Below are 223474 nucleotides of genomic sequence, written 5' to 3' on the forward strand. Positions count from 1 at the left end.
GCATTCACAAGGCTTTCCATGGTGCGCTTGTTCAGCGCCTTGGCGTTGATGCGGGCGGCGAAGTCCGACAAGCTGGTGAACGGCCGGTCACCGCGCGCCTCGACGATGGCGTCGACGGCATGGACGCCCACGCCCTTGATGGCGGCGAGCGCGTAGAGAATCTTCCCGTCCTTCACCGCGAATTCGCGGCCGGAATGGTTCACCGAGGGCGGCACCACCTCGATACCGAGGCGCTGCGCCTCCTGGCGGAATTCGGCCAGCTTGTCAGTGTTGCCCATATCGAGCGTCATCGAGGCGGCGAGGAATTCGGTGGCGTAGTTCGCCTTCATATAGGCGGTCTGGTAGGCGACCAGCGCATACGCCGCCGCGTGGCTCTTGTTGAAGCCGTAGTCAGCGAATTTCGCCAGCAGATCAAAGATTTCCGAGGCCTTGCCCTTCGGCACGCCGCGCTCCACCGCGCCGTCGACGAAGCGCTCGCGCTGCTTGTCCATCTCCGCGCGGATCTTCTTACCCATGGCGCGGCGCAGCAGATCGGCTTCGCCGAGCGAGTAGCCCGACAGCGTCTGGGCGATCTGCATCACCTGTTCCTGGTAGATGATGACGCCGTAGGTCTCCTTCAGGCTCGCCTCCAGCGCGGGATGGGCATAGGCAGCCTGCTCCTGGCCGTTCTTGACCGCGCAATAGACCGGGATGTTGGCCATGGGACCGGGACGGTACAGGGCCACCAGCGCGATGATGTCCTCCAGCCGATCCGGCTTCATGTCGACCAGCGCGCGCCGCATGCCCGCGCTTTCCACCTGGAACACGCCCACGGTCTCGCCGCGCGTCAGCATGGCGTAACTCTTTGGGTCGTCGAGCGGAATGGTCGACAGATCGAGCTGGATGCCACGCTGGGCGACGAGGCGGACGGCCGTCTGCAGCACCGTCAGCGTCTTCAGGCCGAGGAAGTCGAACTTCACCAGCCCGGCCTGCTCCACCCATTTCATGTTGTACTGGGTGACCGGCATGTCCGAGCGCGGATCTCGGTATAATGGCACCAGCTGCGCCAGCGGGCGGTCGCCAATGACGATGCCGGCGGCGTGGGTCGAGGCGTGGCGGTTGAGCCCTTCGAGGCGCGTGGCGATATCGAAGGCGCGCTTCACCACCGGATTGGCGTCGGCCTCCGCCTGAAGCCGCGCCTCGTCCGTGATCGCCTGCTTCAGCGTCACCGGATTGGCCGGATTCTGAGGCACCAGCTTGCAGAGCTTGTCGACCTGGCCATAGGGCATTTCCAGCACCCGGCCGACGTCGCGAAGCACACCGCGGGCCTGCAGCGTACCGAAGGTGATGATCTGCGCGACCTGGTCGCGGCCATAGCGCTGCTGGACGTATCTTATTACTTCGTCTCGTCTTTCCTGACAGAAGTCGATGTCGAAGTCAGGCATCGACACGCGCTCGGGGTTCAGGAAGCGCTCGAAGAGCAGGCCGAAGCGGAGGGGGTCGAGGTCGGTGATGGTGAGCGAATAGGCGACCAGCGAGCCGGCGCCCGAACCACGGCCCGGGCCGACCGGAATGCCTTGCGCCTTCGCCCATTTGATGAAGTCCGACACGATCAGGAAGTAGCCGGGAAACTTCATCTTTTCGATGATGGACAGCTCGAAGGCGAGGCGGTCCTCATAGTCCTTCACCGTCAGACCCGGCGCCGGCCCGTGGACCGCGAGACGCTGGCGCAGCCCCTCCTCGGCCTGCAGGCGCAGCTCTTCCGCCTCGTCGCGGTCCATGGTGAAGCGCGGCAGGATGGGCTTCACGGTGCGCGGGCGATAGGCGCAGCGCTGGGCGATTTCCACCGTGTTGGCAAGGGCTTCCGGCAGATCAGCGAAGAGCGTCATCATCTCCGCGCGGGTGCGGAAACGGTGTTCGGGGGTGAGTTGGCGCCGGTCGCCCTCGGCGACGAGGCGGCCTTCGGCGATGCAGATCAGCGCGTCATGCGCCTCGTAATCGTCCTGAGCGGCGAAGAACGGCTCGTTGGTGGCGACCAGCGGGAGGTCAAGGCGGTAGGCGAGATCAATCAGCCCGGTCTCGACGCGGCGTTCCTCGGCGATGCCGTGGCGCTGCAGTTCGACATAGAGACGGTCACCAAATACCTCCCGCAAGGCGACCAGACGTTGCTCGGCAAGGTCCGCGCTGCCGGCCGCGAGGCTGCGGTCGATCGGTCCAGTGGGACCGCCAGTCAGTGCAATCAGGCCAGTGTGTGTGGTGTCCAGCCAGTCGAGATTGATGTGCGGCGCGCCGTCCGAGGCGGTCTCCAGATAGGAGCGCGACACCAGCTCCATCAGGTTGCTCCACCCCGCCTCCGAGGCGGCGAGCAGGACGATGCGCGGGCGCTCCGTTGCCAGCGGGCCGCGCGGGGCCGGGCCGGGCATGTCGATGGCGAGCGTGCAGCCAACGATGGGCTGGATGCCGGAGCCGGCCATCTTCTCGGAGAATTCCAGCGCGCCGAACAGATTGCCCGTGTCGGTCAGCGCGATGGCGGGCTGGCGGTCCTTCTTGGCGAGGTCCGCGAGCTTGGCGACGCTCAGCGCGCCTTCCAGCAGCGAGAAGGAGGAGTGCACATGCAGATGCACGAATCCGACATCGGTCGTGGCTTCGCTCATGTGGGTCTCCTGCGATTCGCGGTAGCTCCCTTTATGGTGGGCGCAGCCCCCGGCCGCGTCCACCCTGCGGGGGCGATGCTCCCCGCTGTCCTCAGGCCCGAACGGGGCCTGCATCGGGCCCGGATGGGCTCAGACGCCGGTGAACACCCCGGCCCAGACGCCGACCATGGCGACGAACAGACCAACCGAGGCGAGAGCGGCGACTTCCTGGAGAAGGATGCGGATCATGTCGACCTCCTAGGGAACATAATGAGAACATGCACCCCATAATCCCCAGAATCAACCTATGTTCTTCTTTCGTTCCGACGCCTGGTTAACAGCACGGTAACGGACGAGATCCCGCACGGGAGAATCACCGCCCGCGCCGGGACTTAGCGTCATTGGGAGAAACAGATGGGCCGCTCAGTCGAGGCGCGGCGGCCAGGCCGTGTCGAGCCGCACGCCGAGCAAACCGCCCTCGCCGACGATGATCGCCTCGCAGCGGGCCGGGCGCCCGTCCATCACCGCGTTGAACGCGTCCATCTCGCCCGGCTTGATATGGCCGACGCGGGCGCCGTCGACGAGAACCCAGATGCCGCGCAGCTCACCATTGCGGGCGACATCGGGGACCAGCTCGGCGGTGCAGTCATGGCCTTCGCGCCCCGGCCGCCCGGCGATGCGGCCGAGCACCGGCTGGTGCTCGTCGCTGCCGGCGACCGCGTGGTCATAGCCGCCATCGCCCGCCAGCATCGCGGCCGCCTGCGGGGCGACCACGCGCTCGCCCGTCCAGCGCAGCAGGATGATGAGCGCGAGCGCGGCCGCGACGCCGAGGGCGAGCAGCGACATGTGGTCGAGATCGGCGATCAGATTCGGCATCGGGCCCGACTCATGAGGAAACGCCCGATGCTAGGGCGCGCATCGGTTGCGGCAAATCGGGAAAGTTGCGGGGGCGGCAGGGATGAGGCGAGGCCGGCATGAGGCCCCTCCCCACCATTCAGCCGAGTTCGACCACCTTGCCGTCCTGCAGCGTCACGCGCCGGTGCATACGGCTCGCCAGCTCCAGATTATGCGTGGCGATCAGTGCCGCGAGGCCGGTCGCCTCCACGAGCTGGGACAGCGCGTGGAACACATGGTCGGCGGTGTGCGGGTCGAGATTGCCGGTCGGCTCGTCGGCCAGCAGCAGGCGCGGCGCGTTGGCGACAGCGCGGGCGATGGCGACGCGCTGCTGCTCGCCGCCCGACAGTTCGGCCGGGCGGTGATGCAGGCGCTTGGACAGGCCGAGATAGCCCAAGAGCTCCTGCGCCCGACGCGCGGCTTCCTTCTTGCCGAGACCGCGGATCATCTGCGGCAGCATCACATTCTCCTGCGCCGAGAACTCCGGCAGGAGGTGGTGGAACTGGTAGACGAAGCCGATGTCGGTGCGGCGGATCTGCGTGCGGGCGGCATCCGCCATGCCGCCGGTTGGCACGCCGCCGATATAGACCTCGCCGGCGTCCTGATGCTCCAGAAGGCCGGAGATGTGCAGCAGGGTCGACTTGCCCGTGCCGGAGGGTGCGACGAGCGCGACCGACTGGCCGGGCATGACGGTGAAGTCGGCGCCGCGCAGGATCTCCAGCTTGCCTTCGCCCTGGGTGTAGGACTGCTGGACGTTGTCGAGGCGCAGGGCCGCTTCCATGGGACCGGACATGCTGCCCCCTACTCGTAGCGCAGCGCTTCCACCGGATCGAGGCGCGCAGCGCGCCAGGACGGGTAGAGCGGGGCGAGGAAGGAGAGGATGAGCGCCATGATGACCACGGTGGCGGTCTCGCCGGCATTCATCTCGGCCGGCAGGCGGCTGAGATAATACAGCTCCGGTGAGAACAGCTCGGTCGCCGTCAGCCAGGAGATGAACTGGCGGATCTCCTCGACATTGAGGCACACGACGAGACCGAGCGCGAAGCCGGCCAGCGTGCCGACCACGCCGATGGCGGCGCCGGTGACGAGGAAGATGCGCATGATGGCGCCGCGCGTCGCGCCCATGGTGCGCAGGATGCCGATGTCGCGCCCCTTGTCCTTCACCAGCATGTTGAGGCCGGAAATGATGTTGAAGGCCGCCACCACCACGATCAGCGTGAGGATGAGGAACATCACATTGCGCTCGACTTGCAGCGCGTTGAAGAAGGTGGCGTTTCGCTGCCGCCAGTCGACGATATAGATCGGCCGCTCGGCCGCGGCATGCACGGCGGCGCGGAAATGATCCATGTTGTCGGGGTTGTCGGTGTAGACCTCGATCGCGGTCACATCGCCATTCTTGTTGAAATAGGCCTGGCTCTCGGGCAGCGGCATGAAGACGAAGGCGCTGTCATATTCCGACATGCCGATCTCGAACACCGCCGCGATCTTGTAGACCTTGATACGGGGCGTCGTGCCCATGGGCGTCACCGCGCCGCGCGGGGCGACGAGGGTGAGATTGTCGCCCGCCTGCAGCGAGAGCTGGTCGGCGAGGCGCTTGCCGATGGCGATGCCGGAGCCCGCGTCGAAGCCCTCAAGCGTGCCCTGCTTGATGTTGGCGCCGATGGCCGGGAGCTTGCGCAGATTCTCCTCGGAGACGCCGCGCACCAGCACGCCACCGGCATTGAACGCCGAGGAGGCGAGCGCCTGCCCTTCCACCAGCGGCACGGCGAGCGTGATGCCGGGAACGCCGGCGATGCGCTTGGCGACGGCGTCATAATCGGTGAGCGGGCTGTCCAGCGGCTGCACCAGCAGATGGCCGTTAAGGCCGAGGATCTTCGACAAGAGCTCGGTGCGGAAGCCGTTCATCACCGCCATGACGATGATGAGCGTCGCCACGCCCAGCATGATGCCGAGGAAGGAGAAGCCGGCGATGACCGAGATGAAGCCTTCCTTGCGGCGCGCGCGCAGATAGCGCAGCGACAGCATCCACTCGAAGGCGCTGAACGGGCGCGTGCCTGTCGGCTCCCCGCCCGCCTCAGCGGCCGGGGCCGCCTTGGCCGGCGCGGCCTTCGCCTTGGCCTTACCGGCGCTGCCGCCGGTGACGCTCGTGGCGCTGGTCGTGGCGCTTTTGGCCCGCCGGATCAGATTCATCCGAGGATCCGTTGCAGCGCCGCCGAGACGGAGAGCGTCTCGCGCGAGCCATCGGCGCGGCGCTTGAGTTCCACCGTGCCGGCGGCAAGGCCCTTGGGCCCGACGATGATCTGCCAGGGCAGGCCGATCAGGTCGGCGGTGGCGAATTTGGAGCCGGGGCGCTCGTCGGTGTCGTCATAGAGCACGTCGACATTGCGGGCAGTCAGCTCGGCATAGATGGCGTCGCAGGCGGAGTCGGTCGCCGAGTCACCCGCCTTGAGGTTCAGCAGGCCGACGCGGAAGGGCGCGATGGCCTCCGGCCAGATGATGCCGTTCTCGTCATGCGAGGCTTCGATGATCGCCGCGGCGAGACGCGAGGGGCCGATGCCATAGGAGCCCATATGCACGGGACGCTCCACGCCGTCCGGGCCGGTGACCTTGGCGCCCATCGGCTCGGAATACTTCGTGCCGAAATAGAAGATGTGGCCCACTTCGATGCCCCGGGCAGACAGGCGCTGGCCATCGGGAATCGCGGCGAACGCAGCCTCGTCATGCTTCTCTTCCGTGGCCGCATAAAGGCTGGTCCAGCGGTTCACGATGTCCTGAAGCGCGGCCGGGTCGTCGAAATCCACGTCGGAGCCGGGGGTGCCCATCTCCAGGAAATCGGAATGGCAGAATACCTGGCTCTCGCCGGTGGAGGCGAGGATGATGAATTCGTGGCTGTGATTGCCGCCGATCGGGCCGGTGTCGGCGACCATCGGGATCGCCTTGAGGCCGAGCCGCGCGAAAGTGCGCAGATAGGCGACGAACATGCGGTTATAGGACGTCACCGCGCTCTCAAAATCGAGGTCGATCGAATAGGCGTCCTTCATCAGGAATTCGCGCGAGCGCATGACGCCGAAGCGCGGGCGCACCTCGTCGCGGAACTTCCACTGGATGTGGTAGAGGTTCAGCGGCAAGTCCTTGTAGGACTTCACATACGCGCGGACGATCTCGGTGAGCATCTCCTCATTGGTCGGCCCGTAGAGCATCTCGCGCTCGTGCCGATCCTTGATGCGCAGCATCTCCTTGCCGTAGTCGTCATAACGCCCGCTCTCGCGCCAGAGATCGGCCGACTGGATGGTCGGCATCATGATCTCGATGGCACCGGCGCGATTCTGCTCCTCGCGGACCACGTTGCAGATCTTGTCGAGCACGCGCTTGCCGAGCGGCAGCCAGGCATAGATGCCGGCGCTCTCCTGCCGGATCATGCCGGCGCGGAGCATGAGGCGGTGCGAGACGATTTCCGCTTCCTTCGGCACTTCGCGGAGGATGGGAAGGAAGTAGCGGGAGAGGCGCATCGGCAAACTCACGATTCGGCCGGGGTCGGGCCCATCAATAATGGCGGAGAGAAACCGGATCGGTCAGCAAAATACAAGCCCTCGCGCGTGGAGGCGCCCCGCCCGGCCCGTGCGCGACGGCGCGAACCGAACGCCGACGCGAGGAAAATGACGGTTTCCAAGTAATGGCAACGTTTCCTGCTGCGTCGCACCATAGTTCTTTTGCGACGCAAGGATGACAAGTCATGCTTTGTTGATCTATGGTGCCGGCCTCTAGAAAGAGGTCCGCCAGTCGCCGCTGTTAAGCGCGATGCCGGTCCAGGTCTCGGGAGGAATGACGGCAAAGAAAGCCCCCCGGCAGATGTCGAAACGACACGGAATCGGGTGCGGGCGGCCAGTTGAAAAAAGGGCGGGACAGCATTGTCCCGCCTCTTTTTTTGCCCGGTGTGATGTGACTTCCGGCGATGCGGCGCGCGCCAGCGCCAACCGGCGCGCTCAGTCGACCTTGTACATCTTCACCGGCATGGGGAACATGTCGAGCGTGAGCCGGCCGGTCTCCACCGACCAGGCGAACAGCCCGACGATGACGCCCGCGACCACGGTGGTCACCAGCATCTTCGGGATCAGCAGCGGGCTCTGCGGCGCGCCGGGCTCGGTGCCGTCCTCCTGCGCGCCGTCCTCATGCTGCGAGCGCACGCCGAAGGGCAGCACGGCGAAGATCACCGTCCACCAGACGATGAAATAGATGGCGATATAGGTGCCGACGCCCATGACCCGCCCTCACGCCTCTTCCAGCTCGACCAGCGTCCCCAGGAAGTCCTTGGGATGCAGAAACAGCACCGGCTTGCCATGCGCGCCGAGGCGCGGCTCGCCGGAGCCCAGCACGCGCGCTCCGGCCGCCAGCAAGCGGTCGCGGGCGGCGCGGATGTCGTCCACCTCATAGCAGAGGTGATGGATGCCGCCCTCGGGATTGCGTTCGAGGAACTTGGCGATGGGCGAGGCCTCGCCCAGCACGCCGAGCAACTCCACCTTGGTGTTGGGCAGCACGACGAAGACGGTGTTCACCCCATGCTCGGGCTGCGGCACCACCTCCGACACCTCGCCGCCCAGCGTGTCGCGATAGGTGGCGATGGCCGCGTCGAGATCCGGCACGGCGATGGCGACATGGTTGAGGCGGCCGATCATGTGAACGCTCCCGAGCTACCCCCGCCCAGGCCCGGCTGAACCAGCCGACCCGCAGGCGGGGTGATGCTTCTACGTCAGCCGTTCATACCGTGATCACCAGAACATGGCAGAGCGGCTTCTTGCCCCACGCCTGGTTGACCGAGGAGCGCACCGCGCGGGTGAGCGACTCGGCAACCGCATCGGCGTCGCGCCGACGCGCCTTGGGCAGGCCGTCGAGGCAGTCGAGAATTGCGTCCTCGATGACGTCGTCGATCGGCTTGCCGCCGACGCCGTGCTGCGGCAGGCCGGAGAGGTCAATCATCGGGTCGCCGACCACCTCGCCCTTGGCGGTCATCGCGACCGCCACCGAAACGAGCCCGGCGAAGGAGAGGCGCCGGCGCTCGGCGACGGCGGCATCGGCCGCGTTCACCAGCACATGCCCGTCCTTGTAGAGCCGGCCGAACGGGATCTCCTCGATCACCTCGGCGCTGGCCGTCGGGTCGGCGCTGATGAGGCGGACCACATCGCCATCGACGAGGCGCACCACCTCACGCACGCCCATGGCGCGGGCGAGTTCGGCATGCTCGGCCAGATGCATCGGCTCGCCATGCACGGGCACGGAGACCTGCGGGCGCAGCCAGCGGTACATCTGCTCCAGCTCGCCGCGGCGCGGATGGCCGGAAACATGGACCAGCGCGTCACGGTCGGTCAGCACCTTCACGCCCTGAAGCACCAGCGCGTTGATGATGCGGTTCACCGCGCGCTCATTGCCGGGAATGGTGCGCGAGGAGAAGATCACCTGATCGCCCGGCGAGAGGGCGATCTCGGGATGATCGTCATCGGCGATGCGGGCGAGCGCCGCGCGCGGTTCGCCCTGGCTGCCGGTGAGGATCGCCACCACCTTGTCGCGCGGCAGGAAGCCATAGGCATCCACCGGGCGGAAGGCGGGCAGCCCGTCCAGCAGCCGCTGCTCGCGGGCGACACCAATGACGCGCTCCATGGCGCGGCCCACCAGCACGACCTCGCGGCCGGTGCGGATCGCCGCCTCGGCGATCGAGCGGATACGCGCGACATTCGAGGCGAAGGTCGTCACCGCCACGCGCGCCGGCGCCTTGGCGATCAGCTCGGCCAGCACATGCTGAACATCCGTCTCGGAAGGCGAGATGCCCTCGCGGATGGCGTTGGTCGAATCGCAGATGATCGCCCGCACGCCCTCATCGCCCAGCGCGGTGAAGCGGGCGGGATCGGTGACGTTGCCGACCACGGGGGTCGGGTCGATCTTCCAGTCGCCGGTATGGACGACGAGGCCGAGCGAGGTGCGGATGGCCAGCGAATGGCTGTCGGGAATCGAATGCGCCACCGGGACGAACTCGACCTCGAAGGGGCCGATCTGCGCCCGCCCGCCGCTGGGGACAATGTGGAACGGGATTTTCGGCGCGCCCGGCTCGCCGAGCCGCCGGGCTTCCGCTAGGCCGTGGGTGAAGGGCGTGGTGTAGACCGGGCAACCGAGGCGCGGCCACAGATCGACGAGGGCGCCGACATGGTCCTCATGGCCATGGGTCAGCACCAGCCCGACCAGATTGCCCTGCTCGCGCTCCCGCTCCAGGAAGGTGACGTCCGGCATGATGATGTCGATGCCGGGAATGTCGGGCGAGGCGAAGGAAATGCCGAGATCGACCGCCAGCCATTTGCGACGGTTGCGCGGGCCGAATCCGTACAGGCCCAAATTCATGCCGATCTCGCCCACGCCGCCCAGCGGCGCGAACACCAGCTCCTCCGTTGATTTGCTCACTCAGTTGCCTTTCAAGCCTGCAGGCCGGGCGCGGGAAACACGTCGCCGGCATTGATCGTCTCGCGTGCGCCATCGGCGCGTCGGAGAACCATAGCACCGGAAACATCCAGTGCCTCGAAGATGCCGTGCGTCTCACGTTCGCCGAGACGAACGGTCACGGCCCGCCCCACACCGGGGGCGCGTTTCAACCAGGACTCGCGGGTCGCCTCGAACCCCTGCCCGCCCGCCCATTCCGCCAGCCGCGCCCGCATCGCGGCATCGAGCGCGGCCAGCAGCGCCTCGGGCGCGGTCGGGAAGCCGGCGGCGCCGAGATCCGTCGTCGGATAGGGCGCGTCGAGCGGGTGGTGGGCGCAGTTGACGCCAAAGCCGATCACCGCGGCGTTGCGCGCATCGGGCAGCACGGTGCCTTCAATGAGGATGCCGGCGAGCTTGGCGCCGTCGATCTGCACATCGTTCGGCCATTTCACGCCGATGCGCAACGGGTCGATGCCGGTGACGTCGCGCACCGCGTCATGCAGCGCCAGCGCCGCGACAAAGCACAGTTCCGGCAGGCGTGCCGTCGGACCAGGCTGCACCAGCAGCAGCGAGGCGTAGAGATTGCCGGGCTCGGAGCGCCAGACTCGGCCGCGCCGCCCCCTGCCCTGCGTCTGCCGGCTCGCCACGAACCAGCAAGGCGCCGGACCGGTTGCCCGGGCCAGCGCCTCCGCATTGGTCGAACCGATCTCGTCGAAACGAACGACCGGCGTCGCGCCAGCCGCTGTCCCGCCTGGGAGTCGCGCCATCCTCAGAAGAGCGCCCGTGCCGCCACGCCCGCCGCCGCCAGCAGCGGGGCCGGATAGACGAAGAGCAGGATGGTGAACAGGCCGGAGATCGCCAGCACGGCGCGCAGTTCCGACGGCATCGGCTCGAAGGCCGGGGCCGGCTCGTCGAAATACATCACCTTGACGACGCGCAGATAGTAGAAGGCGCCGACCACGCTGGAGAGCACGCCGATCACCGCGAGGGCATAGAGACCCGACTCGATGGCGGCGAGGAACACGTAGTACTTGGCGAGGAAGCCGGCCAGCGGCGGGATGCCGGCGAGCGAGAACATCAGCGCCGCCAGCATGAACGCCTTCACCGGGCTGGTGCGGGCGAGGCCGGCGAGGTCGTCATAATTCTCCACCATGCCGTCCTTGCGGCGCATGGAGAGGATGCAGGCGAAGGTGCCGAGCGTCATCGCCATGTAGACGGCCATGTAGACCAGCACGCCGCGCACGCCCTGCTCCGTGCCGGCGGCAAGGCCGACCAGCGCGTAGCCCATATGGCCGATGGACGAATAGGCCATCAGGCGCTTGAGGTTGCGCTGGCCGATGGCGCCGAAGGAGCCGAGCGCCATCGAGGCGATCGAGACGAAGACGATGATCTGCTGCCACTCGTGAACGACATTCGGCAGCGCCTCGGTGGCGAAGCGCACGAACACCGCCATGGCCGCGACCTTCGGGGCCGCCGCGAAGAAGGCGGTAACCGGGGCGGGCGCGCCTTCATAGACGTCCGGCGTCCACATGTGGAACGGCACGGCCGAGACCTTGAAGCACAGGCCGGCGAACATGAAGACGATGCCGAAGATCAGCCCGAGTGAGGGCTCGCGCGCGGCCTGGGCGATCTGCGCGAAGTTCACCGTGCCGGTGAAACCGTAGATCAGCGAGGCGCCGTAGAGCAGCATGCCGGACGAGAGCGCGCCGAGCACGAAGTACTTCAGGCCCGCCTCGGTGGAGCGCACCGACTCGCGGTTGTTGGCGGCGATGACGTAGAGCGCGAGGCTCATGAGCTCGAGGCCCATATAGAGCGCGATCAGGTCGCCGGCCGAGATCAGCATCATCATGCCGAGCGTGGAGAGCAGCACCAGGATGGCGAACTCGAAGCGGCTCTGCTTCTCGATCTTCAGCCAGTCCACGGACATGGCGAGCGTCGCCCCGGCGCCGATCAGCGCCAGCACCTTGAGGAAGCGCGAATAGGCGTCGACCTGGAAGCTGCCATTGAACAGCACCGCCTCGGTGGGACCGAGGACGACGAGCACGAGCGCGGCGAAGAGAGCCGCGAGCGCGAAGCCGTTCACCATGTCGGTCGACTTCGGCCCGACAAACGCGCCGAACAGGATCAGCGCGATGGCGGAGACGGCCAGCAGCAGTTCGGGCAGCGCGGGGCCGAGCGCGGCAAGGGAGAAGGTCATTGGCGGGGCTCCGCGGTCATCGGGTCACGGTTCAAGGCAGCACCAGGCTCGCGGCCTTGATGGCGTCGGCGGCCACATCGGCACGGGCAACGATCGCGTTCACGGCGACGCTGCAGGCATCGAGAATGGGCTGGGGCCACACGCCGAACAGGACGGTGAAGAACAGCAGCGGGATGAGCGAGGCCATCTCGCGGCCATTGAGATCGAGAATGCCCTTCAGGCTGTCCTTCTCCAGCGGCCCGAAGATCACCCGGCGGTACAACCAGAGCGCATAGGCGGCGGAGAGGATGACGCCGGTGGTGGCGAACAGCGCGACCCAGGTGTTGCGGCCGAAAGCGGCGAGCAGCGTCAGGAATTCGCCGATGAAGCCCGACGTGCCCGGCAGGCCGACATTCGCCATGGTGAAGACCATGAACACCGTGGCGTAGATCGGCATGCGATGCACGAGACCGCCATAGGCCGAAATCTCGCGGGTATGCATCCGGTCATAGACCACGCCGACGCACAGGAAGAGCGCGCCCGACACGAAGCCGTGGCTGACCATCTGGAACACCGCGCCCTGGATGCCTTCCTGGGTAAGGGTGAAGATGCCCATGGTCACGTAGCCCATGTGAGCGACGGACGAGTAGGCGATCAGCTTCTTGATGTCTTCCTGAACCAGCGCGACCAGCGAGGTGTAGATGATCGCGATCACCGACAGGGTGAAGACGAAGGGCGCGAAATAGGCCGACGCCTCCGGGAACATGGGCAGGCTGAAGCGCAGGAAGCCGTAGCCACCCATCTTCAGCAGGATGCCCGCCAGGATGACCGAGCCGGCGGTCGGTGCCTCGACGTGGGCGTCGGGCAGCCAGGTGTGCACCGGCCACATCGGCATCTTCACCGCGAAGGAGGCGAAGAAGGCCAACCAGAGCCAGTACTGCATGCCCGCCGGGAAATCGAACTTCAGCAGGGCGTTGATGTCCGTCGTGCCCGCCTGCCAGTACATGGCCATGATGGCGAGCATCATGAGCACGGAGCCGGCCAGCGTGTAGAGGAAGAACTTGAACGTCGCGTAGATGCGCCGCTTGCCGCCCCAGATGCCGATGATGAGGAACATCGGGATCAGGCCACCTTCGAAGAAGATGTAGAACTGCAGCAGATCCAGCGACGAGAACGTGCCGATCATCAGCGTCTCGAGCACCAGGAAGCAGATCATGTACTCCTTGACGCGGACCTTGATCGACTCCCAGCTCGCGAGGATGCACATCGGCATCAGGAGCGTGGTGAGCAGGACGAAGGGCAGCGAGATGCCGTCCACGCCCATGCGGTAATTGGCGATCTCGCCGAGCCAGGGCGTGTTCTCGACGAACTGGAACTCGGTGCCCGAGGCATCGAACCCGAACAGCAGCAGCAGCGAGATGACGAAGGTGACCAGCGTCGCCCAGAGCGCGACCCAGCGCGTGTTGCGCTGGGCGATCTCGTCATCGCCGCGGATCATCAGGACGATCAGCAGCGCGCCGACGAGCGGCAGGAAGGTGACGACCGAAAGGATGGGCCAGTCGTACATCAGTGCGCCCCGCCAAACATGAACCAGGTGATGAGGGCCGCGACGCCGACGAGCATCACGAATGCGTAGTGGTAGAGGTAGCCGGTCTGCAGGCGCACGACGCGGTTGGTCACGTCGATCACGCGGGCCGACACGCCGTTCGGGCCGTAGCCGTCGATCACCCGCACGTCACCCTGCTTCCACAGGAACTTGCCGATCCACAGCGTCGGGCGGACGAACAGGAAGTCGTAGATCTCGTCGAAGTACCACTTGTTGAGCAGGAAGCGGTAGCCGACGTCATTCTGCTTGGCGATCGCCTTCGGCACGGCCGGGTTGGCGATGTACATCCAGTACGCCACCACGAAGCCGAGCGCCATCATCACCGTCGGCGACCACTTGGCCCAGGCGGGGATGTGGTGGATCTCCTCGAGGATCTTGTTGTCCGGGGACATGAAGATCGCCTCGCGGAAGAAGTGCTCCACGTCGTGGCCGACGAAGTACGGGTAGAGGATCATGCCCGCGAACAGCGCACCGACCGACAGCACCCCGAGCGGGATGAGCATGACCAGCGGCGACTCATGCGCGTGCTCATAGTGGTGATGGTCGTGCGGATGGCCATGGAACGTCATGAACATCTGCCGCCAGGTATAGAAGGAGGTGAGCAGCGCCGCGCCAACCGTCAGCGTGAACGCATAGGCCGAGATCGGGCTGTGGCTCATGAACGCGGTCTCGATGATCGCGTCCTTGGAGAAGTAGCCGGCGGTGAAGGGGAAGCCCGTCAGTGCCAGGCCGCCGATCAGCATGGTGGCGTAGGTAAAGGGGATCTTCCGCCACAGGCCGCCCATGTGCCGCATGTCCTGCTCATGGTGCATCGCGTGGATGACCGAGCCGGCGGCAAGGAACAGCAGCGCCTTGAAGAAGCCGTGCGTGAGCAGGTGGAAGACGCCGACCGAATAGGCGCCCGCGCCCAGCGCGGTGAACATGTAGCCGAGCTGCGAGCAGGTCGAATAGGCGATCACGCGCTTGATGTCGTTCTGCACGCAGCCGACCGTCGCCGCGAAGAAGGCGGTGGTGGCGCCAACAAACATGACGACGTTGAGCGCGAAGGGCGACAGCTCGAACAGCGGCGACAGGCGCGCCACCATGAAGACGCCGGCGGTGACCATGGTCGCGGCGTGAATGAGCGCCGACACCGGGGTCGGGCCTTCCATCGCGTCCGGCAGCCAGGTGTGCAGGCCGAGCTGGGCGGACTTGCCCATGGCGCCGATGAACAGCAGCAGGCAGATCACGGTCGGCGCGTGCCACTCATGGCCGAGGAACAGGATGTTCTTGTCCATCAGCGTGGGCGCGGCGGCGAAGACCTGCTCGAAGGCCACCGAGCCGGTCATCAGATAGACCGCGAAGATGCCGAGCGCGAAGCCGAAGTCGCCGACGCGGTTGACGATGAAGGCCTTCATCGCGGCGGCGCAGGCGGAGGGCTTGTCGTACCAGAAGCCGATCAGCAGGTAGGAGGCGAGACCGACGCCCTCCCAGCCGAAGAACAGCTGCACGAGGTTGTCGCTCGTCACCAGCATCAGCATGGCGAAGGTGAACAGCGAGAGATAGGCGAAGAAGCGCGGGCGGCTCGGATCCTCGTGCATGTACCCCATGGAATAGAGGTGCACGAGCGAGGACACGGTGGTGACCAGGATCAGCATCACCGCGGTCAGCGTATCGACGCGGATCGCCCAGTTCACATGCAGGTCACCGGAGGCGAACCAAGTGAACAGCTCGACCGTACCGTCATGGCCACCGAACGCGACCTGGAAGAACACGATCCAGGCGAAGAAGGCGGAGACGAAGAGCAGGCCGGTGGTGATGAGCTCGGACGGACGGGCGCCGAGAACGCGCCCGAACAAGCCGACGACCAGGAAGCCGACCAGGGGGAGGAAGACGATGGCCTGAAACATGGTGGCTCCCTCAGCCCTTCATCGTGTTGATGTCCTCGACGGCGATCGACCCGCGATTGCGGAAGAACACCACGAGGATGGCGAGGCCGATGGCGGCCTCGGCGGCGGCGACCGTCAGCACGAAGAGCGCGAAGATCTGGCCGGTGATGTTGCCGAGGAACACCGAGAAGGCGACGAAATTGATGTTCACCGCCAGCAGGATGAGTTCGACCGACATCAGGATGACGATGACGTTCTTCCGGTTGAGGAAGATGCCGAGCGTACCGAGCGTGAACAGGATGGCCGCGACGGTGAGGTAATGCGGGAGACCGATCGCCATGGCTCAGAGCCCCTTGCCCGAGGGCACCTTGACGACGTCGATCGCCATCGCCTTGGTGCGTGCGTTCTGGACCGGGATGCTCTGGCGCTTGACGTTCTCCTTGTGGCGGAGCGTCAGCACGATGGCGCCGATCATGGCGACCAGCAGGACGAGGCCGGCCGCCTGGAAGAAGTAGATATAGTCCGTGTAGAGCACGCGGCCGATCTGCACCGTGTTGGACACGTCGCTCGCCGTGGAGGCGACCGCCCCGGTCACGCCCTGGCCGAAGGTCCAGGAGCCGAACACCAGCACCAGCTCGGCCAGGAAGACGAGGCCGACCAGCGCGCCCACCGGCAGATATTGCAGGAAGCCCTGGCGCAGCTCGACGAAGTCGACGTCGAGCATCATGACCACGAAGAGGAACAGCACCGCGACCGCGCCGACATAGACGACGACGAGCAGCATCGCGAGGAACTCGGCCCCGATCAGGATGAACAGGCCCGAGGCGTTCACGAAGGTCAGGATCAGGAACAGCACCGAATGAACGGGGTTCCGCGACGCGATGACCATGAAGGCCGAGGCGACCGCCACCCCGGCGAAAAGATAGAAGAACAGCGCGGCGAGGCTCATGCCCGGCACCCCTCAATCGTCCCGGCCCGCGTGGCGCGCAGGGCGCCGGCAGCCTTGGCGGCTTGTCTCGTTATGGTCTTCACGTCGTCCATCCCCCGGCCGCTCAGCGATACGGCGCGTCGAGCTCGATATTCCGAGCGATCTCGCGTTCCCAGCGGTCGCCGTTCGCGAGCAGCTTGGCCTTGTCGTAATAGAGTTCCTCGCGCGTCTCGGTGGCGAACTCGAAGTTCGGTCCCTCGACGATCGCATCGACCGGGCAGGCCTCCTGGCAGAAGCCGCAATAGATGCACTTCACCATGTCGATGTCGTAACGCGTGGTGCGGCGGGTGCCGTCATTGCGGCGCGGGCCGGCCTCGATGGTGATGGCCTGCGCCGGGCAGATGGCCTCGCACAGCTTGCAGGCGATGCAGCGCTCTTCCCCGTTCGGGTAGCGGCGCAGCGCGTGCTCGCCACGGAAGCGCGGGCTCACCGGCCCCTTCTCGAAGGGGTAGTTGAGCGTCGCCTTCGGCTTGAAGAAATAGCGCATCGCCAGGAAGAACGCCGAGACAAACTCGGTGAGCAGCAGCTGGCGGGCCGCCAGATCCAATCTCATGACGCTCTCCTCATTCGGCCATGGCCGCAGCGAGGCCGAAGCCCAGCAGCGGCATCGAGACGGCGAACACCCGGATCACCGTCTTCCACCATGAAATGACACCCTCAAGCTGATCCCGGCTCAGCTTGCGGGCTTCCCTAGAACCGCGGATCGACATCTCGACGAACCGCGGCAGAATGAACCATTCGAGGGCACCGAACAGGGCGCCGGCGAGAGCCCCCGTCCAACCGACGGCGGAGGCTTCCATCAGGGCAGCGAGAACCCCGTCATCCATCTCAGCCCCCGCCGGGCGCAAGGCCCGTGAAGTGCAGCACGCTGGCGACCAGAACCACCATGCCGAGCGAGATCGGCAGGAACACCTTCCAGCCCAGACGCATCAGCTGGTCGTAGCGGTAGCGCGGAACCATCGCCTTCACCATGGCGAACATGAAGAAGACCAGCAGCACCTTGAGCAGGAACCACACAATGCCCGGCACCCAGGTGAAGGGCGCGATCGGCACCGGCGGCAGCCAGCCACCCATGAACAGGATGGTGGTCAGCGCGCACATGGTCATGATCGCCACATACTCGCCGAGCATGAACATCATGTACGGGGTCGAGCCGTATTCCACCATGAAGCCCGCGACCAGCTCGGATTCCGCTTCGCCCAGATCGAAGGGCGGGCGGTTCGTCTCGGCCAGCGCCGAGATGAAGAAGATCACGAACATCGGGAACAGCGGCAGCCAGTACCAGCCCAGAATGCCATAGGGCGTGTTCTGCGCCTCGACGATGGCCGAGAGGTTCAGCGAGCCCGCGCACATCAGCACGGTGACGATGACGAAGCCGATGGAGACCTCATAGGACACCATCTGCGCCGCCGCGCGCAGCGCCGACAGGAAGGGGTACTTCGAGTTCGACGCCCAGCCGCCCATGATGACGCCGTACACGCCGAGCGAGGAGATCGCGAAGATGTAGAGCACGCCGACATTGATGTCGGCGACCACCCAGCCGGCGTCGATCGGCACCACGGCCCAGGCGGCGAGCGCCAGAAGGCAGGTGACGAAGGGGGCGAGCAGGAACACGCCCTTGTTCGAGCCGTCGGGGATGACCGGCTCCTTCAGCACGAACTTGATCAGATCGGCGAAGGACTGGAACAGGCCGAAGGGCCCGACCACGTTCGGACCGCGCCGCAGCTGCACCGCCGCCCAGATCTTGCGATCGGCCAGCAGCACATAGGCGACGACGATGAGCAGGCCAACCAGCAGACCCAAGCTCTGGGCCACGATGATGACAACCTGAAGAAGAGTATCGAGCCAGCTTGTGGTGGTCATGCTCCCCCTCCCCTCACTCGGCCGCCGCCGCGAGGCGGCTTGAGGCGAGCGCGGCGCATTCGGCCATCACCGCGGAGGCCCGCGCGATGGGGTTGGTCAGATAGAACGAGGTCACCGCCGCGCGGAATGGCGCGCGCTCGGGCGTGCCACCGGCATTGGCCAGCGCCACGATGGCCGCCGGATCGGCCGGCTCGACATGGTCGATCCGGGCGAGGTGCGGGTGCACGGCGTAGAGCGCGGCGCGCAGCTGAGCCAGATTGTCGAAAGGCAGCCGCGTGCCGAGCATGTCGGACAGCGCGCGCAGCACTGCCCAATCCTCGCGCGCCTCGCCGGGCGGGAAGGCCGCGCGGTTGGCGAGCTGCACACGGCCCTCGGTGTTCACATAGGTCGCCGACTTCTCGGTATAGGCCGCGCCCGGCAGGATGACGTCGGCGCGATGGGCGCCGCGGTCACCATGGGTGCCGAGATAGACCACGAACGCGCCCGGCGCGATGTCGATCTCGTCCGCGCCGAGGGCGAACAGCACATCCACCCCGCCCGGGTTGGTCATCGCGACGGCATCGAGCCCGCCGGCGCCCGGCACGCAGCCGACATCCAGCGCACCGACGCGGGCGGCAGCGGTGTGCAGCACGCCGAAGCCGTTCCAGCCATCCTTCACCGCCCCGACCGACACGGCGAGCCGCGCAGCGAGCGCGAGCACCGCCGCCCCGTCAGCGCGGGAGAGAGCCCCCTGCCCGATCAGGATCAGCGGACGCTGCGCGCCCTTGAGCGTCGCGGCGAAGGTGCCCTCGCCGACGAGGTCGGTCAGCGTATCGGGGCCGGCGCCGAGATACTCATAGGGATAGGTCAGGTCGACATGCTCGCCGACGAGGCCAACCGGGAAATTGCCCTGCAGCCAGCGCTTGCGGATGCGGGCATTGAGCACGCTCGCCTCGCGGCGCGGGTCGGCGCCGATGATGAGCAGCGCATCGGCCTGCTCGATGCCGGCGATGGTCGGGTTGAACACATAGGTCGCGCGGCCGAGCGCCGGGTCGAGCTTGGTGCCATCCTGACGGGCGTCGATATTGGTCGAGCCGAGGCTCGCCAGCAGCGTCTTGAGCGCGAAGGCTTCCTCGACCGAGGCGAGATCGCCGACCAGACCGCCGATGCGGTTGCCCGGCACGCCCTTCACCTTGGCGGCGATGGCGGCGAAGGCCTCCGGCCAGCTCGCGACCTTCAGCTTGCCGCCGACGCGCACATAGGGGCGGTCGAGGCGCTGGCTCTTGAGGCCGTCCCAGATGTAGCGGGTCTTGTCGGAGATCCACTCCTCGTTCACGTCCTCATTGAGACGCGGGAGGACGCGCATGACCTCGCGGCCGCGCGTGTCGACGCGGATGTTGGAGCCGACCGCGTCCATCACGTCGATGGATTCGGTCTTCACCAGCTCCCACGGACGGGCGTGATAGGCATAGGGGCGCTGGGTCAGCGCGCCGACCGGGCAGAGGTCGGCGACATTGCCCTGCAGCTCGGACGACATCGCCGCCTCGAGATAGGTGGTGATCTCCATGTCCTCGCCGCGGCCAATGGCGCCGAGCTCGGCAACGCCGGCGACTTCGGTGGTGAAGCGCACGCAGCGGGTGCACTGGATGCACCGGGTCATCGAGGTCTTGATCAGCGGGCCGATATACTTGTCTTCGACCGCGCGCTTGTTCTCGGCGTAGCGGGAGGTGTCCACGCCATAGGCCATGGCCTGGTCCTGCAGATCGCACTCGCCGCCCTGATCGCAGATCGGGCAATCCAGCGGGTGGTTGATGAGCAGGAACTCCATCACACCTTCGCGCGCCTTCTTCACCATCGGGCTCTTGGTGAGCACGACGGGAGGCTCGCCATTCGGGCCCGGGCGCAGGTCGCGCACATTCATCGCGCAGCTCGCCGTCGGCTTGGGCGGGCCGCCCTTCACCTCGACGAGACACATGCGGCAATTGCCGGCGATGGACAGCCGCTCATGGAAGCAGAAGCGCGGAATTTCCGCACCCGCCGCCTCGCACGCCTGCAGCAGCGTGTACTCGGCGGGAACCTCGACCTCGATGTCGTCGACGATGATCTTGGCCATGTTGCTCTCTACTCCGCCGCGACCGGAACCGGGTCGGAATGCGGGTTCGCCGAATACTGATCGATCCGCTTCTCGATCTCCGGCCGGAAGTGCCGGATGAGACCCTGGATCGGCCACGCCGCCGCATCGCCCAGCGCGCAGATGGTGTGGCCCTCGACCTGCGTCGTGACCTGAAGCAGCAGGTCGATCTCGCGCTTCTGCGCGCGGCCGGCGACCATGCGGTCCATCACCCGCCACATCCAGCCCGTGCCCTCGCGGCAGGGCGTGCACTGGCCGCAGCTCTCATGCCGGAAGAAGTAGGAGATGCGGGCGATCGCCTTGATGACGTCGGTGGACTTGTCCATCACCAGCACGCCGGCGGTGCCGAGGCTCGACTTCACCGCGCGGCAACCGTCGAAGTCCATGATCAGGTCGTCGCACTGGTCGGCCGGGATGATCGGGCAGGACGCGCCGCCGGGGATGATGGCGAGAAGGTTATCCCAGCCGCCGCGCACGCCGCCGCCATGCTTCTCGATCAGTTCCTTGAACGGAATGCCCATCGCGTCCTCGACGACGCAGGGCGTGTTCACATGGCCGGAGATACCATAGAGCTTGGTGCCGACATTGTTCGGCCGGCCGATGGCCGAGAACCACGCGGCGCCGCGGCGCAGGATGGTCGGGGCGACGGCGATCGACTCGACATTGTTGACGGTGGTCGGGCAGCCATAGAGGCCGACATTCGCCGGGAACGGCGGCTTCAGGCGCGGCTGGCCCTTCTTGCCTTCCAGGCTCTCAATCAGCGCGGTCTCTTCGCCGCAGATATACGCGCCGGCGCCATGGTGGACATAGATGTCGAAGTCCCAGCCATGCACGTTGTTCTTGCCGATGAGGCGCGCCTCATAGGCCTGATCGACCGCCGCCTGAAGGTTCTCGCGTTCCTTGATGAACTCGCCGCGCACATAGATATAGGCGGTGTGCGCGCCCATGGCGAAGCCGGCGATCAGGCAGCCCTCGACCAGATGGTGCGGGTCGTGGCGCAGGATCTCGCGGTCCTTGCAGGTGCCCGGCTCGGATTCGTCAGCGTTGACGACGAGATAGTGCGGGCGCCCGTCATTGTTCTTCGGCATAAACGACCACTTGAGGCCGGTCGGGAAGCCGGCGCCGCCGCGCCCGCGCAGGCCCGAGGCCTTCATGTGCTCGATGATCCAGTCGCGACCGGCTTCGAGGATGGTTTTCGTCCCATCCCACGAGCCACGCTTCAGGGCGCCCTGCAGGCCCCAGTCGTGCTGGCCGTAGATATTGGTGAAGATGCGATCCTTGTCGGCAAGCATGGTTCGCTCCTCAGTCAGCCTTGCCGCCGGGCGGCGGGGCCACTGGCTTGGAAGGCTTTTCACTGTCGGCGTTGCCGGCAGCCTCGACGGCCTTGGCCGCGAGAGGCGCGGCGGGGGCCGGATCGGCCTTGGGCGGCGCCGGCGGGGCGGCGGGGGCAGCCGCCGGGGCGGGAGCAGCCGGGGCCGCCTCGCCATTGGCACGCGCTTCGATCGCCTGACGCGCCAGCGCCAGACCCGCACCCTTGCCGACCATCGAGCCGTCATAGAGCTCGGGCGCGAGCAGCGTCGCCTGCCCCGTCACGGGAGCGGAGAGGAAACGGCCATTCTGCGGGCCGGTGGCGGGAGTCTCGCCGCGCTCGAAGGCATCGAGGATCCGGTCGAGATCGGCCGGCGTCAGATCCTCATAGACGTCCTTGAACACCTGGATCATAGGCGCGTTGGTACAGGTGCCCGCGCACTCGACCTCTTCCCAGGAGAAGTCGCCATTGTCCGACAGATGGAAGGGCTCGGCGTGAATGCGCTTCTTGCACACCTTCATCAGGTCTTCGGCGCCCCTGAGCATGCAGGGCGTCGTGCCGCAGACCTGGATATGCGCCTTGCGGCCCACCGGCTGGAGCTGGAACTGGGTGTAGAAGGTCGCGATCTCGTAGACGCGGATGGGCGCCATGCCCAGCATGTCGCCGACATAGCGCATCGCCGGCTCGGAAACCCAGCCGCCGGCTTGCTCCTGCGCCCGCATGAGCAGCGGAATCACCGCGCTGGCCTGCCGGCCCGCGGGGTATTTCGCGATGGTCTTCTCGGCCCAGGCGAGATTCTCGTCCGTGAACGCGAAGCTCTCGGGCTGGACCTCTTTTGGCGCAAGCCTACGGACAGACATGCCGTACCCTTCCGATCGGAACGCTCACCCTGCCGGGCTCAGCGGTCCACTTCACCGAACACGATGTCGAGCGAACCGAGGATCGCCGACACGTCCGCAAGCATGTAGCCGCGGCACAGGAAATCCATCGACTGAAGGTGCGCGAAACCGGGCGCGCGGATCTTGCAGCGATAGGGCTTGTTGGTCCCGTCAGAGACCAGATAGACGCCAAACTCACCCTTCGGCGCTTCCACGGCGGCGTAGACGTCGCCGGCCGGAACATGGAAGCCTTCGGTGTAGAGCTTGAAGTGGTGGATGAGCGCTTCCATCGAGCGCTTCATCTCGCCGCGCTTGGGCGCGACGATCTTGTTGTCGACGGCGGCGACCGGGCCGCTCTCCTTCAGGAGGCGCTCGCAGCACTGGCGCATGATGTACGCCGACTGGCGCATCTCTTCCATGCGGATGCAGTAGCGGTCGTAATTGTCGCAGTTCTTGCCGATCGGAATGTCGAATTCCAGCTCGTCATAGCACTCATAGGGCTGCGACTTGCGCAGATCCCACGCCGCGCCCGAGCCGCGCACCATCACGCCGGAGAAACCCCAGGCCCAGGCGTCCTCAAGGCTGACGATGCCGATATCGACATTGCGCTGCTTGAAGATGCGGTTGTCGGTGAGCAGGCCCTCGAGGTCGTCGCAGACCTTCAGGAACGGGTCGATCCAGGCGAGGATGTCCTCGACCAGCGCGCGCGGCAGATCCTGATGGACCCCGCCCGGCCGGAAATAGGCGGCGTGCATGCGCGAGCCGGAGGCGCGCTCATAGAACACCATGAGCTTCTCGCGCTCCTCGAAGCCCCAGAGCGGCGGCGTGAGCGCGCCGACGTCCATCGCCTGCGTGGTCACGTTGAGCATGTGGGAGAGGATGCGGCCGATCTCGGAATAGAGCACGCGGATGAGCTGGCCGCGCTTCGGCACGGTGATGCCGAGCAGGCGCTCGATCGCGAGGCAGTAGGCGTGCTCCTGGTTCATCGGCGCGACATAGTCGAGCCGGTCGAAATAGGGCACGGCCTGCGTGTAGGTCTTGGTCTCGATCAGCTTCTCGGTGCCGCGATGCAGCAGGCCGATATGCGGATCGACCCGCTCCACCACTTCGCCGTCCAGCTCCAGCACAAGGCGCAAAACGCCATGCGCCGCAGGATGTTGCGGGCCGAAGTTGATCTGGAAGTTGCGGACGCTCGGATCGACCTTGGTGGGTGCGTTCATCTCTGGGCCCTCACCTCAGCCCGCCTTCGGGCTGCTGGCCTTCTCATCGCCCGGGAGCACGTAGTCCGGCCCCTCCCATGGCGACAGGAAGTCGAAGTTGCGGAACTCCTGGGCGAGCTTCACCGGCTCGTAGACGACGCGCTTGCGCTCATCGTCATAGCGCACCTCGACGAAGCCCGTGGTCGGGAAGTCCTTGCGGAGCGGGTAGCCGTCAAAGCCGTAATCGGTCAGCAGGCGCCGCAGCTCCGGGTGACCGGAGAACAGGATGCCGTACATGTCATAGGCTTCGCGCTCGAACCACAGCGCGCCGGGGAACACCGAGGTGGCGGACGGCACGGGCGTGGTCTCGTCGGTCTCGACCTTGATGCGCACGCGCGCGTTCAGGGTCGGCGACAGCAGGTGATAGACCACGTCAAAGCGCTTCTCGCGCTTGGGGTAGTCCACGCCGCAAATATCGATGAAGCTGACGAAGCGGCAGGACGGATCGTCCCGCAGGAAGGTCAGCACCTTGATCACATCGGGCGCGTCCACGAGGAGGGTGAGCTCACCGAAGGCGACGGCCGCGTCCTGCACGGCGTTCGGCAGCGCTTCCGACACATGCGCGCCAAGCTCTTTCAGCGTCTCGTCCATGTCTTTCCCGTAGTCGTCAGTGCCGGTGACCGGCTTATTGATTGAGACAGACGTTGGCAGGGGGCCGGCGCGGGGGCGTCGGCCCGGAAGGATCAGCGTTCGATGGTGCCGGTGCGGCGGATCTTCTTCTGCAGCAGCAGCACACCGTAGAGCAGGGCTTCCGCCGTGGGCGGGCAGCCCGGAATGTAGATGTCCACCGGTACGACGCGATCGCAGCCGCGGACCACAGAGTAGGAATAGTGGTAGTAGCCGCCGCCATTGGCGCAGGAGCCCATGGAGATGACGTAGCGCGGCTCCGGCATCTGGTCGTAGACCTTGCGCAGGGCCGGGGCCATCTTGTTGGTCAGCGTGCCGGCGACGATCATCACGTCGGACTGGCGCGGTGAGGCGCGCGGCGCGAAGCCGAACCGCTCCACGTCGTAGCGCGGCATCGAGGTCTGCATCATCTCGACCGCGCAGCAGGCGAGGCCGAAGGTCATCCACATCAGCGAGCCGGTACGGGCCCAGTTGATGAGATCGTCCGTCGCGGTGACCAGGAAGCCCTTGTCGGCCAGCTCCGCATTGACCTCGACGAAGAACGGGTCCGTGGCGCCGACCGGCTTGCCGGTGTTCGGGTCGATGATGCCCTTGGGCGCCGGAGCGACCAGTGGGCTATTCGCGCTCAATCCCATTCGAGCGCCCCCTTCTTCCACTCGTAAACGAAACCGACGGTCAGCACGCCGAGGAATGTCATCATCGACCAGAAGCCGAGATTGCCCAGTTCCCCGAAGGTGATAGCCCAGGGGAACAGGAAGGCGACCTCGAGGTCGAAGATGATGAACAGGATCGACACCAGATAGAACCGGACGTCGAACTTCATGCGCGCGTCGTCGAACGCATTGAAGCCGCATTCATAGGCCGACATCTTTTCCGGGTCCGGCCGGCTGAAGGCCACCAGGAACGGCGCGACCAGGAGGGCGATACCGATCACCGCTGAAACGCCGATGAAAATGACGACGGGCAGATAATCCTGCAGCAGGCTGCTCATGGACGGCACCCTTCCCGGTCAGCATACGTCGTCGGACGTACCATCGCAGTTGCGAAATATTCAAAGCACGCGGCAGGCTTATCGCACCGCCCTAGGCGAGGCAAGGGCAACGATGCGCCTTCTTCGCCGGCTGGTATACAGAATTCACAGCTTGAGGGCGAGCCAGGCGCCGGTCACGCTTTGGCGACTGAAAAAGATCAGGAATTTGAGATCTTAGAGGCATTTGACCACCGGCTCATGACGCGACGATCTGCCCCGCGTACCTTGCAGGTCAGTCCGGGCTCCACACCCCAATAGGGGCTGGCGCGGCGAGAGTCGGAGCGCGGAAAGGGCCTCACGACGACAGGGGCGATGCAAGCTTCGTGCAAGCCTGGAGCCGACAGTGGACGGTTGAAGGGCCCGTTGCCGGTGCGAAGGCGCAGAAGGCCCGGCGCGCCAAGGAGCGGCGCGCGGGGGCTATGGGATCAGACGGAGGGAGCGTTCAGCACGTCGTCGGCGTCGATGCGAAGCGGTGCGGCGCGGCTGGAGTCGGATCCATCGTTCATCTTGCGCAGGGCCGCCGCCTCGATGCGCATCCGGTGCTGGGAAAAGCGGCCCAGACGGTCGGCGGCGCTGTCGGCCGGTCGGCCTTCCAGCGCATCAAGCGCATCCCAGCTCACCTGACATTCGATGAGGTCATGATCGCCGCGCAGATGGAAGCGGATGGCGCGGGCCTCGGGCATGTCGTCCGGCGGCATGGCGGAGTGCGGCTTGCTGATATCGAGCGCCTCATTGGTCGGCGCGGCGGAGCGTTGATCGGTCATCGGGGTTCTCCTCGTGTCGGGGCTAACCGCCCAATCGCCGAGAAGTTCGGCCGAGGTACTGGAAGACCGGAGGGAGCGCGCCAGATTCGCGAGGCACATTCCGCGGCGAATCTCGGAGCGTAAGAAAGGGCAGAGCATGGATGCGGCGCTGGTGTTCATCCCCGTCGTGGCGCTGGGCGTCGCGTTGATCGCGGGCGGCCTCGTTCTACACTTTCGGACCCGCCTGCGCACGGCCGGGGCGGCCCGGATCGAGCGGCGGGAGGGGGCGCTGCATGTGCCGCTGATCGCCGCCTTTTCCGGCTGGAAGGGCATCCCGTGGGTGAGTTGGGCGCGGAGCAATGTTGCCCCGCGCCTCGTCATCCACGCGGAGCATGTCGAGTGCCGGGTGATCCGCACGCGGCGCAAGCCGCTCTCGCTCATCAGCCGGGTCGATTACCGCGCGACCATCGGCACCGAGAACATCGTGCTGGAATTCTCCGATTCTCTCACCAGCTTCGTCGGCAACACCGCCAACCGCGCCCTCACGCGCGAGGCGCTCGCGCATCTGGCGGGGTTGGGCTGCCCGCTCTCCGAGCGCGCACGCCTTCTGGTCGAGAAGGGATGAGCCCGGCGGAACGGATCGCGTGGCCCGGCATTGACCTCCATACCATCAGCAGGAGGCTCACATGATCATTGCCGACCAGCACCACCCGAAAGCGGCCGCGTCCAAGCCAGGCGATACCCGCCGCGACGCCAAGAAGACTGAGCCGGCCAGCACGGGCACCGCCCGCAGCGCCCTGCCCCATGCCGGCGAGACCATCGGTGAAGAAAGCGGCACCGACAGCAAGACGCCGCCCAAGGGCTGACCATACCGCCGTCGCAGACATGAACAGGCATCGCCGGCACACGCTGGCGGTGCCGAACTCGCTGACAATGCCGACGAACGACATCGCCCGGCCCAAAGCTAGAGAATGTTATTGAGGGAAAGTTCGACGCTCTGGTGAGTGGCGGGAGTGACGGGGCTCGAACCCGCGACCTCCGGCGTGACAGGCCGGCGCTCTAACCAACTGAGCTACACCCCCAACGACCGGCCGATGTGTTGGCCCCGCGTCGAGTGGGGCGGGTGTTAAGGCAGGCCCCGGCGGGTGTCAAGCGGGGCGGTGGTCATCCACAGGGGGATAATCCACAGCCCCGCCCTTCACGGTCCCTTCCCTATCCCGGCAGTTGCGGCCGGCGCTTGGCGAATGCGCTGTCCATCAGAGCCATCGCCGCGATGAGCAGAGGCACGGAAAGGAAGGTGCCTGCCGGCCCCCACAGCCACGTCCAGAGCGCCATGGAGAGAAACACCGCGAAGGGATTGAGCGAGACGCGTCGCCCGACAATGAGCGGCGTCAGAAGCTGCCCCTCCACGCTGGTGATGGTCAGGAACGCCGCCGCCGGCAGCAGGCCATGCACGACCGTCGGGAAGGTCACAATGCCCGCCAAGGCGAGGATCACCGTCATGACGGCTGGCCCGACATATGGGACGTAGTTGAGCAGGCAGGCCAGCGCGCCCCAGAGAGGCGGATTGGGCAGGCCCAAGGCCCAGGTGACGAAACCCGTGGCAGTGCCAAGCCCGATATTGATGAAGGTGGCGGTCACCAGATAGGCGCCCAGCCGATCCTCGATCTCGCGGAACACACGGAGCGCGGCAAGGCGCGTGGTGCGCGGCCCCATCGCCTGCACGACCCGCCGCTTGATCTGGATTCGGCCGGCGAGAAAAAACAGCAGTGAGCCGACGAAGAGGATGAACTGGCCGATGACGGGCGTGACCAGCCCCAGCGCGCTTTCCAGCATGCGGGAATCCGCGATGGCCACCTTCATGGGCGGCTCCGCGACCCGCCCGAGCGATTCGATCGATTCGACGAAGCTGGCGATGCTGCGCATCATTGGCTGGAAGCTGGCGAAACGATCCTGAAGGATGCCGCCGATCTCCGGCCCGCGCGCCGTCCATTCCGCCAGCGGCGTCGCCAGCATGACGGCGAGGCCATAGATGCCGGCCACCATCAGCGCCACCAGGAAGATCGACCCCACCGGCGTCGGAATGCCCCGCCGCCCCATCGCCTCGATGGCCGGGCCGATCACGCTGCCGATGATGACGGCCGCGACGATCGGCACCAGGACCGGGCGGGCCACCACGAGGCTCACGCCCACGGCGACCATGGCGGTGGCGATGATCGCCACCTCCGTCGCCCGGCGCCACAGGCGATCGGTACGCTCCTTCACAGCCGGCGCGCCGGCAATGGCGACCGGCCGGCCGCCCGCCTCTTCCGTACCGCGCAACATGTCCATAATCCTCGCCCCGCCCGGCGGCGTGCTGCCGCGAGCGGGAAACGTGCAGGAACACCGCCGGTTCCCCACGCAGCTCTCCACCCTGAACATGGGGGCCCGCGTAGACAAATCCGGCATTTCAGGCATTCTGCACTGCACAAGGGCGGGGGCCTTCCCGTGAATTGCGGCACGGGTTGCCTACTCTCCCCGTGAGGAGAATTTTCTAGATGCTAAGTCCTGCTTCCATCGTACCCGTGGTCCTCGCCGGCGGCTCGGGGACACGGCTCTGGCCGGTATCCCGCGACAGTCTGCCCAAGCAGTTCCAGTCGCTCTACGGCACCAATACGCTGTATCAGGACACCCTGAAGCGCGTGTCCGACCGGTCACTGTTCAGCGCGCCGATCGTGCTGACGCATGAGGACTTCCGGTTCTTCGCCCGCCGTCAGGCGCAGGATATCGGCCTTGAGGCCACCGTCGTGCTGGAGCCGACGCGCCGTGATTCGGGCCCGGCGCTTCTTGCCGCAGCCATGGTCGCCCAGCGCCTCGCCGGCGAAGGCTGCCTCGTCCTTGCGCTCGCCGCTGATCATGTGGTGCTCGACAACGCGCTGTTCGTCGATGCCTGCCGCGCTGCAGCACGGGCGGCCAGCGACGGCCACATCGTTACCTTCGGCATCACCCCAACCGAGCCGAGCACCGCCTATGGCTATATCCGCCCCGGCGCCACCACGGGCACGGGCGAGGCCTCCAAGGTCGATGCCTTCGTCGAGAAGCCCGACAGCACCACGGCGGCGCGCTACCTCACCGAGGGCTATCTCTGGAACTCCGGCAACTTCCTGTTCCCGGCCAGCCTGCTGATCGAGGAGGCCGAGCGTTTCGAGCCCGAGATCGTCGCGGCGGTGCGCGAGGCGGTGGAACTCTCCATCGAGGATCTCGGCTTCATCCGCCTCGACGCCAAGGCGTTCGCCGACTCGCCCTCCAAGTCCATCGACTACGCGGTGATGGAGAAGACCACCCGTGCCGCCGTCGTCGAGGGCAAGTTCCGCTGGTCCGACATCGGCAGCTGGGACGCGCTGCGCGCGCTGGAACCGGGCGATGCCGCCGGCAACGTCACGCACGGCCCGGTGACGCTGCTCGATTCGACCAACAACTACATCCACACCGACGGCCCGCTGGTCGCGACCGTGGGTGTCGACAACCTCGCCGTGGTCGCGACCGAGGATGCGGTGCTGGTCATGCCCGCCTCGCGCTCGCAGGATGTGAAGGCGCTGGTCAGCAAGCTGAAGAGCGACCGCCACAACGCCGCCAGCGAGCACCTGAAGGCGCACCGGCCCTGGGGCACCTATCAGACCATCTGCCGCGGCGAGCGCTTCCATGTGAAGAAGATCGTCGTCGAGCCGGGCGGGCGCCTCTCGCTGCAGAAGCACTATCACCGCGCCGAGCACTGGATCGTGGTGAAGGGCACCGCTGAAGTGACGCTCGACGGCCGGGTGTTCGAGGTGCGCGAGAACGAATCGACCTACCTGCCGCTCGGCGGCGTGCATCGCCTCGCCAACCCCGGCAAGATCCCGCTGGAGCTGATCGAGGTGCAGACCGGCTCCTATCTCGGCGAGGACGACATCGTCCGCCTGGAAGACGTCTACAACCGCAGCTGATGCGGCCCGGCCGGCGGCGCGTCCGCCGGCCCCTCCCCGGCCCCCTCCATTGCATCGACGGGCAAGGGCGCTTATTCAGCCCTGCCGTGGCGGTGAGCCGACGGCACCGACCGGCGGCATTGCCGGCCGCGCGATGAAGGGAGTATCGCTGTGGGCATGGTCCAGACGGAGACAACCCCCGCCGTTCCGACGTCCCACCGGGACGAGCCGCTGCGCGACAGCGTCCGGCGTACCCTCGCGATCGAGGCCAAGGGCCTCGCCGCCCTGATCGACGCCATTGACGGCGCGCTGGGCGACGGCATGGAACTAGCCATACGCGGCATCGAGGCCGCGCGGGGCCGCGTCATCGTCACCGGCATGGGCAAGAGCGGGCATATCGGCCGCAAGCTCGCCGCGACGCTCGCTTCCACCGGCACCCCCTCACTGTTCATGCACGCCGCCGAGGCGAGCCATGGCGATCTCGGCATGGTGACGCCGGACGACGTGCTGCTCGCCCTCTCCTGGTCGGGCGAGACGGCCGAGCTGAGCGACATCGTGCATTATGCGCGCCGCTTCGCCGTGCCGCTGATCGCCATCACCTGCAATTCCGACAGCACCCTCGGGCGCGCCGCCGATGTCGTGCTGGCGCTGCCCAAGGTCGAGGAAGCCTGCCCGAACGGGCTCGCGCCCACCACCTCCACCCTGCTCCAGCTCGCCGCCGGCGACGCGCTGGCCGTCACGCTGCTGGAGCGACGCGGCTTCTCGGCGTCCGATTTCCGCGTCTTCCACCCCGGCGGCAAGCTCGGCGCGCGCCTGCTCAAGGTCGCCGACCTCATGCATGGCGAGGACAGCGTCCCGCTGGTCGCGCGGGGCACGCCGATGAGCGCCGCGCTGATCGAAATCACCGGCAAGCGCTTCGGCTGCTGCGGCGTCGTCGACGCCAATGGCCGCCTCGTCGGCATCGTGACCGACGGCGACCTGCGCCGCCACATGAGCGGTGACCTGCTGAGCCATCCGGTCGAGACGGTGATGACGGCCTCCCCGCTCACCGTCGCGCCGGATGAGCTGGCCAGCGCCGCGCTGGGCCGCATGAGCCGCACGCAGATCACCGTGCTCTTCGCGGTGCGCGAGGGCGTGCCGGTCGGCATCCTGCACATTCACGATCTCCTGCGCGCCGGCGTCATCTGACCCCGCCCGCCCTTCCGCGAGGACTTCCCATGAGCGGCGTTTCCGCCAATGCCATCGTCACCCTCGGCGAGGTGCGCTTCGGCAATGATCTGCCGATCGCGCTGATCGCCGGCCCGTGCCAGATGGAGAGCCGCGAGCACGCGCTGGAATGCGCCGCCGCGATCAAGGAGATCGCCACGCGCCGGGGGATCGGCGTGGTGTTCAAGACCTCCTTCGACAAGGCCAACCGCACCTCGATCAAGGGCGCGCGCGGCATGGGTATGAAGGCAGCGCTGCCGATCTTCGCCGAGATTCGCGAGCGCTACGGCATGCCGGTGCTGACCGACGTGCATGATGACGACCAGTGCGCCCCGGTGGCGGAAGTGGTCGACGTGCTGCAGATTCCCGCCTTCCTGTGCCGCCAGACCGACCTGCTCATCGCCGCCGCCGCGACCGGCAAGGTGGTGAATGTGAAGAAGGGCCAGTTCCTCGCCCCCTGGGACATGAAGAACGTGGTCGCCAAGCTCACCGATTCGGGCAACCCGAACGTGCTGGTGACCGAGCGCGGCGCCTCCTTCGGCTACAACACGCTGGTCACCGACATGCGCTCGCTCCCCATCATGGCCGAGCAGACCGGCGCGCCGGTGATCTTCGACGCCACCCACTCCGTGCAGCAGCCGGGCGGCCAGGGCACCTCCTCCGGTGGCCAGCGCGAATTCGTGCCGGTGCTGGCGCGGGCAGCGGTGGCGGTCGGCGTCGCCGGCCTGTTCATCGAAACCCACCCCGACCCGGACAAGGCACCGTCCGACGGGCCGAACATGGTGCCGCTGAACCAGTTCGAGGCACTCATCGCCCGCCTTCAGGCGTTTGACGCGGTGGCAAAGGGCCACGGCGCCTGATGGCGCCTGTAGGCCTGCCTTCCCGCTCCCCTCGCCTGCCCCGCTGGATCGAGACGCTGGCGCGCCTCGGCGCGCTCGCCTGCCTCATCGCGCTGCCGCTGCTCTCGCTGCTGCCGGCCGATGTCGTCGAGCGCACCGGGGCGGGGAAGAATCTCGAACACGCCATCGCCTATGCCGGCACGGGCCTGCTGCTCACGCTCGGCATCGCCGCGCCGCGTCGCCGGCTGATCGCCACGCTGCTGCTGATCGCGCTCGCCGCCACGCTGGAGACTGCGCAGGGCTTTACCGCCACTCGAAGCGCGGAGCTGGCGCAGTTCATCGCCGGCTCGATCGGCACACTCGTCGGCCTCGTCGCCGGCTCGCTCGCCCGGCGCTGGCTCGCTCATTGAGCTTCCGAAAACGACAACGCCGCGGCGACCCGACGGCCCCGCGGCGTTGCCTGTTTGCCAGCCGCCGGAGCAGCCGCCCCTCAGAGGCTCTGGTTGTAGGCGCCGACTTCCGGGTGGGTGCGCAGCACGCCGTCCACCAGCTTGAACATGTCGTACATGCGGGCCTCGGAGACCGGGCTCTCGACCACCACGACCAGCTCCGGCTTGTTGGAGGAGGCGCGCACCAGACCCCAGGAGCCGTCTTCCGCCGTCACGCGCACGCCGTTGACGGTGACGATGTCGCGGATCGCCTGGCCGTCGATCTTCCCGCCGCTGGCGGCCAGATCCTCGAAATGCTTCACCACGGCAGCAACGACGCCGTACTTCTTCTCGTCCGCGCAGTGCGGCGACATGGTCGGCGAGGACCAGGTCTTGGGCAGCGCGTCGCGCAGCGCCGACAGCTTCTTGCCGGGGTTGCGGTCGAGCATGTCGAGAATGGCGATGGCCGAGACGAGGCCGTCATCATAGCCGCGCCCGATCGGCTTGTTGAAGAAGTAGTGGCCGGACTTCTCGAAGCCGACCAGCGCGCCGCTCTCGTTGACGCGGCGCTTCATGTAGGAATGGCCGGTCTTCCAGTAGTCGGTCTTGGCGCCATTGGCGATCAGCACCGGATCGGTGACGAACAGGCCGGTGGACTTCACATCCACCACGAACTGCGCTTCCGGGTAGATGGCTGAGAGGTCGCGGGCGAGCATCACGCCCACCTTGTCGGCGAAGATTTCCTCGCCATGGTCATCGACCACGCCGCAGCGGTCACCGTCGCCATCGAATCCGAGGCCGACATCCGCGCCGGAGGCGAGCACCGCATCGCGCATGGCGTGCAGCATCTCCATGTCTTCCGGGTTCGGGTTATACTTCGGGAAGCTGTGGTCGAGCTCGGTGTCGAGCGGCACCACCTCGACGCCCAGCGCCTCAAGGATGCGCGGCGCGAAGGCGCCCGCCGTGCCGTTGCCGCAGGCGACCACGGCCTTGATCTTGTTCTTCAGCTTCGGCCGGTCGGTGAGATCCTTGATGTAGATCTCCGGGAAATTCTCGACATAGACGTAGCTGCCGCCCTCGCGCGGCTTGCCAGCCCCGCTGAGCACGATTTCCTTCAGCCGGCTCATCTCGTCCGGGCCGAAGGTCATGGGGCGGTTCACGCCCATTTTCACGCCGGTCCAGCCATTGTCGTTATGCGAGGCGGTGACCATCGCGACGCACGGAATATCCAGCGCGAACTGCGCGAAATAGGCCATGGGCGACAGGGCAAGGCCGATATCGTGCACCTTGATGCCCGCCGCCATCAGGCCGAGCGTCAGCGCCTGCTTGATCGAGGAGGAATAGCCGCGGAAATCATGGCCCGTCACCACCTCGGGCCGGATCCCCATTTCGTGGATCAGCGTGCCGAGGCCGAGGCCAAGCGCTTGCACCCCCATGAGGTTGAGCTCGCTGCCGAAAAGCCAGCGGGCATCATATTCGCGAAAGCCCGTCGGCTTGACGAGCGGCACGGTCTCATAGGCGTAGGTGTTGGGCTTGAGCGAAGCCTGGGGCAACGGAAACATCGGCACTCCTGTCTCAGAGGCGGGAAAGGTGCAGTTCAGTCACAAGAACCGCTAGCATAATTCATGCCCGGGCCGCCAAGGCGGCCGGAACTCACAGCGCGCGGCGCAGGGCGCCCGCCCCTCTCCACAGGCGCCAGATGCGCATCATAGGGGGCATTGCCGGCACTTCTATGAACGGATCATGCGCCCGTTCCATGCGCTTCAGATCGCCGGGCACCAGCACCAGCGGCAGGAACGCCGGAAGAAGTGCCGGATCGGTGCCCGCGAGGCTCGCCAGCGCCCGTTCGTAATGCTTGAGCGCGAGGGCGCGCAGATCACCCAGCGCCGCCCTCAGCGCCGGCGTGGCGGTGCCCGACACGGCGTCATCCCGGCCAAGGCCATGGGCGGCGAGGATATCGAGCGGCACATAGCACTGGCCGCGCCGGGCGTGGAACGGGAAGGCCCGCAACAGGCCGGTCACCGCATAGGCCACGCCCGCATGGCCGGCCGCATCGGCCGAGCGCCGGTCGGCGGTGCCGGTGAGAATGATGCCGGCGAGACGGATCAGGGCGGAGGACGTCTCCCCCGCATAGCCCTCAAGGTCGTTCACCGACGGCATCGGGTCGTCATAGAGATCGAAGATGCGGGCATCGAGCAGGGCGAAGAAGGTCTCGCGCGGCAGATGGTGACGCTCGACGGCCTCAAGCAGCGCCCCCGCCACCGGGTTTGCCCGCACATCGCCGCGCGCCTCGCCGATCAGCGCGTCGCTCCACCATTGCAGGCGGACCTCGCCGGCCATCGGGTTGCTGATCGCCTCGCGCACGCGGGCGACCTCGATGTTGAAGGCGTGCAGGGCGAAGAGCGCGCCGCGCAGCTCGGCTGGCGCGAACAGGTCCGCGACGTAGCGGTCGCGGTCGAAACCGCGCACCAGCGCCGCGCAATAGTCGGTATTCGATTCGCTCATGCGCCCCCGCGGCCGTCGTCAGGGCAGCGCGAGGAGCGCCGCCGCCACCGGCCGCCCCTCGGCCAGCAGCACGTTATAGGTCGAGGCCGCCGCGCGCGTCGGCATGGCATCGACGGAAATACCGACATCGCGCAAGTGCCAGCGCAGCGCATCCGGGATCGCCCAGGGATCAAGTCCGGTGCCGATCAGCAGGAGCTGGACGGCGCCGGCCTGCTCCAGCACGGGCCGCAGCGCGGCCGCGTCGATCTCGGCGGTCGCGCGCGGCCCCCAGGCATGGATGCCGGAGGGCAGCGCGAGGATCGAGCCGGCCGAGGCCATGCCGGCGAAGTGGAACCCGCCGCGGCCATAACCGTCGATCGGCACCTGCTGCGGCAGATGAGCGTCGGCCTTGGCCATAAGGGTCTCCCTGCGCGGCGCTGCCCGATGAAGACGCCTCAGGGCGCGAGGCGTTCCGCCTTGGAGTTCGCCGCGTTCTGCGCGTCCTTCTCGGCCTTCTCCGCCAGCGCACGGGTCGACACGCCGAGATAGATCAGCAGCGGCGAGGCGATGAAGATCGAGGTGTAGGTGCCGACCAGCACCACGCCGAACATCATGGTGATGGAGAAGCTGTGGATCGCCCGGCCACCGAACAGCACCAGCGCGAGCAGCGCCAGCGTCACGGTGACATGGGTGATGACCGAGCGCGACAGGGTGGAATTGATCGACTGGTTCAGCAGCTCGTCCGTCGGCATCTTCTTGTAGCGCCGCAGCATTTCGCGGATGCGGTCATAGATGACGATGGTGTCGTTCAGCGAGTAGCCGAGAATGGTCAGCAGCGCGGCGACGCTGGTCAGATCGAAGTCGATCTGGAAGATCGCCATGAAGCCGATGGTCAGCACGATGTCATGGAAGTTGGCGATGGAGGCGCCCAGTGCGAACTGCCACTCGAAGCGGAACCAGAGGTAGATCAGGATGCAGAGCACGGCGAGCATCAGGCCGACGATGCCGTAGCTGAGCAGTTCCTGCGACACGCGCGGGCCCACCACCTCGACACGGCGATACTCCACGCCCTCGCCGAGCGCGGTGCGCACCTTGCCGACGACGGCCTGCTGGGCCGCCTCGCCGCCCGGCTGCTGGGCGACGCGGATCAGCACCTCGCCATCATTGCCGATCTCCTGGATCTGCACCTCGCCAAGCTCGAGCGATTCGAGCTTGGAGCGCACATCGCCGATGTTCAGCGTGCTGTTGGGGTAGCGCACCTCAAGCAGCGTGCCGCCCTTGAAGTCGATGCCGAAATTCAGCCCGACCGTCATGAAGGCGACCAGCGCCACGATCGACAGGATCGCCGAGATCGGGAAGCTGATGCGCCGGAAGCGCATGAAGTCGAAATTGGTATCGTCCGGTACGATGCGGAGCAGACGCATGGGCTGTCGCCTTTCTCAGATTGGCACGCGCTGGGGGCGCCGCCAGCGCACCCACATCGCCACCATCAGGCGGGTCAGCGTGAAAGCCGTGAACACGGTGGTGATGATGCCGATGCCGAAGGTGATGGCGAAGCCACGCACCGGGCCCGAGCCGATATAGAACAGCACCGCCGCCGCGATGAAGGTGGTGATGTTCGAATCGAGGATCGTCGCCAGCGCGCGCGAGAAGCCCGCGTCGATGGCGGAGATCGCCGACCGGCCCGCCCGCGCTTCCTCGCGGATGCGCTCATAGATCAGCACGTTCGAATCGACCGCGATGCCGACGGTGAGCACCACGCCGGCAATGCCGGGCAGCGTCAGCGTGGCGCCGAGCATGGCAAGGATGCCGAAGATCATGCCGACATTGATCGCGACCGCCACGACCGCCACCACGCCGAACAGGCCGTAGGTCGCGACCATGAACAGGGCGACGGCACCCGCGCCGACCAGCGAGGCGATGACGCCCGCGCGGATCGAGTCGGCGCCGAGGCCGGGGCCCACGGTGCGCTCTTCCACCACCTGCAGCGGCACCGGCAGGGCGCCGGCGCGCAGCAGGATGGCGAGATCGTTCGCCTGCTGCACGCTGAAGCTGCCGCTGATCTGGCCCGAGCCGCCGAGGATCGGCTCGCGGATGACCGGGGCCGAGATCACCTTGTTGTCGAGGATGATCGCGAAGGGCCGGCCGACATTGGCCTGCGTCGCCTCGGCGAAGCGGCGCGCGCCGTTCGTGTTGAAGCGGAAGGTGACGACCGGCTCGCGCGTCGTCGGATCGAAGCTCGGCTGGGCGTCGGTGAGATCCTCGCCGGCGACGAGCACGCGCTGCTCGATGAGGTAGGGCACCGGCGGCTGGTCTTCCGAATAGAGCACGTCCGTGCCCGCCGGAGGACGGCCCTGCAGCGCCTGCTGCGCGCTCATCGAGGTATCGACGAGGCGGAAGGTCAGCTTGGCGGTCTGGCCAAGCAGCGCCTTCAGGCGCGAGGGATCCTGAAGGCCGGGCACCTGCACCTGGATGCGGTCGGCGCCCTGCCGCTGGATCGACGGCTCGGTGGTGCCGAGCTGGTCGATACGCTTGCGGATGATCTCGATGGACTGCGACACCGCCTGGATCGTGCGGGACTGGATGCCCGCCGAGGTCGGGGTGATCGTGATGACATCGCCCGAACGCGACACGTCCGTATCCATCTGCCCGGTCGTCGCCATCGCGCCGCCCAGAGGCTGCGCGAGGGTACGAAGCTGGGTCAGCGCCGCATCGGCGTCCTGTCCCTCGCGGATGCGGATCTGCACGCTGTCGCCCTGGATGGCGAGGCCGCTATAGCCGACCTTGGCATCGCGCAGCACGCGACGGGCATCGTCGCGGAGCTGTTCGAGCCGGCCCTTGCGCAGCTCGTTCGCGTCGACCTGGAGGACAATATAGGAACCGCCCTGCAGATCGAGGCCGAGCACGATCTTGCGCTGGAGGAAACGCGGCAGGCTGTCATAGGCGGCCGGCGGCAGCAGGCTCGGCACGATCATCAGGCAGATGATCGTCGAGAACACCGCAATCGCCAGTGCCTTCCATTTCGAGAAGTAGAGCATGTCGTTCTTTCCGGCCGCCCCTCAGGAACGCCCGCAAGAGGTAAGCGTCAGGCGGCGCTGTCTTCCTTGGCGGGCTCGCCCTTGGCGCGCACGTCGGAGATCAGGGCACGAAGCTGGCGGACCTTCACGCCATCGGCGAGCTGAAGCTCGATTTCGGTGTCGTCCACCACGCGGGAGACCTTGCCGATGAGGCCACCGGTGGTCACCACCGTGTCGCCACGGCGGATGTTCTTCACCAGCTCCTGATGCGCCTTCACCTTCTTCTGCTGCGGACGCAGGATGAGGAAGTACATGATGACGAAAATCAGCACGAACGGCAGCAGCGACATCAGCATGTCGGTACCGCCCGGAGCGGCGCCCTGCGCGAAGGCGGGAGTGATGAACATGTCGGTTCCTTGTCCGTCGAAGAGTGGCGGGCGGAAGGCCCGGCGGAAGCGGCGCGGACTATACTGACGCGCCTGCCGATTGCAAACGGCGCCGGTGCCCGTTCCGGTCACGGATGGGACAGCATCCACGGCCCATAAGTCTTGCGCCATCAGTCCCACGGACGAGTCGCGCCTCGCGCTTGTCCTCACCGGGCCGGCTGGCTATTCCGGGCGGACAAGGAGCCCGCCATGACCCACGCTTCCGACGCCGCCGCCCCGCCCGATCTCGGCCCGCTGCTCGTGCGCATCGCCGAGGCGCTCGAACGCCTTGCCCCGGCGCCGGCCGCGCGGGGCGACTTTGAGGTCGCCGACGCCTTTGTCTGGCAGGCGGACGCCCGGCATCCGGCCCCCGTGCCGAAGGTCAGCCGGGTCGAGATGGCCCTGCTCAAGGGCATCGAGCGCACGCGCGAACAGCTCCTCGACAACACGCTGCGCTTCGCCCGTGGCCTGCCCGCCAACAATGCCCTGCTCTGGGGCGCGCGCGGCATGGGCAAGAGCTCGCTGGTCAAGGCCGCCCATGCCAGTGTCAATGCGGTGATGGCCAGCGAGGGCAAGCCGCCGCTGAAGCTGGTGGAGATCCATCGCGAGGATATCGAATCCCTGCCCGCGCTGATGGCGCTCATGCGCCCCGCGCCGTTCCGATTCGTCGTGTTCTGCGACGATCTCTCCTTCGACGCCGACGACACCTCCTACAAGTCGCTCAAGGCGGTGCTGGAAGGCGGCATCGAGGGGCGACCGGAGAATGTGCTGTTCTACGCCACCTCCAACCGCCGGCATCTTCTGCCGCGCGACATGATGGAGAATGAGCGCTCGACGGCGATCAATCCGGGCGAGGCGGTCGAGGAGAAGGTGTCGCTGTCCGACCGCTTCGGCCTGTGGCTCGGCTTCCACAAATGCAGCCAGGACGACTATCTGGCGATGGTGGAGGGCTATGCCGCCCATTTCGCCCTGCCGCTCGACGCCGACACGCTGCGGGCCGAGGCGCTGGAATGGGCGACGACGCGCGGCGCGCGCTCGGGGCGTACCGCCTGGCAATATGTTCAGGATGTCGCGGGACGGCTGGGCGTGTCGTTGTCGGAACCGCCAGCCGCCCCGCGCTGACCGGCGCCGAGGTCCAAACGTCACGCCGGGTGGGGAACGGCGGAGCGCAACGCTCCGCCGGAACGGCTCGGCGGCTCAGAGGCCGGCGAGATACTGCGACGGGTCGACCGGCTGCGAGCCCTTGCGGATCTCGAAATGCACCTGCGGCGAGGTCACATTGCCGGTCTGTCCGGCCTTGGCGATCACCTGGCCGCGCTTCACCGTGTCGCCCTTCTTCACCTCCAGCTCGCTGTTATGCGCGTAGGCGGTGACGTAGCCATCGGCGTGCTTGATCAGCACGAGATTGCCATAGCCCTTCAGCTCGCTGCCGGCATAGGCGACGACGCCATCCTCGGCGGCCTTGACCGCCGTGCCTTCCGGCACCGAGACGTTGATGCCCTCATTCTGCTGCCCGCCCGGCTTCGGCCCGAAGGTCGAGATCACCCGGCCACGGACCGGCCAGCGGAACTGCGTGCCGGAACCGGTGCGCATGTCGTCCGGCGTCTCGGCCGGCTTCACCGCGGCGATGGTCTGCGGCTTCTCGGTGGTGGCGACCGGCGCCGGGGTGGCGGGAGCGGTCGCAACAGCGGCGGGCTTGGCGGCAACCGGCGCCGCGGCGACCGGCGCGGGCGCCGGGTGCGGAGCAGCGGCAACGGCGGGGGTCGTCGCGGGCTTGGGCGCGGCGGCGACCGGGTTGGCGGCAGCGGCACCGGCGCCCGGAATGGTCAGCGTGCGGCCGATCTGAACCTGCGCGTTGATGTCGAGCCCGTTGGCGGCGGCGAGCGTGCCGCGCGGCACGCCGTAATTGCGGGCAATGGAGCTCAGCGTCTCGCCGGGCTTCACCACATGGCTGCCGCCGCCGGCGGCGGCCATCTGCGGGGCGCGCGGCGCGGCGGCCTGCGGCGCCAGCTGCTGGGGCTGCGAGCCATAGAGCGGCTGCGTCGCCGGCACGGGCGCGGCGGCGGGATAGGAGGTCGGCGCGGCGGCGGCAACCGGGTAGTTCGGGGCGGCGCTGGCGAGCTGGCGCGGCGCGCCATAGGGCGCGGGAGCAGCGGCGGGGGCACCGTAGGGCGAGGGATAGGCGCTGGCGACACCGGCGCCTGCGGGAGCGGCGAGCGGTGCGGCCGCCACCTGCCCACCGACCGGAGCCCCCATCGGCGCCTGCTGCACGACCCCGGTGGGGGCAGCGGCGACCGAGCCGGTGTAGCTCGGCGCCCCGGCGCTTGTGGCGAACGGGCTGGCGTTCGGATCGCTGAAGCGACCCGTATCCGAACTGCAGGCGGCAGCCGTGCCACCAAGAAGCGCGACAACCGAAAGCCGTATCAGGGAGCTGCTGCCGGAGGCCGTCAAAAAGTTACGCATCTCACCGCACCCGAACGCTAAAACTGTGAGACCGATTAAAACCTCGTATAGGTAAACGTCGGCTTAAATCACCGCGCGTTCGGCAACCTTCGCGGCCTTTTCGGGGCAGGAGGATCAAAGCACCGTCGCGATTCCCGGCCGCATCGGCACGAAGCGGACATGGCCGAGCTCGCGCCGTTCCAGCCCGCCTGCCGTTCGGGCAAGACGGAGCAGTATCTGGGTATCGTCCGGCGGCCCGACCGGCGCCACCAGCACCCCCTCGGGGGCGAGCTGTTCGAGAATCGCGGCGGGGATTTCCTCGACCGCCGCCGACAGCAGGATGCGGTCATAGGGCGCGCGGGCGCCATAGCCGCGCATCCCATCGGCGATGGCCACCTCGACATTGGAGAGCCCCAGCGAATCGAGCCGGCGCGCCGCCGCGTCCGCCAGCGTGCGGAAACGCTCCACGCTCACCACCTCGCGCACGATATGGCCGAGGATCGCCGCCGCGTAGCCCGAGCCGGTGCCGACTTCCAGCACGCGATGGCCGGGGGCGAGGTCGAGCGCCTGCGCCATCAGCGCCACCACGGCGGGCTGGCTGATGGTCTGGCCGCAGTCGATGGGCAGCGCCTGGTCGGCCCAGGCGAGCGGGCGCAGGCCCGCCTCGACGAAGCGCTCGCGCGGCACGCGCTCCAGCGCGCTCATCACCGCCCGGTCGCGAATGCCGCGCTGGCGGAGCGCGAGGAGAAGCTGCGCGCGCTCCAGCGCCTCGTCGGACGCTTCCGTCATGGCCGCGCGAAGACCTGGGCGAGCTGCGTCATCATCGGCTCGTCGGTCATGTCGAAGCGCAGCGGCGTCACCGAGATGAAGCCCTCGTCGAGCGCGTGCAGGTCCGAGCCGTTCACCGTCTCGAAGATGCGCTTCTCGAAGGCGATCCAGTAATAGGGATTGCCGCGCCCGTCCGCCCGCTCGTCGATGCGCAGCAGGTCCTGGTTGCGCCGGCCCTGCGCGGTCACCCTTATGCCCTTCACCTCGCCCACCGGACGGTTGGGGAAGTTCACATTGACCACGATGCCCGGCGGGATGCCGTCCTTCAGCAGCGTGCGCACCACGTCCGGCCCGAAATGCTCGGCGACCGTGTAGGGCGGCGCGCGGCGGGTCTCGAAGCCATAGGCCTGCGACAGGGCGACGGAGGGGATGCCGAGCACCGTGCCTTCCATGGCGCCCGCCACCGTGCCGGAATAGCCGACATCCTCGGCGACGTTCTGCCCGCGATTGACGCCGGAGAGCACGAGGTCCGGCTTGTGGTCCTTGAGGATGTGGCGCACCGCCATGATGACGCAGTCGGTCGGCGTGCCCTTCACCGCGAAGCGCTTCTCCGCCACCTGCCGCAGCCGCAGCGGGTCGGAGAGCGAGAGCGAATGCGACACGCCCGACTGGTCGGTCTCCGGCGCGACGATCCACACATCGTCCGAGAGCGCCCGCGCAATATTGGCGCAGGCCTCGAGCCCCGGCGCGTGGATGCCGTCGTCATTCGTGACCAGGATGCGCATGTCCACCTATCCTACCTGAAACACCGTCATCCCGGCCGAAGCGCAGCGGAGAGCCGGGATCGCTCTCCGCCTTGGATACGATCCCGGATCGGCCTTTGGCCGTCCGGGATGACGCTATCGCTCACACGCCGTCGCTCACCCGCCGATCCGCGTCAGCCCGCCCATATAGGGCACCAGCACGTCCGGCACCGTCACCGAGCCGTCCTCGTTCTGGTAGGTCTCGAGGATCGCCACCAGCGCGCGGCCGACCGCGACGCCCGAGCCGTTGAGCGTGTGGACATAGCGCGGCGCCTTGGCGTCCTTCGCCCGGTAGCGCGCATTCATCCGGCGGGCCTGGAAGTCGGTGCAGGTCGAGACCGAGGAAATCTCGCGATAGGCGTTCTGGCCGGGCAGCCACACCTCGATGTCGAAGGTGCGGGCCGAGGCGAAGCCCATGTCGCCGGTGCAGAGCGTCACCACGCGGTGCGGCAGGTCGAGCTTCTTCAGCACGTTCTGCGCGCAGGCGAGCATGCGCTCCTGCTCGTCCAGCGACGTCTCGGGCGCGCAGATGGTGACCATCTCCACCTTGTTGAACTGGTGCTGGCGGATCATGCCGCGCGTGTCGCGCCCCGCCGAGCCGGCCTCGGCGCGGAAGCAGGGGGTGAGCGCGGTGAGCCGCATCGGCAGTTCTTCCTCGGAGAGGATGGACTGCGCGACGAGGTTGGTCAGCGGCACTTCGGAGGTGGGGATGAGCCAGAAATTGTTCGTGTACTCGCCAGCATCAAACCGCTTCATCAAGCGCTGCTGACGTTCGCGACTAAGGGCGAGCAGTTCTTCCCCACTCAGACGGTCACCTTTTGTCAAAACTATCTGATCTTGGAGGTCAGAGTGGAAGTCTACCCAAAGGCGTTCGAGATCGAAAGCGGCCGCACTAAACTGATCCTCGCGGAACTTCGGCAGCTGCGCGGTGCCGAACATCGCCTCGTCCTTCACCAGCACCGGCGGGGCGACCTCGGTGAGGCCGTGCTCGTCGACATGGGTGTTGATGAAAAACTGGCCGATGGCGCGTTCCAGCCGGGCGAGCTGGCTCTTGAGCACCACGAAGCGCGCGCCGGAGAGCTTGGCGGCGGCCTCGAAATCCATCTGGCCGAGCGCCTCGCCGATCTCGAAATGCTGCTTCGGCGTGAAGGCGTAAGAGCGCGGCGCGCCGACGCGGTCGATCTCGACATTGTCGTGCTCGTCCTTGCCGTCCGGCACCACCTCAAGCGGCGCGTTCGGAATGGCGGCGAGCTGCGTGTGAAGCTCGGCCTCGGCCGCCTTCACATCTTCTTCCAGCGCGGGAATATCGGTCTTGAGCGCCCCAACCTCGGCCATCAGCGCGTCGGCCTTGGCGTTGTCGCCGGCCTTCTTGGCGGCGCCGATCTCCTTGGAGGCGGCGTTGCGGCGGGCCTGAAGCTCTTCCAGCTTCACGATGCCGGCGCGGCGGCGCTCGTCGAGCGCGATCAGCCCGTCCACCAGCGCCTGCGCCTCGCTCTCGGGCGTACCCCGGCGGGTGAGCGCAGTCACGAGCCCTTTCGGCTCCTCGCGAATCCATTTGATGTCGTGCATGGACGTCTCGCTTTCGCGTCTGATCGGCCCTGTGGCCCGTGCCGCAGGGGACTACCCAATGACGGCGCCGCCGACAAGGGCGGCGATCAATCGGGCGGCGATCAAACGGGCACGGATCAAACGCGGCGCGCGGGATGCCCCTTACGCCACCGAGCCCTCGGTCGCCGCCTCACGCGCGGCGCGCCGCTTCTCGATCATCTGCACGAGGATCACCGAGATTTCGTAGAGCAGCAGGGTGGGGATGGCGAGGCCGAGCTGGCTGACCACGTCGGGCGGGGTCAGCACCGCCGCGACGACGAAGACGCCGACAATGGCATAGCGGCGGAACTTCTTGAGCTGGTCGGAGGAGACCACGCCGATCTGCGCCAGCAGCGTCAGGATCACCGGCAGCTGGAAGCAGATGCCGAAGGCGAAGATCAGCGTCATGATCAGCGAGAGATACTCACTCACCTGCGGCAGCATGGAGATTTCCGGCGAGCCGGGGCCGGCGGCCTGCTGCATGGAGAGGAAATAGGTCATCGCCATGGGCATGGCGACGAAATAGACGAAGGCCGCGCCAATGAGGAAGCACACCGGCGTCGCCACCAGATAGGGGCGGAAGGCGTTCTTCTCGTGGCTGTAGAGGCCCGGCGCGACGAACATGTAGATCTGCGTCGCCACCACCGGGAAGGAGATGAACGCCGCCCCGAACATGCCGAGCTTGATCTGGGTGAACAGGAATTCCTGCGGCGCCGTGTAGATCAGCTTCACATGCTCGGTGCCGCCGGCCGCGAACTCGTAGGGCCAGAGCAGGATGTTGTAGATGAACTTGCCCAGCATGAAGCAGGCGAAGAAGGCGATGAAGAAGGCGATCAGCGACTTGATCAGCCGCGAACGCAGCTCGATCAGATGCTCGATCAGCGGGGCCTTGGAGGCGTCGATATCGTCCTGGCTCATGCACCCGGCCCTTCATTGCCGGTAGAACCGGCCGGCGCCTTGGCGGCACGGGACCGGGGCTTGGGAGACGCCTTGGCGGCGGCCGGCGGGGTACCGAGCGGCAGTTCGCCGGTCGAGGCCACAACCTCGGCCGTCTTGGCACGCACGCGCGGCTTGGCGGCACGCTTGGGCGCGACATCCGTTGAGGCGATTTCCGTTGAGGCGATTTCCTTGGGCGCCGCGTCAACCGGCGCAACCACCGGGTCGGCGGCGGGAGCCGCCTTGCGGCGGGTCGACCGCTTGGGCAGCGCCGGGCGCGGAGGGGCGTCGGCCACCGGGGAGGCCGGCGCGGCCGCCGCAATGGTGGGGGCTTTCTCCGGCGTCGCAGCGGCAGCAGCCGGCGCGGGCGCGGCGGCCGCCACCACAGGGGAAGCCGGTGCCGGCGGCTGCGAGGTCGCCGGCGCGGCGGAAGCCGAGACCGGCGCAGCGGCGGCGACAGAAGCGCTGGCCGGCGCCGCCGGCTCCATCTTCTGCGTCGCGGCCCGCACCTCGTCCTCGATGGTCTCGAAGGCGTGGGTTTCCAGCTCGCTCGGCGGGGGAAGCTGCGCCTCGATGTCGGCCGCCGGCAGCTCCGTGCGCTCGACCGGGGTCGAGGTCGCCTTCATCTCGGTGTCGAGATCCTGCAGGGGATTGGTCGGAAAGGCGTTGCTCAGCGTCGAGCGCGCATTGTCGGCAAGACCCGAGAGGTCGTTGCGCAGACCGCTCACGCTGTCCTTGAGGTCGGATAGCTCCGCCTCGCGGAGCGCCTCGTTGAACTGGCCCTGGAACTCGCCGGCCATGCGGCGCAGCTTGCCGACCCCCTGCCCCACCTTGCGCAGGACAGTCGGCAATTCCTTGGGCCCGATCACGACCAGAGCGACGACGCCGATCACCAGTAGTTCGGACCAGCCGATATCAAGCATATGTCAAGCCGGGGCCGCCGCAGCGGCCCTCCCCGATCAAGAACGCCCGCGAGCGGGCTTCAGCCGACCTTGGTCCGCTCGGCTTCAACGCTCGACTGGTGGTCGAGGGAACGCACCGGCTCGGCCGGCTTGGCGGTCGTCTCGTCGTCGTCCGACATGCCCTTCTTGAAGGCCTTGATGCCCTTGGCGGCGTCGCCCATCAGCTCCGACAGCTTGCCGCGGCCGAAGAGGAGGAGCACGACGACCAGCACGATGATCCAATGCCAGATGCTCAGCGAACCCATTTTACAACTCCCTGTCCGAGGCGCCGCCGGCCCCTGGTGACGACGCTTCGCAATTGTGAGCGGACACTAGGGCCCGGTTGCGGCGAAGACAAGAACTTCGGCCGCGTCGATGTGCACGCCTACGTCATGGCCACGGTGTAATCCGGCAACCGGGCGGCGGCGTGCGACCAAAGGGGTATCGAGGCCCTCGACCGCGACCTCATAGAGATCAAGCTCGCCGAGGAATCGGTGGTTGATCACCCGGCCGGGAACCCCGGTGCCGGGGGCGCGCAGATCGACCCCCTGCGGGCGGATGGCGGCAACCGCCGGGCTGCCCTCGGCGAGGCCGGGCGCCGGATAGTCGCCGAAGGGCGTGTGGATCTTGCCCTGACTGGCCACACTGTTCACCTCATTAACCTCGCTGAAGAAGCGCGCGGCGGCGAGATCGGCGGGGTGGCGGTAGAGTTCTTCGGGCGTGCCGAGCTGGACGATTTCGCCCTTGCGCATCAGCGCGATCCTGTCCCCAAGCCGCATCGCCTCCTCCGGGTCATGCGTGACGATGATGCAGGTCGCGCGCGCTTCCCTAAGCACCGCAAGGGTTTGCGCGCGCACACTGCCACGCAGGCGACTGTCCAGCCCCGAGAAGGGTTCGTCCATAAGGAGAATGCCGGGGCGTGGCACAAGCGCACGGGCCAGCGCCACGCGCTGCTGCTCGCCGCCCGACAGCGCATGCGGATAGTCCTGCGCATGCGCCTCCAGCCGCACCCGCGCGAGCGCCCGCAACGCCTCCGCCCTCGCCTCCGCCGCGCTGAGCGCCCGCAAACCGAAGGCGACGTTCTGCTCATTGGTCAGGTGCGGGAACAGCGCATAGTCTTGAAAAACAAGGCCAATACTGCGTTTTTCCGGCGGCACGAACATGCCCGGACCCGCCACCACCTTGCCGTCGAGCAGGATCTGGCCGGCGCTCGGCCGCTCGATGCCGGCGATGAGGCGCAGCAGCGTGGTCTTTCCACAGCCCGACGGGCCGAGCAGGCACAGGATCTCGCCGGGCTCGACCGTGAGCGAGATGCCGCGCACCGATTCCGAGGCGCCATAGGCGTGGCGGAGCCCGTCCAGCGTCAGGCGATTGGCGAGCGAGACCGGGGTGCGGGCCTGCGCGCGGACCGGCATCTGGGACATGCGGCGCCTTTCCTGTGCGAGGAACCGCCGCTACCCCTCGTCCTCATCATCCGCCTCGGGTTCCGGGGCAAAGGAGAGGTCGAACTCGGGCTCCAGCGGATCCTCGTCGTCCTTAAGCCCGGCATCGTCACTGGGCAGAGGCACGGTTAAGCCGGCGGAGACGCGCGCGTCAATGAGCCCGGTGCCGCGCAATTCCTCCAGACCCGGCAGATCCTGGATGCTGTCGAGCCCGAAATGCACCAGGAAGGTCTCCGTGGTGCCATAGGTCACTGGCCGGCCGGGGCTGCGCCGGCGCCCGCGCATCCGCACCCAGCCGGCGGCGAGCAGCACGTCGAGCGTGCCCTTATTGGTTGAAACGCCACGGATTTCCTCGATCTCCGCCCGCGTCACCGGCTGGTGATAGGCGATGATCGCCAGCGTCTCCAGCGCCGCGCGGGAGAGGCGGCGCGGCTCCGGCTTGTCGCGCGACAGCAGGAAGCCGAGATCGGGCGCGGTGCGCAGCATCCACTTGCCGGCGACCCGAACGAGATTGACGCCGCGCGGCGCGTAGTCCGCCGCCAGTTCCGCCAGCAGCGCGCGCAGGTCGGATCCCTCCGGCAGGCGGGCGGCCAGCGTCGCCTCGTCCAGCGGCTCGCCAGCGGCGAACAGCATGGCCTCCAGTAGCCGCAGGCCGAGCGCACGGTCGGGGATGAGGGGTTCACGATCCGGCTGCGGCGCACGCGCCGCCTCGGCGCTCATGCCCCCTCCCCGCCGGTCGCGCGTGAGCGAATCCAGATGGGGGCGAAGGGTGCCTCCTGCTGCACGTCGATCAGCCCTTCGCGCACCATCTCAAGGCTCGCGGAGAAGCCCGAGGCGAGCGCGGTCGCCCGCATCTTCGGATCGGCCATCCAGTTGAGCAGGAAACCGTCCAGCCGCGCCCATTCCCCGCCAAGCGCGAGGCGGCCGATCAACCGCTCCAGCCGCTCGCGTGCCTCGGCCAGAGAAACGACGTTGCGCGGGGCGAAACGCACCTGCGACAGCGCCATCTTCTGCCGCTGTGCGCCATAGGCGGCGAGCAGTTCGTAGAGCGTCGCCTCATAGGTTTGTGGCCCGCCGCGCTCCAGCGGCTCCGGCGCGCCGCGTTCAAACACCTCGTGACCGATGCGGTCGCGGGTCGCCAGATGCGCCGCCGCCGCGCGGATCTGCTCCAGCCGGCGCAGGCGCTCGGTGAGATCGGCGGCGAGATCTGCCGCGCTCGGGCCTTCTTCCTTCGTCGGCTCGGGCAGCAACAGGCGGGATTTCAGATAGGCCAGCCACGCCGCCATGACGAGATAATCGGCCGCGAGTTCCAGCCGGATGCGCCGCGCTTCCTCGACGAAGGTGAGATACTGCTCCGCGAGATCGAGGATCGAGATACGGCCGAGGTCCACCTTCTGCGTGCGTGCGAGCGCCAGCAGCAGGTCGAGCGGGCCCTCGAAGCCGTCCACATCCACGACGAGCGACGGCTCGCCCGGCGAACGGGCGTCATCCGCCTCGAAAGCGAACTGGCTTTGCTCCATGAAGTGACCGCGCTGGCGTTAGGACACCGCGATCATAGCCGAAAATTGAACGCGCGCCTGCGTTTGTTCGATCGCCGTGGGGCGCGCGACCCGCGCCAACGCCGCTGCGCAACGCCGGGCGGCATCTCCGGCGACAACGGGCGTGTGCGCGGCGACCTCACGCATCTCGTCGATCTTGCCATTGCAGTGGAGCACGAGGTCGCAGCCAGCCGCAAAGGAGGCTGTCGTGCGGCTGGCAAGCGAGCCGGCAAGCGCGCCCATGGAGAGATCATCGCTCATCAGCGCACCATCGAAGCCGATGAAGCCGCGAATAACCTCGTCGATGACACGCTTAGAGGTGGTGGCCGGCGCGTCGGGGTCGATCGCCGCGTAGACCACATGCGCGGTCATGCCGAGCGGAAGATCGGCGAGCCGGCGGAACGCCTCGAAATCCGTCGCCTCCAACTCCGCGCGCGGCGTCTCGACCACGGGCAGGCTCTCATGGCTGTCGGCGCGCGCGCGGCCATGGCCGGGAATGTGCTTGAGCACGGGCAGCACGCCACCCTGCATCAGCCCCTCGGCGGCGGCGCGGGCGAGCACGGCGACGCGCTCGGGCGTCTCGCCATAGGCCCGGTCACCGATGATGCCGTGGCCTTCTGGCAGGCGCAGATCGGCACAGGGCACGCAGTCCACATTGATGCCGAGCGCGGCAAGGTCGTCCGCCATCAGGCGGGCGCCGAGACGCGCGGCCTCCGCCCCGCGGGCTTCGCTGGCGGTGTTGGCAAGCTGGGCAAAGACATCCGCCGGGGGGTAGACCGGCCAGTGCGGCGGGCCGAGACGCTGCACGCGCCCGCCTTCCTGATCGATCAGGATCGGCGCATCGGACCGGCCGACAAGCGCACGAAAAGCCGCCACGAGGTCAGCAACCTGCGCGGGCGTCTCGATGTTGCGGCGAAAGAGGATGAAGCCCCAGGGATTGGTCTCGCGGAGGAACGTCTCTTCCTCCGCCGTCAGATGCGTGCCGGCGCAGCCGGTGATGAAGGCGCGCGGCGCGGTCGTGGCGGTCATGGAACGGCTGCTTCGGTTCGGGGTCAGTTGCGCTGGACCATGCAGTCGCCGCCCTGCACACGCAGCGCCTGGCAGAGGGCATTGGCATCATCACGATTGGTGAAGGACCCGACCTGGGCGCGGTAGTAAATGCCGCGGTCGCCGAGGTCCGCCCGACGCACCGCCATGGACTGGCCGTTCAGCACGCCCGGAAACTTCGCCTGCATCGAGCGCCAGGTGGCCTGGGCTTCCGCCTCCGAGCGCACCGAGGCGATCTGCACCACATAGGCACCCGCCGGCGCCGGGGCGGCGGAGGTGGCCGCCGGAGCCGGCGTCGGCGCGGCGGCAACGCGGGCCGGCGGATTGGGCGCGTTCGGCACGATGGAGGGCGTCGCGGCGAGCGGCGTCGGGCTGGTCGAGACCGGCGCGCCAGAACCCGTGCTCAGCGGCGCCGGGGCGGTGGCTGTCGGCTGCGCGGAGGACTGGACGGAAGCCGTCGTGCCGGGAGGCACCGGGCTCGGCGTCGCGTCCTCGACGATCGTGCCGTCGGCCCGCACGGTGAGAGTGCGCACGCGCTTGGGTTCGGTCGTCTTCGCGCTCGGGCTGGTGGCCGGCTGGATGACACGCGGCTGGGGCTGCGCCGCCTGGCTGACATCGACCGGCTGCTCTTCGCTGGAGACGACGCGCTCATTGCCGGTCGGGGCGCTGCCGCCCACACGGTCATAGATCAGCTTCTGGCCGTCGGACGATGCCTCCGGCGCCGGCTGGGACGGCACGATCTTGTTCGGCCCCTGCTCGGCGTGGATCACCGGCGCTTCGCCCGAAGCGGAGACGCTGGCGCGCTTATTGGCGACGAGCACATAGCCGGTCACCGTGCCGACGGCGGCGAGAGCCACGACGGCGGCGACGAGCGCCAGCCGGCGGCGGCCAGAACGGGCCCGTTCCTCGCCTTCGAGCTGGTAATTCTGCTCGACGAGCTCTTCCTCGTCATAGCCCTCATCGGCGTCCGCCGACCGGCCGTAATCATAGGCATCGTCGCCGGGCGGCACGTCGCGCGCGGTTGTCGGCGCGGGAGCCGGGGCCGGAGCCGCCCCACGCGCCATCCAGGCCGGCGGAGCCGATTCGCCACGCGGGGTCGCCCGCGCCGTGGCGCGGGGATCCTCATAGGCCGGATCGTCGACCAGATTGAAAGGCTGCGACAGGGCACGCGAAATGGCATCGGCCGCGCTGTCACCAATCGCCGCCTCGTCACGCGGACGGGGCTGCGGGGCGCGGGGCGCGGAGGGGTAAGCCTCCGCACGCGGCTCGGGCGGGCGCGGCGCCGGCGGCACAACCCGCTCGGGACGGACCATGGAGCGGTTGAGATCGCGCGCCGTGTCCTCGAGCGAGGAACGCGGCGCGGGGGTCGCGGGCGGGGCGGAGCGGCGCGGCGTCTCGGCGAAGACATCCGCCGCCAGCGCCGAGAACGAAGTCGGCGCGGCGGGACGAGGCTGCGCAGGAGGGGCGCTCGGCGGGGCCGACGGACGGGTCGAGGCTGGACGCGGCGGCAGCGGCGGGCGCGCCGCCGCAGGGGGCGGACTAGCCGGCGCGGGCGCAGCCGGACGCGCCGCGGGCCGCGCGGACTGGGCCTGACGCAGCAGATCCGCGAATTCGTCTTCCTGACCCATCAGGCGAGCGAGTTCGGCAAGCGGGTCCTCAGCGGGACCGCCCTGCCGATTACGCGTCGTGTCGTTGGCCATGTTCACCGAACCTGTTCGCTGCGTCTCGCTACACACCCGCCGGGAGGCGGCACATCGGCGGCGGCAGGTCAGATGCGATCTGCGGGCACCTCAGGAGGAAGCACCCGTTTCGCGACTCGCTCACCGCATTTCTTCGGGAGCATCGACTCCAAGAATCGAAAGTCCTGAAGCGATGATCAGCGCGACCGCGTGCACAAGCGCCAGCCGCGCGTAGGTCAAGTTTCGATCATCTTCGATAATGAAGCGTAAATGTGGCATGTCTTTCCCGCGATTCCACTGTCCATGCAGGGCGCTGGCAAGATCGTAGAGATAAAACGCCACCCGGTGCGGCTCACGCGCGCTCGCCGCCTGCTCGATGAGCCGAGGATAGGCGGCGATGAGCTTGGCGAGCCCGATCTCCCCTTCGTCATCGAGACGGGAGAGCTCGGCCTCCGCGAAGGCCGCCAACTCGGTCGGCAGGTCCGGAAACGCCTCGCGCGCATTGCGCAGGATCGAGGATGCCCGCGCATGGGCATACTGGACATAGAACACCGGATTGTCGCGCGACTGCTCGATCACCTTGGCGAGATCGAAGTCGAGCACCGCGTCGTTCTTGCGATAGAGCATCATGAAGCGGACGGGATCGACACCGACCTCGTCCACGACGTCGCGCAGCGTGACAAACGTGCCCGCCCGCTTCGACATCTTCACCGGCTCGCCATTGCGCAGCAGGCGCACGAGCTGGCAGATCTCGACATCGAGCGCGCCCTGCCCGGCGGTCGCGGCGGTCACCGCCGCCTGCATCCGCTTGATGTAGCCGCCGTGATCGGCGCCCCAGACGTCGATCATCTGCTTGAAGCCGCGATCGAACTTGTTCTTGTGATAGGCGATGTCGGCGGCGAAGTAGGTGTAGGTGCCGTCCGACTTCACCAGCGGCCGGTCGATCTCGTCGCCGAAGCCGGTGGCGCGGAACAGGGTCTGCTCGCGGTCCTCCCAATCCTCCACCGGCGCGCCCTTGGGCGGGGGAAGGCTCCCCTGATAGACGAGGTCGCGGGCGCGCATCTCATCGAGCAGCCGGTCGATGATCGAGGCGTTGCCGCCCTCACGGGCATGCAGCGTGCGCTCGGAGAAGTAGACGTCGAAGCTGATGTTCAGCGCCTTCAGGTCGGTGCGGATCATCGCCATCATCATGTCGATGGCGACACCGCGCACCAGCGGCAGCCACTCGGCCTCGGGCTTGGCGAGCAGCGTGTTGGCGTATTTGGCGACCAGCGCATGGCCGACCGGGACCAGATAGTCACCGGGATAGAGGCCGTCGGGAATCGTGATCGCCTCGCCCAGCGCCTCGCGGTAGCGCAGGAAGGCGGAGCGGGCCAGCACGTCGACCTGCACGCCGGCGTCGTTGATGTAGTACTCGCGCGTCACCTCATGGCCGGCAAAGGCGAGGAGATTCGCCAGCGCATCGCCGAACACCGCGCCGCGGCAATGGCCGACATGCATCGGGCCGGTCGGGTTGGCCGAGACGTACTCGACATTGATTTTCTCGCCGGCACCCAGCTCGGAGCGGCCAAAGGCGCGGCCCGCTGTCAGCGCCGCCGACAGCACGCGCGGCCAGTAGGCCAGATCGAGCGCGATATTGATGAAGCCGGGACCGGCCACCTCGACGCGCGCCACACCGGCCACGGCGGCGAGCTTTGGCACCAGCGCCTCGGCGAGGTCGCGCGGCTTCATCTTCGCTTCCTTGGCCAGCACCATCGCGGCATTGGTGGCGAGATCGCCATGGCTGGCCTCGCGCGGCGGCTCGACCACGACGCGCGCCACATCGAGCCCGGCCGGCACGCGGCCTTCGGCGGCAAGCTGGCCCACGGCGTCACGCACATGGTCGGCGAAGATGGCGAACAGGTTCATCGGCAGCAGCTCTCGGCTCGGCGCGTCGGCCCGCAGGGCCGGAAAGGACGGCCGCTGCCGCTACCGCAGTTCAGGTACGCTGTCAAAGAGACGGGCATGCTCGGCCAGCGCATAGCGGTCGGTCTGGCCGGCGATGAAGTCGGCGATCCGCCGGGCGCGCGCCGCCTCGGTGCGGCCGGCGACACCGGCACGCCACTCCTCCGGCAGCGCCCGGTCGTCCTGCATGTAGCGGTTGAACAGCGCCCGCACGACCTCGCCCGCCGCATCCATCTCCGCCATCACGCGCGGATGGCGGTACATGCGGGGGAAGAGGAACGCCTTCACCGCCCGCTCGGCCTCTGCCACCGGGCCGGAGAAGCCAACCAGCGTTCGCCCGAGGCGCCGCACCGCATCCGCACTCTCCGGCTCGGCCTGGGCGGCACGGCGACGCGTTTCCCCCACCACATCCTCGATCAGCGCGGTAATCATCCGCCGGCCGATTTCATGGATGAAGCGGGCGCGGTCGAGCCCCGGAAAGCACTCCCGGATCTGAGCGATGATGTCGCCGACCAGCGGCAGGTCGGCGAATTCCTCAATGTCGAACAGGCCGGCCCGCAGGCCGTCGTCGAGATCGTGCACGTCATAGGCGATGTCGTCGGAGATGGCCGCAACCTGCGCCTCGGCCGAGGCCCAGCTCCACAGCCACAGATCCTGCTTCTCCGCGTGAACCTCGATGGCGTGCGGCAACGGTCCGGCCAAGGGGCCATTATGCTTCACGATGCCCTCAAGCGTCTCCCAGGTGAGGTTCAGCCCGTCAAAGGAGGGGTAGCGATTCTCCAGCCTCGTGACGACGCGCAGCGACTGGGCGTTGTGGTCGAAGCCGCCATAGCCGGCCATGCAAGCGTCGAGCACGCGCTCGCCGGCATGGGCGAAGGGCGGGTGGCCGAGGTCATGCGCCAGCGCCAGCGCCTCGGCGAGATCCTCGTCGAGACCGAGCGCGCGCGCCAGCGAACGCGCCACCTGCACCACTTCCAGCGTATGGGTCAGGCGCGTGCGGTAGTGGTCGCCCTCGTGATAGGAGAAGACCTGCGTCTTGTAAGCGAGGCGGCGAAAGGCCGAGGAATGGATGATGCGGTCTGCGTCGCGGCGGAAGCGGCTGCGCCCGTCGCCGTCCGGCTCGCCATGGAGACGGCCGCGACTTTCTTCCGCCCGCGAGGCCCATGCCACGCGCGGCTCTGCTCCGGCCACCGCCATGCGCGCATCTCCCCTGCGTCGATGCCCCTTTGACTCGGGGCCGGCAGCACTTAACTATCCAGCCAGATCATATTCAACCCGAAGGCCGCGAGATGAGCGCAAGCCCCGCCCTGCCGAATGCGTCCTCCAACGCCGGTTCGCCTCCCCCCGCCACGGGCGTCGGTGTCACCGCCAGCGCCATTCGCCGTATCAGCGAGATTCTCCAGGGCGAACCTGGCGATGCCATGCTGCGCGTCAGTGTGGAGGGCGGCGGGTGCTCCGGCTTCCAGTACAAGTTCGACATCACCCGCGAGCGTGACGCGGATGACATCGTGATCGCCGATGGCGCCGCCCGCGTGGTGATCGACCCGGTCTCGCTGGAGTACATGTCGGGCTCGCAGCTCGACTTCGTCGACGACCTGATCGGCGCCTCCTTCCGCATCAACAACCCGCACGCGACATCCTCGTGCGGCTGCGGCACCAGCTTCGCCCTGTGATGGGTCCGGTCGGCGTGCTCTGCGCCATTCCGCAGGAGCTCGCCTATCTCGCCGACAATCTGATTGCGGCCGAGATCATCGAGGCGGCCGGCATGCGCTTTCATGCCGGACGGCTGGATGGCGAGCCTGTGGTGCTGGCCCGCGCCGGCATGGGCAAGGTGAATGCCGCCATCGCCGCGACGCTGCTGATCGAGCGCTTCGGTTGCCGCGTCGTGGTGTTCTCCGGCATTGCCGGCGGGCTCGATCCCGTGCTGGCGATCGGCGACGTGGTGATCGCCGATCATGTGATCCAGCACGATGCCGGCTACACCTCGGAGACCGGCTTCACCGTCTATCAGGCGGGCTTTCTTCCCTTCTTCGCGCCGACGGATGAACTCGGTCACAGCGCCGAAGCCGCGCTGCTCGAGCGGGTGCGCGCGGCGCTTGCGGATATGGCTCTGTCGCCGCTCTCCGCCGCCCCCGATGAGCGCCCTCCCCGCCTGCATTTCGGCCGCGTGCTGACCGGCGATCAGTTCGTCAACAGCGAGAGCCTGCGCCGGCGGCTTCATGAGGAGCTGGGCGGCGTCGCCGTGGAGATGGAGGGCGCCGCCATGGCGCAGGCCTGTGCCGCCTTCGGCGTGCCCTGGCTGGTCATCCGTGCGCTTTCGGACCTCGCCGGCAACGAATCGCATTTCGATTTCCGGCAGTTCGTGGATGAGGTCGCGCTCTCGTCCGCGCTCATCCTGCGCCGTCTGCTGCCAGTGCTGTAAGCTCGCGCTCCGATTCACCACCCGGCAGGCCCCGATGATCATCGCCACCTGGAACGTCAACTCCGTCCGCCTGCGCATCGACAACACGATCGCCTGGCTGAAGGACCGCCAGCCGGATATCGTGTGCCTGCAGGAGATCAAGTGCCAGGACGACCAGTTCCCGCGCGAGGCGTTCGAGGCGCTCGGCTACAATGTCGCCGTCCACGGCCAGAAGGGCTTCAACGGCGTCGCGGTGCTCTCCCGCCTGCCCTTCGACGAGGTGTCGCCCGGCCTGCCCGGCGATGAAAGCGACGTGCAGTCCCGCTTCATCGAGGTGGTGGTGTCGACGCCGCAGGGCGCGGTGCGGGTGTGCGGGCTCTATCTGCCGAACGGCAATCCCGTCGGCACCGAGAAATACCCCTACAAGCTCGGCTGGATGGCGCGGCTGAAGGACCATGTCGCCGCCCGCCTCGCGCTGGAGGAGCCGCTCATCGTCTGTGGCGACTATAATGTGATCCCGGAAGCGGCCGATGCCGCCCATCCGCAGGCCTGGGTAAACGACGCGCTGTTCCTGCCGCAGACCCGCGCCTCGTTCCGCGAACTGCTCAATCTCGGCCTGACCGACGCGCTACGCGCCACCACGGACGAGCCCGGCCTCTACAGCTTCTGGGACTATCAGGCCGGTGCCTGGCCGCGGAACAACGGCATCCGCATCGACCATCTGCTGCTCTCGCCGCAGGCCGCCGACCGGCTCAAAAGCGCCGGCATCGACAAGCATGTGCGCGGCTGGGAGAAGCCGTCGGACCATGTGCCGGTCTGGGCGGAGTTCGATGTCGGCGGATGAGGAAGGCCGGCGCGCTCAGCGCACGTTCTTCATGTACTGCTCGAGATAGACCAGCGCCATGGCCCGCTCGTCCGAGCTGGCGCCGGCAAAGGCCTCCTCATAAAGGTCGACGACCCACTTGTCCTCGGGACCGGCGGCCGCGTCACGGGCCAGCGTCAGCCACATGAGCCCCCGCGCGCCCTGCCGCGGAATGCCATCGTCGCCCTTGAACAGCAGCCCACCGAGCGCGGCCTGCGCCTGATACTGCCCCTTATGGGCGGCAAGGCCGAGCCAGCGGGCAGCAAAGCGCGGATCGCGCGGCACGCCGTCGCCGTCAATATACAGGCGGGCGAGGTGATACTGCGCGTCGGGATCGCCGAAATAGGACGCGGCATAGGCGAACATGTCGCGGGCGCGGTTCGGATCGCGGCGCACCTTGTTGGGGATGCCGACGAGGTAATAGCCGCCGAGTGCCACGAAGGCGTCCGCCACGAAGCGCGCCTGCGGCGCTGACGGATTGTCGTCGGCATGCAGGTTGGCGATCTGGGTGAAATATTCGAACGCCTTGATATCGTTGCGCTCGACGCCCTCGCCCTCGGCATACATGCGCCCGAGCTTCCACTGCGCGCCGGCATGGCCTTGATCGGCGGCATAGCGCAGGGAATCGATGCCCTTCTCCATGTCGCCGGAACGCAGCGCCTGCGCGCCGAAGCGCACCACTTCCTCGAGCGGGCGGGTGCCGGAGGGCGGCACGACGCCCTTGGGCAGCGCCTGCGCCGCCGAGGCGGAATCGGTCGAGCCATCGAACGCCCGCGCGGGAGCCGGCGCGAGCGCCATCACGGCGCCGCCAAACGCGGCGCCGATGAGGGCGAGAAAGACGGGGCGCTCAAATATCCGCATAGCACGATGTCTCGGCCGCGCCGCCGGGATGGGTGACCGCGCCCTCACGGGCGGGCCCCACGGCCTGCGCGAACTTCCAGATGGCCCCCGAGCCGACGGGCGAAGGACGCGGCACCCATTCCGCCCGGCGGGCGGCGAGTTCCTCGTCCGAGAGCGCCACGTCCAGCGTGCCCTCGATTGCGTCGATGGTGATGATGTCGCCGTCGCGGATCAGCCCGATCGGGCCGCCGACCGCCGCCTCCGGCCCGACATGACCGATGCAGAAGCCACGCGTAGCGCCGGAGAAGCGTCCGTCGGTGATCAGCGCCACCTTGTCGCCCGCGCCCTGCCCATAGAGCGCGGCGGTAGTGGAAAGCATTTCGCGCATGCCGGGGCCGCCCTTGGGGCCCTCATAGCGGATGACCAGCACGTCGCCATCGGCATAGGCGCGGTGGGTCACCGCCTCGAAACAGGCTTCCTCGCCATCGAAGCAGCGGGCGGGGCCGGAGAACTTGAGGTTCTTCAGGCCCGCCACCTTCACGATGGCGCCATCCGGCGCGAGGTTGCCCTTGAGGCCGACCACGCCGCCAGTGACGGTGATCGGGTCATTGGCCGGGCGCACCACGTCCTGATCGGGGTTCCACTTCACCGAGGCGAGGTTCTCGGCGATGGTCCGCCCGGTCACGGTCAGGCAATCGCCGTGCAGATAGCCATGGTCAAGCAGCGTCTTCATCAGCAGCGGAATGCCGCCGACCTCGAACATGTCCTTGGCGACATAGCGCCCGCCGGGCTTGAGATCGGCGATATAGGGCGTGCGCTTGAAGATTTCGGCCACATCGAACAGATCGAACTTGATCCCGGCCTCATGCGCCATGGCGGGCAGGTGCAGCGCCGCATTGGTCGAGCCGCCCGAGGCGGCGACCACGGTCGCGGCATTTTCCAGTGCCTTCAGCGTAACGATGTCGCGCGGGCGGATATTGCGGGCGATGAGATCCATGATCTGCTCGCCGGCCGCCATGCAGAACCGGTCGCGGATCTCGTAGGGCGCCGGCGCGCCGGCCGAATAGGGCAGCGCAAGGCCAATGGCCTCTGACACGGTCGCCATGGTGTTGGCGGTGAACTGCGCGCCGCAGGCCCCGGCCGAGGGGCAGGCGACCTGCTCCAGCTCATCGAGATCATCGTCGGACATCAGCCCGACGGAGTGCTTGCCGACGGCCTCGAACATGTCCTGCACGGTGACCGGCTGGCCACGGAAGGAGCCGGGCAGAATCGAGCCGCCATAGATGAAGATCGACGGCACGTTGAGGCGCAGCATCGCCATCATCATGCCCGGCAGCGACTTGTCGCAGCCGGCGAGGCCGATCAGCGCGTCATAGGAATGGCCGCGAATGGTGAGCTCGACCGAGTCAGCGATGACTTCGCGCGAGGCCAGCGAGGACTTCATGCCCTCGTGGCCCATGGCAATGCCGTCGGTGACGGTGATGGTACAGAACTCGCGCGGCGTGCCATTGGCGCTCGCCACGCCCTTCTTGACCGCCTGCGCCTGGCGCATCAGCGATATGTTGCAAGGAGCCGCCTCGTTCCAGCAGGAGGCGACGCCGACGAGCGGCTGATGGATCTGCTCGCGGGTCAGACCCATCGCGTAGAGATAGGAGCGGTGCGGGGCGCGCGCCGGACCTTCGGTCACGTGCCGGCTCGGCAGCTTCCGCTTGTCGATAAGGGTCTTGGCGTCCATTTTCTTATGCGCATCCCGGTGGACGAAGGCGTAGCGGGCAACTGCACCCGGCCACTACTTTCCCTCGCCTACACGTCGGATTTCGTGCCGGTTTGTGGCGGCTTCACGGCATCGGCGCCTGCGGTTCCAGTTATGGTTGCGAATGCGTGACACTGTTGCGGAGACGCCACGATCTATGGCCCGCCTCGCCGGTCCGAAGGGCGGATTCAGAATGTCAGGATCGGCCGACAATACCTTGTAAACCATAAGGAAACGTCAGAATGCGCTGTTTGCTGACCGCCGCCACGCTGCTTGCCGTGGCGGGCCTGTGGGCGCCGCCCGCGCTCGCGGAAGATTGTACCGACGCCACCCAGATGGGCCTCGATGAATGCGCCGGCGCGGCTTACAAGAAAGCGGATGCCGAGCTGAACCAGATTTACGGCCGCATCGTTGCGCGCCTTGCCAAGGACGCCAGCACCAAGGCCAAGCTGGTGACGGCCCAGAAGGCCTGGATCACCTTCCGCGACACGGAGTGCGCCTTCAGGGCGTCAGCGGTCGAAGGCGGCAGCATGTACCCCATGGCGATGGCGCTCTGCCTTGCCGACGCCACCAAGCAGCGCGTCGCCGAACTTCGCCCGCTGCTGTCCTGCCAGGAAGGCGACACTACCTGCCCCGTGCCGTCTTCCCCGTGATAGGGGTCAGTCGGCGGCGCTCCGCGTCCAGGTGGCGGAAATGACATCCGGCAGGTGGCGGACCCGCGCCACCGTGGCATCGAGCTCGGCGACGCGGACGGAGGTGTTCACCAGCGTCACCCGCAATTCGACCTTGCCGTCCGGGCGATCCTCCTGCGTGACGACATCCGTCGGGAAGTGCGCGGCCTCGAGCAGCGCCGAGAGCCGGGAGACGAGATCATTGGCGACCGCCGCCCGGGTGACCACCGTGACGCCATAGGTCGCCTCGGTCGATTCCTCCGGGCGCGGCAGGCGCTCCAGCGCGGTAACCAGCGGCCGGAGCATGGTGTTGCCGGCGAGGACGAACAGGGTGAGCAGGATCGCCTGCGCCACCAAATCGGCGCCCGCACAGGCCCCGACCGCCGCCGAGCACCACAGCGTCGCCGCCGTGTTGAGGCCGCGAATATTCGCGCCCTCCTTCATGATCACGCCGGCGCCGAGAAAGCCGATGCCCGACACCACATAGGCGACGACGCGGATCGCCCCTTCGGGGCCGCTCAGATGCATCGCCATATCGACGAACTGGCAGGCGCCGATGGCGACCAGCACATTGGTGCGCAGCCCCGCCGTACGCTGGCGGTACTGCCGCTCCGCCCCGATCAGTGTGCCGAGCGCGAAGGCCACGGCGAGGCTGATGAAGGTAGAGACGAAGTCGCTCGTCTCAAAACTGGCAATGAACGGCATCGGCCCGCGCTCCCGCAATGATGCGAGAGCCGGGCGCGGCGCCCGGCTCCATCAACCGTATCAGGCCGCCCGACCGAGACGGGCCAGCGCTTCGCGAATCTTCGCGGCGCGGGCTTCGGCCGCCTCGCGACGCTCGCGCTGCTCCTCGATCACCTCTTCCTTGGCGCGGGCGAGGAAATCGCGGTTGTTCAGCTTGGCATCGACCTTGGCGATGTCATCGCTCGCCTTGGCGAGTTCCTTGGTGAGGCGCGCCGCCTCGGCGTCCATGTCGATGACACCGGCCAGCGGCAGGGCCGCGGTTTCGCCGCGCACCACGAGCTGGACCGCGCCCACCGGCGCCTCCGCCTCGAAGCTGATGGCGGAGACGCGGGCGAGCCGCATCAGCACATCGCTCCAGGTCGCCACGCGCGTGCGCACCTGCTCGCTCGCCCCGACCAGCACCAGCGGCAGCTGCGCTCCTGCGGGAACGTTCATCTCGGCGCGCACCGAACGGATCTCGGTGACCAGATCGATCAGCCAGCCAATCTCGGCCTCCGCCTCCGGCGCCTCGAGCCCCTGCAGTTCCGACCACGGCGTGAGGGCCAGAAGCCCGTCCCGCGCGGCGCCGCCTTCCGCCGTGCGGGTCCACAGCTCTTCGGTAAGGAAGGGCATAAAGGGGTGCAGCAGCTTGAGAATTTCGTCCAGCACGAAGGCGGTCGTGGCGCGGGTCTCGGCCTTCCAGACCTCGTCCGTGCCCATGAAGACGGGCTTGGCGAGTTCCAGATACCAGTCGCAGAAGATGTTCCAGACGAAGCGGTAGGCCGCGCCCGCCGCCTCATTGAAGCGATAGGCCTCGATGGCGGTGGTGATTTCCTCGCCGGCCTTCTGCGTCTCGCCGACGATCCAGCGGTTGAGCGTGGTCGAGACCTTGGCCGGATCGAAGGACGGATCGCGGCCACAGCCATTCATCTCGGCGAAGCGCGCCGCGTTCCAGAGCTTGGTCGCGAAATTGCGATAGCCCTCGACGCGCGAGGTGGCGAGCTTGATGTCGCGCCCCTGCGCCGCCATCGCCGCCAGCGTGAAGCGCAGGGCGTCGGCGCCGTACTGGTTGATGAGGTCGAGCGGGTCGATGACGTTGCCCTTGGACTTCGACATCTTGGCGCCCTTCTCGTCACGGACGAGGGCGTGGATGTAGACGTCCTTGAACGGGATCTCGCCGTCCATGAAGTGCAGGCCCATCATCATCATCCGGGCGACCCAGAAGAAGATGATGTCGAAGCCGGTGATGAGCACCGAGGTCGGGTAGAAGCGCGTGAGCTCCGCCGTTTCGTCCGGCCAGCCGAGCGTCGAGAACGGCCAGAGCGCCGAGGAGAACCACGTGTCGAGCACGTCCTCGTCGCGGGTGATGAGGGCGGCGCGCTTCTCCGGGTCGTCCGCCAGCTCGCGGGCCTCGGCATCGGTGATGATGCCCGCCTGCACGCAATGGGCGAGCGCGGCGGCGACCGCCTCTTCCTCGGTCTCCTCGACGAAAACCGTGCCATCCGGGCCGTACCAGGCCGGGATCTGGTGGCCCCACCAGAGCTGACGCGAGACGCACCAGGGCTGAATGTTCTCCAGCCACTCGAAATAGGTCTTCTCCCAGTTCTTCGGGATGAAGCTCGTGCGCCCTTCGCGCACCGCCGCCAGCGCCGGCTGGGCCAGCGTGTGGGCGTCGACATACCACTGGTCGGTCAGCCAGGGCTCGATGACGACATTGGAGCGGTCGCCATGCGGGACCATGTGGGTGTGCGGCTCAATCTTGTCGACGAGGCCGCGCTCTGCCATGAGCGCGACCACGGCCTTGCGCGCCGCCTCACGGCTCTGGCCGTTGAGGGCAAGCACGACATCGAGATCCGCCCCCGCCGTCCCGGCGAGGAAATCCTCATTGCCGGCCAGCGTCAGCCGCGCCTCGGCATCGAGAATGTTGATCATCGGCAGATTGTGCCGGCGCCCGACCTCGAAATCGTTGAAGTCATGCGCGGGGGTGATCTTGACCGCGCCCGTGCCCTTGGTCGGGTCGGAATACTCGTCCGGCACGATGGGGATCAGCCGGCCGACCAGCGGCAGGCGCACCTTGGCGCCAGCGGCCACGAGGCCGATATAGCGCGGGTCTTCGGGATGCACGGCGACCGCCGTGTCACCCAGCATGGTCTCGGGGCGCGTGGTGGCGACGACAATGTAATCGCGCGTCTCGTACTCGGTCGGCAGGCCATCCGCGTCGAAGGCGACGGGGTGGTCATAGGTCACGCCATCGGCGAGCGGGTAGCGGAAGTGCCAGAGATGGCCCTTTACCTCGACCTGCAGCACCTCGAGGTCGGAAATGGCCGACTGGAACTTGGGGTCCCAGTTCACCAGCCGCTTGTCCTTGTAGATCAGCCCCTGCTTGTAGAGGCGGACGAACACCTTGAGGACGGCGCGCGACAGCCCCTCATCCATGGTGAAGCGCTCGCGCGACCAGTCACAGGAGGCGCCGAGCTTCTTGAGCTGGTTGATGATGGTGCCGCCGGACTCGTCCTTCCACGCCCAGACGCGCTCGACAAAGGCCTCACGGCCCATGTCGCGGCGGCCGGGAAGCTGCCGCTCGGCGAGCTGGCGCTCGACCACCATCTGCGTGGCGATGCCGGCATGGTCGGTGCCTACCTGCCAGAGCACGTCCTTGCCGCGCATGCGCTCGAACCGGCAGAGGATGTCCTGCAGCGTGTTGTTGAGCGCGTGCCCCATATGGAGCGAGCCGGTAACGTTCGGCGGGGGGATGACGATGCAATAGGGCTCGGCGCCGACCCGATCCGCCCGGCCAGCCTTGAACGCTTCCGCATCCAGCCAGCTCTGGTAGATGCGGCCCTCGACGGCGGCGGGATCGAACCTGTTCTCGAGCATTTTGGCTCCGGCACCTCGTGTTGAATGGGTGCGACAGAAAGCGGAGCCGGGGCGTCAAGTCAACGGGTCGACCGCAACTCAGCCCTGCGCGGAGCCGACGGCGCAAAAGGAAAGGCCGCGCGGCAGTCAGCCCACGCGGCCTTTATGAAACCAACGACGAGGGCGCGTCCGGCGTCCCCCGACCGGATTGCGGCGTCAGAGCCCCTGGCGGGAGACGCGCTCGATCTCGGCGCGGACCAGACGCTCGACCAGCGCCGGCAGGTTCTCGTCCAGCCATTCCTTCAGCATCGGACGGAGCGCCTCGGTCACGAGATCGTCCACCGTGCGGGAGTTGGAGGCGACAGTGCGCGCCAGCGTGCCGAAGGCCGCGGAGACGGCGGTCGTCGTCGTGCCGGAAACCAGACGGTTCGGCGCCTCGGCCGCCGGCACCTCGGCCGGGCGCGGCGCCGGGAAGAAGCGCGGCTCGCCACGGCTCTCCGGGCGACGCTCCTCGGTCCCCTCAAGCGAGGACGCGCGAGAGACGGGGGCCGTCTTGGCTTGAACCTGCATGTCAGCGATCTCCGGGACGGACGAGGGTTCAAAGGAGTGAGCGGCGGCGACGGGCGCGGCCTCAGGAGCGGACGACTCGGCCATATCGGCCGTCTCTGCCGCCAGTATCGGCTGAGTCGGCTCGGAAGCCACGGTAGCCGCCTCCGCCGTATCGCCCGACATGATGGCGAGTTCGGCCTGCACCGCCTGCTCGACGAGATCGAGATCAAGAAGGGCCGCGGCGAAACGCTCGTCCTGGTCCTGCACCTCGGCAGGCTCGGGGGTCTCCACCGGCGCGAAGACCGGCAGCGCCTGCGCCACGGCGGCACGGGCGGCCTGGCGGGTCAGCGAGGGGCGCGGCGCCGGGGTGAAGGTGGGCTCGGCTACGCGGCCCGCCGGCTCGCCGGCAAGCGTCGCAACGGCGCGACGGCCGCTGACGAAGGGATCGGAGGCCATCGGGCGTCCCACCGGCGTATAGCCGAGGGAGCCACCGTTGCGCGCGGCGTTCATCGCGCTGCGCGAGACGAAAGCCGGCAGATCAGCCAAGGGCCGCGCGGTCTCGACGGACGGGGCGTCGGCGGCCTGCGCGACAACCTCGGCAGCGGGCGCGGTGTCGTCCTCAGCAAGAGCCTGAGACACCCTGGGATGCCCTTTCTCATCCGCGCCGTTAAAATGATCCCCGGCGGCGAAATGCTCGGCAGCGCTCTCCTGGTCCGCCTCGGCGCCGACGGCCTCCTCGGCAAGACGGCGGCTGGTCGGCAGATCGCGGCGGCCGGTCTCCCCGGTCGTGTCGGCGGCGCTGCGCTCGACTGCCACCGGACGAGACGCGGCGGGTGCCTCACGCGAACCGCTGGCAACTTCGTCGGAAATGATGCGCCGGATGGAGGCGAGAATCTCTTCCATGGATGGCTCGTTTGCCCTCGCGCTCGCCGACATGCGCTGATCCCGGTTCTGACTCAACTCTGCGGTGCCGGGCCCGCGACTCGCACGAATCACCCGTTAACGCTTCATGAATATGACACCGCGTCACGCAGGGCGCCACGGACGGCCCTATCGCTGTTGTGGATGGCAAAACGGGCCGGCAAGCCGACCCGTCTTGATCCTGCGGCGAAAGCCTTGCCTCAGGCTGTCACTGACCACCCGGCGTGCGCACGCCGATCCAGGCATCGCGCACCTGATTGTAGTGAACCTGCGGATTATAGGTGGCCACCTTGAGGCCGAGCCGGCCGGCATTGAGCTGGCCGGTGGCCGAGAGCACCGCATAGGACGCGACGACGCGGTCGCGCTGGGCGATGACGAGGTTGGCGCGGGCATCGAAAAGCGCGGTCTGCGCGTTCAGGACGTCCAGCGTTGTGCGCTGGCCGACGCGCCACTCTTCACGCACGCCGCGCAGCGCGATCTCGTTGGCGGCAACGGAAGCCTGCGCCGACTCGATCGCCGCCTTGGCGGCTTCGAGGTTGCCCCAGTACTGCACGACATTGGCGCGAACCTGCTCGCGGTTCACGTCGACCTCGATGCGCATCTGGCCGAGCGTTTCCTTGCTCTGGCGGATCGTCGCGAACTCGCTGCCGCCCTGATAGATCGGCACGGACAGGTTCAGCGTCGCCGAAGCCGCCGTCTGGCGCTCGGTGTACTGGGCGCTGTTGTAGTCGGAGGAGGCAGAGCCGTTCAGCGTCAGCGTCGGCGACAGGGCAGCTTCCGCCACCTTGACGTTCGCCACGGCCGCATCGACGGCGAACTCCGCCGACTTCACCGCGGGATGGCTGCCGATACCGGTGCTCACGGCGGCCGGCAGCGTCTTGGGCAGCAGACCGTCGATCGGCCGACCGGGGGACAGCTTGGTCGGCTTCAGGCCGATGACCTGGAAGAAGACCGCATTGGCGCTGTTCAGGTTGGCGTCGGCGAGAGCGAGCTGGCTCTGCGCATCGGCGACGCTGGCCTCGGCCTGCGCGACGTCGGTACGAGTGATCTCACCCACCGCGAAGCGATCACGAGCGGCGCGCAATTCCTCGCGCAGCGCTTCCAGGTTCTGCTTCTGCAGTTCCACCAGCGCGGCGTTCTGCAACACGTTCATATAGGCGGTGGCGGCATCGAGCAGGACGAGCTGCTCGGTGTTGCGCAGCAATTCGCGCTGGCCCTTGACCTGTGACTCGGCGCTGCGCACCGAATTGGCCGTGCGCAGACCGTTATAAATGGTCTGGCTGATCGTTACGCCGACACCGCTGGGGTCGGTGCGGTTGTTGCTGATCGACTGATTGCCCTGAAGCGCGGCATAGCCCGAATCGACACGGGTCTCGGCCCACTGGGTGCCGACATAGGCGCTGCCGAACACCTGCGGCCGGTAGCCGGCCAGCGCGATCGGTACATACTCGTCAGTCGCCCGCGTGGCAGCACGCTGCGAGTTCAGTGTCGGATTGTTACTATAGGCGGCGGCGAGAGCCTGCTCGAGGGTCTGCGCGTGCGCCGGAAGCGAGAGGGCACCGAAAAATGAGACCGCCGTAAAAACGACGATCCTGCTCCCGGTAGCTGACAGCCACATGGTCCAAACCCCTGCGAACGCATTACTTGTCCGGAGTCGCCTGCCCCCAGGGAGACTCTTCTGATTCACGTTTGACGCAGCATCAGAATAGGGGTTCGGGTAAGGGCTGTGAACCGCCCTTACCGCCCATCCCGACGTTTTAGTCGCACGCGCGGCAGTTCAGCCACAGCAGGTTCGGAAACGCTCAGAAAACAAAGCCCGGACGCGCCTCGAAACCGGGGAGCGTCGGCACGCCGGCGTCGAACACGATGCGCGAGCCGACACCGCCCGGCGTGTTGGTGAACACGGTGGCGCGCCCGGCGCGGCCACGACCGACCACGGCGACGAGCCGCCCGCCGGGCTTGAGCTGCGCGAACAGCGCGGCCGGCACTTCGTCCACCGAGCCATTGATGAAGATGACGTCATAGGGCGCCTCGCCCGCCCAGCCGGCGGTCATCGGGCCCTGGACATAGGCGGCGTTCAGAAGGCCCAGATCGACCAGCACCGCCGAGCCCAGCGCCGCGAGCTCCGCGTCTTCCTCGAGCGACACCACCTGCCCGGAAAGCTTGGCCAGAACGGCGGTCGAATAGCCGGTGGCGGCGCCGACATCGAGCACCAGCGCATCGGGCCCGATCTCGGCCGCCTGCAGCAGCTTGGCGAGAACCATCGGCTCGACCAGATAGCGCGCGGGCTGGCCGTCCTTCACCATCAGGTCATCGTCAATATAGGCGAAGTTCGTGAGAGACGCCGGAACGAAGCGCTCGCGCGGGGTCTCCATCATGGCGGCGACGATGCGCAGGTCGGTCACGTCGTTGGCGCGCACCTGCGCGTCCACCATGGCACGACGCATCTCAGCGAAATCGATCATTCGGGGAACCTCGGCAAGTCCAGGCGCCACGGGCGCGCGGGCGGTAACGTCGCAGGAGAATTGCGACACGCGCGGGCGCAATGCAAGCCTTGTCGAAGGATTCCAATGTCGCGGACCACCGCAGCGCACAGCCGGCAGGCCCCCTGCCCGCTCCCGGCGCGCTCACGCGATGGGGATGGCGAGCCCAAGGTGCGTTGCCGATCCCGAAAGGCTCTGTTATGAGGCGCCCGGTCCATCGGTCGGGAGACATCCCGCGCACCGATCGGCCACGTGGCGGAGTGGTTACGCAGCGGACTGCAAATCCGCGTACGGGGGTTCGATTCCCTCCGTGGCCTCCAGTTCACGCACGCGCCGCCGGGCCGTCTCACGGTAACCGGCGGCGCGTGTCGTCCACGCTACACCTTGCCAAAGCTCGCCCCATGCACGGGCTGGTTGGTTTGACAACGCCCGCCGATCGTCGTTGATGAGGCCGCCGCCTTGGGCGGACCGCGATCGAGCCGCGCCCGGAGCTTCCGGCGCCGCGATGGCTCTCTGCAGAGGAACTGCCTGATGGTGCCTGCCAAGCTGGCCAATACCTTCCGCAACATGGTCTCGCCGGAGACGCGGGACACGGTGAAGCGGCTGTTCATGACCGATGGACGCCGGCACTGGAAGGGATACGCCATCTCCTTCGTCTTCATGGGTCTCATGGCCGGGTCCACCTCGGGCCTCGCCTATCTCATGGGGACGGTAATCAACCGAATCTTCGTCGAGCAGAACTCGTCGGCGATCTGGATTCTCTCGGCGGCGGTCCTCGCGCTCAGCGTCATCAAGGGCTTCGCGTCCTACGGCCAGTCCGTCACGCTCGCGCGCGTCGGCAACCGGATCGTCGCGGATAACCAGAAGCGGGTGCTCGACCGCCTGCTCTCGCAGGATGTGCGCTTCTTCAGCGGCAGCCACACCGCCGAGATCATGCTGCGGTTCACCACCGGTGCGCAGGGCGCCCGGAACGTGCTGAACCTCATCATCACCAGCCTCGGCCGCGACCTTCTCTCGGTCATCGGCCTGACGGCGGTGATGATCATCCAGGATCCGTTCATGGCGATGATCGGCCTGATCGTCATGCCGCTGGCCGTCGGTGGCGTGCGCAGCCTGATCCGCAAGGTGCAGAAGATCTTCTCGCGCGAGTTCCACGCCGCCTCGCAGATCATGACCGAATCGATCGAGGCGTTTCAGGGCATCCGCACGGTGAAGTCCTTCACCATGGAGGACGACCTGCGCGCCAAGATCTATGGCCGCGTCGACAATATGGAGAAGGCGTCGAACCGGATGATCCGGGCGCAGTCCCAGTCCGGCCCGCTCATGGAGGCCCTGGGCGGCGTCGCGATCGGCCTCGTCGTCATGTATGCCGGCTGGGGCGTGCTGCATGGCGGCCGCACGCCGGGCGAGTTCTTCTCGGTCATCACCGCGCTCCTGCTCAGCTACGAGCCGGCCAAGCGCCTCGCGCGGCTCAACATCGACCTGACCACGCATCTCATCGGCGCGCGCATGTTGTTCGATATGCTCGACCGCCCGGCGATCGAGACCGATCAGCCGGAGACGCCGAAGCTCACCGTTACCAAGGGCGAGATCGCCTTCGACGACGTGTATTTCGGCTATCGCGAGGACGAGCCGGTGCTGCGCGGCCTGAGCTTCATCGCCGAAGCCGGCAAGACCACCGCGCTGGTCGGCCCGTCCGGCGGCGGCAAGAGCACGATCATGAGCCTGATCGAGCGCTTCTATGAGGTCGACTCCGGCAGCATCAAGGTCGATGGCCAGGATGTGCGAGGCGTCACCTATCGCTCGCTGCGCGAAGCCATCGGCTTTGTCAGCCAGGACGTGTTCCTGTTCTCCGGCACGATCCGCGACAATATCGCCGCCGGCCGTCCCGGCGCCTCGGAAGAGGAGATCATCGAGGCCGCCCGCGCCGCCAATGCGCACAACTTCATCATGGGCTTCAGCGAGGGCTATCAGAGCCGCGTGGGCGAACATGGCGCGCAACTCTCCGGCGGCCAGCGCCAGCGCATCGCCATTGCCCGCGCCTTCCTGAAGAACGCGCCGATTCTCTTGCTCGACGAGGCGACCGCCGCGCTCGACAGCGAATCGGAGGCGGAGGTCCAGAAGGCGCTGCGCCTGCTCGAGCAGAACCGCACCACGATCGTCATCGCCCATCGCCTGCAGACCGTCGTGAGCGCCGATTGCATCTGCGTGATCGACAGCGGCCGCGTGGTCGAAAGTGGCCGCCACGAAGAGCTCGTGGCCAAGCGCGGGCGCTATTACAACTTCCACCAGCTCCAGTTCTCGGGGCAGGAGGAACGCCTCAGCGCGTGATTAATATCCACAGGCCACGCGGTTGCGACTTCACAAACCGAAAACGCGTTGCTATATCGCCGGCCTCCGAGGCGCTCAGCCGCGCCTCCGGTCCCTGATAGCTCAGTTGGTAGAGCGTTCGACTGTTAATCGAATGGTCGCAGGTTCGAGTCCTGCTCAGGGAGCCACTCCCCCGTTTCCGGGGCGGCTCAGCTTCCCCAAGATCGACCGCTGATCCTTAGGCTCTCATCTTGCGCCACTCGCCTTGTCGGGCATGGCGCAAGGGTGAGAAAGAAGTCGGCGCATGGCGCCTCGCCGCTGCTCCTGCCCTGTCAGCTGGAAGCCCAGACGTCCTGCAGATAGCGATGCGACGCCTCCATCTCGGCCAGCGCCTCGGCGCCGAGAATAGCGGTGAAGGCGGCGCGGACATCGGGGGCCATGGTGCGGGCATTGCCGCAGATCAGGACAGAAGCCCCGCGCCCCACCAGCTCCTTGACCCTGACGGCATCGGCCCGCAGCAGATCCTGAACATAGGTCTTGGGCGTACCGGCCCGGCGTGAGTAGGCGACCGCGAGCAGGCCCAGCGTGCCTTCGTCGCGATAGGCTTCCAGTTCCTCGCGATAAAGATAATCGCCCTCATCCCGGCAGCCGAAGAACAGCAGCACCGGCCCCACTGCGATGCCCTTCGCCCGCAAGGCATGCCGCTCCTGGATGAAGCCGCGCAGGGGCGCGATGCCGGTGCCCGGTCCGATGAGGATGAGCGGCACGGAGGGATCGTCCGGCAAATGAAAGGTGCTGCCCGTGTCCTTCACCACCACGCGTAGCGTCGTTCCCTCGGCGCGGCCCGCGAGAAAGGTGCTGCACAGGCCGTCATGCTCGGTGCCATCGCCGCAGCGGAAACGGTGCGCGCCCACGGTGAGCGAGCAGCTATCCGGCGCCAGCAAGGGCGAGGACGAGATGGAATAGTAGCGTGGCTTCAGCGCCGGCCGCAGGCTGAGCAGGGTGGCCAGATCGAGCTGCACCGACGGCACCTGCGCGAGCAGATCCATCATGCGCGGCTTGCCGGCAGCAAGGGTCGGGAAATCGGCGAGCCATTGAGCGATCCGCGCCTGATCGGGCGGGCAGCGGGCCGCCTTCGCCCAGGCCCGCAATTCACGCCGCGTCACCGGGCCGGCGAGATCCACATGCTCGGCGAGAAGCTCGCCGACGCGGACCGGCATGCCGAAGGGCAGCGCGCCCTCCCCCTCCGCTTCCGGCTTCAGGGCGGTCAGCAGCACCGTGGCATCAGCGGCGAGGCCGCAATGCGTCACCGCGGCAGCCACCAGTGCCGGCGGATTGCTGGGGAAGACGCCCAGATGATCACCCGCGGCATACGGGACGCCGGCCGGCAGGGACAGCTCGATATGGCGGGTGGAGCCGCGCGCGTCCGGCGCATGCAGTTCGCGATTGACCCGCACCTCGATCCGCACGGCGTCCTGATCGAGCGCCGTGCCACGGCGCGGTGCCGTCTCCGCTGCCGCGCCGGCGAAATTCACCACCTCGACCTTGAGGACCGGCGTCTCAGCCGCGTCGACGTCCTGGGAACGCCCGGTATCGGCGCTGTCGAGCACCTGCCACAGGCCCGCGCTCCAGATCTCAACCGCCGATTCGAAATCACCGTCCGCATCGGCCGCGCCTGGCTCCAGAAGCGGCGTGCCACCGCGCGCCGCGAGCCCCTCGGCGATGGTCCGGGGGAATTTCTGGAAGGTCTGGCGCCACTGCGCATTGCCGCAGCCCAGCACAGCAAAACGCACCCCGGCGCAGGCGTCCGTCGGGGCAGTGTCCAGCCAGCGGGCGAAGCGGGCGGCGTTGTCCGGCGGGGCGCCATTATAGGTGGAGGTGACGATGACCACCGGCCCTTCGGTCAGCCAGGGCTGGCCCACCTGCTCGTCGAGTTCCGCCACGTGCGCGGCGAAGCCCCGGCTGCCGGCATCGCGCGCCAGGGCGAGGGCGATGTCGCGGCAGCCCCCCATATTGGAGCCATAGAGCACGCTCATCGGCCGGCCGCTCCCCGAGCCGGGCGCGGCAACGGGCGCGCCCTTGGGAGCTTCAGTCCGCACAGGGAACCGGCCCTTCACCTCCGGCCGCCGCTCCAGCAGCATCTCCAGATGATCGGGCTTCACGGTGAGCGCCTGCTTGTGGCGCAGCACGTAATGCGGGTCGCGCGGCCGTGCCGTGTAGCGCTGGATAAAGCGGGCCAGCACCATGCGCGCTTCCAGCAAGGCGAACTGGAAGCCGATGCAGGAGCGCACGCCCATGCCGAAGGGGTGGTAGGCATCGCGGTGGTGCTGGCCCTCCTCCCCCGGCAGGAAGCGGTCGGGGCGGAAGCTGTGCGCGTCGGGGCCCCAGAAGCGTGGATTGGTGTGCATGGTGGTCAGCGACACGAAGATGCGCTCGCCGGCCTTCACCGCGTAGCGGCCATGGCCCACGGTCGTGTCGCGGGTGACATAACGGGGGAACATGGGCACGGGCGGGCACAGCCGCAGCGCCTCCTTCAGGACGCGCTGGGTGTAGTCCAGCCGGCCGCAATCCTCATAGGTCGGAACATAGGAGAAGTCCCGGCCGAGCACCTGATCCACCTCGGCGATCAGCTTCTCCAGCGCCTCAGGATGCTTCCAGAGATAATACAGCGCATAGGAGAGCATGCCGCTGGTGGTCTCATGGCCGGCGATCAGCAGGACGATGAGCTGGCCGCGAATATTGTCGTCCGGCAGCTTCAGCCCGGTCACCCGGTCCGGCGTGGTGAGCATCACCTGCAGCAGGTCCGTGGGCACGGGCGCGCCACTGTCCATGAGCGCGCGCCGATCGCGGATGATGGCGTTCACATCGTCCAGCATGATTTTGTCGGCGGCGGCGCGGTGGCGGCGGGCCTCGTGGTAGAAGATTTCCGGCAGGAGGCGCTTCGGCTCCTGCATGGCATCCACCAGGACCAGATTCATCGCCTCCACGAACGGCGGCAGTTCGGGAGAGTCGATCGCATCGTACCGCTTGTTGAAGGCGGCGTAGGAGATGGCCTCGAAGGTCATCCGGGTCATCAGGTCGGTGGCGAGGAAGCTCTCGTCGGGCCCCAGGCGGTCGAGATGAGCGAAGAGGTCGTCGGCCACCTCGACGATGCGGCCATAGTAGTTCTTCAGCGCGGTCGAGCCGAAGGCGGGGGCGAGGATGCGGTGGGCGCGGTGCCACAGCGGGTCATCGTCACTGGCGGTGAACAGCGCGCTGCCGACACTCTTTTCCGCGAGGTTGCCAAGGCCGCCACGGCCCTCCACCACCTTGGCGAACACATCAGGGGCAGCCGTCATCTCCGAGACGATATCGGCATCGGCGCAGAAATAGGCCTTTCCGCCCGGCGCCGTGAAGGCGAAGAAGTCGCCATAGCGGGCGTGAAGATCGGCCATCGCGCCCACAAGGCCATCCGCGTGGTGGAGCTCCGGCAGATTTCCGACGATGGGGTAAGGCTTGGGACCGGGAACGGCCTCCTGCGCCCCGCTGGCATCGTGGCCGGCGGTCACCAGCGTCAGCTGCGTCCCGTCGGGAACGCTGTCATCCAGCGCGACCACCCTCCCATCCGGCGTTTCCACATGGAAAGTCGCGCCCGGCTCGAGATGGGCGGCAGCACGGACCGCCTCCAGCACCGCCTCGCGGCTCGCACCGGGAAACCAGCCGACGCGGATGTTTCCGGCCGGGAGACGGAGTTCAAGGGTCTTCAGGGCCGGAATGGCCTCACCGGCTGCGGTTTCATCGGGGGGCGTGCGTGCGGACATGGGGCCTCCTGGCGCCCGGAGGTGATCAGCGTTCGGCGTGCGGCAACGTGGCGGAGCTGCCCTGCGCCGGGCTGACCTGAAGCGCCTCGATGGCGGCGACCGTCGCCGCCATGTCGCGCTCGGGGTCGATCTCCCGCGCCACGGCCTTCGCACGGGCGGCGAATGCGGGATTGTCCAGCACGGCGCGCAGGCTCTGTTCGAGGGTGGCCCAGTTGACCTTCTTGAGCGGCAGCTCGGCCCCGACGCCGATGCGGCGCATCCGCATCGCATTGTCCGGCTGGTCGAAGGCGAAGGGGATGGTGAGCACCGGGACGCCCGCCCGCAAGGCTTCGGCGCAACCGCCCACGCCACCATGCTGCACGATGGCGGCGGCATGGGGAAACAGCAGGGAGTGCGGGGCATAATCGAGCGCCAGCACCTGATCGGCCGGCGCATCGGGCGGTGGGTTCTTGCCCATGAGCAGGATGGCGCGGCGCCCGAGCGCGCCCGCCGTCTCCGCCGCGATCTGGTAGAAATCATGGGCGAGATGTACCGCCGTGGTCCCCAGGGTGAAGACTACCGGCGGGGTGCCCGCCGCGAGGAAGGCGTCGATCCGGGCGGCGGTCTCCGGGCTCGCTTCCTGCGCGAAGAAGGGAAAGCCGGTCTGGACGGCAGCCGCCGGCCAGTCCCGCTGGGGCGCACCGAAAGCGCGGGGGAATAGCGCCAGCACGAGATCCGGCGAGAACTTGTCGGCGAAGATGATGTCGCCGGTGCCCACTCCCATCTCGCGCTGAAGCGCCAGGAGCGGCCCGGCCCACCGCGTCGTCTGGCGGCGCATGAGGCGGAACATCAGCTTCTGCGGCCAGGTTCCGAGATGGCGCAGGTGAAAGCCCGCCGGAAACCAGCTGTAGATGCTGGGATCGAGCGCCGACATCATGGTGGCGGGCGCCAGCATGGCATTGGCCCAGGGGATACCCCGCCGCGCCGCAACCAGGCGTGCCACATGGACGAGTTCGCCCACCACCAGCGCGTCCGCGCCTTCGGTGGCATTCAGCAGATCCTCGTAGGTTTCCCGCACATGGGGAAAGACGAGGTCGAGAAGCAGGCGGCGCCCGCCATGTACCGGGTCGCCGAAGATCTCCATCAGCACGTCGGGCGGAAAGTCCGGCCGCAGGGGATGGAAGGCCAGGCCGAGCGCCGCCACGCGCGGGGCATAGACCGGCGGGGCGGCGATGATCGGCTCATGGCCGCGCGCGCGCAGCGCCTGCCCGATCGCGAGCATGGGATAGAGATCACCGAACGATCCGAGCGTGGCCAGAACAACGCGCATCAGGGCACCATCTTGGCGTTTTGTGGGAGCGCAGCCGGTTTACGACGCATCAGCACCCAAGCGGCCAGCAGGCCGAGCGCCACCATGCCGGAACCGACGTAATAGCCGTCACCAATGCTCTGGGCGGCGCTGAGGCGCAGGGCGGAGGCGACCGCCGGCCACTGCTCGAGCAGCGCCCGCACCGCCTCGTCCTTGCCATAGATGGCCTGCTCCATCAGGCTCTCTAGATGCGCGCGGGCCTCCCCCTCGGGCACCGCCTTCGCCGCGATATCGAGCACGCGGGCCCGCTCCATGCCGGCGACCACCGTCCCGATGGCCGCCATGCCGATGGCGCCGCCGAGCTGGCGCACCGTGTCGAGGGCACCGAAGGCACTGCCGCGCCGGTCCTCTGCCACGCGCGCGGTGCCGTCCGTATAGGCCTGCGACAGGAAGAGGCCCATCCCCGCGCCGGTGACGATGAGGGCGGGGAACATCAGCAGGAAATCGGCACGCGGCAGCACCTGCGTCTGCCAGAACAGGCCGAGGGTCGCCAGCGTCAATCCCGTGACCACCGGCAGCTTCGCGCCATAGCGGTCATAGAGCCGGCCCGCCAGCGGCGCACAGAGCATCAGCGGCAGCAGAAACAGCAGCATGGCGAGGCCCGACTGAAGCGGGGTGAAGTGCAGGATGCGCTGGAGATAGATGGCGCCGAAGGCCGATTGGCCGACCAGCGCGCACTGCGCGCAGAACAGCACGATGCCGTCCGCGGCGAACTGCCGGTCGGCGAACAGGCGCATATCCACCAGTGGCTCGAGCGCACGCCGCTGCCCGATGATGAACAGCGCCAGCAGAACCGCGCCTGCCGCGATCAGGGTGAGCGTAAGGGCCGCGTTCCAACCCCAGACATGGCTCTGCTGTAGACCCAGCACCAGAGGCCCCAGCGCCACCGCCAGAAGCAGGCTGTGCATCGGCCGGAAGATGCCGCCTCGCGGGCTGGCGGTCGCCGGCCCGGCCGCACGCAGCATCAGCAGGGTGGCCGCGGCTAGCGGGAGGTTCACGAAGAAGGCCCAGCGCCAGCCGCCGAGCTGCACCAGCGCGCCGCAGATGATGGGACCGAACACCAGCGCCAACCCGCCCAGGGCGCTGTAAATGCCCATCGCCCGGCCGCGCTGGGTGGGCCCGAACGCCTCGGTGGCCAGCAGCGCCGCCGCCGGCCCCATCAGGATATTGCCCAGCCCCTCCAGCACCCGGCCGCACAGCAGCATGGGCAGGTCAACCGACACGCCGCAGAGGAGCGAGCCGAGGGCGAACAGCACGACCCCGGCAATGAAGCTGCGTTTGCGGCCAAAGACATCCGCCAGCCGCCCCCCGGTCGCGATGGTGGCCGCGACGGTCAGTGCGTAGAGGGTGATGATCCATTGCTGGGCGCCGTGGCTCAGCATCAGGTCGCGCTGGATGGAGGGGAGCGCCACCGCTGTGCCGGTGACGTCGATCATGATCATGCCCAGCGCGCCGCTGCCGGCGAACACGGCGTACCATTGCTGCTGGCTGGTCGCGGCAGTCATGCTGGCTCCCGACATCCGGCAATCGCGGTTCCCGCGAGCGGAGTGAGACGCCGCGAAAGCCCGGGCACAAGTTTCCGCATACCGCATGAACTTGTCCATCGTTGCCGGCGATGCGACCCAAAATAGCCAGATCAACGCGATGGCCGCGATCACGCGCGGCGTCACCTGTCTCCCGCCGTCGCGCCATAGCCACTGACGCGCCCGCCTGCTATTGCGCGGACATCAGCAGAAGGGGCGTCCGTAACGCTCCAGAAGGATCGGCGGCAGCACCCATGACTCCCGAGGACTTCCGCGACGCGCTCGAGCGGCTCGGGCAGACGCCCGCCAGCCTTGCCAAACTCATCGGCGTGGACGTGCGCACGGCGCGCCGCTGGAGCACGGGGCAGAAGGCCATCCCGGACAGTGTCGCGGCCCAGATCGGCGCACTTGTCGAAGCCGGTGGCGTGACGCCGGAGCTGGTCGCGGAAATCGAGGCCACCCGGAACGACACCAGCGCGGAGCCGCAGATCGCGCGCTTCGTCTGGGTCCAGCGCAAGGACGAGGATCCGTACTGGACGGTTGCCGAGCACGACCTGATCGCGGATGTCTTCTATCTCCCCGGCCGGCTGGAGCGGTTCACCGCCGACGAGCTGGTGCTGGGCGCGGTGATCGCCCCGCCAGCCGGGTAACCAGCCCCCTCGCCTCAGCCCGCCTCATCGGTCGGCCCGGCCTCGCGCGCCGCCAGCGCGCGGCGCAGGCGTTCATTCTCCCGGCGCAGCGCGGCGATCTCGTCACGCACCGGTTCCAGCACGACCTCCAGCTCCGCCTGGGTGAAGCGGGGCGTGATGTGCTGCGGGCAGTTCCAGTCGAAGGCTTCCACCGTGATGAGGGCGAGGCGCTCGATGCGGCCGCTATAACCCGGCATGGCCAGCCTCTCGGCCAGCGCCGGGTCGTCCGTCGCATCGACGAGGCGCATATGGCCGAAGATCTTAAGCCGCTGGCGATGGGCATAATCCATCAGGAACAGCGACACGCGGTCATTCGCCCGCACATTTCCGGTGGTGATGTACTGACGGTTGCCACGGAAATCGGCGAAGCCCAGCGTCGCCTCATCCACCGGCTTCAGGAAACCCGCCGGCCCGCCCCGGTACTGGACATAGGGCCAGCCGGTCTCAGAGACGCTGGCGAGGTAGAAGCCGTCGCGCCCGGCGATATAGGCCAGCTCCGGCGGACCGAGGCGCTGGCTGGGCGCCCCCTCCTGCGCATCGCCACGCGCGCCGAACCGCGCCCACTGGGCCGCGCTGCCATAATGCTCCTGCGCCGCCCGCACCGAGGGCGTGGCGGCGATGTCGAGATATTTGCTGCCCATCTGCCTTCTATCCTCGCCGCCGGCGTCCCGGCGGCTCTCGCGTCCGGACCGCTCAGTTCTGCAGCGCCCAGTCGGCCACCTGCCAGCGCATCTGTCCACGGTCATTGACGATGCGCCCGAGACCGGGGAACGGCATGTGGGTGGCGGCGATCAGCGTGTTGTCCGAGGCCGCGCGCGAAAAGAAGCGCTCGCGCATCGCCTGCGCCGCCGGCCGGTCCTGCTCGAACAGGAAGAAGACATCGGTCGCCCCCGGATGCACCACCGGAAACACCATGTCGGACACCATGATGAGGCTCTTGCCGCCATCGGCCACCCGCACGCCGATATGGCCGGGCGTATGGCCGGTGAGGTCGACGATAGAGATGCCCGGCGCGATCTCGCGCTCGCCGTCGATGGCCTGCAGCTTGGGATAGAGGCGCACCACCTCTTCCGCCATGCGGAAGCTGGTCTGGAGATAATCCGGCGCCCCCGCGCGCTTGGCCGGATCGGTCCAGTGCTTCACGTCGCGCCGGTCGATGAACAGCTCGGCATTGGGGTAGTTGTTCTTCCCGCCCAGCACCAGCCCGCCCATATGGTCCTGATGCAGATGGGTGACGATCACCGCGTCGATCTGGTCGGGGCGAAGCCCGATGGCGGCAAGCGCCTGCGGCAGCGCGCCGGTCTTGCCGATGGAGCCGGCCGCGCCGGTGTCGATCAGGATGCGGCGCGTGCCATCCTCGATCAGATACTGGTTGAACAGGAAGCGCACGCCGCTTGGCCGCGCCACGAACTGCGCCACCGCCTCCTGCTCCACCTGCGCGGCCGTCTGGCCGGGAAAATAGGTGTAAGGCATGTCGGCATAGCCGTCGGTGAGCGCGGTCACGGTGAAGCGGCCGATGGTGATCTGCGCGAGCGGCGTCACCGTCGCCACTCCGGCGCTGGCGGCCGTCGCCGAGGTCGCCGCCAGACTGGCGGTTGGCGTGAGAAGCGGCAGCAGGCCGCCGCCGACGATGCCGAGAGGAAGGCCGGTCGCAAAGGCACGGCGGGAAAGGTGAGGCATGGTGCCCTCCGTCTGATCCACGACTCGGCGCAGAGCGCGATCCCAGACGCGGCCCCACCCGGCTGGCTCTGACGCTAGGACATCCAGAACATGCGCAGTATCCTGTGATTCTGGAAGCTGTCCTCTCACTATTCGGAAGGCTCATGGATCGGTTCGAGGCGATGTCCGTGCTCATGGCCGTGGTGGAGGCCGGCAGCCTATCGGCCGGCGCGCGGCGCCTGAACGCCCCGCTCGCCACGATCAGCCGCAAGGTCACCGAACTCGAGCAGCATCTCGGCACGCGGCTTCTGGTGCGCAGCAGCCGCGGGTTGACGCTCACCGATGCCGGCCGCGCCTTTGTCGCCGCCTCCCGCCGGATTCTGGAGGATCTGGAGGCGGCCGAGCGGCAGGCCGCGGGCGAATACAGCGCGCCACGCGGCTGGCTGCAGGTCACCGCGCCCATCTCTTTCGGCGAGCGCCATCTGCTTCCGGTCGCGCTGGCGTTCCTCGCCGAACAGCCGGAGATCGACCTGCGGCTCATGCTGGCCGACCGGCAGATCAATCTGGCGGATGAGCATGTGGATATCGCGCTGCGCATCGGCCATCTCGCGGACAGTTCGCTGATCGCGACGCGCGTCGGGGCGGTACGCCGGGTCATCTGCGCCAGCCCCGCCTATCTCGCGCGGCGCGGCGTGCCCCATCAGCCGGAAGATCTCGCCGGGCATGACGGCATCAGCTTCCAGGGTTTCGCCGTCGCGCCGGAATGGCGCTACCGGCGCGACAGCGCGGCCTTCGCCGTCGAGCCACGCCCCCGGCTGGCGGTGAACACGACGGAAGCAGCCATCCAGGCGGCGCTGGCGGGCCTGGGGATTATCCGTGTGCTGTCCTATCAGGTGGCGGATGAGCTTCGCGCGGGCCGGTTGCAGGAGCTGCTGCCGACATTCGCTCCGGAACCGCTGCCCGTGAACCTCATCTACCCGGAAGCCGGCCTTATGCCGTTGAAGGTCCGCTGCTTCATGGACTGGGCCGTGCCCCGCCTGCGCGCGCGCCTCGCCGATCTCGGCTAGCCCCCGCGAGGGGACCGGACGGGCGATCTCGCAACGGAGGGCATTAGCGGGATGCTGTTCTGGTCGCTCCCAAAAGCCCGCGCGCCCGACGCGAAAGGAACGCTCATGGCCACCGCCGAGCCGGACTACGATCAGCTTCTGCGCGCCAATCTCGAGCGCGTCTTCAACGAGCGCGATGATGAGGCGCGGGCACGGGCGATCGACGCGCTCTTTGCCGCCGATCCCGTAATGTATGAGCCGGACAATATCGTGGAAGGCCGCGCCGCGGTCTCCGCCATTGCCGGCAAGCTTCTGGAACAGTTCGGCCCCACTTTCCGCTTCACCGCCACCGGCCGCGCCGTTGGCCATCACGGCCTCGCGGTGCTGCGCTGGGAAGCCGGCCCGGCGGGCGGTCCCGTCGCCGTCACCGGCACGGATGCCGCACGGATCGTCGACGGGCGCATAGCGGAGCTGTGGGTTTTGTTGAACGCGCCCGAAGTCTGAGGGCCGGGGCTCCCGCCGCCTCGGTGGGCGAAACAGCGGGGCCGTCGGCGCGCGTCAGGCGGCGGTCTTGACCGCGCCATCCTTCATCCGGGCGGCGAGCGACTGCGTCGCGCCAAGGCTGAACAGATGCGCGTAGATCGCCCCGAGGAAGTTCAGCCGGCGCAATTCCAGCAGCGCCGCCTCGGAAATCGCCGCGAACTTGGCCTCGTCCACGATGAAGAGGCCGTGGACGCTGGCGCTCGCGCCTTCAGGCGTCTTCACGTCGAGGGTGACGCTGCGCAGCAGGTCGAACTCCCCAAGCTTGGCGCAGAGCTGCTCGGTGCGCTTGGCGGCGCCGGCATATTCCGTCACCAGCTTCACCGTCGCGTTCAGGGCCGGCGTCGCCTTGCCCTCGTCGTCGAACAGGCGCTCGACGCCCTCCCCCACGCCGAAGCCGGCATGGCCGGTGTCGACGCAGATCAGCGGGTCGCCCGCCGGCCGCTCGCCGAGGATGAACGGGAAGCGCCGCAGATAGGCCGGCAGATACCCTCCGTTCCAGCGTCCTTCGCTGATGAACAGGTTGCTCTGCGCCTTCAGCCCGCACAGGAACACGGCCGAGTGGCCGGTGCCGGCGGGGGCGAAAACGATGGGAATCTCGCGCGCCGCCGCGGCAAACTCCTCGGCCACCGCCGGGATGATGTGGGCGCGGGCCGCGAAGCCGAAGCGGTCGGCGGCGGTCGAGACGCCATGCGCCCGATGCGCCTGGCTGTCGAGCGGAACGACCGAGGAGTAGAAGAGCGGCAAGTCGGACATGGGGGTCTCGGCTCTGGGAACGGGGAACGAGCGCCAGCGGTAGATCCGTAGCGCCTCCGTTTTAGCGTAGCTCCGCCCACCTTGTCCTGCCAAACAGCGACGAGCCCCCAGCCGGCGCCCGCCGCCCGCTTGCGGGTGCCGGCGCTTGTCGCCATAGTCGCGCCACGGATTCCCGGCCTCGATACGCCCCGTCCGGCACCGATCGCGGCGCCCGGTGGAACGTGTTGTGCGCGGGATGCCCTCCCGCCCGAGCGACCGCATGCCCCGCAAGCCACAAAACATCCTCTACGCCGCCAATGAGAAGCCGCCGCTGACCACGCTGCTGATTCTCGGCGTGCAGCACGCGACCCTGTCGCTGCTCTTCATCGTCTACCCGCTGGTGGCGGCGACCGAGGCGGGGCTCTCCTTCGAGAGCACGCAGATCCTCATCACCAGCTGCATCATCTTCATGGCGGTGGCGACGCTGCTGGAATGCTGGCCGCGCACCGGCTCCGGGCTGCTGCTGGTGCAGATTCCGAACATGGCGCATCTGCCGCTGGCGTTGCAGTCCTATGCGGCGGGTGGCCCGGCGGTCTATGTCACGATGAGCCTGATCGCGGCGGTGTCCCAGCTCTCGCTGACGCGCTTCATGAACGCGATGCGCACGCTGTTCCCGCCGGAGATCTGCGGCGTGGCCGTGACCATGCTCGGCGTGGCGCTGGCCGAGCCGTCGCTGCGGCGCATGTTCGGGCTGGGCGAGGGGCCGGATTCGCTGGCCGATGGGCGCTATGTGCTGGTGAGCTTCACCGCGCTGGCGATCATCGTCGTGCTGGCGATCTTCTCGCGCGGCCTGCTGCGGCTCTTCGCGGTCGCCATCGGCGCGGCGATTGGCTGGATCCTCGCCGTCTATACCGGCGTCGCCATTGCCCCGGCCGAGCCGACCTTCTCCTCCCTGCCCTATGTCGATCTGCCGAGCCTTGGCTGGCCGGGTCTTGGCTTCTCCTGGGCCATCGTCCCGGCTGCCGTGATCACCGGCATCATCTCGGCGGTGGACATGCTCGGCACGGTCGTCTCCATGCAGCGCATGGACGATGCTGACTGGCGCCGCGCCGACATGAACCAGGCGGCGCGCGCCATCCGCGCCAACACCGTCAGCGACATGGGCACGGCGGTGACCGGCGGCTTCGCCAGTGCCTCCTCCTCGGCGGCGATCGGCGTGGCCTTCGCCACCGGCAGCACGGCGTGGCGCATCGGCATCGTCTCCGGCGTGGTGATGCTGCTCGCGGCCTTCTCGCCGAAGCTCATCGCCTCGCTGACCGTGATCCCCGCGCCGGTGATCGGCGCCATCCTGCTCTACAGCGCCGCCTTCCTGATCGTCGCCGGCATGGAGCTGATCCTCTCCCGCCGCCTGTCGGACCGGCGCATCTTCACGGTGGGTCTCGCCGTTCTCGCGGGCCTTGCCGTCGCGGTGCTGCCGCAGCTGGTGCATCAGGCGCCCGGCTGGGCGCAGCCGATCCTGGAATCGCCGCTCTCGGTGTCCACGGCGGTCGCGGTCATCCTCAACCTCGTCTTCCAGATCGGCATCCGCCAGACGGCATCGGTGCCGGTGACGGCCGATGACAACCCCTTCACCGCCTCCACCGAGTTCCTTGAGCGGCAGGGCGACCTCTGGGGCGCGCGGCGCGACGTGGTTGCCGCCGCCATCCCCGTTGTGGCCGAGGCGATCGAGACGCTGATCGACACCGGCGTCGCCGAAGACGGGCTGGAGATGGAAGCGCGTTTCGACGAGACCAATTTCGATGTCGTGCTGCTCTACAAGGGCGAGGCCATCGAGATCCCCACGCTGCGGCCCTCGCCGGAAGACCTGCTGGGCGACGCGAAGGCCGTGGCACGTTTCGTCGGCTACATGCTGAGCAAACGGGCCGACAAGCTGGTGCTCGGCAAGCGCGGCGAGCGCCAGGCCCTGACGCTGCGCTTCGAGCACTGACGACCGTTCCGCACCACCACCTGCGCTTGCGCGCCCCGGAGCTTTATGGCTAGCTCGATTTCGCTTGGCCGCCGCTCTCGCGCGTGAGCCAGCCTGACCCGACGGGATTTCACGCCTATGCAGATCGACCGCTTCATCGAAAAGGATGTCGTCATCACCACCGTGAAGGGGCGGCTCGACAGCAGCTCCTCGCACAAGCTGGACGACTTCCTGGCGGAGATCCCGCAGGGCAACAACCCGATCCTGCTCGATTTCGCCGAGCTCACCTATATCAGCTCGGCCGGGCTGCGCGTCGTGCTGAAGGCGACCAAGCTCGCCCGCAGCCAGGGCGTGGCGCTCGCCATTTGCAGCCTCGTGCCGCAGGTGCATGAAGTGTTCGATGTCAGCGGCTTTACCACGCTGATCCCGATCCATCCCAGCCGCGACGCGGCGCTCGCCGCCCTCGCCTAAGTCAACTTCCCCAGCGGCATCCGTCGGCGGGACAGGCCATGATCATCCGGGAGATCGACCTCAGCCTGCCGAACCAGCTCTCGCAGATGGAGGGTCTGGTCGCCGCGCTCGACTTCTTCATCGAGACCTCCGCCATCCCCGCCAAGCCGGCCTATCGCCTGCACCTCGCGGTGGACGAGTTCGTCAACAACGCCGTGGACTATGGCTACAAGGACGGGCGCGCCGGCGAGATCGGCGTGCATCTGCGCCATCTGGGCGAGGCGCTGGAACTCACCCTGTCCGATGATGGCGACGCCTTCGATCCGTTCAACGCCCCCCCGCCGGACCTCGCCGGCACGCTGGACGAGCGCCGGATCGGCGGGCTGGGCGTGCATCTCGTGCGCACGCTGGCCGACAGCTTTGCCTATAAGCGCGAGAATGGCCGCAACGTCGTGACGCTTCGCCTCTCCCTCGCCGGTGAGACCGCGCAGGCGCGGGAAGCCTGAGAGCCCTCGCGGCGGGTCAGCTCGATTCCAGCGCCCGGTGCGCCTGGGTGAAGTCGTTCACCAGCCGGCGCGCCATCCAGACGATCCGCTCGAACAGCATGGTCATGCGGAACAGCGCGTTCTGCGCGCCGGGCGTGATGTCCTGCTGGGCGGAGAGGCGCAGCCGCAGATCTTCCATCAGTTTGTCGCGATGGCCGAGAAGGCCGAGCACCAGCGCGGCATCCTCCGCCCCCAGGCTCTCGCCATGCTCCGCGACCGCGCTCAGCAGCGCGTGCAGCGCCTCGATCAGCCGCTGGGCGGTATCAACCGCCTGCGCCTCGCGGGCCGCCTCGACGAATTCCGCCAGCGCCTCATGCAGCGCCCCGGCATTGGTCGCGCCCTCATCGACCAGCAGCGCGGTCGCCACCTGCTCGCGGGTCAACGCGCCATCGAGCAGCGTGGCGAGATAGGCGCGGATGGTGCCGGCGAGCGACTGGCCGGCGGTCTTCAGCGTCGCCGCCGGCGGCGTGCTCGGCTCGCCCTCGTCGCGCACATGATCGAGCAGCAGCGGCAGGCGGGCGCTGAGCCGCGCCAGCTCGCGCAAGGCGAGGTCGAGCGCGGTTGATGGATCGCCCGCCGCCTCGCGCAGCAGGAAGGCGGGCTGGGCCAGCGTCTCCGCCGGGCTTTCGCGCGTCACCCGCAGCAGCAGGTGCCGGGTCGGCGTTTCCAGCAGGTTGGTGATGAAGGCGCCGCCGATCTGCGCCAGCAGGAACAGGATGGCGATCTGCGCGCCGGCATCCTCGCCCACGAGGCCCAGCGCGCCATCCAGATGGGCGGGAAACAGCGCCGCGATCACGCAGACCAGCGCCAGCAGCGCCGAGCCGGCGACCTTCTGCAGCACCTGCAGGGCGAAGACGATGCGCCCGGACATCGCCTCGCCGGGGATCAGGATGATGTTGTTGACCGAGCCGGCGAGATTGGCGCCCGCCACCAGAGGCAGGGCGGCGCCGAGATCGAGAAGGTCGCTGCCCACCGCCGTCACCGCGATCGCCGCCGCGACGGAGGAGGACTGCGCGGCGAGCGCGAAGGCGGCACCGATGCCCGCCAGCAGCCAGGGGCTACCCACGGCAATCTCCCACAGCGGATTGCCCATTAGGCTCTCACGCATCGGCCCAACCGCGACCGAGACGAGGTGCATGCCGAACAGCAGCAGCGCGGCGCCGAGCGCGGCTTCCATCACGTTGCGCATACGGTCGCCGCGCGCGAGGTTGAAATAGGTGGCGAAGCCGACAATGCCGATGACGATGGCGGCCGGCGTCGCCGTGTCGATGGCAACGATCAGCGGCAGCAGCGCGGTGCCGACATTGGCCCAGGTCGGCGCCAGCAGCGCCGGCCCGTCCGGCAGCACGCCGCCGCGCACGAAGGAGACGATGATCCACGAGACGGCGGTCGAGCTCTGCGTGACCATGCCGGCCACGACGCCGCTGATCGCCGTGCTCAACGGCGCCCGCAGCGCCCCGGCAAAGGCCGCGCGCGCCCGCCGGCCGACCAGCGGCACGAGATTGGCGGAGAGGCCGCGCACGCCGATGAAGAACAGGCCGAGCCCGCTCAGCAGAAATCCAACCGGTCCCATCGGATCACGCCCCGGACGCAGGAAGGCCGCGGCGCGGCAGGAAAGGCACGGTCCTCATGACAGGCCGAGCAGCGCGTTGATCTTGCCCATCAGCCGGGGGAGCTCCACCGGCTTGGTGTCGAAGTCATCGCACCCGGCCGCCAGCGCCTGCTCGCGGTCCTGCGCCATGGCATGGGCGGTGAGCGCGATGACGGGGATGGCGCGGGTGGTGGGATCGGCCTTCACCCGCCGCGTCGCCTCCCATCCGTCGAGCACCGGCAGGCTCATATCCATCAGGATCAGGTCCGGCTTTTCGGATCCGGCGAGATCCACCCCTTCCTGACCATTGACCGCGATCACCACCTCGAAGCCGTTGCGCGTCAGGCGCCGGCTCAGCATGTCGCGGTTCATCTCATTGTCTTCGACCAGCAGAATTTTCGGCATGTTCCCTCCTCACCCCGGCTTGTGGCTGGCGATGGTGGCCAGCGCCGAACCGAGCGAGCCGATCGGCTGCGCGCTCTTGTTGAGGATCAGCAGCGTGTTGCGGGCGAGGAACTCGCGCTCCTCGGCCGTCAGCTCCTTGGCCGTCAGCACCACGATGGGCAGGTCGCCGAAACGCTCATCGGCACGTACATGCGAGAGAAACTCGAAGCCGTCCATCTCCGGCATCATCAGGTCGAGCAGCACCAGCGCCGGCAGATGATGGGCCTCCAGCCAGTCGAGCGCCGCCTGGCCGTTCGCCGCCTCGGCGGCGTGCAGCCCGACATCCTCGATGGTCTTGCGGATCATGGCGCGGACCTGCGGATCGTCATCGACAACCAGCACCAGCCCCTCCTCCTCGCCCGGCGCGAACTTATGGATCAGCGCGATCAGCCGCTGCCGGTCGATCGGCTTGGTCATGTATTCGGAGGCGCCGAGCGAATAGCCGAGATTCCGGTCGTCGACGATGGTCAGCATGATGACCGGGATGTGCTCGAGCGCCGGCTCGGACTTCATGATGCCGAGCACCGACCAGCCGTCGATCTTCGGCATCATCACGTCGAGCGTGACGATGTCCGGCGGCTCGCGGCGCATGATGTTGAGTGCCTCGATGCCGTCGCGGGCGTGGCGCAGCACATAGCCTTCCTTGCCGAGCGTCGCCGCCAGCACCTCATGCACCGCCGGGTCGTCATCGACCACCAGCACGGTGATGGCGCCAGGCTCCGCCGGCGCGCCGGGATCGGACAGGTCGGGCGCTGCCGCGCTGTCGGCCGCCGCCGTCTTGGTCTCGACCGGCAATTCGATGGTGAAGGTCGAGCCGACGCCGGGCTGGCTGGCGACGTTGATCGTGCCGCCGAGCATGGCGGCGAAATGCTTGGTGATGGTCAGGCCGAGCCCCGTGCCGCCGAAATTGCGGGTGGTGGAGCTGTCCGCCTGGGTAAAGGCCTGGAACAGCCGGCCCATCTGCTCCTCGCTCATGCCGATGCCGCTGTCGGCGACCTCGAAGCGCACCACCTCGCCGCCCTCGCCCTCGATGCGCAGGAGGCGCAGCACGACCTCGCCCTTCTTGGTGAACTTGGCGGCGTTGCTGAGCAGGTTGATGAGGCTCTGCTTCAGCTTGGTCACATCGGTGCGCAGCGAGCCGATATCCATCGGGCAGTCGATGACGAAGCGGTTCTCGTTCTTCGCCATCATCGGGCTGACGATGGTCTTCACCTCTTCCACCATGCGGGTGAGGAAGACCTGCTCGAGATAGACGTCCATCCGCCCGGCCTCGATCTTGGAGAGGTCGAGGATGTCGTTGATGAGACCCAAAAGGTGCTTGCCGGCGGCCTGGATCTTGTCGAGGTCGGCGACCATCGCCGTGTTGCCCTCGTCGGCCGCGTCCTCGGAGAGGATCTCGCTGTAGCCGATGATGGCGTTGAGCGGGGTGCGCAGCTCATGGCTCATATTGGCGAGGAAGGCGGATTTGACCCGGCTCGCCGATTCCGCCGCTTCCTTGGCCTCGCGCAGCTGCTGCTCCATGCGCACCCGGTCGCTGATGTCGACGAAGGTGCCGATGATCGCCGGCTGGCCGCGGAAATCGAGATGCTCATGCGAGACCATGGTGCAGATGCTCGTGCCGTCCGAACGCGGCAGGTAGAACTCCTGCCGCTCGGTCGACGGGCTCATGAGAATGTCGATCAGCCGGGCGGTCTTCTCGGTGTCGCCCACCAGCTCGGCGATGGGCCGGTCGATCAGTGTGGCCGCATCCTTGCCGATCAGCCGGCCGAAGCAGCCATTGGAATGGCGCACCACATGGCTCTTTATATCCATGATGACGAGGCCGACGGGCGCGGCGGCGTCGATGGCGCGCAGCTGCTCCTCGTCCTCGCGCAGTTTCATCTCGGCGATCTTGCGCTCGGTGATGTCGGTGTAGATGGCGATGAAGCCGCCGCCGGGCACCGGGTCGCGCCGCACCTCGAGATAGGTGCCGTCCGGCCGCACGCGCTCGAAGGAATGGGGATGGTCGAGCTGCTTGATGCGCTGGGCCAGCGCCACCTCGATATCCACCTCGCCGAACTCACCGCGCGCGCCGAGATAGCGGATGTAGTCGGCAAAGGTGTGCTCGCTGGTGAGGAACTCGTCGGGCATGTCGAGATATTCGCGGAACAGCTTGTTCCACGTCACGAGGCGATGCTCGGCGTCATACATGGCGACGCCCTGCGACATGTTCTCCAGCGTCGCCCGCAGCAGCGTGGCCTCGCGCCCGTCCAGCCCCTCCTCGGGAAGGGTCGCGGCCTTCGTGTCCTTGGTCATCTCTCCCCCTTGCCGCTTTTCTTCTCAGCCCGCCGGAACGCCGTCCGGCCCGAGCGCCAGCAGGATCGCCGCCATGTCGTCAAAGGCCGGCAAGCCGGCCTCGAAGCCGCGCACGTCGCTGACGAGGCGGGCAAGCACCCGCGCCTCGCCCGGCGCTTCCGCGTGCCCCAGTTCGGCGAAAAGGGCGGCGAGCCGCTCCTCGCCATAGAGCGCCGCGCCGGCATTCTGCGCCTCGGTGAAACCATCGGTGACGATGAGCAGCCGGTCGCCTTCGGCCAGCACGGCCTGCGCGCTCCGATACGGAAACTCTTCCATCACGCCCAGCGCCGGCCCGCCAAAGCCCTGAAGCCGGGACAGGCCGCCATCAGCGCGGCGCAGGAAAGGCGGCACATGGCCGGCGCGCACATAGGCGAGCTCGCCGCTCGCGGCCTCCAGCACGGCCAGCGTCAGCGTCACGAACATGCAGCCGGCATTGCCGCGTGACAGCGCGTCATTGACCATGCCCACCGCCCGCGCCGGATCGCCGAACAGCGCCGGCGCATCCGGCCGCGCCGCCAGCGCGCGGAACATGGCATGGGTGCGCGCCATCATCAGCGCCGCGGCGGCGCCCTTGTCGGAGACGTCGCCGACGATGAGCGCCATGCGGTCGTCGCCCACCGGGAAATAGTCGACGAGATCGCCACCGACCTCCTTGGCCGGTTCCAGCAGCGTGTCGATGGTGAGCACGCGCCCGTCCACCGTGCCGGCAAAGGCCGGCGGCACCAGCGCGAGCTGGAGCGTGCGTGCCTCGTTCAGCTCCACCTGCTTGCGGCGCAGCTCGTCGCGCGTGCGGTCGCGCAGCGCCTTCTTCTCCAGCGTCGCCATGACGCGGGCGCGCAGCAGCGTCGGGTTGAAGGGCTTGAAGATGAAATCGTCGGCGCCCAGCTCGATGCAGCGCACCACCGGGTCGATCTCGTTCAGCGCCGAGACCACGATCACCGGCAGGTCATGGATCGCCCCGCTGGCTTTCAGCGCGTCGAGCACGCCGAAGCCGTCGAGTTCCGGCATCATGATGTCGAGCAGCACGAGGTCATAGGCGGTCTTGCCGATGGCGGCGAGCGCCTCATGGCCGTTGGCGGCCTCGTCGAGGCGGCTGAAGCCAAGCCGTTTCAGGCGGCGCATGAGCAGATCGCGATTCTCGGCGACGTCATCCACCACCAGAATCGCCGCGTTCGGGTCTGCCATCGGCGCGCCTGCCCCCGCTCCATGAAGTCGCGCGGAATATCCACGCAAAGCCCGGCCTTAGCAACGGCGGAAGCCGTCTGACGCTGCGGCAGTCCGGTGGGATTTTCCGTGGCATGCGCGGCGGCGACGCAGCGGCATGGCAAAGCGGCGGGCCGGACCCTAGATAGGGAGGAGACGAGGGAGACAAGATGCAAAGATTGTTGGGCGCCCGCGCGGCGATCATCCTCGTCGCGCTGCTCGCGCCGGGCCTGCCGGCGCTGGCCCAGACATCGACCAGCCCAGGGAATCGCTACGTGCCGCAACGCCCGGATTCGGTGCGACCGAACAGCCAGAACCTGATGCAGGGGCCGTCCTACTGGACGCCGCAGCAGCGCCGGCTCAACGTGCCCGGCGCCACCAGCAATCCCAGCCTGCGGCGCGACACCGGCGCCTACCCGCCGCAACCCCTCCCGCCCCCGCCCCGCCCGGCCGAGACGCCGCCAAAGACCGGCGGGTGACAGGCCGGGCCGGAAGCCGGTTCAGAACGCCCGGTTGATCGACAGGGTGATCGCCTGCGTGCTGGTCGCCCCCGAGAAGGTGCCGCTGAGGATGCCGGTATCCTCGAAACCGCCCCGCGCCGTCGTGGAGAACGGGCCGGCATAGGCGAGGCTGACGTTTTCCGTGAGCGCGTAGGTGTAGCTGATGTCGAGGAACCAGTCCGGGGTCACGAAATAGGTGGCGCCGACCACGACCGCGCCGCCCCACGCCCAGTCCGAGGCCGAGTAGCTCGCCGAGCGGCCGGTGATGTCGTAGTGCACGCCATTAATGTCGGCGAGACCCACCACCTCGTTGAAGGTGTAGTTGACCCGCGACAGCGTGGGCCCGGCGCCGAGATACAGGAAGCCCTTCTCGAAGGACCGGCCGATGAACGGCACCAGCGCGAACTGGTTGTCGAGGCTCGTCGTGTAGGAGCGCGCGACGACATTGCCGGTGAAGGTGGACGGGGACGCGCCGGTGAACGACCCGGCCTGCGGCACCACCACGGGCTCGGTCTGCGCATCGCCGCCGACATAATTATAGGTGAACTTCACGCCCCACAGCCATTCCGTGCCGGGGATGCGGCTGAAATAGCCGAGCTGCGCCGCGCCGGAGAGGTCATAGGACGTGTCAAAGCCGGGGCTCATCGCGCCGCCCGCCGAGCCGGCGCCTGCTTCCACCCCGTTTTCATAGATGGTCGAGACACCCTGCGCGTAGAGGCTCTGATCGGTGAAGCGCGTGGCGTTCAGGCTGCCGCCGGCACCGATGAAGAAGGCGCTGTCCGGCACCAGCGTGACGCTCGCCGGCATGGAGGCCGGGGCCTTGGTGATGGCCTGCGCCTGCGCGGTCGCGGTGATCGCCGCAAAGCCGGCCACGGCGCAGAAAAGTCTGACGACCCGCATGATGTTCCCCCGCAGCCCGTAGGCCGATGCCTGAAATCGCCGTCCGCAAGTCCCGACGGCGTGGGGAAGGTCACAGGCGCGGAGCGGCTGGAATAGCGCCACGACTCAGCACGCGTGACGTTCAGCCGGGAGGGTATAAAAGCGGAGGTTGCAGCGCAATTGCCATCTACCGGATGGGCCGGCGTGGCAGCGCCTCTTCAGCCAGGCGTCCGCAGTACCGCCGTCATCCCCGGGCTTGGTCCGGGGATCCACGACTTTGATACCGGAGAAAGACGTGGATGGCCGGGCCAAGCCCGGCCATGACGTTCTAGGGACAGTATCGGTCAGCCAGCCCTGACAGCGCCGGGACGGAACCGTTCCCCGCTCAGTCGCGCAGCGTGTCCGGCGGGCTGGCTTCCGCCACCAGCGCGGCCAGCGCCTCGTCCAGCGTGAAGCTGGTCTGGTTGGGCGAGCCGAGGCGGCGGATCGAGACGGTGCGCTCGGCGGCCTCCTTGCGGCCAACCACGACCAGAGCCGGCACCTTGGCCAGTGAGTGCTCGCGCACCTTGTAGTTGATCTTCTCGTTACGCAGGTCGAGCTCGACGCGCAGGCCGCGCTTCTTCGCCAGCGCGACGATCTCGCGGGCATAGTCATCGCCCTCGGAGGTGATGGTCGCCACCACCGCCTGCACCGGCGCCAGCCAGAGCGGGAAATGCCCGGCATGGTGCTCGATGAGAATGCCGGTGAAGCGCTCCATCGAGCCGCAAATGGCGCGGTGGATCATCACCGGCGTCTTCTTCGTGCCGTCGGCATCGACATAGAAGGCGCCGAAGCGCTCCGGCAGGTTGAAGTCCACCTGCGTGGTGCCGCACTGCCATTCGCGGCCGATCGCGTCGCGCAGCGTGTACTCGAATTTCGGGCCGTAGAAGGCGCCCTCGCCCGGCAGGATGCCGGTCTTGATCTTGCCGCCGGACTCCGCCTCGATCTGGGTGAGCACCCGGCCCATCACGTCCTCGGCGTGATCCCACACCGCGTCCGAGCCGACGCGCTTCTCGGGCCGCGTGGAGAGCTTCACCACGATCTCCTCAAAGCCGAAATCGGCATAGGTGGAGAGGATGAGATCGTTGATCTTCAGGCACTCCGCCGCCATCTGTTCCTCGGTGCAGAAGATGTGGGCGTCGTCCTGGGTGAAGCCGCGCACGCGCATCAGCCCGTGCAGCGCGCCCGAGGGCTCGTAGCGATGCACCGCGCCGAATTCGGCGAGGCGCATGGGCAGGTCGCGGTAGGATTTCAGCCCGTGCTTGAAGATCTGCACATGGCCGGGGCAGTTCATGGGTTTGAGCGCATAGACGCGGTCATTATCCTCGGTGTCGCCGGCCGGCTGCACCTTGAACATGTTGTCCTTGTACCAGCCCCAATGGCCGGAGGTCTCCCACAGCGACTTGTCGAGCACCTGCGGGGCGTTGACCTCGCTGTAATCGGCGGCGAGGCGCCGGCGCATATAGGCGACGAGGTTCTGGAACAGGTTCCAGCCCTTGGGGTGCCAGAACACGACGCCCGGCCCCTCCTCCTGGAAGTGGAACAGGTCCATCTCCCGGCCGAGCCGGCGATGGTCGCGCTTCTCGGCTTCCTCCAGCTGGACGATATAGGCGTCAAGTTCCTCGCGGGTGCGCCAGGCGGTGGCGTAGATGCGCGTCAGCATCGGGTTGTTGCTGTCGCCGCGCCAATAGGCACCGGCCACCTTCATCAGCTTGAAGGCGTCGCCGATCTTGCCGGTGCTCGGCATATGCGGGCCGCGGCACAGGTCGAACCAGGCGCCCTGCTTGTAGATCTTGATCGACTGGTCCGCCGGAATGGCGTCGACCAGCTCGACCTTGAACGCCTCGCCCTTCTCCTTGAAGACGGCCTTCGTCGTCTCGCGGTCCCACACTTCCTTGGTGAAGGCGGCGTCGCGGGCGATGATCTCGCGCATCTTCTTCTCGATGGCGGGGAAATCCTCCGGCGTGAACGGCTCGTTGCGGAAGAAGTCGTAATAGAAGCCGTTCTCGATCACCGGGCCGATGGTCACCTGCGTACCCGGCCACAGCTCCTGCACCGCTTCCGCCAGCACATGCGCGGCGTCGTGGCGGATGAGTTCCAGCGCCTCGGGGCTCTCGCGGGTGACGATCTCGAATTTGGCGTCGGCGATGATCGGGTCGGACAGGTCGCTCAGCACGCCGTCGAGCTTGATGGCCAGCGACTTCTTGGCCAGCGACTTGGCGATGGAGGCGGCGACTTCCGCGCCCGTGGTGCCGGAGGCATAGGCTCGGACGGCGCCATCGGGGAAGGTGAGGTTGATTTCGGACATCTATTTTCTCCCGCCCACTCCTGCGAACCACGCAGGTAGGCTTGTTGGTCAGGTGCCGCGCGCTCCCTCCTGCTTTTCGGGCGTGCGCGCATAGCGCCACGGCATATACCACGCGCCATTCGCGGGCAATTCGGCCGGCACGCACTCAAAGCCCGACCCGCCCCAAGGATGGCAGCGGCAGATGCGCCCCGCCGCCATCCAGCCCCCCGCCCAGGCGCCGTGCTTGTCGATCGCCTCCTCGGCGAATTCCGAGCAGGTCGGCAGATAGCGGCACTGCCGGCCCATGAAGGCGGAGAAGCTGTAGCGATAGACGAGGATCGGCACGCGCAGCATCAGCCGCGGCAGGCGGGCCAGCAGCGCTGCGGCGGAAGCGCGCGTCGTCATCGGTGTGACCCCGTAGCGGGGAACCGCCGAGATTCCCGCGCGTTGGGTGGCACACACGCGGCGAAAAGGTTCAGCACATGCGGATGACAGCGCCTCTCACCCTTCTGATCCTGCTGCTCGCCGGGCCGGCGCTGGCGCAGCAGCCCGCCCCGCAGACCATGCCCGATGTGGCGCCCTCGCCCACGCCCGCCCCGGCGACGCCGCCCGGCCCCGCCGGTGGCACGCAGCCCGATCCCGCCGCCGCGAACCAGTCCGATGTCGATCCCGACATGCAGCGCGTCGCCGCCTGCAAGGCGGATGCGCTGGCCAAGCTGAAGCAGCGCTCCCCGTCGATCGAGGACATCTATATCGAGATCGACGGCCTCACCATCGCGCAGGCCGAGTCCAAGCTCGGCGACACGGCGGTGAAGGGCGTCATCATGGGCGAGGCCTATATTCAACGCGATCGCTCCGACACCGCCAACCGCTTCCTCTGCCTCACCGGCGAGAAGGACGAGGTCCTGTTCACCTTCTTCACCGAACGCTGAGGCGGGATCACCGAGCCCCGCCAGCCACAGGCCGTCATCTCGGCCGGAGGCGTAGCCGCAGAGCCGGCATCGCGCGCCGTTCTGGCCACGATCCCGGATCGGCCTGCGGCCGTCCGGGATGACGATGGCGGGGGCCGCTGTCGCCCCCACTTCGCCGCCGCGCCCCCTACTCCGCCGCCGTCGCCTTCGCCTCGATCTGGTCGAGCGCGTCGACCACGGCGTCGAAGGTCAGGAGGGTCGAGGCATGGCGCGCCTTGTAGTCGCGCACCGGCTCCAGCACGGCGAGTTCGGCCCAGCGGCCCTCGGGCGGCGCGCCGTTTTCCTTGAGCATACGCCGCATCGCCTCGCGCACCGCCCGCACTTCCGCAGGCGTCGAGCCGACGACCAGCGCGCCCATCACCGAGGACGACGCCTGACCGAGCGCGCAGGCCCGTACCTCATGGGCAAAATCGGCGATCACGCCGTCCTTCACCGCCACATCCACGGTGACGGTGGAACCGCAAAGCTTGGAATGCGCCGTTGCCGTCGCATCGGGCGCGGCGAGCCGGCCGAGGCGTGGTATATCGGCTGCCAGCTCGAGGATGCGGCGATTATAGACCTCGTTCAGCATCTTGTCCGTCCGTCGCGCCGCGCGTCGCGGCTGCGTTGCAGGCCACCCTTGCTCACCTATATAGGAGCGGGTGCGCGTCTGCGAAAGCAACCGGATGTCACTTCCGGGGCGTTCAGACGGGCGTTATGATGATGGTAATGCGCTGATCCGTGACAAGTCATGGCACGTATGTCGAGTAATACCGGTGACACCCCGGCGCCCGGTCTGAAATGCGCCGTCGAACGGAGTTCGTCATGGATGCCGTGCTTGAATCGCTGATGCGCAGCGCGAAGAACGAAGTTGCCGCCGCTGCCACCGAACAGCGCCGCCCCAGCCGCGAGGAAGCGGAAGCGGCCGTGCGCACGCTGATCGCCTGGGCGGGCGATGATCCGACCCGCGAAGGGCTGCTGGATACCCCCAAGCGCGTGGTGAAGGCGTATCAGGAATTCTATGACGGCTATAATGCCGACGCCGAGGCCGTGCTCGACCGCACCTTTGGCGAGATCGGCAATTTCGACGACATGGTGCTGGTGCGCGACATCGAGTTCCACTCGCACTGCGAGCACCACATGGTTCCCTTCGTCGGCAAGGCGCATGTCGCCTATTTCCCGGTGGAGCGCGTGGTCGGCCTTTCGAAGATCGCCCGCATCGTCGATCTGTTCGCCCACCGGCTGCAGACGCAGGAGCACCTGACCTCGCAGATCATCACCGCCATGGACGAGGCGCTGAAGCCGCGCGGCGTCGCCGTGCTGATCGAGGCCGAGCACATGTGCATGGCCATGCGCGGCGTGCGCAAGCAGGGCGCCTCCACCGTCACCATGCAGTTCACCGGCGTGTTCCGCGATGACCCGCAGGAGCAGGTCCGCTTCATGAGCCTGTTGCGGGGCGGGCGTGGCTGAGACGCGTGAGCCGGCCTTCGCCGCGCGCGGCAGCAAGGCCGAGATCGAGGAAGGCGAACGCCTCGCCCCGAAATTCGACGCGGATGGGCTGATCACTGCCGTGGCCGTCGATGCCGAGGACGGCGCGGTCCTCATGGTCGCGCATATGAACGCGCAGGCCCTTGCCCTCACCATCGAGACCGGCGAGGCGCATTATTACAGCCGCTCGCGCGGGCGGCTGTGGAAGAAGGGCGAGGAAAGCGGCCACGTGCAGAAGCTCGTCGAGCTCCAGGTCGATTGCGACCAGGACGCGGTGGTGATGCGCGTGCGCATGGGCGGCACGGGCGCGGCCTGCCACACCGGGCACCGCTCCTGCTTCTTCCGCTCCGTGCCGCTCGGCGCCGCGCCGACACCCGAGTTGAAGCTCGCGGTCAATGACGCCGGCAAGCTGTTCGACCCGGGCGAGGTCTACGCCACCCCGAAGAAGACCGACACGCCGCGCTTCTGAGCGGGCATGCGCGCCGGCCGGTGACGCTCCCGACCCTCCGGCCGGGAGCGCGTGTGTCAGGTGGACATGATGTATTCGCGCATGGCGTGGCTCTCGCGCTCCATCTCCGCCAGGCGATGCTTGACCACGTCGCCAATGGAAATGATGCCGAGAAGCTTGCCGCCCTGCACCACCGGCAGATGGCGGAAGCGGCCGGCGGTCATGTGCTCCATGACCTGATGCACGGTCTCATTGCCGTCGGCGGTGACCACCTTGGAGGTCATGACGGTGGCGACGGTGTCATCGAGCCGTCCCGGCCCGTCATTGCCGATCACCCGCACGCAATCGCGCTCGGAGAGAATGCCGACCACACGGCGCTCGGCATCGGTCACCACGATCGCACCGATGCGCTTCTCGGCCAGCACTTCCACCGCCTCGCGCAACGTTGCGTCCGGGCGGATGGTCTGCACGTCGTACCCCTTCTCGTCCAGAATCGAACGAACCGTCATGGCATGCCTCCTTCCCATTCGGCAGCCGGTCGGCTCTTCCGCCGGCTGCTCGTTACGGCCGCGCTTGCGCGTAGCCTGAGCCGGAAATGATCCGCCTTAACGCAGCGGGAGGCAAGTCTGTTGCGAGAACAGGCTGGATCAGCCCTGAGGGTGCCGGGAATAGGGCGCGCCGTCCGGTCCGGAACGCACCGGATCGAACAGCGGGAACAGCAAAAGCCCGACGACGAAGCCGCCAATATGGGCTTCCCAGGCGATGCTGCCATCGGTGACGCCGGCCGGTGTCAGCAGGCCGAAGCCGATATTGATGAGGAACCACACGCCGACAAAGCCGATCACCCGCCGGTCACGCATGACGATGGACAGCGGCGGGGCGGGATAGCGCACCGAGGCGCTCATCGCGTCCGGCTGCCATACCACATGGCCTTCCGAGGCGAACATGAAGCGGATCGCCGCCGCCATGCAGCCCGACACCGCCGCCGAGGCGCCGATCATCGGCACCAGTTCGCCCTCATGGGTGACGAGATGCAGCCCCGCCCCCGCCGCCGCCGTGACGACGAAGAACAGGAGGAAACGCAGCGTGCCGAAGCGGCGCGCCACCGGGCTGCCAAAGGCCAGCATCCACAGGAGGTTCAGCCCCACATGGGTCCAGCCGCCATGCAGGAAGGCATAGGTGACGAAGGTCCACACATCCGCCCCGGCCCCGCCCGGCAGAATGCCTTCGGCGAGCACGGAGGGGTCGAAGCGGGCGGGAATGAAGGCGAAGAGCGCGAGGATCTCGATGCCCGTATCGGGATCGACCATGTCGCGCAGCCCCTGAATGGCCAGCATCACCGCCGCCAGGACGGTGATCACCGTCGGCACGTTGAGGATGGGCTGGCGGCGCTGGGCGGCAATCTGGGATGGGTCAAGCACAGCGATGACATAGGCGGCGCAGTGCGGGCCGGCAAGCGCCGACAGCACCGACCTCATCAAAGAATCGAGCGCGCGCTAGCGGCGCCGGGTTGCGACCGGCTTAATTCGCGTGATGAACAGCCTGCCAATATCAATGGTTAATGCCAAGAGAAACAGGTGTTAACGACCTCTATCCAAGGTACTCGTGAATCTACGTCGTCGCTTAGACCAGAATAAAAACATCGCTGTCATGATGTCTTCCATAGACAGGAATGAGGTACGCGATGAACAAGAGGCTCGAACGAGCCCGTCTCGCGGCGGCGGCAGCGGTCGTGATAGCGGCGATAGCGGGTGTCTGGGGCGTGTCCCCGGCGCAGGCGAGCGAGCGGGTCGGCGAGGTGCATCTGGCGATGCGCAGCGCCCCCGGCTCGAACATGATCGCGGGGAGCAACACCGCCACCCCGATCGGCTATGCGCGCTTCTGCGCCGAGCGGCCGGGCGATTGCGGCAACGGCAATGGCCGCGGCGGCAAGGTCGCCCTGACCGACGCCAATTACGCCCAGCTCCGCCACATCAACGACACGGTGAACGGCACCATCCAGCCGCTGACCGATATCGAGCATTATGGCGAGATCGAGCGCTGGACCTACCCGGATGACGGCTATGGCGATTGCGAGGACTATGTCCTCCTGAAGCGCCGCCTGCTGATCGAGGCCGGCTGGCCGGCGGAAACGCTGCTCATCACCGTGGTGCGCGACAAGCAGGGCGACGGCCATTCGGTGCTCACCGTCGTCACCGATCGCGGCGATCTGGTGCTGGACAATCAGGAAGCCGCCATCCTGCTCTGGCACGAGACCGGCTACCGCTTCGTCAAGCGGCAGGCGCAGGGTTTCCCGGATCGCTGGGTGTCGCTGGGCGATGTGCTGGCCCCGGCCACGGTCGGCCAGAACTGAGGCGAGGCGCGCGGGGGATCAACCGACCCGCGCCAGCCACTCCTTGCGCAGCAGCGCATATTGCCGCGTGTTCTCGAAGACGGGTTGGCCGTTCTCATCCTGGCGGAAGGAGACGAACTCCTTGAACAGCCCCTCCGCGCGCATGCCGAGCCTGTCGCACAGGCGCTGCGAGGCGGCGTTGTCCTCCTCGACATAGGCATAAAGACGCCGCGCCTGCCGGACCGTGAACAGATGCTCGAACAAAGCCCGCGCGGCCTCGGTGGCGAAGCCGGCCCCGCCAAACGCGGCGTTGAAGTTCCAGCCGACGGAGAAGGTGTCGGGCGGTTCCGGCATGGCAAACACATCGCCGATCACCCGGCCGGTGTCGGCGAGGCAGACCGCGATGGTCTCGTCGCTGCCGGCGCGCGCCGCCGCCTCTGCCTCGGCGGCCGCCAGATCACCGAGCTTGAGGGAAAGATAGCAGCTGGCGCCCGGCTCCCGCAGATAGGCCAGCAGATCCGGGCCATCCTCACGGCGGAAATTCCGCAGCACCAGCCGTTCGGTACGGATGCTGTCCATGGGAGATCTCCTGTCACGACGGGCCGGCGCGCCCGCCTGTCCGGCTGAACAGGAGAAGATGGGCGAAATGGGGCCCGCTCAGTCGATCCGCGCGAGACCTTCGGCAAAGCGCCGCCAGTTGCGCACATAATGCGCCGCCGTGCCGTGGATGCGCGCGGTCACGCTCTCATCCAGCGTGCGGATGACCTTGGCGGGCGCGCCGACGATGAGGGAATTGTCGGGAAATTCCTTGCCCTCGGTCACCAGCGCGCCGGCGCCGACCAGGCAGTTGCGCCCGATGCGGGCGCCGTTCAGCAGCGTGGCGCCCATGCCGATCAGGCTGTTCTCGCCGATCGTGCAGCCATGCAGCATCGCCTTGTGGCCGATGGTGCAGTCCGCGCCGATGGTCATCGGGAAGCCGGGATCGGTGTGGAGCACGCAAAGCTCCTGGATGTTCACCCGCTCCCCGATGCTGATCCGCTCATTGTCGCCCCGGATCACCGTGCCGAACCACACGCTGGCCTCGTCGCCCAGCGCCACATGGCCGATCACCTCGGCAGTGGGGGCGATCCAGAAGCGGCCGGGCGCCGGCAGTTCCGGCGCCACCCCGTCCAGCGCATAGACCGGCATCGGTGGGAATCCCTGGGTCTCGGTCCGAGGTTCAGTCTTCCAGATCGGTGTCGAGGATGGCCATCTGGAAATTATAGGAGAGGTCGCCGTCTTCCTTGTCCTCGAACAGGACGCCGATGAACTCGTCGCCGAGATACACCTCGGCCGAGTCCTTCTTCTTCGGACGGCCGACGACGCGGATCTGCGTGTTGTTGAAGAGGCGCCGCATATAGGTCTGGACGCGCTCGAAATCCTTCTTTTCCAAAATCCGTGCTCCGCAAAGGGTGGGTTGGGCGGCAGGCTTGCCATGCCGGGCGCCGCTGTGCAACCCGCCGCACGGGCGATGCGCGGCCTATCCCGGATCGCGATGCCTGCCGGGATAGGGCGTCAGATCGCCGGCCTCAGATCGCCTCGCCGAGGAAGGGAAGGTCGTCGAACATCTGGTCCATGCTGCGCGAGGGCTCCGCGCAGTTGCCGGCGCCCACTATCCGCGCCGGCACGCCGGCCACCGTCGTCGCCGCCGGCACAGGCTTGAGCACGACGGAGCCGGCCGCCACGCGCGCACAATTGCCCACCTCGATATTGCCGAGCACCTTGGCCCCGGCGCCAATCAGCACGCCGCGGCGGATCTTCGGGTGGCGGTCGCCATGCTCCTTGCCGGTGCCGCCGAGCGTCACGCCCTGCAGGATCGACACATTATCCTCGATCACCGCCGTCTCGCCGACGACGATGCCGGTCGCGTGATCGAAGAAGATGCCGCGCCCGAACACGGCGGCGGGGTTGATGTCGACCTGGAACACCACCGAGGCCCGGCTCTGCAGATAGAGCGCGAAATCCTTTCGCTTGTGCCGGAGCAGCCAATGCGCCAGGCGATGGGTCTGGATGGCGTGGAAGCCCTTGTAATAGAGCAGCGGATCCACCGCCCGCTCCGTCGCGGGATCGCGGTCGCAGACCGCGAGAATGTCGGCGCGGATGGCGAGGCCGATCTCCGGGTCATCCGTCACCGCCTCACGAAAGGCCTGGCGGATGAGGTGGCTCGGCATGTCGTCATGGTCAAGCCGCTGGGCGATGCGGTGGCCGACCGCCTCTTCCAGCGAAGGGTGATAGAGCACGCTGGAATGGACGAAGCTGGCGAGCGCCGGCTCATGCTCGACAATGGCCTCGGCCTCGTCGCGAATGCGCGACCAGACCGGGTCGAGCTTGTCGAGCGGGCGCGCCGCCGCGACACGCTGAAGGGTATTCTGCGCCATGATCTTTCCCTCACCGGTCACGGATCCATCGGGTGGACCCTCTGCCGGCGTTTTACCCGAGTTAGGCGCAGCCTAGCACAGCGGGAGGGGTGATCCCATGCGGGGGTTCGTTGCGATTCTGCAAAAAACGCGAGTCGCCATCGGAGGGCGAAGCGGCCGAGGCCGCCCCTCCGGCCACACCGAAACGGCGGGCCACGTTACCCCTATCAAATCCTTGGTTTCACGGGGTTTTCATGTCGATCACCGGCGCCGCAAATCGCGCCGCCGGGTCGCCATGTCGCGCGTCCGATCAATGCACCTCGGCAAGGAAAGCGAGCGCCGCGTCCTTGTAAACGCGGTCGCCGACGGCCCGCATATGGTCGCGCCCGGGAATGTCCGCGACCCGCGCGCCGGGAATGAGCGCGGCGAGCGGGGCGGCGGCGCCTGACACCTCGTCCCGCGTGCCGACCGCGATCAGCGTCGGAACCGTTATGCGGCCGACCTCCTCGCGCGTCAGCGTGCGGCGCGAGCCATAGATGCAGGCGGCCAGTGCCTGCCGGTCGCTGCCGGTCTGCTCGGCAAAGGCGCGAAAGGTGCGCCCAACCGGATCGGTCACATCGTCAAGGCTCGGCGCCAGCAGCGCCTCCGCCACGGTGACCGGAAGCCCTGCCCCTTCGACCAGATGGATGCCGATGCCGCCGAGGATCAGCGTGCGCACCCGCTCCGGCGCCAGCAGCGCGAGGCAGGCGCCAATGCGCCCGCCCATGGAATAGCCCATCACATCGGCGCGGGGGATGGCGAGATGGTCGAGCAATGCCAGCGCGTCGCGCGCCATCACGCCGGGATCATAGGCGTCGCGCTCATACACCTTGCCGGAGGCGCCATGGCCGCGATTATCCAGCGCGATCACCCGCCGCCCGGCCCCGGTCAGCGCCGTCACCCAGCCCGGCCCGACCCAGTTGATCTCCTTGGTCGAGGCAAAGCCATGAATGAGCAGGATCGGCTCGCCCTGCCCCTCATCGAGATAGGCGAAGTCGATTCCGTCGTGATGGAAGGTCGGCATGGGCGAGGCGGCTCCGGCGAAAAGTGCCGGAAAGCTAGAGAGCCGGACCCATCCTGCCAAGGACCAGCCCGGCTTTTGTGACCGTAGACTTTAGATTGCGTGACGAAGGGAAACACACCTAGATTACGCTACCTATGGGGGCGTGGTGGCATGGCACAGACGATCGACGAGTTTCGTACGGCACTATTGGCATTCGCCGAGCGTGTTCAGAGGGTTCGCGGTCATATTCATAACGAGGAGCAGACCAAGGTCGCACTGGTGCTGCCTTTCATTTCTATCCTCGGCTATGATGATCGCGATCCGACTGAGGTGGCAGCAGAACATGCTGCTGACTTTTCCGACAAGTACCGCAACCGTGTCGATTACGCCGTGCTTAAGGATCTGAAGCCGGTCATCGCGGTTGAATGCAAAAGCGTTGGAAACGGTCGGAAGGATGACCGCGGTCAACTCAAGGCATACTTCAATGCTTCACGCACCGTAAAACTCGGCGTGCTGACCGATGGGATCGTCTATGAATTTTTTGTGGACTCACAAGAACCTAATATGATGGATGATGAGCCATTCTTGCTTGTCGATTTTGACAAAGTCGGGAAAGCTCAGCTCACTGAAACCCTCATCAGCGGCCTCTATGATTTCACCAAGACACGATTTGACCCTGACACAATATCAGAAAACGCACGACGTTCGATTACATACCGTGCATTTTTCGATTATATATCGGAACAATTTCTTGCTCCTAGCGTCGAATTTACACGTTTTCTACTAAAAGAAGTCGACATAAAGCATGTCCGCCTGAACGCCGTTGAGGGCTATCGCGCCATTGCAAAATCGGCGTTCGACGACGTGTTCACCAGTAATGTGCTGAAGCGCCTGGATATTACATCAACCCCGCCAAAAGCACCGGCGCGTCCGGAGGTCGAGCAGGTGCCGATGGAGACATCACCTGTTCAAGCCGAACAACGTGCCACCAGCGAGAACGAGTTACGCGCTTTTGAATCCGTGAGGCGTCGCTTGGCTTATCTTGCCGCTGGCCGCGATGATCTTTTCGACGCGATCGGCAAGATTGCGTATCGTGATTATCAGGGAAAGATGGCCGTGTTTTATATCCAGGAGCGCAAGGGGCGACTTCTCGATATCCTTGAGAACCGCGACGGCACAATTCGCTTTGCCATCGCCGATGGTGGCGAGGGCGGCCCGGTTACCGATCTTGCTCTCGTTGATGACCGACTCCGAGCTTTGTTTGAACGCCGCGTCTCAGGCCAATGAACACAGCCCCACCCGCGGCCGTCTCCACAGCGGCCGCACCAGCGCGACCACGAAGGCGTTGAAGGAGGAGATGAGCCCGATCAGGTTAACGATGGCCGCGATGACCCACAAGGCGAGCTTGGCGACCGCCTCGGTGAGGAACAGCGCGCCACGGCCGAGCACTTTGACGATGGCCAGCGTCTTGCCGCCCTTCACATCGGCCAGCCGGGCCAGCCGCGCGGCGCCCGCCGCGTCATCCACATGGGTGAGGCCGGCGAGCGTCGCCCGCGTGCCGGCCTTGGTCGAAGCGCGGCCGACATCGACCAGCGCGCCCGCCGCCTGCACCTTCCGCCCGCTACGGGCGGCATCGATCAGATGGGCGGCGAAACGCCCGCCAAGCGCTCCGGCGCGGCGGGCCCCCTTCACCACGCTGAGGCCGGCGCGCAGCGTGAGTGGCGCCCCGAAGGCGGCATAGGTTGCACCTGTGGCGACGATGCCGGCACCGGCGAGTGCCACCATGAATTCGTCCACAGGCTCACCGCGCGCCCAGTGAATCGCCTGCCGGCCGAGGTCGCGCACATCGCCCCAAACCGTCAGGTCGCCCGCGATGGATCCGGCCAGACTGGCCTGACTGTCCACCTCACCGGTCACCAGACCGACGCCGAAATCACGCGCCGCGCGCGGCACCGCGCCGCCCGACGCTGCAACCCGCGCGCGCAATTCCTCGCTCACCGGGAGGTGGCGGGAATCGGCCAGCTCCAGAAAACTCGTCGCCAGTTCCGTATCGTCCCGGTCCAGCGCTGTGGCGATTTCCGCCTCGACCCGCCCAGCGTCGAGAACGGTGGAAAGCTGAAGGTCGGCAAGGCGCGCGGCATCGTCCTGCGCCAGGATCAGGGTATAATAATACTCCCCCACCGGCAGCACCCAGTGCGCGGCGCCGGCAAAGGCGAGAAGGAAGGCGGCGGCGGCGAAAAGTCGGCGCATGGCACTCGAGGGGGTGACGCACGCAACGTGCCCCAAGGTGATGCACCACCATTGTGGCGCGGCCAAGGAGCCCTCCTTTAGCCGTTGATCCACAAGGCTTTACCGCTCGCACGCCTCGGCATGTGGCTTGCCACGTCGTTGCCGCATCGTTGCCTCTTGGACCCGGCGCCGCCAGCGGCTATGTTCCGCGCGATCCCATCACGAGCGCGGACGGAAAATCATGGCGGGCCACGTCGTTCCCCACTTCCACAATTCGGCCGGCGTGCCGAAAATCTCCATCGGCGCCAAGGAGTTCATGTGTGTCGGGGCGCGGCCGCCCTTCGATCACCCGCATGTCTTCCTCGATATGGGCTCGGATGACGAGATCATCTGCCCCTATTGCTCGACCCTCTACGCGTACGACCACCATCTGCACGGCACCGAATCGAACCCGCCGGGCGCGCTCTACGAGGCTCCGGCCGCGGCCTGAGCGGCCGCGGACGCCATCATGGCTGCGGAACATCTTGTCGTCGCCGGGGCCGGCATTGGCGGGCTCACGGCGGCGCTCGCCCTGGCGCAAGCTGGGTATAAAATTACCATTCTGGAACGCGCCGCCGCCATCGAGGAGGTCGGCGCGGGGGTGCAGCTCGCCGCCAACGCCACGCGCTGCCTCAAGGCGCTCGGCGTCTATGAGCGCGTGCGTGCCGTCGCCGTGGAGCCCACCGGTTTCGCGGTGATCGACGGGCGCAGCGGGCGCCGGCTCACCAGCGCGCCGATGGGCGCGAGCGCCGAGGCCCGCTTCGGCGGCCCCTTCCTGGTCATCCACCGCGCCGATCTGCAAGCCGCCCTCGCCGAAGCCGCGCGCGCCCATCCCGCCATCGACATAAGGCTCGGGCGCAAGATTGACGGCTTCACCGCCCTTTCCGACGGCATCGCCGTGCAGGCCGAGCAGGGCGAGACCAGCGAATCCGTCCATGCGCGCGCGCTGATCGGCGCCGATGGGCTGCGCTCAGCCGTGCGTGGCCTGCTGCATCCCGGCGTTGCCCCGTCCTTCCGCGGCCGCGCCGCCTGGCGGGCGACGATTCCCCTCAGCGCGCTGCCGGCCCGCCTCACCGACCCGGTGACGCGGCTCTGGCTCGGGCCGGGGGCGCATCTCGTCTCCTATCCGGTGAAGGCGGGCGCGGCGATCAACCTCGTCGCCATTACGCCGGATGCCCGCAAGACCCATGGCTGGGGCATTCCCGCCGCACCGCAGGAATTACTCAGCCATTACAGCGACTGGGGCGACGACGCGCAGGCGCTGCTCGGCGCCCCGAAGAGCTGGCTGCGCTGGGCGCTGTTCGATCTCGACCCGCTCGCCGCCTGGGGTGCCGGGCCGGTGACGCTGCTGGGCGACGCCGCCCACGCCATGTGTCCCTTCCTCGCCCAGGGCGCGGCGCAGGCGATCGAAGACGCGGTGATTCTCGCCGCCTGCCTGAAGGCGGGGCCCGATATTCCCGCGAGCCTGCGCCACTACGAGGCGCTGCGCCGGCCACGCACCGCGCGCATCCAGACCGCCGCGCGCGGCATGGACCGCATCTATCACCTCTCAGGCCCGGCGCGGATCGCCCGCGATCTCGTCATGCGCGCCCGCGCGGGCGAGGCGGTGCTGGAGCGCTACCGCTGGATCTATGGCTGGGAGCCGACACTGGCGGGCTAAGCGAGCAAAGATCGGCTTTGCTCATGCCCCCCATGAAAACATCTCGTTTTCCGATCCGGCAGCACGTGGCTAGGGTCTTCTCACGCCTGCCGGAGACCGACCATGCAAGCCGCCACGCCCTCCCTCGCCGCCCCCGCGCGCAGTTTTCTGCCCCTGCCGCTGCTGGTCGCGGTGTTCTGCGTGCTCTGGTCCTCGGCCTTTGCCGGGGCGAAGCTGGCGCTGGCCGATTGCCCGCCGCTGATCCTGCTGGCGACGCGCCTGCTCATCGCCGGCAGCCTGATGCTGGCGCTGGCGTTCCTCATGGATGGCCGGCCGGCCATGCGCCGGCGCGATGTGGTGGCGCTGATCGGCATTGGCATCCTCAACAACGCGGTCTATCTCGGGCTGAACTGGACCGCGCTGACCTTCACCTCCTCGGCCTACACCGCCGTGCTCACCAGCTGCCTGCCACTGGTGGTTGCGCTGTTCGCCGGGCCGGTGCTGGGCGAGCGGATGAACCTGACCAAATGGGCGGGCATCGCGCTCGGCCTCATCGGCGTGGTCATCGTCCTGCGCTCCCGCCTCGCCGACGCGCATGAGACGCTGGCGGGCACGCTGCTGATCGCCGGCGGCGTCACGGCGCTCTCGGCCGGCACGCTCGCCTTCAAATATTTCGCGCCGCGCGGCGGGGTGTGGACCGGCAATGCCGTGCAGTGCCTGGCGGGCGGGCTGGCGCTGGTTCCCGTGGCGCTGGCGACGGAGAGCCTCGGTGATATCCGCTTCACCGCCAACCTGTTCGGCGGCCTCGCCTTTCTGGTCGTCGCCGTCTCCATCGGCGGCTACGGCCTGTGGTTCTATCTGCTCACCCGCTCCAGCGCGACGGCGGCCTCCAGCCTGCACTTCCTGATGCCGCCGCTCGGCCTGTTCTTCGGCTGGCTGCTGCTCGGGGAAGTCGTGCCGCCGCTCGATTTCCTCGGCATTGCGCCCATTGCGCTCGGCATCTGGCTGGTGACGCGCCCAACGCGCGCACCCGCTGCACGACCTGTCTAGGCGGCGACCGCCACCGCCTGCAGCGCCTTGACCAGCGTGTAGGAGCGCTTGCGGGCCGCGGCGTCGGGAATGGGCGTGGTGATCATCAACTCATCCGCCTTGGTGGTATCAAGGTAGCGTTGCAAGCCCTCCGCCACCCGGTCCGGTCCGCCCACCAGCACCTTCTCCCGGTTGCGACGGATGAAGGCGCGGTCCTGTTCGCTATAGGGGAACGAAGCCGCGTCCTCCGCGCTCGGAATGGGCCGGTAATCGCCCCTTGCCCGCCGCAAATGGGCGAGATCGACGCTCCCCGCCAGCCATTCGGCTTCCTCATCGGTCGGCGCGCAGACGACGGAGAGCGCCAGAATGGCGTGGGGCGCCGCCAGCCGCTCGGACGGCTGAAAGCCCGCCCGGTAACTCAGCATGGCGTCCAGCACATCATGCTGCGCGAAATGATGGGCGAAGGCGAAGCCGACGCCGATCTGCGCGGCAAGGCGCGCGCTGTAGCCAGAGGAGCCGAGCAGCCAGATCGGCGGCAGGCGCACATCCACCGGCATGACCTGGATGTTGCGGTAGGGGTGATCGGCCGGCCAGCGGCCGGTATCCCACAGCATCAGCTCCTTCAGCCGGTCGAGGAAATCGTCCCCGGGATCGACATCCTGCCGCCGGCGCAGCGCGTGGGAGGTGAGCTGGTCGGTGCCCGGCGCGCGGCCAAGGCCGAGATCCACCCGGTCGGGATACAGCGCCTCCAGCACCTTGAAGCGCTCGGCGACCATCAGTGGCGCGTGATTAGGTAGCATGACACCGCCGGAGCCGGCGCGGATGCGTGTGGTCGCGGCGAGGATCTGCCCGGCCATGACATCCGGCGCACCGGAGGCGACGGAGGGGAGATTGTGATGCTCCGCCACCCAGAAACGCTCATAGCCGAGCGCATCGACATGGCGGGCGAGATCGAGCGTGCCGCGCAGCGCCTCCGGCCCCGTGCCGCCCTCGGCGACAAAGGACAGGTCGAGCACGGAGAGAGGGATATCGTGGAGCTGGGACATCCCTCTCACTTAGGTGCCGCCCGCCCCCGCGCAAGGCGTTTCCCATGGGTGACCGCCGGGGAAGATGCGCCGCCCTTGCCTCAGCCAATGCTCATGAGGCTGGCATTGCCGCCGGCCGCCGCCGTGTTGGTGCTGATCGAGCGCTCCAGCATCAGAAGCTCCAGCGGGTAGAACTCGCCGCGCCCCAGCGCCTCGGCTGTCGTGCCATGCACCATGACGAGGGGCCCCTCGCGTTCGGCGAGCTGCTGGTTGCGGCGGATCAGCGCGTCGCTGTCGCCCTCAAACAGTACCGCGTCGAAAGCGGCGCCCTCCAGCCTCTCGGTGAGCGCGAAAGACGCCTCGAGGCCGGCCGGCAGCGCCGGCAGAGCCGCGCCCTGCAGCAGCACCTTGTTGCCGGTGGCGAGGGCGCTGGCGATCTGCACGGCGAGCCCGTGCTCGGTTGCGGCAAGGCAGAGCACTGTTCCGCGCGGGCTCAGTTCATAGAGATTGCGCTCGCCCACCGGCCCCGCCAGTTCGCGCGTGACGCCGAAGGGCGTGGCGGCCAGCACCCGGCCACAGGCCTCGCGAGTCTCCGGCCGGCTGACGAAATCCGTCCATAGCCGTGCCGGCTCTGGCGCGATGCCCGTGATCGGCGAGCCCTCCGGCCGCATCGCCAGCAAGCGGCCGAGATAGAGCGGCCCGCCCGCCTTCGGCCCCGTGCCTGAAAGCCCATGGCCGCCAAAGGGCTGCACGCCGACGACGGCACCAATGACATTGCGGTTCACATAGAGATTGCCGGCCTCGATTCGCCGGGTGACATGGGCGATGGTCTCGTCGATGCGGGTGTGCAGGCCGAAGGTGAGGCCATAGCCCGTGGCATTGATGGCGGCGATCAGCGCGTCGAGATCCTCGCGCCGGTAGCGCACCACATGCAGCACCGGGCCGAACACCTCGCGGGTGAGCGCGGCGATGTCGTCGAGCTCGATCAGGGTCGGCGGCACGAAGCTGCCATGGCGCGTGGCTTCCGCCAGCTCGACCTGCTCCACGCGATGGCCGGCCTTGCGCATGCGCTGGACATGCGCCTCGATGGTCGCGCGCGCCTCATTGCTGATGACCGGCCCGATATCGGTGGCCAGATGGACGGGATTGCCCACCACCAGCTCCTTCAGCGCGCCGCGCAGCATCTCCAGAATGCGCTCGGCCACGTCCTCCTGCAGGCACAGGATGCGCAGCGCCGAGCAGCGCTGGCCGGCAGAATCGAAGGCCGAGGCGATCACATCCGCCACCACCTGCTCGGCCAGCGCCGAGGAATCGACGATCATCGCGTTCTGCCCGCCGGTTTCGGCGATCAGCGGGATGGTGCGCCCCTCCGGGCTCAGCCGGCCGGCGAGCTGGCGCTGGATCAGCCGCGCCACCTCCGTCGATCCGGTGAACATGACGCCGCGCGTGCGGGCATCGCCAACCAGCGCCGCGCCGACATCGCCCGCACCCGGCACAAGCTGCACCGCGCCGGCCGGCACGCCGGCCTCGCGCAGGATCTCGACCGCCGCCGCGGCGATCAGCGGCGTCTCCTCGGCCGGTTTGGCCACCACCGCATTGCCGGCGGCAAGCGCAGCGGCGACTTGCCCGGTAAAGATGGCGAGCGGGAAGTTCCACGGGCTGATGCAGACCACGGGACCCAGCGGACGGTGGGTCTCGGCGGCAAAATGCGCCCGCACCTCAGCCGCGTAATAGCGCAGGAAATCAACAGCTTCGCGCACTTCGCCAATGGCGTTCGGGAAGGATTTCCCGGCCTCGCGCACGATGAGGCCCAGAAGCGCGGGCAGCCGCGACTCCATGATCTCGGCCGCGCGCATCAGGCATGCCGCGCGCTCGGACGGCGGGGTCGACTGCCAGATCGGCGCATGGGCGTGGGCGATTTCCATGGCGCGGGCGACCACGGCGGGCGTCGCCTCCTCCACCGTGCCGACCGTGTCGCGCCGGTCGGCGGGATTGGTGACGGGGCGCGCGAGACCCTCCGCCGGGCCATCGCCGAGGAGCGGCACGGCGCGCGACGGCGCGGCGCTTCCGGCCAGCAAGGCGGCGGCAAGGGACGCCAGACGCTGCTCATTGGACAGGTCGAGCCCCGCCGAGTTGCGGCGCGCCTCGCCGAACAGATCGGCAGGGGCGGCAATGCGCGGGTGCGGCGCGCCCAGCGGCTCGATACGGCGGGCGACCTCGACCGGGCTCTCGATCAGCTCCTCGACCGGCACGGTCTCATCGGCGATCCGGTTCACGAAGGAAGAGTTGGCGCCGTTCTCCAGCAGGCGGCGCACGAGATAGGCCAGCAGCGTCTCATGCGTCCCCACGGGGGCATAGACGCGGCAGGGCCGACCCAGCTTCTCGCGGCCCACCACCTCCTCATAGAGCGGCTCGCCCATGCCGTGCAGGCACTGAAATTCATATTGCCCGGCATAATAGTTGGCGCCCGCCATTTCCATGACGGTGGCGAGCGTCTGGGCGTTGTGGGTGGCAAATTGCGGGAACACCGCGTCGGGCGCCGCGAGCAGCTTGCGGGCGCAGGCGAGGTAGGAAATGTCGGTGTGGACCTTGCGGGTATAGACGGGAAAGCCCTCCAGCCCATCCACCTGCGCCCGCTTGATCTCGCTGTCCCAATAAGCCCCCTTCACCAGCCGGATCATCAGCCGGTGGTTCGAGCGGCGCGCGAGGTCGATGAGGTAATCAATCACATAAGGGCAGCGCTTCTGGTAGGCCTGGATCACGAAACCGATGCCATTCCAACCACTTAGCCCCTCATCGAAACACAGCGCTTCGAGCAGGTCGAGCGATATCTCAAGCCGGTCGGCCTCCTCGGCGTCGATGTTGAGACCGATGTCGTACTGGCGCGCCAGCTTCGCCAACGCGGCAACACGCGGCAGCAACTCCTTGATAACGCGGTCATATTGCGCGCGGCTGTAACGTGGGTGCAGCGCCGAGAGCTTGATCGAGATACCCGGACCTTCATAGATGCCGCGCCCGGCCGACGCCTTGCCGATGGCGTGGATCGCCTGCTCGTAATCGGCGTAATAGCGCCGCGCATCGGCCTCGGTGGTGGCCGCCTCGCCCAGCATGTCGAAGGAATAGCGGAACCCCTTCGCCTCCATGCGGCGGGAATTGGCCAGCGCCTCGGAGATGGTCTGGCCGGTGACGAACTGCTCGCCCATCATCCGCATGGCGACATCGACACCCTTGCGGATGACCGGTTCGCCGCCCCGGCCGATGAGCTTGGTCAGCGCGCCGGTGAGACCGACCTCGCTCGAGGTGGTCGTCAGCTTGCCGGTGAGGACAAGGCCCCAGGTCGCGGCATTCACGAAGAGCGAGGGGCTATGGCCGAGATGCGACTGCCAATCGCCCTTGCCGATCTTGTCGCGGATCAGCGCGTCGCGTGTCGCCCGGTCGGGGATGCGCAGCAGCGCCTCGGCCAGGCACATCAGCGCGACGCCTTCCTGGCTCGACAGCGAATATTCGTGGATGAGCCCTTCCACGGCCCCCTTCTGCCCCTTCGCCCGGAGCGTCTCAACCAGCCCGCGCGCCCGCGTCTTCGCCGCCTCGGCGCGGGGCGCGGGAAGCTCGGCCGCGCCGATCAACTGCGGCACCGCCTCGGTCTCCGGCATGCGGTAGGCGCCGCTGATGCGGGCGCGCAGCACGCCTTGTGGCTGCACAGCGCGGGCAAAAGGCAGGAACGGGCTCGCCGCCCCCTCCTCCAGCCGCGCCAATCCCGCCCCGACCGGCTCCTCCGCCTGCGGTTGCAACCCGAGTTCGACGCGCCCGACCGCATGGACGATCGCCTGCTTGACCAGCGCGTGAGGGGTGCAACCCTGCTGCTCCGCCGCGGCTTTCAGCCGGGCGCGGAGCTCGTCATCAATCTTCACGCCGATGGTGGTGGCGGACATGGGCAGGACCCTTGAATGGAGACAAGATGAGGGTTGGAGCAGCAGTTGCCCTCCAATACCACAAGGTGCAACCTCCATCAATATGGGTTGCGCCTTGCGATAACCGCCCGCCGCGCACAGGGCTACTGCCTCGCCACGATCGGTGGCGCCAACGCGGGATTTCGGCCGAACGGGGCGTGTTCGGCCGGGTGCGCACCGGCGCGTCGAGGCGCTGAACGCGCTGTCGGACGGAAAAATCGAGGGATGGAGAAGGGCTCGCCCTATGCCGGCGTCGTGAGACCCCGTCAAGGGGCACGGTGGCATTCCGCCTCACGGGAAATGGTGGCCGCCGCGGGACTCGAACCCGCACGCCAGAGGCTCCCGATTTTAAGTCGGGTCTGTCTACCAGTTTCAGCAGGCGGCCGCCGTCTTCGTCTTAGCCCAAGCTGGCGGATGAGGCGAGACGGGCGCCGCGTCGGCATCGCACCGCCCACAGGCAGAGCCGGGCAAGTACCCGGCCCGCGCGTTCGCCTCAGAAAACCCCACCGATGAAGCCGGTCTCGTCGACGAAGATGTTCTCCGCCGCCGGGCGCGAGGGCAGGCCCGGCATGGTCATCACCTCACCAGCGAGGGCGACGACGAAGCCGGCACCGGCGGAAAGGCGCACCTCACGGATCGGCAGCACGAAGCCTTCCGGCGTACCGCGCCGCGTGGGATCGGCCGAGAAGCTGTAAGGTGTCTTCGCCATGCAGATCGGCAGGTCGCCATAGCCCATGGCCTCGAACTCAGCGAGCTTCTTCAGCGCGCCGGGCTCAATGGCGACCGAGCCGGCGCGGTAGATGCGTCGGGCGATGGTGTCGATCTTCTCGGTCAGCGGCAGGTCGCTCTCATAGAGCGGGCGGAACGCGGACGGCCCTTCGGCGAGGCGGACCACCTCCTGCGCCAACGCCAGCGCCCCGGCCGAGCCCTCGGCCCAGTGCGAGCACAGATGCACGCTGGCGCCAACCGCCGCACATGCGGCCTCGATGGCCGCAATCTCGGCCGGCGTGTCGCCGGTGAACCGGTTGATAGCGACCACCGCTGGCAGGCCAAAGGCCTTCATGTTCTCGATATGGCGCACAAGATTGCCGGTGCCGCGGCTGACCGCCTCGACATTCTCCGGCCCGAGATCCTTCTGGGCAACGCCGCCATGCATCTTCAGCGCACGCACGGTCGCCACGATCACCACCGCGCGGGGCGTGAGCCCAGCCTGGCGACATTTGATGTCGAGGAACTTCTCCGCCCCGAGATCGGCGCCGAAGCCGGCTTCCGTAACGACATAATCGGCCAGACCCAGCGCGGCACGGGTCGCGATCACCGAATTGCAGCCATGGGCGATATTGGCGAAGGGGCCGCCATGAACGAGAGCGGGCGTCGCCTCCAGCGTCTGCACAAGATTGGGTTGAAAGGCATCACGCAGCAGCGCCGTCATGGCGCCGGTGATCTTCAGCTGACCGGCGGTGACCGGCTGGCGGGTGCGGGTCTGCGCCACCACCATGCGGCCGAGCCGCTCCTCAAGGTCGTCCAGCGAGCGGGCGAGGCAGAAGATCGCCATCACTTCGGAGGCGACAGTGATGTCGAAGCCATCCTCGCGCGGGAAGCCGTTGCCCGGCCCGCCAAGACCGACGATGACGCTGCGCAGCGCCCGATCGTTGAGATCGACCACGCGACGCCAGCTGATGCGGCGCTGGTCGATGTCGAGCTCATTGCCCCAGTAGATGTGGTTGTCGATGGCCGCGGCGAGCAGATTATGCGCGGCGGTGATGGCGTGGAAATCACCGGTGAAATGCAGGTTGATGTCCTGCATCGGCACGATCTGCGCATGGCCGCCGCCCGTCGCGCCCCCCTTCGAGCCGAAGACAGGACCGAGGCTTGGCTCGCGCAGCGCAATGGCGACGCTCTTGCCGGCACGCGCCAGCGCGTCGCCAAGGCCGATGGTCGTGGTGGTCTTGCCCTCACCCGCCGGCGTCGGGTTGATCGCCGTCACCAGGACCAGCCGTCCATCGGCCCTTGCCGCCGCCTCGCGGGCGAAGCCAAGGGCGATCTTGGCCTTGTGCGGGCCATAGCGGTAGAGCGCCGCGTCCGGCACGCCGAGCCGGGCGCCGATCTCCTCGATCGGACGCGGCTCGACGCCGGCGGCGATGGCGGCATCGCTGTTGGGGTCGATCGTGCGCACGGCGGTGTTCATCGGGGCTCCCGTTGAGAAAAGCCGGTCAGGCGGCTCGCATCCGCTCGGCAAGGATAGCAACGAGCAGCATGCCGCCGAGAACTGACAGATGCTCCATGACGAAGTAAAACTCGACCTGCGCCATCGGCCCTTCCATGGACCAGAAATGATGCGCGATCGGGATGGTGAGGGCGGTGAAGGCGGCGAGTGCCCCCGCACCGAGCCAGGTGGCGCGGTTGAGCAGAATGAGCAGCCCGCCGCCGAGTTGGGTGAGGATGGTCAGCACCGCAAACAGCCAAGGCGGGTTCAGGCCGAAATGGGCCATCTCCGCCTGGGCGCCGGCGAAATCGGTCAGCTTGTTGATGCCACTGCCGAGAAACATGAAGACCAGCAGGAAGCGAGCGACGAATGCGGTCGCGGAAGCACGCAGGATGGTTGAGATGATCGCCGGCGTCATCGGTAGCTTTCCTTAAGGTGAGTGCCGCACCTCTGGGATAGCTCAATCACGCGCGCGTGACGATCCACACCCTGACACCACTACTGCGGACGCCCGCCACCCTCGCCGTCCTGATCCTCGGCTTCCTCCTCCCCTTCCGCCTCCTCGCGCTCACGCGCGGCCTTGGCTTCGGAAATGAAATCGGCGCCGTGCTTCTTGGCCTCGCGCACCGCTTCACCGAGCTCGCGGGCGTAGCGGTCGAGATCGAGCCGCAGGCCGCCGACGGAAGGCTTCTCGGTCTCCGAGGCATAGGCGACCATGCGCAGGGAGAGGCTGAGATCAGCCACGAGATCGGCGATGAAGCCGTCGCTCAGATCATGCTCGTCGGCATAGGCAAGCAGCTGCTCATAGAGCGCCGTGCGGTGGGTATCGAAGGCCTCGTCATAGGCCGCGTCGCTCTCGTCGTCCTCGATGATGTCGTCCGGGCCGGCCATGATGTTCTCCTCGTGCTCAGGCGACGCCGTCGCGGATCGGCGGCTGGAAGCTGAGCCCCATGTCCCACGGGAAATAGATCCAGGTGTCCTGGCTCACTTCCGTGATGAAGGTGTCGATGATCGGCCGTCCTGCCGGCTTTGCATAGACGGTGGCGAAATGCGCGTTGGGCAGCATGGCGCGCACCACCTTGGCGGTGGAGCCGGTATCGACGAGATCGTCGATCACCAGAAGCCCCTGCCCGCCCGGCCCGGCCGCGTCCAGCACGACCTGCGCGATGGGCTTGATGACCTCGGTCTCGCCCTGGTTCTTGTAGTCGTGATAGCTGGCGATGCAGACGCTCTCGATGAGCCTTATGCCCAGCTCGCGCGCCACGATGGCGGCGGGCACGAGGCCGCCGCGGGTGATGCAGACAATGCCGACAAAGGGCCCCGCCCCGGCGAGCCGCCAGGCAAGCGCGCGGGCGTCGCGGTGGAACTGGTCCCAGGAAACGGGGAAGGCCTTGTTCTGGCGGTCGTCGGACATCGTAGCGTGCATCCCGGCGGCAAGGGCGACTTTACCGAGAGCATTAGCTTGAGCGCGCCGGCTTCTCCAGTGCCGCCGGGCAGAATTCCCCGCCTTAGCGGCGGTAGCGCGCCGCTGCCGGTGCGTTACGTATCCTGTCCCCAGCGCTGCACGGTGAGCCGGGTGATGGTGGTAAAGATCAGCGCCTCGACCAGAAGACCGATGAGGATGACGGCGAGCAGCCCGGCAAAGACATTGGCCGTCTCAAGCTGGGCACGGTTGGTGAAGATGAACCAGCCGAGCCCGCCGGCGCGCGCGCTGGCACCGAACACCATCTCGGCGGCGATGAGGGTGCGCCAGGCGAAGGCCCAGCCGAGCCTCAGCCCCGAAAGAATGTGCGGCAGCGCGGCCGGCACCAGCAGCGCGATCACATAGGAGGGGCCGGACAGGCCGATATTGCGGCCGGCCATGCGTAGCGTCGGCGGCACCGCGCGAAAGCCGGTATGGCAGGCCAGCGCCAGCGGCCAGAGCACCGCATGGACGATGACGAAGACGAGGCTGGAGGTTCCCACACCAAACCACAGCAGCGCCACCGGCAGCAGCGCGATGGCCGGCAGCGGGTTGAACATGGAGGTGAGCAGGCCGAGCAGGCTCTCGCCCCAGCGACTGAGCGCCGCCAGCGCGGTGATGAGCGCGGCGATGGCGACGCCGATGCCATAGCCCGACAGCAGCACGATGAGCGAGGCCAGGACACGGTCCGGCAATTCCCCCGTGCGCGTGGTGTCCCACAGCGCCTGCAGCGTCTCGAGGAAGGTCGGCAGCAGCAGCGAATTGCCGAGCCAGCGGGCATAGGCCTCCCAGCCGAGCGCCAGCGCGACAAGGATGATCGCCTTGCGCGCCCCGGCGCCCAGCGCCAGCGGCCGCCGCAATGGCTCCACAACCGGCCCGCGCGACACTGGCGACGCAGAAAGGGACGTGTCAGACATGGGCAATCTCGTCGGTGAGCCGGTGAACAGCGTCGGCATCCTCGCTCGGGGGCGGACGCTGCCCACCGAAAATGCGCGACTGGATGTCGGCCTCGAGCGCGCCGAAGGCGGGGCTGCCGCGCCGGCGGGCGGCATCGGGCACGATGTATTCGGCACTCAGCCGCCCAGGATGCGGCGTCATCACCAGCACCCGCGTGCCGACATGCAGCGCCTCGTCGATGCCATGGGTGACGAAAAGACAGGTCGCGCCGGTTTCCTCGCACAGCGCCAGCAACTCGTCCTGCATCCGCCGGCGCGACAGCGCGTCGAGCGCGGCGAAGGGCTCGTCCATCAGCAGGATGGCCGGCTGCACGGCGAAGGCGCGGGCAATCGCCACGCGCTGCTTCATGCCGCCGGAGAGCGTGTGTGGATAGGCATCGGCGAAGGCGCCAAGGCCGACGCGCTCGGCCCAGTGCAAGGCCCGTTCGCGCGCCTCGGCCTTCGACAGGCCCCGCGCCCGGCGCAGCGCGAAGCTGATATTGCCGCTCACCGTGCGCCACGGCAGAAGCTGGTCGAACTCCTGGAACACCACCATGCGGTCCGGCCCCGGCCCGCGCACCGCCTGACCGTTCAGGCGGATTTCGCCGGCGGCGAGCTTGATGAAGCCACCCACCGCGCGCAGCAGCGTGGACTTGCCACAGCCGGAGGGCCCGAGCAGCGCCAGCCGCTCACCCGTGGCGATGGTGAAGGACACATCCTCCACCGCCGTCACCACGCCGGCCTCGGTCGCGTAGCGCAGGCTCACCCGATCGACATCGAGCGCCGGACGGGTCGGTGCCCGCTGTGCCGAAAGGGATGGCGGGGTCTCGGGCGCGGCGCGGTCCGGCGTGAGCGCCATCAGCTCAGCTCCCACCGCGATCATGCAGGCCCGACTGGAACAGCTCTTTCCAGCCCGGCTTCTGCTTGATCAGGCCGATGCGGTACTCGAACTCGGTGAAGACGTCGACGCGCTCGGGCACGGTGGTGAAGTTGATCTGCGGGTCGCGAATGATGCTCTCGATCAGCGCCGGATCGAGCTTGGAGTTTTCCGCCTTGATGTAGAGCTTGGCGGCCTCGGCGGGGTTGGCCTTGATCCAGGCATTGGCCTCGTCGAGCGCGGCGACGAAGGCGGCGACCGTCTTGGGGTTGTCGGTGGCGAACTTCTTGGTGCCGTAGACCACGTTGAACGTGTGCGGCCCGCCGAGCACGTCATAGCTGTTCAGCACGGCATGGACCTTGTCGCTCGCCAGCTGCTGCTGGACGAAGGGCGGCGAGGTGAAATGGGCGGTGATGCCGCCCGTGCCCGACAGGATGGCCGTGGTCGCGTCGGGATGCGGCAGGCTCACCGTCAGATGGTCGAGCTTGTCATACTGGCCAAAGGCCTTGTCGGCGGCGATCTGCAGCACGATCGGCTGGAAGCCGACCTTCACCGAGGGCAGCGCGATGCGGTCAGTGTCGGTGAAGTCCTTGATAGTCTTCACATTCGGATTGTTCGTGGTGAGCACGTTCGGCATCGAGCCGAGCGAGGAGATCAGCACGATATCGACTTTGCCGCGCGTCTTGTCCCAGGTGAGAATGGCCGGGGCGACGCCCGCCGTGGCGAAATCCAGCCCGCCGGAGATCAGCGCGTCATTCATCGCGGCGGCGCCGGAGAGGCGCAGCCACTCGACCTTGAGATCCGGCACGCCGGCGGCGGCGGCCTTGGTCTCGATGAGCTGCTGCTCCTTGGCGACGATCAGCGGCAGGAAGGCGATGCCGAACTGCTGGGCGATGCGAAGCTGGTTGGTCTCGGCCTGCGCCGGCGTGCCGCCCAGCGTGCCGGTGAGCACGATCGACGTGGTGAGCGCCGCCAGTGCGGCAGCGCGGGCAAAAGCGCGGAAGCGCATGAATGTCTCCATCTCAACGAGGTGGAGACGAATGTCGTGGTTTCGTCTACCAAGTCAATAGACTTTACCTACTACGCTGACAGGCCCGCCCGCACCCGCGCCACCATCGTCTCGACCGCAGCCACGGCGGCGGCGAGCTGGTCGGGGTCGCGCGAGCGCACGACGAGGTTGGTGTTGGGCCGGCCGTCTTCCGCCATGAACGGGTAGCTGCCGATGGTCACGCCCGGATGGGCCAGCGCCACCTCCTTCAGCGGCCCGCCAATATCGCCTTCCTTGGCATGAGCCGGCACCGTCTGGGAGAGCATGCGCACGCCGGTGGTGAGCTTCGGTGCCACCTCGTCCAGCATCGCCTGCATGATGGTGGGCACGCCGGCCATGACGATGACATTGCCGATCCAGAAGCCCGGCGCCTTGGAGACCGGGTTCGGCACCAGCGCGGCGCCGGCCGGGATACGCGCCATGCGCAGCCGCGCCTCATTGAGATCGGCCTCGGGAATGCGCTCCAGCAGCATGGCCCGCGCGCGCGGATCGACATCGATGGTGACGCCAAACGCCTTCGCCACCGCGTCGGCGGTGATGTCGTCATGCGTCGGCCCGATGCCGCCGGTGGTGAACACATAGGTGTAGCGGGCGCGCAGGGCGTTCAGCGCGGCGACGATCTCGCCCTCGATGTCGGGCACGACGCGCACCTCGGAAAGGTCGATGCCGAGGGCGGTGAGGTACTCGGCGATATAGCCGATGTTGCGGTCCTTGGTCCGCCCCGAGAGGATCTCGTCGCCGATGACCAGGAGCCCCGCCGTCACCGCCTCTGCCTGCTCGACCATCCGATTCTACTCCTGCTTTCCGTAAAGGCGCCTAGAAACGCCGCAAATGATCGCAGCACCCGCCATATAGAGCGGCACGACGCCCGCAAAATAGGCATTTGACGCGCCCCATGGCGATATTCGCCGTCCGGGTTGTTCCGCCTCTTCCGCTGGCACGACGTTTGTAGCTAACTTCCACGAGTTGGGGAGTGAATTTGCACCTATGAGCGTCGCATTCGACGAGATGACCAATGCGGACGGCTCGATCCGCGCCGCCTACACCACCCTCGCACGCTGGCTGAAGGATGTGCCGCCAGACGTGCTCGACTACCGACGCAAGGAGGCCGAGTTCATCTTCCGACGCATCGGCATCACCTTCGCGGTGTATGGCGACAGCGACGCGCAGGAACGGCTGATCCCCTTCGACATCATCCCCCGCATCCTCACCAATGGGGAATGGGGGCGGCTTTCCAAGGGCCTGGAGCAGCGCACCAAGGCGCTCAACCTCTACATCAAGGATGTCTACTCCAAGCGCGACATCCTGCGCGCCGGCGTGGTGCCCGAGGATCTGGTCTACCAGAACCCGGTGTTCCGCCCGGAGATGAACGGCCAGAAGGTGCCGCACGACCTTTACGTCCACATTGCCGGCATCGACGTGGTGCGGGTGGACGCTGACACCTTCTACGTGCTGGAAGACAATGCCCGCACGCCCTCCGGCGTCTCCTACATGCTGGAGAACCGCGAGATCATGATGCGGCTCTTCCCGGAGCTGTTTGCCGAGAACCGCGTCGCGCCGGTGGAGAATTACACGGACGAACTTCTCGCCACGCTCAAATCGCTCGCCCCGACCACGGCGACGAGCGATCCGGTGGTGGTGGTGCTGACGCCCGGCATCTACAATTCCGCCTATTACGAGCACTCCTTCCTCGCCGACAAGCTGGGCGTGGAACTGGTGGAAGGCCGCGACCTCTTCGTGCGCAACGACGTGGTCTATATGCGCACCACCGAGGGCCCGCGCCGGGTGGATGTGATCTACCGCCGGCTCGACGACGATTTCATCGACCCCCTCGCCTTCCGGCCGGACAGCGCGCTCGGCGTGCCCGGGCTGATGAGCGCCTATAATGCCGGCAACGTCACGCTGACCAACGCGGTCGGCACCGGCGTTGCCGACGACAAGGCGGTCTACAGCTACATGCCCGAGATCATCCGCTTCTATCTCGGCGAGGAGCCGCTGCTGAAAAACGTGCCGACCTGGCGCTGCCGTGAGGCGGACCACCTGAACTATGTGCTCGATCACCTCAACGAGCTGGTGGTGAAGGAAGTTCACGGCTCCGGCGGCTACGGCATGCTGATCGGCCCGCGCGCCGACAAGGCGCAGATCGAGCTGTTCCGCGCCAAGCTGAAGCAAGATCCCACCAACTTCATCGCCCAGCCGACGCTGGCGCTGTCCACCTGCCCGACCTTCGTCGAGGAAGGCATCGCGCCGCGCCATGTCGATCTACGCCCCTTCGTGCTCACCGGCTCCGACCGCACCCGCATCGTGCCGGGCGGCCTCACCCGCGTCGCGCTCGAGGAAGGTTCGCTGGTGGTGAATTCGAGCCAGGGCGGCGGGACCAAGGACACCTGGGTGCTGGAGGAGAGCTGACGCGGGCTGCGATCTGACCGTCATCCCGGACGGCCGCAGGCCGATCCGGGATCGTCCGTTAACTGGTGAACGATCCCGGCTCTTCGCTTCGCTGCGGCCGGGATGACCTTGGGTGGGAGCGCATAGACAGATGCCGATTGAAACATGGCTGGCCTTCGTCGCCGCCTCGGCGGTCCTTCTGGTCATTCCCGGACCGACGATCCTGCTCGTCGTCTCCTATGCGCTCGGCCAGGGCCGCAAGGTGGCGCTGCCGGTGGCGACCGGCGTCGCGCTCGGCGACTTCACCGCGATGACGCTCTCCATGCTGGGCCTCGGCGCGCTGCTCGCCACCTCGGCGACGCTGTTCACCGTGCTCAAATGGATCGGTGCGCTCTATCTCATCTGGCTCGGCATCAAGCTCTGGCGGGCCGGCGGCACGCCGCTCATTGGCGAAGCCCGCACCACCGGCCGGCCGCTCGGCATGTTGCTGCACGCCTGGATCGTCACCGCGCTGAACCCGAAGAGCATCACCTTCTTCGTGGCCTTCCTGCCGCAATTCCTCGATCCCGCCGGCGACTTCCTCACCCAGATGGCGATCTTCGAGACCACCTTCCTCGTGCTCGCCGCCACCAATGCCTTCGGCTACGCGCTCATTGCGGGCCGGCTGCGCGGCGCCATCGGCACGCCGCGCATCGTCGCCGCCATCAATCGGATCGGTGGCACTCTCCTGATCGGGGCGGGCGTCGCGACGCTCGCCTGGCGTAACGCGAAATAGAACGCGGGTTCCCATGCTTTCTCGCACAGCCGACAATCTCTACTGGCTCGCCCGCTACATGGAGCGCGCCGACTGCCTTGCCCGCATTCTCGATGTGACGCAGCGCCTCGCGCAGCTTCCCGCGGCCTATGGCGGCTCGACCAATGAGTGGCGCTCGGCGCTGCTCACCGCCGGCTGCGCCGACCTGTTCAAGCAGGTGCATGGCGACGAGGCGACGGAGCAGAACGTCATCTCCTTCCTCGCCTTCGCGCCGGAGAACCCCTCCTCGATCCGCAACTGCTTCGAGATCGCCCGCACCAATGCCCGCTCGGTGCGCACGGCGCTCACCATCGAGATGTGGGAGACCATCAACTCCGCCTGGCTGGAGCTGAAGCGCTATTCCACCAAGAGCATGACGCGCGAGGAGCTGGCCCGCTTCCTCTCCTTCGTGAAGGAGACCTCGCTGCGCTTCGACGGTGCCGCCTACCGCACCATGCTGCGCAATGACGCCTTCTGGTTTTCGCGCGTGGGCATGTATGTCGAGCGCGCGGACAACACGGCGCGCATCCTCGACGTGAAATATCATGTGCTGCTGCCGGATTCCGAGCATGTCGGCGGGCCGCTCGACTATTTCCAGTGGACCTCGATCCTGCGCTCGGTGTCGGCGCTGACGTCCTTCCACTGGGTCTACCGCGAGAGCGTGAAGCCCTGGCTGGTGGCGGATCTGTTGATCCTCAACGCGCAGATGCCGCGCTCGCTCACCAGTTGCTACCAGAACATCACGCGCTATCTCGATGACATCGCCGCCTATTACGGCCGGCAGGGCACAGCGCAGCGTCTCGCCCGCTCCACCCTCACCCGGCTCGGCAACAGCCGGATGGAGGACGTGTTCCAGACCGGGCTGCACGAGTATATCGACGGCTTCGTCGTCGAGAATAACCGGCTCGGTTCGACCGTTGCCGAACAATATCTCCTGTAATTCCGGGTCGACCGCCGCGTCATGCGTATCCATGTGAAGCACGCCACCATCTATACCTACGATCCGCCGGCCAATGGCGCGATCCAGACGCTGCGCCTCACGCCGCGCAACCATGACGGTCAATATGTCGTCTCCTGGCGCATCGACGTGTCGGAAAGCTGCCGGTTGCGGGCGCATGAGGACGCGTTCGGCAACCTCACCCACACTTTCGCGGTAGAGGGGCCGATCTCGGAGCTACGCGTGATCGTCGAGGGCGAGGTCGAGACACAGGACACGTCCGGCGTGGTGCGTGGCGTGAAGGAGCGTTTCCCGGCCTCGCTCTATATGCGCGAGACCGACCTCACCGTCGCCGACCCGGCCCTGCGCGCCTTCGCCGAACAGGCGGCCGCCGGTATTGAGGACCGCATCGCCAAGCTGCACGCGCTGATGGAAGCGATCGGCGCCCATATGACCTTCGATCCCGAACCGACGCAGGCGACCACCACCGCCAAGGAAGCCTTCGCGCTGAAGCGCGGCGTGTGCCAGGATTACGCGCATATCTTCATCGCCGGGGCGCGCCACATCGGCATCCCTGCCCGCTACGCCAGCGGCTACATCGTCACCGACGGCGCGGCACAATCGCAGACGCAGGGCCTCATCCAGCTCCAGGGGGCCTCCGCGCAGGCCGGCCATGGCTGGGCCGAGGCCTATGTGGAGGGTCTGGGCTGGGTCGGGTTCGATCCGGCCAATCTCCAGTGCCCGACCGAGGCCTATGTGCGGCTCGCCGTGGGGCTCGACTATCTCGGCGCCGCTCCGGTGCGCGGCAACCGCTATGGGGGCGGCGAGGAAAATCTCTCCGTCGCTCTCACCGTCGACCAGTCGAGCCGGCAGATTCAGGGCTGACGGTTGCCGGCCGCAAAAGCGCCCCGCTATAAGGGCGCGTAATGGGATGCCGCGCGCCACAGGGCCGTGGCCAGGGGGAAGTGCCTTCGATGACCTATTGTTGTGGTCTTCTGGTGCGTGACGGCCTCGTCATGATTGCCGATACCCGGACCAATGCCGGGCTCGACAACATCTCGACCTTCCGCAAGCTGCACGTCTTCGAGGAACCGGGCCGCCACATCATGGCGCTGGCGACGGCGGGAAACCTGTCGATCTCGCAGGCCGTCATCAGCACCCTGCAGGAGGGGCTGGAGAACCCGGAGACCGGCAAGAAGGACACGCTGACCAGCGTCAGCAGCATGTTCCGCGCGACGCAGCTCGTCGGCGCGGCCATCCGTCATGTCCATCGTCTCTATGGCGAGGGCCTGAAGGAATCCGACATCCGCTTCGACGTCTCCTTCCTGTTCGGCGGACAGGTGAATGGCGGGCGGCTGCGGCTGTTCATGATTTACGCCGCTGGCAATTTCATTGAATGCACCGCCGACACCCCCTTCCTGCAGATCGGCGAGCACAAATATGGCAAGCCGGTGCTGGACCGCTCCATCACCTTCGAGACCGACCTGTATGACGCGCTGAAGTCGGGCCTGATCTCGATGGATTCGACCATGCGCTCCAATCTCGGTGTCGGCATGCCCATCGACATTCTGGTGGCGCGCCGAGATGGCGGGCAGTCGGAGCTGAATTACCGCATCGAGCCGGGCGAGCCCTATTTCCACGATCTGCGCGAGCGGTGGTCGGCCGCGCTGCGCGCCGCCCACACCTCGATCCCCCGCCCGCCCTATGGGCGAAACCGCTAGAAGGGCGTGAACGCGCGAAAGCCGCCGATGCAGGTGCACCGGCGGCTCTCGTCTTGCGATTGTCCTGTCACCCGTCAGGTGAGCAGATACAGCAGGATGATGATCGGAATCGGAATACCGATGAGCCACATCAGAATAGCGGGCATGATCGCTCTCCTCGACTGAGTAATTCACGGGCGGTGACGTATGGTTTCACCGCGTTCGACTTGACTGTCGCCCTGATAACGCCATGAGCTCTTGCGGGTTCCATGGCATCACGCACCCCGCCAGCCCCTGCTGGCCTTGCCGGCGACGCCATGCCGGGACAGATTTCGACGCTTCGGGAGGAAAAACATGACCACGCCCCGCATCGCCCTCGTCACCGGCGCCGGCACCGGCATCGGCAAGGCCGCCGCTCTCGCCCTCGCCGAATCCGGCTTTGAGGTTGTTCTCACCGGTCGCCGCACCGAACCGCTCGAGGCGCTCGCCTCAGTCATCGCCGCCAAGGGCCAGACGGCTCACCCCATCGCCGCGGATGTGGCGGACGCGGCCTCGGTGCGCGCGCTGTTCGACGAGATCGCCAGCCGTTTCAAGCGCCTCGACATGCTGTTCAACAATGCCGGCGGCTGGTCGCCGGGCATGCCGATCGAGGACATCCCGCTGGAGGACTGGCAACGCGTGGTGACCGTCAACCTCACCGGCGTGTTCCTCTGCACCCAGGCCGCCATCCGTCTCATGAAGACGCAGACCCCCAAGGGCGGGCGCATCATCAATAACGGCTCGATCTCGGCGCACGCCCCGCGCCCGCTTACCGCGCCCTACACCGCCACCAAGCACGCGGTCACAGGCCTCACCAAGCAGGTCGCGCTGGAAGGCCGCGCGCACAACATCGCCTGCGGACAGATCGATATCGGCAATGCCGACACCGACATGGCGGTGAAGATGAAGACCGGCATTCTTCAGCCCAACGGCCAGATCATGGTCGAGCCGACCTTCGACCCCGTCCATGCCGGCCGTGCCGTCGCCTATATGGCCGGCCTGCCGCTCGACGCGAATGTGCTGACCATGACCATCATGGCCACCAACGCACCGTTTGTCGGGCGGGGCTAGCGGACGGTCTCCTCCGTGGCGCTCGGCGCCTTGTCAGCCGTAATATCCGGCGTTGCGGCTGCCGTGCGGGACGACTTATCGGTCTTTACCGCCGGGGCCCAAACGTTGCGCGCCTTCTCCAGGTCCGCCCGATACTTCTGGGGCAGCGCAGCCCGCAATTCGTCGAAATCGGCCGCATTGCCGATCCAGTCGAGCGGTCGGCTCTCCTTGCCGACGAAGCCGAGAGCGATCTTCGGCCGTAGCAGAACCGTGTGAGTCGGCGAGAAATACGCCTCCAGCGCAGCGCGCAGGTTCGGCGGATCATAAGCGCCGCCGACCTCGTTTTTTCCGTCTGTCAAGCGGGCGAGTGCACTGACATGGATGTGCTCACCGATGGAGCGGGCCTGGGGCGGCAAGCCAGCGACACGCACCCCGGCTCCACGCGGGCGTTGCTGGGCGATCACGCGATACGTCGGATCGTTGCGGTCCATGAAAAATAATGGCGGCTGTCGGGACTCGTGAATGTCAGGGCTGTCTTCGCCTTGCAACGCCTCAAGCTCACCCGGCCGAAAAACGGGGGCATGCCCCGCGGGCGTCAGCGCATCGAGGCGCTTCAGCATCCACGCCAACGTCAGAGCGCCGATACCCCCGGCCTGATAGCCACCGCCAATGTCCGAATGCACGCCTGGAAACCACACCTGCTCAACCGCCGTGAATCCCGCATGCTGCGGCACCTGCCAGAGTGCGGGAGGGTACCACCGCCGCTTCTCGTCAATCGCCACAGCGTGCAGCGACACGTCGATAATCGAGGATAGAGCCGTGTCGTGAAACTCGTAGCGCTCGCGATTTCTCCGAAAGACACTTCCGGGGATACCTAGCGAGCCCACCGTGTCGAAAACGCCGAGACCGCGAATACGTACGCCATCATGGGTGAGCGTGCGCAACCATACCGTGTCCGCCGGGTAGCGGTCCTTGGGCGGCGTCCTGTAGAGCTCCCACACCGTCTGTTCATTCTGCGTCGTGCAATTCTCGGCCTTGAGCAGCCCGCTCGCGCCAATATAGCCGGCAAGGCTGCGCGCGGTGAAGGCACCGCGCGAGAAGCCGAAAATGAAGATGTCATCGCCGGGGGCGTAGAACTGGCTGAGGAAGCGGTAGGCTTGGCGGACATTGACGTCGAGGCCAGTTCCGATTGCCCCGCCGGCCAGCTTGTCAAACCCGCCTGCAGTTCCCACGCCCTCGTCATAATAGATGCGCTGTTCGACACCATCGGTGACACCCGGCTGCAGCATGTCGCGCAGCCGCACGATGTTGGTGATGTCCTCGCTGTTGGGATCGTTCCAGGTGCCGTCAAGGCAGAGGATGAGCCGCCGCGGCAGGCGCTTGATGGCCGTTCGCTCGGCCGAAGGATCGATTGATTTCACACTCATGACGCCCCCCGTCATTGCGGAAGCATCATCATAATGGTTGCATTTTACCAAATGCAACCCTGAGTTTATTTCAACGCTCTCAGATCACCGCCAGCGCGCCCTGGAAGATCAGCCAGCTCAACAGTCCCATCACGCCGAGGCTGACGAGGCTGGCGACCAGGCCGGCGGCGATGAAGGCGCCGTCGCGCTCGACGAGGCCGAGGCCGAGAATGCAAACGGCGATGCCCGGCGGCAGGTTGCCGAAGATCGGGATCGGCAGCATCAGCAGCAGGCCCAGCACGACCACCACGCCGCCCAGCACGAGACGGGCGGCCGCGCTGGAGAAATAGGCCAGCCGCGGGCGTGAATACGCCTCGAAGCGGCGGATCCATTTCAGCGCGCCATGGACGATCTTCTCCAGCAGCGTGCGGGAAATGGTGCGGGCCGCCAGCCAGCGCGGCAGCCACAATTCGTCACGCCCGAGCAGCATCTGCGCGCCGACGAGGCACAGCAACACGCCGCAGATCACCGGAATGCCCGGCGGCATGGGCAGGCAGTTCGGCAGGCCGAGCAGCAGGATGGACAGGCCGAAGGCGCGGTTGCGCAGGGCATGCACGATCTCGCCCACGCCGATGCGTTCCGCCGAATGGGCGGTCACGATCGCCGAGAGCAGCTCCGAGGTGCGGGGCGAACGATGATCCACGATGGGCGGCCCGGTGCCTTCAGTCATGCCTTGGGACACCACCACGGCACCCAGTTTCGCCGCCCTCATAGCACGGCGAAAGCGGCAAGGAGAGGGCACAGCGTCCAAATCGCCGCGCGCCCCCGGCCAGGAAGAGCCGCCCACAGCTCAGTGGATCTGGAACACCCCGTCGACGCGGCGCAGCTCGGCGGGCTTGATCAGCCGTGAATGCGCGATGGTGACCGAGTGCAGCGGCCCTTCCAGCTCGCGCTTCCAGAAGTCGAGAAAGCGGTTCAGCTCCGGGAAATGGGGATAAAGGTCGTAGTGTTGCCAGAGATAGGTCTGCAGCAGCGCCGGGTGGTCCGGCATGCGGTAGAGGATCTGGGCGGTGGTCAGGCCATAACCGGCGAGCTGCCGGACGAAATCCGCCGATGCGGTATGCACGCCCGGCGCGGATGCTTCACGAGATGCCATGCGGAACCTCCTTTCGCTGACATGCCGAGTTGAACGCATGAAGCTTGCGTGAACAAGTCCAAAGATCGCGTTTCATGTGCAATATCAATGCACTAGCAGCATATGCCGGGGAGTGCTGACAACCCGCGCGGCAGCGTGCTGGCACTCACCTCACGGGACTGCCAATTTTTTCACGCCGAGGCCTTGCGCCCCCTCCGCCCCCCGCCTAGATGTCCTCGCGGCAGCGTGATCGGGACCGTTCCGGCCGATCCGCCGCCATGAAACCAGATGATCGTTCAAGCTTTTCTGGAGAGAACCGATGAAGTTCCGTCCCCTGCATGACCGTGTGGTGGTCAAGCGCGTCGATGCGGAAACCAAGACCGCGGGCGGCATCATCATCCCCGACACCGCCAAGGAAAAGCCCTCGCAGGGCGAGGTGGTCGCGGTGGGCCCGGGTGCCCGCGACGAGGCCGGCAAGCTCGTTGCGCTCGACGTGAAGGCCGGTGACCGCGTGCTGTTCGGCAAGTGGTCCGGCACCGAGGTCAAGATCGACGGCGTCGACTACCTGATCATGAAGGAGTCCGACATCCTCGGCGTGATCGACGACAGCGCCTCCGCCAAGAAGGCGGCGTGACGCCCGAACGCCCGACGCAAGTCGTAACGCATCACCGGAGTTAAAAGACATGTCTGCCAAAGAAGTGAAATTTGCGGGCGACGCGCGCGAGAAGATGCTGCGCGGCGTCGACATCCTCGCCAATGCGGTGAAGGTGACCCTCGGCCCCAAGGGCCGTAACGTCGTGATCGAGAAGTCCTTCGGCGCTCCGCGCATCACCAAGGACGGCGTCACCGTCGCCAAGGAGATCGAGCTCGAGGACAAGTTCGAGAACATGGGCGCCCAGATGGTGCGCGAAGTGGCCTCGAAGTCCAACGACCTCGCCGGTGACGGCACCACCACCGCCACCGTGCTCGCCCAGGCCATCGTGAAGGAAGGCGCCAAGTCCGTCGCCGCCGGCATGAACCCGATGGACCTGAAGCGCGGCATCGACCTCGCGGTCGAGGCGATCGTCGCCGATCTCAAGAAGAACGCCAAGAAGGTCACCTCGAACGAGGAGATCGCCCAGGTCGGCACCATTTCCGCCAATGGCGATTCCGAGATCGGCAAGTACCTCGCCGAGGCCATGCAGAAGGTCGGCAACGAGGGTGTCATCACCGTCGAGGAAGCCAAGACCGCCGAGACCGAGCTCGACGTCGTCGAGGGCATGCAGTTCGACCGCGGCTACCTGTCTCCCTACTTCATCACCAACGCCGAGAAGATGCGCGTGGAGTTCGAGGATCCCTACATCCTCATTCACGAGAAGAAGCTCTCGGGCCTGCAGGAGCTCCTCCCGGTCCTCGAGGCCGTGGTGCAGACCTCCAAGCCCCTGCTGATCATCGCCGAGGACATCGAGGGCGAGGCTCTCGCCACGCTCGTCGTCAACAAGCTGCGCGGCGGCCTCAAGGTCGCGGCCGTCAAGGCCCCCGGCTTCGGTGATCGCCGCAAGGCCATGCTGCAGGACATCGCCGTCCTCACCGGCGGCACCGCCATCTCCGACGATCTCGGCATCAAGCTCGACAGCGTGACGCTCGCCATGCTCGGCCGCGCCAAGAAGGTGGTGATCGAGAAGGAGAACACCACGATCGTCGACGGCACCGGCGCCAAGGCCGACATCGAGGCCCGCGTCGCGCAGATCAAGGCGCAGATCGAGGAGACCACCTCGGACTACGACCGCGAGAAGCTGCAGGAGCGTCTGGCCAAGCTCGCGGGCGGCGTCGCGGTGATCCGCGTCGGCGGCGCGACCGAGGTCGAGGTCAAGGAGAAGAAGGACCGCGTTGACGACGCGCTGCACGCGACCCGCGCGGCCGTCGAGGAAGGCATCCTGCCGGGCGGCGGCGTTGCCCTGCTCCGCGCGATCAAGGCGCTCGAGGGCGTCGTGACCGCTAACCCCGACCAGAAGACCGGCGTCGAGATCGTCCGCAAGGCCATCCAGGCCCCGGCCCGTCAGATCGCCAGCAATGCCGGCGAGGATGGTTCGCTGATCGTCGGCCGCATCCTGGAGAAGGACAGCTACGCCTACGGCTTCAACGCCCAGACCGGCGAGTATGTCGACATGTTCAAGGCGGGCGTCATCGACCCGGCCAAGGTCCTGCGTTCCTCGATCCAGAACGCCGCCTCGGTCGCCTCGCTGCTCATCACCACCGAGGCGATGATCGCCGAGCTGCCCAAGAAGGCCGGCGCCGCGGCCCCGGCCATGCCGGGCGGCGGCATGGGCGGCATGGACTTCTGAGGACGGTCTGAAGCCCCCCGGCAATCGCAAGAACCGACGTCGGCCAAGGCCGACGTCTCGGGCGGCGGCATGGGCGGCATGGACTTCTGAGGACGGTCTGAAGCCGCCCGGCAATCGCAAGAACCGACGTCGGCCAAGGCCGACGTCTCGGGCGGCGGCATGGGCGGCATGGACTTCTGATCGTCCGACCGACACTGAAGAACGAAGGGCGCGGCGCAAGCTGCGCCCTTTTCGTTTGCGACGCGCGCGATCAGGCGGGCTCGCGCGCCGCGCCGGCGATCGTGTCGAGACTATCGTCCGCCGCGCGCTGGTGCAGGCGTTCCAAATCCGCGCCCATGGTCTCCACCCGGAACGCCCAGGTGATCGCCGCGCCGGCAAAGGAGGTCAGGGCGAGGCCGATCAGCAGCGCGGTGGTGCCGATATCGGCCAGCAGGATGGGAAACAGGAACGCGGTCAGCACCGCGCCGATCTTGCCCGTGGCGGCGGCCAGCCCCGCGCCCTTGCCGCGCACGCGGGTGGGAAACACCTCGCCGGCGATCAGGTAGGTCTGCGCGTTCGGGCCGACATTGGTCATGAAGTTGAACAGCATGAAGCCGGCGAAGATCAGCAGGGTGCGGCCGGGGTCGGGGTAGTAATGCGACATGGCCGCCAGCAGCAGGCCGGCGGCGCAGCCAATGAAGCCGATGATCTGCAGCGGAATGCGCCCCACGCGGTCGGCCAGCAGCACTGCCGCGAAGATGCCGGCGATCAGCAGCGTGTCGATCAGCGCCGCGCCCTCGGCCGCCAGCACCTGGCTGGCGACGATATCGGTGACATCATGCTGAATTGGTGTGCCGTGACCGAAGGCGGCGGCGAGGATGGTGGGGGTAAACAGCCCGATGCCGTAGGTGCTGAGATCCTGCATGAACCACGGCACGGAAGCGAGGATCGTCGCCCGCCGGTTGCGGCGGGTGAACAGCTCGCGCCAGCCGGAGGCCCCGGCCCCGTGTCCTGGCGTCCCTGCCCCGACGGCGGGCGTCGCCAGTTCGACCTGGTGCGGATAGGCGGGCTCGCGATAGAGCAGCCGGGCGGTCTCGCGCGCCGCCTCCAGCGTCCGTCCCTGCGCGAACAGCCACGGCGCGGACTCGGTGATGAAGAAACGCGCCACGGTAACGATGGCGGCGGGCAGGATCACCGCCGCATACATCAGCCGCCAGGCGGAGACGGTCGGATCGTTCACCAGCACCGCATAGCCGACCGCCGTACCGGCCAGCGCCCCCAGCGCCTGGAAGCCGAAGGCCGCCAGCACCAGCCGGCCGCGATTGGCGCTCGGAATGCTCTCGGAAATGATGAGATGCGCCGTCGGGTAATCGCAGCCCAGCGCGACGCCGACGCCGAACAGGAAGACCGCCAGCCAGAAATAGGTCGGGCTCACCGACAGGAGGACGAGGAAGATGATGAACAGGATCATCTCGACCACGAACATGAACTTGCGCCCGAACGTGTCGGACAGCCCGCCCAGCAGTAGCGCCCCGACCAGAATGCCGGCAAGGCTCGCGGCCCCGATGACGCCATGCTCGGTGGCGCCGAGACCGAATTCGGCGGAAATCAGCGGCAAGGCGACGGCGGTGGTGAACACCACCATCCCCTCGAAGAATTTGCCGAAGGCGGCGAGCCACCAGATCCGCCATTGCATGCCGGTCATCGGCGTATAGCCGACCGGCGTGCCATCCGCCCACACCGGCATTTCGTCGATATAGTCCTGGACCGACCGCCCCTTATCCGCGCCGAACATCCCCATCCCCTTGGCCACCCAATCGTCTCCCCTTGGGCCCGCGCTATGAAGCCACGATGACCCGCCCACGCCTAGGGGCGGGATGACGCTGAATAGTCAGGTCATCGTCACGCGTCCCGACCATTCGTCATCCGCCCTCCGCCCCTTTCGACATGCCACCCCCGTCCTTTCGTCATCCCGGCCGAAGCGGAGCGCAGAGCCGGGATCGCGGGCCGATGGGGCTCATCGAGCGCCATCATCACCCCCGGCACACCGTCAGGACCGGGCTGGGCCCGGCCATCCACGACTTCCCTCTCGCCGCGCCCGGCCGAAGTCGTGGATCCCCGGGTCAAGCCCGGGGATGACGGCGTGAGGGTGGGGACCGCGTGATCAAGTCGGAGCGCGATCCCGGCTCGGCCTTTGGCCGTCCGGGATGACGGCTATAGGTTGCCGTCATCCCCCCATCCCATCGTCATCCCGGCCGCAGGCGAAGCCGGAGAGCCGGGATCGCAGGCCGCGCTCATCCCCCGCACATCGTCAGGACCGGGCTTGGCCCGGCCATCCACGACTTGCCACTGTCGCGCCCGGCCCAAGTCGTGGATCCCCGGGCCAAGCCCGGGGATGACGGCGTTCTGGGAGTGAGGCCACGTGAACGAGGCGGCACGCGATCCCGGATCGGCCTTTGGCCGTCCGGGATGACGCGCTAGAGGGGCCGTCATCCGGCCGGCCCCATCCCGTCGTCATCCCGGCCGCAGGCGAAGCCGGAGAGCCGGGATCGTCATCGGTTGGAGACCTGAGACGGGGCGCGCGTGAACGAGACGCACGCGATCCCGGATCGGCCTATGGCCGTCCGGGATGACGCAGGGCGACGTGGGCCGCTCAGAACCGCGCGCGCAGGCCGAGCGATCCCACCCAGCCCTGTACGTCGCCGAGCGTGGCGCCGGTCTGCCCGTACAGCGCGAAGTTCTGGGTGATGTTGGAGGTGATGCCGACGCCCAGCGTGTACCAGGTCTCGCCCGTGGTCTCGCCAAAGGCCGTGCCGCCAGCGACCACATCGCCATCGCCCATGAAGTCGTGCAGCACATTCGCCATGATGTAGGGCGTGTGCACCCGGCCGTCCTTGGTGGTGATGGTCGTCTGCAGCTGGAAGCCGACGCGGCCGACGAGATTGTCGAGCGTGGCCTCGTCCACCGCCATGCCAACGGAATCGGTGAAGGCGTCCTGCTGCGTGCGCACATAGGTGAGCTCGGCCTGCGGCTTCAGCACGAGATCATGCGGAAGAGCAAAGCCATAGCCGACCTCGGCCGACACGCCCCAGCTCGTGGTGTCCGTGCTCGCATGGCCGGTCGGGGCGGAGAAGGTGGTGTCGAGGATGTCCGCCTTGGCGACGACGTCGACATAGCCGCCCAGCCCCGGCGTGCCATCGGCGAAATAGGTCGCGTACCCACCGAAGGACCAGCCGTCGAGCTGCGAGGTGGCGCTGGAGTTGCGCACCGACACATCGGTCGAGCCATAGCCGGCGAAGGCGCCGACATGGAGCTGGCCGACCGACACATCGACCCGCTTGTCGACGCCGAACTGCGACATCAGGCTATCCTGGTCATAGGACCAGCCGGAGGACGGCTTTACCGTGACCGAGCCGCCATAGGCCCGGCCCCAGGCCTGCCAGGTGCCGTCGGCGCCCTCACCCTGGCGGATCTCGCCAAGGCGACGGTCCAGCGTGTTGTAGGCCATGAAAGCGTAGCTCGCCGCGGCCGACGGGCCGACCGTATAGCCCGGCACCTGCGCGGCAACATCGGACTGCAGATAATAGCTGCCGCCCGCCTGATAGAGGCTGTAGGCATAGGCGCCGGCGATGACCGACTGGTCGCCGGTGAGCGGGTTGGTGGCAAGCTGGAACGCCCCCTCACTCACGCTGGTCGCACCGGAAGCGTCGACGACCTGAATGCCAGCCCCGGCCGCATGGCCGGTCGCCCCGCCATTGCCGGTGAGCGCGACCACCAGCGTCGTGGTGCCCGACACCGTGCCGCCGGTGAGCACCACCGTATCGGCCGTGCCACCGCTGCCATTGGCCACCGCGTCGAGCGCGATCACGCCCGAGCTCAGCGTGCCATTGGCGCCGCCGACATAATTGCCGGAGATGGTGAGCTTGTCGCCGACCGCGCCGTCGAGCAGCGAGATGACGCCGTAATTGTTGAAGCTGCCGGTGACCTCCACCGTCGCGTCGGTCTCGGTGCCGGCGCCGATGATGAGCTGGCCGCCGGGAAGATCGGCGCTGCCGAGATTGAAATTGCGCGTCTCCAGCGACACGCTGGAAGCGCTGAGCGCCAGGGCCGAGGTCGCATCCACATCGACCACGCCATACGCCAGTGACGGGCCGAAGACGTAGCTGGTGCCGGCCAGCGTCAGCGACGAGTTCGTGCTGACAGAGAGTTCGGCGAAACTGATCACGCTACCCAGCGTGAGGCTGCTGCCATCGACGATGTTGAGCTGGTCGCGGTCAGTGCCGCCATCCACGCTCACGCCGTTGAGGGTGAGGTTCACCCCCTCGACGGCGCCGTCGAAGATCACCGTATCCTCGCCCTCGCCGGCATTGATCGCGCCGTTCAGCGTGACCATGGAAACGGACTGGATCACGATCCTGTCGTCGCCGGCGCCGCCATTGATGCCGCCGATGGAGCCGCCCTGGATCGTGACGACATCATCGCCTTCCTTGACATTGATCGTGCCGAGGATGGTGCCGCCGGTGACGGTGACGAAATTCTGCTGCCCGATCGAGCCACCGTCGATGTTGCCGCTGATAGTGCCGCCGGACACGGTGATCTCTTCGCCATAGACATCGCCGCCGACGGAGCCCGACCGGATGGTGATGATGTCGTAGCCCGAGCCCGCCTGGATATCGTGCAGCACGGTGCCGCCATCGAGCGTCACGGTATCGTCGTCGTCGCCCGCTTTCACCTCGCCGACTGTACCGCCGGTGATGGTGATGCTGTCCGCGCCCTCATAGCCGTAGATGATGCCCTCGACGGTGCCGCCACTGATCGTGAACACGTTGTTCTGACCGAGCGTGCCGCCGCTGATATCACCCTTGATCCGGCCGCCGGTGACATAGATCTCCTCGCCGATCACGTCGCCGCCGATCGTGCCGCCATTGATGTGGATCACGTCCCAGCCGCTGTCGCCTTCGACGCTGCTGGCGACCGAGCCGCCATTGACGGTGATGACGTCATTGCCGGCGCCGCCCCGGAGCTTGGCGCCAATCGAGCCAGAATTGAGGGTGAGAATGTCGTCGTCGGCGTCGCCGATCACCTTGCCGCCGATCGTCGCCCCATCGATGGTCACGGTGTCGTTCTCGCCGCTGGCGGAGACATCGCCCGTCACCGTCGTGCCCGTGGACAGCGTCAGCACGTCGCGACTGGAGGACAGCGATACGCTCGCCAGAGTCCCGGCCGGGCAGGTCCAGTACCTCGTCCCGTCGGTTGTGATGTAGGTGCAGTTCGGTGGCGCCGCCGCCTGTGCGCTCGCCATCATGGCCGACATTGCGACGCCGGCCAGCAAGGCCGTGCGAAAACCGAGCTTATTCATAATGTTAACACTGCCCCACAACCCGCGCGAACCCCATTCAAAGCGCCGGGTCGGGACAGCTAATGCATTTCAGACTGACGGGTCCATACCTTACGAAACGGTAAATGGGTAATTATCTGGGGATGTGGGAAAGAGGTAACAGGATGGGCAGCAATGGTATTCAAATGCCGGACTAGTCCAGTGTCTGGCGGAAGCGGCTAACGGCGATCACCATCGCCACGAGCATGATCGCGGTCAGCCCGGCAATATCCGTGGCGAGGTCGCTGGCCGTCGCGCCCTTGAGCAGGATGCCGCGCACCATGCGCAGATAATGGGTGAGCGGCAGGGTCTCGGAGATCCATTGCGCCCAGCGCGGCATGCCGGCGAAGGGGAACATGAAGCCGGACAGCAGGATATTGGGCAGGAAGTACATGAAGGTCATCTGCACCGCCTGAAGCTGGTTCTGCGCCAGCGTCGAGAAGGTGTAGCCGATGGACAGGTTGGCCACGATGAACAGGGCGGTGAGCGCGGTGAGCAACCCGAGCGAACCCACCACCGGAACGGCGAACAGCCCGATTCCCGCCAGCACGATGAGCGCCGCCTGCCCGGCCCCGACCAGCACATAGGGCGCGATCTTGCCGAGCATCACCTCGACCGGGCGGATCGGCATGGCCAGCAGCGTTTCCATGGTCCCGCGCTCGATCTCCCGCGTCACCGAGAGCGCGGTGAAGATCAGCATGGTCATGGTGAGGATGGTGCCGAGCAGGCCGGGCACGATGTTGAGCTGCGTCACCGCCGCCGGGTTGTAGCGGGCATGGGTGATGATCTCGAAGGGCGGCGGCTGGTCCTCCAGCCCGCTGCCGCGCGGCCCGCCATCCACCGCGAAACGCTCCCGCGTCACCGCCGCATCGACCAGCCGGTTCAGCGCCGCGAGCGCGCTGCCCGAGGCGACCGGATCGGTGGCGTCAGCCGCCACCAGGAGCGCCGGGTTCTCGCCGCGGCGCACCGCGCGCTCGAAGCCGGCGGGGATCTCCACCACGAACAGCACGTCGCCCGAGCGCATCAGCCGCTCGGCCTCAGCTTCAGTGCGGGGGTGATGGGTGACGGAAAAGTACTTCGTGTTCTCCAGCGCCGCGAGAATGGCCCGCGTCAGCGAGCTGTTCTCATGGGCGAGAACGGCGGTCGGCAGATGGCGCGGCGTGGTGTTGATGGCGTAGCCGAACAGCACGAGTTGCAGCAGCGGGATCATGATCATGCTGGCGAAGGACACCCGGTCCCGCAGCAATTGCAGAAACTCCTTGCGCATCATGGCGCCGATCCGGCGCAGTGAACCGCTCATCGGAAATTATCCCGCGAGCGGTTCATCAGGTCGATGAAGACGTCCTCCAGGGTCGGGGCGTCCTGGCGCCAGTCGAGCCCCGGCCGGGCGCGATAAGGCGCGATGGCCACCTCCAGCGCCGCCGCGTCATGCCCGCCGACATGAACGCTCGCCCCGAAAGGCGCGACCATCTCGATGCCCGGCAGGCCGGAAAGCTCCCGCGCCAGCGCCGCCGGGTCACCGCCCATCACGGTCCAGGTGGAAAGGCCCGAGCGCGCGACCACCTCGGCCACCGGCCCCTGCGCCAGCAATTCGCCATAGGCGATATACGCGATCTCATGGCAGCGCTCGGCCTCGTCCATGTAATGGGTCGAGACCAGCACGGTCAGCCCTTCCGCCGCCAACTCATGGATCTGCGCCCAGAACTCGCGCCGCGCCTTGGGATCGACGCCGGCAGTCGGCTCATCCAGGAGAAGAAGTTGCGGCGCGGGCAGGATGCAGGCGCCGAGCGCCAGGCGCTGCTTCCACCCGCCCGATAGCGAACCGGCAAGCTGCCGGTCGCGTCCGGCAAGGCCCAGCCGCTCGACGGCGGCCCGCGCGGCCCCCACCGGGTCCGGCACGCCATAGATGCGGGCGACGAATTCGAGGTTCTCGCGCACCGATAGATCGGCGTAGAGGCTGAATTTCTGCGTCATGTAGCCGACATGCCGGCGGATGGTGCGCGCCTCGGTGAGGATGTCGAAGCCGAGGCACGTCCCCCGCCCGGCATCGGGCGTCAGCAGTCCGCAGAGCATGCGGATCGTCGTCGTCTTGCCCGAGCCATTCGGCCCGAGGAAGCCGTAGATCTGGCCGCGCCGCACGCGCATCGAGAGATCGCGCACCACCACGCGGTCGCCAAAACGCTTGGAGAGGCCCTCCACCTCGATGGCGTAGTCCGGCGTCGATGGCTCCCCCTCGCCGCTCATGGCAGACGCTGCACGGTGATCGGCTGCCCCGGCCGCAGCGCCCCCGGCGTGTCGGCGCGTGCTTCCAGGAGAAAGACAAGCTTGGCTCGCTCGTCGAGGCTGTAGATCACCGGCGGGGTGTATTCCGCGCTGGCGGCGATATAGCTCACCTTGGCGTCCACCGGCGCCGTGCAGCCATCGCAGGTTACCCGCACCGGTGCGCCGAGCGTGAAGCGCGGCAGATCGGGTTCGGGCACGAAGAAGCGCAGCTTGATCAGCTCCGGCGGCAGCAGCGACACCACCGGCCGACCCGCCGGCACAAGCTCGCCCGGCCGGAAATACACCGTCTCGACCGAGCCCGCGACGGGCGCGGCGAGGCTGCGCCGGGTGAGCCGCGTCCGCGCCGCACTGAGATTGGCCTCGGCCGCCTCGACAGCGCGTTGGGCCGCCGCGATCTGCTTCTCGCGCGAGCCGAGGCCGGCCACGGTGATCTGCGTGTCCACCTCGTCCAGTGCCGCCTGATTCTGGTCATAGGTGTGCTGGGCGGTGTCGAGCGCCGCCTTTGAGCCGACCTGCTTGGCAAAAAGCTCCTTCTGCCGCTCAAGCTCGATGCGCGAGAGGTCGAGCGTCGCCTCGGCCCGGCGCCGCGTCGCCTCCAGCACGGCGATTTCCTGCGGGCGCTGAGCGGCGCTGGTCAGGTTCTCCAGCTCCGCCTGCGCCTGGGCGAGGCTCGCCTGAGCCGCGTCGACCTCGGCCTGCTGGAGCGCGGAATCAATGGTGAACAGCGCCGTGCCTTGGGTGACGCGGTCGCCCTCCTCCACGGCGAGGCTGATCAACCGGCCCGCCTCATCCGGTCCGACGAAGATCAGATCGCCCTCGGCATAGCCCTGATAGCGCGGCGGGCCTGCATCGGCGCAGCCCGCCAGTGTCGCCACCAGCAAGCCAACCGTCAGGCACAGCCGGCCCCGCCGGGCCGGGATGCGTGACGCGAAAGCGTGGTCGGGCTGGGGCATGGGCACTCGCTGGCGCACGGACACTCCGCCATTGAAACCAGACGGAGGATGCGCTGACCAGTGTGGTCATTCCCCATCGGACAAAGCCAGCAGCCACGCAGCAAAAAGGCGGGCGCCGCGCGGCGCCCGCCTTTGGGTCAGGCAAGGATCAGCCGGAGATCGGCCGCCGGATCAGTTCAGCGTGCCGATGGCGAAGAACTCGGTCTCGCCAGACGAGCCGTCCACGCCGTCATTGTCGGTGACGATGAAAGCGTTACCGACGGCGTCAATGGTGAAGCTCTCGACCTTGTCGAGCACATAGCCATGCGGGGCGGCGAGCAGCGGCAGCAGATCCTTCACCTCGGTCTTGGTGAGAACCGGCGGCTGAGCCTCGCTGCCAAGCGCAGCCGGGGTCACGCCCTTCAGCGAGACGAAGGTGAGCTTCTTGGTCTTGGCGTTCGGACCGACCTGATTGTCGCGCTCGATGACGAGGAAGCCGTCCTTGTAGGCGGTCAGCTCGGACAGGCCCATCCAGCCCTTGGCCGGCTTGTCGAGCGGGTAGCGCACATAGGTCCAGCTCTTGTCGGCGGGCTTGTAGGCGAGGATCTTCACGAAGCCCTTCGGATCATCCTTCCACTCGCGCTGCACGGCGAGCCACACGGTCTCGTCGGCGCCCGAACCGGTGACGGCGACGCCCTCGAAGCCGAAGCGGGTCGCCTGCGCGGCCAGCGCCTCGGGCAGCGCGATCTGCTCGGCGACGGTGCCATCGGCATCAACCCGCACCAGAAGGTTCTGCGTCGGGTTCTCCTTCTTCTCCGGGTTGCCTTCCGAGGCGACCCAGAAGCCACCCTCGGGGCGCACCGCGATGCCCTCGAGGTCGAGCCCCTTGGCCGGCTTGCCGTCCACGGTAAGCACGGTCGCCTTGGTGATCTTGGCCGGCAGGCTGGTGGCGTCGACGGTGAGGATGCGCGCCTGCGCATAGGCACTGTCGGTCACGGCGTAGAGCTTGCCGGGCTCCTTCGGATCGGCCGCGAAGCCGGAAAGCGCCGACCACCAGATCGGCAGTCCGTCCGGGCCATTCTCGGAGAGGATGGTCGGATAGGCCGGCTTGGCGCCGGGCTGGCGCTGATACACGGTGACGACGGACCCGATCCCGCCATCCTCGCGCAGATCGGTCTCAGCGGCAGTAACGAACAGGTCGCGCTTGGGGATCGCCATCAGGCCCTCCGGCCCGACGCCGCCCGGCAGAACCTGCAGGAACTCCGGGGCCTCCGCGCCGCCCTTGTCGCGATAGACATAGACCAGCGAGCCGCGCTCGGAGGCGACGAAGATCAGCTTCTGGCCATCGAAGGTGGCGACTTCCGCGCCCTCCATCTCGATGCCCTTCTTGTTGCGCTTGTCGGGATAGTGCCCGACGCGCACGGCCATGTGTTCGGGCGCGACGCCGGAGTCGAACAGCAGCTTGCCGGTCTTGTCGAAGATGGAGAAGCCGCGCGTGCCGCCCTTCCAGTCGCCTTCATTGGCGATGACGAAGCGGTCATCGTCGAGCCACTGCACCGTATCGGGCTCGCGCGGCGTGTCCTTGATCGCGCTGGTGAGGTCGATCACCCCGTCCTTCTTGGTGTCGATCTTGTCGAGCGAGACCGTGCCGGCGGAGAAGCTGCCGGTCACCTTACCGGTGTTGAGATCGACCACGACGATGTGGTTGTTCTCCTGCAGGGTGATGACCACCTCGTTCTTGGAATTGATGTCGAGATATTCCGGCTCCGGGTCTTCGGGGGCGACGGCAGCAAGGCCGGTGAGCTCCACGACCTTCTTCGAGGCGTCGACGACACGGCCGTCCTTGACCTCGAAATAGGTCAGGTTGCCGGCCGGCAGCTGCGGCAGGGCGCCCTCATTCACCTCTTCGTCGCGCTCATTCTCGATCGCGATGGCGAGGAAGCGCCCGTCCGGGCTCTTGGTGACGGCGTCCGGCTGGCCGCCGAGATCCACCTTGTCCTCGACCTTGCGCGAGGCGATGTCGACCACCGCGAGATGGCCGGAGGGCTTGGACTTCGACTCCGAGGTGTTCACCCCGACATAGGCCTTGCCGCCGATCACCACCGTGGTGGTCGGCTCGCCCTCGAGCGCCACCACGCCCGCGGGCTTGGGCGCCGCCGGGTCGGTGATGTCGACAAAGCCGATGCGCTGGCCGGGGCTGTCGCTGTAGATCAGCGTGTTGCCGTCTTCGGTGAAGGTGATGATTTCCGCCGAGGTCGGCTTCGCGGCATCCGCACCGGCCGGCAGGTTGTCGATCACGTTGAAGGTGGCGATGCGGTTGAACACCGGCGCGGGCGACTGGGCCTGCGCGCCAGGCAGGGCAAGGCCCAGCACCAGGGCGGACACACCGGCGAGAAGAAGCGAGCGCATGGGAGAATCCTCGTCTGACGCGGGGGCAGGCCCCGCTCTGGCGCGCACTTCAAAAGGCGTTGCGTGACAGAGGCATGACGGCAACCGCCGGCGCCGGACGCAAAGGCACCGAAGTATTCGACTTTTGTCGAAACATTTCGCCGCAAATGCCGATATTTAGAGCTTGCACTTACCCTTGGGTCATCGTCTCCTTGGCGCATCGGGACAAGGCGCAAAAGCGCCGCCCGGCGGGCTCGACCCGCGAGGAAACGCCATAGGAGGAATCCCCATGACCGACACGTCAGGGAAGAATGCGGACCTGCGTCAGGACGTCCGCACAAGCCGTCGCCGTTTCATGACCACCGCGGCCGCGGTGGCCGGCGCCAGCGTGGTCGCCGCCCCGGCGGTGCATGCCCAGGCGCCCATCAAGCTGAAGTTCCAGTCCACCTGGCCGAACAAGGACATCTTCCACGAATTCGCCGGCGACTACGTCAAGCGCGTCAATGCGATGACGGGCGGGCGCGTGGAACTGGAAATCCTGCCGGCCGGTTCGGTCGTCCCCGCCTTCCAGATGCTCGACGCGGTGTCGTCCGGCATTCTCGACGGCGGTCACGGCGTCGCCGCCTATTGGTACGGCAAGAACAAGGCCTTCTCGCTGTTCGGCACCGCCCCCGCCTTTGGCTGGGACGCCGACGAGCTGCTCGGCTGGGTCCGCTATGGCGGCGGCCAGGAGCTTTATGACGACCTCGTGCAGAACACGCTGAAGCTCAACGTGGTCGGCATGCTCTCCGGGCCGATGCCGAGCCAGCCGCTCGGCTGGTTCAAGAAGGAGATCACCGGCCCCGCCGACATGAAGGGCATGAAGTACCGGACCGTTGGCCTCGGCGCCGATCTGTTCAAGGAATTCGGCGCGGCGGTCACCATCGTACCGGGCGGCGAAATCGTGCCGGCCATCGACCGTGGCCTGCTCGACGGCGCCGAGTTCAACAACCCCTCCTCCGACCTGGTGCTCGGCTTCCCGGACGTCGCCAAGGTCTACATGCTCGGCAGCTATCATCAGGCGCTCGAATGCTTCGAGATCCTGTTCAACAAGACCAAGTTCGACGGGCTGCCCAAGGACGTTCAGGAAATCCTCAAGGGCGCGTCCGACGCCACCTCCGCCACCATGATGTGGAAGGCGCAGGACCGTTACTCGAAGGATCTCGAGGCCATCAAGGCGCGCGGGGTCAAGGTTCTGCAGACCCCCAGATCCGTGCTGGAGGCCCAGCTCAAGGCCTGGGACGTGGTCATCGCCAACCTCTCCGCCGACCCGGTGTTCAAGAAGGTCGTCGACAGCCAGAAGGCATGGGCCAAGCGGATCGTCGGCTTCCGGCTGGAATATGAGCCGGACTCGAAGTTCGCCTACGACCACTTCTTCAAGACGGCCTGAACCACCGCCGATGGCGCCCCTCTCCGGCTACGGAGGGGGGCGTTTCGCATCCGCTGCTCTCCCCGGCATGACGCCGCGCCGGCCGCTTTCGTGCGGCCCCGCGCCGGCCCATGCCTCAAGCGTGCCCACGTGACGAGGCCCGTCCCATGCAATCCCTCCTGCTCGGCGTTGACCGGCTGAACGCCTTTGTCGGCAAGACCTTCGCCTGGTGCATCGTCGTCCTGATGCTGGCCATCACCTACGAGGTGTTCTGCCGCTATGTCCTGCGCGATCCGACCACCTGGGCCTACGATGTCAGCCTGATGCTCTATGGCGCCCTGTTCATGATGGCGGGCGCCTACACGCTCTCGCGCAACGGCCATGTGCGCGGCGACTTCATGTACCGCAAATGGTCGCCGCGGACGCAGGCCAAGAGCGACCTGGTGTTGTTCTTCCTGTTCTACTTCCCCGGCATTCTCGCGCTGATCTATGCCGGCTGGAACTACTTCCAGCTCTCCTACATGCTCAACGAGCACTCCTCCTTCAGCCCCGACGGCCCGGTGATCTGGCCGTTCAAGGCGCTGATCCCCATCACCGGCGTGCTCCTGCTGCTGCAGGGCATCGTCGAGGTGGTGCGCTGCCTGATCTGCATCCGTGACGGCGACTGGCCCCAGCGCCTCCACGACGTCGAGGAGATGGAGAAGATCATCCTCGAAGAAGCCGCCACAAAGGACGATCCCGAAGCCGTCCTCAACGCCATCGAACGTGAATCCACCACGCGGGGATCGCTGTGATGTTTCTTTCGGACCCCGCCCTCGGCATCCTGATGCTGGTGCTGTTCCTGATTTTCCTGATGCTCGGCTTTCCCATCGCCTTCACGCTGATGGCGCTGGGCGTGGGCTTCGGCTACTTCACGCAAGGGGACAGCATCTTCAACCTCTTCGTCCAGCGCACCTATTCGGTGATGGCGAATGACGTGCTGATTTCCATCCCGCTCTTCCTGTTCATGGGCTATGTGATCGAGCGGGCGAACATCCTCGACCGGCTGTTCCGTTCCATCCAGCTCGCGGCCGGCTGGATCCCCGGCTCCCTCGCCGTGGCGACGCTGATCACCTGCGCGCTGTTCGCCACCGCCACAGGCATCGTCGGCGCCGTGGTGACGCTGATGGGCCTGCTCGCCTTTCCGGCCATGCTGCGTGCCGGCTACGACACCAAGCTCGCCTCGGGCGTGGTCTGCGCCGGTGGCTGCCTCGGCATCCTCATCCCGCCGAGCGTCATGCTGATCCTCTACGGCGCCACGGCTGGCGTCTCGGTGGTGAAGCTCTATGCCGCCGCCTTCTTCCCCGGCATCGCGCTCGCCGGCATGTACATCGCCTATGTGATCATCCGCGCGATGATCAACCCGTCGCTGGCACCGAAGCTGCCGGCGGAGGAACGCAACATTCCGGCCCTGACCATCATCTGGGCGCTGCTGACCTCGTTCCTGCCGCTGGTCGCGCTGATCGTCACGGTGCTTGGCTGCATCATCCTCGGCCTCGCGACCCCGTCAGAAGCGGCTGCCATCGGTGCCTTCGGCGCGGTGCTGCTGGCGCTGGCCTACCGCACCTTCAGCTTCACCAAGCTGAAGGATTCGGTGTTCCTCACCGCCCGCGCCTCGGCCATGGTGTGCTGGCTCTTCGTCGGCTCGGCGGTATTCTCGGCGGTGTTCGCGCTGCTGGGCGGCCAGAGGCTGGTCGAGGAGTTCATCATGAGCCTCGATCTCGGCCCGATCGGCTTCCTGCTGCTCACCCAGGCGATCATCTTCGTGCTGGGCTGGCCGCTGGAATGGACGGAGATCATCGTGATCTTCCTGCCGATCTTCCTGCCGCTGCTCGACCATTTCAACATCGACCCGATCTTCTTCGGGGTGCTGGTGGCGCTGAACCTGCAGACCTCGTTCCTGTCGCCGCCCGTCGCCATGGCGCCGTTCTATCTGAAGGGCGTGGCGCCGAAGGGGGTGACGATCGAGCAGATCTTCTCGGGCGTCATGCCCTTCATCTACATCGTCATCTTCGCGATGGTGCTGCTCTACATGTTCCCCGGCTTCGCCCTGTGGCTGCCGAACTACCTGTATGGCGGCTGAGAGCCCAAAGCCTCACGCAAAACGGGCTCCGCGGGGCCCGTTTTCATGACTGGAGCGCCGCTCAGGCCGACAGTGCCTTGGGGTCACCCGGCGCGGTCTTCCAGCCGAGCGCGGGGAAGCGCACCACGCGCCGCCCCCGGAAATCCGCCTCGCAGACGAGGTGGCCGCGCTCTTCCATATAGGTGAGCAGCCAGCGCCCCCGCGAGGGCGAGCGGCTGCCATAGGCCTTGGCCAGCACCTCATCCGCCGGCGAGGGCGCGCCCTCCATGCCGGCGCGGGCGAGCAGCAGGAACACGCCCTGCATCTCCTCCGGCAGGCCGGAGGCCTGCTCTACCGCCCGGCCCCATTCCTCACTGTCAACCCGTCCGTCGAGCCCGGCGCGTGCGATGGCGAGGCGGCGGGTGAAGTCGGCAAGGTCCGGCACCTTGGAGCCCACGCGCCGCACCCGGCAATGAACGAGGAAATCCGGGTAGAGCGAGGCGGCCGAGCGGAACGGCGCATCGCCATCAGCCACGAATTGGCGGACAATCTCCGCGACCAGTGCCTCGCGCTCGGCCTCGAAGGCGGCGGCGGCTTCCGGATCGACCGGCACGGGCTCCGGCGGCCGCGCCTCTTCCAGGGTCTCGATGATGTCCTCGACCGGGCGCGCCTCGACCCGCCGTACCGGGGTGGGCATCGGTTCAGTGGCAAGATCGTCGAAGATCAGGTCCTGGATCTGCGCCGAGCCCAGCTCCGGGGGTGGCATCAGCTCGGGGCGGCCATTGCGGCTCGCGGTCTCGACATAGCCAATCTTGAGCGCCAGCGGGCGGCGCGAGAGCGCCGGGCCGAGCGCCACGAAGGAGCCGGTGTTGAGATCGCGGAAGCTCTCGGCCTGCCGCTTCTCCATGCCGAGCAGGTCCGCCGCGCGGGCCATGTCGATGTCGAGGAAGGTGCGGCCCATCAGGAAGTTCGAGGCTTCCGCCGCCACATTCTTCGCGAGCTTGGCGAGGCGCTGCGTGGCGATGACGCCGGCAAGGCCGCGCTTGCGGCCACGGCACATCAGATTGGTCATGGCCGACAGCGAAACGCGCCGCGCCTCGTCGGAAATCTCACCGGCACCTGAGGGGGCGAAAAGCTGCGCCTCGTCCACCACCACGAGCATCGGGTACCAATATTCGCGCTCGGCCTCGAACAGCCCGTTGAGGAAAGCGGCGGCCGAGCGCATCTGCGCGTCGGCGTCCAGCCCCTCAAGGTTGAACACCACCGAGGCCCGGTGGCGCCGGATGCGGGCGGCGATGCGCTGAATCTCGCCCTGCGTGCGCTCGGCATCGATCACCACATGGCCGAAGCGGTCGGCGAGGCTGACGAAGTCGCCTTCCGGATCAATGATCGCCTGCTGCACATGGCCGGCGCTCTGTTCCAGCAGGCGGCGCAGCAGATGCGACTTGCCCGAACCCGAATTCCCCTGCACCAGCAGGCGGGTGGACAGAAGCTCCTCCAGATCGAGCCGTACCGGCTGGCCGGCGGTGCTGCTTCCGAGCTCGATACCGATCTTCATCTGCGACTGTCGAATCCTGTCAGGGGCACGCCGAGGGCTGCACGGCCGAGCCTGCGGAGGTTTAGCACGCGCGCGCGGGAGGCCAGCCGCCACCGCCGGAGAAGTCCACAGATTCGGCCCGCCCCGGCAAGACACAAACGGGGATCGGCGCGCAGAGCGGCCAGCCTCGACAAGGCGGCAAGGGCCGTCCATGCTCACCAGATGGCATTGGTTCCGCTCTTCACCATCGGCTACGAACAGGTCTCCTCCTCCGCCGTGCTCGACACGCTGGCCGGTGCGGGGGTTGACCTTCTGGTGGATGTGCGGGCGGTCGCCGCCTCGCGCCGTGCCGGCTTCTCGAAAAGCCATCTCGCCGCCGGCGTCTCCGAACGCGGCATCGGCTATCTGCACCTGCGCGGGCTCGGCACCCCGGCCGAGGGCCGGCAAGCGGCGCGCAGCGGCCATTATGGTGAGCTGCGTCGCATCTATGACGCGCATCTGGCCACGCCGACGGCGCAGGAGCAGCTCGACGAGCTGACCGAGCTGGTGCGCGCCGGACGCCGCGTCTGCGTCCTCTGTTTCGAGCGGCACCCCGAACATTGCCACCGGCAGATGGTGGCCGATCTCATCTGCGAGCGCGTCGGCGCCCCCATCGAACACCTGTTCGCCCCGCCGGTGTGAGCCGGCTGCACGATCCCCTCTCCAAACCTGCATAAAATCACGGTTCGGACCGAATCAGCGGGCGCGATTCAATTCAAGATTGATTGAATACAACCATCCGCAGGTGCTCGGATGGGTTGCATTTCGTACAATCTCTCAGCCGATGAGCGCGCCGATGACCGGTACGCCTGCGCCGACGCGTACCCGCGCGGCCGCGGGTCCGATCCCGGTCCTGCGCCTCGCCGCATGGGCCGCAGCGCTGCCGCTCGCCCTAGGTCTCGCGCCTTTGGCGGCGGCCGATCCGCTTACCGACAGCTTCAAGCGGCGGCTCTATTTCTATGCGGGCAGCGACATGGCCCGCGACACCTCCTATGGCTGGGCAGGCCTCGCATGGGCGCCCTTTGCCCGCATGGACGAGGACGGCCTGCGCCTACGCTTTCAGGGCGGCGGCGGGCGTTACCGCTATGAGACCGCCGACGTCGCCGGCGGCTGGAACGGCGTGAGCAAGACCGAAGCGGAGGCGCTCATCGGCTGGCAGACGCTGCGCGGTCCGCACGCTCTGGCGCTCTATGCGGGCATTGCCATGATCGACAACCAGCTCGACCTGCCCGATCCCGCCAATCAGGACCAGGGCACGCGCTATGGCGGCAAGTTGGTCGCCGAGTGGTTCTATCGCTGGGATGAGCGCGGCACGCTGTCCGCCGCGATCAGCGCTACCACCGCCGACAGCGCCGCCACCGCGCGTTTCGCCGCCGGCTGGCGGATGCTCGAGTGGCTGGAACTCGGTGTCGAAACCGCCGCCACCTCGGACTGGCCGGACCGCGACGCCCGGCTGGGCGGCTTTCTCGTAGTGCCTGTCAAGGGGCAGGAGCTGCGCGCCGCCGGCGGCTGGCGCTGGAGTTCGGACGAGACGGATGGCGCCTATCTCACCCTGTCGGTCTACATGCCCTATTGAGGCTCAGGCGTCCTCCGCCTTCATGCCCTCAAGGGCGGCCGCGGCATCGACATCGGCATGGGTGGCGATTTCATGGATCGCCAGTGCCTCCAGCTCCTCGCGGGTGTCGATATCGAGGAAGGCGCCCTCGCCCTCCACCGGCACCTCGACCACCGCCTCGGCATTGGCGGCGATGAGATGACGCGCCCCGACATCACCCGACAGCGCCATGAGGTCGCCGAACAGCGCCCGCGACCAGGCAACGGGATTGCCGCGCCGCCCCTCGCTGACCGGCACGGCGACCAGCCGCCCCTCGGCGAGATTGAGCGCACCCGCGAGCCGGTCCACGAGCCCAAACTCGACCTTCGGCATGTCGCCGAGCAGCACCACGGCCCGATCCACCTCCGGCGGCAGCGCGCCAATGCCGGCCCGCAGCGAGGTGGACAGGCCCTCGGCATAGGCGGGGTTATGGACGAAACGCACATTGAGCCCCGCCAGCGCCCCGCGCACCCTCTCGGCTTCGTGGCCGGTCACGACAATCACCGGCCGGGCGTGTGAGGCAAGCGCCGCCTGCACGGCACGCCGCAGCAATGGCGCGCCACCGAGATCGGCGGTGAGCTTGTGGGCATGCGGCATCCGCGTCCCGCGCCCCGCCGCCAGCACCACCGCGCCGGCAAGCCCGGTCGATGCCACGCTCTCGCGCGGCTGCGGCCTTGAGGGAATCTCCATCAGCAAGCCTCCCACGCCCATGCCCGTAATGTCGTCGCGCGTGACCGGCAGACCCGCCACCAGCCGACGCAGCACCCAGTCGAAGCCGTTGTCCTTCGGGCTGCGCGCGCAGCCCGGCGCGCCGAGCACCGGCACGGCACCAAGCCGGGCGACCAGCAGGAGATTGCCGGGATCGACCGGCATGCCGAAATGCTCGACCAAGCCGCCCGCGGCCTCAATGGCGGCCGGGATCACGTCGCGCCGGTCGGCAATCGCCGAGGCGCCGAACACGATGATGAGCTCCGCCCCTGCCTGCCGCACCTCCGCGATCGCCACCGCAAGCGCCGCCTCGTCATGCGGCACCCGGCGCTCGAGAGCGATCCCTACCCCCATCGGAGCGAGCCGCGCAGCCGTTACGCGCAGGGTCTTGGCGATGACCTTTTCCGGCAATCCCGGCAGAAGGGTGGAAATGACCGCCACCCGCTTGAGCCGATAGGGCGCGACCTCGATCACCCGGCCGCAGGCGGCCCGCGCCGCCGCCATGGCGGGGGCGGACACGGCGAAGGGGATGATCTTCACCGTGCCGATCATCTGCCCGGCCTCGACAGCAGCGAAGGCGGGCAGCGTCGCCAGCGTCACGGCCTCGTCAATGCGGTTGAGTGCGTCGATCCCCGCACGGTCGACAACGAGAACGCCCGCTTCCGCCGCACGGATATTGGCGCGGCCGGTGAAGGCGGCATCGACCGCGGCATGGTCGCCACTCACCGCCGCGGCGATCTCGGCGGCGGCGGCGTCCTCGTCGACATCGCCAGGCTCCAGCTGCACCGCGACGATCTCGGTAATACCGGCCTGAGCCAGCGCGGCGAGCGCGGCGGCATCGATCCGCGCGCCCTTGCGCAGCTCGGCACCGGGTACGCGCAGCGCGTGGACATTGATGGCGCCCTCCGCCTCGGCGAGCGGCAGGCGGGCGAACCTCACGCCGCCTTCTCCCGGCGCAGCGGCTTGCGACGCAGATCGGCGATGATCTCACCGAGAATGGAGACCGCGATCTCTGCCGGGCTCACCGAGCCGATATCGAGGCCAATGGGCGCATGGATGCGCGCAAGCTGCTCGCGCGCGAGGCCGCGCTCGGCGAGCCGTTCCAGCCGTGCCGCATGGGTCTTCCGCGAGCCGAGCGCGCCGATATAGAAGCAACCCGCGTTGAGCCCCGCCGCGAGTGCCGGATCGTCGATCTTCGGATCATGCGTCAGCGCCACCAGCGCGGTGAAGGGGTCGAGCCCCAGCTCGGGGAGCGCCACATCCGGCCATTCGGCGCGGATGTCGACACCGGGGAAGCGGTCTTCCGTTGCGAAGGCGGTGCGCGGGTCGATGATGATGACGCTGAAATCCGCCATCGCCGCCATGGGAGCGAGCGCCTGAGAGATATGCACGGCGCCGGTGATGATGAGCCGCGGCGAGGGCACCTGCGCGGTAAGGAACACCCGCTCATTGCCGGATTCGATCAGCGCGCTCTTGCCGGTGCGAAACGCTTCACCGAGAGCCTCCGCCAGCGGATCGCCGTCCACCTCGGCCGGACGGACGAGACGCTGGCGCCCGGAACCGAGTTCGGTGACGAGCACCGTCGCCCGGCGCGCGGCGCGCTCGGCATTCAGCATTTGCAGAAGGGCGAGGTCCATCAGGCGACCTTCTCGACATAGACGCTGATCCGCCCGCCACAGGAGAGCCCGACCTGCCACGCCGTCTCGTCCGCGACACCGAATTCCAGCAGACGCGGGCGGCCATCCTCGATCACCTCGGCAGCCTCGGCCACCACCGCACCCTCGACGCAGCCGCCGGAGACCGAGCCGAGAAACCGGCCGGCCTCGTCGATCACCAGATGGCTGCCGACCGGGCGCGGCGCCGAGCCCCAGGTCTGCACAACCGTGGCGAGTGCCACGCCATGGCCTTCCTGGCGCCAGCGTGCCGCGGCCTCCAGAACATCTTCCTCACGCGCGAACATGATCCCTCGCCTTCCGCGACGATAATGCACGCAGTGCAGCATGGGCGCGCTTGCCGATAAAGCTGGAAACGATCACAAAGCCGCGCATGAGCGCTTCCTCCCCTCCTGTCGCAGCGGCATCCGTGGCCAGTCTGCCGCGCACGCTGCGCCGGCCGGCCGAACTTGCCGATGCAGGCCTGCTCCCGGCCGATCACGGCCTCGACGCCCTCGCCGCGCGCTATGCCGTGGCGGTGACGCCCGCCTTGATCGCCCGGATCGACCGTGACGATCCCGCCGATCCCATCGCCCGGCAATTCGTGCCGGATGCGAGGGAGCTGGACACCAGGGCCGAGGAACTGACCGACCCGATCGGCGATGAGGCGCATAGCCCGGTGCCGGGCATCGTCCACCGCTATCCCGACCGGGTGCTGCTGAAGCTGGTCGGGGTCTGCGCGGTCTATTGCCGCTTCTGCTTCCGCCGCGAAATGGTCGGGCCGGGCGCCGAGACCAGCCTGTCCGAAGCCGCGCTGGAGAGCGCCCTCGCCTATATCGCCGGGCGTCCGGAGATCTGGGAGGTCGTGCTCACCGGCGGCGACCCGCTGGTGGCGGCGCCGCGTCGCCTTGCCGATCTGATGGCGCGGCTTGCCGCAATCGACCATGTGAAGATCGTGCGCTTCCACACCCGCGTGCCCATCGCCGCACCGGAGCGCGTGACGGCGACGCTGGTTGAGGCGCTGCGCCATCCCGGCCTCACCACCTATGTCGCCGTTCACGCCAATCACGCGCGCGAACTCGGCGCCCCGGCCCGCGCCGCCATCGCCCGGCTCGCCGATGCCGGCATCGCGCTGGTCAGCCAGTCCGTGCTGCTCCGGGGCGTGAATGACGAGGCAGATACGCTCGCCGCGCTGTTTCGCGCCCTCGTCGAATGTCGGGTGAAGCCCTATTACCTGCACCATCCCGATCTCGCGCCGGGCACCGGGCATTTCCGCCTGCCGATCGCGCGCGGGCAGGAATTGATGCGCGCCCTGCGCGGGCGGCTCTCCGGCCTCGCCCTCCCCACCTATGTGCTCGACATACCCGGCGGCTACGGCAAGGTGCCGATCGGGCCGGACTATCTCGAGCCGACGCCAGAGGGCTGGCGCGTCACCGATTATTGCGGCGGCGTTCATGCCTATGAGGCCGCGGATGGGGCAGCGCCGCGATGACCCGGCCGGAGCGCGTGGATGTCGTGGTCATCGGCGCCGGCGCGGCGGGGATGATGTGCGCCTGGGAGGCGGCCAAGCGCGGCCGCCGCGTCGTGGTGATCGACCATGCCCGCGCGCCGGGCGAGAAGATCCGCATTTCCGGCGGCGGGCGCTGCAACTTCACCAATCGAGGCACCACGCCGAAGAACTACCTTTCCGCCAACCCTTCCTTCGCCATTTCGGCGCTGAAGCGCTACACGCCTGAGGACTTCATCCGGCTGGTGGACCGGCACGGCATCGCCTGGCACGAGAAGACGCTCGGCCAATTGTTCTGCGACGGCTCGGCGCGGCAGATCGTCGATATGCTCACCGACGGGCTGCGCGAGGCCGGGGCGGCGCTACGGCTCTCGACCACGGTCAGTTCGGTGGCGCGCGACGGCGACGGCTTCAGCCTCGCGACCAGCGAGGGGTCGCTCGCCTGCCGCTCGCTGGTCATTGCTTCCGGCGGCAAGTCGATCCCGAAGATGGGCGCCACCGGCTTCGGCTACGAGATCGCCACGCAGTTCGGCCTGCGCCTCGTGCCGACGCGGCCGGGGCTGGTGCCGCTCACCCTCGATCCGGGCCTGCTGGAAACCATCGCCCCCCTCTCGGGCGTGGCCGTGGAGGGGCGCGCCCGGCACGGCAAGACGGCGTTCGACGAAGCCGTGCTGTTCACCCATCGCGGGCTGTCAGGTCCCGCCATCCTGCAGATCTCGTCCTACTGGCGCGAGGGCGAGGAGATCGAACTGGCGCTGGCCCCCCGCACCGATGTGTTCGGTCGCCTGCGGGAAGCGCGCAGCACAAATGGCCGGCAGGGGCCCGCGACGGCCCTCGCCGAGATCCTGCCGAAACGGCTCGCTCAGGCCATTGCCGAGCGCGAGGCGGGCGCAGGCAACCTCGCCGACCTCTCCGACAAGGTGCTGCGCCGGATCGACACCGCCGTGAATGGCTGGCGCTTCAAGCCGACCGGATCGGAGGGCTACCGCACGGCCGAGGTGACGCTCGGCGGCGTCGACACGGCCGACCTCGATTCCCGCACGCTCGAGGCGCGCCAGATGCGCGGCCTCTATTTCATCGGCGAGGTGGTGGACGTCACCGGCTGGCTCGGCGGCTACAACTTCCAGTGGGCCTGGGCCTCCGGCTGGGTCGCCGGGCAGAACGCCTGATCCTCAGAGACGGCGGAATTCGCGCCCGAGATAGACGAGGCTCTCCCGCGCCGGGCCGAGCGTGACATGCTCGACGCGGCCGACCAGCACGTCATGCGTCGCCACGGTGCGCGCCTCGACCAGCCGGCACTCGAAGACGGCAAGCGCGCCGACCAGGCAGGGAAGCCCGAGCGCACCCTCCTGCCAGTGCCCGACACCGAAGCGCTGCTCGCCGGAAAGCCCGCCCCGCCCGCCAAAACTCTGCGCCACCGCCTCCTGCGCACCGGTCAGCATGTTCACCGCGAACCGCCCGGCATGGTGGAAGGCCGGCGCCGAGAGGCTGCGCCGGTTGAGGCAGACCAGCAGCGTCGGCGGGGTATCTGAGACGGAGGCGACCGCCGTTGCGGTGAAGCCGGCCCGCCCCTCCGGCCCCCGCGTGGTGACGACATGGACAGCCGCCGCCAGCCGGCTCATCGCCTCGCGAAACAGGCCCGCATCGACGGCATGGCCATCCGTGGGCGTCGACCGGGTGCTATCGTCCACGAGGCTCTCCAGCGCGGCCATCGCCGCCAAGTTGTGCATAAGACGCCGAGGCTGCGGGTGGAAGTCCCGTCGCATGGCGCGGATGGGACCTAAACATGACCGAAAAATGAAGCCCCCGACGAAAGGAGGGGCTTTGTTGCAATTGCGACAAAACCTTGAAACGCAAGGAAAATCGGTAAAAATGGTGTCAAGACACCGTTCCATCACGCGTTTCGATCGATTGCATTTCGTCTTTCGATCGAATTGTATCTGAGAGCGACGCGCGCTAAGAGTGAAGACCCGCATACGTTGCGGGCAAGATTATAAATTATGCACACCGGATGCGTGCGGCTTTCGCCATCGGCTGAGGGGAGCCGGAAAACAAAATGGAAGTCTTCATTCAGCAGCTCATCAACGGGCTGACGCTGGGCTCGATCTATGGGCTCATCGCCATTGGCTACACGATGGTCTTTGGCATCATCGGCATGGTGAACTTCGCCCATGGCGACGTGTTCATGGTGTCCACCTTCATCGCCCTGGTCTGCTTCCTGCTGCTCACCACGGTGCTCGGCATCACCTCGATCTTCCTGGCGCTGGCCATCGTGCTGGTGGTGGCGATGTTCTTCACATCACTGACCAACTGGGCGATCGAGCGCGTGGCCTACCGGCCCTTGCGCGGCTCGTTCCGCCTCGCGCCGATGATCTCGGCCATCGGCATGTCGATCTTCCTCGCCAATTTCGTCCAGGTCTCTCAGGGCCCGCGCAACAAGCCGGTGCCGCCGATGGTGACCGACGTGATCGTGCTGATGGACTCCGGCAACTACCAGGTCACGCTGGCGTGGAAGCAGGTCATCATCATGGCGGTGACCGCGCTGCTGCTGATGGGCTTCTGGTACCTCGTGCAGAAGACCTCGCTCGGCCGCGCCCAGCGCGCCGTGGAGCAGGACCGCAAGATGGCGGCGCTGCTCGGCATCAATGTCGACCACACCATCTCGCTGACCTTCGTCATCGGCGCCGCGCTCGCCGCCGTCGCGGGCGTCATGTACATGATGTATTATGGTGTCGCGCACTTTGCCGACGGCTTCGTGCCGGGCGTGAAGGCCTTCACCGCCGCGGTTCTGGGCGGCATCGGCTCGCTGCCCGGCGCCGTGCTGGGCGGGCTGCTGATCGGCCTGATCGAGGTGTTCTGGTCGGCCTATTTCTCCATCGAGTACAAGGACGTCGCCGCCTTCTCGATCCTTGCCATCACCCTCATCTTCATGCCGCAGGGCCTGCTCGGCCGGCCGGAAGTCGAGAAGGTCTGAGGTAGGCCGCCATGGCAGTCCAGCTTGCCGACACCGCGCCCGCCCCGGCGCAGACGTCCGTGATGGCTCACGCCCTCAAGGATGCCTTCATCACCGGCCTCATCGCCACCGGCCTCTTCGGTCCCCTGATCGGCTTCCAGACGATCGTCATCGATGGGGCGCTCGGTCTCGCATACCGGCCAATGACGCTGGCCGTCATGGTCGGCATCATCTTCGTCGGCCGCCTGATCCTCAATCTGACGATCTGGTCGCCCAACCGCCCGCCCCGGACCAAGACCGGCCCGACCGTGTTCGACCGCATGGGCACGACCGTCGGACCGGCGGTCAAGCCAGCGCTGCTCGGGCTGGCGATCTTCTTCCCGTTCATCGCCGCCGCCTCCATGGGCGGCCTGAGCGAGAGCCGCTATCTCATCGACCTCGGCATCCTCATCCTCACCTATGTGATGCTGGGCTGGGGCCTGAACATCGTGGTGGGCCTCGCCGGCCTGCTCGACCTCGGTTACGTCGCCTTTTACGCGGTGGGTGCCTATACCTACGCGCTGCTGGCGACCTCGGCGCCGATCAATGATTTCTTCGCCGGTCTGTTCGGCGAGACCTTCTGGGCGAGCTGGGCCTTCTGGATCTGCCTGCCCATGGCGGGCCTGTTTGCCGGCGTCTGGGGCATGATCCTCGGCTTTCCGGTTCTGCGCCTGCGCGGCGACTACCTCGCCATCGTTACGCTGGCCTTCGGCGAGATCATCCGCCTCGTGCTCATCAACTGGGTGGACTTCACCGGCGGCGGCGCAGGCATCGCCTCGATCCCGCGGGCGACCTTCTTCGGCATTCCCTTCACCGCGGGCGAGGATGGGTTCGCGGCGCGCTTCGGGCTCGAATTCAGCCCGATGCACCGCATCATCTTCCTCTATTTCGTCATTCTCGCCCTCGCTCTGCTCACCGCCTTCGTGACGGTGCGGCTGCGCAAGCTGCCGGTCGGGCGGGCGTGGGAAGCGCTGCGCGAGGATGAGATCGCCTGTCGTTCGCTCGGCATCAACACCACCAATGTGAAGCTCTCGGCCTTCGCCACCGGCGCCATGTTCGGCGGCTTTGCCGGCTGCTTCTTCGCGGTGCGTGCCGGCTTCGTCTCCCCGGAGAGCTTTACCTTCGACATCTCGGCGATGATCCTCGCCATTGTGGTGCTCGGCGGCATGGGCTCGCAGATCGGCGTCGCGGTGGCGGCGGCGGTGATGATGGGCGGCATGGAGATGCTGCGCAATCTTGGCTTCCTCACCCAGATCTTCGGCAACGAGTTCGACCCGAGCCTCTACCGCATGCTGCTGTTCGGCTTCGCCATGGTCACGATCATGGTCTGGAAGCCCCGCGGCCTCGTCTCCACCCGCGATCCCACCATCTTCCTGAAGGAGCGCAAGGCGGTGTCCGGCGATCTCGTCAAGGAGGGGCACGGCTGATGGCACCCCTCGACACCGGCATTCCCGTCTGGGAAGCCGATACCATCCTCTCCGTCGAACACCTGTTCATGCGCTTTGGCGGCCTTGTGGCCGTCAACGACCTCAGCTTCAAGGTCGGCCGCGGCCAGATCACCGCGCTGATCGGCCCGAACGGCGCCGGCAAGACCACGGTGTTCAACTGCATCACCGGCTTCTACAAGCCGAGCGAGGGCCGGCTCGTGCTCGGCCATCGTCGGACGCCGACGCCGGAGGAAGTCGCCAAGGTCACGCTGATCGGCGAACGCTCGCTGGTCGGCACCGATTCCGCCGTCTTCCTGCTGGAGCGGATGCCCGACTACCGGGTCTCCGGCGAGGCGAAGGTGGCGCGCACCTTCCAGAACATCCGCCTGTTCACCGGCATGACCGTGCTGGAGAATTTGATGGTGGCCCAGCACAACGCGCTGATGGTCGCCTCCGGCTATTCGCTGAAGGGGCTGTTCGGCCTGCCCGGCTGGAACAGCGCGCAGCGCGCCGCCACCGAGAAGGCCAAGTACTGGCTCGACAAGGTGGGCCTCACCGAGCGGGCGGACGACCCGGCGGGCGACCTGCCCTATGGCGCCCAGCGCCGGCTGGAGATCGCCCGCGCCATGTGCTCGGAGCCGATCCTTCTGTGCCTCGACGAGCCGGCGGCGGGCCTCAACCCGCGCGAGAGCCTTGAACTCAACAATCTGCTGCGCTCCATCCGCGCCGAACATGGCACCTCGATCCTGCTGATCGAGCACGACATGAGCGTCGTCATGGAGATCTCCGACCACGTGGTCGTGCTCGACTACGGCACCAAGATCTCGGACGGCACGCCCGACGCGGTGAAGAACGATCCGCGCGTCATCGCCGCCTATCTCGGCGTCGACGAGGACGCGGTGGAGGAGGTCGAGGCCGAAATCGGCATCGACGCCGGCGGCCATTCCACGGGAGCCAACTCGTGAGCGACACAGTGACCACCGTGCCCCACAGCGCCGGCGCGCCGCTCGCCCCGAGCGACGCCGAACCCATGCTGGCCGTGCGCGGCGTAAAGACCTTCTACGGGAACATCATGGCGCTGAAGGGCGTCGATGTGGACGTCCACAAGGGCGAGATCGTCACCCTGATCGGCTCCAACGGCGCCGGCAAGTCGACGCTGATGATGACCATCTTCGGCCAGCCGCGCGCCCGTGAGGGGCAGATCGTCTATGAAGGCCGCGACATCACCAAGATGCCGACCCACGAGATCGCGCAGCTCAAGATCGCGCAATCGCCGGAAGGCCGCCGCATCTTTCCGCGCATGACCGTGTTCGAAAACCTGCAGATGGGTGCCTCGGTCGACGGCTTCGCCCATTTCGAGCAGGATCTCGAGAAGGTCTTCGTGCTATTCCCGCGCCTCAAGGAGCGCATCAACCAGCGTGGCGGCACGCTGTCGGGCGGCGAGCAGCAGATGCTCGCCATCGGCCGCGCCCTGATGAGCCGCCCGCGCCTCTTGATGCTGGACGAGCCCTCGCTCGGCCTCGCGCCGCTGATCGTCAAGCAGATCTTCGACGCGATCCGCGAACTGAACCGCACCGAAGGTCTCACCGTGTTCTTGGTCGAGCAGAACGCGTTCCATGCGCTGAAGCTCGCCCATCGCGGCTATGTGCTGGTGAACGGCCTCGTCACCATGTCCGGCCCTGGCCGTGAACTGCTGGAGCGCCCCGAGGTACGGGCGGCCTATCTCGAAGGTGGGAAGCACTGACATGGCACAGACCAGCGGCACGCTCATCTCCCAGGGCCCGACGACCAGCCTCGCGGTGGTCGTGCCCGCCCTCGTCGTCATCGCCATTCTGGTGGCATCGGTCATCACGCCATCCTCGGTCATCGAGGTGTCGCGCGGCGATTTCCTGCTCGTCACCGTGTTCCTCGGCGGCGGTGCGGCCTGGTTCACCGGCCGCTCCATCGCCCGCACCTGGCGGGTGTACCGCCAGGCGGTGGTCTACGCGCTCCTGCTCGGCTGCGTGGTGCGCTTCTTCCACTTCGCGCTGTTCCAGGGGACGCTCCTGTCCCTGCACTATTTCCTGACGGATACGGCCTTCCTGGTGGCGCTCGCCACCCTCGGCTTCCGCTCCGAGCGGGCAAGCCAGATGGCGACGCGCTATGGCTGGATCTACCGTCAGTCGGGGCCGTTTGGCTGGCTCGAGGGCGCCTCCCGCGAGGCGTCCGGCGAGCGGAGCTGAGCGGCCTTCACCATGTTTCGCTTCCTCATCGACAGGGGTGCGGAAAAGAGCATGATAGCGGTCAGGGGTGACAGCTACCTGGCCGTGCAGGCTGCGAAGACTACCCTTTCAGAATCAGGAGAGAAGTTCATGAAGAAGCTTCTGTTTGCGGGCATTGCGCTCGGCGCCATGGCGGCGCTGGCCGTGCCGGCCTCGGCGCAGGTAAAGGTCGGCGTCGGCGGTCCGATCACCGGCCCGAACGCCACCTTCGGCGCCCAGCTCAAGAACGGCGCCGAGCAGTGGGCGGCGGACGTCAACGCCGCCGGCGGTCTCCTCGGCCAGAAGGTCGAGATCGTGGTGGGCGACGACGCCTCCAAGCCCGAGCAGGGCGTCTCGGTGGCCAACAAGTTCATCGCCGACGGCGTGAAGTTCGTGATCGGCCACTTCAACTCGGGCGTGTCGATCCCGGCCTCCGAGCAGTATGCCGAAGCCGGCGTGATCGCCATCTCCCCGGCCTCGACTAACCCGAAGCTGACCGAGCGCGGCCTCACCAACGTGTTCCGCACCTGCGGTCGTGACGACCAGCAGGGCGCCGTTGCCGCCGCCTACATCCTTCAGAACCTGAAGGGCAAGAAGATCGCCATCGTCCACGACAAGACCCCCTACGGTAAGGGTCTGGCCGACGAGACCAAGAAGGCGCTCAACGCCGGTGGCGTGACCGAAGTCGTCTATGAAGGCATCAACCCGGGCGAGAAGGACTATTCCGCTCTCGTTTCCAAGCTGAAGGCCGCGAACGTCGACATTCTCTACTACGGCGGTCTGCACACCGAAGCCGGCCTGCTGGTGCGCCAGCTGCGCGACCAGGGCCAGAACACCGTCCTGTTCTCCGGCGACGGCATCACCGACAAGGAGTTCTGGACCATCGCCGGTCCGGGCGCCGCTGGCACCCTCATGACCTTCGGCCCGGATCCGCGCAAGAGCCCGGCCGCCGTCAAGGTCGTCGAGGAGTTCAAGAAGAAGAACATCGACCCCGAGGGTTATGTTCTCTACTCCTACGCCGCTGGCCAGGTGATCCAGCAGGCCGTCGAAGCGACCAAGTCGCTCGATACCAAGAAGGTCGCCGAGTACATCCACTCGGGCGCGGCTTTCAACACGGTGCTCGGCAAGCTGACCTTCGACAAGAAGGGTGACCGCACCAACCTCGACTACGTCGTCTATGTCTGGAAGGACGGCGGCTACACCGAGCTCTGATCGCGCATCGGGCCGCTCGCGCGGCGCCGCTTACACCTGACGAAGAACCCGCCGGTTAGCGCCGGCGGGTTTTTCTTTGCGCCTCAGCCGAAGCGGGAGAGCGCCGGAAACGTCTCCAGCAGCCAGAAGCTCATCGTCGCCATCCAGCCGGAGAGGAAGCCGATGCCGGTGAGCACCAGAAGGCCCCCCATCACCTTCTCGACCATAGGCAGATAGCGCCGGGCATGAACGAGCAGGCCGAGCGCCGGGCGCGCCATAGCGGCGACCAGCAGAAAGGGCACGCCGAGGCCAGCGGAATAGACGGCCAGTAGCCCCGCCCCGCGCGTCAGCGTCTGCTCGCTCGCCGCCACGGCGAGGATCGCCGCAAGCACCGGCCCGATGCAGGGCGTCCAGCCAAAGGCGAAGGCGAGGCCCATCACATAGGCGCCGGCGAGTGTGGAAGGCGCATCGACATGCACGCGGCGCGTGCGCGTCAGCCAGCCGAAGCGCAGCACGCCGAGGAAGTGCAGCCCCATCAGCAGGATGGCGACGCCGGCTACAATGCTGAGCTCCTGCGAATACATGCGCAGATAGCCGCCGGCCACCGAAGCGCCCGCGCCCAGCGCCACGAAGACAGTCGAGAAACCCGCCACGAATAGAAGCGCCGCACCGAGCGTGCGGCGCGCGGCGGCGTCGGTCGGCGCCTTGTGGGTGATCTGGTCGAGGCTGGTGCCGGCGAGATAGCACAGATAGGGCGGTACCAGAGGCAGCACGCAGGGCGACACGAAGCTGGCAATGCCCGCGGCAAAGGCCGCCGGGAGGGTGACGTCGGCCATGAACTGCGCAACCTTTACCGGACTGTTGGACCTTCCAATGCACGCCCGCTTGAGCTTATGCAATGTGGCCGCTTGGCCTCTCCCCGTGATGTGATGCTGCTGGTGCCCGCCCGATGCGCAACCTGATCACCGACGTTCCCGGCCTACGCGTCGGCAACGCCACCGACCTCGCCCTCGCCTCGGGCGTCACCGCCGTCATCTTCGACGAACCGACCGTCGCCTCGGTCGATGTACGCGGCGGCGGGCCCGGCACGCGCGAGACCGATCTTCTGGCACCGGACGAGACCGTGGGCGCCATCCACGCCCTTGCCCTTTCGGGCGGCTCCGCCTTCGGGCTCGACGCCGGCGCCGGGGTGATGGCGGCGCTGGCCGAGCGCGGCATCGGCTTTGCCGTCGGCAGTGCCCTGGTACCCATCGTGCCCGGCGCCGTGCTGTTCGATCTTCTGAATGGCGGCGACAAGAACTGGGGCCGCTTTCCGCCCTATCGCGATCTCGGCTACGCCGCCGCCAATGCCGCCGGGCTCGATTTCCCGCTCGGCACGGTCGGCGCGGGCACCGGCGCCACGACGGTCGATCTGAAGGGCGGGCTGGGTTCGGCCTCGATGATCGCGGCAAGCGGCCACAGGGTCGGCGCGCTGGTGGCGGTGAATGCCTGCGGGGCGACCAATTTCCCCAATGCCCCGCATTTCTGGGCCGCGCCCTTCGAGCGGGACGGTGAGTTCGGTGGCCACGGCTTTCCCAGCCCCCTGCCCCCCCTCCCCGCGCGGCCGCGCCTGAAGGGCCTGCCGGAGGGCGCGGAGGCCGGCATCGCCAACACGACGATCGCCGTGGTGGCGACGGATGCGGTGCTCACCAAGGCTCAGTGCAAGCGTCTCGCCGTGATGGCGCATGATGGCTACGCCCATGCCATCTGGCCCGTGCACACCCCGCTCGACGGCGACACCATCTTCGCCGCCGCCACCGGCCGCACGCCGCTGGCCGATCCGGTGTTCGATCTCGCGCTCATCGGCGCGGCGGTGGTCCAGACGGTCGCCCGCGCCTGCGCCCGGGCCGTCTATGAGGCCACCGCGTTGCCGCAAGCCGGCACGATCCCCACATGGCAGGAACGGTGGCGCTAGGCCGACCGTGCCTTGCGCCCGCTCGGTCTCGACGCTGCCCGGAAAGACAACGGCCGAGGCTGAGGGCCCCGGCCGTGATGGAGAGGATGGGACCCGTCGTCCCCCTCAGGGGCACGGCTCCCAGAAGCCGGTCGTGCGCTGGGGGTTGGTGTAGTACCAGCAATAGTTCGGCTGGGGCGGCGGGCCGGCAAGGTTTGCCGCCGCGACCCCGGTGAGGAAGCCGAGCGCCGCGCCGGCCGCCACCGCGCCACCCGGCGGCCAGTAGGGACGCGGATTGACCACCACCACGCCGCCCCCGCGCGGCACCGGCCCATAATAGCGGCCCGCCCCGTAATAATGGCCGGGATTGGCGACACCGACGCAGCCGCGCCACCCGCAGGCCCCGGCGCGCCAGGCTTGCGCCTCGGGCATGGCCGCCAGCATCCCCATCAGGGCCACGGCCGCCCCTGTCGCCACATACCCAATCGTCTTCATGCCTGTCTCCTCGGCGGGTGCCGTCAGCAACACCCGGATGATGTCGTCCCCGATTCGGAGATTACCGCTCTCCTTCGGTAAGCGCATCCGGTGTTGACGCTGGGTCGTCCAGCGCTTTCTTGCCGTGCCCCGGCCCGCCATGGTACGGGCGCGCAACGGAGAGCCCTGCCCATGACCCACCGCCCGCTCATCATCGCCCCGTCCATTCTCGCCAGTGACTTCGCGCGCTTTGGGGAGGAACTCAAGGCGGTGGACGCCGCCGGCGCGGACTGGATCCATATCGACATCATGGACGGGCATTTCGTGCCCAACATCTCCTTCGGGCCAGACGTGGTGAAGGCGCTGCGCCCGCTCTCGGCCAAGCCCTTCGACGTGCATCTGATGATCGCACCGGCCGATCCGTATCTCGAAGCCTTCGCCAAGGCGGGCGCGGACCACATCTCGGTCCATGCGGAAGCTGGCCCGCATCTCCACCGCTCGCTGCAGGCCATCCGCGCCCTCGGCAAGAAGGCCGGCGTCGCCATCAACCCGGCGACCCCAGCCAGCGCCATCGAGCATGTGCTCGATATCATCGACCTCGTCATCGTGATGACGGTGAATCCCGGCTTCGGCGGGCAGGCCTTCATCGCCCCGGTGATGGACAAGGTGCGCCAGATCAAGGCGATGATCGCTGATCGGCCGATCGACATCGAGATCGATGGCGGCGTGACGCCCGAGACCGCCGCCGCCTGCATCGCCGCCGGCGCCAATGCGCTGGTCGCCGGCTCCGCCACCTTCAAGGGCGGCGCGGCCGCCTATGCCGGCAACATCGCCGCGATCCGCGAAGCGGCGGAACGGGCGCGGGGCACGCTCGTCTGACGCGGCCGCAGGGCAGCGTCCCGGCGGCGGGATTTGTCGCGCCCCCGCCTATCTGCTAATGCGCGGGCATCCACCGCTTGCCGAAAGAGCCCGCCCGTGATCCCGCGCTATACCCGCCCCGAAATGGCTGCCATCTGGGAGCCGCAGACCCGCTTCCGCATCTGGTTCGAGATCGAGGCGCACGCGACCGATGCGCTGGCTGAGCTCGGCGTGGTGCCGAAGGAGGCCGCGGCGAAGATCTGGGAGATGGCGAAGGAAGCCACCTTCGACGTCGAGCGCATCGACGAGATCGAGGCGGTCACCAAGCATGACGTCATCGCCTTCCTCACCCATCTCGCCGAGATCGTCGGGCCGGAGGCGCGCTTCGTCCATCAGGGCATGACCTCGTCGGACGTGCTGGACACCTGCCTCTCGGTGCAGCTGGTGCGCGCCGCCGACATTCTCATCAAGGATGTCGACCGACTTCTCGCGGCGCTGGAGGCCCGCGCCTTCGAACACAAGCTCACCCCGACCATCGGCCGCTCGCACGGCATCCACGCCGAGCCGACCACCTTCGGGCTGAAGCTCGCCCAGGCCCATGCCGAATTCCAGCGCAACCGCGCCCGCCTGGTCGCGGCGCGCGAGGAAGTCGCCACCTGCGCCATTTCCGGCGCGGTGGGCACCTTCGCGCAGATCGACCCGCGCGTGGAAGAGTATGTCGCTGCCAAGCTGGGCCTGAAGGTCGAGCCGGTGTCGACGCAGGTCATACCCCGCGACCGCCACGCCGCCTATTTCGCCGCGCTCGGGGTCGTCGCCTCCTCAATGGAGCGCGTCGCCATCGAGATCCGCCATCTGCAGCGCACCGAGGTGCTGGAGGCCGAGGAGTTCTTCTCGGCAGGCCAGAAGGGCTCCTCGGCCATGCCGCACAAGCGCAACCCGGTGCTGACCGAGAACGTCACCGGCCTTGCCCGCCTCGTGCGCGGCATGGTCACGCCGGCGCTGGAGAATGTCGCCCTCTGGCATGAGCGCGACATCTCGCACTCCTCGGTCGAGCGCGGCATCGGCCCCGACGCGACGGTGACGCTCGATTTCGCACTGAACCGCCTTGCCGGCGTCATCGAAAAGCTCGTGGTCTATCCGGAGAACATGCAGCGCAATCTCGACCGCCTCGGCGGTCTTGTGCATTCCCAGCGCGTGCTGCTGGCGCTGACGCAGAAGGGCGCGAGCCGCGAGGACGCCTATCGCCTCGTGCAGCGCAACGCCATGCCGGTCTGGCGCGGCGAGGGCGACTTCCAGACGCTGCTCACGAATGATGAGGAAGTGCGCCAGTACCTGACGCCGGAGGAGATCGCCGAGAAGTTCGACCTCGGCTACCACCTCAAGCATGTCGATACGATCTTCACCCGGGTGTTCGGCCGCGCCTGAGCACAGCAGGGCCGATCATAAAAAAGGCGCGCCACCGGCGCGCCTTTGTCATTTCAGGCTCGCTTGATCTAGCGGAAGACCGGACCGCGCCCACGTCCGCGCCAGTCCGCCCCACCACCGCGCCAGCCGGAAACGCCACCACGGTAATAGACCGGGCCTCGACCGCGCCAGCCGGGGCCACCGCCCCAATAGCCGCGGCGCGGGCCGTAATAGCGCGGGCCATAGCCATAATAACGCGGCCCGCCCCAATAGCCGGGCCCTGGCCCCCAATAGGGACCATAGCCTGGACCGCCCCAGGCGGAGCCGACCGCCGCGCCGAGCGCGAAGGCGCCGACGCCGAGAGCGACATCATTGGCGTAGTAATTGGGCTGCACGACCACGCGGGCAGGTGCGCGGCCGCCAAAGGCGAGATAGCTCGCGCTGACGAAGCCGCCGCCGACACGGCACCAGCTCCCGGCGCAGCCGCCGGTATTGACCTGCGTGCCGGCCGGCAGCGAACCGATCACCGCGTAACGCGTGCCGGGGCCGCTGCGGATATTCAGATCGGTCGTCGCCACGGCCGGTCGGGCCGACGCAGCAACCGTGCCGGCCATCAGCAGGCCGGCGGCAACCATCAGAGATTTTGCGAAATGCATTCGGGCTCTCCTCACCGCGGCAGACGCTTGGACGCCTCCCCGCTGACGCAGCGGCCGCAACACTGTGCGATAGCAATCGAATGGGGCGAAATTGGTTGCTCTACGTAAACGTTCGCCCGATCACAGTTACGTCACCAGATCGCGGCACCGGGCCGCCACATGACCGGCCGGCCATTATAGGACGGGCCTTCCGCATAGGGGCCCTGCCAGAACGGCCCCATCCCGCCATAGAAGCTGGCGCGTTGCGGCAGCCGCCCTTCCCCGCGCCGCGACCAATAGGTGTCGCCATAGCGGTCGCCGAAGCGGGCGATGTTCGGATAGCCCGGATGCATGTTGGCGTAACTGGTCCGTCCGCCCCAGTAGCTGGTGCGCGCCCCCCAGTAGCTGGCGCCATTGCGGCCATAGAGGCCCGGTCCCCAATAGCCCGGCCCCCAGCTCGCCCGCCACACCGTGCCCCAGCCATAGCCGAAGGGCGCGGTGCCATAACCGCCCCAACCATAGCCGCCATCCGCCGCGTCGACCGCGGCGGCGAGCCCGACAAAAGGCGCGGCGAGGCCGGCCAGCAGCGCGGCGCCCGGCGCATAGGGCGCGGTCACGGCAATGCCGGGATAGACCGGGCCGGCATAGGGCGCCGTCGCCTCATACCCAACGGGCACGGCCGGGCCACCGTAGGCGGCATAGGAAGAAGCCATCTGTGTCGCCGGACCGCGGGCCGGGGCCCGACGCACGACGACGCGAGCGGGCTCGGCCGCGCCGGTCGAGAGGTGGCGGGCACTCACATAGCCGTCCACCGTCTCGCACCAGCTGCCCGAACAGCCGCGCAGCTCGACAGAGGTGCCGGCCGGCAACGTGCCGACGCTGTCATAATTTGTACCCGGCCCGGTGCGCAGCTTGACTGAAGCCGTGGTGATGGCCGTGGAAGTCGCCCCACCCGTCGTGACCGTCGCCCCGGCCGGCGATGCGGAGAGGTCGGGAATCACGTTCGGCGCATAGGCGCGGCCCGGCGTCGCCGCCACCGGCGCGGCGCTCATCGGCTGCAGAGACAACGCGGCCGGCGCGCCCTGCCCGATCAGCCGGGCGCTGACATAGCCATATTGCGTCTGGCACCATGCCCCGGCGCAGGACACGACATTGACGGGCGACCCGGCCGGCAGCGTCCCCAGCAGGTCATAGCGCGTCCCCGGCCCGGAGCGCACATTGGCGCTCGCCGTCACCACCGCATTGCCTGCGGATGCAGCGCCAGCCGCACCGAAGCCGCCATAGGCACCGAGCCCACTGGCACCCGACACGGCCGTGGAGCCGTAGCTCAGCGAGTCGCGGGCTTGCGAGCCCGGCACGCGCGGCTGGGCGGCGGCGTTCAGCACCTGCTGCACCGGCCCGCGCGAGAGCAGATAGATGCTGATATAGCCCTCATCCGTCTGGCACCAGCTATCGGCGCAGCGGATCACCTGAACGCTGGTCGAATCCGGCAGCGTCTTGACCACTTCATACTCGGTGCCGGGGCCCGAGCGCACATTGGTCGTGCCCATGGTGGTGCGCACGCCGGACATGGTGAGATCATCGCCGGGATGATCGGACGGCACGCCCGCGATAAGTCCCGTGCCAGCGGCGGCGACCGGGGGCTGATAGCTCGCCGCCGCGCCCGCCGGCGCATAGCCGAGCGCCGCGGCGCCCTGCAACGCAGCCGGCGCGCGATAGGTGGGCGAGGCGCCGCCCGCAAGGGCAGGCGCTCCATAAACGGCAGATGCGGCGGCGCCCTGCCCGATCAGCCGGGCGCTGACATAGCCATATTGCGTCTGGCACCACGCCCCGGCGCAGGACACCACATTCACCGGCGCGCCCGCCGGCAGCGTGCCGAGCGAATTGTAGCGCGTCCCCGGCCCGGAGCGCACATTGGCGCTCGCCGTCACCATCGCATTGCCTGCGGATGCAGCGCCAGCCGCACCGATGCCGCCATAGGCACCGAGCCCACTGGCACCCGACACGGCCGTGGAGCCGTAGCTCAGCGAGTCGCGGGCTTGCGAGCCCGGCACGCGCGGCTGGGCGGCGGCGTTCAGCACCTGCTGCACCGGCCCGCGCGAGAGCAGATAGATGCTGATATAGCCCTCATCCGTCTGGCACCAGCTATCGGCGCAGCGGATCACCTGAACGCTGGTCGAATCCGGCAGCGTCTTGACCACTTCATACTCGGTGCCGGGGCCCGAGCGCACATTGGTCGTGCCCATGGTGGTGCGCACGCCGGACATGGTGAGATCATCGCCGGGATGATCGGACGGCACGCCCGCGATAAGTCCCGTGCCAGCGGCGGCGACCGGGGGCTGATAGCTCGCCGCCGCGCCCGCCGGCGCATAACCCAGCGCTGCGGCGCCCTGGATCGGCGGGGGCGCGGGAATGAAATTGCCGGAGGCGGCGGCAGTGCCGGAAAATGCCGGGCTGGCGGCGGCAGCGCCAGGCGCCTGCGCCAGCAAATTCGCGCTCACATAGCCATAAGGGGTCTGGCACCAGGCGCCGGAGCAGCCGACCACCTCGACGGGCGTGCCGGCCGGCAGCGTGCCGAGAAGACCATAGCTGGTGCCCGGCCCCCCGCGCACATTGGCGGTGCTGCGCGTCGTGGCGGGCCATGCTGCGGCCGCCAGCGTGCCGGCCATCAGAAAGCCGGAAGCGAACAGAACGGACGTCGTGAACCGCATGGGGCCTCCCATGCCACGACCTTCCCGAACGGACGATCGCGGCCATCCTCACGGATGACCGCAATCGCCGCCTGTCGCAATCAAATGCCGAAAAGATGGTTGCCAAGGTGCAACCAGCCGGGCGACCGCGCGAATCGGTGGTGCCGGCAGCCTCGCGCCTTCCGGCCCGGACGCGTCAGCCTTCGGTCTTGAGCTGGGTGATCGCCTCGGCCAGCAGCTCTTCCATGGTGCGGCGAATGCGATGCTCGGACACGTCGAGGCCCTTGGCGTCGAGGTCGGCCTTGACCTTGCGGTACACATCCTCGTCGCCGGCTTCCTGCAGGTCGGCCTCGATGAGGGTGCGGGCATAGGCGTCGGCATCGGCGCCGGCGAGGCCGAGCTTCTCGGCGACCCACAGGCCGAGCGCCTTGTTGCGGCGGGCATGGGCCTTGAACTTCAGGGTCTCGTCATGGGCGAACTTCGCCTCGAACGCATCTTCGCGGTTATCGAACGTGCTCATGCGATGGCCCCTATGTCTGTAAGTTGCGGCTTGATTATCGCGTGCCCGCACCCAAATCAACGCCATCGCGGCCATCCACCGCCCCCTACGGCAATCTGCCGCTCGGGGCCCCGACATGTCCCGTGCGGTGGAGACACGCCAGACATGCACGCGGTCCTGTTTGTATCCGCACCGGCGATCGGCTAGTGTCCGCGCGTGGGCGCCGGAGCCGGAGCGAAACGAATCGTCGGCGATATCGAGATCGCCAGGGCGCGACAGATCGCGTAAACGTGCGGCGCCCCAGCCGTGAACCCGGAACCGGAGCCCCGGCACCCTAATGGACTTCCTCAACCGACGGTACCCACCCATGAGCCGCCGCCGCCGCATTTATGAAGGTAAGGCGAAGGTCCTCTATGAGGGCCCTGAGCCAGGCACGCTGATCCAGCACTTCAAGGATGACGCCACTGCCTTCAACAACAAGAAGCACGACGTCATCGACGGCAAAGGCGTGCTGAACAACCGTATCTCGGAATACATCTTCCTGAAGCTGAACGAGATCGGTGTCCCGACCCATTTCATCAAGCGGCTGAACATGCGCGAGCAGCTCATCCGCGAGGTCGAGATCATCCCGCTTGAAGTGGTGGTGCGCAACGTCGCCGCCGGTTCGCTGTCGACCCGCCTCGGCATCGAGGAAGGCACGCAGCTTCCCCGGTCGATCATCGAATTCTACTACAAGAACGACGCGCTCAACGACCCGATGGTGTCGGAAGAGCACATCACGGCGTTCGGCTGGGCGACCACCCAGGAAATCGACGACATCATCGCGCTGGCCATCCGCGTGAATGATTTCCTGTCGGGCCTGTTCCTCGGCGTCGGCATCCGCCTTGTCGACTTCAAGATGGAATGCGGCCGTCTCTGGGAAGGCGACATGATGCGGATCGTCGTCGCCGACGAGATCAGCCCGGATTCCTGCCGTCTGTGGGACATCAAGTCGAACGACAAGCTCGACAAGGATCGTTTCCGCCGCGACATGGGCGGCCTCGTCGAGGCCTATTCGGAAGTGGCGCGCCGCCTCGGCATCATGTCCGAGAACGAGCGCAGCACGGGTGGGCCGGTTCTGGTCAAGTCCGAACCTGAAGAGTGACGGGCCCGCCGGGAGCTGCGGCTTTCGGTGGTCTCCTATACCGGATCGGGCATTGAGCCCGGTGCAGGCTGATGATAGGCGGGGGCCCGGTTGCCCCCGTCTGTGTTTTTCACCCGCAAGTTTCCACGAGTGGTCCCATGAAGGCGCGCGTTCTCGTCACCCTGAAATCCGCCGTGCTCGATCCGCAGGGCAAGGCCATCGAAGGCGCGCTGCGCTCGCTCGGCGTGCCCGGCATCGCCAGCGTCCGCCAGGGCAAGGTCTTCGATGTCGAACTGGACGGCGCCGACCAGGCCAAGGCTGAGGCGACGCTCAAGGAAGCCTGCGAGAAGCTGCTCGCCAACACCGTCATCGAAACCTACCGCATCGAGTTCGTGAGCTGACGCGATGAAATCAGCCGTTCTCGTTTTCCCCGGCTCCAATCGCGAGGGCGATGCCGCGAAGGCTCTTGCCGCCGTCTCCGGCAGCAAGCCCGCCATGGTCTGGCACGCGGAGACCGAACTTCCGGCGGGCACCGATCTCGTGGTGCTGCCCGGCGGCTTCTCCTATGGCGATTATCTGCGCTGCGGCGCCATCGCCGGCCGCGCTGCCATCATGAACGCGGTGCGCGAGCATGCCGCCCGCGGCGGGCTGGTGCTCGGCATTTGCAACGGCTTCCAGATCCTGTGCGAGAGCGGCCTGCTGCCGGGCGTGCTGGTCCGCAACTCCCGCCTGCGCTTCATCTGCCGCGAGGCGCTGCTGAAGGTCGAGCGCAACGACACGCCCTTCACCCGGCGCTATGCCAAGGGCGCCATCGTGCGCTTCCCCGTCGCCCATGGCGAAGGCAACTACACCGCCGATGCCGAGACGTTGAAGCGGCTCGAGGGCGAGGGCCGCGTGCTGTTCCGCTATGTCACCGCCAGCGGCACGCGCGACGACACGCAGGTGCTCAACGGCGCCGCCAACTCGATCGCCGGCATCGTCTCCGAGAAGCTGAACGTGCTCGGCCTGATGCCGCACCCGGAAAACCACGTCGATCCCGCCATCGGCCCGACCGATGGCCGCGCCCTGTTCGAGAGCCTCGCCGGAGCGCTGGAGAGGGCCTGAGGGTCTCCCCTCGCCGGCCCGCCCCGCCTCGCCCCGCAAACGTAAGACGGCCCGCATGACCTCCTCCGAACCGAAGATCACCCCCGAGCTCGTCGCCGACCATGGCCTCAAGCCCGACGAATATGAGCGCATCCTGAAGCTGATCGGCCGCGAGCCGACCTTCACCGAGCTCGGCATCTTCTCGGCCATGTGGAACGAGCACTGCTCGTACAAGTCCTCGCGCCTGCATCTGAAGGGCCTGCCGACCAAGGCGCCGTGGGTCATTCAAGGGCCGGGCGAGAATGCCGGCGTCATCGACATTGGCGACGGCCAGGCCGCCGTGTTCAAGATGGAGAGCCACAACCACCCCTCCTATATCGAGCCTCACCAGGGCGCGGCGACGGGCGTGGGCGGCATTCTGCGCGACGTGTTCACCATGGGCGCCCGGCCGATCGCGGCGCTCAACGCCCTGCGCTTCGGCGATCCCAAGCACCCGCGCACCCGCCATCTGGTGGCCGGCGTCGTCGGTGGCATCGGCTCCTATGGCAACTCCTTCGGCGTGCCGACGGTCGGCGGCCTTGTCGGCTTCCACACCCGCTATGACGGCAACCCGCTGGTGAACGCCATGGCGGTCGGCCTCGCGGATGCGGACAAGATCTTCTACGCCAAGGCGACCGGCGTCGGCCTGCCCGTGGTCTATCTCGGCTCCAAGACCGGCCGCGACGGCATCCACGGCGCAACCATGGCCTCCGCCGAGTTCGGCGAGGGCGCCGAGGAAAAGCGCCCGACCGTGCAGGTTGGCGACCCCTTCGCCGAAAAGCTGCTGCTGGAAGCCTGCCTCGAGATCATGGAGGCCGGCTGCGTGGTCGCGATTCAGGACATGGGCGCGGCCGGCCTCACCTGCTCGGCCGTCGAGATGGGCGCCAAGGGCGATCTCGGCATCGAGCTGGAGCTCGACAACGTGCCCTGCCGCGAGGCCGGCATGAGCGCCTATGAGATGATGCTCTCCGAGAGCCAGGAGCGCATGCTCATGGTCATCGCGCCGGGCAAGGAAGAGCAGGCCGAGGCGATCTTCCGCAAATGGGGGCTCGACTTCGCCATTGTCGGCCACACCACCGACAATCTGCGCTTCGTCGTCAAGCACAAGGGCGAGGTCAAGGCCGACCTGCCGATCAAGGAACTGGGCGACGAGGCCCCGCTCTATGACCGGCCGTGGATCGAGACGCCCAAGCAGCCGCCGATCGACCCCGCCGCGCTGGAAATCTCCGCGACCATTCCGGGCGCGCTGGAGCGCCTGATCGGCTCGCCGGACTTCGCCTCCAAACGCTGGATCTGGGAGCAGTACGACTACCTGATCCTCAACAACACCGCCCAGCGCCCCGGCGGCGATGCGGCCGTGGTGCGTGTCGAGAACGGCCCGAAGGCGCTCGCCATGAGCTGCGACGTCACCCCGCGCTATTGCGAGGCCGACCCATTCGAGGGCGGCAAGCAGGCGGTGGCGGAAGCCTGGCGCAACATCACCGCTGTCGGCGCCCGTCCGCTCGCCATCACCGACAATCTGAATTTCGGCAACCCCGAGAAGCCGGAGATCATGGGCCAGCTCGTCGGCTGCCTGCGCGGCATCGGCGCGGCGGCGCTGGCGCTCGACTTCCCCGTCGTGTCCGGCAATGTCAGCCTCTACAACGAGACCAACGGCCGCGGCATCCTGCCAACCCCGACCATTGGCGGCGTCGGCGTGCTCGACGACATCGACACCATGGCGACGCTGGCCTTCAAGGCGAGCGGCGAGCTCATCTTCGTGGTCGGCGCCACCACGGGCTGGCTCGGCCAGTCGGCCTTCCTCTCCGAGATTCTCGACCGCGAGGACGGCGCCCCGCCGCCGGTCGATCTGGAGCTTGAGCGCAAGAACGGCGATTTCGTGCGCGCCCTCATCCAGGCCGGCCTCGTTACCGCCGTGCATGACGTGTCCGATGGCGGCCTGCTGGTGGCGGTCGCCGAGATGGCCATGGCCTCCGGCATCGGCGCGAACCTCCTCGCGCCCGAGGGCATCAATCCGCACGCCTACTGGTTCGGCGAGGATCAGGCGCGCTACGTCATCACCGTCGCCAGCGGCGAGAAGGCGCAGGTCCTGCGTGAGGCCGAGGTGGCCGGCGTCACCCTCGCAAAGATCGGCGCGACCGCCGGCGACCGATTGAATATTCCGGGCGAGCGCCCAATTGTAGTCGACGCGCTGCGCGAGCGGCATGAGGCCTGGCTGCCCATCTATATGGGCGCGGGCATGGTGTGAGGGAGCATCATCCATGGCGATGGAAGCGGCCGAGATTGAACGGCTGATCCGTGAGGGGGTACCGGACGCCTCGGTGGAGATTCGTGATCTCGCCGGCGACGGCAATCACTATGCCGCAACCGTCATCTCGGAGAGCTTCCGCGGCAAGAGCCGCGTGCAGCAGCACCAGATGGTCTATGCGGCGCTCAAGGGGCAGATGGGTGGCATCTTGCACGCCCTCGCGCTCCAGACCAATGTGCCGGACTGAACGCGGCGACGTCGCTGAACGCGGCCCGCGCCGCTCCACCACTTTCCCGCCAGGGATCGCCAGAAGGGCAATGCCATGAGCATCCATGATTTCATCGACAGCCAGGTGAAGAGCAACGACGTCGTCGTCTTCATGAAGGGCACGCCGCAATTCCCCATGTGTGGCTTCTCCGGCCAGGTGGCGCACGTCTTCAACCTGCTGGGCGTCGACTACAAGGGCATCAACGTTCTCGACTCCGACGAGATCCGCAACGGGATCAAGGAGTACACGAACTGGCCGACCATCCCGCAGGTCTTCGTGAAGGGTGAGTTCGTCGGCGGCTGCGACATCGTCCGCGAGATGTACCAGGCAGGCGAGCTGCAGACGCTGCTGGAAGAAAAGGGCGTCGTGGTCGCTGGCCGCGCCACTGCCTGAGCGCTTGCGCGACATAGACGGCAATGCGGGGCGCCACGGGCGCCCCGTTTCATTTGCAAAGGGCGATCAGCGAAAATGCCTTTCGACCCAGGCGAGAAAGCTCTCGCCGGAGGGTGGCAGCGTGGCGAAGCGGCGGGCGACCAGCCAGTAGGCGCCGAAGGGAATGGAAAGCGGAAAGGGGCGTATCAGCTCGCCCCGGGCGAGAGCATCGGACGCCAGCCGCTCATCGGTAAGCGCCACGCCCTGCCCGCGCAGCGCCGCCTGCAAGGTGAGGCCACCTTCCGCATAGACCAGCCCGCGCTGCGCCGTGGCCGGCGCGGCAATGCCGGCGGCGGCGAACCACTGCCCCCATACATCGCGCCGCTCCTCATGCACCAGCGGATAGGCCAGCAACTGTTCCGGTCGCAACAATGGATCGCCATCCGGCAGCAGCGACGGCGAGAGCACGGGCGTCAGCCGCGTCGTGAAGAGCGGGCGGCTCTCCACCCGCGGCCATCGGCTCTGCGTCTCGCTATGGCGAATGGCGATCGCTGGATCACGCCCACGAAATTCGTAGAACCGACGATCCGTATCGATATCGAGATCAATGCCGGGGTGACGCCGCTGAAAGTCGGCGAGATTGGGCATCAGCCAGCACGAGGCAAAGGATGGCTCGCAGCTGATGATTAATGCCGGCTGTTCCTCGGTCTGGCGCAGGCGGTCGAGGCAGTCACCGATGCTGTCGAAGGATGTGGTGAGCAGCAACCGCAGCTCCTCGCCCGCTGCCGTCAGCGTTACCGCGCGATGATGCCGCTCGAAGAGGGGGCGGCCGATCAACGCCTCCAGGTCGCGCACCTGCCGGCTGATCGCCGCCTGCGAGATGAAGAGTTCGGCCGCCGCCTGGGTGAAGCTGCGATGCCGCGCGGCCACCTCGAAGCTGCGCAGCGCGGTAAGCGGAAGCCGGCCCCGTTTCATCCATAACCTCAAGTCATGCGACGACGATGATATGCTCGTTTGTCGAGGCGTGGCAACAAAGGTCACATGGCGGCCGAGGAGATGCCGCCATGCTCATGAATTTGCTCGATATATTGACCGAGACAGTCGCTCTCGCGACATTTCAGCATCCGGCGCATCGTCCGGCCGACCGGCACCGGGCCACTGCCAGCTCGTGTCGCGAAGCCCGCACCCGATCGGCTACGGAACCGGCGCCGCCACTTCCCGAGAGGCCCGTCGAACGGGTGTCGATCCGGCCGGTATTAGCGAGGTTGGGCGTTGTCCGCTAAAGGCACCCCAACAAAAAAGCCGCCCCGAGGGGCGGCTTTCTCGTCTCTCGCGATCCGTTGGGATCAGCGCGAATAGTACTCGACCACGAGGTTCGGCTCCATCACGACCGGATAGGGCACCTCGTTGAGCTCGGGCACGCGCGTGAACTTGGCGGTCAGCTTGTGAGCGTCGACTTCCAGATAATCGGGAACGTCGCGCTCGCCGGAAGCCGCGGCCTCGATCACGAGGGCGAGCTGCTTCGAGGCTTCCTTGACCTCGATCACGTCGCCGACCTTGACCTTGTAGCTAGGAATGTTGACGCGCTGGCCGTTCACCTTGACGTGGCCGTGGCTCACGAACTGGCGGGCGGCGAAGACGGTCGGAACGAACTTGGCGCGGTAGACGACCGCGTCGAGACGGCGCTCCAGCAGGCCGATCAGGTTGGCGCCGGTGTCGCCCTTGAGGCGCGAGGCTTCAACATAGATCGCGTGGAACTGCTTCTCGCCGATCGAGGCGTAGTAGCCCTTCAGCTTCTGCTTGGCGCGCAGCTGCACGCCGAAGTCGGAAAGCTTGCCCTTGCGGCGCTGGCCGTGCTGGCCCGGGCCGTATTCACGCTTATTGATGGGGCTCTTCGGGCGGCCCCAGATGTTCTCGCCCATACGGCGGTCAAGCTTGTGCTTGGCCGAAACGCGCTTGCTCATGCGCTGGTCCTCTTCGCAAGGTTGCGGTTTGGATCGCGCCCCCTCCTCTCCTCCCTTGCGGGAAGTGACAGGCCCTGTCCGAACGCGCCGGTCAGGTCCACGGGTGCGTGAAACGTTGCACGGGGCCGTTGCCGACCCCGTGCGTGAGCGGGTGGATAGTCGCAAAAGGGCGGAAGGTCAAGGGCGCGGGCGCTCTGGCAGGCTTCGGCCCCAGCCTCACCGGCCCTTGCGCAACGCCGCCAGCACCTCGAGGCTGGCATAGCCGTCGGGATCCACCCCCATCTTGCGCTGGAAATCGGCCACCGCGCGCATGGTCATGTTGCCGACGCGTCCATCCGCCCCGCCCGTGTCGAAGCCGGCGCGGGTGAGTCGCCGCTGAACCTCCTGGATCTCCGCCAGCGTGAGCGCGCGCTCGCCGCCCGGGAAGGGCGTGATGAAGGGCGCGCCGCCCAGCACCCGGTCGCCGAGATGGCAGACGGCGAGGGCATAGTTCATCGAGGGGTTGTAGCTGCGCACGGCATAGAAATTCTGCGTCAGCAGGAAGCACGGCCCCTCCGGTCCTACGGGGGCCCAGAGCCGCGCGGTCGCCTTTGGCAGGTCGAAGCGCCCGCCCCCTGCCGGCGTCACGCCGGCCTTGGCCCAGTCGGCGACGCTACGGCGTGTCTTGTTGTCCGCCAGATTTTCGGGGACGCCGTCCATCCGCACCTCGACCCCCCAGGGCAGGCCGCGCTGGTAGTTGCCGCGCTGGATCAGATAGCGCGAGGAGCCCGCCAGCGCGTCCGGCACCGAATAGGGCGAGGGCGCGCCATTCCCGTCATAATCGACGCCGAGATTGAGCCAGACCTCGGGCATCCACTGCGTATGCCCCATGGCGCCGGCCCAGGAGCCCTGCATCTCATCCGGCTGCGCCCAGCCGCGCTGGACGATGGCGCAGGCATTCAGGAATTCCGTTTCCCAGTATTTGCGCCGGCGCGGCTCGCCCCAGGCGAGCGCGGCCAGCGAGGGGAAAACAGGGCGCATATGATCGGGGTCGAGCACCAGTTCGCCGAAGGCGCTCTCCATACCCCAGAGGCCGAGCAGCACATCCGGCTCGACGCCGAAATCGCCCTGCAGGCGCTTCATCAGCGCGGCGTTCTTCTGCGCCGCCGCGCGGCCGGTATTGAGCCGCCATTCGGAGATACGGCGGTTGAGATACTGCCAGAGCTGCTCGCGGAATTCCGGCTGGCCGCTGTCCTTGGCATAGACCGAGGTGTCCGGCTCCAGCCCGCGCGTGACCTTGTCATAGACTGCGTCGGATATGCCGCGCGCCCGCGCCCGGGCGCGGAATTCGGCAACCCAGACATCAAACGGCTTGTCCGCCTGCTGCGCCCGCGCGGGCAGGATGGCGCCCGGTGCCATGCCCAGCGCCCCCGCGCTGGCCAGCGCTGCGCCGGCAAGGAGAAGGCGGCGGCGGCTAAAACCTCTCGGCGCCTCAAGATCGCAGGGCTTGGTCGCCGGCGGCACGCGCAAACAGGTCACGGACGAATCCTTCCGGGCAGCTTCTGCCGATGCGGCATGCTGCGCGGGGAAGGCGGCAGCGGCAAGGCCGGAAGCCGGGCCACTCGTGCGACAGGGCTGTTCAGGCCGCCGCCATCGCCACCGGCAGCACCTCGCCCGCCCGCGCCGCGCGGCCGATGATGGTCTCCACCAGCCCCGAATCGAGCGGTCGCCCAGTCGAGAACAGCCGCAGCGGCGCCGGGCTCGCGGCAAAGGCCGTGGGGCCGAGCAGCGCGGCAAGGCGCCGGGCGATGGCCGGCGCCGGGTCGATCCAGCGCACCGGCCAGGGCGCGACCTTCTGGAGACGATCGAGCACCAGCGGGTAATGCGTGCAGGCCAGCACCACCGCATCGGTCCGCGCCTTACCCGCGCGCACAAAGGCAGGAGCGATCTCGGCGGCAAAGGCCTCGTCCGGCACGCTCTCGCCGGCCATGGCGGCCTCGGCGAGCGCGGCGAGCTGCGTCGAGCCGACCAGCGTCACCGCGCAATTGCCGGCGAAATCGCGAATGAGCGTCTGGGTGTAGTCGCGCTTCACCGTGCCGGGCGTCGCCAGCACGCTCACCTGCCGGCTGAGCGAGCTCTCGCAGGCCGGCTTGATCGCCGGCACCGTGCCGATGAAAGGAATGGCATGGCGCGCGCGCAGGCTCGGCAGAACGAGCGTCGAGGCGGTGTTGCAGGCGATCACCACCGCATCCGGCCGCACGCGGGCGATCAGCGCGTCGATGACGCAGACCAGCCGGGTCAGCAGCGCGCCCTCCTCCCAGGAGCCGATGGGAAAGGCCGCGTCATCGGCGGCATAGACGAAGCGCGCATCGGGCCGCACCCGCGCCAGCTCGCGGAACACGGAAAGGCCACCCAGCCCCGAATCGAAGACGAGGATGGTCGGCGCGCGCAACGCGCTCGGCAGCTGGGTCTCGGGGGACAGCGATGGCGACGACACGCGGGACGGCCCATTGGCACGAGGGGACGAGACGCCGATGGAGCCGGTGGATGCCGGGCCGGGTGAAGCCTCGATGCGCATCTGAATGTCCTCCATCCCGGGCGGGATTATGGCGCATCTCAGTGTGACGCATCTTGGTGAACGGATCGTTGCGACCTCAACCGCCTCCCGGCACGGGGGATCTCAGCCGGCGTCGCCCTCATCATCGGCCGGCGCCTTCTGCCCGCTCAGCCGCGCGGCGGTGCGCGCCGCCCGCAGGCCGCGTCCTTCCACCAGCGCGGTGACCATGCCGTGCAGCGTGGCAATGTCCTGCCGCGTCAGCCCGACCCGGTGGAAGATGTTGCGGATGTTGCGGATCGTCACCGGCTTCTTCTGCGGCGAGCGGAAGAACAGCGCCGCGTCGAGTTCGTGCTCCACATGATCGAAGAAGGCGAGAAGGTCCGCCTTGTCGGCGATCGGGTAGCGGTCCGGCTGCTGGAAGGGAAGCGCTCCGCCCGAGGCGTGCTTGAACCATTCATAGGCGATCACCGCCACCGCCATGCCGAGATTCAGCGAGGCAAAGGCGGGGTTCACCGGCAAGGTGAGGATCACGTCGGCGAGGGAGACCTCCTCGGTGTAGAGCCCGGTGCGCTCGCGCCCGATCAGCAGCCCGACATTCTCACCGCCCTTGATGCGCGTGCCGGCCTCGACGGCGAAATCGTCGGCGCCGATCACCGTCTTCTGCATCCCGCGCTCGCGGGCCGTGGCGGCGGCGATGAAGTTGAGATCGGCGATGGCCGCGCGCAGGTCCGGGAAGATCTGCGCCTCTTCCAGAATGCGGTCGGCGCCGGAGGCGAAGGTCACCGCCTTGGGGTTCGGCCACCCCTCGCGCGGATTGACGATGCGCAGCCGCGTCAGGCCGAAATTGCCCATGGCCCGCACGGCCGAGCCGATATTCTCCCCGAGCTGCGGCTCGACGAGGATGACGACCGGCCCACCCTGGGGCCAGTCGAGGCTGCGATTGGTGCCAGCGCCGGTCATCGGGCGAACCCCGTGGCGGCGAGGGAGGTGCGGAAATGGGACAGGGCGAGCGGCGCGTTCATGGCCGCCCTCCTAGAGCATTTCCTCCAGGAGTGAAATCGCTAAGCGCCCGCACGAGCCCACGCAGAAGCGCGGGCGCCGCCCGCGCTCATTTGGCGGTTGGCAGGCGGCTCACCGTCACCTGGCTCGCCGCCCCGGCCTTGCCGCGGATCAGCCCCCACACAACACCCGGCTGAGCCGGGTCGAAGGCGAAGCCCTGCCCGGCGATCTCGACGGGAATCGTCTCCTGCCACACCATCACCGACCCCATCTCCGGCGGGGCGACGACGTAGAGCTCGGCATTGTCATGGCCGGAGATGTAGAGCCGGCCATCGGGCCCGAAGGCGCCGCCGGAATTGCTCATATCCTGGAATTTGGCGACCAGCGCGTCGGGATAGACGAAGGCCTCGGCGACGCTCCAATCCGCGTTGAAGCGCACGAGCTGGGTGGCGTATTTGTTGCCATAGGCGACCGGGCTCTTGTCGAACACGCGATTGTAATTGGCGAAGGCGCCCCACCAGCGGCCCTGGGGATCACGGTCGAGCCAGGTGAAGGAGCCGCGATCAATGCCGAAACTGTGGCTTTCCAGATGCTTCAGCGTCTCGGCGTCCCACACCTCGATCGAGGAGGTCATCGGCCAGTCCGGGTAATTGGAATGCGCGGTGTAGAGCTTGCCGTCGCGCACCACGCCGCTGTCGAGATGGAGGATCGGCCCGGCCTTCGGGCCCTCCCATTTCGCCACCGCCTGGCCGGTGGTCTTGTCGAGCTTCACCAAAGTGCGGTTGTCGATCGCGTAGAAAAAGCGGTCCGACACGGCGACGGCCTGCCGGGCTTCGGGAACCTCGAAGCGGGTGAGCGTCTCGGCGGCCGGGCGCTGCTCCTGAGCGGCGGCGCTGCAGGCGCACAGGGCGGCCAGCAGGAGGGCAAGGCTGACAGAGGTACGGCGCGACATGGTCTTGGTCTCCCCGAGTAATCGCACGCGCCCCGCAGGGTGCATCGCGGCAGATCCGCGAGGGGGCTAACAGCGGCCGATGAAGCTGCCACGACAGGCGTTTGACGATTTACCGCCAAAGTCGTGCCGCACCGCGCTTTCGCTTGACGCTGCGGCGCGGTATCACGCCTTCACCGGCGGCGGCCGCGCGGACCGGCGCCGAGGCCCCATTACGAAGCTGCATCCGTGCGAGGTAGGAACCCATGGCGAAGATCAAGGTCGAGAATCCCGTCGTCGAACTCGACGGCGACGAGATGACCCGCATCATCTGGCAGTACATCAAGGACAAGCTGATCCACCCGTACCTCGACATCGACCTCGAGTATTACGACCTCGGCGTCGAGAACCGCGATGCCACCGAGGACCAGGTGACGATCGATGCGGCCGAGGCGATCAAGCGCGTGGGCGTGGGCGTCAAATGCGCCACCATCACCCCGGATGCGGGCCGCGTCACCGAGTTCAACCTGAAGAAGATGTGGCGTTCGCCCAACGGCACCATCCGCAACATTCTTGGCGGCGTGATCTTCCGCGAGCCGATCATCTGCAAGAACGTGCCGCGCCTCGTACCCGGCTGGACCCAGCCGATCATCGTCGGCCGCCACGCCTTCGGCGACCAGTACCGCGCGACCGACTTCACCGTTCCGGGCAAGGGCACGCTGACCATCAAGTTCGTCGGCGATGACGGGCAGGTCATCGAGCACGAGGTCTACAAGTTCCCCGGCGCCGGCGTCGCGATGTCGATGTACAATGTCGACGAATCCATCGTCGAATTCGCCCGCGCCTCGCTGAATTACGGCCTGATGCGCAAATACCCGGTGTACCTGTCGACCAAGGACACCATCCTGAAGCAGTATGACGGCCGCTTCCGCAAGATCTTCCAGGACATCTACGACGCCGAGTTCAAGGCCGAGTTCGAGAAAAACAAGATCTGGTACGAGCACCGCCTGATCGACGACATGGTCGCCTCGGCGCTCAAGTGGTCCGGCGGCTATGTCTGGGCGTGCAAGAACTATGATGGCGACGTGCAGTCGGACATCGTGGCGCAGGGCTTCGGCTCGCTGGGCCTGATGACCTCGGTGCTGATGACGCCGGATGGCCAGACCGTGGAGGCCGAGGCCGCGCACGGCACCGTCACCCGCCACTACCGCGAGCACCAGAAGGGCAAGGAGACCTCGACCAACTCCATCGCCTCGATCTTCGCCTGGACCCGCGGCCTCGCGCACCGCGCCAAGCTCGACAACAATGCCGAACTCGCCAATTTCTGCACCACGCTGGAGAAGGTGTGCGTCGACACGGTCGAGAGCGGCTACATGACCAAGGATCTCGCCCTTCTCGTCGGCGCGGACCAGAAGTGGCTTTCCACCACCGGATTCCTCGACAAGATCTCCGAGAATCTGGGCAAGGCCCTCGCCTGAGGCCATGAACATCCGGGACGCGCTTTGGCGCGTCCCGGTTCCCCAGGCACGGTAACCTGGACCCATACCGCGGGCGCCAGCGGCGGGCTGGTCGCCTGGCCTTGGCGGTTAGCTGTCAATCTTGCAAACGCAGGATACCGGCGAAAAGGGATAGGCCATGATGCGCATCCGGCTTTGGGCCTGGGTTTTTCTCGGCATCGTTGCCGCGCTCGTGCACTCCCTGCCGGCAGCCGCAGCCGCCACCGGGCGCCGTCCCCAGGCTGTGGGGCCGAGTTTCACCCAGACCAGGATCACGATTGATCGGAACCGGCGCATCGATCTGCGCGGGAAGAGCTGGATCCTGAGTAATTCCCGAACGCCCACGCCCACCCGATCAAGCAATTGCCGAATTGGCACCGATCGTATCAACCGCTATCCCCTTATCGTCGAAGGACCGGGCCGGGCGCGCATCTACGGCGGCAGCATCATTGGCCGCGTTCCTCAGAACAGCCCTTGGGGCGCCTCCTACTGCAACAGCGCGGCGATCGAGATCAGAACCAACGGCGCAACGCTCGACAGCTTCTACGCACGCAATGTGTGGGATGGGGTGAGGATCGCCGGGCCGCAGGGCTCAAGCTTTCGTCTTTCCAACATCTGGATCAGCGGCGCGCGTGATGATTGTGTCGAGAACGACCAGCTTCTGTCCCTCGAACTGCGCAACTCGCTGCTCGAATCCTGCTTCATGGGGATAAGCGTCGAGCCCAATTGCGGGAAATCGGCCTGCCGCTTCGACGACTCCCGAGCGACACTAGATATCAACAACAGCCTCATTGGGCTGAAGGCCGCGACCGTCGATCCCGTCTCCGGCGAAAACATCATGGGCGCCGTCTTCTTCAAGACGTCGATCTGGTCCCCGCGCATCAACATCCGCAACAGCGTGCTGGCCTTGGAGGCCATACTGCCGCGGGACCGCGCGCGCCTGATGACGTTCAAGAACAAGATCGGCCGCTGCGAGAACAACCTTCTCTTGCTGACAGGCGACGATCCGGTCGACGAGCTCGATTTTCCGCCCAGCTGCTTCACCGTCTACCGAGGCGAGGAAGCCCGGCAGAAATGGGACGAGCTGCGTGCGCGCTGGGTTGCGGCGAATGCGCGCCGATTTCATTAAGCGGCTCAGTTTTCCGTGAGCGGCGCCGCCTTTGCTGCATGCCAGGCGACGCATCTCTGGGCGCCGCGCCGCGCAGAGAGCGCGTCGCACCTCCCCTGAGCGATAGAGTTCCGGCTCGGGCGCGACATATGCGCTCAAACAATGACTTAGCTGCTGCGTGAACCTCAGTTCCCCCGAGCTTTACTCCGGCTCCTCGCTGATCTCGCCGCTGGCGATGTCGGATCGGCGGGCCACCGGGTGCGGCCCGGCCACATCGCGCGCCATGGCCGCGATCCGCGCCCCGATTTCGGGGTGGCGGTGGATGATCTCGCTCAGATCCGCCGCGTCGAGCATCAGCAGCATGGAGCGCGTGCGCGCCCGCGCCGTCGCCGCGCGCTTGGCCGAGCGCACCAGCGCCATTTCGCCGAAGAACTGCCCCTCGGTGAGCACGACGCTCTCATGCGGGAATTCCAGCAGCACCTCACCGGAGGCGATGAAGTACATCGAGCGCGCGGTCTCGCCGCGCCGGACGATCACCTCGCCCGGCTGCGCGACATGGGCCGACAGCGCCTTGTGGATCTCGCCAATCCCCACCGCATCGAGATCGGCGAAGAGCGGCACGCGGGCCACCATGCCCCAGGTGATGACGAAGTCGCGCCGCTTGATGACATCGACAAAGGCCGTGGCGATGATGCCGACCGGCAGGGCGATCATGATGATGCCGGTAATCATGGTGAGGCTGGCGATCACCTTGCCCGCCGGGGTCAGCGGGTAGGTATCCCCATAGCCGACCGTCGTCACCGTCGTCATCGCCCACCACATGGCGGCGGGGATCGAGCCGAAATGCTGCGGCTGGACGGTGCCTTCGGCGACATACATGGCCGAAGCCGCGATCAGCACCGACGCCGCCAGCAACCAGAAACAGGCCATCAGCGACTGGCGCTCGCGGTGCAGCACCTCGAACAGCGACTGCATGCCCGGCGAATAGCGCGCCAGCTTGACGAAGCGCAGCAGCCGGAAGATCGCCAGCGTGCGCAGCTCGACATGGAAGAGCATCGAGATGAGGAAGGGCAACCAGGCCACAAGATCGATGATGGCGGCGGGCGTCACCATGTGACGCAGCCTTGCCCGCCCGGCCGCAACCCCGCGATAACGCGGATTCTCCGGCGCCGACCACAGGCGCAGTGCGTATTCCAGCGCGAACAGCGCCAGCGAGAGGATCTCGAAGCTGCGGAAGAACGGCATGTCGCGCAGCAGGAGGCTCGGCACGGTCTCCAGCACGGCGACGACGACATTGAGCACGATCAGCACGATCAGCGCGATGTTCACCCGCTCGGCGATACGGTCATGCGCGGCATCACGCTCAAGGATCTCGTAACAGCGCCGCCGCTTGGCCGCCCACCAGCCCACCGAGCCCGGCGCGGGGCCCGGCTCGCCCTCATGCCGGGCCGATGGATGCTTTGGCGCAGGTCCGCCGGTTGCCGCGTGGCGGCCCGCCGGGCCGGGCCGCACCGCCGGGCCCGGCTGCGTCGTGGCGCCAGGGACGGGCGCCGCCTCGCCAGAGGCCGGCACGGGCGACGGGGAGGCATTCACACCGTCATGGGACGCAGCCACGGACACGCCCTCATCCTTGGCCGCCACTACTCTGGAGATGGGTTCCCCGGTGGGCGCTGCGCCGGCAGCCTCATTCACGGACAAAACGCCCTTCCCCGCAGCGTCCACGGACGTCACGTCCTTCGCCGCAACGTCTTTCGCCGCGCCGCCTTCCATTGCCATATCGTCAGCCACCATATCGTCAGTGGCCATCTGCGACGTTGCCCTCATGGACGCGCGGCTCTTGCCCGCCGCATCCTTACCCGTCTTGTGGGCCGTCATTCCGGCCTCCCTGCCCCATCACACCGCGACGGCGAAGCCACCGCCGCCAACCCCTTGCACCCGCCGCGGCACGGGTCGCCACTCCCCGGCGACATGCCGCGCGCGCCGAATCGGCCTGCCCCTCGCCGATCACGCTAAGGTTCCATCATGCCACGACCGACACCCCACTGGCTTGATGATCCTCAGGTGATGCTGCGAGGATCGTTACCGTCGTTGTCAGCAGAGGCCACACCCGCGCGAAGCGCTTCAAGCCTCCACGGGCCCCGCGGGTCGGCAGTTGCCCGGCCGGTGCCGGACGGGCCCTAGAACAGATGCGCACAGCGCGCCAGGGCTCGCCGCATCCAAGCGCCGTCATCCTGCGGGGCGATGCCCTGCGCCGGCACACGTCGATGGACCGCCGCCATGGAACGCGCGACCAAGAGGCCCCGTCTATGGCAGCGTCGGCGAGCTATGAAACGGGCGCAGATGGCACGACACGTCGCACGGTACCCACGCCCCGTCGCGAAGTGGACCATGCCTTGGGGAGGTGATCCGGCTGCCCGCCGCGATCATGGACAGTTGGACCACAAAGCCCGGCCCCCTGACCGGACCCGGCGCGATATGGAACTGCCGCACACGGCGCTAAGGCGCCTCAACGCACGAGGCGGCGCGACGCCACCAAGCGCCGCCGCGGCCTCACCCCGTTATGTAGCGCGGGAAGCAACACGCGGGCAGGATCAAGCCAACGCTCACCAGGCACGGAGCATCCCGCACGCTCATCGGGCAGCCCTAGACGTCCAGCCTGCCCAGCCCCGACACGGACGCCGCGGCATCGCGCCTGCCAAAAACGCAGGCCTCAGAAGGCGCCCATCCAGGTCCTCAGCCAGCCAGCGCGGCCTCGATGGCGGCGAGCGCCTCGCCGGCGCGGGCGCCGTCGGGGCCACCGGCCTGCGCCATGTCGGCGCGGCCGCCGCCGCCCTTGCCGCCCAGCGCCTCGGCGCCCCGGCGCACCAGCGCCACCGCGTCATAACTGGCGGTCAGATCGTCGGTAACGCCGACCACAAGGCCGGCGCGCCCGTCCTCGGTCACGCCGACGATCGCCACGATGCCGGAGCCGAGGCGCTTCTTGCCTTCATCGGCCAGGCTCTTGAGATCCTTGAGGTCGATGCCGCTGACCTGGCGCGCCATCAGCTTGACCGCGCCGACCGTGCGCACCGGCCCCTCGCCGGCCTCGCCGCCGCCCATGGCGAGCTTGCGCTTGGCCTCGCCGAGCTCGCGCTCGAGCCGGCGCCGCTCCTCGACCAGCTGGGCGATGCGCGCCTCAACCTCGCCGACCGGCGCCTTCAGCGCCGCCGCGGCTGCGTGCAGCGCGCGGCTCTCGCCGGACAGATGACGGCGCGCGCCATCGGCCGTCATCGCCTCGATGCGGCGCACGCCGGCGCCGACCGCGCTCTCGCCGAGCACGCTGACAAGGCCGATATCGCCGGTGCGCCGCACATGGGTGCCGCCGCACAGCTCGATGGAATAGGGCGCGCCATTGCCGGGATCGGTGCCCATGGCGACCACGCGCACCTCCTCGCCATATTTCTCGCCGAACAGCGCGCGCGCGCCCGATGCGATGGCGTCGTCGACCGCCATGAGGCGCGTCGTGACCGGCTCATTGCGCAGCACGACGGCGTTGGCGATGTCCTCGACCGCGCGCAGCTCTGCCTCGTCGAGCGGCTTGGGGTGGCTGAAGTCGAAGCGCAGGCGATCCGGCGCCACCAGCGAGCCCTTCTGCGCGACATGATCGCCCAGCACGCGGCGCAGGGCCTCGTGCAGCAAATGGGTGGCCGAATGGTTGGCGCGGATGGCGCCGCGGCGGGCCGTGTCGACATTGAGCGCGAGCGCCGCGCCGACGACGAGCGTGCCGCTCTCGACCTCGACCTCATGGGCGAAGATGTCGCCGAGCTTCTTCTGCGTGCCGATGACGCGCACGGTGACGCCATCATCGCCGGTCATGCGGCCGGTATCGCCGACCTGGCCGCCGCTCTCGGCATAGAAGGGGGTCTGGTTGAGCACGACGAGGCCGCGCGCGCCGGTCTCCAGCGCCTTGACGCGGCGGCCATCGCTCACCAGCGCGGTCACCGCGCCCTCTGCGGTCTCGGTCTCATAACCGAGGAATTCCGTCGACCCCACATCATCGCGCACGCCGAACCAGATCGCGTCGGTCGCCGCCTCGCCGGAACCCGCCCAGGAGGCACGGGCCTCGGCGCGCTGGCGCTCCATGGCGGCGTTGAAGCTCTCTACATCGACGCTCACACCGCGGGCGCGCAGCGCGTCCTCGGTCAAATCGAGCGGGAAACCATAGGTGTCATAGAGCTTGAAGGCGGTGTCGCCGGAGAATTTGGCGCCGCTGCCCAGCCCCTCGCTCTCGCTTTCGAGGATCGACAGGCCGCGCTCCAGCGTCTTGCGGAAGCGGGTCTCTTCCAGGCGCAGCGTCTCGCTGACCAGCGCCTCGGCGCGCACGATCTCCGGGTAAGCCCGGCCCATCTCGCGCACCAGCACGGGGACCAGGCGGTGCATCAGCGGGTCGCGGGCGCCGAGCAGCTGAGCGTGGCGCATGGCGCGGCGCATGATGCGGCGCAGCACATAGCCACGCCCCTCATTGGAGGGCAGCACGCCATCGGCGACGAGAAAGGTCGCCGCGCGCAGATGATCGGCGATGACGCGATGGCTGGCCTTTTGCGGGCCGTTGGAGGGTATGTCGGTCATCTCCTCGACGGCGCCGGTGAGCGCGCGCATGAGGTCGATCTCGTAATTGTCATGCGTGCCCTGCAGCACCGCCGAGACGCGCTCCAGCCCCATGCCGGTGTCGATGGAGGGACGCGGCAGGCTCACCCGGTCGCCGCCCGGCAGCTGCTCGAACTGCATGAAGACGAGATTCCAGATCTCGATGAAGCGGTCGCCATCCTGATCGGGCGAGCCGGGCGGGCCGCCAGGGATGTGCGAACCATGATCGTAGAAGATCTCCGAGCACGGGCCGCACGGGCCGGTATCGCCCATCTGCCAGAAATTGTCGGAGGTCGGGATGCGGATGATCTTGGATTCCGGCAGGCCGGCGATCTTGCGCCACAGGCCGAAGGCTTCGTCATCCTCGGAATAGACGGTGACCAGCAGCTTCTCGACCGGCAGTTCGAACTCGCGGGTGATCAGGTTCCAGGCGAGCTCGATCGCGTTCTCCTTGAAATAGTCGCCAAAGGAGAAATTGCCGAGCATCTCGAAGAAGGTGTGATGCCGCGCGGTGTAGCCGACATTGTCGAGATCATTGTGCTTGCCGCCGGCGCGGACACATTTCTGCGAGGTCGCGGCGCGCGAATAGGGCCGCTTCTCGATGCCGGTGAAGACGTTCTTGAACTGCACCATCCCGGCATTGGTGAACATCAAGGTCGGGTCGTTGCGCGGCACGAGCGGCGAGGAGTCGACCACCTGGTGGCCGTGCTTCGCGAAATAGTCGAGAAAGGTCGAACGAATCTCGTTAACGCCGCTCATGAAACCAGTCCGAAGAAGGAGAAGGCAGCCGGCGCTGGAGAGCATCCGGCCCGCGCCCAGCGGCGCGAGACGGTTCTAACGAGGCCCCCTCGCCTTGTCCAGAAAGGCCGCGCGGACACGCGCCTGCATGGTTACGCGCGGGCGCCGATGCGGTGGGAGCGAGCACCGGGAAAAGATCTCCCGGCAGAGCAACCCGCGCACGGGTCGCGCGGCGCGCTGAACCGTCCCGCACGACGTACCGCGCGGGACGCTCAGCCTTGCGCGGACCGCTCAACCCTCGGTATCGTCTTCCTCGCTCGGCTCGCCGGCGAGGATCTGCTCGGCGATGAGGCCGGCATTCTGGCGGATGGTCGCCTCGATGCGGCCGGCGATCTCCGGGTTCTGCCGCAGGAAGTTCTTGGCGTTCTCGCGGCCCTGGCCGAGGCGCTGGCTGTCATGGGAGAACCAGGCGCCGGACTTCTCGACCACGCCGGCCTTGACGCCGAGATCGATCAGTTCGCCCATCTTGGAGACGCCCTCGCCATACATGATGTCGAACTCGACCTGCTTGAAGGGCGGGGCCAGCTTGTTCTTCACCACCTTCACGCGGGTCTGGTTGCCGACCACTTCCTCGCGCTCCTTGATCGAGCCGATGCGGCGGATGTCGAGGCGCACCGAGGCGTAGAATTTCAACGCGTTGCCGCCGGTGGTGGTTTCCGGGCTGCCATACATCACACCGATCTTCATGCGGATCTGGTTGATGAAGATGACCATGGTGTGCGAGCGGTTGATCGAGGCAGTCAGCTTGCGCAGCGCCTGGCTCATCAGGCGGGCCTGCATGCCCGGCTGGTTGTCGCCCATCTCGCCGTCAAGCTCGGCGCGCGGGGTGAGCGCGGCGACCGAATCGACCACCAGCACATCCACCGCCCCGGAACGCACCAGCGTATCGGCAATCTCCAGCGCCTGCTCGCCGGCATCCGGCTGGGAGATCAGCAGATTGTCGAGATCGACGCCGAGCTTGCGGGCATAGATCGGGTCGAGCGCGTGCTCGGCGTCGATGAAGGCGCACACGCCGCCCTTCTTCTGGGCCTCGGCAATGGTGTGCAAGGCAAGCGTGGTCTTGCCCGAGGATTCCGGCCCGAAGATCTCGACGACGCGCCCGCGCGGCAATCCGCCAATGCCGAGCGCGATGTCGAGGCCGAGCGAGCCGGTGGAGACCGTCTCGATCTCCATGATCTTGTCGTTCTTGCCCAGGCGCATGATCGAGCCCTTGCCGAAATGGCGCTCGATCTGGGTAAGGGCGGCGTCCAGCGCCTTGGCTTTGTCCATGGAAGATCCTTCGACGAGTCGCAAACTCGCTTGAGTCATTGCCGGGCTCCGGGTTGCACGCAAGGGGTGAACGGGATTTCCTTGAATGTATCCGGTTTGTTCTCTGTTCGCAATATGTTCTCATCGCTTCGCCGCAGATAAGGCGGTGGCGTGCACCCGCAGGTCGGGTGCATCCGTCCGTCACCACGGCGCCGTCAAAATGTCTATACATATCAACGCGAGACGCTAGACTATACGCCCTTCAGGGCCTTGGCGGGGAAACGAATTCGCCGGGCCGGCACCGAGGTGACGGCGTGAACGACAGCCCTTCCCTTACCGACGCGCCACACCGGGCGGCGCCGACGCTCGGCCAGCGCATCCGCGCCGATCTCGAGGGCAGGATCCTGTCAGGCGAGTGGCCACCCGGCCACCGCATCCCCTTCGAGCACGAGTTGATGGCGCAGTATGGCTGCGCCCGCATGACCGTCAACAAGGTGATCGCCGGGCTGGTCGCGGCAGGGCTGGTGGAACGGCGCCGGCGGGCCGGCTCCTTCGTGGCGCAGCCACGCATCCATTCGGCGGTGCTGCGCATCCCCGACATTCCCGCTGAAGTTGCCGCGCGCGGCGAGACCTATGGCTACCGCCTGCTGACGCGGCGCCAGCGCCGCGCCGAGGCGGGCGATCCGCACGGGCTCGACGGGCAACAGGTTCTGGACATCACCTGCCTGCATCTTGCCAATGGCCGGCCGCTGGCGGTGGAGGAGCGGCTGATCAGCCTTGCCAGCGTTCCCGAGGCGCTGTCGGCCAATTTCGCGGCCACGCCACCCGGCTCCTGGCTGCTGCGCCATGTGCCCTGGACGGAAGCGGAGCACCGCATCAGCGCGCTGGGGGCACCGGCACGCCTCGCCGAGGCGCTCGGTGTCGCGAAGGGCACGGCCTGCCTGAGCCTCGAGCGCCGCACCTGGCGCGCCGGCGAGACCGTCACCTTCGTGCGGCAGGTCTTTCGCGGCGACGCCTACGACCTGGTGGCCCGCTTCGCGCCGTAAGTGTCAGATCGAACACGAGAGACCGCCCCGCTCGCCTCAGCCCAGAATGCCCGGCAGGTCCAGCTGCTGCTCGCGGGCGCAGGCGAGCGCGATGTCGTAGCCAGCATCGGCATGGCGCATCACGCCGGTCGCCGGGTCGTTCCACAGCACGCGCTCCAGCCGGCGGGCGGCGTCATCCGTGCCGTCGGCGCAGATCACCATGCCGGAATGCTGGGAGAAGCCCATGCCGACGCCGCCGCCGTGATGGAGCGAGACCCAGGTGGCACCGGAGGCGGTGTTGAGCAGCGCGTTGAGCAGCGGCCAGTCGGAAACCGCGTCCGAGCCGTCGCGCATTGCCTCGGTCTCGCGGTTGGGCGAGGCGACCGAGCCGGAATCGAGATGGTCGCGGCCGATGACGACGGGCGCCTTCAGTTCGCCCGTGCGCACCATCTCGTTGAAGGCAAGCCCCAGCCGGTGACGGTCGCCGAGCCCGACCCAGCAGATGCGCGCCGGCAGGCCCTGAAAGGCGATGCGCGCGCGCGCCATGTCGAGCCAGTTGTGCAGGTGGGTGTTGTCCGGCAGCAGTTCCTTCACCTTGGCGTCGGTCTTGTAGATGTCCTCCGGGTCGCCGGAGAGCGCCGCCCAGCGGAACGGGCCGATGCCCCGGCAGAATAGCGGGCGGATATAGGCCGGCACGAAGCCGGGGAAGGCGAAGGCGTTCTCGAAACCTTCTTCCTTCGCCACCTGGCGGATGTTGTTGCCATAGTCGAGCGTCGGCACGCCGGCGTTCCAGAAATCGACCATGGCGGCGACATGCACCTTCATCGAGGCGCGGGCGGCGGCTTCCACCGCCTTGGGGTCGCTCTCCTGCTTGGTCCGCCATTCGGCGACGCTCCAGCCGGCAGGGAGATAGCCGTGAATCGGGTCATGGGCGGATGTCTGGTCGGTGACGATGTCCGGCCGCATGCCGCCGGCCTTCATGCGTGCGACGAGTTCGGGGAAGATCTCGGCGGCATTGCCGAGAAGGCCGACGGACTTCGCCTCGCCGGCCTTCGTCCACTGGTCGATCAGCGCCAGCGCCTCGTCCAGCGTGTGCGCCTTGGCGTCGACATAGCGGGTGCGCAGGCGGAAATCGATGCGGGTCTCGTCGCATTCGACGGCGAGGCAGCAGGCCCCGGCCATGACGGCAGCGAGCGGCTGTGCGCCGCCCATACCGCCGAGGCCACCCGTCAGGATCCACTTGCCCGTGAGATTGCCGTTGTAGTGCTGGCGCCCGGCCTCCACGAAGGTCTCGTAGGTGCCCTGCACGATGCCCTGCGTGCCGATATAGATCCACGAGCCGGCGGTCATCTGGCCGTACATGGCCAGCCCCTTCTTATCCAGCTCGTTGAAATGGTCCCAGGTCGCCCAGTGCGGCACGAGGTTGGAATTGGCGATGAGCACGCGCGGCGCGTCCTTGTGGGTGCGGAACACGCCCACCGGCTTGCCCGACTGCACCAGCAGCGTCTGCGTCTCGTCGAGATCGCGCAGCGCGGCGACGATCTTGTCGAAATCCGCCCAGCTGCGCGCCGCCCGACCGATGCCGCCATAGACCACCAGCTCATGCGGGCGCTCGGCGACCTCGGGGTCAAGATTGTTCATCAGCATGCGCAGCGGCGCCTCGGTGAGCCAGCTCTTGGCGGAGAGCTCGGTACCGCGGGCGGCGCGGACGGTGCGGGAATTGTCGAGGCGGGGCGAGCTCATGATCGGGATCCTTCAGGCGCGCGAGCGGGCAAAGGCGATGGCGGTCTTTAAGAGGCGGATCAGGCTGTCGCGCAGCGGCGCGGCATAGGCGGGATCATAGGGCGCGGGCCAGTTGTCCGGGCCGACGGGACCGAGCGGCTCCGGCATATAGGCCCGGCAGGCGAGCTCCATCTGCACGGCATGAACGCCCGCTTCCGGCCGCCCGTAATGGCGGGTGATGTAGCCGCCCTTGAAGCGGCCATTGGCCACGAAAGGCCGCCCGGTCCCCTCGCCCAGCGCGACCAGCGCCGCCTCCAGCGCCGGCGCACAGCTCGCTCCCGCATTGGTGCCGAGATTGAGTTCGGGCAGCGTGCCCTCGAACAGGCGCGGGATCACCGAGCGGATGGAATGGCAATCATAGAGCACCACCGCTCCATGCGCGGCACGCGCGGCCTCGATCTCGGCGGCCAGCGCCGCGTGATAGGGGTCGAAGAAGCCGACCCGCCGCGCCGCCACATCGGGGGCCCGGCCGTCCTTGTAGAGCGGTTCGCCGTCGAAGGTGGTGGTCGGGCACAGCTCCGTCGTCGCCTGGCCGGGATAGAGCGAGGCGCCGGAGGGATCGCGGTTCACGTCGATCACGGTGCGGGAGATCGCGGTGCGCACCACGCTCGCGCCGAGCTCGGCAGCGAAATCGTAGAGCGTCTCGATCCACCAGTCGCAATCCTTTCGCGCCAGCCAGGGCGAAACGAGGTCCACCTCCAGCTCCGGCGGGATGTCGGTGCCGGTGTGGGGGATGGACAGTACCAGCGGGGCGGTCCCGCGACGGACCGTGAGGAAGGGGGGATGGGTCATCGTCACGCCCCGCTCACCGTCGGCAGTAGCGCCGCCGCCAGCCCGGCAATGGCGCCGGAGCGGATGAGGGCGTTGGCCTTGTCCATGTCGGGCGCGAAATGGCGGTCCTCGTCGAGATGCGGCACCTCGGCACGCAGCCGCGACCGCACCTGTTCCAAGACGGGCGACGAGGCAAGCGGGGCGTGGAAATCGCAGCCCTGCGCGCCTGCCAGCAATTCGATGCCGAGCACGCAGACCGCGTTCTCCACCATCCCCAGCAGCCGGCGCGCGCCATGGGCGGCCATCGACACATGGTCTTCCTGATTGGCCGAGGTGGGAATGGAATCGACGCTCGCCGGATAGGCCCGCTGCTTGTTCTCCGACACCAGCGCGGCCGCCGTCACCTGCGGGATCATGAAGCCGGAATTCAGCCCCGGCTTCGGGGTGAGGAAGGCCGGCATGCCCGACAGCGCCGGGTCGACCAGCATGGCGATGCGTCGCTCGGCAAGCGAGCCGATCTCGCAGACGGCCAGCGCGATCATGTCGGCGGCGAAGGCGACCGGTTCGGCGTGGAAATTGCCGCCCGACAGCGCCTCGCCCTCCTCAGGGAAGATCAGCGGATTGTCAGAAACGCCATTGGCTTCCGTCTCCAGCGTCGTCGCCGCCTGCCGGAGCACATCGAGCGCCGCGCCCATCACCTGCGGCTGACAGCGCAGGCAATAGGGGTCCTGCACCCGCTCGTCGCCAATGAGATGGGAGGCGCGGATGGCCGAGCCCGCCATCAGCGCGCGCAGCGCGTCAGCCGTCTCGATCTGCCCGCGATGCTTGCGCAAGGCATGGATGCGCGGGTCGAAGGGCGCGTCGGAGCCGCGCGCCGCATCGGTCGACAGCGCGCCCGTAACGAGTGCCGAACGGTAGAGGTTCTCGGCCTCGAACAGCCCGGCGAGCGCATTGGCGGTGGAGAATTGCGTGCCGTTGAGCAGCGCCAGCCCTTCCTTGGGGCCGAGCGTCACCGGGGCAAGACCGGCCTGCGCCAGCGCCTCGCCCGCGGTGAGGCGGGCGCCGCCCACGAAGATCTCGCCGACCCCGATCATCGCCGCCGTCATATGGGCGAGCGGGGCGAGGTCACCGGAGGCGCCGACCGAGCCCTGGCAGGGCACGACGGGCGTCAGCCCCTTGGCCAACATGGCCTCGAGCAGCTCGATGGTCGCCGGGCGGATGCCGGACGCTCCCTGCGCGAGGCTAGCCAGCTTCAGTGCCATCATCAGCCGGGCGATGGACACCGGCATGGGTTCGCCGACACCCGCGGCGTGGGAGAGCACGATGTTGCGCTGGAGCGTCTCAAGATCAGCATCGGGAATGCGCACGCTGGCGAGCTTCCCGAAGCCGGTATTGATGCCATAGACCGGCTCGCCCTTGGCGAGGATCGCCGCCACGGCGGCGGCGCTGCGGGCAATGACCGGCCGCGCGGCGGGGTCGAGGGCGACCGACGCGCCGCGATAGACCGCGCGCCATTCGGCTAGGCTCACCTCGCCGGGTTTCAGGACGATCTGTGTCATTGGCCCCTCCAGACGCGGGCGTGAAGCGGGTTGAAGCCCATGCGGTAGACCAGCTCCGCCGGGCGCTCGATATCCCAGATGGCGAGGTCGCAATATTTGCCGACCTCGATGGTGCCCACCTCATCCAGCCGCCCCAGCGCGCGTGCCGCCTCGCGCGTCACCCCGGCGAGGCATTCCTCGACGGTGAGGCGGAACAGCGTCGCGCCCATGTTGAGCGTCAGCAGCAGCGAGGTGAGTGGCGAAGTGCCGGGATTGCAGTCGGTCGCCAGAGCGATCCTGGTGCCCTGCTGGCGGAAGAGATCGACCGGCGGCAGTTTGGTTTCGCGGATGAAATAGAAGGCGCCCGGCAGCAGCACCGCCACGGTGCCGGCCTTGGCCATGGCGGCCGCGCCCTCGGCATCGGTATATTCGAGATGGTCGGCCGACAGCGCGCCGAAGGAGGCCGCGAGCGGCGCGCCATGGAGATTGGAGAGCTGGTCGGCATGCAGCTTCACCGGAAGGCCCAGCCCCTTCGCCGCGGCGAAGACCCGCGCCACCTGCGCGGGCGAGAAGGCGATGCCCTCGCAGAAAGCGTCCACCGCATCCGCCAACCCCTCGTCGGCGATCTGCGGCAGCAGGGCGATCACCGAATCGATATAGTCGTCCTTGTCGCCAGCGAATTCCGGCGGCAGCGCATGGGCGCCGAGATAGGTGGTGGTGACCGAGACCGGCCGCTCCCGCCCGAGCCGCCGCGCGGCACGCAGCGAGGTCAGCTCGGCGGCGGCATTGAGCCCATAGCCGGATTTCACCTCGACCGTGGTGACGCCCTCCCCGATCAGCGCATCGAGCCGGCGGGTGGCGGAGGCGACCAGCTCATCCTCGCTCGCCGCGCGGGTGGCCCGCATGGTGGAGACGATACCGCCTCCTGCCCGCGCGATCGCCTCATAGGAGACCCCGGCGAGGCGCTGCTCGAACTCGGCCGCGCGGTCGCCGCCATGGACGAGATGGGTGTGGCAGTCGATCAGCCCCGGGGTGATCCAGCGCCCCTCGCACTCGATGATCTCATCGGCCTGACACTCCACCTCACTGCACTGATCGGCCACGAGGACGATGCGTCCATCCCGGCATCCGATGACGCCGTTTTCGATGACGCCGAGGCCGGGCCGGTCGGGCGCCAGCGTGGCGATCCGGGCGCCTCGCCAGAGACGGTCGCAGCGCATGGCCTCTCCTTCATCGGTGACAGGCGGATGGATAATGTCTATACATAATGACGTTTCGACCGCCTTGTCCATAGCCCTCGGGAGCGACACCCCCATGTCCGGCACAGAGAGCCCCAGCCCGGCCGCACCGACGACCACCCTCTGGTTTGAAAACGCCTTTCTTTCAGAGGGTTGGGCACGGAACGTGACTCTGTCTGTCAGCGACGGACGGATCACCGGCATCGCCGTGGGAACGGATTCGCGCGGCGCCTCAGAGCGCCATGCCATCGCCTTGCCGGGACTCCCGAATCTCCACAGCCACGCCTTCCAGCGCGCCTTCGCCGGCGGCACCGAAGTGCGCGGCCCCACCGGCGACAGTTTCTGGACCTGGCGCGAGGCCATGTACCGCGCGGTGGACCGCATGGACCCCGACGATGTCGAGGCCATCGCCACCCTCGCCTATGTCGAGATGCTCGAAGCCGGCTTCACCCGCGTCGGCGAGTTCCACTATCTGCACCACGACATAAACGGTTATCATTACAATGAGTTAGGCGAACTTTCGCAGCGCATCGCGGCGGCCGCCGCCTCAACCGGCATCGCGCTGACGCTACTGCCGGTGTTCTACGCCCATGGTGGTTTCGACGCCGCGCCACCGACCCATGGTCAGCGGCGTTTCATCAACAGTGTCAGCAGCTTCGCCCGCCTGCTTGAATCAGCCCGGCAGGCGATGTCGGCGCTTCCCGACGCGGTGCTCGGCCTCGCCCCGCACAGCCTGCGCGCCGCGACGCTCACCGAGATCGGCCGCCTCCTCCCGCTGACCACCGGGCCCATCCACATCCATGTCGCCGAGCAGATGAAAGAGGTCGAGGACTGCCTCGCCTTCTCCGGCCGGCGCCCGGTGGAGTTACTGCTCGATCAGGTAGCGGTAAACGCGCGCTGGTGCCTCATTCACGCCACCCACATGACCGAGGACGAGACTACCCGCCTCGCAAAAAGCGGAGCCGTCGCAGGGCTTTGCCCGATCACCGAGGCCAATCTGGGCGACGGCATCTTCCCCGCCCCGGCCTTTCTGGAAGCTGGCGGACGCTATGGCGTCGGCTCGGATTCCAATGTGCGGATCGACGCCGCCGAGGAACTGCGCCTGCTGGAATACTCCCAGCGCCTCGCCCACCGCGCCCGCAACGTTCTGGCCATGAGCGAAGGCCGCTCCACCGGCGCGAGCCTGTTCACCGGGGCGCTCCAGGGCGGCGGCCAGGCGCTGGGCGCGCCCGTTGGGCTGGAGGTCGGCGCTCCCGCCGATCTTGTCAGCCTCGACGCCCGCCATCCGTCTCTTCTGGACAGGACCGGCGACGGCATTCTTGATAGCTGGATCTTCGGCGCGGCCGGTCAGGCGGTTGACTGTGTCTGGCGGCGCGGCCTTAAGCTGGTCGAGGCCGGCATCCATCGCGACCGCGAGGCCGCCCGTCGGCGCTTCGCCGCCGTTCGTGCCAAGCTTACTGCCTGAATCAGCCTCTTCACCGGAGCTTCCATGTCGCTGCAATTTCTCATGATTCCCGGCGCGCCAACGCCGGTCGCGCCGTTCAGCCATGCTGTCGAGGCCGATGGCTGGGTGTTCATCACCGGGCAGATGCCGACCTGGCCGGACGATGATTCCCGCCCGCTCCCGGAGGGCGTCGAGGCGCAGACACGGCGGGTGATGGACAATCTCGTCATCGTGCTGGAAGGGCTCGGGCTCGACCTCTCCCATGTGGTGCAGGCGCGGGTGTACCTGACGGAGTTCCAGCGCGACTACCCGGCGATGAACGCCGCCTACGCGTCCTATTTCCCCACGGATCGCCGCCCCGCCCGCACCTGCGTCGGCGTTACCGGCCTCGCACGCGAGGCGCTGGTCGAGATCGACCTCGTCGCCCGCCGCCCATCCTGACGACTAACAAAAAAGGCGGCCCTGAGGGCCGCCTTTTCCGTCTTCGGATGGGAGGCGCTCAGACCACCTTGACGGTGAAGCTGCCCACACCATCCACGCCACCTTCCATCACATCCCCACGCACGATCGCGCCGACGCCGGCGGGGGTGCCGGACATGATGATATCGCCGGCCTTGAGCTCGAACAGGCCCGAGAGAATGGAGATCATCTCCGGCACCTTCCAGATCATCTGGTTGAGGTCGCCGACCTGACGCTGCACGCCATTGACGTTGAGCCACACCTTGCCGTCGGTCGGATGACCGATCTTGGAAGCCGGCACCAGCGCCGAGCACGGGGCGGACGCTTCAAAGGCCTTGCCCACTTCCCACGGCCGGCCGAGCTTCTTGGCCTCGCCCTGCAGGTCGCGGCGGGTCATATCGAGACCGATGCCATAGCCCCACACATGCTCCATCGCCGTCTCGACCGGGATGTTCACCCCGCCCTTGCCGAGCGCCACGAGCATTTCGAGCTCGTAATGCACGTCGCTGGACTTGTCGGGATAGGGGAAGGTGCCGTTGGTGATGACGTTGTCGGGGTTCTTCTGGAAGAAGAAGGGCGGCTCCTTGTTCGGATCATGCCCCATCTCGATCGCGTGCTCGGCATAGTTCCGGCCGACGCAATAGACGCGGTGGATGGGAAACAGCTTGTCCGAGCCTTCGACGGGAAGCGTCGGAATGCCAGGAGGCGTGATCACATAGGCGGCGTGGTCGAGAGGGGCGTTCATCAGCGTACTCCTGCGTAATAATCGACGCGTTTCTCAATGTTTTCGATGAGAGCCGACAGTCCCATCGCCGCGGCGAACAGGATGATGGTCAGCGCCCAGAAATTCTCCATGTCGAAGTTGCGCGAGTAGAGCTCGAACAACTCGCCATAGCCGATGATCGAGACCAGCAACTGGCCGATCACCACGCCCTTCACGCCGCGCACCACGCCGAGCCGGATGCCGGCCAGGATTTCCGGGAGCGCCGCAAGAAGGATGATCTTACCGTAGAGGGCGAAGGTCGAGGCGCCGTAGCTGCGCCCCATCTCGACCAGCGAATTCGGCACGCCCTGTATGCCGGCGCGGGTGTCCAGCACAATGATCCATACGGCGAACAGGAAGACGGTGACGACCACCGTCGTCTCGCCCATGCCGAACAGGATCATCAGCACCGGCACGAGCGCGGAGAGCGGTGCCGAGACGAAGATGTTGACCCAGATGCCCATGAGGTTGTCGACCGCCTTGAAGCGCCCCATGAGCACGCCAAGGATGATGCCAACCACGATGGCGAAGGCCATGCCGACGAGGAAGCTGTTCAGCGTTGTCAGCGCGGCCGCCTGCCAGGTGCCGGTCTGCACCAGAGCAACTGCCGCCACCAGGACGTCGGACAGCGGCGGGATAAGGAACATCGCCCCCGAGCGCCCGACCAGTTCCCAGATGACGCACCAGACGAGGAGCGAGGCCATCATGGGCACGCGATAGCCGAAAAGTGTCATCGCGCCCTCCCCTAATCGACGTAGCGCTTGAGGCCCTGCCAGATCTCCTCGACCGTATCGAGATAGCCCTGGTCACGGCGAATGGCGTCGGGCGAGGCGGAGCGGTCGATCTCCGGCTCGATGATCTGGGCGATGCGGCCCGGACGGCGGGACAGGATGACGATGCGATCCGAGCAGTAGACCGCTTCCTCGATCGAATGGGTCACGAAGATGAAGGTCTTCTTCTCCAGCTCGACAAGGCGCAGCAGGTCCTCCTGGAACTTGCGGCGGTTCTGCTCGTCCACCGCCGAGAACGGCTCGTCGAGCAGCAGCACGTCGGCGTTGACCGCAAAGGCGCGGGCGAGGCCCACCCGCTGGCGCATGCCGCCGGAGAGTTCGTGCGGGTACTTGTTCTCGAAGCCGGCGAGCCCGACCTCGGCGATGTATTTGCGGGCGATGGACTGGCGCTCGTCCTTGCCCATGCCCTTCAGCTCGAGGCCGAAGGCGACGTTGCGCATCACCGTGGCCCAGGGCATCAGCGCGAAGTCCTGGAACACGAAGGCCCGCTCCGGGCCGGGGCCGGTAACGGTCTTGCCGTTCACCCGGATCTCGCCCGACGTCGCCGGGATCAGGCCGGCAATGATCTTGAGCAGGGTGGTCTTGCCGCAGCCGGAGGGACCGAGCAGCGTGGTCAGCTTGCCGGCGGGAAAGTCGAGATCGATGCTGCGCAGCGCCTCGACCTCATTGTACATCTTGCAGATGCCCCGCACCTCGACCGCGACGTCGGCGCCGGCCGGACGGCTGGCGGCGGAAGCGGCGTGCGCCGTGATGTTGCGCATGGTTCAGGCCCTTCTCTTTTCGGGACGCAGCACGCGAAGCTCGAAAGCCTCAAGCACAGCCAGCGTCAGGGTGGAGACGAGAATGATGGAGACCACCGCGGCATACATCTCCGCGTAGTTCGCCACCGAGCGGTGATAGGTGATGAGGTCGCCGATGCCGGTGGGCGTGATCAGCAGTTCGGCCAGGATGACGCCGATGAAACCAGCGGCGAGACCAAGGCGCAGGCCGGCGAAGATCACCGGACTGGCGTCCGGGATGATGATCTTGGTGATCCGCTGCCACCAGGTGCCCTGGAAGGAGTAGCACATCGCAACCAATGACGGATTGGCGTTGCGTACCGCCTTGTAACCATTGAGCACGATGACCGGCAGCGAAAGCATGATCACCGCCAGAGTCTTCGACACGAGGCCAATGCCGTAGACGAAAGTGATCAGCGGGATCAGCGCCGCCATGGGCGCGGCCTGCACGACGATGAACACCGGCGCGATCAGCCATTCGGCAAAGCGCGACAGACCCATCACGATGCCGAGCGCGATACCGATCACGGTGGAGATGGCAATGCCGATCACCAGCGGCTGCAGCGTTTCGGCGTAGGCTGCGGCGAAGGAGCCGTCGAGCGTCATGGCGACGAAGGCGCGCAAGGTCTCCAGGAAGGTCGGGAAGGCGAAGCTGATCGGAATGCGACCGGCGACTTCCCAGATGAGGAAGAAGAGCCCGATGGAGGCGATGCGCCACAGGGCCGAGCGGTGCTCCGAGAGCCTCCTCCAGATGGAGGAGGCTTCGGCGCCGGGGACGGTTCGCGAGGAGCCGTTCACGTCAGCGGGTAGCGCCATCAGGCCGGCCTCAATTCGTGCCGACCTTGCCGAGCGCACGATTCAGTGGCTCGAGCGCCCAGAACTCCTCGACCTTCAGCTCGTCCGGCTTGCCGGTGAGCTGGCCAGAGAGCGTGTAGAAGGCGAAGTCATCCTTGGCCGCAGCCTGACCGCCACCATTGAGCGGGAAGGCCTTGCCCTGCGCGAGCTCGGTGAAATAGGGCGTGATCTCGGCGACCTGATCGGCCGGCAGATCCGGCAGCAGCTTGTACTTGGTGCGCCACTCGGCAACGATCGCCGGGTTCTTGGTCACCTCGCGCCAGGTGGTCAGCACGGCCTCGACGATGATGTCGACGTCCTTCGGGTTCTTGTCGAGGAAGTCCTGCCGGGCGAACAGCGCCTCGTCGGTGGCGTTCACGCCATCCAGCGGCAGGATGATGAACTTGCCGGGGGCCTTGGCCGCCAGCAGCTTGCGCCCGTTGGTGTCGACGATGGTCGCCTTCACATTGCCCTGCAGCAGCGCGCCGGTGCGCACTTCGGAGCCGGGGATGTAGCTGATCTTGGAGAACTTGATGCCCTGCTTCTCCTCCATCAGCTTCATGATGGCTTCGGTGCCGGAGCCGCGCGAATGGACGGCGATCTCCTGGCCGTCGAGATCCTTCCAGGTCTTGTAGAACTCCGCATTGACGGCCGGGTAGAAGCGCAGCGTGGAGAGCTGCAGGAAGATGCGCACCGGCACCTTCACCTTCTGGATCAGCGCATAGGGGCCGCCGACACCGATATCCGCCTGCCCACCTACCACGGCCTGCGCCGCAATGTCCTCGGACTTCAGATAGGTCATCTCGATGTCGACGCCCTTCTCCTTGGCCAGCTCGAAAGCGGCCAGCAGATGAAGGTTCTCGACGCTGGCAATATCGCCATAGGCAACGCGCACCTTGGCTTCAGCCTCGGGCGAGAAAGCGAGCGCCGCGCTAAAACCAAGCACGGCGGCGGTGCCGGAAAGGCGCACCAATCCCTTGGTCAGGCTCTTGAGCATTTACGTCTCCCATGATGCCGGTGGTTGGTTCCACGGATGGCTTCAACGGCGCCGATACCCCGCGAGGTTGGCGACCAATTGATATTTGGTTTATATTGGCTCTATCGTTAGGTCAAGTTCAAAACGGCTTGACCGCAAGGTCTGGCCATCCCATAGATTGAACCAATGAGAACTTTGGTTGACCCGCGCCGCCATGCTGAACCCGCAGCCTGATACCCACCCGGAAAAGGGAATCGTCACCCAGCTGCGCGCCTATCTCGCGCAGACAGACCTGCCCGATGACGGCCGTCTGCCGCCCGAGCGCGAGCTGTCGGCCGCGCTCGGCGTCTCGCGGACCGAGCTGCGCAAGGCGCTCGACGTGCTGGAAGCCGAAGGTCAGCTCTGGCGCCATGTCGGCAAGGGCACCTTCATGGGCAGCCGCCCGCTCGACACCTTTGCCGACATCACCGCCCTCGCGCGGCGCAGCAACCCGGCCGAGGTGATGCGCGCGCGTCTGGTGATCGAGCCGGAGATCACCCGCGCCGCGGCCTTCACCGCGACGCCCGCGGCCATTTCCGAAATGCGCCTGTGTCTTTCCCGCTCGCGGCAGGCCGACACCTGGCGGCAATATGAAGGCTGGGATACGCGGCTTCACCGCACCATCGCGGAAGCGACGCAGAACAGCCTGCTGCTCGGCCTGTTCGATACGCTGAACGCGGTGCGCCGGGCCGTGACCTGGGGCCGGCTGCGCACCGCGCCGGTTCGCCCCCTGCCGACACATCACAGCTTTGCCGAGCATGAGGCGATCGTCGACGCCATCGAGAATCGCGACATGGCCGCCGCCGCAGCCGCCATGCGTGCCCATCTCCAGACGGTGGAGCGCAAGCTGCTGGAAAAGCAGATGCGCGCCGCCAACGAGGACTGACGCGGCCTCAGTCAGACCCCGCGCTGGCGGGGCGTGGCAATTTCTGGTCTCTTGCGACAGGTCAAGGACGCCACGGCGCCTTCACCGTCCCGTGGCAGTCTCACGGCATGGCCCCGCCCGGCCGCGCCACGGGTCGCAAGGAACCAGATGAACAGCTCCATCAGCCCGCATCCCGCCCACGGCAATTATCACGGTCTCATAGCCCGCGCGGCCGCCCTCGGCCCTCTGCGCACGGCCGTCGCCCACCCTTGCGATGAATCCTCGCTGCGCGCCGCCCTTGATGCCACCGGCGCCGGGCTCATCACCCCCATTCTTGTCGGCCCGCAGGGGCGGATCGCCTCCGTCGCGCGCGAGCATGGGCTCGATCTTACCGGCCTCACCCTCATGGACACCGCGCACAGCGCGGCCTCGGCCGCCCGCGCCGTCGAGCTGGTGCGCGCGGGCGACGCCGCACTGCTGATGAAGGGCAGCCTGCACAGCGACGAGATTCTCGGCGCGATCACGGCGCGGGACACCGGCCTGCGCACGGGACGGCGCGTCAGCCATGTCTTCATCATGGATGTCCCGTCCTATCCCGAGCCCCTGTTCATCACCGACGCGGCGGTCAACATCTTTCCCGACCTCGATGCGAAACGCGACATTGTGCAGAACGCTATCGACCTCCATCTCGGCCTTGGTCTCGGGCGTCCGCGTGTGGCGATTTTATCCGCGGTGGAGACGGTCACCACCAGCATCCCCTCCACCATTGACGCCGCCGCCCTGTGCAAGATGGCCGAGCGAGGGCAGATCACCGGTGCCGACCTGGATGGACCGCTGGCGCTCGACAACGCCATTTCCCCGGAAGCCGCGCGCATCAAGGGGCTCACCTCACCCGTGGCCGGCCGGGCGCAGATACTCGTCGCCCCCGACCTTGAGGCCGGCAACATGCTGGCGAAGAACCTCACCTTCATGGCTGGCGCCGACGCCGCCGGGCTGGTGCTGGGCGCGCGCGTGCCGGTGATTCTGACGAGCCGCGCCGACACGTTGAAGACCCGCCTCGCCTCCTGCGCAGTGGCTGTGCTTTACGCCGATGCGCGGCTGCGTCAGCCCGGGCTGGGAGGTTGAGCGATGAGCGATGTCCTGTTCGTAGTGAATGCCGGCTCGTCCAGCATCAAGTTCAAGCTTTACGGCGTGACGGGCGATGAACTGGAGGTGATGATCGCCGGGGCGCTCGACGGCATCGGTACACGCCCGCGCCTGCGGGCCCGCGACGGTGCCGGGCAATCCCTCGTGGAGCAGGATTTCACCGCGCAGGAGATCGCCGGCCCACATGATGCGCAACACGCCATTGGCGACTGGATCACCCCCCTCATCGACGACCACCATCTGATCGGCGTCGGCCACCGCGTCGTGCATGGTGGACCGGACTATAGCCACCCCGTGCTGATCGACAGCGCGGTTTTGGCACGGCTGGAAAGCTTCATTCCGCTAGCCCCCCTCCACCAGCTGACCAATCTCGACCCCATCCGTGTGATCCGCCAGCGCCGGCCGGATCTGCCGCAGGTTGCCTGTTTCGACACCGCTTTTCATCGTGGGCACCCGGAGATCGCCGACCGCTTCGCCCTGCCCCGCGCCCTTTATGAGGATGGCGTGCGCCGCTACGGCTTTCACGGCCTGTCCTATGAGTATGTGTCGGCGCGCCTGCGCGCCATCGACCCACACGCGGCCGCGGGCGCCGTGGTCATCGCGCATCTCGGTTCCGGCGCTTCCGCCTGCGCGCTTCGCGATGGGGCCAGTCAGGATTCCACCATGAGCTTCACCGCTCTGGACGGGCTACCCATGGGGACACGCTGCGGCGCTCTCGATGCGGGCGTGGTGCTTCATCTCATTGAGCAGAAGGGCATGAGTCCGTCCGAAGTTGGCCATCTGCTCTATCATGACAGCGGCCTCAAGGGCCTCTCCGGCATCAGCAGCGACATGCGCGAGCTCATCTCCAGCGATGCCCCTGAGGCGGCGCTGGCGGTAGATTACTTCTGCCTGAAGGTCGCTCAGGCGGTGGCGCAGTTCATCGTCACGTTGGGCGGCCTTGATGCGCTTGTGTTCACTGCGGGAATTGGCGAGCGCTCCGCACCGGTGCGGGCGCGAATCGCGGAGCGGCTGGCATTTCTTGGCCTGGAGCTGGATGCGGATGCGAATGCACGGAATGCGCTGCGCATTCACGCCCCCGGCTCAAGCCTGCGGGCCTTCGTCATCCCGACCGACGAAGAAGGCATGATCGCCCGCCACACGCTGCGGTTGCTCGGAGACGTCGAAAGTGAAGCGCGTCAGGGCGCGCCGAGGCCCTGATACGCCTTCCAATCCCGCTCGACCTGCGCCCGTATATCCGGGTTAAGGGTCGCCAGCAGCCGGCGCCAGAACGGACCGAAATGGCGGTTGCTGTCGCCGAGGACGATCTGAAGCTGCGAGAACATCATGCTCTTGGCGTTGTCGGGCAATTCCGGCCAGAGATTGAGCATGAAGGCCACCCGCCAGTGCACGAGATCAAACTCGCGCGGCCCGGTCACATAAGACGTGTTCCATGCGGCGATTGCCAGATCGGGCGAGCGCAACAGCCAGCTAGAGGTCGCAAGATCGAGCCACACGGCGGAATTGACCGGATCAACCGCCAGCACGCTTGCCGCATTGACCTGCGTGCGGCCAGGAGGATCGGCCATCGCCTGGCCAAGCCTGAGATAAAGCTCGCGGGCGCGGTTGCGGACACCCACGGTGTTCGCCCACTCGCCCACCTCGGCCTGCAGCGCGATAAGCGGCTGCAGGGTCTCGGCCTTCAGATAGTCGCCGGCGAGGCTCACCATGACTCGGTCATCCAGCGACTGGAACCGCCAGAGCCGAACGCCACCGAACGCCAGCAGCGATGCCGCCGCGATGAGCGCGAGGGAGCCGGCAATCCGCAATGGACGCCCGACGCCAGCGCCCGATTGATCAGCCGACATAGTACTTCTTGTAATAGGCCGACGAGTAATAGGAGTAGCGGCCATAGCGCGGCGTCCGGCGCAGATCGACCATGTTGAACGCGATGCCGCACACTTTGCGGTCGCCCGGGATGCGCTCCAGCGAATGACGAACGAACTCGCGCGCTGTCACGCCCCAGCGGACTACGAAGACCACCTTGTCCGCAACCGACGCGAGCACCGCCGCATCCACCACGGGACCGACAGGCGGCGCGTCGACGATGATCAGATCGAAGCTTTGGCGCAACTGGTCGATCAGATGCTGCATCCGCGCGGACCCGAGCAGGTCGGGCGGGCTCTGCGTCTTCGCGCCTGAACCGAGCACATAGACGCCCGACAGCTTGTCGCGATGGAGAATGCCCTCGGCCGCCGCGGTCTGCGCCAGCAGTTCCACCAGCCCTGGCCGATCGGTCAGCCCGAACTGCTGCGAAATGGACGGACGCCGTAGATCGCAGTCGATCAGCAAGACGCGCTTGCCCGATGTCGCCGCGGAGACGGCGAGCGAAATCGCCAGCGATGTCTTGCCCTCACCCGGCGAGGCGGAGGTGATCTCCACCACCTGAGGCGGATTGTCGACGTCGGACATCTGAACGCCTGCCCGCAGGCTGCGTATAGATTCACTGAACCGGGACAAGGGCTTCTCTACGAGGAATTTCAGGACGGGCACGGCCCCTCCCGCTTCCATCTCCGGGAAGTCCGCCCATTCGACAGAGGACAGGACCGGCAGCCCCGTCTGCTCCTCCACCTGGCGCGGGCTGGTGAAGCCGGAGTTGAGCAGGTCGAGAAGGAGAGCAACACCGAAGCCGACAATCAACCCGAGTGCAGCTCCAGCGCCGAGGAACAGCGGACGGCTCGGAGAGGTTGGCCCACCGCCTGGCAAGGCCGGGGTAATGATCCGAGCATCCTGAATGTCCATCTCAGAACGCTCAGAAGTCAGCTTGGCCTGCGTCAGAAATGTTTCGTAGAGCGTGCGATTTGCCTGGGCGTCGCGCTCGAGCTCACGCAGCCGGATCGTGAGCGAACTCTCGGCACCAGCCTGACCCGACGCACTGGCAACGTTGGCCTCCATCGCATCGGCACGTGTTTGGGCGACGTCGTAGTCATTCTTGAGGTTTACAATGATACGTTGAATTTCAGTATTTATGAGACGCTCGACCTCCCGGCGCTCCGCTCGTACATTGACGACGAGCGGATGACGCTCGCCATATCGAGACACCAAATCCGCCTCACGGGCAGAGACCGATGCGAGCCGCCCGCGCAGGTCGCTGATCACGCCCGATTTAATGACGTCAGGAATGGAGTCGACCTTACCGCCGTTTTCAAGTAGATCTCGAGCCTGCTCGTACTTGGCCTTCTTGGCGGCGGCTTCCGTCTGAATTTGCACCAACTCAGCGTTTACTTCCGAGAGTTGCTGATCATTGAGAGTTCTGGATCCAACAGCAACAATGTTATTATCGTTGCGAAACTTGACAACGGCCTCTTCCGAAGCACGCAGAGCCTCGCGAAGGCTCTGCATGCGCTCAGTAAGCCAAGAAGACGCACGCCGGGCTGATTCAAATCTACTCTCAAGCTGGTCCGTAATATAAGCATCCGCAATTGCGTTAGCGATGCGTGCAGCCTTGACGCGATCTTCCGAAGCAACCGCGATGGTTATAATGGAGGATCGCGGCTTGCGGCCAATGGTCATGGCCAACGTCAGCCGCCCTATAGTACCGCGCGTCGTGGGGTCGATATCATCCCCGGACGTCGGTTGCGACACGGCGGCCGGTGCCGGCGCCCCACCGAGCCCAACAAGCAACTTCAGTCGCGCTAGAATCGACACCTCTGGCGCGCCGAATTCGGGATCTTCATTGAGCTTCTCATGCTCCACAACACGCTTCAGAAAATTGACCGACGTCAGAATCGCCATCTGATCATCGATCACCGTCTTATCGTCGAGAGGCGAGAGCTCATTGCCCAAACCGCTTCGCGACGAACTGTCAAGAAGAACCTCAGCGGTACTTGTATAAGTCGGAGTAATCGTAAGATAAATTACAAAGGCAGCAGCCAGCACGCTCGCAGCCACCATCGCAATCAGCGGCCAGCGACGAAGCAGGAAGTCAACAGCGTGGTGTAGGTCGAACCGACCGCCCTCTTCCGACCGAGAGAATTCCGCAATCTGACCGTGCATTTCAACCCACTCAGGACGTCGCCTACATAAACCGAGGAACCGCGCCCGCCGAACAGCCCTGCGCCACCCTCTCGGTCACCGTGCATTATACTCACATAATGCACGATTCATAGCGACGCTGCCGAGCGAGAGTGCTATAATTTTTTGTGGTTATACACTTGCCTATGTCAGGGATTTGAATGGCATAGTACAATTCTAGACCGAACCACCAAAAGCCACATCAAGACTATCCACTAAGCTTGTTAGGTAGAATGATGCCTGCACGACGCAAGTGGGGGGTTGACGGTGAAAAGACTTCACTCAACCACTTCCGCAGAGTTTTACTACTAGGCGCCGCCGCCGCCGTGCTCTCGGGATGCGCCGGAGCCCCCAGCGCACCGCCGCCCAGCGCAGCCGCCACGGATACGCCCCCAGAGTACCTTTTGGGAACCGGTGACCGCATTCGCCTCAACGTCTTCAACGAGGCATCGCTGTCCGGTGAGTTCGAGGTCGACTCATCCGGCATGATTTCGATCCCTTTGATCGGCTCACTGAAGGCAGCTGGCCTGTCGCAGCGCCAGCTCGAACAGTCGATCAGTGAGAAGCTTTCTAGTGGATACATGCGCGATCCGCGCGTTAACGTAGAAATTCTGAAGTACCGGCCATTTTATATAATTGGCGAAGTCCACAAGCCGGGTGAGTACCCTTACCGCAATGGCATGAATATCGTCAGTGCGGCCGCAGTCGCCGGTGGATTTACCTATCGGGCCAATGACCAGACGGTGTTCATTCGACGGGCCGGCCAGAGCCAGGAATATTCCTACCCAGTTACAACGACGACTATGGTTTATCCGGGCGATATCGTGCGAGTTGCAGAGCGCCTGTTCTGATCACGCGAGCCGGTCATGACGCATCAGGCGTCTTACCGGCTCGTGTCGATGCGGCGACTCCAACTCTGGGTCAGTCCGGCACCGAGCAAGGCCCAGAAGGTTACACCGACCGCTTGGATTTGCAGGCTAAAGTCGACCAGCGAATGCGTGAGCGCCGCGACGCTGGCCGCGAGCGCCGCGAGACTGAGCAGAGGCCGCCTCTCGCGGCGCGCGATGTTCCGCATCATGACAACCAGCACGCCGGCGCCAAGGGCAAGCAGGGCGAGCGTCGCAGGAAAACCCAGCTCGAAAGCAAGCTCGACATAGGTATCGTGGGCCTTGGTCCAGAAGGAGTTGAGGAACCGGTCGCTTCGGTAAACCGGGTAGACATCGGCAAAGCTGCCATAACCGAAGCCGGTGACCGGCACATCGCGTGCCGCCTCAAGCGTCTGCAGCGCTACGCTGAGCCGCGTATCGAGTCCATCCGCCGTGTCGACACGCTCCACGGTGCCTTCCCCATACGCGAGCACGAGAGCAACAAACCCAAGTGCCACAAGCAATCCGGCAATGCCATGCGCAACCGAACGGCGACCGGACACGCCATACAGGGCAATCAAGGTAACAACACCAAAAATGCCGCAAAGCAGACCAGCGCGCGATAAGGTCCAGAGCAGCGCGATGGCGATGACCAGCAGCGGCACCATCAGCGGCAGCGCCTGCCGCACCACCCGGGCCATAAGCTCCGACAGCCGCAGCGCGAAGGGGAGATGCCGCGACACGCCGTCCCCCTGCAGGCTATCGAACACGAGAGCCAGCGCAACCACGAGGCCAACATTGGCGTACGTGGCAAAGCTGTTGCGGTTGATGAAGGTGGACGTAACCGCACCGGGATAAGCGAACTTTGGCCCCCAGAGCAGCTGTTCCGGGAACGCGATCAGCTGGATGATGCCGTAGAGCGCATAAACGGCAATGATCCCGACAAGACCAAGGGCGAACAGACGCGCGCGCAGACCATCACGGCAAAGCTGAACCGCCAGATAAAACGCGGCCGCCGTCGTCGCCAGCCGAAGCAGGGCGACCAGACCCGCATCGGGGGTCGTGGATATGCTGCCGTGAACTGGCGGCGCGCCCGGGACAGATGTCAGCACATCGGCGGCGATCTGCCAGAAATCGCTGCGCCACGACAGCGGAAGGCCCGGCAGCGTCTGCACAACGATCCAGCCGGCGACCGCCGCGAACACTCCCAGGGCCCATCCCAAACGACGCAAGGCGACCGGACGAGGCCGATCGCCGAGCAGGAAGCCGAGTTCGATCACCGCCAGCATGCTTCCGAACAGGATGGCATTGGTCGCCCAAGCGATCGGACGGTTGCTGCCAAAGGCCAAAGGCAGCCAGGCAAGCGTGACGAGGAAAACAACGAAAATCAGATCGTTGAGGCTCTCCACCCCGTCCGCCCGGCGCAGGAACCGCGGATCGTCACGGTTCGCGCGTACGGCCCGCATGGCTGTCGCCGCTTTCATGTGGTCAGCACCCTCACCTCCGCCGCCTCCAGCACCGCGCAACTGAGACGATGGGTCAGGTAGGCACCAGTATCGACATTAATCCGGTTCGGCAGGATCTCGCACGCCATAACCGGGGTGTGACCATGGACCACCCGCCGCCCATGATCGGCGGCGGACTCGATGAACGTATCGCGGATCCAGATGAGGTCGTCGTGGGCCTGGCGCTCCAGCGGAACGCCGGGGCGCACGCCGGCATGGCAGAAGAAATAGCCGCCGAGCTCATGGGACGTCGGGAGGTCGCGCAGGAACGCAAGATGGGCGGGCGGGATAACCTCGCTCGTCGCGGCGCGCAACGCATCCTCTCCGCCGGCGGCCAAGTACTGCCGCGCCACGATGCCATAGGAGAACAGCGTCTCTACTCCACCATTCGCCAGCCAGACGTCAAAGTCGCGCTGCCCGTCGAGAGCCTCCAGCAGCATCACTTCGTGATTACCCTTGAGACAGATCCACCCGGCCGCGTCACGCCCCTCGATCAGGCGATCGAGCACCTGACGGCTTGCGGCGCCGCGATCAATGTAATCACCGAGGAAGATGAAGAGAGCGGAGGAGGGTCCGGCTGGGCTGCGGTCAGCATCTTGCAGAGCCACGGCAAGGAGACGATCCAGAAGATCAAGCCGGCCGTGAATGTCGCCGAAGGCGTAGACCCGCTGCCCAGCGGGAATGCTGTAGGTGGGCGGCTCGGGGACAACCGCCCGCGCACGAAAGCGGGAAAACAACATGACGCCGGCCAATGACCTCGGGATCGACGAAAACGCTTAGCCCCCCAGCCAAACTGTCCCCAAAGGCATGCCACCCGCAAGCGCGGATGGTCCGTACACAGAGCGCTCAGTAAGTGAGCACGACGGCCGCGCTGACCACATTCTGCTGGTAGTCCTCGACGCCGTTCACGCCGTTGAGGCTCGAGGAGTAATCCGTGTAGTTGTACGTCAGGCGGAAGGTTGCGTAGCGGTTCCAGAGATAGCGAATTTCCGCACCGGCGACATACTGGTCGTCGTCACGCGGGTAATCTTCGTAATTCTGGTTCTGGTAGCTGAACCAGGCGGAGAGCAGGATGTCGCGGCGCCATTCATAGTCGCCACGCAGACCGACCGTCGAGCTCAGCACGCTGGAGCCGTTCAGCCCCTCATACTCGAAATTCGAGGTCAACACTTCCTGCTTCGCGTTGAAATTGATTGTCAGCAGAGGCGTGGCGAACCAGTCGAGATTGGCGCCATAGGTGAAGTGAGGAACCGAGTCGATATTGCCTTCCGCATCCCAGTAGCTGTAGCCGACATAGACTTCACCGCGCGTCAGGCGCGACGGCTGAAACTCCAAACCAGTTGTAAATGTGTACTGTTCGGCGTTGTAATCCGTGTTTTCCATAAAGGCCCAGTCATAGCTGGCACCCAGGAAAACACTAGTCAGCGGGCTGATATTGTAGCCGACGCGACCGCTAATCTTATAATCCTGACCGTCGCGATAGGTCTGATCCGTTGGGACGCCGTCAATGTTGTCAGCGAAGGCGCGGTCGCGGAAATCGAACAGGACACGCGTCCAGAGACGATTAAACGTTTTGCGAAAACCGACACCCGCCGTGGTCTGGTCGTAGGGCAGCGGCGAGGTCAGGTTGTTGTCGGTTTCGTCGTCGCCAGGCAGCTCGTTGAGGTGCGAGAAGCGGGCATAACCAATGAGCTCAAGATCGCCGGTCACATCGAGGCGGCCATTCGTGCCGACCGAGTAGCTCTGATAGTCGGCGTTGCTGTATTTGGCGTAAGTGCCGCTCTGGAAATAGCCATCAAAACCAAGGTAATGCTGGGTCCAGTCGGACTTCACCGCCACAGCGGGGCGAACCGTGAAGATCCAGTCCGCCTTCTCGTTGGTATTGGTCGCCGTGATGTTGTCGTTATACCCCTCGCTCACATAGAGCGACGGCAGGATCGTAAAGGACGACAGCGCCACACCCGGCGAGTTGACCGCAGCCGCGGCGCGATCACCAACACTCAACAGTGCCGGATCAGAAGACGTCGCCGACGCGGAGGCCGACGGCGGGTACTCAGCCGCTACGGCAACCCCACCAAACACGCTACCAAGAAGAGCCGATACCAGCCCTACTGTTGCTACGTTCTTCCTCATGACCCCCGCCCCTCTCAGATTCACAACGCCCCTCAACATCATCAGGTCGGGCTAATTTCGTTGGTCGTATCGTTCGGCAGCGACGGAATGATCACCGCGATCGGGCTGGTCTCCGGCGCCAGCTGAGGCGGCAGCAATGCGCCACCCGCCGCATTCAGCGTGACCGCGAACTGCGCCCCAAACGCACTCCCGCGAGACACACCCTCATCAACAAAGACCTGATTGACCGACTGGAGAGCAGCTTGAGCGCTCGGATTGGTCGCCGCCACAACCTGCAACTCACGCACACCAAGCGCGACACCATCCGCGAGCAATTGAGTGAGACTCAAATTCGGCGGCAGCCCAGGAACACCCTCCTTGCTGACGGTAATGATCGCCTTGACGACATCCCCGGCCACAGCAGGATTGGTAGCAATCAGATTACGGATCGCGTCACGCGCCTGGTTCGCCGTCACTTGCCCGGAACGAACCGCATTCACCAGAGCCGCGATCCGGTCCTTCACGGCCGCAACACGCTGCTCCGCCGACAGGGAGGCCGAGAACTGAACCGCCGTCAGGACATTCGTCGTCTGAGCAACGGCCGGCACACCACCAACGCAGGTAGCACCGAACGCCACGACACACGCGACAGCCGCAGCACGCGCAAGACCGACTGCCATTGGATCCCCCAACCCTGATTTCCGCGATTCATGATTACCATACTGCAGCACCCACACTAGTGCAGATAAGCCACACTGGTCAACATTTACCGCCAACAGAGGCGACTAAATATCGGCAAATTCGGAACAAATGAGCGGTACCCCGATCCTCTCCCCGACTTCTGCGCTGACCGGCAAATAACGATACCGGCAATGTCAGTCTCTCTTCTGATCGACAACAACAATCTTCGCTGCGTGAGGCGGCAAACCGGCCGATTAAGACTAAATTAATTTCGGATATTCATCAGATAAGCCGCCCATTTCGTCGAGATGACGCAGGATAAATTGACGGAATGCGATAATTCGTAACCGCAAATTTCTCTGCTGCACTGCAACTTCAGCGCTGGCATCTGGAATTACCAATATTTCTAGGCCCCATGAATATGGGGGTCATGCACGATCGGGCGCTCTTATCTTGGGCACGCTCATTGCTCAAGCAGCCGTGCGCCGGCAAAAGCGGCGCGCGATTCTGTCGCAGGAACGAGAATCGTTAGCTGGAAAGGCGTTCAGCCTGTTCGATGAGCTCGAGACACAGGGCGGCAGCGGCAAAATCACGGAATCGGGCCGCGCGGCGCGCCGTGGCCTCCGCATCTGTACCCCACGCCTTCTCCTGAACTTCCTCGTCGATATGCGCCGCCCGCCAGGCTTCTTCAGGCGCGAGCCGTCCGCCCCAGAGTGCGAGAGCGACGAGGGCTGAGCCGGAGAGCGTGGTCAGGAGATTCAACGCGGCAAGGCGCAGGGCATCCTCCGGCAGATGGGCGGCGATCGCCTCGAGGCTGCGTCGGGGCTGCTCGACATAGACAACGCCTTCACTGAGGAAGAACGTGGCCCCGATCTCCTCGCGCGCCCAGTCGAGCAGCGGATCCCATATCTGGCTCTGAAGCTCGACCAGAGCGGCGGGCCCCTCCGTGCGGTAGCAGAGAAGATCCGAACCGGCATATCGAACGATCTCGGCCGCCACAGCGGCGCGGTTCGGCTCGACGCCGTCGAGAGCGGAATTGACCAGACGCGTCACCGGCATGGTCAGCGGGTCGATGAATTCCCCCTGCCCCGCCCATTCGGCGGCCATCTCCTCCGCCAGCGCGCGCACCGGAACCTGCACGATGCGGCGCCCGGGCGTGCGCACAGGCCGCCCGTCGAGCTCGATGCGGAAGCCACCCTCGGCCGTGGGGGCGGCGCTGGCGGCGGTGTAGAACCGCTTCATGCGTGGCGCGGCGGATTGTGCCGCGAGCTTGCCCGCGAGATCGGTGGTCTCAGACCCGCTCATGCGTGGCGCTCCACAAGTCTTCCATGGCCGGCAGAAGGTCCTCGGCGCGCTCGACCAGCCGCTCCGCCCCCGCCTCGCTCAGCAGGGCCGGGGCATGATAGCCCCAGGTCACGCCAATGCCGCGCGCGCCAGCGGCACGCGCCATCTCCATGTCGAAACTGGTGTCGCCGATCAGCACCGTGGCTTCCGGTGCGATACCGGTGGCGGCGGCCGCCTGCAGCACCATGGCCGGGTGGGGCTTGGACGGGGCGTCATCCGCCGTCTGGATGGTAGCGAAACGCCCTTCAAGCCCGTGATGGCTCAGCACGGCGGCAACCCCACGCTGCGACTTGCCGGTGGCGATGCCAAGCACCACGTCGTCACGCGCGGTGAGCCGGTCCAGCACCGCCTTCACGCCTGGAAACATCGGCTCAACGAAGCCCCCCTCGGCCCGGAGCTCGCGAAAGGCGTCGCGGTAGAGGTCGGCCAGCGTCTCGGCGGGAAAGGCGGGCGCGTTGCCACCGAGTTCACGCATTGCCTCGACCAGCGACAGGCCGACAATACCGAGCACGGCCGGGCGCGGGGGCACGTCGAGCTCGGCCCGCGTGAAGGCGCGGCGCATCGCCTCGACGATGACGTGCTGGCTGTCCACCAGCGTTCCGTCGCAGTCAAACAGGACGAGTTTCACGGCAGCCCTTCCGGCAGGAGGCCGCGCGCGGCACGGCGGGAATGGTGGGCGGTGACGGGCTCGAACCGCCGACCCTCTCGGTGTAAACGAGATGCTCTACCAACTGAGCTAACCGCCCGGAAAACGCAGCGCCGCGGCCGCGGAGGACCGCGCCAGCGCGTACCGCCCCTGGGCGGCGCAGGCCGAGCTTAAAGCATCGGATCGCCGCGCGGGCAAGAGGGCGAAGAAACGGGGAGAGGCAACGGGGCGCATAAACGGGCGATGGCGCCCTGCCCTAAAAACGAAACACGCGCCGGGCGGGGAACCGGAACGGTCCAACGCCACCCGACGCGCGCTCTGAACGTCCCCGCGTGGACCCGGCACCACCTGCGCCCATCGGGGCGGCGGTGCCAGCCTCACGCATCAAGCGGACGAAATCAGCCGTTGACGGTTTCCTTCAGGCCCTTGCCGGGCGTGAACTTCGGCGCCTTCGAGGCTTCGATCTTGACCGGCTTGCCGGTGCGCGGATTGCGGCCCTCACGCGCGGCGCGGGTCACGACGGAGAAGCTGCCGAAGCCGATCAGCTTCACTTCCTCGCCGGCCTTCAGCGAAGCGGCAATGGCATCGAAGGTCGCGTCGACCGCAGCCGCGGCAGCAGCCTTCGTCAGCTTGGCCTGCTCGGCCACGGCGGCGACGAGTTCGTTCTTCGTGGTCATGAGACCGGTCCTTCCCTTGTTGCACAAGAATCGTCGGTTGCATGCACCAACGACGGGCGCGACCCTTTCTCCAAATTGCGGCGATTGCAAGCGCAACCGTCATCAAACCCGCACAAATACACGATTTTGGATGATTTCAGCCTACCCGGACACCGTCAAAAGCTGGCATGCCAGCGCCTGCATTTTGAGCGTCACGTCAGCGCGGCGGTGTCAAGCTCCCCGTCGAGCGTCGTGCCAAACGAAAATGGCGGCGCCCGTTGGGGCACCGCCATTCACACAAGGCGCGGGGAAGCTCAGTGAGCGGCGACGCCGCTCGGCTCCTCGATCGTGCCGATCACCGGCTCGACCTTGGCGTCGGGGAGCTTCTCCTCCCAGACGATCGCTTCGGGCTGACGCGTCAGGGCGTGCTGCAGCACCTCGTCCATCCGCGAGACCGGGACGATCTCCAGGGCATTCTTCACATTGTCCGGGATCTCGGCGAGATCCTTGGCATTCTCCTCAGGGATCAGCACCTTCTTGATGCCGGCCCGCAGGGCGGCGAGGAGCTTCTCCTTGAGACCTCCGATCGGCAGCACCCGGCCGCGCAGCGTGACCTCGCCGGTCATGGCGACGTCGCGGCGGATCGGAATGCCCGTGAGCACCGAGGTGAGCACGGTCGCCATGGCCACGCCCGCCGAGGGGCCGTCCTTCGGGGTCGCCCCTTCGGGAACATGGACATGGATGTCGCGGCGGTCGAACAGAGGCGGCTCGATGCCGAAATCGAGCGCGCGCGAGCGGACATAGGACGCCGCCGCCGAGATCGATTCCTTCATCACGTCGCGCAGGTTGCCGGTGACGGTCATCTTGCCCTTGCCGGGCATCATGACGCCTTCGATGGTCAGGATCTCGCCGCCGACTTCCGTCCAGGCGAGCCCGGTCACCACGCCGACCTGGTCCTCGGCCTCGGCCTCGCCATAGCGGTAGCGCGGCGCGCCGAGATAGTCCTCGAGCTGCTGGACCGTGACCTTCACCGTCTTCTTCTTCGACAGCATGAGATCCTTCACCGCCTTGCGGGCGAGGTTGGAGATCTCACGCTCGAGGTTGCGCACGCCGGCTTCCCGCGTATAGCGGCGCACCAGGGTGAGCAGGGCCTCGTCGTCGATGGCCCATTCCTTCGGATGCAGGCCATGCTTGGTCAGCGCCTGGGGAATGAGATGCCGGCGGGCGATCTCGACCTTCTCATCTTCCGTGTAGCCGGCGATGCGGATCACCTCCATGCGGTCCAGAAGGGCCGGCGGAATGTTCAGCGTGTTCGCCGTCGTCACGAACATGACGTTGGAGAGGTCGTAATCCACCTCGAGATAGTGGTCGTTGAAGGTGTGGTTCTGCTCGGGGTCCAGCACCTCCAGCAGCGCCGAGGACGGATCGCCGCGGAAGTCCGCGCCCATCTTGTCGATCTCGTCGAGCAGGAAGAGCGGGTTGGACTTCTTCGCCTTGCGCATCGACTGGATGACCTTGCCGGGCATCGAGCCGATATAGGTGCGCCGGTGGCCGCGGATCTCGGCCTCGTCGCGCACGCCGCCGAGGGCGACGCGCACATACTCACGGCCCGTCGCCTTGGCGATGGACTTGGCGAGCGAGGTCTTGCCGACGCCGGGCGGGCCGACGAGGCACAGGATCGGGCCCGTCAGCTTGTTCTGCCGGCTCTGCACGGCGAGATACTCGACGATGCGTTCCTTGACCTTGTCGAGACCGAAATGGTCGGTATCGAGCACGTTCTGGGCGAAGGGCAGATCCTTCTTGACCTTGGAGCGGTTGCCCCACGGGATCGAGAGCAGCCAGTCCAGATAGTTGCGCACCACGGTGGCTTCCGCCGACATGGGGCTCATCTGGCGCAGCTTCTTCAGCTCGTGCGTGGCCTTCTCGCGCGCTTCCTTGGAGAGCTTGACGGTCTTGATGCGCTCTTCCAGCTCGGCCAGCTCATCACGGCCGTCCTCGCCGTCGCCCAGCTCCTTCTGGATCGCCTTCATCTGCTCGTTGAGATAGTACTCGCGCTGGGTCTTTTCCATCTGGCGCTTGACGCGCGTGCGGATGCGCTTCTCGACCTGAAGGACCGAGATCTCGCTCTCCATCAGTGAGAGCACCTTCTCCAGCCGGGCGGTGACCTTGAGGATCTCCAGCACCGCCTGCTTCTCGGGGATCTTCACCGCGAGATGCGAGGCGATGGTGTCGGCGAGCTTCGAGTGGTCCTCGATCTGGGTGACCACGCCGACGACCTCGGGCGAAACCTTCTTGTTCAGCTTCACATAGCTGTCGAACTCGGAGAGCACCGAGCGGCCGAGCGCCTCGGCCTCGACCTTGGAGCCGATCTCCTCCTCCAGCGCGACGGCTTCGGCCTCATAGAGGTCGGCACGGTCGGTGTAGTGGGTGACCTTGGCGCGCGAAATGCCCTCGACCAGCACCTTCACCGTGCCGTCCGGCAGCTTGAGGAGCTGCAGCACGGAGGCCAGCGTGCCGATCTTGTAGATGGCATCGGTCGACGGATCGTCGTCGGAGGCGTTCTCCTGGGTCGCCAGCAGGATGAACGTGTCGTTCCGCATCACCTCTTCCAGGGCGCGGATCGACTTCTCGCGGCCCACGAACAGCGGCACGATCATGTGCGGAAAGACCACGATGTCGCGCAGCGGAAGGACCGGGAAAGTCTGCGAGACGCCCGGCGTGAGCGCAGCGCGAGGCTTGGAGCTCGTCATGGCTCTATCCTTTTCTGTTGACGGCCGGCATCCGCCGCCGGCGCGAAGCGCGCCAGCGAGAGGGGCCGTGCCGCAATACGGCCGGAACGCGAACGGGGATCGGTGTGCGGGAGCGGTACGCCGCGGGACTGCACGTCGATGCAGGTCGAGGACCGGTGGTTGACGCTCAGATGGCGATGACTTCCGGCTCCGTCAAGGGAGCCGGTCCTGCCGTCCGGGCGGGGCCGCCCGGACGCTCCTGCGTCCCGGCGCGGCTCAGGCACTCGCGCCCGCATCGCCGACCGCACGATCCGCATAGATGTAGAGCGGACGTGCATTCTGCTCGACGACCTCCTTGCTGATGACGACCTCCTCGACCCCTTCGAGGCCGGGCAGATCGAACATCGTGTCGAGCAGGATGCCTTCCATGATCGAGCGCAGGCCGCGCGCGCCGGTCTTGCGCTCGATGGCCTTGCGGGCGATGGCGCCCAGCGCTTCCTCATGGATGGTGAGCTCGACATTCTCCATCTCGAACAGGCGCTGATACTGCTTCACCAGCGCGTTCTTCGGCTCGGAGAGGATCTTCTTCAGCGCCGCCTCGTCGAGGTCTTCCAGCGTCGCGATCACCGGCAGACGGCCGATGAACTCCGGGATCAGCCCGTATTTGAGCAGATCCTCGGGCTCGACCTCGCGGAACACCTCGCCCGGCTTGCGGTCCTCAGGCGCGGAGACGACCGCGCCGAAGCCGATCGAGGTGCCCTTGCCGCGGGAGGAGATGATCTTGTCGAGGCCGGCGAAGGCGCCGCCGCAGATGAACAGGATGTTGGTCGTGTCCACCTGCAGGAACTCCTGCTGGGGATGCTTGCGGCCGCCCTGCGGAGGCACGGAGGCAACGGTGCCTTCCATGATCTTCAGCAGCGCCTGCTGCACGCCCTCGCCCGACACGTCGCGGGTGATGGACGGGTTGTCGGACTTGCGGCTGATCTTGTCGATCTCGTCGATATAGACGATGCCGCGCTGCGCCCGCTCGACATTGTAGTCGGCCGACTGCAGCAGCTTGAGAATGATGTTCTCGACGTCCTCGCCGACATAGCCCGCCTCGGTGAGCGTCGTCGCGTCCGCCATGGTGAAAGGCACGTCGAGGATGCGGGCGAGCGTCTGCGCGAGCAGCGTCTTGCCCGAGCCCGTCGGCCCGATCAGCATGATGTTGGACTTGGCGAGCTCCACGTCACCGGCATGCTTGGTCGCGTGGTTCAGGCGCTTGTAGTGGTTATGCACCGCCACCGACAGGACGCGCTTGGCATGGAACTGGCCGATGACGTAATCGTCCAGAACCTTGCAGATCTCCTTCGGGGTCGGAATGCCGTCGCGTGACTTCACCAGCGAGGACTTGTTCTCCTCGCGGATAATGTCCATGCACAGCTCGACGCATTCATCGCAGATGAACACGGTAGGTCCCGCAATCAGCTTGCGGACCTCGTGCTGGCTCTTGCCGCAGAACGAGCAGTAAAGAGTGTTCTTGCTGTCGCCGCCGCCAACCTTGCTCATGCGTCTCTCCGTCCGCTCGGCGGTCCAGGGGTTTCCTGATCCCGCCCCAGTCTCGCAGGCCGCCGCGGGCCTCCAAGGGGGGAGAAACGCGACGGCTCAATGGGCCGTCAAAAGGAAGCGACTTAAGGGTCCAACCGTTCCTGCTAGCCAAGCACGCTAGCGGCGGAACGATCAAGAAGGCATTCGCGTCATCCCCGCCTTCGCGGATCGGGCGCCGGCCCCGTCGTACCCCTGTCACACCTCCTGGCGACACTTCACTGTCATGACATGCAAGCGCGATACCGCGCCGCACGCAACCCCACGCTTCATTTCCGCGCGGGATTGCCCTTCATATAGGAAGCCGCCGTGGCTTCCGAAACACGCACATTAAAGGCGATCAGGCTTTCGCGGGGGCGTCGTCCGGACGCTTGTCGATCACTTTGTCGATAAGTCCGAAGGCCTTGGCGGCATCGGCAGTCATGAAGTTGTCGCGCTCGAGCGCGTCTTCGACCGCCTTCAGGTCCTGGCCGGTGTGCTTCACATAGATTTCGTTGAGCCGCTTCTTGAGGCTCTCGACTTCCTTGGCGTGGATCAGGATGTCCGTCACCTGGCCCTGGAAGCCGCCGGACGGCTGGTGAACCATGATTCGCGCGTTCGGCAGGGCGAAGCGCATGTCCTTCTCGCCGGCGGTGAGCAGCAGCGAGCCCATCGAGGCCGCCTGGCCGATGCACAGCGTGGAGACCGCCGGCTTGATGAACTGCATCGTGTCGTAAATGGCGAGGCCCGACGTCACCACTCCACCGGGGGAGTTGATGTACATCGAGATTTCCTTCTTCGGGTTCTCCGCCTCAAGGAACAGGAGCTGCGCGACCATGAGGGTCGCCATGCCGTCCTCGACCGGCCCGGTCAGGAAAATGATGCGCTCCTTCAGGAGGCGCGAATAAATATCGTAGGACCGCTCGCCCCGGTTGGTCTGCTCGACCACCATGGGGACCAGGTAATTCATGTAAGTATCAATAGGGTCACGCATATTTCGATCCTCGGCGGTGCGGCGCCCGTGCGCCGCCCGCGAATCCATCCCGCCCCACAATAAAGCGAAAGCGCGTCCCTACCAGCCCTGCGGACCCTTATGCCGCAGATGGCACGCGCGGGAGACGCTCCCGCGCGAACCTTCCGCAGCCGTCATCAGGCCTTGTCGGCCTCGTCCTCGGCGTAGAGTTCCTCGCGGGTGACGGGGACCTCATTGACCTTGGCGAGCTCGAGCAGGAAGTCGACGACCTTCTCCTCGAAGATCGGCGCGCGCAGGCTGGCGAGCGCCTGGGCGTTCTTGCGATAGAACTCCCACACCTGCTGCTCCTGCCCGGGGAACTGGCGGGCACGCTCGACGACGGCGCGGGTGACCTCGTCGTCGGTCACCTGGATGTTGTTCTTCTCACCGATTTCCGCAAGCACCAGGCCGAGACGAACGCGACGCTTGGCGATCTTGTCGTAATCGGCGCGGGCCTCCTCCTCGGTGGTGCCCTCATCGGCGAAGGTCCGCTTCTGGTTTTCCATCTCGGAGGTGACCGAGTTCCAGATGCCCTCGAATTCCTGCTGGGCGAGGGTCGGGGGCACGTCGAACTGGTGCAGGCCGTCCAGCGCGTCGAGCAGGCGACGCTTCACCTTGGCGCGGCTCTGGGCGTTGTGCTCCTGGGCGATGCGGCTCTTCACCTGCTCGCGCAGCGCGGCGATGTCGTCCATGCCGAGCGACTTGGCGAACTCGTCGTCGAGCGCGAGCTCACCGGGCGCATCGATCTTGGAGGCGGTCACCTCGAAGGCGGCGGCCTTACCGGCGAGCTGGGCGGCCTGGTAGTTCTCAGGGAAGGTGACGTTGACCGTGCGGGTCTCGCCTTCCTTGATGCCGACCAGCTGCTCCTCGAAGCCGGGGATGAAGCTGTTGGAGCCGAGCACGACCGGGATGTCCTCGCCCGAGCCGCCCTCGAACTTCTCGCCGTCGATCGAGCCGACGAAGGACACGGTGACGCGGTCGCCATTGGCGGCCTCGCCGGCTTCCTTGGCGGTGTAGGGGCGGTTCGCCTCGGCGATGCGGTTGACGGTGTCGTCGACTTCCGCCTCGGTCACGGCCAGCACCGGCTTGTCGAGGGTGATCGACTTGAAATCGCCGAGCTCGATGGACGGCAGCACCTCGATGCCGACGGTGTAGGACAGGTCGGCCTTGCCCTCGATCACCTCATTGACCGCCGCCTCGTCCTGCGGCAGCTCGACCTTGGGCTGCATGGCGAGCTTGAAGCCGTTATCGTCGATGATCTTCGAGTTGGCCTCGTTTACCGCCTGGTCGATCACTTCGGCGAGAACCGACTTGCCATAGAGGCGCTTCAGATGGGCGACCGGCACCTTGCCCGGGCGGAAGCCGTTGATGCGCACCTTGTCCTTCATCTCGCTGAGGCGCGCGGTCGCCTTGGCGTCCAGTTCGGCGGCCGGCAGAACCACGCGATATTCGCGCTTGAGACCTTCGGCGAGGAGTTCGGTGACCTGCATGTTCAATCGGCCTTCGTCGTGTTTGCCGCGCGAACGCGGCGTTCTCGTCGGTTATGCGAGGCCACGGCGCTCGCGCGTCGCTCGTCCTCGTCGGTGAAATTCGGTCGGGAGGCTCCGGGCTGCCGGAAAACTGGTGCGGGCGGAGGGACTCGAACCCCCACATCTTGCGACACTGGAACCTAAATCTCGCCTCTGAGCTGTCCGTCAAGTAACTGCGCGGGTTTGCGCGCCTCCCATCCCCGCCGCTCCCGCGTCAGGGGCACAAGTTGTGGCCTGTGCCCGCACGCTAGAACGATCAAGGACGGCTACTGCATCCACAAGGGACGCAGGAGCGAGCTTCGCATAGCGCATCGTCAGGGTCATTGTCGAGTGTCCGAGGAGCTTCTGCACCTCGTACAGGGGCACTCCGCGCTGAACCAAGCGGCTCGCGAACGTGTGTCGGAGGGTGTGCGGGACGAACTCTTCGTCACCAAGCATCCCCATATGGGAGCGGCAGCGGTTCCAGCTCTCCTCAATCCCTTTCTTGGTGAGGTTGGGAAAGAGCTTAGCCTTGACGGTTCCACGGATGCGCCGCCGAAGGATGGAAGTGGCCCGTTCAGTCGCAGGGATGACGCGCGACCTGTTGGACTTGGTGCGCGATGCGAACAAGCGGATTTGAAGTCGCTCGCCTCCCCCGACCAACGGAACCCGCTCGATTTCGCCCGCAGTGAGGTTCAAGCCCTCAGAAACGCGCATCCCGGTATCCACCAGTAGCGCCACGAAATCGAGCATTTCCGGCTCACCCGTGAAGGTGAACCACGCAAGAATGCGCTCCTCTTCTTCCTCCGTGAACCAGCGCAGCCGGCCCTCAGGTTCGTCTTCCCACTCAAAGTTCGGACGCTTCGCAATCCACTCCATCTTTGCCGCATAAGTCAGCATCTTGGAGAGAGCCGCGAGCTTTCGATTGATCGTCGCCCCCGAGTAGTTCTTCGTTCCCTGCT

Annotated in this window: 201 protein-coding genes, 5 tRNA genes and 1 pseudogene (2 of these 207 only partly in view); 68 read left to right on the forward strand and 139 right to left on the reverse strand. The window is 67.0% G+C overall.

Annotation, left to right across the window (positions count from 1 at the left end; all coding sequences use genetic code 11):
- The 25 genes from dnaE to AncyloWKF20_RS06475 form a co-directional block, all read right to left on the reverse strand.
- On the reverse strand, window positions 1-2633 hold the 5' portion of the coding sequence (gene dnaE, locus AncyloWKF20_RS06355; RefSeq protein WP_279317047.1) for a DNA polymerase III subunit alpha. Its footprint begins 811 nt before the window's first position; the window shows 2633 of its 3444 coding nt (coding positions 1-2633); its start codon is at window positions 2631-2633; its stop codon lies beyond the left edge, outside the window.
- A gap of 402 nt (window positions 2634-3035) precedes the next feature.
- Window positions 3036-3488, reverse strand: coding sequence for a hypothetical protein (locus AncyloWKF20_RS06360; protein ID WP_279317048.1), 453 nt, complete (start codon window positions 3486-3488; stop codon window positions 3036-3038).
- Between the two features lie 118 nt (window positions 3489-3606).
- Window positions 3607-4299 carry an ABC transporter ATP-binding protein gene (locus AncyloWKF20_RS06365; RefSeq protein WP_279317049.1) on the reverse strand — a complete coding sequence of 231 codons (693 nt, stop codon included), beginning with the start codon at window positions 4297-4299 and terminating at the stop codon, window positions 3607-3609.
- 8 nt (window positions 4300-4307) lie between these two features.
- Window positions 4308-5531: a lipoprotein-releasing ABC transporter permease subunit gene (locus AncyloWKF20_RS06370; RefSeq protein ID WP_279317896.1), complete on the reverse strand. Its 1224-nt coding sequence runs from the start codon at window positions 5529-5531 to the stop codon at window positions 4308-4310.
- 161 nt (window positions 5532-5692) lie between these two features.
- Window positions 5693-7015, reverse strand: a complete 1323-nt coding sequence (gene proS / locus AncyloWKF20_RS06375; RefSeq protein WP_279317050.1) for a proline--tRNA ligase — start codon at window positions 7013-7015, stop codon at window positions 5693-5695.
- Window positions 7016-7489: 474 nt separating this feature from the next.
- Entirely contained in the window at window positions 7490-7765 is a 276-nt protein-coding gene (locus AncyloWKF20_RS06380; RefSeq protein ID WP_279317051.1) for a DUF1467 family protein, read from the reverse strand.
- A gap of 9 nt (window positions 7766-7774) precedes the next feature.
- Window positions 7775-8179, reverse strand: coding sequence for a methylmalonyl-CoA epimerase (gene mce / locus AncyloWKF20_RS06385; protein WP_279317052.1), 405 nt, complete (start codon window positions 8177-8179; stop codon window positions 7775-7777).
- Window positions 8180-8261: 82 nt separating this feature from the next.
- Window positions 8262-9950 carry a ribonuclease J gene (locus tag AncyloWKF20_RS06390; RefSeq protein ID WP_279317053.1) on the reverse strand — a complete coding sequence of 563 codons (1689 nt, stop codon included), beginning with the start codon at window positions 9948-9950 and terminating at the stop codon, window positions 8262-8264.
- A gap of 11 nt (window positions 9951-9961) precedes the next feature.
- Entirely contained in the window at window positions 9962-10732 is a 771-nt protein-coding gene (locus tag AncyloWKF20_RS06395) for a biotin--[acetyl-CoA-carboxylase] ligase (protein WP_279317054.1), read from the reverse strand.
- Between the two features lie 2 nt (window positions 10733-10734).
- Window positions 10735-12162, reverse strand: a complete 1428-nt coding sequence (gene nuoN / locus AncyloWKF20_RS06400; protein WP_279317055.1) for an NADH-quinone oxidoreductase subunit NuoN — start codon at window positions 12160-12162, stop codon at window positions 10735-10737.
- Between the two features lie 31 nt (window positions 12163-12193).
- Window positions 12194-13708, reverse strand: coding sequence for an NADH-quinone oxidoreductase subunit M (locus tag AncyloWKF20_RS06405; protein WP_267582248.1), 1515 nt, complete (start codon window positions 13706-13708; stop codon window positions 12194-12196).
- Window positions 13708-15636: an NADH-quinone oxidoreductase subunit L gene (gene nuoL, locus AncyloWKF20_RS06410; protein WP_279317056.1), complete on the reverse strand. Its 1929-nt coding sequence runs from the start codon at window positions 15634-15636 to the stop codon at window positions 13708-13710. The genes AncyloWKF20_RS06405 and nuoL overlap by 1 nt, the downstream gene beginning before the upstream one ends.
- 10 nt (window positions 15637-15646) lie before the next feature.
- Window positions 15647-15955, reverse strand: coding sequence for an NADH-quinone oxidoreductase subunit NuoK (gene nuoK / locus AncyloWKF20_RS06415; RefSeq protein WP_267582246.1), 309 nt, complete (start codon window positions 15953-15955; stop codon window positions 15647-15649).
- Window positions 15956-15958: 3 nt separating this feature from the next.
- Window positions 15959-16564, reverse strand: a complete 606-nt coding sequence (locus AncyloWKF20_RS06420; protein ID WP_267582245.1) for an NADH-quinone oxidoreductase subunit J — start codon at window positions 16562-16564, stop codon at window positions 15959-15961.
- Window positions 16565-16667: 103 nt separating this feature from the next.
- Window positions 16668-17156 (reverse strand): NADH-quinone oxidoreductase subunit NuoI, encoded by a 489-nt coding sequence (gene nuoI, locus AncyloWKF20_RS06425; RefSeq protein ID WP_267582244.1) that lies wholly within the window; start codon window positions 17154-17156, stop codon window positions 16668-16670.
- A gap of 10 nt (window positions 17157-17166) precedes the next feature.
- Window positions 17167-17430: a hypothetical protein gene (locus tag AncyloWKF20_RS06430; RefSeq protein ID WP_279317057.1), complete on the reverse strand. Its 264-nt coding sequence runs from the start codon at window positions 17428-17430 to the stop codon at window positions 17167-17169.
- 1 nt (window position 17431) lies between these two features.
- Window positions 17432-18466, reverse strand: coding sequence for an NADH-quinone oxidoreductase subunit NuoH (nuoH, locus tag AncyloWKF20_RS06435; RefSeq protein WP_279317058.1), 1035 nt, complete (start codon window positions 18464-18466; stop codon window positions 17432-17434).
- A gap of 13 nt (window positions 18467-18479) precedes the next feature.
- Window positions 18480-20558 carry an NADH-quinone oxidoreductase subunit NuoG gene (gene nuoG / locus AncyloWKF20_RS06440; RefSeq protein WP_279317059.1) on the reverse strand — a complete coding sequence of 693 codons (2079 nt, stop codon included), beginning with the start codon at window positions 20556-20558 and terminating at the stop codon, window positions 18480-18482.
- Window positions 20559-20566: 8 nt separating this feature from the next.
- Entirely contained in the window at window positions 20567-21868 is a 1302-nt protein-coding gene (nuoF, locus tag AncyloWKF20_RS06445; protein WP_267582240.1) for an NADH-quinone oxidoreductase subunit NuoF, read from the reverse strand.
- Between the two features lie 10 nt (window positions 21869-21878).
- Window positions 21879-22745, reverse strand: a complete 867-nt coding sequence (gene nuoE, locus AncyloWKF20_RS06450; protein ID WP_279317060.1) for an NADH-quinone oxidoreductase subunit NuoE — start codon at window positions 22743-22745, stop codon at window positions 21879-21881.
- 38 nt (window positions 22746-22783) lie between these two features.
- Complete coding sequence (locus AncyloWKF20_RS06455) at window positions 22784-23983, reverse strand: NADH-quinone oxidoreductase subunit D (RefSeq protein ID WP_279317061.1); 1200 nt, start codon at window positions 23981-23983, stop codon at window positions 22784-22786.
- Between the two features lie 15 nt (window positions 23984-23998).
- The gene (locus tag AncyloWKF20_RS06460; protein WP_279317062.1) at window positions 23999-24613 is read right to left on the reverse strand and encodes an NADH-quinone oxidoreductase subunit C; all 615 of its coding nucleotides are present in this window, start codon (window positions 24611-24613) and stop codon (window positions 23999-24001) included.
- A gap of 92 nt (window positions 24614-24705) precedes the next feature.
- Entirely contained in the window at window positions 24706-25284 is a 579-nt protein-coding gene (locus AncyloWKF20_RS06465; RefSeq protein WP_267582236.1) for an NADH-quinone oxidoreductase subunit B, read from the reverse strand.
- Window positions 25275-25640 carry an NADH-quinone oxidoreductase subunit A gene (locus AncyloWKF20_RS06470; RefSeq protein WP_279317063.1) on the reverse strand — a complete coding sequence of 122 codons (366 nt, stop codon included), beginning with the start codon at window positions 25638-25640 and terminating at the stop codon, window positions 25275-25277. Before AncyloWKF20_RS06470 ends, AncyloWKF20_RS06465 begins: the two co-directional genes overlap by 10 nt.
- A 464-nt stretch (window positions 25641-26104) precedes the next feature.
- Entirely contained in the window at window positions 26105-26443 is a 339-nt protein-coding gene (locus tag AncyloWKF20_RS06475; protein WP_279317064.1) for a DUF1488 family protein, read from the reverse strand.
- 136 nt (window positions 26444-26579) lie between these two features.
- Here AncyloWKF20_RS06475 and AncyloWKF20_RS06480 point away from each other — a divergent pair, with 136 nt between their 5' ends.
- Complete coding sequence (locus tag AncyloWKF20_RS06480; RefSeq protein WP_279317065.1) at window positions 26580-27047, forward strand: hypothetical protein; 468 nt, start codon at window positions 26580-26582, stop codon at window positions 27045-27047.
- Window positions 27048-27108: 61 nt separating this feature from the next.
- On the forward strand, window positions 27109-27288 hold the full coding sequence (locus tag AncyloWKF20_RS06485) for a hypothetical protein (protein ID WP_279317066.1): 180 nt from the start codon (window positions 27109-27111) through the stop codon (window positions 27286-27288).
- 139 nt (window positions 27289-27427) lie between these two features.
- On the opposite strand, the gene AncyloWKF20_RS06490 is transcribed toward AncyloWKF20_RS06485, so the two are convergent.
- Together AncyloWKF20_RS06490 and AncyloWKF20_RS06495 are read right to left on the reverse strand one after the other, a co-directional pair.
- Window positions 27428-27504, reverse strand: a tRNA-Asp gene (locus AncyloWKF20_RS06490).
- A gap of 130 nt (window positions 27505-27634) precedes the next feature.
- Window positions 27635-28747, reverse strand: a complete 1113-nt coding sequence (locus AncyloWKF20_RS06495) for an AI-2E family transporter (protein ID WP_279317067.1) — start codon at window positions 28745-28747, stop codon at window positions 27635-27637.
- A gap of 212 nt (window positions 28748-28959) precedes the next feature.
- Between AncyloWKF20_RS06495 and AncyloWKF20_RS06500 the strand changes: the two genes are divergently transcribed.
- The 4 genes from AncyloWKF20_RS06500 (at window position 28960) to AncyloWKF20_RS06515 (ending at window position 32818) form a co-directional block, all read left to right on the forward strand.
- Complete coding sequence (locus tag AncyloWKF20_RS06500; protein WP_279317068.1) at window positions 28960-30384, forward strand: mannose-1-phosphate guanylyltransferase/mannose-6-phosphate isomerase; 1425 nt, start codon at window positions 28960-28962, stop codon at window positions 30382-30384.
- Between the two features lie 156 nt (window positions 30385-30540).
- Window positions 30541-31551, forward strand: coding sequence for a KpsF/GutQ family sugar-phosphate isomerase (locus AncyloWKF20_RS06505; protein ID WP_279317069.1), 1011 nt, complete (start codon window positions 30541-30543; stop codon window positions 31549-31551).
- A gap of 29 nt (window positions 31552-31580) precedes the next feature.
- Window positions 31581-32429 (forward strand): 3-deoxy-8-phosphooctulonate synthase, encoded by an 849-nt coding sequence (gene kdsA / locus AncyloWKF20_RS06510; RefSeq protein ID WP_267582229.1) that lies wholly within the window; start codon window positions 31581-31583, stop codon window positions 32427-32429.
- Complete coding sequence (locus tag AncyloWKF20_RS06515) at window positions 32429-32818, forward strand: hypothetical protein (protein ID WP_279317070.1); 390 nt, start codon at window positions 32429-32431, stop codon at window positions 32816-32818. Before kdsA ends, AncyloWKF20_RS06515 begins: the two co-directional genes overlap by 1 nt.
- 80 nt (window positions 32819-32898) lie before the next feature.
- On the opposite strand, the gene AncyloWKF20_RS06520 is transcribed toward AncyloWKF20_RS06515, so the two are convergent.
- The 6 genes from AncyloWKF20_RS06520 to yajC form a co-directional block, all read right to left on the reverse strand.
- Window positions 32899-34398 (reverse strand): phosphomannomutase/phosphoglucomutase, encoded by a 1500-nt coding sequence (locus tag AncyloWKF20_RS06520; protein ID WP_279317071.1) that lies wholly within the window; start codon window positions 34396-34398, stop codon window positions 32899-32901.
- A gap of 91 nt (window positions 34399-34489) precedes the next feature.
- A complete protein-coding gene (locus tag AncyloWKF20_RS06525; RefSeq protein ID WP_279317072.1) occupies window positions 34490-35341 on the reverse strand; it encodes a phytoene/squalene synthase family protein in 852 nt (283 codons plus the stop codon).
- An 18-nt stretch (window positions 35342-35359) separates the two neighbouring features.
- Window positions 35360-35737, reverse strand: coding sequence for an Mth938-like domain-containing protein (locus AncyloWKF20_RS06530; RefSeq protein WP_279317073.1), 378 nt, complete (start codon window positions 35735-35737; stop codon window positions 35360-35362).
- A gap of 38 nt (window positions 35738-35775) precedes the next feature.
- A complete protein-coding gene (secF, locus tag AncyloWKF20_RS06535) occupies window positions 35776-36744 on the reverse strand; it encodes a protein translocase subunit SecF (RefSeq protein WP_279317074.1) in 969 nt (322 codons plus the stop codon).
- A 15-nt stretch (window positions 36745-36759) separates the two neighbouring features.
- Window positions 36760-38358, reverse strand: coding sequence for a protein translocase subunit SecD (gene secD, locus AncyloWKF20_RS06540; protein ID WP_279317075.1), 1599 nt, complete (start codon window positions 38356-38358; stop codon window positions 36760-36762).
- Between the two features lie 47 nt (window positions 38359-38405).
- A complete protein-coding gene (gene yajC, locus AncyloWKF20_RS06545; RefSeq protein ID WP_267582222.1) occupies window positions 38406-38744 on the reverse strand; it encodes a preprotein translocase subunit YajC in 339 nt (112 codons plus the stop codon).
- Between the two features lie 228 nt (window positions 38745-38972).
- On the opposite strand from yajC, the gene AncyloWKF20_RS06550 reads away from it, so the two are divergent.
- Window positions 38973-39884: an ATP-binding protein gene (locus AncyloWKF20_RS06550; protein WP_279317076.1), complete on the forward strand. Its 912-nt coding sequence runs from the start codon at window positions 38973-38975 to the stop codon at window positions 39882-39884.
- Window positions 39885-39959: 75 nt separating this feature from the next.
- On the opposite strand, the gene AncyloWKF20_RS06555 is transcribed toward AncyloWKF20_RS06550, so the two are convergent.
- The 14 genes from AncyloWKF20_RS06555 to AncyloWKF20_RS06620 all read right to left on the reverse strand — a co-directional run bounded on the left by AncyloWKF20_RS06555 (window position 39960) and on the right by AncyloWKF20_RS06620 (window position 55086).
- On the reverse strand, window positions 39960-41225 hold the full coding sequence (locus tag AncyloWKF20_RS06555; protein ID WP_279317077.1) for a M23 family metallopeptidase: 1266 nt from the start codon (window positions 41223-41225) through the stop codon (window positions 39960-39962).
- 114 nt (window positions 41226-41339) lie between these two features.
- The gene (locus AncyloWKF20_RS06560) at window positions 41340-41993 is read right to left on the reverse strand and encodes a protein-L-isoaspartate(D-aspartate) O-methyltransferase (RefSeq protein ID WP_279317078.1); all 654 of its coding nucleotides are present in this window, start codon (window positions 41991-41993) and stop codon (window positions 41340-41342) included.
- Window positions 41990-42757: a 5'/3'-nucleotidase SurE gene (gene surE, locus AncyloWKF20_RS06565; RefSeq protein WP_279317080.1), complete on the reverse strand. Its 768-nt coding sequence runs from the start codon at window positions 42755-42757 to the stop codon at window positions 41990-41992. The genes AncyloWKF20_RS06560 and surE overlap by 4 nt, the downstream gene beginning before the upstream one ends.
- A gap of 135 nt (window positions 42758-42892) precedes the next feature.
- The gene (gene serS / locus AncyloWKF20_RS06570) at window positions 42893-44344 is read right to left on the reverse strand and encodes a serine--tRNA ligase (protein ID WP_279317081.1); all 1452 of its coding nucleotides are present in this window, start codon (window positions 44342-44344) and stop codon (window positions 42893-42895) included.
- Window positions 44345-44485: 141 nt separating this feature from the next.
- Window positions 44486-45280, reverse strand: coding sequence for a twin-arginine translocase subunit TatC (tatC, locus tag AncyloWKF20_RS06575; protein ID WP_279317082.1), 795 nt, complete (start codon window positions 45278-45280; stop codon window positions 44486-44488).
- A complete protein-coding gene (gene tatB, locus AncyloWKF20_RS06580; protein WP_279317083.1) occupies window positions 45277-46221 on the reverse strand; it encodes a Sec-independent protein translocase protein TatB in 945 nt (314 codons plus the stop codon). Before tatB ends, tatC begins: the two co-directional genes overlap by 4 nt.
- Window positions 46222-46280: 59 nt before the next feature.
- Window positions 46281-46505 carry a twin-arginine translocase TatA/TatE family subunit gene (locus AncyloWKF20_RS06585; RefSeq protein WP_279317084.1) on the reverse strand — a complete coding sequence of 75 codons (225 nt, stop codon included), beginning with the start codon at window positions 46503-46505 and terminating at the stop codon, window positions 46281-46283.
- Window positions 46506-46571: 66 nt separating this feature from the next.
- Window positions 46572-47654 carry an ABC transporter ATP-binding protein gene (locus tag AncyloWKF20_RS06590; RefSeq protein ID WP_279317897.1) on the reverse strand — a complete coding sequence of 361 codons (1083 nt, stop codon included), beginning with the start codon at window positions 47652-47654 and terminating at the stop codon, window positions 46572-46574.
- A gap of 39 nt (window positions 47655-47693) precedes the next feature.
- Window positions 47694-48401, reverse strand: a complete 708-nt coding sequence (gene scpB / locus AncyloWKF20_RS06595; RefSeq protein ID WP_279317085.1) for an SMC-Scp complex subunit ScpB — start codon at window positions 48399-48401, stop codon at window positions 47694-47696.
- Entirely contained in the window at window positions 48398-49201 is an 804-nt protein-coding gene (locus AncyloWKF20_RS06600; RefSeq protein ID WP_279317086.1) for a ScpA family protein, read from the reverse strand. Before AncyloWKF20_RS06600 ends, scpB begins: the two co-directional genes overlap by 4 nt.
- A gap of 18 nt (window positions 49202-49219) precedes the next feature.
- Complete coding sequence (gene nagZ / locus AncyloWKF20_RS06605; protein ID WP_279317087.1) at window positions 49220-50248, reverse strand: beta-N-acetylhexosaminidase; 1029 nt, start codon at window positions 50246-50248, stop codon at window positions 49220-49222.
- Window positions 50249-50271: 23 nt separating this feature from the next.
- Window positions 50272-51966 carry an SPOR domain-containing protein gene (locus AncyloWKF20_RS06610; protein ID WP_279317088.1) on the reverse strand — a complete coding sequence of 565 codons (1695 nt, stop codon included), beginning with the start codon at window positions 51964-51966 and terminating at the stop codon, window positions 50272-50274.
- Between the two features lie 120 nt (window positions 51967-52086).
- On the reverse strand, window positions 52087-53853 hold the full coding sequence (argS, locus tag AncyloWKF20_RS06615; RefSeq protein WP_279317089.1) for an arginine--tRNA ligase: 1767 nt from the start codon (window positions 53851-53853) through the stop codon (window positions 52087-52089).
- Window positions 53854-53913: 60 nt separating this feature from the next.
- Window positions 53914-55086: a deoxyguanosinetriphosphate triphosphohydrolase gene (locus AncyloWKF20_RS06620; protein WP_279317090.1), complete on the reverse strand. Its 1173-nt coding sequence runs from the start codon at window positions 55084-55086 to the stop codon at window positions 53914-53916.
- A 92-nt stretch (window positions 55087-55178) separates the two neighbouring features.
- Here AncyloWKF20_RS06620 and AncyloWKF20_RS06625 point away from each other — a divergent pair, with 92 nt between their 5' ends.
- Genes AncyloWKF20_RS06625 through xth form a run of 3 tightly spaced genes read left to right on the forward strand, consistent with a single transcriptional unit; the run spans window position 55179 to window position 57134 of the window.
- Window positions 55179-55562 carry an iron-sulfur cluster assembly accessory protein gene (locus AncyloWKF20_RS06625; RefSeq protein WP_279317092.1) on the forward strand — a complete coding sequence of 128 codons (384 nt, stop codon included), beginning with the start codon at window positions 55179-55181 and terminating at the stop codon, window positions 55560-55562.
- Window positions 55562-56311, forward strand: a complete 750-nt coding sequence (locus AncyloWKF20_RS06630) for a 5'-methylthioadenosine/adenosylhomocysteine nucleosidase (protein ID WP_279317898.1) — start codon at window positions 55562-55564, stop codon at window positions 56309-56311. The genes AncyloWKF20_RS06625 and AncyloWKF20_RS06630 overlap by 1 nt, the downstream gene beginning before the upstream one ends.
- A 34-nt stretch (window positions 56312-56345) precedes the next feature.
- Window positions 56346-57134, forward strand: coding sequence for an exodeoxyribonuclease III (gene xth / locus AncyloWKF20_RS06635; RefSeq protein WP_279317093.1), 789 nt, complete (start codon window positions 56346-56348; stop codon window positions 57132-57134).
- A gap of 15 nt (window positions 57135-57149) precedes the next feature.
- Here xth and AncyloWKF20_RS06640 read toward each other — a convergent pair whose 3' ends face one another.
- Window positions 57150-58013 (reverse strand): tetratricopeptide repeat protein, encoded by an 864-nt coding sequence (locus tag AncyloWKF20_RS06640; RefSeq protein WP_279317094.1) that lies wholly within the window; start codon window positions 58011-58013, stop codon window positions 57150-57152.
- Window positions 58000-59727 (reverse strand): dihydroxy-acid dehydratase, encoded by a 1728-nt coding sequence (gene ilvD / locus AncyloWKF20_RS06645; RefSeq protein WP_279317096.1) that lies wholly within the window; start codon window positions 59725-59727, stop codon window positions 58000-58002. Before ilvD ends, AncyloWKF20_RS06640 begins: the two co-directional genes overlap by 14 nt.
- Window positions 59728-59987: 260 nt before the next feature.
- Between ilvD and AncyloWKF20_RS06650 the strand changes: the two genes are divergently transcribed.
- Window positions 59988-60398, forward strand: a complete 411-nt coding sequence (locus tag AncyloWKF20_RS06650) for a lysozyme inhibitor LprI family protein (protein WP_279317097.1) — start codon at window positions 59988-59990, stop codon at window positions 60396-60398.
- Between the two features lie 6 nt (window positions 60399-60404).
- Here the strand turns inward: AncyloWKF20_RS06650 and AncyloWKF20_RS06655 are convergent, their stop codons facing one another.
- The 5 genes and pseudogenes from AncyloWKF20_RS06655 to AncyloWKF20_RS06675 form a co-directional block, all read right to left on the reverse strand.
- Window positions 60405-61121, reverse strand: coding sequence for an MgtC/SapB family protein (locus AncyloWKF20_RS06655; RefSeq protein WP_279317098.1), 717 nt, complete (start codon window positions 61119-61121; stop codon window positions 60405-60407).
- A 60-nt stretch (window positions 61122-61181) separates the two neighbouring features.
- Window positions 61182-64016: a valine--tRNA ligase gene (locus AncyloWKF20_RS06660; protein WP_279317099.1), complete on the reverse strand. Its 2835-nt coding sequence runs from the start codon at window positions 64014-64016 to the stop codon at window positions 61182-61184.
- A gap of 195 nt (window positions 64017-64211) precedes the next feature.
- Window positions 64212-64418 (reverse strand): annotated as a pseudogene (locus tag AncyloWKF20_RS21355) (DUF2497 domain-containing protein); the annotation flags it as partial.
- 1255 nt (window positions 64419-65673) lie between these two features.
- On the reverse strand, window positions 65674-67083 hold the full coding sequence (locus AncyloWKF20_RS06670; protein ID WP_279317101.1) for a TolC family outer membrane protein: 1410 nt from the start codon (window positions 67081-67083) through the stop codon (window positions 65674-65676).
- A gap of 184 nt (window positions 67084-67267) precedes the next feature.
- A complete protein-coding gene (locus tag AncyloWKF20_RS06675) occupies window positions 67268-67930 on the reverse strand; it encodes a protein-L-isoaspartate O-methyltransferase (RefSeq protein WP_267582198.1) in 663 nt (220 codons plus the stop codon).
- Window positions 67931-68194: 264 nt separating this feature from the next.
- Here AncyloWKF20_RS06675 and AncyloWKF20_RS06680 point away from each other — a divergent pair.
- The 3 genes from AncyloWKF20_RS06680 (at window position 68195) to AncyloWKF20_RS06690 (ending at window position 70446) form a co-directional block, all read left to right on the forward strand.
- Window positions 68195-68268, forward strand: a tRNA-Cys gene (locus tag AncyloWKF20_RS06680).
- Between the two features lie 211 nt (window positions 68269-68479).
- On the forward strand, window positions 68480-70279 hold the full coding sequence (locus AncyloWKF20_RS06685) for an ABC transporter ATP-binding protein (protein ID WP_279317102.1): 1800 nt from the start codon (window positions 68480-68482) through the stop codon (window positions 70277-70279).
- Window positions 70280-70370: 91 nt separating this feature from the next.
- Window positions 70371-70446 (forward strand) — tRNA-Asn (locus AncyloWKF20_RS06690).
- Between the two features lie 144 nt (window positions 70447-70590).
- Here the strand turns inward: AncyloWKF20_RS06690 and AncyloWKF20_RS06695 are convergent.
- From AncyloWKF20_RS06695 to AncyloWKF20_RS06705, 3 genes are read right to left on the reverse strand one after another with little or no spacing between them, the layout of a single operon-like run.
- Window positions 70591-74058, reverse strand: coding sequence for a cytochrome P450 (locus AncyloWKF20_RS06695; RefSeq protein WP_279317103.1), 3468 nt, complete (start codon window positions 74056-74058; stop codon window positions 70591-70593).
- Between the two features lie 25 nt (window positions 74059-74083).
- Window positions 74084-75367 carry a nucleotide disphospho-sugar-binding domain-containing protein gene (locus AncyloWKF20_RS06700; RefSeq protein WP_279317104.1) on the reverse strand — a complete coding sequence of 428 codons (1284 nt, stop codon included), beginning with the start codon at window positions 75365-75367 and terminating at the stop codon, window positions 74084-74086.
- Window positions 75367-76911, reverse strand: a complete 1545-nt coding sequence (locus tag AncyloWKF20_RS06705) for an MFS transporter (RefSeq protein ID WP_279317105.1) — start codon at window positions 76909-76911, stop codon at window positions 75367-75369. Before AncyloWKF20_RS06705 ends, AncyloWKF20_RS06700 begins: the two co-directional genes overlap by 1 nt.
- 272 nt (window positions 76912-77183) lie before the next feature.
- Here AncyloWKF20_RS06705 and AncyloWKF20_RS06710 point away from each other — a divergent pair, with 272 nt between their 5' ends.
- Window positions 77184-77579, forward strand: a complete 396-nt coding sequence (locus AncyloWKF20_RS06710) for a hypothetical protein (protein ID WP_279317106.1) — start codon at window positions 77184-77186, stop codon at window positions 77577-77579.
- A gap of 14 nt (window positions 77580-77593) precedes the next feature.
- On the opposite strand, the gene AncyloWKF20_RS06715 is transcribed toward AncyloWKF20_RS06710, so the two are convergent.
- Both AncyloWKF20_RS06715 and AncyloWKF20_RS06720 read right to left on the reverse strand, forming a co-directional pair.
- Window positions 77594-78259, reverse strand: coding sequence for a pyridoxamine 5'-phosphate oxidase family protein (locus tag AncyloWKF20_RS06715; RefSeq protein ID WP_279317107.1), 666 nt, complete (start codon window positions 78257-78259; stop codon window positions 77594-77596).
- Between the two features lie 52 nt (window positions 78260-78311).
- Window positions 78312-79298 (reverse strand): MBL fold metallo-hydrolase, encoded by a 987-nt coding sequence (locus AncyloWKF20_RS06720; RefSeq protein ID WP_279317108.1) that lies wholly within the window; start codon window positions 79296-79298, stop codon window positions 78312-78314.
- A gap of 143 nt (window positions 79299-79441) precedes the next feature.
- Here AncyloWKF20_RS06720 and AncyloWKF20_RS06725 point away from each other — a divergent pair, with 143 nt between their 5' ends.
- Entirely contained in the window at window positions 79442-80344 is a 903-nt protein-coding gene (locus tag AncyloWKF20_RS06725; RefSeq protein ID WP_279317109.1) for a LysR family transcriptional regulator, read from the forward strand.
- Window positions 80345-80449: 105 nt separating this feature from the next.
- Window positions 80450-80827: a nuclear transport factor 2 family protein gene (locus AncyloWKF20_RS06730; RefSeq protein WP_279317110.1), complete on the forward strand. Its 378-nt coding sequence runs from the start codon at window positions 80450-80452 to the stop codon at window positions 80825-80827.
- A gap of 54 nt (window positions 80828-80881) precedes the next feature.
- On the opposite strand, the gene AncyloWKF20_RS06735 is transcribed toward AncyloWKF20_RS06730, so the two are convergent.
- Window positions 80882-81619 (reverse strand): SapC family protein, encoded by a 738-nt coding sequence (locus AncyloWKF20_RS06735; protein ID WP_279317111.1) that lies wholly within the window; start codon window positions 81617-81619, stop codon window positions 80882-80884.
- 259 nt (window positions 81620-81878) lie between these two features.
- Between AncyloWKF20_RS06735 and AncyloWKF20_RS06740 the strand changes: the two genes are divergently transcribed.
- From AncyloWKF20_RS06740 to AncyloWKF20_RS06750, 3 genes are all read left to right on the forward strand, one after another.
- Entirely contained in the window at window positions 81879-83585 is a 1707-nt protein-coding gene (locus AncyloWKF20_RS06740; RefSeq protein ID WP_279317113.1) for a solute carrier family 23 protein, read from the forward strand.
- A 117-nt stretch (window positions 83586-83702) separates the two neighbouring features.
- Entirely contained in the window at window positions 83703-84035 is a 333-nt protein-coding gene (locus tag AncyloWKF20_RS06745; protein WP_267582156.1) for an STAS domain-containing protein, read from the forward strand.
- Between the two features lie 38 nt (window positions 84036-84073).
- Window positions 84074-84520, forward strand: a complete 447-nt coding sequence (locus tag AncyloWKF20_RS06750; RefSeq protein WP_279317114.1) for an ATP-binding protein — start codon at window positions 84074-84076, stop codon at window positions 84518-84520.
- Window positions 84521-84536: 16 nt separating this feature from the next.
- Here AncyloWKF20_RS06750 and AncyloWKF20_RS06755 read toward each other — a convergent pair whose 3' ends face one another.
- Genes AncyloWKF20_RS06755 through AncyloWKF20_RS06770 form a run of 4 tightly spaced genes read right to left on the reverse strand, consistent with a single transcriptional unit; the run spans window position 84537 to window position 90113 of the window.
- Complete coding sequence (locus AncyloWKF20_RS06755; RefSeq protein WP_279317115.1) at window positions 84537-86132, reverse strand: Na+/Picotransporter; 1596 nt, start codon at window positions 86130-86132, stop codon at window positions 84537-84539.
- 54 nt (window positions 86133-86186) lie between these two features.
- Complete coding sequence (locus tag AncyloWKF20_RS06760; RefSeq protein WP_279317117.1) at window positions 86187-86555, reverse strand: response regulator; 369 nt, start codon at window positions 86553-86555, stop codon at window positions 86187-86189.
- Between the two features lie 9 nt (window positions 86556-86564).
- Window positions 86565-88889 (reverse strand): response regulator, encoded by a 2325-nt coding sequence (locus AncyloWKF20_RS06765; protein WP_279317118.1) that lies wholly within the window; start codon window positions 88887-88889, stop codon window positions 86565-86567.
- A 24-nt stretch (window positions 88890-88913) separates the two neighbouring features.
- The gene (locus tag AncyloWKF20_RS06770; RefSeq protein ID WP_279317120.1) at window positions 88914-90113 is read right to left on the reverse strand and encodes a fused response regulator/phosphatase; all 1200 of its coding nucleotides are present in this window, start codon (window positions 90111-90113) and stop codon (window positions 88914-88916) included.
- Window positions 90114-90301: 188 nt separating this feature from the next.
- Here AncyloWKF20_RS06770 and AncyloWKF20_RS06775 point away from each other — a divergent pair, with 188 nt between their 5' ends.
- Window positions 90302-90610: a hypothetical protein gene (locus AncyloWKF20_RS06775; RefSeq protein ID WP_279317121.1), complete on the forward strand. Its 309-nt coding sequence runs from the start codon at window positions 90302-90304 to the stop codon at window positions 90608-90610.
- Window positions 90611-90631: 21 nt separating this feature from the next.
- Here AncyloWKF20_RS06775 and AncyloWKF20_RS06780 read toward each other — a convergent pair whose 3' ends face one another.
- The 3 genes from AncyloWKF20_RS06780 to yidD all read right to left on the reverse strand — a co-directional run bounded on the left by AncyloWKF20_RS06780 (window position 90632) and on the right by yidD (window position 94190).
- Window positions 90632-91531: a hypothetical protein gene (locus AncyloWKF20_RS06780; protein ID WP_279317122.1), complete on the reverse strand. Its 900-nt coding sequence runs from the start codon at window positions 91529-91531 to the stop codon at window positions 90632-90634.
- Between the two features lie 364 nt (window positions 91532-91895).
- Complete coding sequence (gene thrS, locus AncyloWKF20_RS06785; RefSeq protein ID WP_279317123.1) at window positions 91896-93857, reverse strand: threonine--tRNA ligase; 1962 nt, start codon at window positions 93855-93857, stop codon at window positions 91896-91898.
- A 48-nt stretch (window positions 93858-93905) separates the two neighbouring features.
- The gene (gene yidD / locus AncyloWKF20_RS06790) at window positions 93906-94190 is read right to left on the reverse strand and encodes a membrane protein insertion efficiency factor YidD (RefSeq protein WP_279317899.1); all 285 of its coding nucleotides are present in this window, start codon (window positions 94188-94190) and stop codon (window positions 93906-93908) included.
- 134 nt (window positions 94191-94324) lie between these two features.
- Here yidD and AncyloWKF20_RS06795 point away from each other — a divergent pair, with 134 nt between their 5' ends.
- On the forward strand, window positions 94325-94768 hold the full coding sequence (locus AncyloWKF20_RS06795; protein WP_279317124.1) for a hypothetical protein: 444 nt from the start codon (window positions 94325-94327) through the stop codon (window positions 94766-94768).
- A gap of 166 nt (window positions 94769-94934) precedes the next feature.
- On the opposite strand, the gene AncyloWKF20_RS06800 is transcribed toward AncyloWKF20_RS06795, so the two are convergent.
- Window positions 94935-95378 (reverse strand): iron-sulfur cluster assembly scaffold protein, encoded by a 444-nt coding sequence (locus AncyloWKF20_RS06800; protein WP_279317125.1) that lies wholly within the window; start codon window positions 95376-95378, stop codon window positions 94935-94937.
- A 233-nt stretch (window positions 95379-95611) separates the two neighbouring features.
- On the opposite strand from AncyloWKF20_RS06800, the gene folE reads away from it, so the two are divergent.
- Together folE and hisI are read left to right on the forward strand one after the other, a co-directional pair.
- Complete coding sequence (gene folE, locus AncyloWKF20_RS06805) at window positions 95612-96256, forward strand: GTP cyclohydrolase I FolE (RefSeq protein WP_279317126.1); 645 nt, start codon at window positions 95612-95614, stop codon at window positions 96254-96256.
- On the forward strand, window positions 96249-96743 hold the full coding sequence (gene hisI / locus AncyloWKF20_RS06810; protein ID WP_279317127.1) for a phosphoribosyl-AMP cyclohydrolase: 495 nt from the start codon (window positions 96249-96251) through the stop codon (window positions 96741-96743). Before folE ends, hisI begins: the two co-directional genes overlap by 8 nt.
- Before the next feature lie 56 nt (window positions 96744-96799).
- Here the strand turns inward: hisI and AncyloWKF20_RS06815 are convergent, their stop codons facing one another.
- A complete protein-coding gene (locus AncyloWKF20_RS06815; RefSeq protein WP_279317128.1) occupies window positions 96800-97231 on the reverse strand; it encodes a CBS domain-containing protein in 432 nt (143 codons plus the stop codon).
- 138 nt (window positions 97232-97369) lie between these two features.
- Window positions 97370-98200: a rhomboid family intramembrane serine protease gene (locus tag AncyloWKF20_RS06820; protein WP_279317129.1), complete on the reverse strand. Its 831-nt coding sequence runs from the start codon at window positions 98198-98200 to the stop codon at window positions 97370-97372.
- Window positions 98201-98406: 206 nt separating this feature from the next.
- Here AncyloWKF20_RS06820 and AncyloWKF20_RS06825 point away from each other — a divergent pair, with 206 nt between their 5' ends.
- Window positions 98407-99075 carry a transglutaminase-like cysteine peptidase gene (locus AncyloWKF20_RS06825; protein ID WP_279317130.1) on the forward strand — a complete coding sequence of 223 codons (669 nt, stop codon included), beginning with the start codon at window positions 98407-98409 and terminating at the stop codon, window positions 99073-99075.
- 18 nt (window positions 99076-99093) lie between these two features.
- Here the strand turns inward: AncyloWKF20_RS06825 and AncyloWKF20_RS06830 are convergent, their stop codons facing one another.
- The 5 genes from AncyloWKF20_RS06830 to AncyloWKF20_RS06850 all read right to left on the reverse strand — a co-directional run bounded on the left by AncyloWKF20_RS06830 (window position 99094) and on the right by AncyloWKF20_RS06850 (window position 102513).
- The gene (locus AncyloWKF20_RS06830; RefSeq protein ID WP_279317131.1) at window positions 99094-99633 is read right to left on the reverse strand and encodes a GNAT family protein; all 540 of its coding nucleotides are present in this window, start codon (window positions 99631-99633) and stop codon (window positions 99094-99096) included.
- 78 nt (window positions 99634-99711) lie between these two features.
- Window positions 99712-100242, reverse strand: a complete 531-nt coding sequence (locus AncyloWKF20_RS06835) for a gamma carbonic anhydrase family protein (protein ID WP_279317133.1) — start codon at window positions 100240-100242, stop codon at window positions 99712-99714.
- Window positions 100243-100273: 31 nt separating this feature from the next.
- The gene (locus AncyloWKF20_RS06840; protein WP_279317134.1) at window positions 100274-100486 is read right to left on the reverse strand and encodes a DUF3126 family protein; all 213 of its coding nucleotides are present in this window, start codon (window positions 100484-100486) and stop codon (window positions 100274-100276) included.
- A gap of 136 nt (window positions 100487-100622) precedes the next feature.
- Window positions 100623-101471: a serine O-acetyltransferase gene (gene cysE, locus AncyloWKF20_RS06845; protein ID WP_279317135.1), complete on the reverse strand. Its 849-nt coding sequence runs from the start codon at window positions 101469-101471 to the stop codon at window positions 100623-100625.
- A 289-nt stretch (window positions 101472-101760) separates the two neighbouring features.
- Window positions 101761-102513 carry an alpha/beta fold hydrolase gene (locus AncyloWKF20_RS06850; protein WP_279317136.1) on the reverse strand — a complete coding sequence of 251 codons (753 nt, stop codon included), beginning with the start codon at window positions 102511-102513 and terminating at the stop codon, window positions 101761-101763.
- A gap of 150 nt (window positions 102514-102663) precedes the next feature.
- Between AncyloWKF20_RS06850 and AncyloWKF20_RS06855 the strand changes: the two genes are divergently transcribed.
- Window positions 102664-103779, forward strand: coding sequence for a type I restriction enzyme HsdR N-terminal domain-containing protein (locus AncyloWKF20_RS06855; RefSeq protein WP_279317137.1), 1116 nt, complete (start codon window positions 102664-102666; stop codon window positions 103777-103779).
- On the opposite strand, the gene AncyloWKF20_RS06860 is transcribed toward AncyloWKF20_RS06855, so the two are convergent.
- Entirely contained in the window at window positions 103768-104742 is a 975-nt protein-coding gene (locus AncyloWKF20_RS06860) for a hypothetical protein (protein WP_279317138.1), read from the reverse strand. The genes AncyloWKF20_RS06855 and AncyloWKF20_RS06860 overlap by 12 nt on opposite strands.
- A 220-nt stretch (window positions 104743-104962) precedes the next feature.
- On the opposite strand from AncyloWKF20_RS06860, the gene AncyloWKF20_RS06865 reads away from it, so the two are divergent.
- From AncyloWKF20_RS06865 to AncyloWKF20_RS06875, 3 genes are all read left to right on the forward strand, one after another.
- On the forward strand, window positions 104963-105211 hold the full coding sequence (locus tag AncyloWKF20_RS06865) for a zinc-finger domain-containing protein (protein WP_267582135.1): 249 nt from the start codon (window positions 104963-104965) through the stop codon (window positions 105209-105211).
- A gap of 18 nt (window positions 105212-105229) precedes the next feature.
- The gene (locus tag AncyloWKF20_RS06870; RefSeq protein WP_279317139.1) at window positions 105230-106420 is read left to right on the forward strand and encodes an FAD-dependent monooxygenase; all 1191 of its coding nucleotides are present in this window, start codon (window positions 105230-105232) and stop codon (window positions 106418-106420) included.
- Between the two features lie 102 nt (window positions 106421-106522).
- On the forward strand, window positions 106523-107449 hold the full coding sequence (locus tag AncyloWKF20_RS06875) for a DMT family transporter (RefSeq protein WP_279317140.1): 927 nt from the start codon (window positions 106523-106525) through the stop codon (window positions 107447-107449).
- On the opposite strand, the gene AncyloWKF20_RS06880 is transcribed toward AncyloWKF20_RS06875, so the two are convergent.
- The 11 genes from AncyloWKF20_RS06880 to AncyloWKF20_RS06930 all read right to left on the reverse strand — a co-directional run bounded on the left by AncyloWKF20_RS06880 (window position 107446) and on the right by AncyloWKF20_RS06930 (window position 119716).
- A complete protein-coding gene (locus AncyloWKF20_RS06880) occupies window positions 107446-108474 on the reverse strand; it encodes an LLM class flavin-dependent oxidoreductase (RefSeq protein WP_279317141.1) in 1029 nt (342 codons plus the stop codon). The two genes, AncyloWKF20_RS06875 and AncyloWKF20_RS06880, sit on opposite strands and share 4 nt — an antisense overlap.
- Before the next feature lie 80 nt (window positions 108475-108554).
- Window positions 108555-112385 carry a trifunctional transcriptional regulator/proline dehydrogenase/L-glutamate gamma-semialdehyde dehydrogenase gene (gene putA, locus AncyloWKF20_RS06885; RefSeq protein ID WP_279317143.1) on the reverse strand — a complete coding sequence of 1277 codons (3831 nt, stop codon included), beginning with the start codon at window positions 112383-112385 and terminating at the stop codon, window positions 108555-108557.
- A gap of 319 nt (window positions 112386-112704) precedes the next feature.
- Window positions 112705-112788, reverse strand: a tRNA-Leu gene (locus AncyloWKF20_RS06890).
- A 108-nt stretch (window positions 112789-112896) separates the two neighbouring features.
- Entirely contained in the window at window positions 112897-114591 is a 1695-nt protein-coding gene (locus AncyloWKF20_RS06895; protein WP_279317144.1) for a formate--tetrahydrofolate ligase, read from the reverse strand.
- A gap of 25 nt (window positions 114592-114616) precedes the next feature.
- Window positions 114617-115027, reverse strand: coding sequence for a DoxX family protein (locus AncyloWKF20_RS06900; protein WP_279317145.1), 411 nt, complete (start codon window positions 115025-115027; stop codon window positions 114617-114619).
- Between the two features lie 80 nt (window positions 115028-115107).
- Window positions 115108-115500 (reverse strand): hypothetical protein, encoded by a 393-nt coding sequence (locus AncyloWKF20_RS06905; RefSeq protein ID WP_279317146.1) that lies wholly within the window; start codon window positions 115498-115500, stop codon window positions 115108-115110.
- 16 nt (window positions 115501-115516) lie between these two features.
- Window positions 115517-116023, reverse strand: a complete 507-nt coding sequence (gpt, locus tag AncyloWKF20_RS06910; protein WP_279317147.1) for a xanthine phosphoribosyltransferase — start codon at window positions 116021-116023, stop codon at window positions 115517-115519.
- Between the two features lie 125 nt (window positions 116024-116148).
- On the reverse strand, window positions 116149-116988 hold the full coding sequence (locus AncyloWKF20_RS06915; RefSeq protein ID WP_279317148.1) for an ABC transporter permease: 840 nt from the start codon (window positions 116986-116988) through the stop codon (window positions 116149-116151).
- Window positions 116981-117865 (reverse strand): ABC transporter ATP-binding protein, encoded by an 885-nt coding sequence (locus tag AncyloWKF20_RS06920; RefSeq protein ID WP_279317149.1) that lies wholly within the window; start codon window positions 117863-117865, stop codon window positions 116981-116983. The genes AncyloWKF20_RS06915 and AncyloWKF20_RS06920 overlap by 8 nt, the downstream gene beginning before the upstream one ends.
- Window positions 117866-117869: 4 nt before the next feature.
- The gene (locus AncyloWKF20_RS06925; RefSeq protein ID WP_279317150.1) at window positions 117870-118892 is read right to left on the reverse strand and encodes an ABC transporter substrate-binding protein; all 1023 of its coding nucleotides are present in this window, start codon (window positions 118890-118892) and stop codon (window positions 117870-117872) included.
- 71 nt (window positions 118893-118963) lie between these two features.
- The gene (locus tag AncyloWKF20_RS06930; protein WP_279317151.1) at window positions 118964-119716 is read right to left on the reverse strand and encodes a molybdopterin-binding protein; all 753 of its coding nucleotides are present in this window, start codon (window positions 119714-119716) and stop codon (window positions 118964-118966) included.
- A 202-nt stretch (window positions 119717-119918) separates the two neighbouring features.
- On the opposite strand from AncyloWKF20_RS06930, the gene AncyloWKF20_RS06935 reads away from it, so the two are divergent.
- The 6 genes from AncyloWKF20_RS06935 (at window position 119919) to AncyloWKF20_RS06960 (ending at window position 125859) form a co-directional block, all read left to right on the forward strand.
- Window positions 119919-121340, forward strand: a complete 1422-nt coding sequence (locus AncyloWKF20_RS06935) for a circularly permuted type 2 ATP-grasp protein (RefSeq protein WP_279317152.1) — start codon at window positions 119919-119921, stop codon at window positions 121338-121340.
- Between the two features lie 130 nt (window positions 121341-121470).
- Window positions 121471-122094, forward strand: a complete 624-nt coding sequence (locus AncyloWKF20_RS06940; RefSeq protein WP_279317153.1) for a LysE family translocator — start codon at window positions 121471-121473, stop codon at window positions 122092-122094.
- 13 nt (window positions 122095-122107) lie between these two features.
- Window positions 122108-123052 carry an alpha-E domain-containing protein gene (locus AncyloWKF20_RS06945; RefSeq protein ID WP_279317154.1) on the forward strand — a complete coding sequence of 315 codons (945 nt, stop codon included), beginning with the start codon at window positions 122108-122110 and terminating at the stop codon, window positions 123050-123052.
- A gap of 21 nt (window positions 123053-123073) precedes the next feature.
- Entirely contained in the window at window positions 123074-123934 is an 861-nt protein-coding gene (locus AncyloWKF20_RS06950) for a transglutaminase family protein (protein WP_279317155.1), read from the forward strand.
- An 89-nt stretch (window positions 123935-124023) separates the two neighbouring features.
- The gene (locus AncyloWKF20_RS06955) at window positions 124024-124770 is read left to right on the forward strand and encodes a peptidase (RefSeq protein ID WP_267582121.1); all 747 of its coding nucleotides are present in this window, start codon (window positions 124024-124026) and stop codon (window positions 124768-124770) included.
- A 333-nt stretch (window positions 124771-125103) separates the two neighbouring features.
- Entirely contained in the window at window positions 125104-125859 is a 756-nt protein-coding gene (locus AncyloWKF20_RS06960; RefSeq protein ID WP_279317156.1) for an SDR family NAD(P)-dependent oxidoreductase, read from the forward strand.
- Here AncyloWKF20_RS06960 and AncyloWKF20_RS06965 read toward each other — a convergent pair.
- From AncyloWKF20_RS06965 to AncyloWKF20_RS06975, 3 genes are all read right to left on the reverse strand, one after another.
- Window positions 125856-127265 (reverse strand): DUF2235 domain-containing protein, encoded by a 1410-nt coding sequence (locus AncyloWKF20_RS06965; protein WP_279317157.1) that lies wholly within the window; start codon window positions 127263-127265, stop codon window positions 125856-125858. The genes AncyloWKF20_RS06960 and AncyloWKF20_RS06965 overlap by 4 nt on opposite strands.
- 79 nt (window positions 127266-127344) lie before the next feature.
- A complete protein-coding gene (locus AncyloWKF20_RS06970; protein ID WP_279317158.1) occupies window positions 127345-127974 on the reverse strand; it encodes an exopolysaccharide biosynthesis protein in 630 nt (209 codons plus the stop codon).
- Between the two features lie 120 nt (window positions 127975-128094).
- Complete coding sequence (locus AncyloWKF20_RS06975) at window positions 128095-128400, reverse strand: usg protein (protein ID WP_279317159.1); 306 nt, start codon at window positions 128398-128400, stop codon at window positions 128095-128097.
- 298 nt (window positions 128401-128698) lie between these two features.
- On the opposite strand from AncyloWKF20_RS06975, the gene groES reads away from it, so the two are divergent.
- Entirely contained in the window at window positions 128699-129013 is a 315-nt protein-coding gene (gene groES / locus AncyloWKF20_RS06980; protein ID WP_267582115.1) for a co-chaperone GroES, read from the forward strand.
- A 49-nt stretch (window positions 129014-129062) separates the two neighbouring features.
- Window positions 129063-130703: a chaperonin GroEL gene (gene groL, locus AncyloWKF20_RS06985; protein WP_267582114.1), complete on the forward strand. Its 1641-nt coding sequence runs from the start codon at window positions 129063-129065 to the stop codon at window positions 130701-130703.
- A gap of 250 nt (window positions 130704-130953) precedes the next feature.
- Here groL and AncyloWKF20_RS06990 read toward each other — a convergent pair whose 3' ends face one another.
- The 6 genes from AncyloWKF20_RS06990 to AncyloWKF20_RS07015 form a co-directional block, all read right to left on the reverse strand.
- Window positions 130954-132495 carry an MFS transporter gene (locus AncyloWKF20_RS06990; RefSeq protein ID WP_279317160.1) on the reverse strand — a complete coding sequence of 514 codons (1542 nt, stop codon included), beginning with the start codon at window positions 132493-132495 and terminating at the stop codon, window positions 130954-130956.
- Window positions 132496-133335: 840 nt separating this feature from the next.
- Window positions 133336-136041, reverse strand: a complete 2706-nt coding sequence (locus AncyloWKF20_RS06995; RefSeq protein WP_279317161.1) for an autotransporter outer membrane beta-barrel domain-containing protein — start codon at window positions 136039-136041, stop codon at window positions 133336-133338.
- Window positions 136042-136213: 172 nt separating this feature from the next.
- Entirely contained in the window at window positions 136214-137359 is a 1146-nt protein-coding gene (locus tag AncyloWKF20_RS07000) for an ABC transporter permease (protein ID WP_279317162.1), read from the reverse strand.
- The gene (locus AncyloWKF20_RS07005) at window positions 137356-138303 is read right to left on the reverse strand and encodes an ABC transporter ATP-binding protein (RefSeq protein WP_279317163.1); all 948 of its coding nucleotides are present in this window, start codon (window positions 138301-138303) and stop codon (window positions 137356-137358) included. The genes AncyloWKF20_RS07000 and AncyloWKF20_RS07005 overlap by 4 nt, the downstream gene beginning before the upstream one ends.
- Window positions 138300-139295, reverse strand: a complete 996-nt coding sequence (locus AncyloWKF20_RS07010; RefSeq protein ID WP_279317164.1) for an HlyD family efflux transporter periplasmic adaptor subunit — start codon at window positions 139293-139295, stop codon at window positions 138300-138302. The genes AncyloWKF20_RS07005 and AncyloWKF20_RS07010 overlap by 4 nt, the downstream gene beginning before the upstream one ends.
- Before the next feature lie 171 nt (window positions 139296-139466).
- Window positions 139467-141683, reverse strand: coding sequence for an esterase-like activity of phytase family protein (locus tag AncyloWKF20_RS07015; RefSeq protein ID WP_279317165.1), 2217 nt, complete (start codon window positions 141681-141683; stop codon window positions 139467-139469).
- Between the two features lie 268 nt (window positions 141684-141951).
- On the opposite strand from AncyloWKF20_RS07015, the gene AncyloWKF20_RS07020 reads away from it, so the two are divergent.
- The 3 genes from AncyloWKF20_RS07020 (at window position 141952) to AncyloWKF20_RS07030 (ending at window position 145192) form a co-directional block, all read left to right on the forward strand.
- Entirely contained in the window at window positions 141952-143091 is a 1140-nt protein-coding gene (locus AncyloWKF20_RS07020) for a TRAP transporter substrate-binding protein (protein WP_279317166.1), read from the forward strand.
- Between the two features lie 146 nt (window positions 143092-143237).
- On the forward strand, window positions 143238-143864 hold the full coding sequence (locus AncyloWKF20_RS07025) for a TRAP transporter small permease subunit (protein ID WP_279317167.1): 627 nt from the start codon (window positions 143238-143240) through the stop codon (window positions 143862-143864).
- On the forward strand, window positions 143864-145192 hold the full coding sequence (locus AncyloWKF20_RS07030) for a TRAP transporter large permease subunit (RefSeq protein ID WP_279317168.1): 1329 nt from the start codon (window positions 143864-143866) through the stop codon (window positions 145190-145192). Before AncyloWKF20_RS07025 ends, AncyloWKF20_RS07030 begins: the two co-directional genes overlap by 1 nt.
- A 61-nt stretch (window positions 145193-145253) precedes the next feature.
- Here AncyloWKF20_RS07030 and AncyloWKF20_RS07035 read toward each other — a convergent pair whose 3' ends face one another.
- Window positions 145254-146729: an ATP-binding protein gene (locus AncyloWKF20_RS07035; RefSeq protein WP_279317169.1), complete on the reverse strand. Its 1476-nt coding sequence runs from the start codon at window positions 146727-146729 to the stop codon at window positions 145254-145256.
- 201 nt (window positions 146730-146930) lie between these two features.
- Here AncyloWKF20_RS07035 and AncyloWKF20_RS07040 point away from each other — a divergent pair, with 201 nt between their 5' ends.
- Together AncyloWKF20_RS07040 and bcsS are read left to right on the forward strand one after the other, a co-directional pair.
- Window positions 146931-147389, forward strand: coding sequence for a DUF488 domain-containing protein (locus AncyloWKF20_RS07040; protein WP_279317170.1), 459 nt, complete (start codon window positions 146931-146933; stop codon window positions 147387-147389).
- A gap of 154 nt (window positions 147390-147543) precedes the next feature.
- Window positions 147544-148323 carry a cellulose biosynthesis protein BcsS gene (bcsS, locus tag AncyloWKF20_RS07045; protein ID WP_279317171.1) on the forward strand — a complete coding sequence of 260 codons (780 nt, stop codon included), beginning with the start codon at window positions 147544-147546 and terminating at the stop codon, window positions 148321-148323.
- A 3-nt stretch (window positions 148324-148326) separates the two neighbouring features.
- On the opposite strand, the gene AncyloWKF20_RS07050 is transcribed toward bcsS, so the two are convergent.
- From AncyloWKF20_RS07050 to AncyloWKF20_RS07060, 3 genes are read right to left on the reverse strand one after another with little or no spacing between them, the layout of a single operon-like run.
- The gene (locus tag AncyloWKF20_RS07050) at window positions 148327-149931 is read right to left on the reverse strand and encodes a molybdopterin-binding/glycosyltransferase family 2 protein (protein ID WP_279317900.1); all 1605 of its coding nucleotides are present in this window, start codon (window positions 149929-149931) and stop codon (window positions 148327-148329) included.
- A 53-nt stretch (window positions 149932-149984) separates the two neighbouring features.
- Window positions 149985-150686, reverse strand: coding sequence for an XdhC family protein (locus tag AncyloWKF20_RS07055; protein ID WP_279317172.1), 702 nt, complete (start codon window positions 150684-150686; stop codon window positions 149985-149987).
- Window positions 150686-151009, reverse strand: a complete 324-nt coding sequence (locus AncyloWKF20_RS07060; RefSeq protein WP_279317173.1) for an XdhC family protein — start codon at window positions 151007-151009, stop codon at window positions 150686-150688. Before AncyloWKF20_RS07060 ends, AncyloWKF20_RS07055 begins: the two co-directional genes overlap by 1 nt.
- Window positions 151010-151095: 86 nt before the next feature.
- Between AncyloWKF20_RS07060 and AncyloWKF20_RS07065 the strand changes: the two genes are divergently transcribed.
- Both AncyloWKF20_RS07065 and AncyloWKF20_RS07070 read left to right on the forward strand, forming a co-directional pair.
- Window positions 151096-152193 (forward strand): lysine-2,3-aminomutase-like protein, encoded by a 1098-nt coding sequence (locus AncyloWKF20_RS07065; RefSeq protein WP_279317174.1) that lies wholly within the window; start codon window positions 151096-151098, stop codon window positions 152191-152193.
- Window positions 152190-153377, forward strand: a complete 1188-nt coding sequence (locus AncyloWKF20_RS07070) for an NAD(P)/FAD-dependent oxidoreductase (RefSeq protein WP_279317175.1) — start codon at window positions 152190-152192, stop codon at window positions 153375-153377. Before AncyloWKF20_RS07065 ends, AncyloWKF20_RS07070 begins: the two co-directional genes overlap by 4 nt.
- 3 nt (window positions 153378-153380) lie before the next feature.
- On the opposite strand, the gene AncyloWKF20_RS07075 is transcribed toward AncyloWKF20_RS07070, so the two are convergent.
- On the reverse strand, window positions 153381-153830 hold the full coding sequence (locus tag AncyloWKF20_RS07075; protein ID WP_279317901.1) for a flavin reductase: 450 nt from the start codon (window positions 153828-153830) through the stop codon (window positions 153381-153383).
- Between the two features lie 434 nt (window positions 153831-154264).
- Between AncyloWKF20_RS07075 and AncyloWKF20_RS07080 the strand changes: the two genes are divergently transcribed.
- From AncyloWKF20_RS07080 to AncyloWKF20_RS07105, 6 genes are all read left to right on the forward strand, one after another.
- Window positions 154265-155182 (forward strand): branched-chain amino acid ABC transporter permease LivH, encoded by a 918-nt coding sequence (locus AncyloWKF20_RS07080; protein WP_267582097.1) that lies wholly within the window; start codon window positions 154265-154267, stop codon window positions 155180-155182.
- An 11-nt stretch (window positions 155183-155193) separates the two neighbouring features.
- Entirely contained in the window at window positions 155194-156627 is a 1434-nt protein-coding gene (gene livM, locus AncyloWKF20_RS07085) for a high-affinity branched-chain amino acid ABC transporter permease LivM (protein ID WP_279317176.1), read from the forward strand.
- Window positions 156627-157592 (forward strand): ABC transporter ATP-binding protein, encoded by a 966-nt coding sequence (locus tag AncyloWKF20_RS07090; protein WP_279317177.1) that lies wholly within the window; start codon window positions 156627-156629, stop codon window positions 157590-157592. The genes livM and AncyloWKF20_RS07090 overlap by 1 nt, the downstream gene beginning before the upstream one ends.
- A 65-nt stretch (window positions 157593-157657) precedes the next feature.
- On the forward strand, window positions 157658-158371 hold the full coding sequence (locus AncyloWKF20_RS07095) for an ABC transporter ATP-binding protein (RefSeq protein WP_279317902.1): 714 nt from the start codon (window positions 157658-157660) through the stop codon (window positions 158369-158371).
- A 103-nt stretch (window positions 158372-158474) separates the two neighbouring features.
- Complete coding sequence (locus AncyloWKF20_RS07100; protein ID WP_279317903.1) at window positions 158475-158849, forward strand: DUF6867 family protein; 375 nt, start codon at window positions 158475-158477, stop codon at window positions 158847-158849.
- A 129-nt stretch (window positions 158850-158978) separates the two neighbouring features.
- A complete protein-coding gene (locus tag AncyloWKF20_RS07105; RefSeq protein WP_279317178.1) occupies window positions 158979-160079 on the forward strand; it encodes a branched-chain amino acid ABC transporter substrate-binding protein in 1101 nt (366 codons plus the stop codon).
- Window positions 160080-160162: 83 nt separating this feature from the next.
- Here AncyloWKF20_RS07105 and AncyloWKF20_RS07110 read toward each other — a convergent pair whose 3' ends face one another.
- Entirely contained in the window at window positions 160163-160894 is a 732-nt protein-coding gene (locus tag AncyloWKF20_RS07110; protein ID WP_279317179.1) for a cytochrome c biogenesis protein CcdA, read from the reverse strand.
- A gap of 113 nt (window positions 160895-161007) precedes the next feature.
- Here AncyloWKF20_RS07110 and AncyloWKF20_RS07115 point away from each other — a divergent pair, with 113 nt between their 5' ends.
- Window positions 161008-162012, forward strand: coding sequence for a P1 family peptidase (locus AncyloWKF20_RS07115; RefSeq protein WP_279317180.1), 1005 nt, complete (start codon window positions 161008-161010; stop codon window positions 162010-162012).
- A gap of 105 nt (window positions 162013-162117) precedes the next feature.
- Here AncyloWKF20_RS07115 and AncyloWKF20_RS07120 read toward each other — a convergent pair whose 3' ends face one another.
- On the reverse strand, window positions 162118-162486 hold the full coding sequence (locus tag AncyloWKF20_RS07120; RefSeq protein WP_279317181.1) for a hypothetical protein: 369 nt from the start codon (window positions 162484-162486) through the stop codon (window positions 162118-162120).
- Window positions 162487-162657: 171 nt separating this feature from the next.
- Between AncyloWKF20_RS07120 and rpe the strand changes: the two genes are divergently transcribed.
- The gene (gene rpe, locus AncyloWKF20_RS07125) at window positions 162658-163344 is read left to right on the forward strand and encodes a ribulose-phosphate 3-epimerase (RefSeq protein ID WP_279317182.1); all 687 of its coding nucleotides are present in this window, start codon (window positions 162658-162660) and stop codon (window positions 163342-163344) included.
- Window positions 163345-163440: 96 nt separating this feature from the next.
- Window positions 163441-164748, forward strand: coding sequence for an adenylosuccinate lyase (gene purB, locus AncyloWKF20_RS07130; protein ID WP_279317183.1), 1308 nt, complete (start codon window positions 163441-163443; stop codon window positions 164746-164748).
- Window positions 164749-164816: 68 nt separating this feature from the next.
- Here purB and AncyloWKF20_RS07135 read toward each other — a convergent pair whose 3' ends face one another.
- The 3 genes from AncyloWKF20_RS07135 to AncyloWKF20_RS07145 form a co-directional block, all read right to left on the reverse strand.
- Window positions 164817-165383, reverse strand: coding sequence for an SH3 domain-containing protein (locus tag AncyloWKF20_RS07135; RefSeq protein WP_279317184.1), 567 nt, complete (start codon window positions 165381-165383; stop codon window positions 164817-164819).
- Window positions 165384-165514: 131 nt separating this feature from the next.
- Window positions 165515-168073, reverse strand: coding sequence for an SH3 domain-containing protein (locus AncyloWKF20_RS07140; RefSeq protein ID WP_279317185.1), 2559 nt, complete (start codon window positions 168071-168073; stop codon window positions 165515-165517).
- A gap of 175 nt (window positions 168074-168248) precedes the next feature.
- A complete protein-coding gene (locus AncyloWKF20_RS07145; RefSeq protein WP_279317186.1) occupies window positions 168249-168572 on the reverse strand; it encodes a DUF1476 domain-containing protein in 324 nt (107 codons plus the stop codon).
- Window positions 168573-168888: 316 nt separating this feature from the next.
- Between AncyloWKF20_RS07145 and purC the strand changes: the two genes are divergently transcribed.
- The 6 genes from purC (at window position 168889) to grxD (ending at window position 173705) form a co-directional block, all read left to right on the forward strand.
- Window positions 168889-169695: a phosphoribosylaminoimidazolesuccinocarboxamide synthase gene (gene purC / locus AncyloWKF20_RS07150; RefSeq protein ID WP_279317187.1), complete on the forward strand. Its 807-nt coding sequence runs from the start codon at window positions 168889-168891 to the stop codon at window positions 169693-169695.
- A 137-nt stretch (window positions 169696-169832) separates the two neighbouring features.
- Window positions 169833-170075 (forward strand): phosphoribosylformylglycinamidine synthase subunit PurS, encoded by a 243-nt coding sequence (gene purS / locus AncyloWKF20_RS07155; RefSeq protein WP_279317188.1) that lies wholly within the window; start codon window positions 169833-169835, stop codon window positions 170073-170075.
- Between the two features lie 4 nt (window positions 170076-170079).
- On the forward strand, window positions 170080-170778 hold the full coding sequence (purQ, locus tag AncyloWKF20_RS07160) for a phosphoribosylformylglycinamidine synthase subunit PurQ (protein WP_279317189.1): 699 nt from the start codon (window positions 170080-170082) through the stop codon (window positions 170776-170778).
- A gap of 55 nt (window positions 170779-170833) precedes the next feature.
- A complete protein-coding gene (purL, locus tag AncyloWKF20_RS07165; RefSeq protein WP_279317190.1) occupies window positions 170834-173044 on the forward strand; it encodes a phosphoribosylformylglycinamidine synthase subunit PurL in 2211 nt (736 codons plus the stop codon).
- Window positions 173045-173057: 13 nt separating this feature from the next.
- Window positions 173058-173291 carry a BolA family transcriptional regulator gene (locus tag AncyloWKF20_RS07170; RefSeq protein ID WP_267582079.1) on the forward strand — a complete coding sequence of 78 codons (234 nt, stop codon included), beginning with the start codon at window positions 173058-173060 and terminating at the stop codon, window positions 173289-173291.
- Between the two features lie 75 nt (window positions 173292-173366).
- A complete protein-coding gene (grxD, locus tag AncyloWKF20_RS07175; protein ID WP_267582078.1) occupies window positions 173367-173705 on the forward strand; it encodes a Grx4 family monothiol glutaredoxin in 339 nt (112 codons plus the stop codon).
- A gap of 66 nt (window positions 173706-173771) precedes the next feature.
- Here grxD and AncyloWKF20_RS07180 read toward each other — a convergent pair whose 3' ends face one another.
- The 6 genes from AncyloWKF20_RS07180 to AncyloWKF20_RS07205 form a co-directional block, all read right to left on the reverse strand.
- Complete coding sequence (locus AncyloWKF20_RS07180; protein WP_279317191.1) at window positions 173772-174725, reverse strand: LysR substrate-binding domain-containing protein; 954 nt, start codon at window positions 174723-174725, stop codon at window positions 173772-173774.
- Between the two features lie 305 nt (window positions 174726-175030).
- Window positions 175031-175648 carry a 30S ribosomal protein S4 gene (gene rpsD / locus AncyloWKF20_RS07185; protein ID WP_279317192.1) on the reverse strand — a complete coding sequence of 206 codons (618 nt, stop codon included), beginning with the start codon at window positions 175646-175648 and terminating at the stop codon, window positions 175031-175033.
- Window positions 175649-175864: 216 nt separating this feature from the next.
- Window positions 175865-177046, reverse strand: coding sequence for a lytic murein transglycosylase (locus AncyloWKF20_RS07190; RefSeq protein ID WP_279317904.1), 1182 nt, complete (start codon window positions 177044-177046; stop codon window positions 175865-175867).
- Window positions 177047-177266: 220 nt separating this feature from the next.
- Window positions 177267-178205, reverse strand: coding sequence for a glutamate racemase (gene murI, locus AncyloWKF20_RS07195; protein WP_279317193.1), 939 nt, complete (start codon window positions 178203-178205; stop codon window positions 177267-177269).
- Window positions 178206-178307: 102 nt separating this feature from the next.
- Window positions 178308-179144, reverse strand: coding sequence for an RNA methyltransferase (locus AncyloWKF20_RS07200; RefSeq protein WP_279317194.1), 837 nt, complete (start codon window positions 179142-179144; stop codon window positions 178308-178310).
- 148 nt (window positions 179145-179292) lie between these two features.
- On the reverse strand, window positions 179293-180135 hold the full coding sequence (locus AncyloWKF20_RS07205; protein WP_279317195.1) for a cycloisomerase: 843 nt from the start codon (window positions 180133-180135) through the stop codon (window positions 179293-179295).
- 242 nt (window positions 180136-180377) lie between these two features.
- Here AncyloWKF20_RS07205 and AncyloWKF20_RS07210 point away from each other — a divergent pair, with 242 nt between their 5' ends.
- Both AncyloWKF20_RS07210 and AncyloWKF20_RS07215 read left to right on the forward strand, forming a co-directional pair.
- Window positions 180378-181589, forward strand: a complete 1212-nt coding sequence (locus tag AncyloWKF20_RS07210; protein WP_279317196.1) for an NADP-dependent isocitrate dehydrogenase — start codon at window positions 180378-180380, stop codon at window positions 181587-181589.
- Between the two features lie 157 nt (window positions 181590-181746).
- The gene (locus AncyloWKF20_RS07215; protein WP_279317197.1) at window positions 181747-182736 is read left to right on the forward strand and encodes a hypothetical protein; all 990 of its coding nucleotides are present in this window, start codon (window positions 181747-181749) and stop codon (window positions 182734-182736) included.
- A gap of 180 nt (window positions 182737-182916) precedes the next feature.
- Here AncyloWKF20_RS07215 and AncyloWKF20_RS07220 read toward each other — a convergent pair whose 3' ends face one another.
- The 3 genes from AncyloWKF20_RS07220 to recA all read right to left on the reverse strand — a co-directional run bounded on the left by AncyloWKF20_RS07220 (window position 182917) and on the right by recA (window position 189447).
- A complete protein-coding gene (locus AncyloWKF20_RS07220; RefSeq protein ID WP_279317198.1) occupies window positions 182917-184329 on the reverse strand; it encodes a cyclic nucleotide-gated ion channel in 1413 nt (470 codons plus the stop codon).
- 1119 nt (window positions 184330-185448) lie between these two features.
- Window positions 185449-188100, reverse strand: a complete 2652-nt coding sequence (gene alaS / locus AncyloWKF20_RS07225; protein ID WP_279317199.1) for an alanine--tRNA ligase — start codon at window positions 188098-188100, stop codon at window positions 185449-185451.
- 270 nt (window positions 188101-188370) lie between these two features.
- A complete protein-coding gene (gene recA, locus AncyloWKF20_RS07230; RefSeq protein ID WP_279317200.1) occupies window positions 188371-189447 on the reverse strand; it encodes a recombinase RecA in 1077 nt (358 codons plus the stop codon).
- Window positions 189448-189701: 254 nt separating this feature from the next.
- On the opposite strand from recA, the gene hutC reads away from it, so the two are divergent.
- Window positions 189702-190433, forward strand: coding sequence for a histidine utilization repressor (hutC, locus tag AncyloWKF20_RS07235; RefSeq protein WP_279317201.1), 732 nt, complete (start codon window positions 189702-189704; stop codon window positions 190431-190433).
- A gap of 36 nt (window positions 190434-190469) precedes the next feature.
- Here hutC and hutU read toward each other — a convergent pair whose 3' ends face one another.
- Genes hutU through hutI form a run of 4 tightly spaced genes read right to left on the reverse strand, consistent with a single transcriptional unit; the run spans window position 190470 to window position 195723 of the window.
- Window positions 190470-192155, reverse strand: a complete 1686-nt coding sequence (hutU, locus tag AncyloWKF20_RS07240; RefSeq protein WP_279317202.1) for a urocanate hydratase — start codon at window positions 192153-192155, stop codon at window positions 190470-190472.
- A gap of 12 nt (window positions 192156-192167) precedes the next feature.
- Window positions 192168-192986: an N-formylglutamate deformylase gene (gene hutG / locus AncyloWKF20_RS07245; protein ID WP_279317203.1), complete on the reverse strand. Its 819-nt coding sequence runs from the start codon at window positions 192984-192986 to the stop codon at window positions 192168-192170.
- A gap of 2 nt (window positions 192987-192988) precedes the next feature.
- The gene (gene hutH, locus AncyloWKF20_RS07250) at window positions 192989-194524 is read right to left on the reverse strand and encodes a histidine ammonia-lyase (protein WP_279317204.1); all 1536 of its coding nucleotides are present in this window, start codon (window positions 194522-194524) and stop codon (window positions 192989-192991) included.
- Window positions 194521-195723, reverse strand: a complete 1203-nt coding sequence (hutI, locus tag AncyloWKF20_RS07255) for an imidazolonepropionase (protein WP_279317205.1) — start codon at window positions 195721-195723, stop codon at window positions 194521-194523. Before hutI ends, hutH begins: the two co-directional genes overlap by 4 nt.
- A 94-nt stretch (window positions 195724-195817) precedes the next feature.
- Between hutI and AncyloWKF20_RS07260 the strand changes: the two genes are divergently transcribed.
- Both AncyloWKF20_RS07260 and AncyloWKF20_RS07265 read left to right on the forward strand, forming a co-directional pair.
- Window positions 195818-197206: a formimidoylglutamate deiminase gene (locus AncyloWKF20_RS07260; protein WP_279317207.1), complete on the forward strand. Its 1389-nt coding sequence runs from the start codon at window positions 195818-195820 to the stop codon at window positions 197204-197206.
- Window positions 197207-197248: 42 nt separating this feature from the next.
- The gene (locus AncyloWKF20_RS07265) at window positions 197249-197626 is read left to right on the forward strand and encodes a RidA family protein (protein WP_279317905.1); all 378 of its coding nucleotides are present in this window, start codon (window positions 197249-197251) and stop codon (window positions 197624-197626) included.
- Between the two features lie 58 nt (window positions 197627-197684).
- Here the strand turns inward: AncyloWKF20_RS07265 and AncyloWKF20_RS07270 are convergent, their stop codons facing one another.
- From AncyloWKF20_RS07270 to AncyloWKF20_RS07290, 5 genes are read right to left on the reverse strand one after another with little or no spacing between them, the layout of a single operon-like run.
- The gene (locus tag AncyloWKF20_RS07270) at window positions 197685-198389 is read right to left on the reverse strand and encodes a fumarylacetoacetate hydrolase family protein (RefSeq protein WP_279317208.1); all 705 of its coding nucleotides are present in this window, start codon (window positions 198387-198389) and stop codon (window positions 197685-197687) included.
- Window positions 198389-199141 carry an ABC transporter permease subunit gene (locus AncyloWKF20_RS07275; protein WP_279317209.1) on the reverse strand — a complete coding sequence of 251 codons (753 nt, stop codon included), beginning with the start codon at window positions 199139-199141 and terminating at the stop codon, window positions 198389-198391. The genes AncyloWKF20_RS07270 and AncyloWKF20_RS07275 overlap by 1 nt, the downstream gene beginning before the upstream one ends.
- Window positions 199142-199152: 11 nt before the next feature.
- Window positions 199153-199959 carry an ABC transporter ATP-binding protein gene (locus AncyloWKF20_RS07280; RefSeq protein WP_279317210.1) on the reverse strand — a complete coding sequence of 269 codons (807 nt, stop codon included), beginning with the start codon at window positions 199957-199959 and terminating at the stop codon, window positions 199153-199155.
- Between the two features lie 3 nt (window positions 199960-199962).
- Entirely contained in the window at window positions 199963-200793 is an 831-nt protein-coding gene (locus AncyloWKF20_RS07285; protein WP_279317211.1) for an ABC transporter permease, read from the reverse strand.
- A 10-nt stretch (window positions 200794-200803) separates the two neighbouring features.
- The gene (locus AncyloWKF20_RS07290) at window positions 200804-201808 is read right to left on the reverse strand and encodes an ABC transporter substrate-binding protein (RefSeq protein WP_279317212.1); all 1005 of its coding nucleotides are present in this window, start codon (window positions 201806-201808) and stop codon (window positions 200804-200806) included.
- A gap of 193 nt (window positions 201809-202001) precedes the next feature.
- Here AncyloWKF20_RS07290 and AncyloWKF20_RS07295 point away from each other — a divergent pair, with 193 nt between their 5' ends.
- From AncyloWKF20_RS07295 to AncyloWKF20_RS07305, 3 genes are all read left to right on the forward strand, one after another.
- On the forward strand, window positions 202002-202712 hold the full coding sequence (locus AncyloWKF20_RS07295) for an FCD domain-containing protein (protein ID WP_279317906.1): 711 nt from the start codon (window positions 202002-202004) through the stop codon (window positions 202710-202712).
- 147 nt (window positions 202713-202859) lie between these two features.
- Window positions 202860-203816, forward strand: a complete 957-nt coding sequence (locus AncyloWKF20_RS07300; RefSeq protein ID WP_279317213.1) for a phosphate acetyltransferase — start codon at window positions 202860-202862, stop codon at window positions 203814-203816.
- A 3-nt stretch (window positions 203817-203819) separates the two neighbouring features.
- Complete coding sequence (locus tag AncyloWKF20_RS07305) at window positions 203820-205037, forward strand: acetate/propionate family kinase (RefSeq protein ID WP_279317214.1); 1218 nt, start codon at window positions 203820-203822, stop codon at window positions 205035-205037.
- Here AncyloWKF20_RS07305 and AncyloWKF20_RS07310 read toward each other — a convergent pair.
- Both AncyloWKF20_RS07310 and AncyloWKF20_RS07315 read right to left on the reverse strand, forming a co-directional pair.
- A complete protein-coding gene (locus AncyloWKF20_RS07310) occupies window positions 205016-205684 on the reverse strand; it encodes a hypothetical protein (protein ID WP_279317215.1) in 669 nt (222 codons plus the stop codon). The two genes, AncyloWKF20_RS07305 and AncyloWKF20_RS07310, sit on opposite strands and share 22 nt — an antisense overlap.
- The gene (locus AncyloWKF20_RS07315; protein ID WP_279317216.1) at window positions 205674-207872 is read right to left on the reverse strand and encodes a polysaccharide biosynthesis tyrosine autokinase; all 2199 of its coding nucleotides are present in this window, start codon (window positions 207870-207872) and stop codon (window positions 205674-205676) included. The genes AncyloWKF20_RS07310 and AncyloWKF20_RS07315 overlap by 11 nt, the downstream gene beginning before the upstream one ends.
- Window positions 207873-208123: 251 nt before the next feature.
- Between AncyloWKF20_RS07315 and AncyloWKF20_RS07320 the strand changes: the two genes are divergently transcribed.
- A complete protein-coding gene (locus AncyloWKF20_RS07320) occupies window positions 208124-208741 on the forward strand; it encodes a polysaccharide export protein (RefSeq protein ID WP_279317217.1) in 618 nt (205 codons plus the stop codon).
- Window positions 208742-208773: 32 nt separating this feature from the next.
- On the opposite strand, the gene AncyloWKF20_RS07325 is transcribed toward AncyloWKF20_RS07320, so the two are convergent.
- The 13 genes from AncyloWKF20_RS07325 to AncyloWKF20_RS07385 all read right to left on the reverse strand — a co-directional run.
- Window positions 208774-210240 (reverse strand): O-antigen ligase family protein, encoded by a 1467-nt coding sequence (locus tag AncyloWKF20_RS07325; RefSeq protein ID WP_279317218.1) that lies wholly within the window; start codon window positions 210238-210240, stop codon window positions 208774-208776.
- Window positions 210237-211013, reverse strand: a complete 777-nt coding sequence (locus AncyloWKF20_RS07330; RefSeq protein WP_279317219.1) for a metallophosphoesterase — start codon at window positions 211011-211013, stop codon at window positions 210237-210239. The genes AncyloWKF20_RS07325 and AncyloWKF20_RS07330 overlap by 4 nt, the downstream gene beginning before the upstream one ends.
- Before the next feature lie 94 nt (window positions 211014-211107).
- Window positions 211108-212394 (reverse strand): outer membrane beta-barrel protein, encoded by a 1287-nt coding sequence (locus AncyloWKF20_RS07335; RefSeq protein WP_279317221.1) that lies wholly within the window; start codon window positions 212392-212394, stop codon window positions 211108-211110.
- A gap of 41 nt (window positions 212395-212435) precedes the next feature.
- Window positions 212436-213053, reverse strand: coding sequence for a hypothetical protein (locus tag AncyloWKF20_RS07340; protein ID WP_279317222.1), 618 nt, complete (start codon window positions 213051-213053; stop codon window positions 212436-212438).
- Window positions 213054-213582: 529 nt separating this feature from the next.
- The gene (locus tag AncyloWKF20_RS07345; protein WP_279317223.1) at window positions 213583-214359 is read right to left on the reverse strand and encodes an ATP12 family protein; all 777 of its coding nucleotides are present in this window, start codon (window positions 214357-214359) and stop codon (window positions 213583-213585) included.
- Window positions 214346-215026 carry an HAD-IA family hydrolase gene (locus AncyloWKF20_RS07350; RefSeq protein ID WP_279317224.1) on the reverse strand — a complete coding sequence of 227 codons (681 nt, stop codon included), beginning with the start codon at window positions 215024-215026 and terminating at the stop codon, window positions 214346-214348. Before AncyloWKF20_RS07350 ends, AncyloWKF20_RS07345 begins: the two co-directional genes overlap by 14 nt.
- A 42-nt stretch (window positions 215027-215068) precedes the next feature.
- A tRNA-Val gene (locus AncyloWKF20_RS07355) sits at window positions 215069-215144 on the reverse strand.
- A gap of 298 nt (window positions 215145-215442) precedes the next feature.
- On the reverse strand, window positions 215443-215721 hold the full coding sequence (locus AncyloWKF20_RS07360) for an HU family DNA-binding protein (RefSeq protein WP_013167015.1): 279 nt from the start codon (window positions 215719-215721) through the stop codon (window positions 215443-215445).
- Between the two features lie 293 nt (window positions 215722-216014).
- Window positions 216015-218450: an endopeptidase La gene (gene lon, locus AncyloWKF20_RS07365; RefSeq protein WP_279317225.1), complete on the reverse strand. Its 2436-nt coding sequence runs from the start codon at window positions 218448-218450 to the stop codon at window positions 216015-216017.
- Between the two features lie 255 nt (window positions 218451-218705).
- Entirely contained in the window at window positions 218706-219977 is a 1272-nt protein-coding gene (clpX, locus tag AncyloWKF20_RS07370) for an ATP-dependent Clp protease ATP-binding subunit ClpX (RefSeq protein ID WP_279317226.1), read from the reverse strand.
- 376 nt (window positions 219978-220353) lie between these two features.
- A complete protein-coding gene (locus AncyloWKF20_RS07375) occupies window positions 220354-220986 on the reverse strand; it encodes an ATP-dependent Clp protease proteolytic subunit (protein ID WP_279317227.1) in 633 nt (210 codons plus the stop codon).
- Between the two features lie 155 nt (window positions 220987-221141).
- Window positions 221142-222494 carry a trigger factor gene (gene tig / locus AncyloWKF20_RS07380; RefSeq protein ID WP_279317907.1) on the reverse strand — a complete coding sequence of 451 codons (1353 nt, stop codon included), beginning with the start codon at window positions 222492-222494 and terminating at the stop codon, window positions 221142-221144.
- 204 nt (window positions 222495-222698) lie between these two features.
- Window positions 222699-223474, reverse strand: partial view of a site-specific integrase gene (locus AncyloWKF20_RS07385; protein WP_279317228.1) — the 3' portion only. It continues 340 nt past the right edge of the window; only the last 776 of its 1116 coding nucleotides appear in the window; the start codon falls outside the window, past its right edge; it ends in the stop codon at window positions 222699-222701.

The organism is Ancylobacter sp. WKF20, assembly GCF_029760895.1.
Taxonomy (GTDB): domain Bacteria; phylum Pseudomonadota; class Alphaproteobacteria; order Rhizobiales; family Xanthobacteraceae; genus Ancylobacter.

What these genes read in the sequence shown, in the direction of transcription:
- AncyloWKF20_RS07055 (WP_279317172.1), bottom strand. Translation starts at nt 150,686, where the DNA reads ATGGACCTCGCCCTTCTGCAAATGCTGAATGCCGAGCGCGCCGCGCGC.
- AncyloWKF20_RS06925 (WP_279317150.1), bottom strand. Translation starts at nt 118,892, where the DNA reads ATGCGCTTCCGCGCTTTTGCCCGCGCTGCCGCACTGGCGGCGCTCACC.
- AncyloWKF20_RS06780 (WP_279317122.1), bottom strand. Translation starts at nt 91,531, where the DNA reads ATGCGGGTCGTCAGACTTTTCTGCGCCGTGGCCGGCTTTGCGGCGATC.
- AncyloWKF20_RS06725 (WP_279317109.1), top strand. Translation starts at nt 79,442, where the DNA reads ATGGATCGGTTCGAGGCGATGTCCGTGCTCATGGCCGTGGTGGAGGCC.
- AncyloWKF20_RS06945 (WP_279317154.1), top strand. Translation starts at nt 122,108, where the DNA reads ATGCTTTCTCGCACAGCCGACAATCTCTACTGGCTCGCCCGCTACATG.
- AncyloWKF20_RS06750 (WP_279317114.1), top strand. Translation starts at nt 84,074, where the DNA reads ATGATCATCCGGGAGATCGACCTCAGCCTGCCGAACCAGCTCTCGCAG.
- AncyloWKF20_RS06875 (WP_279317140.1), top strand. Translation starts at nt 106,523, where the DNA reads ATGCAAGCCGCCACGCCCTCCCTCGCCGCCCCCGCGCGCAGTTTTCTG.
- nuoF (WP_267582240.1), bottom strand. Translation starts at nt 21,868, where the DNA reads ATGCTTGCCGACAAGGATCGCATCTTCACCAATATCTACGGCCAGCAC.
- AncyloWKF20_RS06485 (WP_279317066.1), top strand. Translation starts at nt 27,109, where the DNA reads ATGATCATTGCCGACCAGCACCACCCGAAAGCGGCCGCGTCCAAGCCA.
- AncyloWKF20_RS06620 (WP_279317090.1), bottom strand. Translation starts at nt 55,086, where the DNA reads ATGGCGGTGGCCGGAGCAGAGCCGCGCGTGGCATGGGCCTCGCGGGCG.
- AncyloWKF20_RS07275 (WP_279317209.1), bottom strand. Translation starts at nt 199,141, where the DNA reads ATGACACTTTTCGGCTATCGCGTGCCCATGATGGCCTCGCTCCTCGTC.
- AncyloWKF20_RS06850 (WP_279317136.1), bottom strand. Translation starts at nt 102,513, where the DNA reads ATGCCGACCTTCCATCACGACGGAATCGACTTCGCCTATCTCGATGAG.
- AncyloWKF20_RS06755 (WP_279317115.1), bottom strand. Translation starts at nt 86,132, where the DNA reads ATGGGACCGGTTGGATTTCTGCTGAGCGGGCTCGGCCTGTTCTTCATC.
- AncyloWKF20_RS07005 (WP_279317163.1), bottom strand. Translation starts at nt 138,303, where the DNA reads ATGAGCGGCGAGGGGGAGCCATCGACGCCGGACTACGCCATCGAGGTG.
- AncyloWKF20_RS06405 (WP_267582248.1), bottom strand. Translation starts at nt 13,708, where the DNA reads ATGTACGACTGGCCCATCCTTTCGGTCGTCACCTTCCTGCCGCTCGTC.
- AncyloWKF20_RS07015 (WP_279317165.1), bottom strand. Translation starts at nt 141,683, where the DNA reads ATGCGCTCGCTTCTTCTCGCCGGTGTGTCCGCCCTGGTGCTGGGCCTT.
- AncyloWKF20_RS07215 (WP_279317197.1), top strand. Translation starts at nt 181,747, where the DNA reads ATGATGCGCATCCGGCTTTGGGCCTGGGTTTTTCTCGGCATCGTTGCC.
- AncyloWKF20_RS07360 (WP_013167015.1), bottom strand. Translation starts at nt 215,721, where the DNA reads ATGACCACGAAGAACGAACTCGTCGCCGCCGTGGCCGAGCAGGCCAAG.
- AncyloWKF20_RS07295 (WP_279317906.1), top strand. Translation starts at nt 202,002, where the DNA reads ATGCTGAACCCGCAGCCTGATACCCACCCGGAAAAGGGAATCGTCACC.
- argS (WP_279317089.1), bottom strand. Translation starts at nt 53,853, where the DNA reads ATGAACCTGTTCGCCATCTTCGCCGACCATGTGCGTGACGCCGTGGGC.
- AncyloWKF20_RS07030 (WP_279317168.1), top strand. Translation starts at nt 143,864, where the DNA reads ATGTTTCTTTCGGACCCCGCCCTCGGCATCCTGATGCTGGTGCTGTTC.
- AncyloWKF20_RS07115 (WP_279317180.1), top strand. Translation starts at nt 161,008, where the DNA reads ATGCGCAACCTGATCACCGACGTTCCCGGCCTACGCGTCGGCAACGCC.
- AncyloWKF20_RS06760 (WP_279317117.1), bottom strand. Translation starts at nt 86,555, where the DNA reads ATGCCGAAAATTCTGCTGGTCGAAGACAATGAGATGAACCGCGACATG.
- AncyloWKF20_RS06950 (WP_279317155.1), top strand. Translation starts at nt 123,074, where the DNA reads ATGCGTATCCATGTGAAGCACGCCACCATCTATACCTACGATCCGCCG.
- AncyloWKF20_RS06930 (WP_279317151.1), bottom strand. Translation starts at nt 119,716, where the DNA reads ATGGTCGAGCAGGCAGAGGCGGTGACGGCGGGGCTCCTGGTCATCGGC.
- AncyloWKF20_RS07315 (WP_279317216.1), bottom strand. Translation starts at nt 207,872, where the DNA reads ATGCACGGTCAGATTGCGGAATTCTCTCGGTCGGAAGAGGGCGGTCGG.
- hutU (WP_279317202.1), bottom strand. Translation starts at nt 192,155, where the DNA reads ATGAGCTCGCCCCGCCTCGACAATTCCCGCACCGTCCGCGCCGCCCGC.
- AncyloWKF20_RS06675 (WP_267582198.1), bottom strand. Translation starts at nt 67,930, where the DNA reads ATGATCGATTTCGCTGAGATGCGTCGTGCCATGGTGGACGCGCAGGTG.
- AncyloWKF20_RS07300 (WP_279317213.1), top strand. Translation starts at nt 202,860, where the DNA reads ATGAACAGCTCCATCAGCCCGCATCCCGCCCACGGCAATTATCACGGT.
- AncyloWKF20_RS06795 (WP_279317124.1), top strand. Translation starts at nt 94,325, where the DNA reads ATGACAGCGCCTCTCACCCTTCTGATCCTGCTGCTCGCCGGGCCGGCG.
- nuoE (WP_279317060.1), bottom strand. Translation starts at nt 22,745, where the DNA reads ATGTCTGTCCGTAGGCTTGCGCCAAAAGAGGTCCAGCCCGAGAGCTTC.
- AncyloWKF20_RS06695 (WP_279317103.1), bottom strand. Translation starts at nt 74,058, where the DNA reads ATGTCCGCACGCACGCCCCCCGATGAAACCGCAGCCGGTGAGGCCATT.
- AncyloWKF20_RS06590 (WP_279317897.1), bottom strand. Translation starts at nt 47,654, where the DNA reads ATGCCGGTCCGCGCGCAGGCCCGCACCCCGGTCTCGCTCGCCAATCGC.
- AncyloWKF20_RS07320 (WP_279317217.1), top strand. Translation starts at nt 208,124, where the DNA reads ATGATGCCTGCACGACGCAAGTGGGGGGTTGACGGTGAAAAGACTTCA.
- AncyloWKF20_RS06365 (WP_279317049.1), bottom strand. Translation starts at nt 4,299, where the DNA reads ATGTCCGGTCCCATGGAAGCGGCCCTGCGCCTCGACAACGTCCAGCAG.
- AncyloWKF20_RS06955 (WP_267582121.1), top strand. Translation starts at nt 124,024, where the DNA reads ATGACCTATTGTTGTGGTCTTCTGGTGCGTGACGGCCTCGTCATGATT.
- rpe (WP_279317182.1), top strand. Translation starts at nt 162,658, where the DNA reads ATGACCCACCGCCCGCTCATCATCGCCCCGTCCATTCTCGCCAGTGAC.
- AncyloWKF20_RS06775 (WP_279317121.1), top strand. Translation starts at nt 90,302, where the DNA reads ATGCAAAGATTGTTGGGCGCCCGCGCGGCGATCATCCTCGTCGCGCTG.
- AncyloWKF20_RS06515 (WP_279317070.1), top strand. Translation starts at nt 32,429, where the DNA reads ATGGCGCCTGTAGGCCTGCCTTCCCGCTCCCCTCGCCTGCCCCGCTGG.
- AncyloWKF20_RS06970 (WP_279317158.1), bottom strand. Translation starts at nt 127,974, where the DNA reads ATGACTGAAGGCACCGGGCCGCCCATCGTGGATCATCGTTCGCCCCGC.
- alaS (WP_279317199.1), bottom strand. Translation starts at nt 188,100, where the DNA reads ATGAGCGGCGTTAACGAGATTCGTTCGACCTTTCTCGACTATTTCGCG.
- secD (WP_279317075.1), bottom strand. Translation starts at nt 38,358, where the DNA reads ATGCTCTACTTCTCGAAATGGAAGGCACTGGCGATTGCGGTGTTCTCG.
- AncyloWKF20_RS06815 (WP_279317128.1), bottom strand. Translation starts at nt 97,231, where the DNA reads ATGACGGTTCGTTCGATTCTGGACGAGAAGGGGTACGACGTGCAGACC.
- AncyloWKF20_RS06505 (WP_279317069.1), top strand. Translation starts at nt 30,541, where the DNA reads ATGGTCCAGACGGAGACAACCCCCGCCGTTCCGACGTCCCACCGGGAC.
- AncyloWKF20_RS06825 (WP_279317130.1), top strand. Translation starts at nt 98,407, where the DNA reads ATGAACAAGAGGCTCGAACGAGCCCGTCTCGCGGCGGCGGCAGCGGTC.
- thrS (WP_279317123.1), bottom strand. Translation starts at nt 93,857, where the DNA reads ATGTCCGAAATCAACCTCACCTTCCCCGATGGCGCCGTCCGAGCCTAT.
- AncyloWKF20_RS06765 (WP_279317118.1), bottom strand. Translation starts at nt 88,889, where the DNA reads ATGACCAAGGACACGAAGGCCGCGACCCTTCCCGAGGAGGGGCTGGAC.
- AncyloWKF20_RS06915 (WP_279317148.1), bottom strand. Translation starts at nt 116,988, where the DNA reads ATGTCTGACACGTCCCTTTCTGCGTCGCCAGTGTCGCGCGGGCCGGTT.
- AncyloWKF20_RS07200 (WP_279317194.1), bottom strand. Translation starts at nt 179,144, where the DNA reads ATGACCGGCGCTGGCACCAATCGCAGCCTCGACTGGCCCCAGGGTGGG.
- kdsA (WP_267582229.1), top strand. Translation starts at nt 31,581, where the DNA reads ATGAGCGGCGTTTCCGCCAATGCCATCGTCACCCTCGGCGAGGTGCGC.
- AncyloWKF20_RS06460 (WP_279317062.1), bottom strand. Translation starts at nt 24,613, where the DNA reads ATGGACGAGACGCTGAAAGAGCTTGGCGCGCATGTGTCGGAAGCGCTG.
- AncyloWKF20_RS06720 (WP_279317108.1), bottom strand. Translation starts at nt 79,298, where the DNA reads ATGCCTCACCTTTCCCGCCGTGCCTTTGCGACCGGCCTTCCTCTCGGC.
- AncyloWKF20_RS06480 (WP_279317065.1), top strand. Translation starts at nt 26,580, where the DNA reads ATGGATGCGGCGCTGGTGTTCATCCCCGTCGTGGCGCTGGGCGTCGCG.
- AncyloWKF20_RS06585 (WP_279317084.1), bottom strand. Translation starts at nt 46,505, where the DNA reads ATGGGTTCGCTGAGCATCTGGCATTGGATCATCGTGCTGGTCGTCGTG.
- AncyloWKF20_RS06650 (WP_279317097.1), top strand. Translation starts at nt 59,988, where the DNA reads ATGCGCTGTTTGCTGACCGCCGCCACGCTGCTTGCCGTGGCGGGCCTG.
- AncyloWKF20_RS07075 (WP_279317901.1), bottom strand. Translation starts at nt 153,830, where the DNA reads ATGAGCCGGCTGGCGGCGGCTGTCCATGTCGTCACCACGCGGGGGCCG.
- AncyloWKF20_RS06420 (WP_267582245.1), bottom strand. Translation starts at nt 16,564, where the DNA reads ATGAGCCTCGCCGCGCTGTTCTTCTATCTTTTCGCCGGGGTGGCGGTC.
- murI (WP_279317193.1), bottom strand. Translation starts at nt 178,205, where the DNA reads ATGCGCATCGAGGCTTCACCCGGCCCGGCATCCACCGGCTCCATCGGC.
- AncyloWKF20_RS07305 (WP_279317214.1), top strand. Translation starts at nt 203,820, where the DNA reads ATGAGCGATGTCCTGTTCGTAGTGAATGCCGGCTCGTCCAGCATCAAG.
- tig (WP_279317907.1), bottom strand. Translation starts at nt 222,494, where the DNA reads ATGCAGGTCACCGAACTCCTCGCCGAAGGTCTCAAGCGCGAATATCGC.
- AncyloWKF20_RS07375 (WP_279317227.1), bottom strand. Translation starts at nt 220,986, where the DNA reads ATGCGTGACCCTATTGATACTTACATGAATTACCTGGTCCCCATGGTG.
- nuoH (WP_279317058.1), bottom strand. Translation starts at nt 18,466, where the DNA reads ATGACCACCACAAGCTGGCTCGATACTCTTCTTCAGGTTGTCATCATC.
- AncyloWKF20_RS06430 (WP_279317057.1), bottom strand. Translation starts at nt 17,430, where the DNA reads ATGGATGACGGGGTTCTCGCTGCCCTGATGGAAGCCTCCGCCGTCGGT.
- AncyloWKF20_RS07340 (WP_279317222.1), bottom strand. Translation starts at nt 213,053, where the DNA reads ATGGCAGTCGGTCTTGCGCGTGCTGCGGCTGTCGCGTGTGTCGTGGCG.
- AncyloWKF20_RS07040 (WP_279317170.1), top strand. Translation starts at nt 146,931, where the DNA reads ATGGCATTGGTTCCGCTCTTCACCATCGGCTACGAACAGGTCTCCTCC.
- surE (WP_279317080.1), bottom strand. Translation starts at nt 42,757, where the DNA reads ATGCGCATCCTGGTCACGAATGACGACGGCATCCACGCGCCGGGGCTC.
- AncyloWKF20_RS06705 (WP_279317105.1), bottom strand. Translation starts at nt 76,911, where the DNA reads ATGACTGCCGCGACCAGCCAGCAGCAATGGTACGCCGTGTTCGCCGGC.
- nuoN (WP_279317055.1), bottom strand. Translation starts at nt 12,162, where the DNA reads ATGACCTTCTCCCTTGCCGCGCTCGGCCCCGCGCTGCCCGAACTGCTG.
- AncyloWKF20_RS06900 (WP_279317145.1), bottom strand. Translation starts at nt 115,027, where the DNA reads ATGACGCCGGCGATCATCTCAACCATCCTGCGTGCTTCCGCGACCGCA.
- AncyloWKF20_RS07025 (WP_279317167.1), top strand. Translation starts at nt 143,238, where the DNA reads ATGCAATCCCTCCTGCTCGGCGTTGACCGGCTGAACGCCTTTGTCGGC.
- AncyloWKF20_RS06555 (WP_279317077.1), bottom strand. Translation starts at nt 41,225, where the DNA reads ATGCGTAACTTTTTGACGGCCTCCGGCAGCAGCTCCCTGATACGGCTT.
- AncyloWKF20_RS07205 (WP_279317195.1), bottom strand. Translation starts at nt 180,135, where the DNA reads ATGTCGCGCCGTACCTCTGTCAGCCTTGCCCTCCTGCTGGCCGCCCTG.
- AncyloWKF20_RS07285 (WP_279317211.1), bottom strand. Translation starts at nt 200,793, where the DNA reads ATGGCGCTACCCGCTGACGTGAACGGCTCCTCGCGAACCGTCCCCGGC.
- clpX (WP_279317226.1), bottom strand. Translation starts at nt 219,977, where the DNA reads ATGAGCAAGGTTGGCGGCGGCGACAGCAAGAACACTCTTTACTGCTCG.
- AncyloWKF20_RS07135 (WP_279317184.1), bottom strand. Translation starts at nt 165,383, where the DNA reads ATGCATTTCGCAAAATCTCTGATGGTTGCCGCCGGCCTGCTGATGGCC.
- AncyloWKF20_RS06600 (WP_279317086.1), bottom strand. Translation starts at nt 49,201, where the DNA reads ATGGAGCAAAGCCAGTTCGCTTTCGAGGCGGATGACGCCCGTTCGCCG.
- AncyloWKF20_RS06740 (WP_279317113.1), top strand. Translation starts at nt 81,879, where the DNA reads ATGCCCCGCAAGCCACAAAACATCCTCTACGCCGCCAATGAGAAGCCG.
- AncyloWKF20_RS06525 (WP_279317072.1), bottom strand. Translation starts at nt 35,341, where the DNA reads ATGAGCGAATCGAATACCGACTATTGCGCGGCGCTGGTGCGCGGTTTC.
- AncyloWKF20_RS07325 (WP_279317218.1), bottom strand. Translation starts at nt 210,240, where the DNA reads ATGAAAGCGGCGACAGCCATGCGGGCCGTACGCGCGAACCGTGACGAT.
- AncyloWKF20_RS07105 (WP_279317178.1), top strand. Translation starts at nt 158,979, where the DNA reads ATGAAGAAGCTTCTGTTTGCGGGCATTGCGCTCGGCGCCATGGCGGCG.
- purS (WP_279317188.1), top strand. Translation starts at nt 169,833, where the DNA reads ATGAAGGCGCGCGTTCTCGTCACCCTGAAATCCGCCGTGCTCGATCCG.
- groL (WP_267582114.1), top strand. Translation starts at nt 129,063, where the DNA reads ATGTCTGCCAAAGAAGTGAAATTTGCGGGCGACGCGCGCGAGAAGATG.
- AncyloWKF20_RS06640 (WP_279317094.1), bottom strand. Translation starts at nt 58,013, where the DNA reads ATGCGGATATTTGAGCGCCCCGTCTTTCTCGCCCTCATCGGCGCCGCG.
- hutH (WP_279317204.1), bottom strand. Translation starts at nt 194,524, where the DNA reads ATGACACAGATCGTCCTGAAACCCGGCGAGGTGAGCCTAGCCGAATGG.
- AncyloWKF20_RS07335 (WP_279317221.1), bottom strand. Translation starts at nt 212,394, where the DNA reads ATGAGGAAGAACGTAGCAACAGTAGGGCTGGTATCGGCTCTTCTTGGT.
- AncyloWKF20_RS07280 (WP_279317210.1), bottom strand. Translation starts at nt 199,959, where the DNA reads ATGCGCAACATCACGGCGCACGCCGCTTCCGCCGCCAGCCGTCCGGCC.
- yajC (WP_267582222.1), bottom strand. Translation starts at nt 38,744, where the DNA reads ATGTTCATCACTCCCGCCTTCGCGCAGGGCGCCGCTCCGGGCGGTACC.
- AncyloWKF20_RS06820 (WP_279317129.1), bottom strand. Translation starts at nt 98,200, where the DNA reads ATGAGGTCGGTGCTGTCGGCGCTTGCCGGCCCGCACTGCGCCGCCTAT.
- hutI (WP_279317205.1), bottom strand. Translation starts at nt 195,723, where the DNA reads ATGCGCTGCGACCGTCTCTGGCGAGGCGCCCGGATCGCCACGCTGGCG.
- xth (WP_279317093.1), top strand. Translation starts at nt 56,346, where the DNA reads ATGATCATCGCCACCTGGAACGTCAACTCCGTCCGCCTGCGCATCGAC.
- folE (WP_279317126.1), top strand. Translation starts at nt 95,612, where the DNA reads ATGGATGCCGTGCTTGAATCGCTGATGCGCAGCGCGAAGAACGAAGTT.
- AncyloWKF20_RS06655 (WP_279317098.1), bottom strand. Translation starts at nt 61,121, where the DNA reads ATGCCGTTCATTGCCAGTTTTGAGACGAGCGACTTCGTCTCTACCTTC.
- scpB (WP_279317085.1), bottom strand. Translation starts at nt 48,401, where the DNA reads ATGAGCGCCGAGGCGGCGCGTGCGCCGCAGCCGGATCGTGAACCCCTC.
- AncyloWKF20_RS06610 (WP_279317088.1), bottom strand. Translation starts at nt 51,966, where the DNA reads ATGGCCAACGACACGACGCGTAATCGGCAGGGCGGTCCCGCTGAGGAC.
- AncyloWKF20_RS06935 (WP_279317152.1), top strand. Translation starts at nt 119,919, where the DNA reads ATGAGCGTCGCATTCGACGAGATGACCAATGCGGACGGCTCGATCCGC.
- nagZ (WP_279317087.1), bottom strand. Translation starts at nt 50,248, where the DNA reads ATGACCGCCACGACCGCGCCGCGCGCCTTCATCACCGGCTGCGCCGGC.
- AncyloWKF20_RS06920 (WP_279317149.1), bottom strand. Translation starts at nt 117,865, where the DNA reads ATGGCGCTCACGCCGGACCGCGCCGCGCCCGAGACCCCGCCATCCCTT.
- AncyloWKF20_RS07035 (WP_279317169.1), bottom strand. Translation starts at nt 146,729, where the DNA reads ATGAAGATCGGTATCGAGCTCGGAAGCAGCACCGCCGGCCAGCCGGTA.
- AncyloWKF20_RS06800 (WP_279317125.1), bottom strand. Translation starts at nt 95,378, where the DNA reads ATGCTGAACGAGGTCTATAATCGCCGCATCCTCGAGCTGGCAGCCGAT.
- AncyloWKF20_RS07020 (WP_279317166.1), top strand. Translation starts at nt 141,952, where the DNA reads ATGACCGACACGTCAGGGAAGAATGCGGACCTGCGTCAGGACGTCCGC.
- AncyloWKF20_RS06455 (WP_279317061.1), bottom strand. Translation starts at nt 23,983, where the DNA reads ATGAACGCACCCACCAAGGTCGATCCGAGCGTCCGCAACTTCCAGATC.
- cysE (WP_279317135.1), bottom strand. Translation starts at nt 101,471, where the DNA reads ATGGCGCAGAATACCCTTCAGCGTGTCGCGGCGGCGCGCCCGCTCGAC.
- AncyloWKF20_RS06625 (WP_279317092.1), top strand. Translation starts at nt 55,179, where the DNA reads ATGAGCGCAAGCCCCGCCCTGCCGAATGCGTCCTCCAACGCCGGTTCG.
- AncyloWKF20_RS06880 (WP_279317141.1), bottom strand. Translation starts at nt 108,474, where the DNA reads ATGTCCCAGCTCCACGATATCCCTCTCTCCGTGCTCGACCTGTCCTTT.
- AncyloWKF20_RS07210 (WP_279317196.1), top strand. Translation starts at nt 180,378, where the DNA reads ATGGCGAAGATCAAGGTCGAGAATCCCGTCGTCGAACTCGACGGCGAC.
- AncyloWKF20_RS06475 (WP_279317064.1), bottom strand. Translation starts at nt 26,443, where the DNA reads ATGACCGATCAACGCTCCGCCGCGCCGACCAATGAGGCGCTCGATATC.
- bcsS (WP_279317171.1), top strand. Translation starts at nt 147,544, where the DNA reads ATGACCGGTACGCCTGCGCCGACGCGTACCCGCGCGGCCGCGGGTCCG.
- AncyloWKF20_RS07345 (WP_279317223.1), bottom strand. Translation starts at nt 214,359, where the DNA reads ATGAGCGGGTCTGAGACCACCGATCTCGCGGGCAAGCTCGCGGCACAA.
- AncyloWKF20_RS06865 (WP_267582135.1), top strand. Translation starts at nt 104,963, where the DNA reads ATGGCGGGCCACGTCGTTCCCCACTTCCACAATTCGGCCGGCGTGCCG.
- AncyloWKF20_RS06965 (WP_279317157.1), bottom strand. Translation starts at nt 127,265, where the DNA reads ATGAGTGTGAAATCAATCGATCCTTCGGCCGAGCGAACGGCCATCAAG.
- AncyloWKF20_RS07265 (WP_279317905.1), top strand. Translation starts at nt 197,249, where the DNA reads ATGATTCCCGGCGCGCCAACGCCGGTCGCGCCGTTCAGCCATGCTGTC.
- mce (WP_279317052.1), bottom strand. Translation starts at nt 8,179, where the DNA reads ATGATCGGCCGCCTCAACCATGTCGCCATCGCCGTGCCGGATCTCGAC.
- rpsD (WP_279317192.1), bottom strand. Translation starts at nt 175,648, where the DNA reads ATGAGCAAGCGCGTTTCGGCCAAGCACAAGCTTGACCGCCGTATGGGC.
- AncyloWKF20_RS06895 (WP_279317144.1), bottom strand. Translation starts at nt 114,591, where the DNA reads ATGAACACCGCCGTGCGCACGATCGACCCCAACAGCGATGCCGCCATC.
- AncyloWKF20_RS06520 (WP_279317071.1), bottom strand. Translation starts at nt 34,398, where the DNA reads ATGTTTCCGTTGCCCCAGGCTTCGCTCAAGCCCAACACCTACGCCTAT.
- AncyloWKF20_RS06830 (WP_279317131.1), bottom strand. Translation starts at nt 99,633, where the DNA reads ATGGACAGCATCCGTACCGAACGGCTGGTGCTGCGGAATTTCCGCCGT.
- gpt (WP_279317147.1), bottom strand. Translation starts at nt 116,023, where the DNA reads ATGTCCGACGACCGCCAGAACAAGGCCTTCCCCGTTTCCTGGGACCAG.
- AncyloWKF20_RS06495 (WP_279317067.1), bottom strand. Translation starts at nt 28,747, where the DNA reads ATGTTGCGCGGTACGGAAGAGGCGGGCGGCCGGCCGGTCGCCATTGCC.
- tatB (WP_279317083.1), bottom strand. Translation starts at nt 46,221, where the DNA reads ATGCTTGATATCGGCTGGTCCGAACTACTGGTGATCGGCGTCGTCGCT.
- AncyloWKF20_RS07000 (WP_279317162.1), bottom strand. Translation starts at nt 137,359, where the DNA reads ATGAGCGGTTCACTGCGCCGGATCGGCGCCATGATGCGCAAGGAGTTT.
- AncyloWKF20_RS06770 (WP_279317120.1), bottom strand. Translation starts at nt 90,113, where the DNA reads ATGGCAGACCCGAACGCGGCGATTCTGGTGGTGGATGACGTCGCCGAG.
- AncyloWKF20_RS06995 (WP_279317161.1), bottom strand. Translation starts at nt 136,041, where the DNA reads ATGAATAAGCTCGGTTTTCGCACGGCCTTGCTGGCCGGCGTCGCAATG.
- nuoG (WP_279317059.1), bottom strand. Translation starts at nt 20,558, where the DNA reads ATGGCCAAGATCATCGTCGACGACATCGAGGTCGAGGTTCCCGCCGAG.
- purQ (WP_279317189.1), top strand. Translation starts at nt 170,080, where the DNA reads ATGAAATCAGCCGTTCTCGTTTTCCCCGGCTCCAATCGCGAGGGCGAT.
- AncyloWKF20_RS06855 (WP_279317137.1), top strand. Translation starts at nt 102,664, where the DNA reads ATGGCACAGACGATCGACGAGTTTCGTACGGCACTATTGGCATTCGCC.
- yidD (WP_279317899.1), bottom strand. Translation starts at nt 94,190, where the DNA reads ATGCTGCGCGTGCCGATCCTCGTCTATCGCTACAGCTTCTCCGCCTTC.
- secF (WP_279317074.1), bottom strand. Translation starts at nt 36,744, where the DNA reads ATGCGTCTGCTCCGCATCGTACCGGACGATACCAATTTCGACTTCATG.
- AncyloWKF20_RS07270 (WP_279317208.1), bottom strand. Translation starts at nt 198,389, where the DNA reads ATGAACGCCCCTCTCGACCACGCCGCCTATGTGATCACGCCTCCTGGC.
- AncyloWKF20_RS07090 (WP_279317177.1), top strand. Translation starts at nt 156,627, where the DNA reads ATGGCACCCCTCGACACCGGCATTCCCGTCTGGGAAGCCGATACCATC.
- tatC (WP_279317082.1), bottom strand. Translation starts at nt 45,280, where the DNA reads ATGAGCCAGGACGATATCGACGCCTCCAAGGCCCCGCTGATCGAGCAT.
- AncyloWKF20_RS07010 (WP_279317164.1), bottom strand. Translation starts at nt 139,295, where the DNA reads ATGCCCCAGCCCGACCACGCTTTCGCGTCACGCATCCCGGCCCGGCGG.
- AncyloWKF20_RS06715 (WP_279317107.1), bottom strand. Translation starts at nt 78,259, where the DNA reads ATGGGCAGCAAATATCTCGACATCGCCGCCACGCCCTCGGTGCGGGCG.
- AncyloWKF20_RS07290 (WP_279317212.1), bottom strand. Translation starts at nt 201,808, where the DNA reads ATGCTCAAGAGCCTGACCAAGGGATTGGTGCGCCTTTCCGGCACCGCC.
- AncyloWKF20_RS06700 (WP_279317104.1), bottom strand. Translation starts at nt 75,367, where the DNA reads ATGCGCGTTGTTCTGGCCACGCTCGGATCGTTCGGTGATCTCTATCCC.
- AncyloWKF20_RS06870 (WP_279317139.1), top strand. Translation starts at nt 105,230, where the DNA reads ATGGCTGCGGAACATCTTGTCGTCGCCGGGGCCGGCATTGGCGGGCTC.
- AncyloWKF20_RS06500 (WP_279317068.1), top strand. Translation starts at nt 28,960, where the DNA reads ATGCTAAGTCCTGCTTCCATCGTACCCGTGGTCCTCGCCGGCGGCTCG.
- AncyloWKF20_RS06370 (WP_279317896.1), bottom strand. Translation starts at nt 5,531, where the DNA reads ATGCTGTCGCTGCGCTATCTGCGCGCGCGCCGCAAGGAAGGCTTCATC.
- putA (WP_279317143.1), bottom strand. Translation starts at nt 112,385, where the DNA reads ATGTCCGCCACCACCATCGGCGTGAAGATTGATGACGAGCTCCGCGCC.
- nuoL (WP_279317056.1), bottom strand. Translation starts at nt 15,636, where the DNA reads ATGTTTCAGGCCATCGTCTTCCTCCCCCTGGTCGGCTTCCTGGTCGTC.
- groES (WP_267582115.1), top strand. Translation starts at nt 128,699, where the DNA reads ATGAAGTTCCGTCCCCTGCATGACCGTGTGGTGGTCAAGCGCGTCGAT.
- AncyloWKF20_RS06860 (WP_279317138.1), bottom strand. Translation starts at nt 104,742, where the DNA reads ATGCGCCGACTTTTCGCCGCCGCCGCCTTCCTTCTCGCCTTTGCCGGC.
- AncyloWKF20_RS07190 (WP_279317904.1), bottom strand. Translation starts at nt 177,046, where the DNA reads ATGGCACCGGGCGCCATCCTGCCCGCGCGGGCGCAGCAGGCGGACAAG.
- AncyloWKF20_RS06380 (WP_279317051.1), bottom strand. Translation starts at nt 7,765, where the DNA reads ATGGGCGTCGGCACCTATATCGCCATCTATTTCATCGTCTGGTGGACG.
- AncyloWKF20_RS06530 (WP_279317073.1), bottom strand. Translation starts at nt 35,737, where the DNA reads ATGGCCAAGGCCGACGCTCATCTGCCGCAGCAGGTGCCGATCGACGGT.
- AncyloWKF20_RS06360 (WP_279317048.1), bottom strand. Translation starts at nt 3,488, where the DNA reads ATGCCGAATCTGATCGCCGATCTCGACCACATGTCGCTGCTCGCCCTC.
- nuoI (WP_267582244.1), bottom strand. Translation starts at nt 17,156, where the DNA reads ATGAGATTGGATCTGGCGGCCCGCCAGCTGCTGCTCACCGAGTTTGTC.
- AncyloWKF20_RS06685 (WP_279317102.1), top strand. Translation starts at nt 68,480, where the DNA reads ATGGTGCCTGCCAAGCTGGCCAATACCTTCCGCAACATGGTCTCGCCG.
- AncyloWKF20_RS07065 (WP_279317174.1), top strand. Translation starts at nt 151,096, where the DNA reads ATGAGCGCTTCCTCCCCTCCTGTCGCAGCGGCATCCGTGGCCAGTCTG.
- lon (WP_279317225.1), bottom strand. Translation starts at nt 218,450, where the DNA reads ATGACGAGCTCCAAGCCTCGCGCTGCGCTCACGCCGGGCGTCTCGCAG.
- AncyloWKF20_RS07310 (WP_279317215.1), bottom strand. Translation starts at nt 205,684, where the DNA reads ATGTCGGCTGATCAATCGGGCGCTGGCGTCGGGCGTCCATTGCGGATT.
- AncyloWKF20_RS06940 (WP_279317153.1), top strand. Translation starts at nt 121,471, where the DNA reads ATGCCGATTGAAACATGGCTGGCCTTCGTCGCCGCCTCGGCGGTCCTT.
- AncyloWKF20_RS07095 (WP_279317902.1), top strand. Translation starts at nt 157,658, where the DNA reads ATGCTGGCCGTGCGCGGCGTAAAGACCTTCTACGGGAACATCATGGCG.
- AncyloWKF20_RS06660 (WP_279317099.1), bottom strand. Translation starts at nt 64,016, where the DNA reads ATGCTCGAGAACAGGTTCGATCCCGCCGCCGTCGAGGGCCGCATCTAC.
- AncyloWKF20_RS07170 (WP_267582079.1), top strand. Translation starts at nt 173,058, where the DNA reads ATGGCGATGGAAGCGGCCGAGATTGAACGGCTGATCCGTGAGGGGGTA.
- grxD (WP_267582078.1), top strand. Translation starts at nt 173,367, where the DNA reads ATGAGCATCCATGATTTCATCGACAGCCAGGTGAAGAGCAACGACGTC.
- AncyloWKF20_RS06470 (WP_279317063.1), bottom strand. Translation starts at nt 25,640, where the DNA reads ATGAGCAGCCTGCTGCAGGATTATCTGCCCGTCGTCATTTTCATCGGC.
- AncyloWKF20_RS07080 (WP_267582097.1), top strand. Translation starts at nt 154,265, where the DNA reads ATGGAAGTCTTCATTCAGCAGCTCATCAACGGGCTGACGCTGGGCTCG.
- AncyloWKF20_RS07260 (WP_279317207.1), top strand. Translation starts at nt 195,818, where the DNA reads ATGTCCGGCACAGAGAGCCCCAGCCCGGCCGCACCGACGACCACCCTC.
- AncyloWKF20_RS06630 (WP_279317898.1), top strand. Translation starts at nt 55,562, where the DNA reads ATGGGTCCGGTCGGCGTGCTCTGCGCCATTCCGCAGGAGCTCGCCTAT.
- purC (WP_279317187.1), top strand. Translation starts at nt 168,889, where the DNA reads ATGGACTTCCTCAACCGACGGTACCCACCCATGAGCCGCCGCCGCCGC.
- AncyloWKF20_RS06465 (WP_267582236.1), bottom strand. Translation starts at nt 25,284, where the DNA reads ATGGGATTGAGCGCGAATAGCCCACTGGTCGCTCCGGCGCCCAAGGGC.
- purL (WP_279317190.1), top strand. Translation starts at nt 170,834, where the DNA reads ATGACCTCCTCCGAACCGAAGATCACCCCCGAGCTCGTCGCCGACCAT.
- AncyloWKF20_RS06395 (WP_279317054.1), bottom strand. Translation starts at nt 10,732, where the DNA reads ATGGCGCGACTCCCAGGCGGGACAGCGGCTGGCGCGACGCCGGTCGTT.
- nuoK (WP_267582246.1), bottom strand. Translation starts at nt 15,955, where the DNA reads ATGGCGATCGGTCTCCCGCATTACCTCACCGTCGCGGCCATCCTGTTC.
- livM (WP_279317176.1), top strand. Translation starts at nt 155,194, where the DNA reads ATGGCAGTCCAGCTTGCCGACACCGCGCCCGCCCCGGCGCAGACGTCC.
- AncyloWKF20_RS06735 (WP_279317111.1), bottom strand. Translation starts at nt 81,619, where the DNA reads ATGTCCGACTTGCCGCTCTTCTACTCCTCGGTCGTTCCGCTCGACAGC.
- recA (WP_279317200.1), bottom strand. Translation starts at nt 189,447, where the DNA reads ATGACTCAAGCGAGTTTGCGACTCGTCGAAGGATCTTCCATGGACAAA.
- AncyloWKF20_RS07060 (WP_279317173.1), bottom strand. Translation starts at nt 151,009, where the DNA reads ATGTTCGCGCGTGAGGAAGATGTTCTGGAGGCCGCGGCACGCTGGCGC.
- AncyloWKF20_RS07120 (WP_279317181.1), bottom strand. Translation starts at nt 162,486, where the DNA reads ATGAAGACGATTGGGTATGTGGCGACAGGGGCGGCCGTGGCCCTGATG.
- proS (WP_279317050.1), bottom strand. Translation starts at nt 7,015, where the DNA reads ATGCGCCTCTCCCGCTACTTCCTTCCCATCCTCCGCGAAGTGCCGAAG.
- hutG (WP_279317203.1), bottom strand. Translation starts at nt 192,986, where the DNA reads ATGACCCATCCCCCCTTCCTCACGGTCCGTCGCGGGACCGCCCCGCTG.
- ilvD (WP_279317096.1), bottom strand. Translation starts at nt 59,727, where the DNA reads ATGGACGCCAAGACCCTTATCGACAAGCGGAAGCTGCCGAGCCGGCAC.
- AncyloWKF20_RS06905 (WP_279317146.1), bottom strand. Translation starts at nt 115,500, where the DNA reads ATGGCCGGCCCGGACGACATCATCGAGGACGACGAGAGCGACGCGGCC.
- AncyloWKF20_RS06975 (WP_279317159.1), bottom strand. Translation starts at nt 128,400, where the DNA reads ATGGCATCTCGTGAAGCATCCGCGCCGGGCGTGCATACCGCATCGGCG.
- AncyloWKF20_RS06745 (WP_267582156.1), top strand. Translation starts at nt 83,703, where the DNA reads ATGCAGATCGACCGCTTCATCGAAAAGGATGTCGTCATCACCACCGTG.
- serS (WP_279317081.1), bottom strand. Translation starts at nt 44,344, where the DNA reads ATGCACGACATCAAATGGATTCGCGAGGAGCCGAAAGGGCTCGTGACT.
- AncyloWKF20_RS06560 (WP_279317078.1), bottom strand. Translation starts at nt 41,993, where the DNA reads ATGACGGAAGCGTCCGACGAGGCGCTGGAGCGCGCGCAGCTTCTCCTC.
- AncyloWKF20_RS06550 (WP_279317076.1), top strand. Translation starts at nt 38,973, where the DNA reads ATGACCCACGCTTCCGACGCCGCCGCCCCGCCCGATCTCGGCCCGCTG.
- AncyloWKF20_RS06670 (WP_279317101.1), bottom strand. Translation starts at nt 67,083, where the DNA reads ATGTGGCTGTCAGCTACCGGGAGCAGGATCGTCGTTTTTACGGCGGTC.
- AncyloWKF20_RS06710 (WP_279317106.1), top strand. Translation starts at nt 77,184, where the DNA reads ATGACTCCCGAGGACTTCCGCGACGCGCTCGAGCGGCTCGGGCAGACG.
- AncyloWKF20_RS07110 (WP_279317179.1), bottom strand. Translation starts at nt 160,894, where the DNA reads ATGGCCGACGTCACCCTCCCGGCGGCCTTTGCCGCGGGCATTGCCAGC.
- AncyloWKF20_RS07070 (WP_279317175.1), top strand. Translation starts at nt 152,190, where the DNA reads ATGACCCGGCCGGAGCGCGTGGATGTCGTGGTCATCGGCGCCGGCGCG.
- AncyloWKF20_RS07145 (WP_279317186.1), bottom strand. Translation starts at nt 168,572, where the DNA reads ATGAGCACGTTCGATAACCGCGAAGATGCGTTCGAGGCGAAGTTCGCC.
- AncyloWKF20_RS06960 (WP_279317156.1), top strand. Translation starts at nt 125,104, where the DNA reads ATGACCACGCCCCGCATCGCCCTCGTCACCGGCGCCGGCACCGGCATC.
- AncyloWKF20_RS06730 (WP_279317110.1), top strand. Translation starts at nt 80,450, where the DNA reads ATGGCCACCGCCGAGCCGGACTACGATCAGCTTCTGCGCGCCAATCTC.
- AncyloWKF20_RS06835 (WP_279317133.1), bottom strand. Translation starts at nt 100,242, where the DNA reads ATGCCGGTCTATGCGCTGGACGGGGTGGCGCCGGAACTGCCGGCGCCC.
- AncyloWKF20_RS07140 (WP_279317185.1), bottom strand. Translation starts at nt 168,073, where the DNA reads ATGCGGTTCACGACGTCCGTTCTGTTCGCTTCCGGCTTTCTGATGGCC.